Source organism: Escherichia marmotae (assembly GCF_002900365.1).
GTDB classification, from domain to species: Bacteria; Pseudomonadota; Gammaproteobacteria; order Enterobacterales; family Enterobacteriaceae; genus Escherichia; species Escherichia marmotae.
This window is the reverse complement of record NZ_CP025979.1, coordinates 345,032-573,243: the sequence shown is the minus strand read 5'-3', so window position 1 is coordinate 573,243 and position 228,212 is coordinate 345,032. Positions and strand designations below refer to the sequence as shown.

Genomic DNA, 228,212 nt, shown 5'->3' with positions numbered 1-228,212 from the left:
GTCTCCATCTCTTTCTTATTGAAAAAGAAAGTCCCGTCTGAAGCCCAGAAAAAACCTTGTAAATCCAGCCAGTCCTTATTTTTCCTGCCAACAATGGATGTCAGTAATCCGTCAACAACCGGGTAAAGCGCCGTTATCGCAAAAAGAAGGCCTCCGGGGCCACTGAGGGCTTTTGTCAGCCCCCGCACCCATGACGCCACTTTCAGCCCGATCAGCGTAATAATGACATTCTGCCAGCCCCCCAGTTCTCCGGCAGCCTTATTCGCCAGGGAGGCCACTGACTCAACGTCATTCAGAAATGTGGTGATAAAACTGTTCACTTCCTCCGGATGTTGCTGCATCCAGTCACCGAGTGTCTCCAGCCAGTGGCTGAGCTTCAGCGCGTACGGCATCAACGCGGTGCTAAGCGTCATCCCGATGCCGGACCAGGTCTGATCGAGCTCAACAAGCTCTTTTCGTAGCTTACGGGCCAGCGCTATACGCCCCGGCGTAACCTGCGAACGGGAAGTAAATTCGTCCACATCTTTCAGCGCATGACCGGAGCCAAGAAACTGCTGTCCGGCATAACTGAAGCCCAGCGCGTTGCCGTAGGCAGTTTGTTCGGACTTTGTCAGTCGCGGAAAAATAACCGCCAGCTTGCGCATGATGGTTTCAGTGCTGTCAGTATTTAAATCAACACTAATGCCCGCCCTGGCTGCAACCTGAAACAAATCCTGTAACACAGGATCAAAGGACCTTCCGGCTCTGAAGGCCGCTTTTGCATTTGCAAGCCGGGAAAATGCCCCAGACATTTCCCCTTCATCAACATTATTTGCCCGCGCAGCCCGTAGCCATCCGTCCAGATTTCTGGCCTTCATGCCAAAAGCATCGGATTCCACGGACAGACGGTTCAGGTCACGGGCAAAACCTGTTACCAGGTTCTTCAGCCCCCCCAGCGTCAGACTGACACCCGCAAGAGCCAGAATCTCGCTACGGATCCCTGAAAAAAAACGGGCCGCCCGTTTCCCGGCATCTTCCATTCGACGGGCTGTTTTATCAGCATCTTTTCCGGTTTTTTCCAGTGATTCACTGGTTTTCTTCTGTCCCTGACTGAATGTGTCAGCGACACCTTCCATCACCGTCGTGAGCCGGTTAAGGGCAGCATGTACTGCCTGTTCCCCGGCAGTAAAGTCCCTGTCATCAATCCCGAGGGACAGAACAAGCTCATCAAGTACCTGCGCCATTTCTGTTCTCCTGTATCACCTGTTCGTTATGGGCATCCACATGAATTATTTCCAGCAGATCCCATAAGTCCTGCACACCAAGGACAGAATCCAGTTCAGCTTTTGGTAAGCGGCTCGTCAGAACCGTATTGATATTTACTGAGAGCTCAGATCAACTTTCCAGGGCAACAGATCGCGTACCCGGTTTGCCGGCCAGTCCTGGATATGTTCAATGACGTAACGCAGCCACTTTTCTGGCTCCACATTGTTCAGACGGCATGTGCCGATCAGCGAGTACAACACCGCCGCATGTTCACCACCGCTGTCGGAACCCGCGAACATCCAGTTTTTCCGGCCTACGGCCACTCCCCGTAAGGCGTTCTCTGCGATGTTGTTGTCGATTTCCACCCAGCCATTACTGCAGTACACGTTCAGTGCATCCCACTGTTTCAGCAGGTATGCGAACGCTTTTGCCGTATCTGAGTGACGCGACAGTGTTTTCATCTGTTGCTGTATCCAGTCATACAGTGACTGCATCAGTGGCGCGGCTCTGGCTTTTCTTGCCGCCAGACGCTGTTCTGCTGAACAGCCCCGGACCTCTGCCTCGATAGCATACAGTTCACCGATACGCTGCAGGGCTTCCGTGGTGATGTCGGTGGGCGCTCTTGCATGCACATCGTGGATTTTTCTCCGGGCATGAGCCATACACGCGGCTTCCGTTATTCTGCCGGATTCGTATAACGCCCGGTAACCACCGTAAGCATCGGCCTGAAGCACACCGCTGTAACCGGCCAGGTGATTTTGTGGATGGATACCTTTCCGGTCCGGACTGTACGCGAACCAGACCGCCGGGGGCATCTGTGAACCGGCGTTGCGGTCATCACGGACGTAGACCCACAGCCGGGCTGTCCGGGTTTTACCGCTGCCCGGCTCCTGGACCGGGACGGGGATATCATCGGCATGGACTTTACCGGGCATCAGCACATACTGGCGCAGGACGTCATACAGCGGCTCCAGCAGTTCAGCAACGGCACCGGTCCAGCGCCCCAGTGTGGCACGGCTCAGCTCCACTCCCTGACGACGGTATATTTCTGACTGGCGGTATAACGGCAGATGGTCTGCATATTTCCCGGTGACAACATGGGCCAGAAGCCCCGCTCCGGCATAACTGCGTGCAATGGGTTTTGAAGGTACTGGTGCCTGCACGATATGGTCGCACCGGCAACAGGCCAGTTTCGGACGTTGTGTTTCGATAACCTTAAAGGCGCTGCTGATAAGCTCCAGTTGCTCTGACACATCACATCCCAGAGAACTGAGTTCACCACCACAGGCAGGACAGCATTCCTCTTCCGGCCGGATAACCCGGGTTTCACGGGGAAGTGAGGCCGGTAACGGTTTACGGGCTGAAGACTGGCGCAGGGCGGATGGCAGTACCGGGTCATATTGCTCACCCAGCGTTTCCGCCATTTCTTCCTGAAGTGCGCTGATTCGCTCCTGAGCTTCCTGTATCTGCCGTTCGGTTTTTGCACGAAGTTTTTCTGAGCTTTTACCGAACTGCATACGTTGCAGTTTCGCAACCAGCGCCTTCAGCCGGTTGATTTCGGAAGCATAAGCCGCCACCCGCTGTGAGAGCAGGCGGTTGTATTCAGCCATCTGGCGGATGGTGTCCTGTTGCGTCTGCAACAGTGCCCGCAGGCGGGCGTTCTCATGAGCAAGTGAGGTGTCCATATCCTCACTTTACAACGGGTTATATGCGGATTCCAGCGCGTTCCGTTCGTTTCGGGTGCTTCCAGTTGATACCTTCAGGAAGCATGGATAACTGAGCCGGAGTAAGGTGCACCTTGCCGTCACGGGTGACTGGCCAGACGAAGCGGCCCCGCTCCAGGCGTTTGGTGAAGAGGCACAGTCCGTCACTGTCAGCCCACAACACTTTTATCTGGTCACCCCGGCGTCCGCGGAAGATGAACAGGTGTCCGGAGAACGGGTCATCCTTCAGGACGTTCTGAACTTTTGATGCCAGGCCGTTAAAGCCATTTCGCATATCGGTGATACCTGCAACCAGCCAGATACGCGAACCGGCAGGGAGAGATATCATCAGTGGCTGCTCCCTTTTATTTCGCGGATAAGTGTCTGTAATAACGCCGGCGTCAGTTTACCTTTAAGCCTGAGAGTTCCGGCCGGCAGAACCAGCTCACAACACAGACTGTCGGACGGTGTATTTATCTGCTCTGGTTCCTGTGCGGGGGCCGGGATTTTATTATCCGGCTCCGGCGTTAACGTCACGGGAAGCAGTGCCGGCATATTTTTTCCGGAAGGCAGCAGGCCACCTTTCCGGTATTGATGGCGCCAGTTGAAGAGCAGGTTATCGTTGATTCCGTTTTCCCGGGCGATCTGCGCCACACAGGCTCCGGGCTGCAGTGACTGCTCCACTAAGGCGATTTTAAACTCATAAGGGAAGTTGGGCCGCCGGGGTAATGCCGATCAGTTAAGGATCAGTTGACCGATCCAGTGGCTGTGTAAGAATCCGGAAACGCTCACTCGTTTCCGGATTTTTTTATGCTCATTGGACAGGCCCTTGATTTGGTATCCCGTTACGATTCTCTGCGTAACCCACTGACTTCTCTGGGGGATTACCTCGACCCCGAACTCATCTCTCGTTGCCTTGCCGAATCAGGTACTGTAACGCTACGCAAGCGCCGTCTTCCCCTCGAAATGATGGTCTGGTGTATTGTTGGCATGGCGCTTGAGCGTAAAGAACCTCTTCACCAGATTGTGAATCGCCTGGACATCATGCTGCCGGGCAATCGCCCCTTCGTTGCCCCCAGTGCCGTTATTCAGGCCCGCCAGCGTCTGGGAAGTGAGGCTGTCCGCCGCGTGTTCACGAAAACAGCGCAGCTCTGGCATAACGCCACGCCGCATCCGCACTGGTGCGGCCTGACCCTGCTGGCCATCGATGGTGTGTTCTGGCGCACACCGGATACACCAGAGAACGATGCAGCCTTCCCCCGCCAGACACATGCCGGGAACCCGGCGCTCTACCCGCAGGTCAAAATGGTCTGCCAGATGGAACTGACCAGCCATCTGCTGACGGCTGCAGCCTTCGGCACGATGAAGAACAGCGAAAATGAGCTTGCTGAGCAACTTATAGAACAAACCGGCGATAACACCCTGACGTTAATGGATAAAGGTTATTACTCACTGGGACTGTTAAATGCCTGGAGCCAGGCGGGAGAACACCGCCACTGGATGATCCCTCTCAGAAAGGGAGCGCAATATGAAGAGATCAGAAAACTGGGTAAAGGCGATCATCTGGTGAAGCTGAAAACCAGCCCGCAGGCACGAAAAAAGTGGCCGGGGCTGGGAAATGAGGTGACAGCCCGCCTGCTGACCGTGACGCGCAAAGGAAAAGTCTGCCATCTGCTGACGTCGATGACGGACGCCATGCGCTTCCCCGGAGGAGAAATGGCGGATCTGTACAGTCATCGCTGGGAAATCGAACTGGGATACAGGGAGATAAAACAGACGATGCAACTGAGCAGGCTGACGCTGAGAAGTAAAAAGCCGGAGCTTGTGGAGCAAGAGCTGTGGGGTGTCTTACTGGCTTATAATCTGGTGAGATATCAGATGATTAAAATGGCAGAACATCTGAAAGGTTACTGGCCGAATCAACTGAGTTTCTCAGAATCATGCGGAATGGTGATGAGAATGCTGATGACATTGCAGGGCGCTTCACCGGGACGTATACCGGAGCTGATGCGCGATCTTGCAAGTATGGGACAACTTGTGAAATTACCGACAAGAAGGGAAAGAGCCTTCCCGAGAGTGGTAAAGGAGAGGCCCTGGAAATACCCCACAGCCCCGAAAAAGAGCCAGTCAGTTGCTTAACTGACTGGCATTAGGGCCGCCGGGGACGTTTTTTTACCACGGGGGCTTCGGATATAACGGTGCTTTCAGGACGTACGACTGGTACCGTGGAAAATTGTCCGTAAAGGCAGGCATCAAGTTCCTGCTCCGACATGCCTGCGGGCAAAGGCCACGAAAGGCCAGCTCTCCGAAAGCGCACGAACATACTACAAACTGTTGATTTTGGTACACCCAGGCGATGCCCGGCCACAACCCGGGGTAAATGTTCTTCAAAGTGAAGACGTAAAGCTTCAGTGATCCAGGTCCGGTGTTTCATACGATAGTGTCCATTAAAAATGATGGACACTATTTTTGTAGAGCCGGAGGAAACAGACCAGACGGTTTAAATGAGCCGGTTACGCGCTTAAAGCGCAGCACATTACTATTACCGCCGAAACTCAGGGGGCGAAAGTCGAGTTTACTGTTGAACAATTACAGCAAAGTGAGTATTTGCAGCTTCCTGCGTTCATCACCACACTCCCTCCCGCCTTATGGTTTGTACAACGACGCCGATATTTTCGCATCTCCGCCCCACTTCATCCGCCTTATTATTGCCAGACCAAACTGGCAGATAACAGTACGTTACGTTTTCGCCTGTATGATTTATCGTTAGGTGGCATGGGCGCATTGCTGGAAACGGAAAAACCAGCCGGATTGCACGAAGGCATGCGCTTCGCACAGATTGAGGTCAACATGGGACAATGGGGAGTTTTTCACTTTGACGCCCAGTTACTGGCTATCAGCGAACGCAAATTGATTGATGGCAAAAATGAAACCATCTCCACTCCCCGTCTGAGCTTTCGTTTTCTTAACGTCGGCCCGACGGTGGAGCGGCAATTACAGCGAATTATTTTCTCACTCGAACGGGAAGCCCGGGAGAAAGCGGACAAAATACGCGACTGAGTTACATCGCATCCAGTGCCTGCTCGAGTTTGTAGATATAGCGCGGTGCCTGCGGTGCGGGGTGATTTTTCGCTACATGCTCGAGGAACTCGTCAGCGTCCAGATCGTTGATTTTACTGATCGCCTTTTTCCGATCTGATGAGAAAGTCCGTAACAGCGCGCCAGCTCCGTTGGCGTATGACACCACCAGTGCATATTGCAGTACCTTCGGATCTTCAATTCCTGCCAGCGGGCCGGTTTCCAGAATATTCAGGTAAGCCGCCCCCATTGAGATATTGCGCTCCGGGTTTTTCAGTTCGCTGGTTGTCGGTTCGCCACTCCACCCCATGCGGCGATAAACATCACGTCCGGACGTTGAGGCTTTCAACTGCATCAGACCAATCGCATTCGACTTACTGACCGCGTTTGGGTTACCGCCCGATTCAATAGCGATAATCGCCGTGATCAATTGTGGATCGACACCCCAGGCCGCACCGGCCTTCTGGCTTATTGGCATCCACTTCATTGCACGTTGTACCGGAACTTTCGCGTTCCACGGCGGGTTCGTGTAGTCATGCTTAGATGAACAACCCGCTAATAACACAATCAAAAAGGCAAACCATCTCAATTTCACTTCATCTATCCTTATAGCCTGGAATCGCCGTTGAGGTGACAACAGCACACCTAAGCGGCATGATATACAATTCGTTTCTGTTGTCAGCAAGGAATTGCCATGTCTCAGTTTCACTTAATCGCCCCGTCGGGTTACTGCATTAATCAGCACGCCGCGCAGCGCGGTATTCAACGCCTGACGGATGCAGGTCATCAGGTCAATAACGTAGAGGTCATTGCCCGACGCTGTGAGCGTTTTGCTGGTACGGAAACGGAGCGACTGGAGGATATCAATGCCCTTGCCAGGCTGACGTCACCCAACACTATCGTACTGGCAGTACGCGGCGGTTACGGTGCCAGTCGCTTACTGGCAGACATTGACTGGCAGGCACTGGTAACTCGCCAACAACATGATCCGTTGCTCATCTGCGGGCATAGCGATTTTACGGCCATTCAGTGCGCTCTTCTGGCGCAAGGCAATGTCATCACCTTTAGCGGACCGATGCTGGTGGCGAATTTTGGCGCGGATGAGTTGAACGCCTTTACCGAGCACCATTTCTGGCTGGCGTTACGTAATGAAACGTTCGCCATTGAATGGCAAGGGGAAGGCCCGGCGTGTCAGAGCGAAGGCACGTTGTGGGGAGGCAACCTCGCGATGTTGATTTCGCTGATTGGTACGCCTTGGATGCCGCAAATCGAGAACGGCATTCTGGTGCTGGAGGATATCAACGAGCATCCTTTCCGCGTCGAGCGCATGTTGTTACAGCTTTATCACGCAGGTATTTTACATCGTCAGAGCGCGATCATTCTCGGTAGTTTCAGTGGCAGCGCGCCAAATGATTATGACGCGGGTTACAACCTGGAGTCAGTTTACGCGTTCTTGCGCTCTCGTCTGTCGATCCCACTCATCACCGGCCTCGATTTTGGTCATGAACAACGCACGGTTACACTGCCGTTGGGCGCACATGCCATACTCAATAACGATAAAAGAGGCACACGGATGACAATAAGCGGTCATCCTGTTCTGAAAGCGTAAAAAAATCACGCTTCAGGGCCAAGTAAAACGCTGTTTCTGCCGTGAATATGGTAGGGTTTATAGTACGAGACAGCGTAATCAGGAGTAACCGACCGTTGGATGCCGCAACAATCATTAGCCTTTTCATCTTAGGCTCCATCCTTGTCACCAGTAGTATTTTACTTAGTTCATTTTCTTCCCGCCTTGGCATTCCGATTCTGGTTATTTTCCTGGCGATTGGCATGTTGGCGGGCGTCGATGGCGTCGGCGGCATTCCGTTTGATAATTATCCTTTTGCCTACATGGTAAGTAATCTGGCGCTGGCAATTATTTTGCTCGACGGCGGGATGCGAACCCAGGCCAGCTCATTTCGCGTTGCATTAGGTCCGGCGCTTTCACTGGCGACAGTCGGCGTGCTTATCACCTCCGGTTTAACCGGCATGATGGCGGCGTGGTTGTTTAATCTTGATTTGATTGAAGGCTTATTAATCGGTGCCATTGTCGGCTCCACCGACGCCGCAGCGGTCTTTTCTCTGCTTGGCGGCAAGGGACTTAACGAACGTGTTGGCTCAACACTGGAGATAGAATCCGGCAGCAATGATCCGATGGCCGTCTTTCTGACGATTACCTTGATTGCGATGATCCAGCATCATGAAAGCACTATTAGCTGGATGTTCGTTGTCGATATTCTGCAGCAATTTGGGCTGGGAATTGTGATCGGTCTTGGCGGTGGTTATTTACTGCTGCAAATGATTAACCGCATTGCTCTGCCTGCGGGCTTGTATCCATTGCTGGCATTAAGCGGCGGTATCCTGATTTTCTCTTTAACCACTGCGCTGGAAGGCAGCGGTATTCTGGCAGTTTATCTGTGCGGTTTTCTGCTGGGTAATCGCCCGATTCGCAACCGCTACGGCATTCTGCAAAATTTCGACGGCCTCGCCTGGCTGGCACAAATCGCCATGTTCCTCGTGCTCGGCCTGTTGGTTAATCCGAGCGACCTGCTGCCTATTGCCATTCCGGCGCTCATATTGTCCGCATGGATGATTTTCTTCGCCCGTCCCCTGTCGGTATTTGCCGGATTATTACCGTTCCGCGGCTTCAATCTGCGCGAACGGGTGTTTATCAGTTGGGTGGGATTACGCGGCGCGGTGCCGATCATTCTGGCAGTATTTCCGATGATGGCGGGGCTGGAAAATGCGCGCTTGTTCTTTAACGTCGCCTTCTTCGTGGTGCTGGTTTCACTGCCATTACAGGGAACATCACTCTCGTGGGCAGCGAAAAAAGCCAAAGTCGTGGTTCCGCCCGTCGGACGTCCTGTATCACGCGTTGGCCTGGATATTCACCCGGAAAACCCGTGGGAGCAGTTTGTTTATCAGTTAAGTGCCGATAAATGGTGCGTGGGTGCGGCACTGCGCGATCTGCATATGCCAAAAGAGACGCGTATTGCGGCACTGTTTCGTGATAACCAGTTGCTTCATCCCACCGGCAGCACCCGACTGCGCGAAGGCGATGTGCTGTGTGTAATTGGTCGGGAGCGCGATCTTCCGGCGCTCGGTAAACTGTTCAGCCAGTCGCCGCCAGTCGCGCTGGATCAACGCTTCTTTGGTGACTTCATTCTCGAAGCCAGCGCCAAATATGCTGATGTGGCGCTGATATATGGTCTGGAAGACGGCCGGGAATATCGCGATAAACAGCAAACACTGGGTGAAATTGTTCAGCAGTTGTTAGGCGCGGCACCGGTTGTCGGTGACCAGGTGGAGTTTGCCGGGATGATCTGGACGGTGGCTGAGAAAGAAGATAATGCCGTGTTGAAGATCGGCGTTCGGGTGGCAGAGGACGAAGCCGAATCTAAAATTTGATGTAGTTTGTATCGCCGGATGCGACGCTGTGCGTCTTATCCGGCTAACAGCAAGTTACACCGTCACAACTGGCACGCGTAACGCCAGCGAGCACATCAACTCATAGCCTACCGTTCCGGCAGCGGCGGCGACATCATCAATTTTGATCTCCTTGCCCCACAGCTCAACCGGCGTACCAATTCCCGCTTGCGGGCAGGGCGTCAAATCAACCGCCAGCATATCCATCGAGACTGTCCCTATCGTCATGGTGCGTACTCCGTCCACTAAAACAGGTGTACCGGTTGGCGCATGACGCGGATAACCATCGGCGTATCCGGCGGCGACGATGCCAATTCGCTGCTCATCGCGCGCGGTATAGTGACCGCCATAGCCCACACGATCTCCTGCTTTTAGTGTCTGGATACCAATAATCTCGCTGCTTAATGTCATTACCGGACGTAATCCAGTATTGGCAATATCCCGCCACTGACCGGACGGCGAAGCACCATACAAAATAATGCCTGGTCGAACCCAGTCAAAATGCGCTTCCGGATGCCACAGGGTTGCCGCCGAGTTAGACAACGAACGCCGACACTCCAGTCCTTCTGCTGCTCGCTCAATACGCGCCATCGCCGTAGAAATCCCATCAGGATGCTCCGCATCGGCAAAATGCGACATCAGCGTCATTTCGCCAACATTCGCCATCGCCCGCAATTGCTGCCAGACGGTAAGCATGCGCTCAGGCATGAAGCCCAGCCGATTCATCCCGCTGTTCACTTTAAGATAAATATCCAGCGGTGCCTTTAGTCGCGCGTTTTGCAACGCTTTGAGCTGCCAGTTGCTGTGTACACAGGTGGTCAGCCGGTACTGGTCATAAATTTCCAGATCCTGAGCATGGAAAAATCCCTCCAGCATCAGGATCGGCCCTTTCCAGCCGCGCTCGCGTAACGTTATCGCCTCTTCCAGATTAAGTAATGCAAAGCCATCGGTGGCCCCGAGCGCGCTCCAGATACGCTCGACACCATGACCATACGCGTTGGCTTTTACCACCGACCAGACACGCGCATGCGGCGCGGCCTGGCGAACAATGGTCAGATTCTGTTTTAATGCCTGCAGATCGAGGCTGGCCTGTATCGGTCTGGTCATCTCGCGTCCTTAGCTGTGCGCGCCATGTAAATGACCCGGGCGCGATGGCGTAAATCCACGGCTGTAGCGCGCCACGCTTAAATCCTCATACGGGATAGCGGGCGTGCGACCAGAGAGCAGATCGCTTAACAACTGACCAGAACCGCAAGCCATCGTCCAGCCGAGCGTGCCGTGACCGGTATTCAGCCACAAATTTTTAAAGCGTGTACGCCCCACAACCGGCGTGCCATCTGGCGTCATCGGGCGTAGCCCCGTCCAGAACGTGGCCTGCTCAACATGACCGCCGCGCGGATAGAGATCGCGAACCACCATCTCCAGCGTTTCACGGCGCGGCTGTAGCAGTTCAGTATTAAAGCCAACAATTTCCGCCATTCCGCCGACACGGATGCGATTATCGAAACGTGTAATGGCAATTTTGTAGGTTTCATCGAGAATAGTGGACACCGGCGCACCATCTTCTTGTGCAATAGGAATGGTCAGCGAGTAACCTTTCAGCGGGTAGACCGGAATATCAACAATGCCTTTGAGCATCGCTGTCGAGTAAGAACCAAATGCCATCACATACGCATCGGCCTTAATCACTTCATCACCACACTTCACGCCATAGATCTGCTCACCGTCGCAAAGCAGTTGATCGACAGGCGTATTAAAGCGGAATTTAACCCCCGCCTGTTCCGCCATTCGCGCTAAATTCTGGGTAAAGAGCTGGCAATCGCCGGTTTCGTCATTGGGCAGTTGCAGGCCACCGGTGAGTTTGTGTGCCACTTCGGCCAGCGCTGGCTCCACTTCCGCCAGACGGCTGGATCCCAGTAGTTTGTACGGCACACCAGCATCTTCCAGAACGGCAATATCGCGAGTCGCGTTTTCATATTGTTGTTCGGTACGGAACAGTTGCAGCGTCCCGCCCTGCCGCCCTTCATACTGGATGTTAGTCTCAGCACGTAATGTTTTCAGGCAATCACGGCTGTATTCCGCCAGGCGCACCATCCGTCCTTTGTTTTCCATGTAGTGGCTGGTGTCGCAGTTACGTAACATTTGCCACATCCATTTCAACTGAAATTGCGTACCGTCGAGACGAACCGCCAGCGGTGCATGGCGCTGAAACATCCATTTAATCGCCTTCAACGGCACACCTGGCGCCGCCCACGGTGCCGCATAACCAGGCGAGATTTGCCCGGCATTTGCTGCGCTGGTTTCCAGGGCTGCTCCCGGTTCCCGATCAATAACGGTGACCTCATGTCCTGCCTGATTTAAATACCAGGCGCTGGCAACGCCTACCACACCACTTCCCAGTATGACAACTCGCATAGCCACTCCGATAACGGTAGATACAGTAAAAGAACAATAATCTAATTACATCTTGATAACCTAGATGAAAATATTATTCAACATATGGCTTTTTTATGGTGAGCTGGCTCACATCTCCCTGACGCTGTGGGAATATGCCGTCTTTGGTATCTCCTGCTGAAGGTGCTTTTTATCCAGCAGAAAATTCCGTTCAGAGGCTGATTATTGGCACTACGATAATAAGAAATCGCAAAGAAAAAAATTCTCCGGCGACGCGGTTTTTAACGGGTGTTCTATGCTTGAAATGAGGTCCTCCACACAGAGAGTACCGACAACAATGAGGTGCGCGTATGGCGACGATCGATTCTATGAATAAGGACACCACACGTTTGAGCGATGGACCCGACTGGACGTTCGAGCTGCTGGATATTTATCTGGCAGAGATAGACCGGGTGGCGAAACTCTATCGGCTGGATACCTACCCGCACCAGATTGAAGTGATCACCTCAGAACAGATGATGGATGCCTACTCCAGCGTCGGTATGCCGATTAACTATCCGCACTGGTCATTTGGTAAGAAGTTTATCGAAACTGAGCGCCTGTATAAGCATGGCCAACAAGGGCTGGCCTATGAAATTGTCATAAACTCTAACCCGTGTATCGCTTACCTGATGGAAGAGAACACCATTACCATGCAGGCGCTGGTGATGGCGCATGCCTGTTACGGCCATAACTCTTTCTTCAAAAACAATTATTTATTCCGTAGCTGGACCGATGCCAGTTCGATTGTCGATTACCTGATTTTCGCCCGCAAATACATTACCGAGTGCGAAGAACGTTATGGCGTTGATGAGGTAGAAAAGCTGCTGGACTCGTGCCATGCGCTGATGAACTACGGAGTGGATCGTTACAAACGCCCGCAAAAAATCTCGCTGCAAGAGGAGAAAGCCCGGCAGAAAAGCCGCGAAGAGTATCTGCAAAGTCAGGTCAATATGCTCTGGCGTACCCTGCCGAAACGCGAAGAAGAGAAAACCGTTGCCGAAGCGCGCCGCTATCCTTCCGAACCACAAGAAAACCTGCTCTATTTTATGGAGAAAAATGCCCCACTGCTGGAATCATGGCAGCGTGAGATCCTGCGCATTGTGCGTAAGGTGAGCCAGTATTTTTATCCGCAAAAACAGACTCAGGTGATGAACGAAGGCTGGGCCACCTTCTGGCACTACACCATCCTTAACCATCTGTACGATGAAGGGAAAGTGACCGAACGCTTTATGCTGGAGTTCTTGCATAGTCACACCAATGTGGTCTTCCAGCCGCCGTATAACAGCCCGTGGTACAGCGGCATTAATCCGTATGCTCTCGGATTCGCCATGTTCCAGGATATTAAGCGGATTTGTCAGTCACCAACGGAAGAAGACAAATACTGGTTCCCGGATATCGCCGGTTCTGACTGGCTGGAAACGCTGCATTTCGCGATGCGTGATTTCAAAGATGAGAGCTTTATCAGTCAATTCCTGTCACCGAAGGTAATGCGTGATTTCCGCTTCTTCACCGTGCTGGATGATGATCGGCATAATTATCTGGAAATTTCTGCCATTCATAATGAGGAAGGTTATCGGGAGATCCGTAACCGATTATCGTCGCAATATAACTTAAGCAATCTGGAGCCGAATATTCAGATCTGGAACGTGGATTTGCGCGGCGACCGTTCGCTGATTCTACGCTACATTCCGCATAACCGCGCTCCGCTGGATCGGGGACGTAAAGAGGTGCTGAAACATGTGCATCGTTTGTGGGGATTTGATGTGACGCTGGAGCAGCAAAACGAAGATGGCAGCGTCGAGTTGCTGGAACGTTGCCCGCCAAGAATGGGAAATCTGTAAAAAGTCCTCCTCATTTGAGGAGGACTCATTTTTGCCTGATGTGGCGTACAAAGTATCGAAAATTCAATATATTGCAAGAACAACGTAGGCCTGATAAGCATAGCGCATCAGGCAATTACGCGTTTGTCATCAGTCTGGATGGATTATCGCCCCTGAATGGCTAAATCACCTGGCAAGTTCTTCTGCATCCGGTGCCAAATCTCGCCACTCTCATGCCCATAGCGACGCACCGTTTCGTAAACCTGATCGTGCGCGCCTTCACTGCACAATGCCGACAGCTTGTGGTAGAAACCCAGCGCCAGACTGCGCGCTTCCGGATTAGCAAAATAGTGACGACCAATGCGCGTGTACAACCCTTTCATCCCGTTAATGATCAGGCCGTAAATCGGGTTGCCAGAGGCAAACGCCAGACCGCGGAAAATGTTGTAATCCAGATCAGCAAAAGCATCGGCGTGATCGGCCACTTCATTGGCGGTTGCCAGCACTTCCTGCGCTTTATCAGGGTGCTGACGAAACGCGGTGCGAATAAAAATAGTTGAAATATTGGTACGCACTGACAGCAAATTATCAATAAGTTGCGGCACACTTTCGTGGTCGAGTCGCGCCAGTGTTTCAAGGATATTTAAACCGGAGGTTTCCCAGAAATTATTCACCTTCGTTGGCTTGCCATGTTGAATAGTCAACCAGCCATCTCGTGCCAGTCGCTGCAACACTTCACGTAACGTCGTACGCGTTACGCCAATTAATTCTGAAAGTTCACGTTCTGCGGGCAAAATAGTCCCGGGTGGGAAGCGGTTATTCCAGATACTTTCAATAATGTACTCTTCCGCGAAACCTGCCGGGCTTTGCGCCTTAATGACCATAGTGAGATTTCCATAACACAGCAAAACAAAGTTGGACTCATCATACCAGAGGGCTAACTACGCTGATAGCAGACAAAAAGAAGAAAAAAGGGATCAGGGCTTCATTTTCCGCATCTCTTTCCGCTTGACTATCAAGACTTGCCTCACTCCTGCCTGGCCGTTAAGCTTTGCGTTCTAACATAAAAACATCATTTATTATTTGTAAGGTAAGGGAAACCATCATGGAGATCTCCTGGGGCCGCGCGTTATGGCGCAATTTTTTGGGCCAGTCACCTGACTGGTACAAACTTGCCCTCATTATTTTCTTAATTGTTAACCCGTTAATTTTCCTCATCAGCCCTTTTGTTGCTGGCTGGCTGTTGGTAGCGGAATTTATTTTCACCCTGGCGATGGCGCTCAAATGCTATCCGCTACTGCCTGGCGGCCTGTTGGCTATCGAAGCGGTATTCATAGGCATGACCAGCGCGGAGCACGTCCGTGAAGAGGTGGCGGCGAATCTTGAAGTCTTGCTGCTACTGATGTTTATGGTGGCGGGTATCTATTTTATGAAACAGCTATTGCTGTTCATCTTTACCCGCTTGCTGTTAAGCATTCGCTCCAAGATGCTGTTATCGCTCTCTTTTTGTGTGGCGGCTGCGTTTCTCTCCGCGTTCCTGGATGCCTTAACCGTAGTGGCCGTGGTGATCAGCGTTGCGGTGGGTTTTTATGGTATTTATCACCGAGTGGCTTCTTCCCGTGCCGAAGATACCGATCTGCAAGACGACAGCCATATCGACAAGCATTACCAGGTGGTGCTGGAGCAGTTCCGTGGTTTTCTGCGTAGCCTGATGATGCACGCGGGTGTCGGTACTGCATTAGGCGGTGTGATGACCATGGTCGGTGAACCGCAAAACCTGATTATTGCGAAAGCTGCTGGCTGGCATTTTGGCGATTTCTTCCTGCGCATGTCACCGGTAACCGTCCCGGTTCTGATTTGTGGTTTGTTAACCTGCCTGTTAGTGGAGAAAATGCGTTGGTTTGGCTACGGTGAAACGCTGCCGGAGAAAGTCCGCGAAGTGCTGCAGCAGTTTGACGATCAAAGCCGTAACCAGCGTACACGTCAGGATAAAATTCGCCTGATTGTCCAGGCGATTATCGGCGTCTGGCTGGTCACCGCGCTGGCGTTGCATCTGGCGGAAGTCGGCCTGATTGGTTTGTCTGTCATTATTCTGACTACATCACTGACCGGTGTCACTGATGAACATGCTATCGGCAAAGCCTTCACCGAATCTCTGCCATTCACTGCACTGTTGACGGTCTTTTTCTCGGTAGTTGCGGTGATTATCGACCAACAACTGTTCTCCCCAATTATCCAGTTTGTATTGCAGGCATCAGAACACGCCCAGCTATCGCTGTTCTATATCTTCAACGGTTTGCTGTCTTCCATTTCGGATAACGTCTTTGTGGGAACGATTTATATCAACGAAGCCAAAGCAGCAATGGAGAGCGGCGCTATCAGTATGAAGCAATATGAACTGCTGGCCGTCGCCATTAACACCGGGACCAACCTGCCATCCGTCGCCACGCCGAACGGACAAGCTGCGTTCTTGTTCCTGTTAACCTCCGCTCTCGCGCCATTGATACGTCTTTCTTATGGCCGCATGGTATGGATGGCTCTGCCCTACACCCTCGTACTGACCCTCGTCGGGCTACTCTGCGTAGAGTTTACTCTTGCTCCTGTAACTGAATGGTTTATGCAAATGGGGTGGATAGCAACGCTTTGATAACAACTTACCGGGTATATTCATGCCCGGTTTGCCTTTCCGCCCGATAATTGTTCAATTACATCCTATTTTTACTCCCTCCTGGTGGCGCAACGAATGAATTGGTTTAAACTGCGCATTCGATGCATATTGCAGGGAAATTATTATGTTGCGATTTTTGAACCAATGTTCACAGGGGCGGGGTGCGTGGTTGTTAATGGCGCTTACCGCTCTGGCACTGGAACTGACGGCGCTGTGGTTCCAGCATGTGATGTTATTGAAACCTTGCGTGCTCTGTATTTATGAACGCTGCGCGTTATTCGGTGTTCTGGGTGCCGCGTTGATTGGCGCTATCGCCCCGAAAACGCCGCTGCGTTATGTGGCGATGATTATCTGGTTGTATAGCGCGTTTCGTGGTGTGCAGTTAACTTACGAACACACCATGCTCCAGCTCTATCCTTCGCCGTTTATGACCTGTGATTTCATGGTTCGCTTCCCAGACTGGCTGCCGCTGGATAAATGGGTACCACAAGTGTTTGTCGCCTCTGGTGATTGCGCTGAGCGTCAGTGGGAGTTTTTAGGTCTGGATATGCCGCAGTGGTTGCTCGGTATTTTTGTTGCTTACCTGATTGTCGCAGTGCTAGTGGTGATTTCCCAGCCATTTAAAGCGAAAAAACGTGACCTGTTTGGTCGCTAATCAATCAGGCGCTCCTGCGGGAGCGCCTGTCTCGATTCATCCTGTCAATAATTCAATGCCAGATGCGACGTTAACGCTTTATCCGCTCTACGGCATTTCTGGCGGTGTAATCCCGAAGTGGTTCCACGCCCGCACTGTCGCCATACGCCCGCGCGGTGTACGCTGCAAAAAGCCTTGCTGAATCAAATAAGGTTCCAGCACATCCTCAATGGTTTCACGCTCTTCGCCAATGGCTGCAGCCAGGTTATCCAGGCCAACCGGACCACCGAAGAATTTATCGATTACCGCCAGCAATAACTTGCGATCCATATAATCGAAACCTTCTGCATCGACATTAAGCATATCCAGCGCCTGGGCGGCGATATCTGCCGAGATGGTGCCATCATGCTTCACTTCGGCAAAATCACGCACACGACGCAGCAAACGATTAGCGATACGTGGCGTACCTCGCGCCCGGCGAGCGACTTCCAGTGCGCCATCGTCACTCATCTCAAGCCCCATAAACCGTGCGCTACGACTGACGATATATTGCAGATCAGGCACCTGGTAAAACTCCAGGCGCTGCACTATACCGAAACGGTCACGCAATGGCGATGTCAATGAGCCAGCACGCGTGGTCGCGCCAATCAGGGTGAACGGTGGTAGATCGATTTTTATCGAACGCGCTGCCGGGCCTTCACCAATCATAATATCCAACTGGTAATCTTCCATCGCCGGATACAGCACCTCTTCCACGACTGGCGAGAGACGATGGATCTCATCAATAAACAGCACATCGTGCGGTTCAAGGTTGGTCAGCATTGCCGCCAGGTCACCCGCTTTTTCCAGTACCGGACCAGACGTTGTGCGTAAATTGACGCCCATTTCATTGGCAACGATGTTGGCTAACGTGGTTTTTCCCAGGCCAGGAGGACCAAAAATCAATAGATGATCGAGGGCATCGCCGCGCAGTTTCGCCGCTTTGATGAAAATCTCCATCTGCGAACGGACCTGCGGCTGACCAACATACTCTTCCAGTAATTTGGGGCGAATAGCGCGATCTACCACATCTTCCGGCAAGGTCGTACCGGCAGAAATCAGACGGTCTGCTTCAATCATCCTTTACCTCATAACGCGGCGCGCAGGGCTTCGCGAATTAATGTTTCACTGCTGGCATCAGGACGAGCGATTTTGCTCACCATGCGGCTGGCTTCTTGTGGTTTATAGCCCAGCGCCACCAGCGCAGCAACCGCTTCCTGCTCGGCATCGTCGGTTGCCGGGCTTGCCGGTGAGGTCAACACCAGATCGGCAGCCGGTGTAAACAGATCGCCGTGCAGGCCTTTAAAGCGATCTTTCATTTCAACAATCAGCCGTTCGGCAGTTTTTTTACCTATGCCAGGTAATTTCACCAGTGCTGCAGGATCCTCACGCTCAACGGCATTAACAAACTGCTGCGCTGACATACCAGAGAGGATCGCCAGTGCCAGTTTCGGCCCCACACCGTTGGTTTTAATCAGTTCTTTAAACAGCGTGCGTTCTTGCTTATTGTTAAAACCGTACAGTAACTGCGCGTCTTCACGTACTACAAAGTGGGTGAAGACTATCGTTTCCTGGCCCGCTTCAGGGAGTTCATAAAAACAGGTCATCGGCATATGCACTTCATAGCCTACGCCGCCCACTTCAAGTAACACCAGCGGGGGGTGTTTTTCCAGAATGATGCCTCTCAGCCTGCCTATCACATGACGCTCCTGCGTAATGAATCAAAGATAATGCTGTATGATAAAAAAATGCTGGATAGATATCCAGCGAAGGATGCAGAAAAATTGCGAGGCGTCTCGATGAACGGAGAATTGTCACTGCATAATTCATTCTCCAGGTCATATTGAAAGCAAATATTTTATATATTAAATATTCAGGTAAAAGACCCAAAAAAAATAAACTTGACTATACCTGCGATAAAAAATATTTTATGTTATTAAACATATTTAAATTTATTTCAATGGAATGATAAAGTGAATATTAATTATCCTGCTGAATATGAAACTGGTGATATTGTATTTACATGTATAGGTGCCGCATTATTCGGCCAAATTTCTGCCGCATCGAATTGCTGGAGTAATCACGTCGGGATCATTATCGGTCATGACGGCGATGATTTTCTGGTCGCAGAAAGCCGTGTTCCCCTCTCCACCATCACCACACTGTCCCATTTTATTAAACGTTCTTCTCACCAACGCTATGCCGTAAAGCGATTAGGTGCAGGGCTGACAGAACAGCAAAAACAAAGGCTGATAGAACAGGTTCCCTCTCGACTGCGCAAGCTCTATCACACCGGGTTTAAATATGAGTCATCTCGCCAGTTCTGCTCAAAGTTTGTCTTTGATATTTATAAAGAAGCATTATGTATTCCGGTAGGCGAGATAGAAACTTTTGAAGAGTTATTACACAGCAATCCACATGCAAAACTTACTTTCTGGAAATTCTGGTTTTTAGGCTCAATTCCGTGGGCGCGAAAAACCGTAACGCCAGCGAGTTTGTGGCATCATCCGGGTCTGGTGTTGATTCATGCCGAAGGAGTAGATACGCCTCAGCCTGAACTGACCGAAGCAGTATAATTTAACGCAGTCGCCCGCGAGCCAGATTCAGCCGCGATTCGCTCATCTGCATCGCATTCTGACTGATATGGCAGTGGGTGATGGCAATTGCCAGCGCATCAGCGGCGTCTGCCTGCGGGTTAGCGGGAAGTTTCAGCAAGGTGCGAACCATATGCTGCACCTGGCTTTTCTCGGCACTGCCAATACCCACCACGGTTTGCTTTACCTGGCGAGCGGCATACTCAAATACCGGCAATTCCTGATTCACCGCTGCCACAATCGCCACACCACGCGCCTGCCCCAGTTTCAGGGCAGAATCGGCGTTCTTCGCCATAAAGACTTGTTCGATTGCGAAATAATCTGGCTGGAACTGGGTGATGATTTCCGTCACGCCCGCATAAATGAGCTTCAGACGAGACGGTAAATCATCCACTTTGGTGCGTATGCATCCGCTACCCAGGTAGGACAGTTGTCTGCCCACCTGGCGGATAACGCCGTAACCGGTAACGCGTGAACCCGGGTCAATGCCGAGAATAATCGCCATCACGCGTCTCCGTTTTGTTGTTTAGCCGGCCTCATCAGAGGGTCGCTGCAACCTCATCAGAGATCTCACCGTTATGGTAAACTTCCTGCACGTCGTCGCAGTCTTCCAGCATATCGATCAGACGCATCAGTTTCGGTGCGGTTTCTGCATCCATATCAGCTTTGGTTGACGGGATCATAGATACTTCCGCGCTATCTGCTTTCAGACCTGCCGCTTCCAGAGCGTCGCGTACTTTACCCATCTCTTCCCATGCGGTGTAAACGTCAATCGCGCCGTCATCATAGGTCACAACGTCTTCAGCACCTGCTTCCAGCGCCGCTTCCATAATGGTGTCTTCGTCACCTTTCTCGAAGGAGATCACACCTTTTTTGCTGAACAGATAAGCCACGGAACCGTCAGTACCGAGGTTGCCACCACATTTGCTGAATGCGTGACGCACTTCAGCAACGGTACGGTTGCGGTTGTCAGAGAGACATTCAATCATGATTGCAGTGCCGCCAGGACCGTAACCTTCGTAGATGATGGTTTCCATGTTCGCATCATCATCACCGCCCACACCACGTGCAATTGCGCGGTTCAGGGTGTCACGGGTCATGTTGTTAGACAGTGCTTTATCAATGGCAGCACGCAGACGCGGGTTAGCATCCGGATCGCCACCACCCAGTTTAGCTGCGGTCACCAGCTCACGAATGATTTTAGTGAAGATTTTACCGCGCTTAGCATCCTGCGCAGCTTTACGATGTCTGGTGTTGGCCCATTTACTATGACCTGCCATAAAAATATCTCCAAAATAACTATACACTTGATCCTTCAGGCTGCCTGCGTTAGCGGCTCTCGTTTACCACCTTGATACAGCTCGAAGGATTTTGTGTATACGCCTTCTCAGGCTAAGTTAATTACAAATTGTTCAATCGCCTGTCGGTTGCTCCACGACTTAGTAAGCGCCGCCGCAGCGGGCGCATCAAGCCATTGGTATGCCAGATGTTCAGTAAAAACAATCTGGCGCTCGTGTGGTAGCGCAAGACAGAACCATGATTCCGTATTACGCGTCACGCCCGGCGCATAGCGATGACGCAAATGTGAAAAAATTTCAAACTCTACCGTGCGCTGACAGTCAATTAAGGTCAGTTGTTCAGCAACAACATCAATGGTGACCTCTTCCTTTACTTCGCGCATGGCAGCTTGCGGCGCGGTTTCCCCCTCCTCCACACTGCCGGTTACCGACTGCCAGAAGTCAGGATCGTCACGCCGCTGTAACATCAGCACCCGTTTCGTATCTTGTGCGTAAATGACCACTAAGATCGAAACGGGGCGCTTATACACTTTATCCTTCACGCTGTCTCTTCGTTGGCTGCTTTCGCTCATCCCATTCACATAGTTATCTATGCTCATGGGAGTTCACTCAGTTGCCGCCTCGATGCACCGCAAATGATTTCGTGTATTTTATTCATATCAGTTATTCTCAGCCTTCTTGACAACCTGAATGCTCAGCTCAGCCAGTGCAGTCGGGTTGGCAAAGCTCGGGGCTTCAGTCATCAGACACGCTGCCGCCGTTGTTTTCGGGAAGGCGATAACGTCACGGATGTTGTCGGTGCCGGTCAGCAGCATGGTCAGACGGTCAAGACCGAATGCCAAACCTGCGTGCGGCGGCGTACCATATTTCAGGGCATCGAGCAGGAAGCCGAATTTCTCGCGCTGTTCTTCTTCGGTGATACCCAGAATGCCAAACACCGTCTGCTGCATATCACCATTATGGATACGCACAGAGCCACCGCCCACTTCGTAACCATTGATGACCATATCGTAAGCGTTCGCCACCGCATTTTCCGGTGCCGCTTTCAGCTCGGCGGCAGTCATGTCTTTCGGTGAGGTGAACGGATGGTGCATTGCCGTCAGGCCGCCTTCGCCATCGTCTTCAAACATCGGGAAGTCGATAACCCACAGCGGTGCCCATTTGCTTTCGTCGGTCAGGCCGAGATCTTTACCGACTTTCAGACGCAGTGCGCCCATCGCGTCGGCAACAATTTTCTTGTCGTCGGCACCGAAGAAAATCATATCGCCATCTTGTGCGGCGGTACGATCCAGGATGGTTTCGATGATTTCAGCGTTGAGGAATTTCGCTACCGGGCTGTTGATACCTTCCAGACCTTTCGCGCGTTCGTTGACTTTGATGTAAGCCAGACCTTTCGCGCCGTAGATTTTGACGAAGTTACCGTATTCGTCGATCTGCTTACGGGTCAGCGATGCCCCGCCCGGAACTCGCAGAGCAGCAACACGACCTTTCGGATCGTTCGCTGGCCCCGCGAATACCGCAAACTCAACGGATTTCAGCAGGTCGGCAACGTCGGTCAGTTCCATCGGGTTACGCAGATCCGGTTTATCAGAACCATAACGGCGTTCAGCTTCCGCAAAGGTCATTACCGGGAAATCGCCCAGATCTACGCCCTTCACTTCCAGCCACAGATGACGCACCAGGGCTTCCATGACTTCACGCACTTGCGGCGCGGTCATGAAAGAAGTTTCCACATCGATCTGGGTAAATTCAGGCTGACGATCAGCACGCAGGTCTTCGTCACGGAAACACTTAACGATCTGATAGTAGCGGTCGAAACCGGACATCATCAGCAACTGTTTGAACAACTGCGGAGACTGCGGCAGCGCGTAGAATTTACCTTTGTGCACACGAGACGGCACCAGGTAGTCACGTGCGCCTTCCGGCGTCGCTTTGGTCAGCATCGGAGTTTCGATGTCGAGGAAGCCGTGGTCATCCATAAAACGGCGCACCAGGCTAGTAATTTTAGCGCGCGTTTTCAGGCGTTGAGCCATTTCCGGACGACGCAGGTCGAGGTAGCGGTATTTCAGACGCGCTTCTTCGGTGTTGACGTGGTTAGAGTCAAGCGGCAGAACGTCTGCGCGGTTGATGATGGTCAGCGAAGACGCCAGCACTTCGATTTCGCCGGTCGCCATATCGCGGTTGATATTTTTTTCGTCACGCGCACGCACGGTGCCCGTTACCTGAATGCAGAACTCATTACGCAGTTCGGAGGCCAGCTTTAACGCGTCCGCACGATCCGGATCGAAAAATACCTGCACGATACCTTCGCGGTCGCGCATATCGATGAAGATCAGGCTACCAAGATCACGACGACGGTTGACCCAACCACACAGAGTCACCTGCTGCCCCACGTGGGACAAACGGAGCTGTCCACAATATTCTGTACGCATGAGATATCCCTTAACTTAGCTGCCGGCGGATGTCCCCTGCTGCGCAGGTGACCTAAGTCGCAGCGTTAGCTGTATGTCACAACTGAATGAAAAAAGGCGGCTATTATACTGGAAATTCTGCCGCACCGTAAGAGTCTGGCCCGCTCTGGAACGACTCGTTACCACTTTATATCAGGCCTGGAATCAGACTCTACCCTTGTTTGCTATAAAGGTGTTGCCTGAACACATAAAAATTAACAAAATTTGTCATCCTGCCATCGGCTAATCGCATTAAGGTGAGAGGTACGATTTTGTTTTATCAGGAGAGATCATGCTTGAGCTTAATGCTAAAACCACTGCGCTGGTGGTGATTGATTTACAGGAAGGCATTTTGCCTTTTGCCGGTGGCCCACATACTGCCGAGGATGTTGTTAATCGCGCCGGAAAACTGGCGGCGAAATTTCGCGCAAACGGACAGTCCGTATTTCTGGTGCGCGTCGGCTGGTCTGCCGATTATGCCGAAGCATTGAAACAGCCGGTTGATGCGCCTTCGCCTGCCAAAACGTTGCCGGAGAACTGGTGGCGGCATCCTGCGGCGTTAGGTGCAACTGACAGCGATATTGAAATCATTAAACGTCAATGGGGTGCGTTTTACGGTACGGATCTGGAGTTGCAATTACGCCGTCGTGGCATTGACACCATTGTCTTGTGTGGGATTTCAACCAATATCGGCGTTGAGTCCACCGCCCGTAACGCGTGGGAGTTAGGGTTTAATCTGGTGATCGCTGAAGACGCCTGTAGCGCCGCCAGTACCGAACAGCACAACAACAGCATCAACCATATCTACCCGCGTATTGCCCGTGTGCGTCGCGTGGAAGAGATCCTCAACGCGTTATGATTTATATCGGTCTGCCGCAATGGTCGCATCCAAAATGGGTGCGGTTGGGGATCTCCAGCCTGGAAGAGTACGCCCGCCATTTTAACTGCGTGATACGGGATTTTTTAAAATCACTAAAGAACGCCCAAGAGCATGTGTTTTCTTTAGCAGAATCAAAGCGTTGAATTGCTATGTCATATGAAAATCGGCAAAGTTCATATGTAACAAAGTGTCCCAATCATGCCCCACAACAAATATTTTTGCCCCATGCATGCCCCAAAAAATCACTTTCCCTCACTCTTGACACTGTTTATCCATACAGTTAAAAATAATACTGTATGTAAATACAGTGTAGAGGGATTTTTATGCGTATTGAAATCTGCATAGCCAAAGAGAAAATGACTAAAATGCCAACCGGTGCTGTGGATGCGTTAAAGGAAGAATTAACCCGACGCATCAGTAAACGTTATGACGATGTAGAGGTGATCGTAAAAGCCACCAGCAACGATGGCCTTTCTGTTACGCGCACCGCCGATAAAGATTCAGCTAAAACTTTTGTTCAGGAAACTCTGAAAGATACCTGGGAGTCTGCTGACGAGTGGTTTGTTCACTAATTAGCACGTAAAATCAGTAACGGCTGGAAATCATTCAATACTCGCACTATCAGAAGTTCACCAGCTAACCGCGGTACGTTCTTGCATACGACGTGCCGCGGTTTTCTTTACAATTTATAGCTGTATTGGTGAATTATGAGCAATCTGAACCCATACATGACATGTGGCGCCTACTGTGCATTTTTCCGCGTCTCTTTTTACTGGGCCAAAGTCAATGATGCTGAAGGTACTATCCCCTCCAAACTCACTGAACAATTATCATCTTTTCACCGATGCATGAGCGACACAAAACTCCCGATGTATTTCCCCTGCAGGAACGCCAAGCAAAAATTCCTGCTGCACGATATATGAAACTCGATCATCCACATATGCAGATAATTCACCATGCTGGGAAAAAACGATAAAGTTAACGAATAATATCATTGGTGTTACTTCTCTCTTCCCTCCTGACAAGGGATTGTGACATTGCCGCTATTGAGAATGCATTCGGCAGAACATTCAAATATGAAGCACGATGTTTAACTAACCGAAAAAGAAGGACAATATGGTGCAAACGCACGATTCGCCCTAAAAAACAGTATCGTTTTTTAACAGCAAAATCACTTCGTTTTTTTAAATTAGCAATATGAATTTTAAGGCTGAAGCACCCCATTACACCTTATTATTTCCTGACACAACAATTTCTCACGATATTCTCCTTTCTGCGAGGCTATTATGCTCCCTGTTAATAATACAACACCATCAACTGAAAGCATTTGTTTTTCCAGGACCTCATTAATTAACAACATACACCATCATTATCTTTCTGAATGGGCCGAATGGGCTGAAATCGGCTCTCCCGGTGAAAACAGGGCATTAGCCTTAGCGCGATTAAAGCTGTGCCTGGAGAATAATGAAGAATCTCTGGATCTATCCTCATTGAATCTAACATCTCTCCCTTCATTGCCTGAACATATAGTGTCACTCAATGTTGACAACAATGCTTTAACTTCACTTCCCCAGTTACCTCCTGCCCTTGAAAAAATGGAGGCATCGTTTAATCAGCTGACCACTCTCCCTGAATTACCGGCGTCATTGACAGTCCTTGTCGTGAGTGGCAATCATCTGTCCACACTGCCTGAATTGCCATCGGCTCTGGAAGGGATTAAGGCTTACGGAAATCAGATATCAGTGCTTCCTGAATTACCGGCGTCATTGACAGCCCTTGACGTGAAAGGCAATAAGCTGTCTACCCTGCCTAAACTACCTGTATCACTGACAGGCCTTGTCGTGAGTGACAATCGCCTGTCCACACTGCCTGAATTGCCATTGGTTCTGGAAGGGATTAAGGCTTACGGAAATCAGATATCAGTGCTTCCTGAATTGCCGGCATCATTGAAAGTCCTTGACATGAGTGGCAATCGTCTCTCCACACTACCTGAACTGCCTGTATCACTGACAGGTCTTGATGTGAGCGACAATTGTCTGTCCACTCTGCCTGAACTGCCTGTATCACTGACAGGCCTTGTTGTGAGTGGCAATCGTCTGTCCACTCTGCCTGAATTGCCACCGGCTCTGGAAGGGATTAAGGCTTACGGAAATCAGATATCAGTGCTTCCTGAATTGCCGGCATCATTGACAGTCCTTGACGTGAGTGGCAATCGTCTGTCCACACTGCCTGAACTGCCATCTTCTCTTAAAGATATCTCTGTAGGAGAAAATCAGTTAACCATACTTCCTACATTACCATCATTGCTGAAAGCACTCAGAGCCGGAAGTAATCACCTGTCCATACTGCCTGAATTACCGGCATCACTGGAATATCTTAATGTAGACGATAATCACCTAACCACGCTTCCCGCATTACCCGCCATGCTGGAAATTGTCAATGCAGGGAATAATGCGCTGGAAAGTCTGCCGGATTTTCCTGTAGAACAGCGTTCAGGCGCGAGAGTGTACAGGTTCAGCCACAACCGGCTCACAACTGTTCCGGAAAACATACTCAGCCTCAGCCCAGAGAGTACTGTCATTATCGCGGAAAACCCCCTGTCTTCCCGGACAAGACAAACGCTGTTAAGACAAACGACAGGACTAAACTACCGGGGACCCCAGATTCATTTCTCCATGAGTGACGAACAACAGCATACGTCTGTTCGTCCCCTCCCTGAGGCTGTGGCCGCCTGGTTCCCGCAAAACAAACTATCTGATGTATCACAGATATGGCTTGCTTTTGAACATGAAGAGCACGCCAACACCTTCTCCGCATTCCTTGACCGTCTGGCTGACACGGTCTCCGCCCGTAATGCACAGGGATTCCGTCAGCAGGTCTCTGCATTCCTGGAAAAACTCAGTACCTCTGCGGAGCTTCGACAGCAGTCTTTCGCTGTTGCTGCTGATGCCACAGAGAGCTGTGAGGACCGTGTCGCGCTCACATGGAACAATCTCCGGAAAACCCTCCTGGTCCATCAGGCATCAGAAGGCCTTTTCGATAATGACACCGGCGCTCTGCTCTCCCTGGGCAGGGAAATGTTCCGCCTCGAAATTCTGGAAGACATTGCCCGGGATAAAGTCAGAACGCTCCGTTTTGTGGATGAGATAGAAGTCTACCTGGCCTTCCAGACCATGCTCGCAGAGAAACTGCAGCTTTCCACTGCCGTGAAGGAAATGCGTTTCTATGGTGTGTCGGGGGTGACAGAAAATGACCTCCGCACTGCCGAAGCCATGGTCAGAAGCCGTGAAGAGAATGAATTTACGGACTGGTTCGCCCTCTGGGGACCATGGCATGCTGTACTGAAACGCACGGAAGCTGACCGCTGGGCACAGGCAGAAGAGCAGAAGTATGAGATGCTGGAGAATGAGTACCCTCAGCGGGTGGCTGACCGGCTGAAAGCATCCGGTCTGAGCGGTGATGCGGATGCGGAGAGGGAAGCCGGAGCACAGGTGATGCGTGAGACTGAACAACAGATTTACCGTCAGCTGACTGACGAGGTACTGGCCCTGCGATTGCCTGAAAACGGCTCACGCCTGCACCATTCATAATCACATCGCATAAACCGCAGACCGGACTGATTCCGGAAAAACGCAGGCCCGAATCCCCGGGCCTCATTAATCACTCTGGTTTATCCGGCCAGTCAGGAGCTGCGGTGCCCACTCGACTGACCAGAACGCTGTAGCGTTCCCATGACTCCAGTCGTGCGCGTTCCTCATCCGTTGCCATATTCAGCCTGACAGCGCGCTCCAGTTGCCGAATAACGCTTTCCGCTTCGGAAAGTAACGCGGCCTTTTGTGATTCTGCCTGTTGTTGCTGTTCGTCTGCCGTATAAATCCGCTTAACCACAGCTCCGTCCTTAAACATCCACTTCCCTGAATCATCGGCACGGCGATTAGCTGTAATATCAGGAACTTCAACGACGCTATAGCCTTCAGGGTTAAGTGTGGAGGCATCTTTGGTGATGGCGACAATAATATTATTTTCGTCGTAAACCATTTTTATTGTGTCTGACTGAAAGTTCTTCACTTCCTCATACCAGTTTTTCCCGTCTTCAGCGTAAAGCCAGATGACTCCGTGCTTCTTTGTTAACTCATACTGTTCCAGTGTTTTAGCGTTACCCGCTTTTATGTTCTTTAAGTGCATCATATTAAACGCTCGCTACGTTATACCAGGTGCCATTAATCAGTTTTTGCAGCGGTCGGTAATACACACCGTTAACGTTATCCGCTGAGTTACGGTGGGTATCCGATATCGATATCCCTGACAGCCCGTGTCCCGAAGGTGCGCGAAATGTCCACGAAACGGTGTTACTGCCAGGGGTGTAATACATTTCGGAACCATAACGCACATCCTGCACGCCGCCATTTCGCTGCTGATAGCGGGCATCGAAGTTTCCGTAATTTAACGGAATTACCTGTCCGTTTACGGTGAACGTGATGCTGTTATCTGTATTCCTCTGACTGTAAAAATGCCAGCCTGAATCATCGCCAAGCTCTGCAACAACAGGCCTGGATGGATTACCCCATAAATTAAACGTTGCGTTTTTCGTGGAGTTGTTGGCGCTGGATAACGTAAATTTTTTAGCATTTCCGGCCTGAATATTTTTTAACGCTATTGCCACACCATTCTGGAAACGAAATACACGCTGTCCATTCGCATAAACATCCAGAATGCCGTCGCCATTTTGTTTCAGCCCGGTATCGTTATCCCCGAAAGCAATTGAGTTTCCGCCCAGCGCGTTCTGAACGCCGATACCCAGCGCACCATTGACCTGAGAACCGCCGCCAACAGACACTTTATGCGCCATGGATATTTCACCCGTCCGCAGATTAATAGTGAACGGTCGAAGTGGACCAATATCGCCATTCTCGCCCTGACCTTCACTGGTAGGGATAAGGTGCAGGCACTCTTCCGAGCGACGAAAAATCAGGCCAAAGGCTTCGTTGAAAATCCTCAGCGCATTAACACCACGGATTTTCAGCTCCCCGGTCATGGTGTCGCCATCACGCTGAACGGCATTTTTTGCCTTATCCACCGTGGGTTTTAATCCGAGGTTTTCAACAGCCTCATCCCTGTCTTCCACATCCGAAAGGTTATTTTTTATCAGCAATGCCTCTTAGTTAATTGCACCGCCCACCAGCAATAATATGGCCTTATATAGCTGGTCGTGTTCTTCTTTATTCAGTTCTATCCCGGCCTTCTCAATGACACCACAGATTTCCTCCTGAATGGCATCCCACATGGCACTGTTCAGCCAGGTAGCAAGACGTCCTGTGCGAAGATTTCCGTCAGTAAATCCGTTCTTACCCGGACCAAACTTATCTTTTACCGCAGTCAGCGTATCAATCCTGTGCATCTTCATCCTCATCTGGATAGGAAAATAAAACGACGGTGTGTGACGGACATAATTTATTAATCACGCACTCCGCAACCGTATCCCCCCACGTCCGGATCGGTGTGTTGCAGGCGTCCGTGCATGTCTGCCACTGAGCACCGGCATCCACCGGCAACGTCACACGCCAGAAATAACGCCAGCGATCTCCCCATTCCGGATCGGGGCTTGCATCTAGGTGCTGGAACTGTTCGATCGTTACGCCGGTATATCCCAGCGCCTCAAGCTGATCCAGGAAGAACTGCTCATTTATGCCACCAGCCACATTGGCTTTTGCTTCAAGACGTTGCTGACGCTGGCGTAATGTCTGGGTTCCGACAGGGGAACAGGAATCAGGTAAACCATACAATTCTTCATAACGTTCAATCAGCTCTGTGGACTGACCGGGATCGATTTCAATCACCAGTTCATCAGCCCGCTGGTGAACACGCACAAGCGATGGTGCCAGACCGTCAAGTACACCGTCGGTATCTGACCATGCAGGTCCCGGCGGCATCAGGCCATACAACAATTTTGTATAATCATCCTGTAACGAATCCATTATTTACTCCTTACCGGGTCATAAGCCTGCCATGTGATCTCCCCGAGTACCGGAAGCTCAGTTTCCCCCAGGTCAATATCCGATGAAGGGGCGATGAGTCGATGGGCCACCTCGCCTGCAGATAAACTGATAGCCTCGCTGATTCTGGACAGATACATGCGCCCTTCCGGCACACCATCCCGGAACATCAGCGCATTCAGTTCTGATTTTATTGCCGCCCTGATCTGCGGTGTGTCTTTCGATAACGCAATCGTCATCGGGATGACTTTTTCTGTGGCACCGAATACATACAATCCGCTTCCGGCAACAGGTGCCAGAGGAAGGATGTGGTCCCTGACTGCGTTAATCACGCTTTCATCCGGGGCCGGGTGTTCCGGATCGTTTGTCGCCACCATCACGCCAACCGTTCCAGTGCCTTTCCAGTGTCTGAAAGTCCATGCACGGTTAATACCCTGAACTTCTTTCGCCCAGATAACATAATCAGGGTCTGCGCCCCCCTGTGGAATGTAGTAATAACGTTCCATAACGCGGGCACGCCATATTTCCAGATTTTCAGTATCTTCACCGTCTGTAATGGTGTCAGCGTACCCTGTGGACGGCAGACCACTGACGGGGGTTCCCAGTTGCATGGCAATACCATCATCCGTATTCCCCGCCGCCCCCGGTTCATCTGCCACAACAGGCACCCGGAGAAGACCATCGGCTGCGGTCACCGTCGCCGTCGTGGTGAAGGTCACCTGATCATCACGCTGGATCTGCGTTCCCGCTGGCAATACCGGCGTTCCCTCCACGCCATCCCAGCGCACAAATCCCCGGGCTGCCACCGCATCTTTTCGCGGGCAGCGTTTGATTCTGGCGTGACGGTACAGCCAGTCTTCATCACACATGTCCGGCAACAGATTTCTGGCAAGATAATCAATATACCCGTACAACGTGTGCACAGCTGCAGCCTGTACACGGGCATACACTTCCGCATCCATACGACGAAGCAGCGTATCCTGCTCAAAGCGGGTTAATAAATCGCTCCGGATCATAGCGATAAGTTGCGGGAGGCCGGGGCGATAAAACTGACTGTCAGCCATTCAGTTCACTCCAGATATCATCAAAAATAATGTTGTGAATATTACCGTCACGCTGGTAAATGGTAATGGCAAGTGCCAGCGAGTCTGTCCCGGTCCGGACAGCGTTAATATCAAGACGGGCAGCGACCCCATCCTCCACCATCCACGCCAGCGCCTCACGGGCATAATCCCTGGCAAGCTGCGGTGTTTTATTTGTCAGCTTGCTGCGTCGCAACAGATACAGACGCGACCCCGTGCGATCATTCTGAACGGCAGGCCAGGTATCCCCCCACCATCCAAATATCTGCGGTGCATCATCATCCCGCCCGGCACGCCGCCAGGTAAAAAGCGAAATAATCACAGCACGCGTCAGAAGGTCGTTCGAAGCCCCGGTCAACACGGGTCGCCCGTTAACATTAATCATCATGATTTTCAGCCCATCGGTTGATCCGGTGTGTCAGTAACTCCGCCACCATCACCATTTTCGGGGTGTTTGTGGGCATTGTAGGTCTGCCGCATTTGCTGCATGCTGAGTCCGCCACTGTCGCAATTGTCAGTAATATCAGCGGTGGATTCGACAGGCATTTCAAAGCGCGCTTTAGACGCGTTTTTAAAAATAATGGGCTTACCGGCCCCGTTCACCACAATACCGGAACGGGTCAGGACAACTGACTGCCCCTGATCGTCATAAAGCGCCACTTCCCCACGTTTCAGTCCTTTCAGCCGGTAACGTCTGTCAGCCACGACCACAACCACACCATGAGAACGGTCGCCCGCCGGGAATAAAGCAACCCCCTCAGCACCGTTCTGTGCGGCAGATGTAAAACCATAAGGTTCAAGGTGCTCAACGTGTTGTTTCTGATCTCCGGCTATCATTTTCAACCCTACAGACTGACACTTTCTGGCGGAATCCACCGCCGTGATGACAGCCCGGGAAATCAGATTGCGAAGAGAAAACCCGTTCATCAGAAATCCTCCTCAACATTTTTTTTCTTCCTGGCGGTGACAGGCTCAGGGAGATAAGCATCTGCCGGGCCAACCCGTAATTCGGTCGTCGTGCCCCGGTCGTCATGGTTATAGGTAACTTCTGCGATCACCAGTTCATCATTATCAAAATTATTCAGCGGGTCGAAAACGATGACAGATAACCCCGGACGCCATAACGCGCCACTGCCCTGCCGCCAGCCCTGAACCGTATATGTTGTCTCACGGGTAAGCGCAGCCCGTTGGCGCGCTTCAAATTCACAACGGGCCTTACAGGTTGCTGCCGTTGCTGTGCCTGACTGCTGAATCAACAAAGGGCGATAACGGGTCACACCACTGTCCTGAATGGTCTGACGTATTGCGGCAATGGTGGCCTCACCAAAATCATCATCGTTGCCCGGGCGCTGCCCACTGACCTGATATTCAGAAAACCGCTCTCTGATGCTTCTTTCCGTGTCACAGGAAAGAATATTCTCTCCCAGCACCAGTGCTGTCGCCGCTTTGCCTGTTCCGGGTTTCCCCAGAACCAGTCGCCCGCATTCATCGTCATAAGCCAGCGTCTGAACCTGCCCCAGCAACCGGTTAAGACAATCGGCAACGGTTTCGCCGTGTTCCGGCTGGGCATCAATCACCGCTGTCTGTGGCACGCCAGCATCAACAACGGTGATGCCAAATGGCGCAGCCAGTTCACTGACTATTCTGAGCAGGTTTTTTCCGCTCTGCTGGAGTGGCAAAGCAGAGCAGTCAACCAGATCGGCTGTTTTGCTTCGCCCGACAATTCCCATGCTGACGCTGCTGGCGTCATAACGAAGCGGTAGTGCCTCCACATATCCGGTGAGCACAGGCTCATCCCCGATAAGCACTTCAACCAGCTCACCATTTTTATCCGGGGCTGATAATCCCGGCTTCCGGGCCAGCGGGTGGTAATGACAACATTAAAATCCCGGGCAATACGGTTAATGCCCGCACTGATACGGACGGATGTCCAGCCGCCCCATTCGCGACCGGAAACCCGAAGTAAAACGGTATTATTCATCTGACGGGTACCCTTAATGCCCTGACCGGAACAAAGCCCGGATGAGAGATGGCATTTCGATCCAGGATATCAGTTTCACGGGACGCATCGTCGTACCATGACGCAGCCAGAACAAGCGCAGGAAGAACCTCCGCTGGCGTTCGCTCTGCGGTTTCCTCCGTCTGAACCAGACTGGCCTGAATATCCCGGTTCAGTTCTGTACGTAATGACGTCAACTGAAAAAACAGCCTGTCATCCGCCGTACGCCTGAGCTCCTGCTCAATCGCCGCGTTCAGCGATTCGCGTATGATGGTGAGATTTTCCCGCGTGGGTGGTTGTGCTGTCTCATTCTGCTCTGTACTGGCAGCCACACTGTCAAGTGCCGGATGAGAAACATGAATGATATCGGACTGACGTTCAGTGGAACCACCAACAGCCACAACCGCCTGCTGATTTTTCACCAGACTTCCGGGTTGCGGCAGTGAAGTGACCGCCCTTGCAGCCTCGCTGATTGCCGTCGTCCGGATGACTGCAGCCACCAGATTTGTCTGCTGTTTTTGCCTGACAACCGATGCGGAATCTGTGGGCCACACCGCACGCGGTGCCAGTCCTGGATCCAGCGTAATACCGGACATTGTCGTTATGGACTGCACCAGATCCTGTGTGTTATCCACCAGTCTGGTTCCGGCCCGCCAGGTATCCTGCAACGTATGCACAAAATCACTGGCAACCGATGGCGGCATCAGAATGACGGATAAATCGCCCTGCATCAGCCTCATTCCGGCAGAAACAGCAGAATTAACCATTTTGAAAGCCGTCTGAACGGTTCCCAGCATATCGGTTGCCCGGGCAATAACATCGTTCTGAATAAAGTCCGGTATTCCCGCGAGATCAAAATCGCCGAACATGTCTTCAAGCAGCTCATCCAGGAATCCGGACGACTCCTCCAGTTTTCTGGCGGTTGCGGCTCCGGCGACCGGAAATGACAGTTCCCCGCTCTCAACAAACTGAAATGAAACCCGGCACATACGGCCTTCCGTGCTGGAATGAGAAACGGTCACCTGTCCGTCAATACAACCCTGCATTTCACCGAACTGCGGATGGTTCAGTGTCCCCGGCCCGGCGGTTTCAATCGCGGTAATCAGCCTGTCGCGCTGCTCTGCGTAATCATCACCAACGAGATACGCATTAATCGTCAGCCGTCGCGTGGCACGCCCGAGATCTTCCGTGTACGGTTTGTCACGGTTTGGGTATTCATGGACCTGAACGCGGCGTCCGAACGAACCCTCGTCGCTCTCCACCGAAAACGGAACGCCACGAAATGAAGCGTCGTAAAGATTATCGCGCCAGGTCGTTCCGGAAGATGAAGAAAACAAAGAGGGCAAAGAAGGTAAGGAAGGAAAATCCATTCTGATACCTCATTATTAACGCCTGAAAGGTGAATACCCAACGTCATGGGTGATTTTCATAAAGGGATCGCCTGTTTTCGGCAAATCGATAACGCGCATTCCCTGTGGCGCATTGTCAAACGTGACTTTGATTTCACCACGTGCTGCCACAGACGATATCGCCGGATTAAGCAAAGGAACATTCGGTTTGTACTGACGCGGCTGATTAAGGGATGCCTGGTATTCCTCATAATTTTTTCGATTAAAAAACGGGGTCCAGTCAGAGGCCAGATATATGCCATGATCCTTGGCCCAGTTAACATCGCCCTCAGGCAGAATTGATTCAAGTGCATTTTCGACGGGCTCCCACATCATAGAAGCCAGCATCCCATATACACCGGCTTTTCCGATAACGCCCCCGCCTTTACCAAACAATCCGGTAGCGGCAGTGACCTTGCCGAGTGTGCGCATATCCTTCGTCACAATGCTGATTGATTTAGTGACATCGGTGACCCACTTTGTCGCCATAAAAATGGCGATAGCTTTAAGGATCGTTTCCCATCCCCCCATAGCCTGGGCGGTGCCATCAATGACTTCCCAGACATTTTTAATAACCGGCCCAACGGTTTCCCAGTTATCAATTATGAGATATGCACCACCGACGAGAAGCGCAATTAATCCCTTTGCCGGCGTCATATTCATCACGATACCCATGATTTTTGTTATGCGTGTCAATGTGCCAATCGCCACGCCCATCGTCAGTAATGCCGCACCAGTTTTCGCGATGGTTTTTACGACCTCAGGATTTTCTCTGACAAACGTGCGCACTTCTTCCAGAAAAGGCTTCATCTCTTTTATGCCTTCATTGAGTGAAGGCAGGAAGGTTTCCCCCAGCGTGGAAGAAATCGCATTGATCTGGTTCTGCAGCAGCAACAACTGGTTTTCCGTCGTCGCGGCACGGGCGGCATATTCTTTCTGCATTGAGCCGCCATACTGCTGCGCATCCGCCACACGATTAAAATTGGTTCGCAACAAATCCAGATTCGTGAGCAGCGGTGCGATGGCTCCCAGAGATTCCTTCCCGAACAGCGCATTCAGCACAGCAGCCTGTTTTTCTTTCGGCACTTTCGCCAGAGAATCCAGTACGTGCAGCATGGCCCCACGGGCATCTTTCTGCATATCCGCCGCCAGTTTTTTCGGGTCAATGCGCAACAGGCGAAGCGCTTTTTTCTGCGATTTGGTGGCAGAATTCCCCGCTGTCAGCGACAGCATAAAATTCTTTATCCCCGTCGCCGCAATTTCTGATTCCCCCCCCCATTCCGGCAATGGTTGCCCCCATTGCGGCAATCTCTCCGGAGGCCACACCCGCAACACCGCCTAAAGGGCCAATACGGGTCACAACATCAGAAATCTTTTTCGCACTTGCAGGACCGGTATTACCAAGATAGTTAATCTTGTCCGCAAGTCCTGCCACCTCTCCCTGTGTCAGTTTAAAGGCAGTGCGCCACTGTGCCATCATCTGACCGGATTCTTCTGCCGTGGTGTCAAAGGCCACCCCCATCTTCACGGCGTCGTCAGTAAACTGCATCAGCTCGTCACGGGCTATGCCAGCCTGACCACCCGCCGCCACGATTTCGGCGATACCTTCCGCCGACATAGGCAGTTCTGTTGACAGGTCGCGCACCTGTTCCGTCATTGCCTTAAACGCTTCCGGCGTATCCAGACCATCCACCACTTTCCGGACATCCGCCATTTTTGATTCAAGGGCAATGGCAGATTTGACCGGGAGCGCCAGCGCCCCCAGTACTGCGGTTCCGGCACCCGCTGCGCCCAGAGACAGGCTGGCAAACTCCTTTTTAAAGCCTTTCAGCTGGCGCTGCATCCCTTTCAGCGGTGCCGACACCTTATCCACGGCAGTGATGATCGCCTTCAGCTGAAAACTGTCAGCCATGCTTCATCTCCTCGTTAATGCGGACGGCCTCGGCTTCCAGTTCTGTAAACTGCGAAATAGCCACCCGTCGCAGCTCCAGTGGATTCAGTTTCCAGAACCAGGCAACATTGTAGAGTCGTTTCCGGAGGTGCTTCCCGTCTCCGACTGGGTAAAAAAACGCAGGATCTGCATGCTGGTCTTAAAAATATCCAGTTTTGCCATCTGCGCCGCCGATGAACGCGGGATCCCCGCCAGCAACGGGATATATTTCAGTGCCACCTGGCTGTCCAGTTTAATACTGCCTTCACCGGAAATAATGAAAGGAAAACCCAGCGCCTCGATTTCGTCATACGTGGGCTCGCGCAACTCCAGCACATGCAGCATTTCGTTATGCGCTGTCACCGGTTTTTTTAAAACAATTTCTGTCACGCTCATTACTGATATCCTCCCTCTTCGCCGTGGAATTCAAGATCTGCCGTACCTTCTTCGGCATTATGGTTTGCTTCGCCGTGCAGCCATGCCGCCGAAAGCACATACACCATGCCGTTTGCCAGCTCGGCAGTAATCGTCATCTGATCTGAGGTGGTAATTTTGTCGACCGGAAAATTTTTGGGCACTTTAAACGTGCCTTTAACGTAAGGTGACCGCCAGGTCTCCTTGTAATCCACATCCCCTGCCATGCCGACAACATCATCCCGGACATTGGTGTTCATCGGCACTTCAATGCCACCTGTCAGCGATAACTGCTGACCATCCACTTTAAAAAAACAGGTTCCGGCGATCTTTGCCATTATGCTGACTCCTCTGAATACTGGAGACGGAACTGGTTAACCACCGCAAAGACACGTAACTGGTTAACATAATCCGGCGGGAACAGCGTGTTCAGTCGGTTCGGGTTATCCGCATCACGCTCAACTGTCAGATACTGTTTAAACAGATCGTAATTTTCCACAATACCGGCACGCTCCATCTGACGATATGTCGCCAGAAGCTCCCCTTTGATAACGGCAGGAGTAACAATCGCCTGCCCCGGACCAAAACGGGTACCATCATTTGCCAGCTTGTGGCGTCCGTACTTGCTTGTGATGACCGATTTCAGTTTGCGAAGAACGTATGCGCTGGTATGCAGTGTTTCACTGTCCAGATAGCTGTTGTCTGCCACGCCATATGCATTCTTTTTGTAGGTGGTTACGGAACGCTGGATCCGCAACGTGCCGCCTTCCACATAAGCCGTCGCCACGCCGTGAGATAAAAGGGTCTGCTGCTCTGTCATGATGAATCGCTTACCTTTCGGTGCCGGAAGCATCCCCACCAGTTCCCCCGTCTGTGTCGGACGGGCCGGGTCATTGCGGATAAATACCGCTTCACGGGCAAGGCGACTGGCAACCAGTTCATCGACAGGCGACTGGGTTTCTTTTTCGTAACCGGCAAGCGTGATATGCTGCTGATTATGCGTATCTCCGGCATCAACCAGCTCTGACAGCGTTCCCAGTTTTGCGGTATAGACATGCCCGTATAACTGGCGCGCATAACTCCAGCGACCGCTGCTGTCATTCATTTCGGTCATCATCATATTGATGGAGGCGGCATCGTTGAACGGCAGGCCGATAAAGTCGAATGCCTCATCGCCCATAGCAGCAACAGCGGCGGTAAGATCAGGCGCTCCACTGCCCGCAGTTCCGGCTTCCGTCACGACCTGAAGCCCCGCAGGCAGAATCTCACCACCACCAGAACCATAATAATTCAGGCAGACAGGCAACTCGTTACCATACAGCCCCTTATGGCGGGCAGTCAGCGTCACCACACCTGCATCAGATGACGCCGCAAACGGCAGGGTGATAACCCCGTTTACCGCTTCCTTAATCGCGGTGGCAACCGCAGTGGCATCATCGCCATTCACCACAGGCACCTGTACACGGGAACGCCCGACATACAGGCTCAGGGTGCCGCTTTCCTCTGCTTCTCCGGTAACTGTCACCCTGACCGTCGCCGCCGCCCCTCTGGCTTCCGGTACTGCAATAACATACAGTTCACCGAAAGGATCTGTCTGACGGTAGACGTCAACCATACGCGCCAGCTGGCTCCCGGCCCCACAAATCTGACGGGCATAATCTGCCGACGGCATCAGCACCAGGCTGTTAACCTCAATGGCGGCATCGTTGCTGGCATGCCCAATCAGTAATGCAGGCGCGCTGGTCACCGCTGTATTTGCCGCAGAATTGTCCATCTCGGCGTAGAACAACGGCACCAGCGTATCCGACGGAACAGCACTAAAACTTATTGTCATGATTCTTTAGCCTTATCCTGTTTAACACGTGCCACATCACCCGCCGCTATACGGCGGAGCCAGTAGCTGCTTTCTTCCACATTTCGCCCGTCAGAAGGCAAAAGGTCTCCACGGGCAGGGTCAGGAACCGACCGCCCTTTCAGGGGTTTCACAAACATGAGGGACTCTTATTTCTGAGGGAAACGCATTTCCAGATGGTGCTCAATGTCACCATCCGGGCCAGTACCAGGATCGATGTAATCCACATCAATACTCAGCAGGGATAAATCCGGCAGGGCATTCACGTCCTCTGCCTGTCGCGTATCTTCTTCCGTGATTTCATACTTCGCCGTAAAATCAAACTGGTAATACAGTTCGTAACGGTTCAAATCAAGCAGAGTGCCACCAGCATAAACAATCTCGCCCCCCTGCGGATCCGGCATCCATCCAAGCAGGGCTTTCCAGAGTTCGCCCCGGACATCATGGACGGCGTCATACGCTGCCCACTGCCCTTTTTCATCACGCTCATTGCTGAGCACCACAATCACGGAAAAGCCTTCGGTCAAATCCTGCCAGTAATCGGTCTGGGATTTTTGCTCCCCCGGCGCATCGTCAGAGGGAACCACATAGGCAGCAGGCAGGCGAAGTTTTCCGGCATCAGGGATCGCCTTAAACTGTGCTGCGCCACCAACACGCTCCTCAAAACGCGGGCATCGCTCACGCAACGCCGCAATTATCGTTGTCAGTTTCATTTATGCTTCCTTTTTACCGGACGTAACGAACGCTGCAGTTCACGGGACAACAGTTCCTGCGTCCAGTGACGCCGCCGCTCAATAACGTCAGCCATAAAGTTATTACGCGGGGCCAGCCGGAAACCCGAAGAATGGTGCTTCTTCTGCCGCTTATCCTTTTTATCCATTCCATACGCTGAATGGCGAACACCGTAATACAGAAATGCCGGATACCAGGGGGCGCCTTCAGGGAGGCGACGATTCCCCTGCCCGTTTTTCTGGTCAGGGGAAATTTTCACCATCAGTCCGGGGCGACGCGTCGTTTTTTTGGGAACGTAATAACCGATGGAGCGGGCCAGACGCCCGGTCTGATACCCCGGGTTCTCTCCCGGGCCAGAACGCCCGCGTTTAATCACCAGACGTCTGGCGTCACGCATGTAAACGCGCCCGATTTGCACAAACGCCCGACGCAAACGGGCGCGATTAAACTCCAGCTCCTTTGGTTGTTTAAAGTCGACGTGTAAAAATGCTGTCTGATTCATGGCATTCACCCCGTCGTCGCGCTGTACGCAGTTCTTCACATTCCAGTAATAAAAAACGCCGCTGACCGTTCAGGTCGCGTATTCGCCGGATCCGGTACTCCTGACCGTAATAAACCACTTCGTGATCTGCCGTGATGTCGTGCCGGAAACGGATCGTAAAATAATGCGTAACGATATTTTCTGTCTGCACTGAGCCCTGATAAGCGGCAGCGCCTGGCTGAGCCACCTTTGCCCAGACATCAAACGACTCCGGATACGTTGGCTCCGTACCAAAATCAGCGGTGGGTTCATCCACACGAAGGCGGATCTTTATCCGGCGATTCAGCTCTCCGGAATCCGGTAAAAGGTAAGTGACACTGGTCTGACTTTGCCTGATTTTCATAGCGGGACAATCCTGTAAGGGCCAGCAAGCCATCTGAAACTCATTGGCGTTTCCAGTTTCTCCACATCGGTGATCGTTGAGCGATTTTCATAAAAATGACTGACCAGCATCAGCATTGCCAGACGAACATCATCAGTCAGATGCATCCCGTCAGGATCGTCTTCCGGAATCGTCTCTTCCGGTGCATACAACTTCCTGTTCAGGTATGTCTCTGTTCTTTTCTGTACCACCTGTGCCAGCAATTTCAGAAAATCGCCGTCACTGTACAAACCATCATCGAGCCGGAGGTGAGATTTAATTTCCTCTTCTTTCAGGAGCATATTTTCCTCCTGTGCCCGCCATTACGCGGGCACAAAAAAACCGCATTACGCAGCGGCTTTCTGGCGGGTTGCAGCCCCAATTTTCATCAGCTTAATCGCCTGAGAATCCACCAGCATACCGCCGGTTCGCTTGGTGGTATAAAAACCCACGAACGGTTTGTTGGTGTACGGATCGCGCAGGATACGGGTACCGATGCGGTCAACGATGGTATAGCCACGTTTGAAGTTACCAAACGCAATGGCTTTTGCATCGGCGGCAATATCCGGCATGTGCTCATTCTCAACGATGCCATACCCTGCCAGAGAAGAAGGCTGACCCAGCTCAATACCCGGACGCCACAGATAATTTCCGTCGTTATCCTTCAGCAGACGAATGGCAAACAGGCTGCTGTTGTTCATCATGAACTTCGCGCCGCTGCGGTGCGCCTTGCGCAGGGTGTAAATCAGTTTAATGATCGCATCGGCGGTCACGCCAGAAGCCGCACCGGAAGCAATGTGCTGAAGTTTGCCAAACGCACGGGTCTTGTCATCTTCATCGGTGGACTCATAAGCCAGAAAACCTTTTGGTTTTTTGCTGCCGTCGCCACTGGTAAAGGCAATTTCTTCCTGTTCGGCAAACTCCATCGCCAGCTCACTGTTGCTCCAGGCTTCCACATTGAAGAAAGCGTCATCGAGCATTTTCTGGGTGGCCTGCGGGTTGCCGTAGATTTCCCCCATAAAGGGTTCAATCAGACCCAGTTTTGAGGTGGCGGTTTCCGGACGAGCTTCCGTTTCCCCCACCCATCCGGACGTTGTGCCGCCCAGATTCACCAGTTTTTTATAATCCGAGCCCCCAAGGGTGATCACTGTGGCCTCCTGGCGCATCACCACCTCATCTTTCAGCAGCGTCAGAATGGTGCGATCCAGTTCTTCCGGAATGGCATAACCACCATCCTCATCATTGCCCACCTGCAGCGCCTTACGCTCAAGCTCACGCAGGCCGTCTTCACGCCCCTTGCGCATAAAACCGATAAACGCTTCTTTATGTTCACCGGCAACTTTATTTTGCGTGCCGCCTGCCGGACGCTTGACTTCAGCCAGTTCAGCCTCAAGATCGTTTTTGAGATTTTCCAGCTCAGCCAGCTTTCCGTTGAGGGTTTCCACTTCACCAGCAAGTTTTCCCTTTTCCTGCTCGATCGCGTCGATACGTTTGTCGTTTTTTTCCTTAAAATCGTCAAACTTCCGCTGCAACTCCTGCGCGACCTGTTCCACATCTTTAACATCAGCCATTATTTTTCTCCTGGTTAAAATTTAAGATTTTTCAGTGCATTCAGTGCGGCATCCACATCCTCAGTATCACGCAGGGATAAAGCGCCATATCCCCCGGCCATGAATGCTTTGGCCTGGGTTCGCGAAAGTCCAACGTCGCGCAGGACCCGCTCAATGATTTTCTGATCAGGGATCTCCCCACGTGCCAGCGCATTTTTCACATCACTGATACGTGCCTCATCATTGGAAGGAAACGTCACCAGACTGACCTCCCACAGGTCGATCTCTTTCAGCAGGAATACCCCTTTTTCACGGTCGTATTCCCAGTCTTTCAGGATGTAGCCAATAGAAAGGCCGGTTAAAGAACCGGCCTTCATATGGGCATGTGCACGTTTTGCCAGGGGATCATCATCAACGAGTAATCGCCCCCTGACATAAAGCCCGACATCATCTTCTTTCATTTCGGTGTACACACCGATGGGCTCATCCATGCGGTGCTGCCAGAGCAACGCAGGCAGCGCCTTTTTTTCGCTCCATTTCTGGAGTGTTGTGGTAAAGGCGCCGGGGACCACCACATCATCGTGGCTGTCCTTAACACCAAAAACAGAACCGTAACCTTCAAATTCCCCGGAATCACTGACCGATTTCAGGTTCAGCGGTATATCAAGACGCTGTTTTGTCTGCATCTCCACTCTCCTTTTTCTTACCGTTGTCATCGCCAGCAGAGGGACTGGTGGTCATGTTCATCGGTGTCAGATACACATCGCCGCCCGGTCGGGGATTCATATCCTCCAGATCACGGCAGTCATTAGGGGAATAAATGCCCCAGTTGATCCCCGTGGCATACGCTTCAAACCGGGATTTCATGTCGCCACGCAACAATGCTCCGGCATTAAATTTGGCGTAAAACTTCCCCTGTTTGCTCTCCCTGACCAGCCCTGTATTGATCCGCTGTTCAATACGGGTCAGATACGGCACAAGGGAATAGTTAATGAAACCAAGCCCCAGCTCTTCAATATTGTTGAAGGTGGCGCGATCGGTGTTCTGCACCATATGCAGCGGCACGCGGAACAGGCGACAGATTTCTTCCAGCTGAAACTTGCGGGTTTCCAGGAACTGGCTGTCCTCGGCATTCAGTGCCACCGTTTTCCAGTCCAGCCCCATTTCCAGAATCATCGGACGATGAGAATTTCCCAGCCCGACATGCCGTTCCTCAAAGTCCTTTTTGATACGCGCATAAGCCTGATCAGAAAGTTGTTGATCCGTACGCAACACACCGGATGTCACCGCGCCGTTACCAAACAGCCTGGCGCCGTGCTCCTCAGTTGCCGCTGCCAGTGAAATGGCCTCACGCGCATACGCAATGGGATTCAGCCCGACCAGTCCGTCCAGCGTCAGAGTGCGCACATGCCAGATTTCATCATGAGTCAACACATCCACGGAGCCATCCGGAAACGTCACCTGATAAACCGGCTGCCACTGGCTGTTCAGCTTCGGTTCCACACAGCCCGGATCTATCGGAAGAAGCTCCACCACTTCCCCCAGTGCCTTTACCTTGTAGGCGTAAAAATTACCCCGCAGACACAGGCAGACGATAACCAGCTCCCAGAATTCCTGCGGCGTCATGTAGCCATTGGGTTTGGCTGAAACCAGCTTATGCAGTCGTTCATCCACCGCCCGTGTTTTAAGGGTGCCGGTGATTTTGTAGAGGCTGCAGGGCAGCATACCAACAGGCTCCGCCAGCACCCTGACGCAGGAATACACCGCCGTCAGTCGCATGGCCCGCTGACTACTGATCCGCTTTCCGGTATAGGTGTCGTATGACAATCCCAGTTCTTCCGCAAGCATCCCGGGCGTTGTGACGGGAGTGTTATTTTTGCGCTGAAAAAGCCCCTGGAAAAACATTACTCACCTCCGGAAGCGACCCGGTGACCGCGCTCGAGATAACGCGCAACCAGCCACGACCAGCACAGGCACAGCGCCCCGGCAACAACAAAACCTGCCGGGGGATAAATCAGCCATGCGCCATACGACAGCAAAAGCGCCCCCAGCACGCCCACCAGTGGCGTGAGAATTATCAGAAACATAATGCCCTCGGTTAAAGCGAGCGGATACCAACACTAATCAGGTGTTCAGACAGATCCGGCTCCGGTTCACCGCCATTGACCAGCATCCGGCTCATTGCTGTAAACATCGCAACAGGGCCGTCGATTTTGGCTTCCGGCGTGGATTTATTCGGGAAGATATTGTCGTTTTTGTCCGGTTTCACCGTAACGTTAGACATCATCCAGTTCATAACCGGGTGATTGCTGTGATGGAAACGCCCGGCATAGACCAGTGATTCCGTTTCCTTCATGGCCTCTGACAGATTGCGGACCGTCTGCGGAACTTCCACCAGCGGTATCCCTTCTTCAGCCAGCGCCAGACTGAACTGCATTGCGCTCCACGGGTCAAATCCCAGTTCCCTCAGGTTTTCACCGCCAATCCATTCCAGTAAATCACTTTTTATCTGAGCATGATCGATAACATCACCATCTGTCAGGATGAGCTTATCCATTTCCGCCCACTTCCGGTAAAGTTCTGCCTGCTGCCGTGAACACCGATCCAGTCGCCCTTCCGGAAGCCAGAATTTAAAATCAGCATGAACATGTCCGTTATCAGTTCGCCAGAGTTTTGCCGCCGCACAGATATCAATCTTATGAGCAAGGTCGACGCCGACCCACATGGGATACGTTTTCAGCTCATGCTGTGGAGCAATGTATTCGCACTTCTCCCACTTAATCATGTCCATCCAGGCAGACTCGGCAGTGACCCACACATTCATGTGTTTTGTGAAAAAATTCACCCGCGCCGAGACCTGTTCCTTTGCTTTTTTCGCCAGACGACGCAGATCATCCCAGCGTTTACAGATGCCCAGGCCCGGATTCGCTTTCTGCCAGACCGTTTCATCAAACGGATCATCTCCCTCATCGAGCGTGTAAATAATCGCAAAGTAGGAATCGTCTTTTACCGCGCCCTCCACGTCGCTGTTATAGCCACGCAATACCTTGATGGCGTAATCGCGTTGCTCGTAACAAATCCCTTCCTTGTTAAAGCCTGCCGTAGTGATACCAAATAACAGGGACTGCAGACGGGCACCGGTTGCAGTTTCCAGAACGTCCCACACGTCGCGGGTTTTATGTGCATGCAGCTCATCAATAATGGCGCAGTGGATGTTCAGACCGTCTAGGTTGTTTGCATCCGAGGAAAGCGGTTCAAATTTTGATGCGCTCTGCTCCTGGTAAATCGCCAGCTTGTTGAAATCAAACAACCGCCCGAGTGTCGACCGGGCTTTTCTGACCATATTTTTGGCGTCTTCAAACACGATTCTGGCCTGGTCACACGTGGTTGCGGCTGAATACACCTCAGCCCCGCCTTCACCATCTGCTCCCGTCATATACAGACCGATACCCGATGACAGGGTTGATTTTGCGTTTTTACGGGCGACTTCGTTGTACGCCGTCCGGAACCGGCGCACCATCACCGGGCGTCCGCTGCCATCGCTGCGCATGACAACTTCCCCGGTCTCTTCATTCACCAGCGGAATGACAAAACCAAAAATATTAATGAGGATAAAAACATGCCAGTCCATCAACTCAATGGGCTGACCTGCCAGCGCCCCTTTTACATGGGGCACAAATTTGTAGAAATTCAGGATGTGCTGCGCACGGGGTTCACTGAAATAAATCCCCCGCTCTTCGCCGTACTTCAGATCATCAAGAAAACGCTGGCAGGCCAGACGGACAAATTCGCCAGCGACAATTTCTCCTGCAACAACACGTTCGGCGTAGCGGATCCCGTCAGCCACTTTTGCCATCAGTCTCTCGCTTTTAAAAGCTCCGCCAGCGGATCAACATCATCCGGTCCGGCGGTATTTACTTTAGCCCGGCTTGCCGGTGACATACCAAACTCTGCAAGCATCGCCCGGATCCGCTTCCAGGCATCCGCCTTCATCGCCGCAGCCGGGTGTGCCTTGATCATCACATCACCGTTCTGCGTTTCCGTGCGGTAGGTATAACCCTCAGCATCGAGTGTTTCGCAGTGATGCCGGTATTCGGTGTAGGCTTCCACCAGTAACTCGAGTGCACGCGCATCAAGCTGAGAAATGATCCCTTCCGCATTCAGCTCTTCCGCCATTCGCCTGAACCAGTACTTCCCCTGCGCCCCTAAATGTTGCGGAATTTTAGGGAGACCTTTTTCGTCCTTTTTAGCGGTTTTTTTGGGGTCTTTAACGGGGCGCTTTGAGGGGTTGCCTCGTATCAAATGCAGTCGTGGCGGGGTTTTCGGGGGTCCTGACATAATCGGTTTTACCTATCAATCGTTTGATCACATTCCCAAAAAAAGTTTTCGAACCTGCGGCGATGCGAAGAAGGATTGGCGGGCGGTCCCGGACAGCCAGGGCTGCAGGGATTTGACCCGCCCCTCCCTACAAGTGAGAATAATTATCATTTGATTCATTCGCGCGCTGTTTTCGCTTTGTGGCAGGGCCAGCACAGACTCTGCAGGTTGCTGTCTGCGTCTGTTCCGCCATGCGCTTTCGGGATGATGTGGTCGACAGTTTTCGCCTCGCTCACCACACCGACACGCAGACACAACTGACACAGACCTTTATCGCGCTTCAGAATACGGGCACGAATCACCGTCCATTTTGAGCCATAGCCACGCTGGTGGCGGCTCAGTCCGCGCTGGTGCTGCACCCAGCCTTCACCACGATGTTTATCGCAGTAGCCAGAGCTGTCTGTCGTGGTGCCTGCGCAGCCTCGCTTACGGCATGCGCGGGGGATTCGTGATGGCATGGAATTTCATTCTCCAGCGATTAAAACGTTTCTCTCTCGGGGATAACATGTATTGCATTCAGTCCCGCCGCCACAGCGTACTGATTATGTTCACTGACAAGCTGCATTGTTTCATCAAGCAATTCACGGCAGCGATTTGCATTCGTTTCTATGCTCAGCACCAGTGAATGACTCCCACACAACCGCCCATCCAATAAAAATGGAGAATCAGCAGAAACAATTTCCGATTTTATTTTTTGCAGCGCGCAAAGATTTTCTTCAATACGCTTTCGCAGAACAACGCAGCGTCCAATCGCTTCATAGTTTCGCTCAGACATTTCGCCTCCTGTTTTCAATGGAGATATTCAGGCCAACAGCATTATCGCAGCCCCTCACACAGAAGGGCTGCTGTAATGCCTGTTACTCAGTAATAACTGCGCCTTCCGGCAATTTCACGTCTTATCAAACAGCGCCAACAATTCAGAATTTACCTTCTCGAACCATTCTAAATTAAGTTGAGTGCCAGCTATTGCATTTGCTGATGCAGCATCTTTTTTATTTAGATTCTTTTTCTTCTTCATTAATCTACCCTCTTAAATATAGATGCGGGATGTCAGTGAGCAGTTCTGCAGACACTGCCGAACACCGTCGACAATTTCACAGACCTGAGAAGCTGTGTCGAAAAGCTGGCGCGCCTTATCCAGGCTGACGCATCCCACCAATAAAAAAGGCACCAGTATCGCTACCAGCGCCCATTTCGCCGCCGTTCGCGGCATTCTGTGTGTCCAGTGTTTTCTGCTCATAACCCACCTGGTTATCAGCGTTTCAACTGAAAGTGAGGCCCGTCTTTCAGTGTTTTCCAGTCGCCGCCCCATTCGATGGCAGTTCCCAGCTCTGCGGCAGCCCGCTTAAATGCCTGCGCGATTTTCTCGTACAGAGGCCAGTCCCATGATACCTGGCTGCCAATGTAGGCCACAACATCCACCGCATCACCGGTCAGGTGGCGGCTGTTCATGGTCTGGCTTTTTCCTTCAGCAACCAGCTGTTTCTGGCGTTCCTTCGTGCGCAGGCCTTCCGTAATACCGAAATCAACCTCCGTCAGCTCCAGCGCACGGCGAACAACGGCAACCAGCTGTGGTTTGACGCCCTCCAGATTTTTTTCGCTACGACGACTGAATCTGAATTTACCCGACATGCTCACCTCCGGAATGAAAGGATTTTTGAAACGTTCCCGCGTGCGCGAATCACCAGCACGCAGAACAGCAGATTAAGCCCCACCGCCAGCCAGTTCGCCGCTAACGGGCGACCGCACAGATAGCTGAGTGGTGCAAAGGCATAAAGCAGCATCAGCAGCCAGGCCAGCCATGACATCAGCGGTTTATGTCTGGAATCACGACGACGATAAAAAAAGAGCGTCAGCACGATAACCGTGCATAACGCCACATTCAGCAATCCGGGAAGGTCATTTAACATTACCGCCTCCTCCGCCCCTCAGGCGGGAGAACAGACCGGACACCAGTGATGCGATATCCTGCTGGTGGATGAACGACAGAATCTTCACCGACACCACTGACACCAGCACTGCACACAATGCGTCGACAGGCGCTCCGTCAAACCCTGTATGCTTTACCAGCCAGGATGCCAGAACCTCTGCGCCCAGCACACCGATAATGAACGACACCAGAAAATGCGCCGCCACACGCCAGGCTGAAAGCGCCTGCGGCATTGTTGCCACAAATAACGCCCCGGCGAACGCACCAAACACAATCCCGAAATCCGTTCCGGTAAACAGCCCGAATACCGTCGCCCCGCCGAGCGCCGCAGCCGTGCCGGAACCGGATAAGGGTTCAGACATACTTTTTTCTCCTGTAAATAAAAAAGGGCCACCAGCGGCCCGTAAAAAACACCCCGTCAAAGGCACCCGCAGATGCCTTTTGTGTGGTGTTATTCAGATTTGCGCAGTAAAGGCCGGAGCACGACCAGCGCCATCGCCACCAGCACACCATCTGCCAGCACCGACATCAGCCGTCCGGTGAAATCCACCGCCACTACCAGAAACAGCAGGATGGCAGCCAGCACAAGGCGCGCACTTTTCACAGGTACTGCTCCAGCGGTAGCTGAAGCGCCTGAGCAATTTTCTTGAGCTGTGCTTCTTCATCCGGATCAATGCCATCCTGGTCAGCGATATCCAGACACAGGCACAGCACATTAACTGCGTCATCAGTACCGGCAACATCAGCCAGCTGGCGAAGGGCTTCAGCATTGGCAGAGCGCGGCGACGCTTCATAACGGGCGCGGATATTTGCACTCATTTGTGCAATCTCACCGGAGAACGGCGCAAAGGCAGGAAGTGCTGCAATGGTTTTCTCCAGTACCGCGATTTCTTTCGCGTCACAGGTGCCGTCAGCGTATGCAATGGAATACGCACCCCAGACGGTCGCCTCCACCGCATCGCGGTTCTCCATTTTCTTTACTTCAGTAATGGCCTTGCGGGTTTTCTTTTTGAAAATACCAAACATCGTGACTTTTCCTTTTAGTGGGTGAGCCTCCGCCCGGGGGTGACCAGCCCACAGAGAAAGTCACACTGACCATCCCGTAAGCTCACCCCTGAAAGGCTCTGTGGTTTTTGATGTGCGCCGGGCGTGGCGCAAAGAAATGAAATAAGACTTACCTGAAATTAAGGGTAACCGGCTCATTTAAACCGTCTGGTCTGTTTCCTCCGGCTCTACAAAAATAATGTCCATCATTTTTAATGGACACTATCGTATGAAACACCGGACCTGGATCACTGAAGCTTTACGTCTTCACTTTGAAGAACATTTACCCCGGGTTGTGGCCGGGCGTCGCCTGGGTGTACCAAAATCAACAGTTTGTAGTATGTTCGTGCGCTTTCGGAGAGCTGGCCTTTCGTGGCCTTTGCCCGCAGGCATGTCGGAGCAGGAACTTGATGCCTGCCTTTACGGACAATTTTCCACGGTACCAGTCGTACGTCCTGAAAGCACCGTTATATCCGAAGCCCCCGTGGTAAAAAAACGTCCCCGGCGGCCCAACTTCCCTTATGAGTTTAAAATCGCCTTAGTGGAGCAGTCACTGCAGCCCGGAGCCTGTGTGGCGCAGATCGCCCGGGAAAACGGAATCAACGATAACCTGCTCTTCAACTGGCGCCATCAATACCGGAAAGGTGGCCTGCTGCCTTCCGGAAAAAATATGCCGGCACTGCTTCCCGTGACGTTAACGCCGGAGCCGGATAATAAAATCCCGGCCCCCGCACAGGAACCAGAGCAGATAAATACACCGTCCGACAGTCTGTGTTGTGAGCTGGTTCTGCCGGCCGGAACTCTCAGGCTTAAAGGTAAACTGACGCCGGCGTTATTACAGACACTTATCCGCGAAATAAAAGGGAGCAGCCACTGATGATATCTCTCCCTGCCGGTTCGCGTATCTGGCTGGTTGCCGGTATCACCGACATGCGGAATGGCTTTAACGGCCTGGCATCAAAAGTTCAGAACGTCCTGAAGGATGACCCGTTCTCCGGACACCTGTTCATCTTCCGCGGACGCCGGGGTGACCAGATAAAAGTGTTGTGGGCTGACAGTGACGGACTGTGCCTCTTCACCAAACGCCTGGAGCGGGGCCGCTTCGTCTGGCCAGTCACCCGTGACGGCAAGGTGCACCTTACTCCGGCTCAGTTATCCATGCTTCCTGAAGGTATCAACTGGAAGCACCCGAAACGAACGGAACGCGCTGGAATCCGCATATAACCCGTTGTAAAGTGAGGATATGGACACCTCACTTGCTCATGAGAACGCCCGCCTGCGGGCACTGTTGCAGACGCAACAGGACACCATCCGCCAGATGGCTGAATACAACCGCCTGCTCTCACAGCGGGTGGCGGCTTATGCTTCCGAAATCAACCGGCTGAAGGCGCTGGTTGCGAAACTGCAACGTATGCAGTTCGGTAAAAGCTCAGAAAAACTTCGTGCAAAAACCGAACGGCAGATACAGGAAGCTCAGGAGCGAATCAGCGCACTTCAGGAAGAAATGGCGGAAACGCTGGGTGAGCAATATGACCCGGTACTGCCATCCGCCCTGCGCCAGTCTTCAGCCCGTAAACCGTTACCGGCCTCACTTCCCCGTGAAACCCGGGTTATCCGGCCGGAAGAGGAATGCTGTCCTGCCTGTGGTGGTGAACTCAGTTCTCTGGGATGTGATGTGTCAGAGCAACTGGAGCTTATCAGCAGCGCCTTTAAGGTTATCGAAACACAACGTCCGAAACTGGCCTGTTGCCGGTGCGACCATATCGTGCAGGCACCAGTACCTTCAAAACCCATTGCACGCAGTTATGCCGGAGCGGGGCTTCTGGCCCATGTTGTCACCGGGAAATATGCAGACCATCTGCCGTTATACCGCCAGTCAGAAATATACCGTCGTCAGGGAGTGGAGCTGAGCCGTGCCACACTGGGGCGCTGGACCGGTGCCGTTGCTGAACTGCTGGAGCCGCTGTATGACGTCCTGCGCCAGTATGTGCTGATGCCCGGTAAAGTCCATGCCGATGATATCCCCGTCCCGGTCCAGGAGCCGGGCAGCGGTAAAACCCGGACAGCCCGGCTGTGGGTCTACGTCCGTGATGACCGCAACGCCGGTTCACAGATGCCCCCGGCGGTCTGGTTCGCGTACAGTCCGGACCGGAAAGGTATCCATCCACAAAATCACCTGGCCGGTTACAGCGGTGTGCTTCAGGCCGATGCTTACGGTGGTTACCGGGTGTTATACGAATCCGGCAGAATAACGGAAGCCGCGTGTATGGCTCATGCCCGGAGAAAAATCCACGATGTGCATGCAAGAGCGCCCACCGACATCACCACGGAAGCCCTGCAGCGTATCGGTGAACTGTATGCTATCGAGGCAGAGGTCCGGGGCTGTTCAGCAGAACAGCGTCTGGCGGCAAGAAAAGCCAGAGCCGCGCCACTGATGCAGTCACTGTATGACTGGATACAGCAACAGATGAAAACACTGTCGCGTCACTCAGATACGGCAAAAGCGTTCGCATACCTGCTGAAACAGTGGGATGCACTGAACGTGTACTGCAGTAATGGCTGGGTGGAAATCGACAACAACATCGCAGAGAACGCCTTACGGGGAGTGGCCGTAGGCCGGAAAAACTGGATGTTCGCGGGTTCCGACAGCGGTGGTGAACATGCGGCGGTGTTGTACTCGCTGATCGGCACATGCCGTCTGAACAATGTGGAGCCAGAAAAGTGGCTGCGTTACGTCATTGAACATATCCAGGACTGGCCGGCAAACCGGGTACGCGATCTGTTGCCCTGGAAAGTTGATCTGAGCTCTCAGTAAATATCAATACGGTTCTGACGAGCCGCTTACAATTAAGGTTAATCTGAGGATTTAAACCATTTTTAAAGCTTAGTAATATCAACTCGTCTCCTGGAGGAGACAGATACTTATGATTCTTCATGGACTTTGTCCCGCGGCTTTAATCCGACAGCCGCGCCCTTTTTTTGCGCCATATTCATCGCTGACTTACATGGCATTGCCGCACGGACATTATCGGTGTCCGTGTTTTCTTTTTTTCGAATTGAGAATAAAAAAAACCGCCTGGCACGGCGGTTAAGGATGTATTACCAGATTTTGATTAGTATATGATTAATCTCAATGTCACGTTTAGCGATGTTTACAACATCGGGATGATGCATCACCGAACCTGCCAGGAAATACAAAATCTCCACCGATAATGCATCATTCCACTATTGTAAAAAAATAGCACTGGCGCTGTAATAAATAATATTCATTACAGAACAGGATGTGGTAAGGAGTCAGGAAAAACGCCCCACATAAAATGTGTCAGTGCCTAACGCAACCTAGTATCTATCGTCCTCTGCTGGAGCGGGTAGCGGGAATCGAACCCGCATCATCAGCTTGGAAGGCTGAGGTAATAGCCATTATACGATACCCGCATATGGTGCCGACTACCGGAATCGAACTGGTGACCTACTGATTACAAGTCAGTTGCTCTACCTACTGAGCTAAGTCGGCACTGGACCGCCACCGGGGACTCGAACCTCGCACACTCAACTTAAAGGGTTGACGCTCTTTCCTGATGAGCTAGTGGCGGTTGGTGGCCCTTGCTGGATTTGAACCAGCAACCTGGCGATTATGAGTCGCTCGCTCTCACCACTAAGCTAAAGGGCCGGGCGCGAAATAATACATATGCCAGTTCAGCTCTGCAATACCCCCCCACACACCTGATTCAATCCTGTATCTGCTTCATACATGGTAAAAAGTATGAGCAGCCAACAAAAAGTTACTCAGGCAATATTAACGTACTCTGACCACATTAATTTTGAAGTCATCAATCTGCCCGCTATTAAGTATAACGAATGTAGAACTCCCATTACTGTACGATTCCGACAATATCAGCCGATCATCATAGCGTGCAAGAACGTAATACCAGACACTCTCATAGCGAATCATCTGATATTCATTCTTAAACTGGGGCTTGTACCAACCGGCAATAAGTGAAAATCCCCAGAAATAGATCATGAACCCAGCCATCATACACTCAATCCAGTGATGGCGAATAAAAGACATGTCCGAAAAAAATTTTACTGAAATAAGTCTTCTTCCTGACCTGACAAAAAACGTAATTATTAAGGCAGCAATAACGCATAAAACCAGTGCATCTGGCGCAACGTGTCGATGAATTACTGAAAACTCCAGAGCAGGCGGAACAAAAAGCAACAATATCGCCAGAAAAAGTCTGATAAAACTCAGATCCTGCACATTATTTTTTTGTTTGATCCCCAGGAAGAAAAAAACACCTGTTCCCCATCCAATCAGGAATATAACAATGACTGTAACAGCATAAAAAAGGCTCCTGGCCACATCATCGACACCAGCCCCAACAACCCACCATGGGAAACCATAGTAAAAGGAAGTTCCCCAGCCATAGAAGTAAGCGCTCCCCCACCCAAGACAGCCCATATAAGCAACAAAAAGTGAAGAGTGCCTGAGCAGAGTACTGTCATCCATAGCAACACCATTAACAACCCAAAAAACATAACAACACATTGCATAACAAATGAAGCTCCATTTAGTCAAGAAGCTTCATAGCAGGAAAAACTCATAGCACAATCGCCATCACATTTAATGTTCTGTGTCTTTTTCGGGTATAAAAAACCCGCTCGGCGGCGGGTTGTGCTTGCTTTTGCCATCACGTACAAAATCGGCAAAATATCAGATTTGCATGAAATATATGCCTTTCAATCTACTTTTGCAACACTTTGCTTTGAAAATGCCGCCTTTTGTTTTGAACGTGTTCTCATTACAAACAATAAAGCCTCACTATCCAGTCGGTGAAAAATGTGTTTCATTGCAACCCAGTGACGAGTAAATGTTTTGGACCAGTTTTTAGTTGTCACTCCCGCCAGTAATGCCAGATCCTGGTATTCATAACCTTCCCCACCAAAAAGTTCTGCTTTTACTGCCTGCGCCGCTAGCCAGATTAATTTCTTCAGGCGTTCCTGCGTTTTCCCTGCAATTTTTCTGGTACCGGATTGAGTATTAAATTCATTCCACGCCCACTGTGTTATCGCGATCTGATATTCCCAACAAATACTCCCGCTGTAACACCACAACAACCAGGCTTTATGATGTTCTTCAAGAGACAGAACAGCCCGCCGCCACGATGATGTCGAAAACTCAACCGGACTGACCAGAGGAATTGACGTCCCCTTCGCCAGCGATTGCTTCCCCGGGATTGGTGGATTATCCCGCGTTATCATTTTTCCAGTCACTTCATCGCGGTACCGGATTTTTTTTCGCCTGTAACGCCCTGTATCGAACATGACATTCTCTTGCCAGGCTTCAAGCTGACCTTTTGTTGCCCCACTCAAATCAGCGGTAGCGATAATGAGCTGCTCACGCACAATATTAATTTCATCAAACTGCTCGTCGTCGATAATCAGCCCCGCATGCGTCAGTGCATCCAGTGGTGCCTTCAGGATATTGTCCAGGTCGCGGCGGCGCTTATCCGGTGGCTCTGCAATAATTTTTATCGCCAGCCTTCCAGACAGGTTTAATTTCAGTCGCTGCTGGCGAACAATAAGTGCCACATCCCGACGATAACGCTCACCGGCTTTTGATACAAAATATGTGCTGCCACGACGTCGCCAGTAAGTGTTCACTGTCGGCGGGTAAGGCAAAACAAACTCATGAAGCATCAGCGCAGTACCTCCTGCACCAATTTTTCAAACTTTCCGACTTTGATTTCCAGCTCTGCCACACAGTCCACCAGCTCATCCACCGCTTTTTGTGCACGGTGTTTAGCCTGCATCAGTTCCCTGAGTGCTGGAACCATATCCCGACGAATGGCATCTTTTGTTATACCTGTTTTTTCCAGTTGTTCCGCCTGTCGCAACATTTCCTGTGCCTGTTTACGCAATTGTTCGGGCGTAAAAGTCATGGTCTGGTTGTTCAAAAGAAACGCTCCATCTTACTGCTGTCAGTTCGTTTGTTGCTGTATCTGCGCGGCTGGGATGGCCGCATTGGGGTGGAAAGAAGCTGTGCGCTTTCCTGGTCTACGGGCAGAAAATGTCCGTTATAAAAACGCCGGTAAATCGTCCCCAGAGAACCGTTACGTTGTTTCGTGATATTGATTTCTGCGATACCCCTGGCCTGCGTATCCGGGTTGTACACTTCATCCCTGTAAAGCATCAGAATGATGTCTGCATCCGCCTCTATTTCTCCGGAATTTTTCAGGTCTGAGTTCATAGGTCGTTTATTGGGCCTGGACTCCACACCACGGGAAAGCTGACTCAGCGCAATCAACGGAAAACCACCGGATTTTGCCAGGCCTTTAAGCCCCTTTGAGATTTCACCAACGGCAAGGTCATGACGCCCCATAGTTCGGGTTTTTATCAGTCCGAGATAATCAACCACCACCAGCGCCGTTTCCGGATGTTTAATCAGGTGGTGTTTCGTTGTTGCGCATATCTCGTCAATGGTCAGGTTCGCCTGGTCCACCATCCAGATATTACGCCCGGTCATCCGTCCCACACCTTGGGAGAAACGCGCCCAGTCTTCATCTTCAAAACGGGCAACAGACTTAAGACGTGATACCGGCATTCCTCCAGCCGCAGATACCATGCGTTCACCAATCTGGATGTTCGCCATTTCCATTGTGAACAGGAGAACGCCGTGCCCCTGTTCAGTCACCTTGTCGATGATATCCAGCGCCAGTTCGGTTTTGCCCATTGACGGACGAGCCGCAATAAATACCAGGTCGCCGGGTTCCATGCCGCCTGTTTTTGCGTCCAGTTCATCAATACCGGTCATCAGTGTCCTGGATTTCTCCAGTCCCTGATTCCGGCATTCAACACGCTCAACCACTTCCGGAAGCACATCATCAATATGTACCGGCTGAATAACGCCCTTTTCCGTCGACAATGAGGCCATCATATTCTGCGCATCCTTCAGGGCATCTTCAGCTGCTTCACAGGTATGCGCATCACGTAATTTCTGCAGCGCCTCATTCAGTGTTTTTTCTGCATCGCGCAATGCAGCATTGCGCCGCAACGCTGCAACATAGTGCTCCAGTGAAGACTTCACCCAGGTTTTGCGCCCGGTGTCAGTAATCACCGGAGCAAGTTCCGGCATCTCATTACACAACAGCACAGGATCAATCACACCGGAAACACGGGCCTGTCGGCAGATGCCTGTGTAGATATCCCGGTACGCTCGTACAGAAAAAACGTCCGCTGGCAGTGTGGTCAGAATACCCATCACTTCATGATCTGCCCCACGCAGAAAGAACGCGCCGATGACAGCACCTTCCAGGTCATCGTTACGCCAGACAGGAGTTGTCATGCGGCCACACCTCCGATATGTGCACGGTAACTTGGCCAGTTGAACGACAACCAGTTCCGACCGCCATCCGTGACCCTGTCGGCAATTCGGGGACTGATGAACACCCACAACTCTTCCGGAGAAAGGTTGCTGATCAAAATTGTCGGTAAAACGCTTTCGTAACGCGCATTGATGATTTCCTGAAGAATTGCCATTTCAGCCGCACTACCAAACTGAACACCTACCTCGTCGATGATCAGCAAATCCAGTGACGCATAATGCTCGATGACCTCATCCGCTGTTTTTTCACTGTCGTTCCGCCAGCAGTTTTTCACTGCGCGGGTAAGCCGCATCACATCAGTGATCTCCACACTGGCAAGGTGGTGACGGATGATGTGTTTTGCCATTGCCACAGCCAGATGATTTTTTCCGGTACCGCAGCTGCCGGTCATAACAAGGCTGGTACCTTTTTCCAGTACATCCTCCCAGTTCTCCGCGTAGCGGCGGCAGGCTGCAAGATTCCTGGCTGCGTCAGGATTAATTTCCAGATAGTTTTCAAACTCACAGTCGCGAAACCGGAAGGCAATGCCCGCGCTTTCAATCAGAGCATCGGCTTTCAGCGCCACTAACGCCCGATGTGTCACGCTAATCTCATCCGCCAGACACTCCGGACAGCGGGAGATTTTTAAGGCTGTCTCACCATGTCGCTCGTCCCATTCCAGGATATGCGTGTTGTATTCGCCGTGTTTTTCGCAGCATCCTGCGCCTTCTGCTTCCCGGCAGGCGCGGTAAGGCCACGGTTTTTCCCCTGTCTTCGCAAATGCCAGCTCTGCCTGGAGCTCATCCATTTGCGCCTGCAGTCTTGATTGTTTTTCATGCTGACCAAACGTCATCATCGCTGTCACCTCAGAATGTCAGTTTGTTACTGGATTTACCGAATTTGTCAGACATGGCACCAAGGCCAGACAGGACATCAGCCTGTCGCTGCCGCCCACCTCCGGGAGCGGCTGGCTGTTGCCAGAAGTCTTCGAAGTGACGATCGGGTCCAAAGAACGTCGACGCCTGCTTCACGAACTGTGTGCCGGTATTTCCTGTCGCACGTACCCAGGCGGCATACCGCTTCACGCCATCAAGCATGCTCTCCGGTTTTATTCCCTCCCTGATACGGGCTTTCCAGGCTTTGAAGGCTGCTGACTTGGAATTACCACCAGCACGTTTGGGATATTCCTACCAGGCCTGTTCAAATTCCGGTGAATATTCCTGTCGGGCAGAACGCGCTGGTGCAGACGCGTCAGCGGATGCGCAAATAGTGTTTTTACTCTCTGTAGTATTCTCTGAAGTAATCTTTGTTGTATTCTCTGTAAGATCGAAATTGGTTTTCCCTTCTCCGCTGCGAGGGGTTTCCCGTGTCCGCGGTGAAGGCTTTCCCTTCTCCGCGAAATTGGATTTTACAGTTTCCCGAAAACGGGTTTCCCCATTTCGGGAAAGCTGATTGTTTTCATTGATAATTTCATTAAGGCGCTCACAATCTATACGGTAGAACATTTTGTGCTCAAGACGCTTGTTGGTTTCAACCAAAATGCCTCTGGACACAAGATGCTTACGCGCTACAGCCTGTTGTTCAAATGTAAGTCCGGTTTCGTGTTGTATCTCTTCACGCGTTTTATGTACGCCTTCCGCTGCATGTGTTTTATCCTGCCAGTAAAAAATCTGACCAAAGAAAATAACAGCGTGCGGACTTCCCATGTATTTAACGAGCCCAGGGTAATAAGCAACCGGATGTCCAAAATCGAGCAGAAGATCAGACGGACGCATAGCCACCTCCCAGGCGTTTAAACATTTTTCCGGACTGAAACGCCACCAGCGGATAACTCAGAGTATGAGTACGTCCCTGAACCTGACAGACAACCTTCTGGCTTTCTGTATTGACCAGGCAAACCCGCAGAACGTGGCCGTTGCTGGTGGTGAACCACTGCCCCACACGGGGGCAACGGTTGTATCGGTGATACAGAGAATTCACAACACGACGAATCATGGACGCACCTCCGCCGTTGTGATGTATTTAACCGGGCTGCCTTTCATTGCGATGGTTTCACACATCTCCGCTGCTTTACGTTCCGCTGTTTTCCTGGATTTATAGCGGCGGTGCCAGACAGACGTATCCGTGCGAACTGATACATCGTTTCTGTATTCAGTTGTGGAAATAATAATTTCGTAACTAATCATGGACGCGCCTCCCATTGATTACGGCGGAAAGCGGTAAGATTCAGGCTGTTCTCTACCTCATGAAATGCTTCAATACAGCTCTCGTAGTACCGCATCGTGCGCAGACTTAACCCAAGCTGAAGCATCATCAGACCATCAAGAGTTATGTAATAACCACGCAAAGAATCGCCATAAAGGTGATAAGTGCCGGGTATGAAATTACGGGTGAAAAACTCGCGCGAGCAGTTCAGATACTCGATTTTGTCGACAATGTTCTGGTGCATGCGCTTGAAATGGCAGGCAACATGCAGGGAGAAAATAACGGCCTTGCCGTTGACGGTCTCAATTTTGAGGAATGGGTGAGTAGTGGTGGTAGTCATGGTGACAGCCCCTTGTGTGTGTGCTTTACAGCTACCACCCACGGATGCGAAACCATGATTGGTGGCAGCCCAGACAGGATTCGCATTACCGGACACACAAGGGAAAACCGGCGCTTCCGAAGAAGCTCCCATCTGAGCCGCCATTGAATAGACGTGCGTAGACAAAAAAACACGCTTATGGCGTGTCAGCCCTGTGTGATGTTTCGGGATGCGAAGCCCGGTTGCTGGATTTACAGCAACGCGAGAAATATAACCCGGAACACCAGCAAGGCGCAACAGTTTGAGGTATTCGAAAAGAGATGTAGTAACGGCCTTGCCGTTGACGACTTCGATTTTCAGGTATGGGGAAGTTGGGACTGTAGCCATGATGGCAGCCTCCTTGAGCAGTGAAAAACTTCCACCACCGGAGGTTCCAAGCTCGCTGGTGGCGGACTGAACAGGGTTGGAACTACCGGCGCTCAAGGAAACCGGCGAGCCTTTCGGCTCCCCTGCCCAGCCCACCATAATTCTGGCGTGCGTGAGCATGGACGATAAAAAAGACGCTGGCGCGTCATATATCGCCTCGAGCAATTCCGGGGTTCCAATCCCAGCACCCGCTTTATAAGGTGCAGAGACAGTGTAACGTCCCGAAATTGCAGAATCAATATTTAGGCTTGAAACGTTCATATGCTTGCTGGTATTTTTGTTAACGTTCTTGGATTCTTGGGCCTGCTTTATGCAGTTGCCTGTATCAACGTTGAGCGAGCCGGGTTACTACCCGGCTTTTTTTTCACCGCTGCCAGCCAATAACCTGAAACAACCCCATTTTCGGGTGATACCAGCGAGTCCCTCGCGGTTCTGCTTCCTCCATAACCCGATAAAAAGCAGCCATAAACGGTTCCACAGCAACAATTGCGCGACGTGATAACAATCCGTCCGGCGTCATGAACTCGTGGGTGTCTGTAGGAATTTGATAAGCGTTCACCAGATTGCGGCATTTATCATCTGACAAACCGGTTTTCGCTTTCAGTTGGCGATATCCGGCATAGCCCTCACGAATGGTGCCCTTTTTGATTTGCTCGACTGTTTCGGCAACATGGCTGACTTTTTCTTCCACCTGAGTGATCCGTTTCTGCTGACGAACGGCTTCAAGAGCCATCGCTGCAACCATTTCGATTTCGCTCATTGGCTTACGGATCTGTTCTTCCAGTTCGCGCCAGCGATCTACCAGGCGAGCTGTGAATTCGGGGCAAAGCTGAGCGACGACAATGATGCTGTCGCGCTTACCTTGTTCGCCTTCGAAGATGTAAGCACCTACATTTCGTTTTAACCCTAAGTTGTTGATTATTTCGAAATTCGCCATTGGCGCACTTCGAATAATCCCCTTATCCATGAGCCTTTCAATGCTGCGCTTAACATCTTTGTGTTGGCTGCCCACCAACTCTGCGATCTCAACGCTGGTCATGGATGCTTTATCGTTAAAAATTGCGGTGTTCACTGATACCTCCTTACGGATAAATTATTGGGATCACGGTTCAGCACTTCTCAGTTACGCGCTTTTTCCAGAGCCATGCATCCCTATAAGCAGCCTCGATCCCATGGCATATCCGCATATCCTGAAACCAATGCTTCCGTTCCCATATCTGCCAAGATCGAGGTTTAATGCGATCGCTGATGCCTGTGATGGAGAACATAGCCAGTACGGGTACTTTCAGGCGTCTTCCTTTCTGGATATGCTTACGCCAGTCATTGCGAAGATTTGCCCGCATGCTGAAATAAGCACCAACAGGAAATGCAACAAGAAATGCCGCTACCTGAACAAAAAGGAGTCGCCAGAAATTATGGGAATCATCTGGAGTGAGTTTGTTCTTCTGTTCAATACCAACCCGCGCCTTGTTACCTTCATCTGGACGGTTAGTGCTTTTGGACTTGGCGCCTGGCTCGGACACTGGCTTGCCAAAAATCGAGATAAGCGGAAAGAGTTCAATGCCGTCGCTGATGAATTGTTCCTGATCCTTGACGCCTTCCGCGAGGGTTGCCGAGACGGAAAACGGGATATGCCACATATATCCAGAGACGATTTCAGAAGACTGCGCCCTCACCTGAGCAGCAGACAAGCACGAAGTTACCAACAAGCCGTAGATAACTTTTTTAACGCACTGAAAGCTAGTGAGCTCTATGAAGACAGGCGGATTGTTCCGGTTATCAAAACTCCCGCAGAAATTCTTCCCAGCCTTAATACGCTGATTAAGTTTCTGAAGCATCGCTAAGCACTGTGACATATCACACCTCCGATTGCTTACCTTGCCCCTCTTCTGTGTGCGCTAAATCAGGATGGATATACGGGATACTTGGATCCAGATGGCAGAGAATAGCTACGTCCTCTGGAACACCTCTCGTTTTCCACTTTCCAACACCTTGACTGCCACGAGGCTTTCCTTTCTTTGGGAACCTGCGGCCAATAGCGGCATTGGTTTTAAATTGAGTTTTTAATATTTCATAAAGGGTCATTCTTTAGTCTCACACCAGATACTCTGTTATCCAAGAATGTTAAACACGAGAATCCAAAGTATCAAGAGATTCTGTTACTTTAGTATCAGCAGCCATGAAAGGAGAAGAAAAATGAAATCTTTAGGTGAACGCCTCATCAACGCACGACAAAAAGCTGGGTTAACGCAAGATGCGTTGGCTAAAAAAGCAGGGGTCACCAGAGTTGCAATCAGTAAAGCCGAGCAAGGCCTTACAAAAAGTTTCAACGGTGACACCCTTTTTAAAGTCGCAGCTGCACTGCAGTGTTCACCGCAGTGGCTTCAGAGCGGAGATGCAAAAGATAAGCATTGGGAAAATAATGTTAAGAGCTGCCCACAGAGAGACACAGCACACTCTTACCCTGTAATTAACTGGGTTCAGGCAGGATTATTCGCAACTGCTGGTGATGACTACAACATGTATGATCAGGATAACTGGAGGCATTCTGTAAAATACGCTGGTGAGAGGGGGTTCTGGCTGGAAGTGCACGGAGACTCAATGACTTCGCCCGTAGGAATAACATTTCCTGAAGGAATGTCGATCCTTGTCAACCCAGATAAAGAAGTTTTTTCAGGATGTTACGTCATCGCCAGAAAAAAATCCACCAATGAAGCAACATTCAAAAAATATATTTCTGAAATGGGAAAGGCGTTTCTAAAGCCCCTTAATCCACAATATCCAATCATAGAAATGGACAATGATTGCGAAATAGTAGGTGTTGTGGTTGATGCCAGGTGGGATATTTTCTGACCAGACTCAAAACACAAAAAGAAACCAAAGTATCAAAAATCACTTGCCACACCTTGATACCTTAGTTACCATAAAACAAAGTTCGTAACTGAGGTATCATCTCATGATCAATAAAGCTACAACTCTTGACTGTCTTGAAGAACTGAAAAACCTCGGCAGCCTCATTACACTAATAGCCAAAGCAACGCCAGATGCTACGCTCTCTGGCGATATCGAGTCATGCGCAGGACTGGCATGGGATATGACAAATAGCATATCCAGAAAGCTATCGTCAGCAATGCTTTTACAGAGCAAAAATACTGTAATCAACAACCGCCTCCGCACCCAACGCGAAGCCTGTGGCTTAACAACCGCCGAAGTGGCCAGGCTGCTCAATCTCGATGAAGATATCATCATCCAGTGGGAGAGCGGAGACTATGAACCAACTATCAGTATGCTTATCCCACTGGCTAATATTCTGGGCTGTGATCCGATGTGGCTGTTAACTGGCGAGGTTACTCCTCCGGAGCAACCAAAAAGTGAGGAGCAGCAACACCATGACGCATCTCAACAAGTTTGCTCCTTATCTCGCGAAGTGATCCTACCCACGTAATGTGGACACGGCCCTAAGCGAGATTATGGTTTTCAAATTGTTCCGGGCTGAGACCGCCACAGGCACTGTGACGACGCCAGCGATTGTAATCACACTCGATATAATTAAACACCGTTGCCCGCATTATTTCCCGGCTGCTAAAGCGTTCCCCGTGGATACATTCCACCTTCAGCGAATGAAAGAAGCTTTCCACACAGGCATTGTCATAACAGTTGCCTTTCGCACTCATACTGCCACGCAGGTTGTGTCGCTTCAGCAGCGCCTGATAATCCCCTGAACAGTATTGACCACCACGGTCCGTATGAACAATGACGCTTTCCGGGCGTCTTCTCCGCCACAACGCCATTTGCAGTGCATCACAGGCCAGTTGTGCTGTCATTCGCGGTGACATCGACCAGCCAATAACGGCGCGTGACCACAGGTCGATGACTACTGCGAGATACAACCAGCCCTCATCGGTACGCAAGTACGTGATGTCACCCGCCCACTTCTGGTTCGGGCCGCTGGCGCTGAAGTCCTGCTCCAGCAGATTCTCCAATACGGGCAGGCCATGTGCACGGTAGCTGACCGGGCTGAACTTCCGGCCGGCTTTCGCCCGCAGCCCCTGACGACGCAGGCTGGCGGCAATGGTTTTAATATTGAACTCCGGCAGTTCGTCAGCAAGGCGGGGAGCACCGTATCGCTGCTTTGCCTCAAAGAATGCCTTATGAACAGCGGTATCGCAGGTGAGCCGAAACATGTTGGCGCAGGCTCATCTGGTGACGACGCCTGAGCCAGACATACCAGCCGCTGCGGGCAACCCGAAGTACACGACACATCGCTTTGATGCTGAACTCTGCCCGATGATTTTCGATGAAGACATACTTCATTTCAGGCGCTTCGCGAAGTATGTCGCGGCCTTTTGGAGGATGGCCAGTTCCTCAGCCTGCTCCGCCAGTTGTCGTTTAAGGCGGACATTTTCAGCGGCCAGTTCGCTTTCGCGCTCTGACGAACTCATTTGTTGCTGCTGTTTACTGCGCCAGGCATAAAGCTGAGATTCATACAGGCTGAGTTCACGGGCTGCGGCGGCCACACCGATGCGTTCAGCGAGTTTCAGGGCTTCGTTACGAAATTCAGGCGTATGTTGTTTACGGGGCTTCTTGCTGATTGATACTGGTTTTGTCATGAGTCACCTCTGGTTGAGAGTTTACTCACTTAGTCCTGTGTCCACTATTGGTGGGTAAGATCAAAGCTCTTCTACGGAAGAACCAATACCAATGGTGACATAATCGCCGCTTCGCCCCTCAAGGTACATGCGAACATTTTTATCAATCATTGCGGAAACAGTCTCAATATGAAAACACTTCTGAGACTCGCTATATAGCAGAACATATAAGTCAGCTGAGGAAGCCATGAAAAAGTTCGAAAACATAACTGTTCTCCATGTTGATGACTTTGATTATACAAACCCGGAACTTCTCCCGGAGGTTGTAAAGGCAATAGATGTTGCCGATATAGTGATTAGAGGAAAGAGAATTGTCAAAAACAGGCTCGCATGCACTTCAGGAGCAATGACAGAAACAACCTCACAACAAGATGATTATGAAGGCATTTGTCTGGAGCCGGACTCATTTGCGGTAAATGTTTATCATTTATTGCATGCAACACAGGCATTACATATGTCAAGTAATCACGAAACAAAAACACTTGGCAGCGAAATTCTGAATTTTGCATGTGAATATGCAAAAGCTGCTGCCGAAAAAGAATTAGCGCAATAACAATAAATATTCCCTGAATGTTTATTACGGTTTTATCGCCGGGGATTGTTGCAACCTTTATTCGCAGGAGATTATGTTATGACTTTCCTGAAACATAAGGCATCGTATAAAACTGCCTGCCTCATTGCACAACATGGAGATTCTTATCTTCATATAGCCAACCTGTATTTGCGCAAAGCATATGGGAGATAAATAAATGAAAGAAAAACAGCAAAACATAACTCATGAAAAAGTTAGACTCTTCCTCACCATCGAAAACGGCAAGGTCACTTATTCAAAGCATCTGTTAGACGATGAATTCGTTGGCAGTATGGACACTTTTTTGTGGATGGCGGAAAGGGCTGGTTACACGATTATTCCACCTGCAAATAAACAAGCGGAACAGACTTTATGAAAAATTCAGAATTCAAACCTGAAGTAACAACGCATGGAATAAAGATTGGTGACACTACTATTGATTATGTTGAAGCTGTGCGACGTCTTGATGCCGGTGAATACGATTATCCAAATTCACGCGGTTTAAGCATTCTCCAGTGCCTAGCAGAAGCCGATGAGTCCGGGATTTTAGAAAACTGTTCTATCGATATGAAGGTTGCACAGTGGCGCTGGCTGTATGTAACGGTATTTATTAATGAAGAGGAGTATAAGAACGGCACCATTGATATCCCTAACGATAACGGAACTACAGATCGCGCAGTTATTTACAAGGGGAAACATGGTTGCCTGAGTATCTACCCCGGGCCACTTCGCATTGCCCTGCAAAACCATGTCGAATGGGGGTTTATTGAAAAATATGGCGAAGCTGAAGGCATGGGGCGAGTTCTGTTTCTCTATCAAAATATGCTCATCGCAGATCCTGATAATGGTTTCATTGTTTCTGCTATGGGGCGCGAAGGGCTTGAACTCCTTCTGGATGAAATGATTCACGATCTGAATACTCATGGTATGCCAGAAGCGCCAGTGACACATTAAATATTAAGAAGAATATAATTCTTCCGTTTTTTACTAACCGTTTATATGAAAAGCAACCGTGAATTAAACAGAGTAAAACTGATTTTAATCCTTGCCACAGTGCTGACACTAACTGAAATCATTATTCTCTTTATTGCGCTGTCAGTCGGTTAAAAATATCGGGATACCACAGACCAATGAGACTGTATTTCACAATAGTAATTTTACTGGCAATTATCGCATGCATTTACGGATTACTCGTTCCGTTCCTTATATCCATGAAGGATACGATAGCAGTTATTTCTGGCTTTGCACTGGCGTTTCTGACCCCGCCCTGCATTTATGCCATTTACAAGGGTCTTTCTTTCACTAAGGATAAAAGATGAAAAAAATTATTTTTGCTTTAGCCATTGTTCTGCCGACCATTAGCCTTGTCGGGTGCGATCGCGTTGAACCAGGTAATGTTGGCATCAAGGTAAATAAACTGGGCGACGACAAAGGCGTCGGTGAGGTGGTCGGTGTTGGTCGCTACTGGACTGGCTGGAATACTGAGGTTTACATCTTCCCTACCTTCAAGCAAATGAAGACCTACGATGAACCATTCAGTTTCCAGATGAGTGACGGTACAACCATCGGCTATCACATCGGCGTGGCCTACAAAGTTGATCCATCCAAAGTTACCACGGTGTTTCAGACTTACCGCAAAGGCGTGGATGACATTACCGACACCGACCTGCGCCAGAAGATCGCCGACGCACTCAACCGACTGGCCAGCAAAATGACCACCGACAAATTTATCGACGGCGGCAAGTCTGAACTGCTGGATGCTGCTCTTAAAGACATTCAGGCAGAAATGACATCCATCGGTATTCAGGTAATGAGCCTCTCATATGTGGGTAAACCGGAGTACCCACCAACCGTTATCGACAGCATTAATGCCAAAGTCACGGCAAACCAGAAAACCCTGCAACGCGAGCAGGAAGTAAAACAGCGCGAAGCGGAAGCCAACATGCTGCGCGCGGAAGCTGCCGGACAGGCTGATGCGATTCGCACAAAAGCCCAGGCCGAAGCCGATGCTATTCGTTTACGCGGTGAAGCTCTGCGCCAGAACCCTGGAGTTATGGAACTGGAAGCCATCAATAAATGGAACGGCACACTGCCGCAATACATGGCCAGCGGTGCTAATACACCATTTATCCAGGTTAAATAACTTATACGCCCGGCAGGCCGCCGGGCTAAGGGAATAGCAGATGAACACCCATAATACTCAACCGCAAATAATGAACTATGACCCGAATCTGACGTCATGCGGACGCATGGCAAAACAAACCGTTCGATTAACTTTCGGGTTATGGGAATACCGCGAAACATTCGAAGTTACTGTCGGCGGCAATCTGACCGGACTGGATGTTATCAGTTGCGCTATTGAAAGCCTGTACGCAACACTGCCTTATGAAGAAGTCGAGGATGAGCGCACAGGGGGAACAGATATCATGGCCACCATTAATATTGGCGAACTGATATGTCAGGATGAAGACCTGTCCGGAGAACTCTGGCTTGCCGGGATGCTTATCTCAGCAGAAATTATCAGTATTGAACCCGCTACAAACATACGGCTCTGAAGTTCTCACTATTCAGAGAGCAGGAGAAAAAATGTTCGCTTTGATTAATCAGGGACAACTGTATACCGACAGTGCCGGTTACCCGGTAAAAATTATTCGCTGCATAAATAACACTGTGTTGTACAGAAGAATGGATGGGCGAACACAGTCGGTAAAAATAAACGATTTTAATGAACTGTTTGAACGGCTCGATCACCAGGAATACCGACAAATTCTGGCAGAAACAGAACAGGAAACTCATCTGAAAAAATTACGGGCCATGAAAAGGAAATAAAGAATGAATAAAGCGTTTGAGCTATGGGTACGCCAGCGTTACGGCAATCGCTATGACCTGACGCGAGATGTTGACGGTTTCTACTGCCGTGAAATTGTGAAACGAATGTTTGAAGTGTGGTGCCACTGCCGTGGGCTGAGTGTTGTGTGAGGTAATGCATGGGCAATGTGATTCAACTGGCTCCCAATGAATGGGTTTGTGAAAGCGTTCTTATCGCAATTACCGGGCTCAAACCAGGCACAATTCTCCGGGCCCGGAAAGAATGCTGGATGGTAGGAAGAGAGTATATTCACGTATCGCCTGACGGTAATCCAAAACCTTCCAGCGAATGTATGTATAACAGAAAAGCAATCGATGCCTGGGTCGCTTCAATGAAAAACAAACAACCTAGGTGATTTAATACCATGAAATATGTAAGCTCATATCGCTCTTGGGCGTCTGGAGGTATCGATGGATAAAGTCAAATATCCAACAGGCGTCGAAAACCACGGTGGCACATTACGCATCTGGTTTAATTTTAAAGGTAAACGTGTTAGGGAAAATCTTGGTGTCCCTGACACTGCCAAGAACAGGAAGATCGCCGGAGAGCTGCGGACATCTGTATGTTTTGCCATTCGTACAGGAAACTTTGATTACGCTGCGCAGTTCCCTGACTCTCCTAACCTCAAGGCTTTTGGGGTAAATAAAAAAGAAATTACGGTGAAAGAACTTGAAGAAAAGTGGCTGGATCTGAAACGCATGGAAATCTCTGCAAATGCATTCAATCGCTATGAGTCCGTTGCAAGAACAATGATTCCGAAAATTGGAGGTAGCAGACTGGTGTCAACGGTGACCAAAGAGGAATTGCTGTATATCAGGAAAGATTTGCTGACCGGATATCAGAATTCAACGAAAGACAAAGCACCAGCAAGAGGACGGAGCGTCGTTACTGTAAATTATTATATGACGACAATCGCGGGAATGTTTCAGTTTGCTGCAGATCACGGTTACTTAGAAGCAAATCCCTTCGAGGGAATTAAGCCTCTTAAAAAAGCCAGGGCAGAGCCAGATCCGCTAACTCGTGACGAATTTATTCGCCTGATAGATGCTTGCCGGCATCAGCAGACAAAAAACCTGTGGTCATTGGCTGTGTACACAGGAATGCGTCATGGTGAGCTGGTCTCCCTGGCCTGGGAAGATATCGATCTGAAAGCAGGAACAATTACTATCAGGCGCAATTATACGAAACTCGGTGAGTTCACTCTACCTAAAACTGAAGCAAGTACAAACAGGGTTGTGCATCTTATCCAGCCCGCTATCAGTGTCCTGAAAAATCAGGCTGAAATGACAAGACTGGGTAAGCAGCACCACATCAAGGTTCAACTACGTGAATATGGACGTTCAGTGAATCATGAATGTACTTTCGTATTTAACCCCCAGGTGGTTAGAAAAAGCAAACAGGTAGGTTTTATCTACAAGGTAGATTCCATTGGCGACTCATGGGAAACAGCCATTAAGCGTGCGGGGATCAGGTATCGAAAGGCATACCAGTCACGACACACTTATGCGTGCTGGTCATTATCTGCTGGAGCAAACCCAAGTTTCATTGCCAGCCAGATGGGCCATGCAAGTGCCCAGATGGTGTTCAATGTATACGGAGCATGGATGACTGACAGTAATGCAGAACAGATCGCAATGCTGAATCAGAAGCTGGCAGATTATGTCCCAATGATGTCCCATGGTCATCAAGGAGACCTAAGAGGCTTTTTAAAATCAGTAAGTTAATCTTTAATACCCGTCATGTTAACTGCGTGGAGGGCAACACGACCCTTTATGCTCTGCCAAAGCCGGAAGTGGTTCTGCGCTGGCGCGAGCAAACCAGCGATGATTTTCGTTTTTGTTTTAAATTTCCGGCGACCATTTCGCACCAGGCCGCATTGCGACATTGCGATGATTTAGTAGCAGAATTTTTAACCCGCATGTCACCGTTAGCGCCGCGCATTGGGCAATACTGGCTGCAACTGCCCGCCACATTTGGCCCCCGGGATCTGTCTGCACTGTGGCACTTTCTCGATTCCCTTCCTCGCGAATTTACCTATGGTGTGGAAGTTCGTCATCCGCTGTTTTTTGCCAAAGAGGTAGAGGAACAAACGCTTAATCGCGGTTTGCATCAGCGCGGCGTTAATCGGGTGATTTTAGACAGCCGTCCGGTTCATGCAGCGCGTCCGCATAATGAAGCCATTCGCGACGCGCAACGGAAAAAGCCCAAAGTTCCGGTTCATGCCGTATTAACAGCGACAAACCCACTGATCCGTTTTATCGGCAGCGATGATATGACGCAAAATCGGGAATTATTTCAGGTCTGGTTACAAAAATTAGCACAGTGGCACCAGACCACCACGCCTTATCTTTTTTTACATACGCCAGATATTGCCCAGGCACCGGAACTGGTACATACCCTTTGGGAAGACTTACGTAAGACACTTCCAGAGATCGGAGCAGTTCCGGCTATTCCACAGCAATCTTCTCTTTTCTGAAATTGCCACCTATCATAGACAGGAGCCATCGGCCATTTTAAAGGGAGTTTGTATGGTAAGCGCGCTGTATGCCGTTTTAGGTGCGTTGTTATTAATGAAGTTCTCTTTTGATGTTGTTCGCCTGCGAATGCAATATCGCGTTGCCTATGGTGACGGCGGTTTTAGCGAACTGCAAAGCGCCATTCGCATTCACGGTAACGCGGTGGAATATATTCCCATCGCGATTGTATTGATGCTGTTTATGGAAATGAATGGCGCAGAAACCTGGATGGTACATATTTGCGGCATTGTTCTGCTTGCCGGGCGTCTGATGCATTATTACGGTTTTCATCACCGTCTGTTTCGCTGGCGGCGTTCCGGCATGAGCGCCACCTGGTGTGCGCTGTTGCTGATGGTGCTGGCGAATCTTTGGTATATGCCCTGGGAGTTGGTTTTCTCCCTGCGTTAGCGCACAATACGCCACTTTCTTTTTCCCGGATTTTTACGTTATGTCTCACCGCGACACGTTATTTTCTGCCCCTATCGCCAGACTGGGCGACTGGACCTTTGATGAACGGGTAGCCGAAGTCTTCCCGGATATGATCCAACGTTCCGTTCCCGGCTATTCCAATATTATTTCAATGATTGGCATGTTGGCCGAACGCTTCGTACAACCTGGTACGCAGGTTTACGATCTGGGCTGTTCTTTGGGCGCGGCGACGCTCTCGGTGCGTCGCAATATTCATCATGATAATTGTAAAATTATCGCCATCGACAACTCCCCGGCGATGATTGAACGCTGCCGTCGCCATATCGACGCCTATAAAGCGCCAACACCTGTAGAAGTAATCGAGGGTGATATTCGCGATATTGCCATTGAAAACGCGTCGATGGTGGTACTGAATTTTACCCTGCAATTCCTTGAGCCTTCTGAACGTCAGGCATTACTGGATAAAATTTATCAAGGACTGAATCCTGGCGGTGCGCTGGTGCTTTCGGAAAAATTCAGTTTCAAAGATGCCAAAGTCGGTGAACTGCTGTTCAACATGCACCACGATTTTAAACGCGCCAACGGTTACAGCGAGCTGGAGATCAGCCAAAAACGCAGCATGTTAGAAAACGTGATGCTGACCGATTCTGTGGAAACCCATAAAGCACGCCTGCATAAAGCCGGATTTGAACATAGCGAGTTATGGTTCCAGTGCTTTAACTTTGGCTCACTGGTGGCATTGAAAGCAGAGGACGCTGCATGATCGACTTTGGTAACTTTTATTCTCTGATTGCCAAAAATCATCTTTCGCACTGGCTGGAAACCCTCCCTGCACAGATTGCCAACTGGCAACGTGAACAGCAGCACGGTCTGTTTAAACAGTGGTCCAATGCGGTGGAATTTCTGCCCGAAATTAAACCGTATCGTCTTGATTTACTGCATAGCGTAACGGCGGAAAGCAAAGAGCCGCTGAGTGCCGGGCAGATTAAACGCATTGAAACACTGATGCGCAACCTGATGCCGTGGCGTAAAGGGCCGTTCTCGCTGTATGGCGTTAACATCGACACCGAATGGCGTTCTGACTGGAAATGGGATCGTGTTCTGCCGCATCTCTCTGATTTGACCGGGCGCACGATCCTCGATGTTGGCTGCGGCAGCGGTTATCACATGTGGCGCATGATTGGCGCAGGCGCGCATCTGGCGGTGGGGATTGACCCTACGCAACTTTTTCTCTGCCAGTTCGAAGCGGTGCGTAAGTTGTTAGGTAACGATCAGCGCGCGCATCTGCTGCCGTTAGGTATTGAACAACTTCCGGCGCTGAAAGCCTTTGATACCGTCTTTTCGATGGGCGTGCTGTACCATCGCCGCTCACCGCTGGAACATCTGTGGCAGTTAAAAGATCAACTGGTGAATGAAGGCGAACTGGTGCTGGAAACGCTGATTGTTGATGGCGATGAGCACACAGTACTGGTGCCAGGCGATCGTTACGCGCAAATGCGTAATGTCTATTTCATTCCATCAGCACTGGCGCTGAAAAACTGGCTGAAGAAGTGTGGGTTTGTTGATATCCGCATTGCGGACGTGAGCGTTACCTCTACAGAAGAGCAGCGCCGTACTGAATGGATGGTTACCGAGTCTCTGTCCGATTTCCTCGACCCGCATGATCCGAGTAAAACGGTAGAAGGTTATCCTGCGCCTAAACGCGCGGTGCTGATTGCGCGTAAGCCGTAACCCGTTTCCGAGCGCTGAGATTGATGACAAACGCCAAAACCGCCTGATGCGCTACGCTTATCAGGCCTACCCGTCTCCTGCAATATGTTAAATTTGCACAAATTTGCAGGCTGGATAAGGCGTTCACGCCGCATCCGGCATGAATAAAGCACACTTTCAATTTAGCGCCCGTTTCCGGGCGCTATTTACTTCTTATGCGCCTGATCAGCCACGCCATTTTGTCTTTGCCTTCAGGTTCATTTTTCATACTGATCAAGGATAAAAAAAGGCCCCTGTTGAAATTGCAGGGGCCTAGTACGAGCAAGCATCATATTGGGCGACATGATGCAACGGTAAAAATCATTTGGCCTGATGGCGTTCAATGATTCCTTTCATTTCGGCAACCGCCGCCCCGTCTACGACATAACGCGAATACTCGTCCGCGAGTGCATCTGATGACATGGACAATCCTTGATTACGATAACGCATCGGTGAGGCTTGCCACGCTCCCGCGGAGCTATGGACTTCCAGCACTCCGGCATCGAGGAAGTGGTGCAGGTTTTCTGCACGAACTCCAGCTCCGGCCATGATGATTGGAGCATCACCATAGGCAATAAGTTCCATAATTTTTAATAAACCTTGCAGCGCGTCTGATTTTTGCCCTGATGTCAGCACCCTGGCAATGCCTAATTTCGCAAGATTATTCAGTGCATTTAAAGGGTTAGCGCACATATCGAAGGCGCGATGAAAAGTGACGGCCAGCGAACCGGCAGCCGCCATTATTTTTTCCATTCGTGGCATATCGACATTACCGTCAACATCCAGAACCCCCGTCACCAGTCCAGAAAATCCCAATTCGCGTACTGTGCGGATGTCCTCAAGAATGGCTGCAAACTCGCCGTCGCTGTAGCAAAAATCGCCACCGCGAGGACGGATAATCGGATGCACAGGGATAGTAACCTGCTGACGCACAGACTTCAGCACGCCCAGCGACGGCGTTAAGCCACCTTCTTTCGGTGCCGCACACAGCTCTATTCTGTCGGCACCGTTTTGCTGCGCCGTCAGCGCGCACTCCATGCTGTAACAGCAAATTTCCAGTAATGCCATTTTTACTCCTTAATTACGCCGACTGCTCACTGGCGACGATCTCTTCAATGGACCACGGATGAAACTTAATCGTGGTTTTACCGTCGGTGACGGCCAGCGTTGGATTGGGTAATCGCTCATGCTCACCTTTTGGCGAACTGGTTTTAACCGAGATCCCCGGCTGACTAAGCCCTTCATCAGAAAGTAATGCCAGTGCACGGGCGTTCAGTGTCTCTGGATCACCAGGCAGAACGATTTCGATATGTTCCCAGCCTTCGTGCGGGTAACGTTTTTCCCCAGGCCACGGTAACTCAACTATCGAAAACTGCCAGTGAGCAACCTGTACCGGTTCATGCAATTTAAACAGGCAAATCGGTCTGCCATTGATCATATTTTCTGACAGGAGTTCGCCGCACTGTTCAAACCCACGACGCCAGCGTTCAGCGGTGGCGTTTTGATGACAACGCAAGGAAATGTGATCGGCATTCAGCGGAGTAATATCCAGCCCCAGACGACGGGAAAGTTCGTCTAATGCGTGGATAAATCGCGGTAAATCCGTTGCAATATCCTGCAACTCGTCGACAGATTGCCAGTTAGCCATAATCACTCTTCGTCTTTCAGCAAAAGCGTTAATTTACCTTGTTGCCCTGCGCCAACCAACTGCTGATTTCGCGCAGTCCCCGGTGCAATAGTGAAAACGGCAATACGCCACGCGCACGTTGCTGACGAAAACAGCCATTTGCAGTATACTCCCGCCCTAATTTCTTTAACTGGTGCGGGCAATTCTCGCTCGCTTCATCAATGTAAGGTATTCCGGTGAATATTCAGGCTCTTCTCTCAGAAAAAGTCCGTCAGGCCATGATTGCGGCAGGCGCGCCTGCGGATTGCGAACCGCAGGTTCGTCAGTCAGCAAAAGTTCAGTTCGGCGACTATCAGGCTAACGGCATGATGGCAGTTGCTAAAAAACTGGGTATGGCACCGCGACAATTAGCAGAGCAGGTGCTGACTCATCTGGATCTTAACGGTATCGCCAGTAAAGTTGAGATCGCCGGCCCAGGTTTTATCAACATTTTCCTTGATCCGGTATTCCTGGCTGAACATGTTCAGCAGGCGCTGGCGTCCGATCGTCTCGGTGTTGCTACACCAGAAAAACAGACCATTGTGGTGGACTACTCCGCGCCAAACGTGGCGAAAGAGATGCACGTAGGGCATCTGCGTTCCACCATCATTGGTGACGCGGCTGTGCGTACCCTGGAGTTCCTCGGTCACAACGTAATTCGCGCTAACCACGTCGGTGACTGGGGCACCCAGTTCGGTATGCTGATTGCGTGGCTGGAAAAACAGCAGCAGGAAAACGCCGGTGAAATGGAGCTGGCAGATCTCGAAGGTTTCTACCGCGATGCGAAAAAGCATTACGACGAAGATGAAGAGTTTGCCGAACGTGCACGTAACTACGTGGTAAAACTGCAAAGCGGTGACGAATACTTCCGCGAAATGTGGCGCAAACTGGTCGACATCACCATGACGCAGAACCAGATCACTTACGATCGTCTGAACGTAACGTTGACTCGCGATGATGTGATGGGCGAAAGCCTCTACAACCCGATGCTGCCGGGTATCGTGGCAGATCTGAAAGCCAAAGGTCTGGCAGTAGAAAGTGAAGGCGCGACCGTTGTATTCCTTGATGAGTTCAAGAACAAGGAAGGCGAGCCGATGGGCGTTATCATTCAGAAGAAAGATGGTGGCTATCTCTACACCACTACCGATATCGCCTGTGCGAAGTATCGTTATGAAACTCTTCATGCCGATCGCGTGCTGTATTACATCGACTCCCGTCAGCATCAGCACCTGATGCAGGCATGGGCAATCGTACGCAAAGCAGGTTATGTACCAGAATCCGTACCGCTGGAACACCACATGTTCGGCATGATGCTGGGTAAAGACGGTAAACCATTCAAAACCCGCGCTGGCGGTACGGTGAAACTGGCAGATCTGCTGGATGAAGCACTGGAACGCGCGCGTCGTCTGGTGGCTGAGAAGAACCCGGATATGCCAGCCGACGAGCTGGAAAAACTGGCCAATGCGGTCGGTATCGGCGCGGTGAAATACGCGGATCTCTCCAAAAACCGCACTACCGACTACATCTTCGACTGGGACAACATGCTGGCGTTCGAGGGTAACACTGCGCCGTATATGCAGTATGCCTACACCCGTGTGCTGTCCGTGTTCCGTAAAGCGGAAATTAACGAAGATCAACTGGCTGCGGCTCCGGTTGTCATCCGTGAGGATCGTGAAGCGCAACTGGCCGCTCGCCTGCTGCAATTTGAAGAAACCCTCACGGTGGTTGCCCGTGAAGGTACACCGCACGTGATGTGTGCTTACCTGTACGATCTGGCTGGTCTGTTCTCTGGCTTCTACGAGCACTGCCCGATCCTCAGCGCAGAAAACGAAGAAGTGCGTAACAGCCGTCTGAAACTGGCACAACTGACCGCGAAGACGCTGAAACTGGGTCTGGATACGCTGGGTATTGAGACTGTAGAGCGTATGTAATCGCGTTATGTGTCAAAGGCCGATGTCGCAGTTACGGACATCGGCTTTTTTATCACCGCCGATAATTCACAATCACTTCATTACGCTGCACCTTCAGCGGCGGAATTAACCTCCCACCGCCTGGAACTTCCCAGATAAAGCGCAACGGTTCTGTCGCAGGTACGCCGGTAAATGCCACCGTACTCCCGCTCTGCCCGTCTAATTCGACACAACGAGATAGCGAACACAAGCGCACGCGCAGCCCTACAGGTGTCGGGCCGATAAGCTGATAACGCCAGGCCACCAGCGTCACCAATCCTGAAACCGGTTGTCGCGAAGTCAGAGACGCTGACGACATCGATTCACCACGATGATTCAGCGTCACGCCCGCGCTACTTGCCTGCCACATGCCCTCCCCGGCAGCCTGCACAAGCATCGGAAACAACAAAATAGCTAATAAGCTCCTCATTATTTGCCGCCAATCGTCGCCGTCATACGGATTTGGCGGTTATCAGAGAGTTCGAGATTCGAAAGCACCACCAGTTGCGGCAGGCTACGGCGCAGAAAACGAGATAATAATGGCCGCAGCGCATGGTTCACCAACAGCACTGGCGGCGCGCCCAGCATCTCCTGACGGGATAATGCCTCCTGAGTTTGTGCCAGCAAACGATCCGCCAGTCCCGGCTCCAGCCCGCCCCCGCCCTGCAATGCCTGTAACAGCAAACGCTCCAGCGGCGTGTCCAGGCCAATAACGTGAACTTCATCTTTGCCGGGAAACCATTGCTGAGTAATCGCCCGACCAAGCGCCACGCGGACGACGGCGGTTAATTCATGTGGTTCGCTCTGGATGGGCGCATGTTCCGCCAGCGTTTCGAAGATGGTGCGCATATCGCGAATCGGCACTTTTTCATCAAGCAGGTTTTGTAGCACCTTGTGCAGCGTGGTGAGCGTGACGACGCCAGGAACTAAGTCCTCCGTTAGCTTTGGCATCTCCTGGGCGACGCGATCCAGTAACTGCTGCACCTCCTAACGACCAAACAGTTCGGCGGCATGTTGGCTAATGAGGTGGTTAAGATGCGTTGCGACCACCGTGCTGGCCTCAACCACGGTATATCCCTGAATCTGCGCCTGTTCTTTTAGCGCGCTTTCGATCCAGATAGCATTCAGACCAAACGCCGGGTCGACCGTCGCTTCGCCGGGTAATGTTCCGGCGGCTGTCCCCGGGTTGATCGCCAGCCAGCGCCCCGGATAGGCATCGCCACTACCAATTTCAACGCCTTTCATCAGGATACGATAGCGGGCAGGTTGCAGATCCATATTGTCGCGAATGTGCACCACCGGCGGCAGAAAGCCCATCTCCTGGGCAAATTTCTTACGAATACTGCGAATACGCCCCAGCAACTCGCCATCCTGCTGAAAATCGACCATCGGGATCAGCCGATACCCCACCTCCATTCCCAGCGAGTCTTCCAGTTGCACATCGTTCCACGTCGCTTCAACAACGGCATTATTCTCCGCCATTTTTACCAGCTTCGGTTCGGCAGGCGCTTTTTGTTCGCGTCCACGGATCCACCACGCCAGCCCCAGCAGTCCCGCCGTGAACAGTAAAAAGACCAGGTTTGGCATTCCTGGCACCAGACCAAGTAACCCCAGTACTGCGGCACTTAACAACATGACTCTGGGGTTACTGAAAAGCTGATTCACCATCTGCTCGCCAACATCCTGATCGGTGCTGACACGCGTGACGATGACCCCCGCAGCGGTAGAAATAACCAGCGCCGGGATTTGCGCCACCAGGCCATCACCGATGGTCAACAGCGTATAACTTTCTGCCGCATGGCCCATGCTCATGCCATGTTGCAGCACGCCGACCAGCAATCCACCGACGACGTTAATGACCATGATGAGGATCCCGGCAATAGCATCACCACGAACAAACTTACTCGCCCCGTCCATTGAGCCGTAAAAATCGGCTTCCTGGGTCACTTCGGAACGACGTTTTTTCGCCTCATCTTCACCAATCAATCCGGCGTTGAGGTCGGCATCAATCGCCATCTGTTTACCCGGCATACCGTCGAGAACAAAGCGCGCCCCCACTTCCGCAATACGCCCGGCACCTTTGGTGATAACCATAAAGTTGATGATCACGAGGATGACGAATACCACAATGCCGATTGCAAAGTTACCGCCAACGAGGAAGTGACCGAACGCTTCAACGACCTTCCCCGCCGCCGCCGCACCAGTATGACCTTCCATCAAAATGATACGGGTTGAAGCCACGTTGAGCGCCAGACGCAACAGCGTGGTAAACAGCAGGATGGTCGGGAACGCGGCAAACTCGAGCGTGCGCTGGGTAAACATCGCCACCAGCAACACCATGATCGACAGGGCAATATTGAAGGTAAACAGCAGGTCGAGAATGAATGCGGGCAGTGGCAGCACCATCATCGACAAGATCAACAGGATCAAAATCGGTCCGGCAAGGATCTGCCATTGTGTCGATTTCAGGTTTGCGGGTAGGCGCAGCATTGCGACCAGATTACTCATGGGGCTGTTTCTCGTTGATAAAATCCAGGGCTTCCGGCACCGGAAGATGTGTGGGTTGTACGGGGCGTTGCCCACCGGCCAGACGCCAGCGTTTCAGTTGCCAGACCCAGGCCAGTACTTCTGCCACAGCGGCGTATAGTTGGCCTGGAATTTGTTGGCCTATTTCGGCATGTCGATACAGCGCACGCGCCAGCGGCGGTGCTTCAAGGGTCGGGACGTTATTTTCAGCGGCAATTTCACGAATGCGCAGTGCTACCAGCCCTGCACCTTTGGCGACCACTTTCGGCGCACTCATTTTGTTTTCGTCATATCGCAATGCCACTGAGTAGTGAGTTGGGTTGTTAACAATGACGTCCGCTTTCGGCACATCGGCCATCATCCGACGCCGCGCCGCAGCTCGCTGCATCTGACGAATTCGCCCTTTGACATGGGGATCGCCTTCGCTTTGTTTGAACTCATCACGAATGTCCTGCCGTGACATACGCAGCTTTTTCAGGTGGCTGAATATTTGAAAAAAGACGTCAAATCCCACCATTGGGATGACCCCAAGCACCACTAAAAGCGCGCACAATCCCACAACATCCATCGCGTTAGCCATTGCAGTAATGGGCGACTGCGCCATTAAGCGCATCATCTGCGGCCAGTGATGCCAGAGATAAAAACCAGTCACACTGCCGACCAAAGTGGATTTCAGTATCGCTTTCAGCAGCTCTGCGCCGGTTTGCGCTGAGAACATGCGTTTAATACCTGGTAACGGGTTGATTTTGGAAAACTTCGGCTGTAATGATTTGCCGCTAAATACCAGACCACCCAATATGACTGGCGAAATGAGTGCCACCAGCACCACGCCGCTAATCAGCGGCAACAGAGCCAACATGGCTTCTCTGATTAACTGAATAATCTGCCCCAGGATTAGGTTGGGGTCATTGATGATGTTGTGATCAAAATGCAGCCCGGCGGAGAGCATCCCAGACAACCGGTGAGCCAGAGACGCGCCACCAAACCAGATAACACACACGCCCACCAGCAAAATCAGCAGTGAGGTTAGCTCACGGGAGCGCGGGATCTGTCCCTCTTCCCGTGCTTTTTCAAGTCGGTGAGGTGTGGGGGCTTCTGTTTTGTCGTCGCTCTCGTCAGACACGTCGCCAATCCTGGAAATAGTGATAAGCGTGAATAATGCCAGAGCGGAAAGCGTTCAATGGTTAGAGTAAGGGGCAAAACAGGCGGGATTTAGGGCTTTTACCGCAGCACATCAGGCGTGGTGCCGCGTTTGTCGGATGCGGTGTAAACGTCTCATCCGGCCGCCTGATACGACGGGTCACGTCATATCAGGCAATACAAATTAAAAACCGAGACTATCCAACAAATCGTCGACCTGATCCTGGCAGGCTACCACACCCGCTTTGCTGCTATCAACCTGTGGCCCATTAAGCAGACTCTGGCTTTCACGCTTCGGACGCGCATCCTGTTCCGGAATGTTTTCCAGCAGCACCATCAACAACTGGCGTTCAATCTCCTGTATCACATCCATCATCCGTTTAATCACCTGGCCGGTGAGATCCTGAAAATCCTGTGCCATCATGATTTCCAGCAGTTGCGCATTGGTGAAACGGGTATGAACAGGCACATCCGCCAGAAATTGCCGCGTATCGGTCACCAGTTCACGGGCATCGGCAAGGTCAATCGGATCGGCAAACCAGGCATCCCAGCGTTGGGTTAATGCTTTTGCCGACTTCTCCATTTCATCCTGATGTGGCTGTGACGCCTCAACACTGTTCAGCGCACGCTCCGCAGCCTGGGCAGTCATCTGCACGACGTAGTACAAACGATCGCGGGCATCGGGGATGGCTTCAGCGGCCTCAGCTATCGCCTGATCCAGTCCAAGCTCCCGCAGACTGTCACGCAACATACGCGTCAGGCTGCCAATGCGCGCAATGATATCGCCAGCGGCATGTTCATCAGCCGGTTTGATTGATGGTTGCATCATAATCGCATCCTCACATGCCCAGTTTCTCAAAGATTTTGTTGAGTTTTTCCTCCAGCGTCGCGGCGGTAAATGGCTTAACCACATAGCCACTGGCCCCCGCTTGTGCTGCGGCGATAATGTTCTCTTTCTTCGCCTCTGCGGTCACCATCAACACCGGTAACGCCGACATCGCGCCATCAGCACGAATGGTTTTCAGCAGTTCCAGACCATCCATATTCGGCATATTCCAGTCGGAGATCACAAACCCATAACCGCCCGCCTGTAACTTGTTGAGAGCATCGGCACCATCTTCCGCTTCCTCAACATTGTTGAATCCCAGCTCTTTCAGCAGGTTACGCACAATGCGTCGCATGGTGGAAAAGTCATCCACAACCAAAAATTTAAGCTCTTTATCCGCCATCTCACACTCCTGATTTAAATACGTATCGCCTGTCCGGCACTGATTTTTGCCAGCATTTGCTGGCTTACCTGACTAAGATCGACCACTTCGCAGACGCCCCCCAAATTGATGGCCTCACGCGGCATACCGAAAACCACGCTGCTTGCTTCGTTTTGCGCGAGGGTCCATGCCCCCGCCTGACGCATCGCCAACATTCCCGCCGCGCCGTCGTTACCCATGCCCGTCAGGATCACCCCAACAGCATTACGCCCCGCCTGTTTGGCAACAGAATGGAACAACACATCTACCGAAGGCCGATGACGGTTAACCGCCGGGCCATCGTGAATTTTGATTTGATAGTTCGCGCCACTGCGCGCCAGTTCCATATGCCGATCGCCCGGCGCGATATAGGCATGTCCCGGTAAGACGCGTTCACCGTCTTCAGCCTCTTTAACGCCGATCTGACACAGCTTGTTAAGTCGGTCAGCAAAAGAGCGGGTGAAACCGGGCGGCATATGCTGGGTGATTAACAGCGCCGGGCTGGAAAGTGGCAACGGTTGCAGTACGTGACGAATCGCCTCTGTTCCGCCCGTTGAGGCACCAATTGCAATCAATTTTTCTGAACTCAACAGCGGGCCAGCCTTCAGCGTTGCCGGTGGCGATAACGGTTTATGCGCGGCCAGGCTCGCTCTTGACGCCGTTCGTACCTTTTCGGCAATCATTTCGCTATACGCCAGCATTCCTTCGCGAATACCCAGTTGTGGTTTGGTGACAAAATCTATCGCCCCTAACTCAAGCGCGCGCAGCGTGACTTCGGAACCTCTGCCGGTCAGAGAAGAAACCATCACCACCGGCATTGGTCGCAAACGCATTAATTTTTCGAGGAAATCCAGCCCGTCCATCCGCGGCATTTCAACGTCCAGCGTCAACACATCAGGGTTGAATTTCTTAATCAAATCACGCGCGACCAGCGGATCAGGAGCCGTCGCAACCATTTCCATGTCGCTATGGCTGTTGATGATTTCCGTCATGATCTGGCGCATCAATGCCGAATCATCGACAGACAACACCCTGATTTTGCTCATCGTTATTCCTTACTTAGCGCATACACCGTCTGACCTCGCAACGTGAAGCTGCGCTCAAGATGGCTAAAGTTTTCAGAGTGACCCGCAAACAGCAATCCGTCGGGCTTAAGTAGCGGTACAAAGCGACGCAAAATCTCCTGTTGAGTCGTTTGATCAAAGTAGATCATGACGTTACGGCAGAAGATCGCATCAAACGGCCCCGGTACGGTGTACTGTTTCGCCAACAAATTCAGCGGCGAAAAATCGACATAATTCGCCAGCTCCTGACGCACGCGCACCAGCCCTTCATGCGGTCCCGTGCCGCGCATGAAGTAACGCTGGAGTTGTTGTGGCGTCAGGTTTTTCAGCTCTTCATGGCGATAAATGCCGCTTTTAGCTTTCTCCAGGACTTCGGTATCGATATCACTGGCAAAGACTTTCCAGCGTCCGGGCGCAGTGCCCAATGTGTCCGCCAGCGTCATCGCAATGCTGTACGGTTCTTCGCCTGTCGATGCCGCTGCACTCCATACGCGATATTCCCCAGAACAGCGGCGGGCGTGAGTTGCGATCAGCGGAAAATGATGCCCTTCACGAAAAAATGCCGTCAGGTTGGTCGTCAATGAGTTAATAAATGCCTGCCACTCGCTGCTGCACTGATTAGATTCCAGCATATTCAAATAATGCCCAAAATCTGCCAGTCCCAGCGAACGCAAACGGCGTACCAGCCGGTTGTAGACCATGTCACGTTTGTGATCGGCCAGAACGATCCCCGCACGTTGGTAGATCAATTGACTTATCCGCCGAAAATGAACGTCGGAAAGCGCGAGGCGCTCGGTCATCTGTAACAATAAAGACGTTTGCCCACAGGGCAGAGATGATGTCATAGCGCCTTCTCAGTCACTTCAGGAAACCACTGGCACAGCCTGTAACTGCGCCGATTGTGTCGTATAACCACTTGTAAATAGCGCCATCAGAGACGATACGCGCGACGTTCTGTTGCATCATCTGATCAATCTGGCAACAATGGTGCTTGAGTAAATAGCCATCAAAATGTTTCCCAGTTTGGAGCTTGTTCAGCGATATGCCGGCGTGGTTGTGTTGGTGGTTTTTCACTGGCTGGCCGGGATTGAAGCGGTGGTTTTTGGGATTGCGGGCTGGCAGCCAGACGAAACGCGGATACTGCCTGCGTTAAACGACTGGCCTGCTCTTCCAGCGCGGCGGCTGCAGCGGCTGACTCCTGCACCAACGAGGCGTTCTGTTGAGTCACACGATCCATTTCCGACACGGCCTGCGCCACTTGATCAATGCCACGGCTCTGTTCATCGGAGGCTGAAGCAATTTCCCCCATAATGTCGGTAACGCGCGTAACCGCATTAACGATGTTGGTCATCGTCTCTCCGGCGCTTTCAACCAGCACCGAACCGGTATCGACGCGGGATACTGAGTCTTCAATCAGGGCTTTAATCTCTTTTGCCGCTTGGGCGCTACGGCTGGCAAGATTACGCACTTCACCCGCAACCACGGCAAAACCACGTCCCTGTTCACCGGCACGGGCAGCTTCTACGGCGGCGTTCAGCGCCAGTATATTGGTCTGGAAAGCAATACCGTCGATAACGCTGATGATGTCAGCAATTTTCTTCGAACTGTCAGCAATTTCGTGCATGGTTTTCACCACGCCATCCACCACTTTACCGCCGTGCATGGCAGTGTCGGAGGCACTTTGCGCCAGTTGCGAGGCCTGGCGGGCATTATCGGCGTTCTGTTTCACCGTGGCGGTGAGTTGTTCCATGCTGGCAGCAGTCTCTTCCAGTGCAGAGGCCTGCTGTTCAGTTCGGGAGGAGAGATCGGTATTACCTGCAGTAATTTCACGCGTACCAACGTAGATGGCATCTGAACCTTCGCGCACGTGGGTGACTGTATCAGTCAGAGAACGTTGCATATGCGAAACGCTCTGCGCCAGCTCGCCCATTTCACTGCGTCCAGCAATGGCCAGGTTATTCGCCAGGTTACCACCCGAAATTTCACGGATGTGGGTAATGATTTTTGCCAGCGGGTTAAGCAACATGCGGCGAATGCCATACCATGCCACCAGAAGAATCAGTACCACCACCAGCGCGATAACGGCCAGTTGCCACTGGGCAAAACGGTAATCACTGGCATTGTCGACAACGATATTGCGGTACAATTTTTCGCTGCTACGGGCGTACTGCCCAAAAGCCTCTCCCATCGCATTTTGCATTCCCTGGGTTGGCTGGGCAAAATAGGCTCCTGTGTTACCATAATCAAGATAATCAATCAGTTCAGTTAATGCCGTGTGGTAATTTTTGTATTTTTCATCAATATGACTACTGGCGGCAGCCATTTCGGGTAACGGTGCCATGCTTTTGAATTTTTTATAATGAACAGCCGCCTGCGCCAACGTTTTCCTGGCGCTATCAAGCAATTCAATTTTTGCACTACTTTGTTGATTGGATGGGTCCATCATCATCCGCACCGCTGAACGACTCAGGTTAATGCGCGTTTGTAGCATGAGATCCCAGGTTGAAGTTAACTCGCCCTGTTGTTCCCGTAGTTCATTGGAAACCACAAAGCTTTGCTGGCTATGGTGCAGCGAAGAAAAAAACAGACTGCCGGACATGAGCTGTAACAGTGCAAATACCCCCAGCACCATCATCAGCAGCGTAACTACGCGGATACGGTTAATCATAAGGCACCTTCCTGAAAACAAGTTGATCCCGTTATCGGCAGGAAGGTGGGAAACTTTATTGCTTAGATCAATCGTAGAGAGATGACTTAAAATAAAAAAACCCGATGTGCGCATCATCGGGTTCTGCCTTTATTTATTGCTGAACACGAAATTACGCGACGTCTGCGGTCGCATTATCTAACAGCGCCATCTCTTCACTATTTAGCAGTTTTTCGATATTAACCAGAATCAGCATGCGGTCACTCAGCGCGCCCAGTCCCGTAAGATATTCAGTGGAAAGCGTCACGGCAAATTCCGGTGCCGGGCGAATTTGTTCCGCCGTCAACGAAAGAACGTCCGATACGCCGTCAACCACTATGCCGACCACGCGCTGGCCAAGATTCAGGACGATCACGACTGTGTTGTCGTTATAGTCCACATCGACCTGGCTGAACTTAATGCGTAAGTCGACAATTGGCACAATGACGCCGCGCAGGTTAGTGACGCCTTTGATAAACGCTGGCGTATTCGCAATCCGCGTGACCTGGTCGTAACCACGGATCTCCTGCACTTTCAGAATGTCTATGCCGTACTCTTCATCACCAAGGGTAAATACCAGAAATTCCTGGCCTGACGGTTCGCTGGCCAGTTTTGTTACATTTGTCATACCGGTCATATTTATTACCTTTTTACTCAATCAGGCGGCGGTGTTCGCCATACATTGTTCGCGGTTTATTGCCTGCAAGGCTGAGACATCAACAATCAGTGCTACGCTTCCGTCGCCAAGAATTGTTGCGGCGGATATTCCAGGAATTTTGCGATAGTTACTTTCAAGGTTTTTCACCACCACCTGGTGTTGACCAATTAATTGATCCACCAGCAAGGCATAACGACGACCACCACTTTGCAGGAGCACGACAATCCCCTGGGTGGCTTCAGTTTTCGCACCAGCGACATTAAACACTTTCCACAGTTCGACTATTGGCAGATATTCACCACGCACTTCAAGTACCCGCTCGCCACCTGCCAGCGGATGCAGATCGACTTCACGGGGTTGCAGTGATTCCATGACAGCATTCAGCGGCAGAATGAAAACTTCATCAGCAACGCGCACGGACATACCGTCGAGGATCGCCAGTGTCAGCGGTAGTAAAATGCGGATCGTTGTACCTGTGCCCGGCTTCGACTTGATTTCGACATGGCCGCCCATCTCCTGGATATTGCGTTTAACGACATCCATGCCGACGCCACGCCCGGAAACATCGGTAACCTGCTCCGCCGTGGAAAAACCCGGAGCAAATATCAACATCGCCACTTCGTCGTCGCTCATGTTGTCGCTGACAGGCAGCCCTTGCGAGGCGGCTTTTGCCAGAATCCGCTCACGATTTAGTCCCGCGCCATCGTCGGTCACTTCGATGCAGATGTTGCCGCCCTGATGTTCGGCTGACAGGATCAAATTTCCGACGCTATTTTTACCTGCGGCGAGGCGTTTTTCCGGCAGTTCTATACCGTGGTCAAGGCTGTTGCGTACCAGGTGGGTCAGCGGATCGATAATGCGTTCTATCAGACTCTTGTCGAGTTCGGTGGAGCTGCCTATAAGCGTGAGTTCTACTTGTTTGCCGAGTTTACCCGCCAGGTCGCGCACCAGCCGCGGATAGCGGCTAAAGACATATTCCATCGGCATCATACGAATCGACATCACCGATTCCTGCAAATCACGGGCGTTACGTTGTAACTGCCCCATGCTGGTAATCAAATCCCCATGATTTACCGGGTCCAGTTCACTGGAGCGCTGAGCGAGCATTGACTGGGTGATGACCAGTTCACCGACCAGGTTTATCAGTTGATCAACCTTTTCTACCGCCACACGGATGCTGGTCGATTCGCTACCGCGCGTCGTTTTTTCCCGCTCTACGCGTCCGGCTGGTGCTTCTGTTGCGGCCAGTTCCAGCACTGGCGGGGTCGATACTGTTGATGCAGGTTCTACCGCTTCAAAGGCAATCTGATCGGCTTCAATCACAAAACAGAGCACGGCGGTAATGTCGTCTTCCGCAATATCTCCCGACATTGTTGCAGATAATGAATCCGCGCCTTTAACCACGTCAGTTAATGTGGTCAACTGCTCCAGTTCGTCTTCCAGCAGATCGACTTCATCCGCCTTCAGGCGTGAAAGGATAATTCGTCGCGGCGACTCACTGTTACTCTGCTCATTTTGCGGTTCACTTTTGGCAACCACACTTAACCGGGTCACTGCGGGCACCGTTTCGCCTTTCGCTTCTAATGCCAGTTGACGCAAGGCCTGGCAGATATAATCGAAGCTGGCGGCATCCGGCTCTTGCGACTGTTTATAAGCGTCGAGCTGTTCCTGCATGATATCCTTCGTTTCCAAAAACAGATTGATAATGTCGGTATTAAGCTGCATCTCACCGCGTCTGGCTTCATCGAGCAGGTTTTCCATCAGATGCGTGGTTTTCTGTAACACGGTAAAACCAAAAGTTCCTGCCCCTCCTTTGATGGAATGGGCCGCACGAAAGATAGCATTCAATTGTTCGGCATCTGGCGCTTCTGGCTGCAAATCCAGCAGATGCTGCTCCATATCGGCCAACAATTCGTCCGCTTCATCAAAAAATGTCTGATAAAAATCGCTTATATCCATGCTCACGCTGTCACCTCGGTTCGGCTGATGGCATTGTGGGAACACTGACCTGCGGAGCGCCCCCAGTTTTTTCCAGTACACTTACCGGCTCATTCTGGCTTTCAGCGTTTTCATGCAAAATGGCCTGCTCGGCCTGTCTGTTCAGGACCAGCAGACTGATTCGACGATTGACAGCATCATCAGGTCCGCGATCGCTTAAACGCATGGTCGCCGCCATGCCGACGACGCGCAGAATTTTGCCATCAGCCAGCCCCCCCACCATTAGCTCACGGCGCGACGCATTAGCGCGTTCGGCAGAAAGCTCCCAGTTGCTGTAGCTTTGCTCACCATTGGCGTAAGGGAAATCATCGGCATGACCGGAGAGACTGATACGGTTAGGAATACCATTCAGCACTGGCGCAATACTCCGCAGAATGTCGCGCATATAGGGTTCGACGTCAGCACTGCCGGTTTTAAACATCGGGCGATTCTGGCTGTCGATAATCTGAATGCGTAAACCTTCCTGTACCAGATCGATTTTGAGATGTGGACGCAGCGCCCGTAGTTTCGGGTCTGACTCTATAAGCTGGTCGAGATCGCCACGCAATTTCCGCAACCGACTTTGCTCCATGCGTTTTTTCAGTTCTTCAATGTCCGGCTGCTTATTCACTTCTCCCTGACTCTGAGTGTAATCATCACCGCCGCCGGGAATTGGGCTTTCGCTATTAGAAATGCGATCACCACCCGTTACCGCGGTCGCCAACGGCGTGCGGAAATATTCCGCTATCTGTATCAGCTCTTTTGGGCTGGAAATGGAGATCAGCCACATCACCAGAAAAAAAGCCATCATCGCGGTCATAAAGTCAGCATAAGCAATCTTCCACGATCCATGCGCCGAGCCGTGGCTTTTTGCTTTGCGTCGTTTGACGACAATTATTGGATGCGCGTGATTCTTCATACTTCCTCGGTTGTCGTCTGCTGTTGCGGATTTTTTACCGCGCGAACGTGTTCTTCCAGCTCAACAAACGATGGTCGTTCACTGGAGTAGAGCGTTTTACGACCAAATTCAACGGCAATTGGCGGTGCATAACCGTTCAGATTAGAAAGCAGTATGACTTTGACGCATTGCATCATTTTGCTGGTCTCTGCGCTTTTCTGGCGCAAAACACTCGCCAGTGGGGAAATAAATCCGTAAGCCAGTAAGATACCGAGGAAAGTCCCTACCATCGCATGAGCAATCAGCGCCTCCAGTTCGGCGGCAGGCCGGTCAGCCGATCCCAGCGCGTGAACCACCCCCATCACTGCCGCGACAATACCAAATGCCGGGAGCGAGTCACCGACCAGCGCCAGGCTGTTAGCGGGAACTTCCGACTCGCTTTCGTGGGTTTCAATTTCTTCATCCATCAGCGCTTCGATTTCGAAGGTATTCATATGGCCACTGATGATCAGGCGCAGATAATCAACGATAAAATCAAGCATAACGGTATCCGCGAGGATGCGGGGATAACTGGCGAAGATCTCGCTTTCGCGGGGGGGTTCAATATCGCGCTCCAGCGAAAACATGCCCATCTGTCGCGATTTCGCCATGAGTCGGTAAAGCAGTGCCAGCAGATCCATATACATCGCTTTGGTGTATTTGGAGCGGCGAAACAGTAACGGCAGCGCTTTGAGCGTGCCTTTGATTGCTTTACCGTTGTTACCGACAATAAACGACCCAATACCTGCACCGGCAATAATCACCAGTTCAGCGGGTTGATAGAGTGCTCCAAGGCTTCCGCCGGTCATCAAATAACCGCCGAAAACTGTACCGAGAACAACCAGGTAACCTAATAAGATAAGCACGACATCATCCTTTCACTGTTGACCATGACAGGATGTTCAGTCGTCAGACGCTAACTTACCGTTGGGAAAAAAAAGCAGCGGCAATCACTTACCGCTGCTGGAGTGTTTCGCCACATCGTGTGAGTTAAACAGCCTGTACTCTCTGTTCATCCAGCAGTTGAGGGATAATATCGGCAGGGTCTTGAGAAAGTTTACGTCTTTTTACCGCACGTGATGGCGGTTGACATAAGCTGCAGGCAAAGCTGCCAACAGGCTGATGGGCATGGGTGATAAAATTACCGCCGCAACATTTGCAACTGGAAAGTTGTAGTAAACCACTTTCAACAAATCGCACCAGTGTCCAGGCGCGGGTCAACGCCAGTAGCGGACCGTCTTCGGCTTGCGGGCACTGTTCGAGGTATAAACGATAGGCTTTGATCACTGCATCGACGCCATTACATAACCCTGTTTTCAGTAAAAACTGCCATGCATTACAAAACATCGACGCATGAACATTTTGTTCCCAGGTCATAAACCAGTCGGTGGAGAATGGCAACATGCCTTTCGGTGGGGGGCTTCCGCGCAGTTCTTTATAGAGTTTGAGCAGCCGTCCACGACTTAATTGTGTTTCACTTTCCAGCATCTGCAAACGAGCGCCAAGGGTGATCAACTCCATTGCCAGTTGAATATCCCGGGCTTCCTGAACAATGCTTTTTTCGCTCATTGTCAGGCCCTTTTTTTACGTAGCACTTCTTCGGGCTGATTAACATCATTCAACAAACGCGTAGATAGCATGATGCCGGTATGAACTTGCTGGAGATCGTCAACGCGGGAATCCTGCGTTAGCTGATTAATAGTCTGGTGGCTGTCAAAGCGGAAATGGCAAATCAGTTGATTGGTTTCTGCCAGTTTAACCATTTGAGGAAGAGTCAGCGTCGCTAACGTTGTTGCCATTTCTTCATTAATACCGAGACGAAACATGGCGGACGCTTTGTCCTGAACGATCAGACGTTGTGCAAGAAGTAAATATGACAAATTAATGTCATAAATATGTTTCAGCAACTCGGAGGTATGCATTATTCCCATCCAGAATAACTAACTTTATTATTATGCGGTATCACCGCACCCCGTGATGTCGCCGGGAAATCCCGGTAAAAAGTAAAGAACAATGGAATAGTTGCGATCAACGAAAAAACACACAGGCAGTGTAAGAGATGAAACAATCCCTTACAGAGAACAGTGTTTTTTACACTTATCTAAGATTTTTCCTAATTCGACGCAACTGTACTCGTCACCACTCACACATACAACGGAGCGGTGTTGCGATTTTCGATAATGTGTGACTCAGATCACACAAAACAATCAATTACTTAACATTAATGTATAAGTCATACTTTTGTTTTGGTCATATTTCATTCTGTTAAAAAGTTTTTCAGCTTGCCTGGCTTCAAAAATGAAGTGGGTAGATAAAATGATGATGTTGCGCACTGTTAATATAAATCACCGTAAATAACCACCTGCTACATATAAAATAAATATATTCACCTCCTATAACTTATTTTCAAACAGAGAGTTACATAACATGAGTCTCTTCAAGTGAAAATAAATCCGGGAACATCTCGTATGTTACAATAATGTTCTATAAATATTATCCATTTGTTCTGTAAGGGGAATTGATAATTTTAGTTTTTATAACCTCATCTGTAATCATGTGATAACCGTACGTTATTAATTAGCCTCACTTACTAATAACCAGCCTAATATTTACTGTTTTGACTGAGTTGTTATTGCATCAGTACCTCATTCAGAGTAAAGCTGTAATAACACCTGAAGTTCACAGAATAAGGAGCAGGTTATGAGCTATACCAATATTCTTGTTGCTGTTGCTGTCTCACCAGAAAGTCAGCAACTGTTAGCAAAAGCGGTTTCTATCGCCCGTCCGGTAAATGGGCGCATAAGTTTAATCACTCTTGCTTCCGACCCGGAAATGTTCAATCAATTAGCCGCGCCGATGCTTGAAGATTTACGCAGCGTGATGCAGGAAGAAACACAAAACTTTCTTGATAAATTAATTCAGGATGCGGGATATCCGGTAGAAGAGACATTTATTGCTTACGGAGAGTTAAGCGAACATATTCTGGCAGTATGCCGTAGACATAAGTTCGATTTGGTGATTTGCGGTAACCATAATCACAGTTTCTTTTCGCGAGCGTCCTGCTCAGCGAAAAGTGTGATTGCCTCAAGTGAGGTTGATGTGCTGTTAGTTCCACTTAAAGGGGATTAATTCCACTTACGCCAGCTTTGGAAAGGTAGCGACTTTATCGCGTTGCTGACTTTCCGCGCTTCGCGGTACTACCTGCTTTAGGTCGCGGATAAAGCACTCCTGCCAGTGTTTAATATCGTTTTTGATAATAACTTCCAGCATTTCTGCATGGCGGGAAATACGTTCCGCCAGCGACATGCTCAACGCCCGATTGAGCGCCGCCGCGACTTCATCACGATCGTATGGGTTAACAATTAGCGCTGACGTCAGTTCGTTTGCCGCACCGGCAAACTGAGAAAGTACCAGTACGCCCGGATTTGCAGGATCCTGAGCGGCGACATACTCTTTTGCGACCAGATTCATCCCATCACGCAGCGGCGTCACTAACCCAACATCGGAATAGCGGAAGATTTTCATCAATAATTTACGATCAAAATGCTGATTCAGATAATAAAGCGGCGTCCAACCTAATTGCCCATATTTACCGTTAATTCTCCCGGCTTCATTTTCCAACTGATGACGAATATCCTGATACGCTTGCACATCACCACGCGAGGTCGGCGCGATCTGGGTATAACGAATTTTACCATGATGTTGCGGATATTTTTCCAGCAGCGCTTCATAAGCAAGAAAACGTTCTGGCAAACCTTTGGAATAATCCAGCCGCTCGACAGAAAAGATATTCTGCACATTTTTCAGTTCTGCTTTTAATTGCGCCAGTTTTGCCGGTAGCGGCCCGGCAGCCTGTTTAGCAATCTCATCCGGTTCAATACCAATCGGGTAAACTTCTGTACGAAATGCTTTGCCCCAGGCCGTGTGATTGCGCGAGCTACGTGTCGTGACCCGCGTCAAGTTGGAAAGGCAATCCAGGAACGCCAGACGATCGTTTTCTGTCTGAAACCCCAGCAAATCATAATCACAAAGCTGTTCCAGCAATGTGTCATAAGTTGGTAGCGCATTAAAGATTTCCGGTGTCGGAAAAGGAATATGCAGGAAGAAACCGATGCGATTGTTCACGCCGCGTTTACGTAATTCCTGCGCAAATGGCAACAAGTGATAATCGTGGATCCAAATAATGTCATCATCTTCCAGCAGCGGCAGTAATTTGTCTGCCAGCAATGCATTCACGCGTAAATAGCCTTCCCACGCTGAACGCTGAAATTGCACCAGATCGAGTCGGTAATGGAATGCCGGCCAGAGAACGGCATTGGAGAATTGGTTGTAGTATTCGTCGAGATCTTTTTCACTGAGGTTAAAAGAGGCCCAGGTAATATTTCCTTTTTTCACCTTTTTTAGCGGCTGATCCTCATTCCCTGTTTCGCCACTCCAGCCAAACCACAGTCCACCTGCAGTTTTCAGTGCCCCCAGTATGCCGACAGCAAGGCCACCGGCACTGGCGGCGTGCTCGTCTGGTGGTGCAATTCGGTTAGATACTACGACTAAACGACTCATAGTCATCACTCCTGTTATTTTCTCTTTTTTGTTTTTGTAATGCGTTGGTTATCAATTCAAGCCAGCCCCAGACATCCGGCACGCCCGCCAGCCGCCATGATGCCTGAGTTGCGCCTGTACCAATTTTTACTGACATTCCACCCAGTCGGTTAATAACCGCAAAGCCAGATTCATCGGTTAAATCATCGCCCAGAAACACCGGCTTCCGGCCGATGAAGGGAACTTCCTGCATAAATGCAGCAATAGCCTCCCCTTTACTGGTGCCTCGCGGTTTAATCTCGACGACACACTTTCCCTGTTGTAATGCCATTTGCGGCCAAATCTGAGTAATACGTTGCGCTAACGTCAATAAGGCGTCTTCATGCTGCGGTGCCTGACGATAATGCAGTGCAAACGCCATCCCTTTGGATTCCAGCTCCGTGCCGGAAAGTTGGGCAATCGCCGTATGCAGTTGCACACTAATATCACGAGCAATCGCTTCCGGCAGGTGAACGATATGCGTTTTACCATTGATGTCACGGCGCTCCGCCCCATGCACGCCCGCTAACGGGAAGCGATAAGGTTTTGCCAGTGCGTCAAGTTCCACCATTGAGCGCCCTGATATCAATGCCAATGCACCATCACTTGCGGTTGCCAGTAGCTGAAGTCCTTGCAGAATAGTGTCAGGCACGACGACCTGATCAGGATGCGGTTTGATTTCCGCCAGCGTTCCATCGAGATCAAAAAACCAGGCATATTTCGCGGATAGTTCAGGGGGTTCGGTTAACGGTTCTGTCACCCGGTACTCCTCCTTATCTTTTTATAGTTCGCGCAGAACGCGCTTTACAGACATGTAAGTATAGACAGTGTGACGTAGCTCGCCATTTGCAAAAAAGAACAGCCAACCTTTGTGGCGGTTGGCTGTGGAGGAAAGTCGAACTAAATTTATGCTGAAAAAAACATCAGACAGTGCGTTTCGCTTTTTGCTTATAACGGTCGAAGATCACCGCCGCCAGCAGGATTAAGCCGCGGACAACGTACTGCGCAAACGGAGAAATATTGAGCAGGTTCATGGCGTTTTCTACAGTGCCTAAAATTAAGATACCCGCCACTACATATGAGATTTTTCCGATGCCACCTTTCAGAGAAACGCCGCCTAAAACGCAGGCGGAGATAACAATCAACTCATAGCCTATCGAAGTCATCGGCTGACCGCTGGTCATACGTGAAGCCAGAACAATCCCGGCAATTGCCGATACCAGACCAGAGAGAACAAAGATAATGATTTTGGTGCGGACAACGGGTACACCAGCCAGACGCGCCGCCTCTTCATTACCACCAATCGCCAGCGTGTTGCGCCCAAAGGTGGTTTTGTTCAGCAGCAAACCGAAGACAATCAGACAAGCCACCGTAAGCCAGATTGGCGCAGGCAGGCCGAACCAGTTGGCATAACCAAGAGCAAAGAAACTTTCATCTTCGATACCGACCGCTTTACCATCAGAAATGATGTACGCCAGACCACGAACAATCTGCATCGTCGCCAGCGTCGTAATCAAGGCGTTGATTTTTAGTTTGGCGATAACAAAACCATTCACCAGACCACAGAGGACGCCCAGCAGCAAACCTGCCGCCACGCCAATCCACAGGCTTTCGGTCAGATTGATAACCACCGCCGTCGTGACACCTGCGCAGGCAATTACCGAAGCGACGGAAAGGTCAAAGTCCCCCGAAGCGAGGCAGAACAACATGCCGCAAGCCACCATTCCCGACATGGATATTGCCAGCCCGAGACCTTTCATATTAATGAAGGTGGCAAAGTTCGGTACAAAAATGGCACAGGCGATAAACAGCACCGCAAACACCACCAGCATACCGTACTGATCCCAGATACGGCCGAGGCTGAATGACGACTTAGGCGCGCCAGACCCCGATGTAGAAACAGAAGACATCATACTCTCCTTACTCAGGCAACAGCCTGGCTGACTTTAGGCATAGCAAGGCTTAGTGCCTGACGCTCATCTGCCTGTTCGTGTAGCAATTCACCGGCGATTTCGCCCTCACGCATGACGACAATACGATCGGCTACGCCAAGGACTTCGGGCAGATCGCTGGAGGCAAACAGCACCGCCACGCCCTGCGCCGCCAGCGTATAAATCACGTTGTAAATTTCGTGCTTAGCGCCCACATCAATGCCGCGCGTTGGTTCATCCAGCAAAATGACCTTCATATCTTCCGATAACCAGCGCCCAAGAATGGCTTTTTGCTGATTACCACCAGAGAGATTCATGATCAGTTGCTCTGCGCCCGGCGTTTTGATGTTGAGCGAACGAATGTGGTGATCAGCATTGTTTTCTTCCCAGCCGTTGTTGATCACACAACCGCCGAGCACATGCTTGCGACGGGCGCTGATGTTGATATTGTCACGAACGGAATGCACCGGAATAATGCCTTCCGCTTTGCGATCTTCCGGGCAGAGCATCATACCAGCAGCAATAGCGTGGCCCGGTTTACGGATATCGATCGGCCTTTGGTCGATATAAACCTGACCGGCAGTGATTTGCGTACCGCCAAACATACCTTTCATTAATTCGCTACGCCCTGCCCCTACCAGTCCAAACAGACCGACGATTTCGCCACTGCGAACAGTCAGGCTTATTGGCGTGCGTACACCTAGTGCTTTCACTGCATCCAGACGCAGCCGCTCCTCACCATAGCTGCGCGGTTGCCAGCCGTAGATATCACCGAGATCGCGACCAACCATCGCCTGTACCAGTGACTCATGATTTACTTGCTGCATATCAGTGAAGGTTTTGACATAACGCCCATCTTTGAAGACGGTAATGGCGTCACTTAGGGCAAATATTTCTTCCATACGGTGAGAAACGTATAAGATCACTCGCCCCTCTTTTCGCAGTTCACGAATGACGCGGAAAAGGTTGTCAATTTCTCGTGCCGACAGAGAACTGGTTGGCTCATCAAAGGCGATAATTTTGGCGTTACGCGCCAGCGCTTTGGCTATTTCAACCATCTGCCACTGGCCGATGGAGAGATATTTCAGTGGCGTACCGGGGTCAATATCCATCCCCAGATGTTTAAGTTGTAAACCCGCTTCATAGTTCAGCAGCGAACGATTCACTATGCCGCCTTTATGAGGAAGCTGGCCGAGATAAATATTTTCCGCGACGGTCATTTCCGGCACGAGATGCAGTTCCTGGTAAATAATCGCAACCCCCGCGTTAAGCGCAGCGGTAGTGTCGGAAAAGGATATTTCCTGTCCGCTAATTGCGACAGAACCCGTGGTTGGCGCATAGTTGCCGCTAAGGATTTTTAAGAGTGTTGATTTACCGGCACCATTTTCACCCATCAACGCATGAACCTGACCGGCATAGCAGTCAAAACTGATGTCCGTAAGCGCCTTAACGCCGGGAAAGGTTTTACCAATGCCGCGAAATGAGAGATACGGGGTAGACTGTTGCATAACGTCTCCGTGAATCACTGGTCATTCACACCCCCTCTGCATCACGCAGAGGGGAATTTTTTCGGCAGATTACTTACCGCCTAACCCTTTTTTCTCCAGTTCTTCTTTAAAGTTGTCGCGCGTAATCAGAACGACATCGGTAACTTCAGTGAATTTCGGTGGTTCTGCGTCTTTCGCTACCCAGTTGTAGAGCATTTCGCTGGACTTATAACCATGTACGTCCGGGCTTGGCAGCAGTGAACCGTAGAAACCGGTAGCCTGGGCTTTGGACAACTCGCTTACTGCATCCACGCCGTTGATACCGATACCGATGATATCTGCCGCTTTAAAGCCCTGACCTTCCGTCGCGCGCACGCCGCCAAGCACAGTGCTATCGTTCATCCCGACGATCAGCCAGTGTTTAACTTCAGGATGCTGAACCAGCATGGAGTTGGCGGCGTCAAATGCCCCCGGGATATCGTTAGATTTGGTAGGAACCTGATAAATTTGTTTTTCCGGGAATCCGGCAGCTTTCAGCGCGTCCATAGAGCCTGTAGTACGACGACGAGCGGTATCCAGTTCGTTAGCTGTAATCGCCATTACGGCACTTTCTTTTACATCCCAACCTCGTTTCTGCATCTCTTTATACAGTTCCTGGCCCTGACGCTCGCCAATTTTGGTCGCCGCCATCATCACCAACGGCACGGTATCCATCGGCTTACCTTTGGCATTTACAAACTGATCATCCACGGCAATAACTTTCATACCATAGCCACGTGCTTTCGCCACAATAGCGGAACCCAATTTCGGGTCTGGCGTACAAATGACAAATCCTTTCGCGCCACTGGCCGCCAGGCTGTCGATAGCGTTCAGCGTTTTTTCACCATCCGGTACGGCAATCTTAATAACTTCAAAGCCTAAATCTTTCCCGGCTTTATCGGCAAATTTCCATTCGGTCTGGAACCACGGCTCTTCGGGTTGCTTTACCAAGAAACCGAGTTTCAGGTTTTCTGCCATAGCGGATTGTGACATAACAGCAGCCAGACCGATGGCCGCAAGAGCTTTAGTAAATTTGTGCATGGTTATCTCCAGCTTTAGCATCATTTTTTGTAGGGTAAAAACTAAGAACTTTGGTTAATTTAATCGGAAAACAAAGCATTACCTTTAACGAAAAGATAATTGGCCGTGTTGGCATAGTTTTAGCGAGAAATTAATTCTCCATAGGAGAGCAATATCACATCGCAGAATTACAGTCAGAACGTGCATGAATTTAGCGAGAAATGACATACTGGAAACAACAATTGTCTGACAAATAAAAAGTGCATTAGCAGATTAGTCCATGACATTAGCCTGGAAGTCCTTGTGGTATGCGTTGAGTGGTCTGGAGTGTCTTTTTTTTAATCTAATTATTACCGGACAGAAGTCTGTCCATTTTAAGCTGAATGGTAAAATGGGTAAGCGCTTGTACAAAATTCATTTCGGCGTTAATTATCACCACCATCATTAATTAAGAGTAAATCGATAATGAGAGCCACCTCTCATAGTCAGGAAAAGTTTTAAAATATCACATCGTCATCATGTCATTAATATTTTAATTTAATATCAATGAGATACACAAATGCACAGCATTGACAATTATTGCAAACCCATTGCTCTTATCAATGAAATGTAAAAAATTATAAACTTGGTGATTTAAGGATTTTCTTATATTCGTTCAGACGTTATGCTTATTTTAGATCATCGTCAGAATTGACTCCACGATCACATTTCGGACATGCAGAAAGGAATTATTCTGCAAACAGTAATTACGGTGTTTTGATTCATCTTGCACCTCACGTCTTCTGGATATAAGGATATTAGGTATGGCAACCACTGGAATGCTTCTCAAACTCAACACCCAAATGAACCGCGAGTTTTACGCATCCAATCTCTACCTTCACCTGAGCAACTGGTGTTCTGAACAAAGTCTGAATGGCACCGCTACTTTCCTTCGCGCCCAGGCACAGAGTAACGTGACCCAAATGATGCGCATGTTTAATTTTATGAAAAGTATCGGCGCGACGCCCATCGTTAAAGCTATTGATGTGCCAGGTGAAAAGCTTAACTCTCTGGAAGAACTCTTCCAAAAAACGATGGAAGAATACGAGCAGCGTTCAAGCAAGCTGGCACAATTAGCCGATGAAGCTAAAGAATTGAATGATGATTCAACCGTCGATTTCCTGCGCGATCTGGAAAAAGAACAGCAGCACGATGGCCTGTTACTGCAAACCATTCTTGATGAAGTACGCAGCGCGAAACGTGCCGGTATGTGCCCTGTCCAGACCGACCAGCATGTTCTTAATGTTGTGTCGCATCAGATACACTAATAAAAATCGACGCCTTAAATCACGCGCCGGATATAAAAATTGTTGAGAAAACCGCTGCTTCATACTCTTGAAGCAGCGGTTTTTTTAATGGGATTCACTTTGTGGGGTAAACTTGAGTTCAATCAATGCGATAGCTTTCTGGATAGCACGCATCGTAACCGGATCGGCTGCGGCGGGATGGTTAGTAAAATCAATATTCTTCAACTGGCCAGACATTTTTTCACGAACCTCAACAGGTGCAATCACATCGAGCACGTCGAGAATTTGTTTGATCACCAACTGGCAAGCGACAACATCAGAAACCAGTTCCTGATCGGCATTCAGCGGCTGGGACATTGTAAACTCCTGATAGCATTTGAAAGCCGATATAGTAGCGGCTTCACTTCTTCAGCGATAGTCACATCCACCGTCCTCAGGATACAAAAAACCTGCCGGAGCAGGTTTCTTGTTATCTGAACATATTGCCTGGCGGTACATCTTTGAACGTCTTGCAATAGTTATTAAACATACTTTTCAGGATTTTGCGCAGTTTCATCGCGGCACTCCGACCATTTGTTATGCAGGTGTTATCGTCTTTGCACTTATAATATGACAATCATCACAAAAATCAATCTTTATGTGACCTGAATCACATAAACACCCCTTTAATGTTATAAAAATGATAACCATAAAGTCACCGCTAACTGTCTGACCTCTGGAAAAAGCAAGGAATAGCACCGATCCGTCGTCTTTTCTGTCCATAGCCTGGTCGTATCCGCAAGTACAATACCTGTTTCTTCTTCCTCTTCAGGCAGTGACATGAAACATCTGATAATTGTTCTTTCACTTTTAACATTAGCGGGCTGCACCGTAACTCGTCAGGCTCAATTGAGCGAAGTCAACGCCACGAGCGGTATTGTGCGCCTCGTTTACGATCAGGCATTTTTACAAAACGCCCGTACTGACAGCTATCTCAATCAGGAAATAGCGCAACGTGCATGTCAGCAGGCAGGGTTTACCCGCGCCATTGCGTTTGGGCAACCTGTAAGTAACTGTAGTGTGTTTGCGGGGTCGTTATGTCTGAATACGGAATTTACACTGTCGTATCAGTGCCAAATTTTAATACCCTCGACTTATCAATAAAGACCTTAATCAGCGAGGGAGGCTTCGCTGGTTAATTGATGCCATAAATAGCAGTAATGCGTTTTATTCCCATTCGTATTTTTAATAATTGAATTTAATATTTTACCTTTTGCAAATAATAAAATAACAAATTATAGTGGCGCCACAGAAACAAAAATAACCTTTGTGGAGCACTATCATGCTGAAACCAGAAATGATTGAAAAACTCAATGAGCAGATGAACCTGGAACTGTACTCTTCGCTGCTTTATCAACAAATGAGCGCCTGGTGCAGCTACCATACCTTTGAAGGCGCGGCCGCGTTTCTGCGCCGTCACGCCCAGGAAGAGATGACGCATATGCAGCGTCTGTTTGACTATCTGACCGATACCGGAAACTTACCGCGTATTAATACTGTTGAATCCCCGTTTGCTGAATATTCTTCACTTGATGAATTATTCCAGGAAACTTATAAGCATGAACAATTAATCACGCAGAAAATTAACGAACTGGCTCATGCTGCCATGACCAATCAGGATTACCCGACATTTAATTTCCTGCAATGGTATGTTTCTGAGCAACATGAAGAAGAGAAATTGTTCAAATCGATTATTGATAAATTAAGCCTGGCAGGTAAAAGCGGCGAAGGTCTTTATTTCATCGATAAAGAACTCTCTACCCTCGACACGCAAAACTAATCTTCTCCGGCGGCAGATTTTCTGCCGCCGTTGCATATCAGTGACGGCAAATTTTACTTGTATCGGTTGAGAACCCTTCTTCGCTGGGAATAAATTTACCTTTCGCCGCCAGAAACGCCACCAACTCGCCCGCAGTCATCCCTTCTGCTGAGCAGGTATGAAAACGCGCCTGTTCACCAAAACGCGCTTTAATCGCCGCCTCCAGACTGGCGTGCGTATATTGCTCACCTGATTCAATCATCATATTTAACACTTCATGACCGTGAATAGATTCCATCGTTCCTCCTCAAAAAAGGCATAGCGTAGCGATAGCCGCTCATCAAGGCTTTGCGCCAGCGCAGTTCTGAAAGCATTTTATCGTACAGTTTTATTTACATCTAATGTAACGTCGATTTGACGAAAAATGTAGAATGCCTTAACCTGCGCCGCAGATATCACTTATAAAGATCGTCAGGACAGAAGAAAGCGTGAAAAACAGAACTCTGGGAAGTGTTTTTATCGTGGCAGGAACCACAATTGGCGCGGGTATGCTGGCAATGCCGCTGGCAGCGGCAGGTGTCGGTTTTAGCGTCACGTTAATCTTATTGATTGGGCTTTGGGCATTGATGTGCTACACAGCGCTGTTACTGCTGGAGGTGTACCAGCATGTCCCGGCAGACACCGGTCTGGGCACGCTGGCAAAGCGCTATCTGGGGCGTTATGGGCAGTGGCTGACTGGCTTCAGTATGATGTTTTTAATGTATGCCCTGACGGCGGCGTACATCAGCGGTGCAGGTGAATTACTTGCCTCCAGCATCAGCGACTGGACAGGCATTCCAGTGTCGGCAACCGCTGGCGTGTTGTTGTTCACTTTTGTTGCCGGTGGTGTGGTTTGTGTCGGGACGTCGCTGGTCGATTTGTTTAACCGCTTTCTGTTTAGCGCCAAAATTATTTTTCTGGTGGTGATGCTGGTACTGCTGTTGCCGCATATTCATAAAATGAATCTTTTAACCCTGCCGCTGCAACAAGGACTTGCGTTGTCTGCGATCCCGGTAATTTTTACCTCGTTTGGCTTCCACGGTAGTGTGCCGAGCATCGTTAGTTATATGGATGGCAACATTCGCAAGCTGCGCTGGGTGTTTATTACTGGTAGTGCGATCCCTCTGGTGGCGTATATCTTCTGGCAACTGGCGACGCTGGGCAGCATTGATTCAACAACCTTTATGGGGCTGCTGGCTAATCATGCCGGGTTAAACGGACTGTTACAGGCGTTACGCGAAGTGGTGGCCTCACCGCATGTCGAACTGGCGGTGCATTTATTTGCTGACTTAGCCCTCGCAACATCCTTTCTCGGCGTAGCGTTAGGCTTATTTGATTATCTGGCAGATTTGTTTCAGCGTTCAAATACCGTTGGAGGGCGACTGCAAACTGGTGCAATTACTTTTCTGCCGCCGCTGGCGTTTGCGCTGTTTTACCCACGTGGCTTTGTGATGGCGCTGGGTTACGCCGGTGTGGCGCTGGCGGTGCTGGCGTTAATTATCCCTTCCCTGCTGACCTGGCAGAGCAGAAAGCATAATCCACAAGCTGCTTATCGAGTGAAAGGTGGCCGTCCGGCGCTGGTGTTAGTGTTTCTCTGCGGCATTGGCGTGATTGGTGTGCAATTTTTGATTGCGGCAGGATTGTTACCCGAAGTGGGATAATCGCCTTGATAACAACGTTGGGTGCGGAAACATCTCCAGCACCCAATATGCCCTCTTAATGCAGGCAACACTGCTTAAATTTCTTACCACTGCCGCATGGACAAGGATCGTTACGGCCCGGCTTTTCTTCTGCTTTGATCGGTTGCTGAACAGGTTTTTCCTGCGGATGCGCCATCCAGTAAGCATGTAAATCAAGCGCTGCCAGTCGAATGGCTTCTACGCTTTCTTCAAATGCTTCTGGCGACAACTTCTCTACCCGCGCAAAGTTTTCTTCTGTACCGTGTAGAGCTATCGCCTCAAGCGCCGGTTTTAACGAATCTGGCAATGCCGACCAGTCAGCGAGGGCAACGCCACGCATATAGCCAAAGCACCACTCCTCAACAATCGTCAGCTCGCTACCGTCAACTTCTCGCAGGCCAAACAACGGTTCAAACTGCTCAGGAAATTCGTTCAGACGTTCTGCGGTATCGGCCATATGTTGAAAAGCCAGATTCATAAAGCGCGTCATCTCTTTTTCTGACGCCCAGCGCGGCACATAATCCGCCCCGCCCCAGACAGCAACCAGCCACTGTTCTGGTTCAATTTCCTGCGGAGAACTCAACACCGCCGTCAATAAACCGTCCAGCTCAGCCACATCAAGGATGGCGTGTTCAGTGTTGTATTTGGTCAGGATATCATCCAGCCATTCCAACTCACTTTCGTTTAACGGTCCAGTTTTCATACGCTTTTCCTTGTGGATCTCGACTCGCCAGCGCCTATCTTACATGTCGGTCTGGCAGAGAGATACTTTTTGAGTGGATTACCCGGTGATTAAAAATAAGAGGGGTGTAACGACAAGTTGCAGACACAAAAAAACCACCCGAAGGTGGTTTCACGACACTGCTTATTGCTTTGATTTTATTCTTATCTTTCCCATGGTACCCGGAGCGGGACTTGAACCCGCACAGCGCGAACGCCGAGGGATTTTAAATCCCTTGTGTCTACCGATTCCACCATCCGGGCTCGGGAAAAAAGTGGAGGCGCGTTCCGGAGTCGAACCGGACTAGACGGATTTGCAATCCGCTACATAACCGCTTTGTTAACGCGCCAAATTCTTCAGGCTTTTCAGCCAGACACCCGCTTAAGCCGATGTCTTTTAAACTGGAGCGGGAAACGAGACTCGAACTCGCGACCCCGACCTTGGCAAGGTCGTGCTCTACCAACTGAGCTATTCCCGCATTCATCAAGCAATCAGCTAATCACTTGATTTTATTATCGTCTGGCAATCAGTGCCGCCGTTCGATGCGTTGCATTCTACTTACCTGACGCGATGAGTCAACGATATTTTTCACCAGTTTTGATCGTTTGCTGAATTTTGCGTCGAAACGATCACTGATCAAGCAGATCTGCGCGCGCAGCGCTCAAATATTGCAACATTGACCACAAAGTCAGTACCGCTGCCACAAAGAAAAGTGCAATACCAGCGTATTCAACCCAAATGTTCGGGCGCCATAACAGCCAGGCCAACGCTACCATTTGAGCAGTAGTTTTAACTTTACCGATCCAGGATACGGCCACGCTGCTGCGTTTACCCAATTCAGCCATCCATTCGCGCAACGCGGAGATGATAATTTCACGGGCAATCATCGTTGCTGCCGGTAAAGTCACCCACCAGCTATGGTAATGTTCTGTTACCAGCACCATAGCGATGGCTACCAGCACTTTATCTGCTACTGGATCAAGGAAAGCACCAAACCGGGTACTCTGGTTCCAGCGACGCGCCAGAAAACCGTCGAACCAGTCAGTCACCGCTGCGACACAGAAAATGAGCGCAGCAGCAAACGGTGACCAGGTAACAGGTAGATAAAAAACCAATACAAAGAATGGGATAAGGATGACACGGAACAGTGTGAGCAACGTAGGGATATTAAATTGCATAATGACGGGTAACTATCTGTTGTCAGTAAGATTACCCCTATGTTGCTACAGAGACATCAATGTTTCAACGACCAGAAGATCTTTTCTGCCAGACCTTGCGAAATACCCGGCACTTTTGCAATTTCCTCGACGCTGGCGTTACGTAAACCTTGCAAACCGCCCATATATTTCAACAACATTTGCCGGCGTTTTGGCCCGACACCTTCGATGGTTTCCAGGGTGCTGGTATTTTTGACCTTTGCCCGTTTTTTGCGGTGACCGCCAATCGCATGATTGTGTGATTCATCGCGAATATGCTGGATGACATGCAGCGCAGGTGAATCTGGCGGCAGGCTGAATCCCTCTCCTTCCGGCTCGAAGAACAGCGTTTCCAGACCAGCCTTACGATCGGCCCCTTTCGCTACCCCAAGTAACAGCGGATGGTTTTTATCCCATGAGACATCCAGCTCAGCGAAAACATTTTTCGCCTGCGCAAGCTGTCCTTTGCCGCCGTCGATAAGGATCACGTCCGGGATCTTACTGTCGTCGATAGCTTTTCCGTAACGCCGACGCAGCACCTGATTCATCGCCGCATAATCATCGCCCGGCGTAATACCAGTAATGTTATAGCGTCGATACTCCGCTCGCAGCGGGCCGTTAGCATCGAACACCACACACGAAGCGACTGTTTGTTCGCCCATGGTATGGCTGATATCAAAACACTCCATCCGCTTCACTTCCGGCAGTTTCAACACGCTGGCAAGCGCAGACAGACGCTGGTGAACAGTAGATTGCTGCGAAAGTTTGCTGGTTAACGCAGTCGCCGCATTGGTGCGCGCCAGCTTCAGGTAACGTGCCCGATCGCCACGTGGTTTGGTCTGAACGTTAATCTTTCTCCCCGCCAATTCCGAAAGAGAATCGGCAAGCAGCGTTTTATCGCTAAGATTAAAGTCGAGCAGGATCTCACCCGGCAAAGTGCGCATCTGACTACCCTGTAAATAGAACTGGCCGACAAAAGTTTCCACCACTTCGCCCAATTCCGTACCGCCAGGTACTTTCGGGAAATAACTACGGCTACCGAGCACCTTGCCCTGACGAATAAACAGGACATGGACACAAGCCATGCCCGCATCAAACGCCACGCCAATAACGTCAAGATCATCACCAGTATTGGAGACAAACTGTTTTTCGGTTACGCGCCGCACCGCCTGGATTTGGTCGCGAATACGTGCAGCCTCTTCAAATTCCAGATTCTGGCTGGCTGTTTCCATGCGGCTAATCAGTTGGGTAAGCACCTGATCGTCCTTGCCGGATAAAAACAGGCGCACATACTCTACCTGCTGGGCGTATTCTTCTTCACTCACCAGCCCTTCAACGCACGGCCCCAGACAACGCCCTATCTGATATTGCAGACACGGACGCGAGCGGTTGCGATAAACACTATTTTCACACTGGCGAATCGGGAAAATTTTTTGTAGCAGCGCCAGGGTTTCACGCACGGCATAACCGTTTGGGAACGGGCCGAAATATTCACCTTTGGCATGTTTCGCGCCGCGATGCATAGCCAGACGCGGATGGGTATCGCCACTCAGGAAGATAAAGGGATAAGATTTATCATCGCGTAACAGAACGTTGTAACGCGGTTGATAGAGTTTAATGTAGTTGTGCTCCAGCAATAACGCTTCTGTTTCGGTGTGGGTAACCGTGACATCGATTTGCTGGATCTGGGCGACCAACGCTTCGGTTTTGCGCGAAGCGAGGTTGCTACGGAAATAACTGGAAAGCCGTTTTTTCAGGTCTTTCGCTTTGCCGACATAAATAACCGTACCACCAGCATCATACATGCGATAAACGCCCGGCTGGCTGGTTACGGTTTTTAAAAACGCTTTTGCGTCAAACTGAACACTCACTGACTTGTTAATGTCTCCGCATTACACAGACCATGGCGAATTGCCAGGTGAGTCAACTCAACATCGCCATGTATGTTTAATTTACTAAACATACGGTAGCGATAGCTGTTCACCGTTTTCGGGCTGAGATTAAGCTGTTCTGAGATCTCATTGACCTTCTGGCCTTTGGTAATCATCAGCATAATCTGCAATTCACGTTCCGACAAACTGGCAAACGGGCTTTCTGTTTTTTCTGGTTCGATTTGGCTTAACGCCATTTGTTGAGCAATGTCAGAAGCAATATAACGCTGCCCTGAATAAACAGAACGAATCGCGCTCACGACTTCCTGCGGGGCTGCGCCTTTGCTGAGATAGCCCGCGGCACCGGCCTGCATCACTTTCGCTGGTAAAGGGTTTTCGGTATGAACCGTAAGCATGATGATTTTGACATCGGCTGTCGAGCGGGCGATTTTACGCGTCGCCTCAAGACCACCAATGCCAGGCATACTCATGTCCATTAGCACAACGTCAACGGTATTTGCCCGGCACCACTTAACGGCGTCTTCACCGCAGGATGCCTCACCGACAACTTTAATACCCTTTATATCTTCCAGAATGCGTCGTATCCCTGCGCGCACCAGTTCGTGGTCATCAACAAGTAGAACGTTGATCAAAGGAATATCTCCAGAAATAGGGATAACGCTACTGATAGTTAGTCATTAGTATATTAGCGGGTTTTATTGCAACTTTGAAACGTTAAAAATGGTGGGTATTCGATTTTTCTCTCGTTTTTGTAAATTCGATTGTCCACAGTTATGATCACGCCCGTCATCAAAGGTTTGCCGGTTCGTTTCACAGCACGACCAACGGCGAGATGTGACAAAAATTGACTTTATTCAGCACAAATGAAAAATCAGCGGTATGAATATGTAACATTAATTAACCCGAACAATACGTGCAAAAAACATTCATTATAAAAATATTTATTGGTCATTATATTGACTGAATTAATACAGTTGACGATACAGCGCACAAAAAACAACCACTAATATTTTTAGCAAAGCTTATGGTATACTCCGCCGCCTTAACATTTTTCACCGCAAATTTTTATTGCAACATGACGAGGAAAATAAATGAGTACGCCTGATTTTTCTACTGCCGAGAATAATCAAGATCTGGCAAATGAAGTCTCCTGCCTGAAAGCGATGCTGACGCTGATGCTGCAGGCGATGGGACAAGCTGACGCGGGCCGCGTGATGTTAAAGATGGAAAAACAGCTTGCGCTGATCGAAGACGAAACCCAGGCTGCAATATTTTCCAAAACGGTTAAGCAAATTAAACAAGCCTACCGTCAGTAATATAAAACCGGCTGAAAGCGCGCCTTTCAGCCGGTTTTGCATCTGGCACGCAGAATGTAATTGATGTCATATTAAGCCAGTTGCAGCAGCGTAGCAGGCAACCTGTGTCTTATTCGGTGCATTGATTTTTTTCTGCATGTTTTTCTGATGAAAATTGACCGTATTTTCAGAGATTGACAAGATCATCGCTATCTCTGCTGACGTTTTTCCTTCCGCGGTCCATTTCAGAATTTCTTTTTCCCGCTTGCTGAAATTCATCTCTGGCGTCATCACTATTTCATCATTTAAGCGTATCAACGCCATCAGACTTTCGCGCACCAATAACTGCATTTTTAATTGCAGTTCATCACTAAGGCCAGGTATTTCACGCGTACTACTACGGGAAAAGGACAAAAAACCCAGCGCCCGGTTTGGCAGCATTAAATACTGAGTGACACCACGGCGTATACCATGTGCACGCGCGGCTTCCCATAGCGGCTGCGCTTCGCTAAATAAGTCATCATTCCACAATAAATGCCCCTGACTGAAGTTTTCATGGTTAAGCACCGGATCAATGGCAAGAAAGTTTTTTGCCTGATAATAACTAATCCATGATTTCGGGTAATTGGTGTAGAAGGCCACTTTCGGTCGCGTGAATGGCACCGGGTGACGCACACATAATGAATAGAAATCGTACTCGAGTTGTTGAGCCTGCCGCTCTATTTCATGGTAGACCTCTTCCGCGGCCTCCATTCTCTGAAAACGTAACAGCATCGTGCGACGCCAACTGAAAAAATCCGTATCCTGCATAGTTAACCGCAACGCTCCTGAGAGTGAGTATCATTTATATTGATAACTCAAACTATCACATAAATAAGATTTATATATAATTTATATTATTCAGACAATGAATTACTTTTGCAAGACATAGCATTCTTTTATGTTATTAATAAGTTATGCTGATTTGTTAAGCAATTCACCAGATTGAGAGCGCGTTCTCGCCCCGTCTGGAAAGCCGACGGGGCTGATTTTTTCTTATTATTGCAACAGAAACTTCTCAAGGAACTGGCGGGTACGGGGCTGCTGCGGATCAGCAAATAACGCTTTTGCTGGCCCCTGCTCGACTATCCGCCCCTGGTCCATAAAGATCGCGCGGTCAGCAACGTCACGAGCAAAGCTCATTTCGTGCGTCACAATGACCATCGTGCGCTTTTCCTGCGCCAGTTGGCGGATGGTATTCAGGACTTCGCCCACCAGCTCCGGATCCAGCGCCGAGGTAGGTTCGTCAAACAGAATGACTTCCGGGCGCATCGCCAGCGCACGCGCAATCGCCACACGTTGCTGTTGACCGCCGGACAAACGACGCGGATAGCTGGTCTCTTTCCCCGTCAGCCCGACCTTCGCCAGCAGTTCGCGGGCGCGTGTCGTTGCCTCTTCTTTCGGTTCGCCTTTAACGATCACAGGCCCTTCAATAATGTTTTCCAGCACCGTACGATGCGGGAACAGATTAAAGTTCTGGAACACAAACCCGACGTGCTGGCGCAACTGGCGAATCAGCGATTTTTGCTGACTTAACGAACGTGCGGTATCAATAGTAATATCGCCAACGGTGATGGTACCCGCCTCTGGCTGTTCCAGCAAATTTATGCTGCGTAGCAACGTGGTTTTGCCGGAACCACTCGGGCCGATAATTGCCACCACTTCGCCGGTTTTGACCTCCAGATCGATACCGTGCAGCACTGTCTGACCGTGGAATTTTTTCACCAGGTTTTTAACTTCAATGGCACTCATTTTGGCTCTCTCTCCTGGCGATTTAGTTGATTCTCAAAATGGTTCTGCAGCGTCGATAACACTGTCGCCATAATCCAGTAGATGAGCGAAGCCGCCAGATACATGGTGAACACTTCCAGAGTACGCGAGGTTATCAACTGCGCCTGACGAAACAGTTCCGGCACCTGAATCGTCGCGGCCAGTGAGGTATCTTTCACCAGGCTGATAAAGCTGTTCGACAGCGGCGGCAGTGCCACCCGCGCCGCCTGCGGCAAAATTGCGCGACGCATAGTTTGCCACGGCGTCATGCCAATACTAGCAGCCGCCTCCCACTGACCTTTATCAATAGACGAAATCGCTGCCCGCAGCGTTTCGGCAGCATAGGCGGCGGTGTTCAGTGACAGTCCAATCATCGCTGACGGAACCGGATCTAATTCAATGCCAAACTGCGGCAGACCGTAGTAGATCATAAACAGTTGTGCAATGAGCGGCGTACCGCGAAAAATGGAGATGTAAAAACGCGCCAGCCAGCGTACGGGCCATATGGGTGACAGGCGCATCAGCGCGAGAATAAACCCCAACAGCAAACCGAAAAACATACCGCCGATGCTGAGTTGCAGCGTATACCCAGCCCCTTTTAGCAGGAACGGCAAAGAATCAATAACCAGTTGTATACTTTCTTGCATGAGCGTTTCCGGGGCTAGACGTGAGGATGATAGGCGAACAGCGCAGGTGCGCCGCCAGTATGAATAAACAGAATCGGCCCTTCGTCTTTGAAGCGTTTCTGACTGATGCCATCAATCAGCCCCGCCATCGCTTTTCCGGTATACACAGGATCAAGCAGAATGCCTTCCAACCGCGCCAGCAGTTTCACCGCTTCCATGCCTTCGTCATTTGGCACGCCGTAGCCAGGGGCAAAGTAGTCATCCCAGAGTAAAATTTCTGCTGACGCGGTCAGTTCCAGCTCTTTCGCGATTGCCTGTTGCAGGCTAACCACTTTTGGCAACTGGTCAGCAACGGAACGTGACACGGTCACGCCAATCAGTTCGCTTTCTGGCATCAGTTGTTCCAGCCCTACTGCAAGCCCGGCATGCGTTCCGGCACTGCCCGACGCCACCACTACCGAAGAAATATTAACCGCCCCTTCACACTGTTGCGCGATTTCCAGCGCGCTCTCCACATAGCCCAACGCGCCTAAAGCATTGGAACCGCCAACCGGAATGACGTATGGGCGAAAGCCTTGTGCTTCGACGCGAGTCGCCAGCTCTTCCAGTTGGGCATTGGGATCGGTCAGCGCGTCGCACATTTCAATCTGGGTATTGAAGAGATCTAACAACAAGCGGTTGCCGTTGGTTAAATAATTTTCTGCAGTAGTGCCAATGGGATTTTCCAGCAGCGCCACGCAATGCAGACCAAGTTTTGCGGCCACTGCGGCAGTCTGGCGCACATGGTTAGACTGAATCGCTCCGGCTGTAATCAGTGTGTCAGCACCTTCGCGCAAGGCGTCTGCTGCGAGAAATTCCAGTTTGCGTAACTTATTTCCGCCCATTGCCAACGGGGTGACGTCATCCCGTTTGATGAAAATGTCCCGACCGAGATAATCAGAAAAACGTGGCAGATATTCGAGCGGTGTCGGTGTGCCGATAAACTCCAACCGTGGAAAACGAGTTAAATTATGCAGTGGCATAAAAGCCTCCGATGTCTGTTGTTGTGATATTGTTATTATGCACGCTGAAAACGCTTAAATAAAAAGGCGCCGATTAAAGCGCCCTTTTTTGTCATTATGCTGATTACCTGGTCACATCAGCGCCAAACCATTTTTCCGAAAGGGCTTGCAACGTTCCATCTTTTTGCATTTCTGCGATGGCATCGTTGACTGCTTTCAGCAGATCTTCGTTGCCTTTACGCAGCGCGACACCTGACTCCTGGCGGGAAAAGGCTTCGCCGGTTACTGCCAGCGTATCATTGGTTTTCTTCACCAAATCCAGCGCCGCCAGACGGTCAACCAGGATGGCATCAATACGACCTACGCGCAGATCCTGATATTTGGTCGGGTCATCATCATAGGTGCGCACATCAACACCCTGAACATTCTGACGCAGCCACTCTTCATAGTTGGTGCCTAAACCAACGCCAACTTTTTTACCTTTCAGGTCGTCTGCGGTTTTTATTGTGCCTTCATTACCTTTTTTCACCAGCGCCTGAATACCGGAAATGGTGTAAGGGGTAGAGAAATCGTATTTTTTCTTACGTTCATCTGAGATGGTAACCTGATTAATCACCACATCGATGCGCTTAGAATCCAGGGACGCCAGCATACCATCCCACTTGGTCGGTTTTAATGCGGCTTCAACGCCCAGATGTTTTGCCAGTTGTTGAGCAAACTCCACTTCAAAACCGGTCAATTTACCGTCATCGCCCTGAAAGCTAAACGGCGGGTAAGTCCCTTCCAGTCCCACCAGCAACGTGCCACGCTCTTTTACTTTATTGAGCAGGCCTTCGTTGGCAAAACTTTTCACGCTCATACCCGCAACCAGCACCACGGCCATAACACCCATCAACGCCTGACGCCCCAGATGTACTAATTTCATATTCACCCCGAATGTTGTTATGTTGGTTTGCAGTGTAGAGCCATTGTTCGTAGACACAAAAACAACTCTGCTACATCTTATTCTTATTTAATATATATCAGAAGCTGACAGACTGGGGGATTTCTGCGCAAGGTCGCCGCGGGTTTGCATCTGGTAACACTGGTACTTACGTAATGCGATGCGATAATTATTGGTGCTGGTGGTGGGCAGCCAGGGTGCGAGGTTTTCATCAAGAAAACCATCCTGCAACAGGTCAGAGGAAATATCGTGTTCGCTTAAATAATTACCCAAACGACGTAGACGAACCACATATTCGCGCACTGTACCGGGGCTCATTTCAGTATGGTCAAAAAGAAACTGCTTAAAGCCGATAATATCAAAAAAATCACTCTGGGTTTTGCAGTGTAAATCACCGCAGAAACGGCATAACGCTGCCCATGATTTTTGTTCCTCATACCAGCCATTTTCATCAAGCAGTGTATCAAGACGGGAAATCTCGATTTTATTGACTATTTTGCCATCGTGAACCAGGGTAATGCGATCGAGTAATTTACGGCAATATGCGCAATGAGTCTGGCTGTGTTTAAAATCTTTAAGATAGCGGCTTAATAGCCGCCTTTTCTGGTGCTGCATCATTATTAAGAACTCCTGGTATTCAAAATTAATGTGCGGCATTTACCTGAGTTATAACTTACCCAGTTTGGTGCGTAACCGTTTAATAGCCTGGCTGTGTAACTGACTAACCCGCGATTCACCGACCTCAAGCACCGCGCCAATCTCTTTGAGATTAAGCTCTTCCTGGTAATAGAGCGTTAATACCAACTGTTCGCGCTCCGGCAACATTTCGATGGCTTCCATTACCCGCTGGCGCAAATTACTGTCCAGTAACTGCTGTAACGGGTTATCCCGCTGATGATCGTCAGTAACCAGTTCGATGCTATCACCGTGCTCTTCGCGCCACTCATCATAAGAGAAAAGTTGGCTGTTATTAGTATCAAGCAACATTTGCCGGTAATCAGCGATTTCAATCCCTAAACGTTCTGCCACTTCCGTTTCTGTGGCGTTGCGGCCAAGTTCCTGCTCCAGTTGCCCTATTGCCTGCGCCACTTCACGTGCATTGCGTCGCACGCTGCGCGGCACCCAGTCACGGCTGCGAAGTTCATCCAGCATAGCACCACGGATACGCTGCACTGCGTAAGTTGTAAATGCCGTTCCTTGCAGGGCATCATAACGTTCAACAGCATTAAGTAATCCAATGCCGCCTGCCTGTAGCAGATCGTCAAGTTCTACACTCGCGGGCAGTCGAACCTGCAGGCGCAATGCTTCGTGACGCACCAGCGGGATATAACGCTGCCACAGCGAATGTTTATCCATTACACCTTCAGCGGTATAGAGTGATTTCACGATAAACAGCCCTGCGTTATATAAATAATCGGCATAATTATCCGTTTCTGCAGGTTTTTTAATCGGACGATTAATGGGTGAAATAAGGGGTTATTTGGGGTAATCGGTAAATAGTGAGCAGAATAACCCCGCTGGAGCGGGGTTAAGATAGCTGACAAAGTCCGCCTCATCTTGCCGGATGCGGCGTAAACGCCTTATCCGACCTACGCGAATATGCAAATTTAATTAATTGCGATTCACCTTGTAGGCATGATAAGCGTAGCGCATCAGGCAATTTGGCGTTTGCTGTCATTATATTACGACGATTAGCCCTGCAGCAGAGACAGAACTTGCTGCGGCACCTGGTTAGCTTTAGACAGCACAGAGTTACCCGCCTGCTGGATGATCTGCGCTTTCGACATGTTAGACACTTCGGTCGCATAGTCGGCGTCCTGAATACGGGACTGCGCTTCAGACAGGTTGGTGGTGGTGTTGTTCAGGTTGGTTACCGCAGAGTCCAGACGGTTTTGAACGGCACCGAGGGAGGAGCGGAAAGTATCAACCTGTGCAATGGCTTTGTCTAAAAGTGCCAGTGGATCAGCAGAAGAAGCCCCTGAGAACTGCGCAGTCGGAGTTGCTGTAGATAATTCAACAACAACTTTGTTCGCTGTGGCTGTTGCCGTAGTGTCATCATTAAGCGCCGCTGGAGCCGTTGTAGCGTAGTTTTTACCCTGGAATGTTACATATCCCGCAGCCGCGCCGTCAGAGTCAGCGGCAACTTTAATCAGCTGATCTTTCTGAGTAGCTGCAGTCGTTAGTCCATTATCGGTGTCTTTGTATTCGACATCGGCTTTATTCAACGTCACTTCACCACTTGCATGGTCAATGGACGCGGAGTAGAAATCACTACCGGATTGAACGACGAACTGTGCGGTGGCAGCCCCTTTCGCATCCAGGGTGTTGTGTAACGTCAGGCTGGAAACATCGACAGTTTTACCTGTCGCAGTAGTCAGATCTTTCGCAACAGCAGTGAAATCAACACCAACAGGTTTTGTCCCAGCGGCTCCTGTAATTTGAGTAATTGAATCACCAACGTTAAGTGATTGAGCAGAAACGGAGAAACCATTCAACCCTAATGTAGAAGAGTCAATTTTCTGCAAATCAATGCTAATAGTCTGGCCATCATTCGCGCCAACCTGAATCTTCATCGAACCGTCTTTTGCCAGTACATTCACGCCGTTGAACTGGGTCTGACCGGAAACACGGTCAATCTCATCCAGACGGGATTTGATTTCGTCCTGAATAGATGACAGGTCAGAATCAGAGTTAGTACCGGTCGTCGCCTGAACGGTCAGCTCACGCACACGTTGCAAGTTGTTGTTGATTTCAGACAACGCACCTTCTGTGGTCTGCGCCAGAGAAATACCGTCGTTGGCGTTACGCGCAGCCTGAGTCAGGCCTTTAATGTTAGAGGTGAAACGGTTAGCAATCGCCTGACCGGCAGCGTCATCTTTCGCACTGTTAATACGCAGGCCAGAAGAGAGGCGTTCGATAGAAGTCGACAGCGCAGACTGGTTTTTGTTGATGTTGTTTTGAGTGATCAGCGAGAGGCTGTTGGTATTAATGACTTGTGCCATAATTCATTTTCCTGTTTTCAAGTCTACGGTTTAAGTATTGGGCTTCCACCCTTCGGCTTCGTCGCCGTCAACCCTGTTATCGTCTGGTCACTCACAACCTTTAGAATTTTTTTCTAGCGGTCGAAATACTCCCCTTCCTCGTTGCTGTTCGTGTCATTAAGCCCAAAAATAAATCGTAAACTTTGCCCCACTTACGCCGATAACCCCGGTATTCGTTCTACATGTCGCATGATTAAGGAATCTATATGGCGAGTATTTCAACGCTTGGGGTTGGGTCGGGGCTGGACTTAAGCAGCATCCTCGACAGTCTGGAGGCGGCAGAAAAATCTACCCTGACGCCGATATCGAAACAGCAAAGTTCTTACACCGCGAAACTGAGCGCCTACGGGACGCTGAAAAGCGCGCTGGAGAGTTTCCAGACGGCCAATACAGCACTGAATAAAGCCGATTTATTTACCGCCACCTCAACCACCAGCAGTTCATCAGCTTTCAGCGCCACGACCACGGGCAGCGCGATTGCCGGGAAATACACCATTAGCGTCAGCCAACTGGCGCAGGCGCAGACGCTGACCACCCAAAATAGTCAAAAAGACAGTAAAGCCGCCATCGCCACCAGCGATAGCGTACTGACCATCCAGCAAGGCGGCGGTAAAGAGCCGGTCACGATTGATATCAGTGCGGCTGATTCGTCGCTCTCCGGCATTCGCGATGCCATTAACAACGCCAAAGCTGGTGTCAGCGCCAGTATTATCAATGTGGGTAACGGCGAGTATCGTTTGTCCATCACCGCCAATGATACCGGTAGCGACAACGCCATGAAGCTCAGCGTCAGCGGTGACAGCACCCTGCAAAGTTTTATGGGTTACAACGGAACTTCGGGTGATAGCAGCAATGGCATGGTTGAAAGCGTCACCGCGCAGAACGCCAAACTGACTGTCAATAACGTTGAGATTGAAAACAGCAGCAATACTATCAGTGACGCGCTGGAAGATATCACCCTCAACCTGAATGACGTCACCACCGGTAATCAGACACTGACCATCAGTAAAGATACATCCAAAGCTGAAAATGCGGTTAAAGCGTGGGTGGATGCCTATAACGCATTACAGGATACCTTCAGCAACTTAACGAAATACACAGCCGTCGATGCCGGTGCTGAAAACCAGGATTCCAGCAATGGTGCATTACTCGGTGACTCCACACTGCGTACCATCCAGACTCAGCTTAAAACCTTGCTCGCCAATACCCACAGCAGTTCAAACTATAAAACGCTGGCACAAATTGGCATTACCAGCGATGCCAGTACCGGAAAGCTGGAAATAGCGACCGACAAACTGCAAACAGCGCTGAAAAAAGATGCTGCTGGCGTCGGTGAAATGTTTATTGGTGACGGTAAAAGTACAGGCGTAACCACCAGCATTAGCAGCAACCTGACCAGTTGGCTCTCCTCCACCGGGATAATCCAGGCCGCAAAAGATGGCGTCAGCAAAACGCTGAACAATTTGACCGATCAATACAATGCCGCCAGCGAACGCATCGATACATTAATGGCGCGCTATAAAGCCCAGTTCACCCAATTAGATGTGTTAATGAACTCGCTGAACTCCACCAGCAGCTATCTGACACAACAGTTCGACACCTCAAATAGCAGTTCGAAATAATCTCAGGAGAGACAATGTACAGCGCAAAAGGCACCCAGGCCTACGCACAAATTGGCGTCGAAAGCGCCGTAATGAGTGCCAGCCAACAGCAACTGGTCACCATGCTATTTGACGGCGTGTTGAGTGCGCTGGTAAGAGCGCGCTTGTTTATGCAGGACAACAATCAGGAAGGCAAAGGCGTCTCTTTGTCAAAAGCGATCAACATTATTGAGAACGGGCTGAGACTCAGTCTTGACGAAGAAAGTCAGGACGAATTAACCCAGAATTTGATTGCTCTCTATAGCTATATGATCAGGCGTTTGCTGCAAGCTAATTTACGCAACGATGTCTCCGCAGTCGCAGAAGTGGAAACTTTAATGCGCAATCTTGCCGATGCCTGGAAAGAGTCTCTACTCTCCCCTTCATTGATTCAGGACCCTGTCTGATGAACCATGCACCGCACTTGTATTTTGCCTGGCAACAACTCGTCGAAAAAAGCCAGCTCATGTTACGCCTGGCGACAGAAGGACGGTGGGATGAACTCATCGCCAGCGAAATGGAATATGTCAATGCGGTGCAAAAAATTGCACACTTAACGGAAGAAATGGAACCCTCTGCCATGATCCAGGAGCAACTCAGACCTATGCTGCGCCTCGTTCTGGAAAACGAAAACAAAGTAAAACAGTTATTGCAGATTCGGATGGATGAACTGGCGAAACTGGTCGGTCAGTCATCAATGCAAAAATCGGTGTTAAGCACCTACGGCGATCAGGGTGGCTACGTGCTGGCGCCGCAGGAAAATCTCTTTTGAAGCTTAAAGAGCTGATTGCTCGCGAATAATCCGATTACGGCTACGCTTCTAATGTTCCCCTTGAGCGGAGTCGAAGAATGCGTAACCCCACGCTGTTGCAATGTTTTCATTGGTATTACCCGGAAGGCGGCAAGCTCTGGCCTGAACTGGCCGAGCGCGCCGACGGTTTAAATGATATTGGTATCAATATGATCTGGCTGCCGCCCGCCTATAAAGGCGCATCGGGCGGGTATTCTGTTGGCTACGACTCCTATGATTTATTTGATTTAGGCGAGTTTGATCAGAAAGGCAGCATCCCCACCAAATATGGCGATAAAGCACAGTTGCTGGCAGCCATTGACGCACTCAAACGCAATGACATTGCCGTACTGCTGGACGTGGTCGTCAACCACAAAATGGGGGCTGACGAAAAAGAAGCCATTCGCGTACAGCGCGTCAATGCAGATGATCGCACGCAAATTGATGATGAAATCATTGAGTGCGAAGGCTGGACCCGTTACACCTTCCCGGCTCGTGCCGGTCAATACTCGCAGTTCATCTGGGACTTCAAATGTTTTAGCGGCATCGACCATATCGAAAATCCAAACGAAGATGGCATTTTTAAAATCGTCAACGACTACACCGGCGAAGGCTGGAATGACCAGGTTGATGATGAGTTAGGTAATTTCGACTATCTGATGGGCGAAAATATCGATTTTCGCAACCATGCCGTCACGGAAGAGCTTAAATACTGGGCACGCTGGGTGATGGAGCAAACGCAGTGCGACGGTTTTCGTCTCGACGCAGTAAAACATATTCCAGCCTGGTTTTATAAAGAGTGGATCGAACACGTGCAGGAAGTCGCGCCAAAACCGCTATTTATTGTGGCGGAATACTGGTCGCGTGAAGTAGATAAGCTGCAAACATATATTGCCCAGGTAGAAGGCAAAACCATGCTATTTGATGCGCCGCTGCAAATGAAATTCCATGAAGCATCCCGAATGGGGCGCAACTACGATATGACGCAGATATTCACCGGTACGCTGGTGGAAGCCGATCCTTTCCATGCCGTTACACTGGTCGCCAACCACGATACCCAACCGTTACAAGCCCTTGAAGCTCCGGTAGAACCGTGGTTTAAACCGCTGGCGTATGCCCTTATTTTGCTGCGGGAAAATGGCGTCCCTTCAGTGTTCTACCCTGATCTGTACGGTGCTCATTACGAAGATGTCGGCGGTGACGGGCAAACCTATCCGATAGATATGCCAATAATCGAACAGCTCGATGAGTTAATCCTCGCCCGCCAGCGTTTCGCCCACGGTGTACAGACGTTATTTTTCGATCATCCGAACTGTATTGCCTTTAGTCGCAGCGGCACCGACGAATATCTAGGCTGCGTGGTGGTGATGTCAAACGGTGACGATGGCGAAAAAACCATTCATCTGGGAGAGAATTACGGCAATAAAACCTGGCGTGATTTTCTGGGCAATCGGCAAGAGAGCGTGGTGACCGATGAAAATGGCGAAGCGACCTTTTTTTGCAACGGCGGTAGCGTCAGTGTGTGGGTTATCGAAGAGGTGATTTAAACACATCCCCGGCGGCAAACCGGGGATATTTCATTACGGTAGTGGCGTCGGCAACGGCGCTTTTTCCAGCACAGCAGCACATTCAGCCGTTGGTCGATCCACGCGTTCCATCGTCATGCCATCGTATTCAATAGTGTTACCGTCACGCTCAATCTCGTACAGTTCACGTTTGACAGTAACGTTAGTGAGATCATCAGATATCAGCGTCAACTTACCCGGTAAAGCAATCACCCGCTGCCACTGACGGCAATCCAGCGTATCACCCTCTTTAGTGACAATCAGGCTACCTATCGCTTCCGGGCTGACCAGAGCACGTTGCGGCCCTTTAGTCTGCCAGTAGCCCGCCAGCCAGTCTGGCGCGGGCGTTTTCACAACATTGTTATAATTTTCAACTTCGGCACAGCCAGCCAGCAGCATAAGTGCGCCTGCAATTGCGAGTTTTTTCATCATTCATCCTGCATGAGAAGAAAAGAAGATTGTGGCATTAATGCCTTGATGCTGCCAGCCTTTCCAGGCCCAAAGAGAAATTTGATCTAACCATTATTTTTGTGAATTATTACCACGAAAAAGAATTTGTCTGGTGTATTATTCGCGGCTCTTGTTTCAAACCTTCTGAGTTCAGAGGCTATATACATGTCATGGCAGCAATTCAAACAAGCCTGGTTGATTAAATTCTGGGCCCCCATCCCTGCGGTCATCGCGGCGGGTATTCTCTCCACTTATTATTTTGGCATCACCGGCACCTTTTGGGCTGTTACCGGCGAATTTACCCGTTGGGGTGGTCAGCTCCTGCAACTGTTTGGCGTCCATGCCGAAGAGTGGGGCTATTTTAAAATTATCCATCTGGAAGGATCGCCATTAACCCGCATTGACGGGATGATGATTCTTGGTATGTTTGGCGGCTGTTTTGCCGCGGCTCTGTGGGCCAACAACGTTAAATTACGTATGCCGCGCAGCCGTATCCGCATTATGCAGGCTATTATTGGCGGGATTATCGCTGGTTTCGGCGCGCGTCTGGCGATGGGCTGTAACCTGGCTGCATTTTTCACTGGCATTCCGCAGTTCTCACTGCACGCCTGGTTCTTTGCCATCGCCACCGCCCTTGGCTCATGGTTTGGTGCACGCTTTACTCTGCTGCCAGTCTTCCGTATCCCGGTAAAAATGCAAAAAGTCTCTGCCGCCTCACCGCTAACACAAAAACCAGATCAGGCACGGCGTCGTTTCCGCCTCGGGATGCTGGTCTTTTTTGGCATGTTGGGCTGGGCGCTGTTAACGGCGATGAATCAACCGAAGCTGGGGCTGGCAATGCTGTTTGGCGTCGGCTTTGGCTTACTGATTGAACGCGCGCAAATCTGCTTTACTTCGGCGTTCCGCGATACGTGGATCACCGGGCGTACCCATATGGCGAAAGCGATCATTATCGGTATGGCGGTAAGTGCCATCGGTATTTTCAGTTACGTACAGTTAGGTGTAGAACCGAAAATCATGTGGGCTGGCCCGAACGCCGTCATTGGCGGGTTACTGTTTGGCTTTGGTATTGTGCTGGCGGGCGGCTGCGAAACTGGCTGGATGTACCGTGCAGTGGAAGGCCTGGTGCACTACTGGTGGGTTGGGCTGGGTAATGTTATCGGCTCAACGATTCTGGCTTATTACTGGGATGACTTCGCCCCGGCACTGGCCACCGACTGGGACAAAATCAACCTGCTGAAAACCTTTGGCCCAATGGGCGGCCTGCTGGTGACATATTTACTGTTGTTCGCTGCCCTGATGTTGATTATCGGCTGGGAGAAACGCTTCTTCCGCCGCGCGGCGCTGCAAACTTCTAAGGAGATTGCATGAAAAATATCGTTCCTGATTACCGTCTTGATATGGTGGGCGAACCCTGCCCTTATCCGGCGGTCGCGACCCTTGAGGCGATGCCGCAGTTAAAAAAAGGCGAGATCCTCGAAGTGGTCAGCGACTGTCCGCAGTCAATTAATAATATTCCACTGGACGCACGTAACCACGGCTATACCGTACTGGATATCCAACAAGACGGGCCGACCATTCGTTATTTAATTCAGAAGTAATCTTTTCTCCCGCTGTTTCAGGCAGCGGGAGTATCTTTGCTACGAATTCTCCATTGTGGACGTACAGAAAGTCCGTGGTATATCAGAAAAATAGTCTCAATATTTTATGACCACGCAGGAATGAATTAGTGGTGAAGCATCTCATCCACAATTTCTTTCGTCTGTAACTGATAAGGATAATAAGTTGGCCAGTTGTCCATTTCTTCAAGTAACTGCTGTTGTGACGTATTCCCCATAAATATATGAAAATGGGATGATTTACGAGGGGCAATAATATGATCACTAAACTGCACAAACTTAGGGGCTTTACTGGCTGGTTCCCGGCACTCAAACAGATAACGCACACCTTTCTTCCCTGATTTATATGTCAGTATTTTAAACCCACTGTAATTATATTTACAGGAAGTCATCTCCTCCCCTCGATGGAACTCCATAACACCATTTTCGATGCCAATTGTGTCAACATCTGTTATGTATCCCTTCTGATAGTAGGCTTTAATATCTGCGAATGATTTACCCGGTTCTTTTTCTGCTTTCATTTTAAAGACAGGATCAAGATCACCACTTTGAAGCAAGGGGTACACCGATTGCCAAATACCCTCCCAATCAGCGAGGGATCTATCCTTCACGTTATTATCATCAAAAATACCCTCTGCTGCTTTTTGTTCCATTTCTGTCAGTGGTGCCCCATGTGAATGATGCCCATGAGCAAGTGCATAGTTGCCTGCTAATAGTAACCCCAGAGCAAAAGCCAATTTATTAACAACCATCATCCAGTTTGTCCTCCGCTTCAATATCACATAATGTTATAACATAACATTCAATAAAGACAACACTGAAGAACGAATAGCAAAACCTAACCAAACACACGCACCATAACCCTACATTTAGTACGTCTTTATCACCAACTACAACCGTTGAAAAAATGCGCCGTTGAAAGCTTTTATTGTAATGATTTTGTCTTACTGCGCTGCCAGTAATAACGGGAAATCATGAATGCAGTACAGAGACAACATTAAGTCATCGGATCTGATTGAAGGAATAGCACCAATCATGCAAACTACAAACTCTCACAACCAACAAGAGATTATTCCCCCTGATGGATCAGGTTGCTATTTTCCAAAAGATGTTTGAGCAAGTGAGAACGGAGCTAAACTTTTCCTGGTTTTACACAGAGTTAAAACGTCATCATATTGCGCATTACATTTACTATCTTGCTACAGATAACATTAGGATCGTTACACACGATGACAAGGTATTGTTAATAAGAGGAAGCAGAAATCTATTAAAAGTCAGTGCCACTAAAAACCCTGAGCAAGTAATAAAAGCAGCCCGGACTCACATTGCCAGAAGATCTACTTTTCGGGAATATTGTATAACGCTCGCGAATGCGGGTGTCTTCCGGTGGGTTACTGACGTTAACGATAATAAACGTCGTTACTATTCTATCGATAATACACTCTTATATATTGAAGATGTTGAGAACAATAAACCCTTAATTTAGATGTATTAGCTCATTTCAGATCTGACAGTTATCCGTACAGGTATCTGTCAGATTATCTCTGGCTTGATTTTCTCTTCTCTGACACCACTCACGCTCCATAGCAGCTCCCAGACGGGAAGTTCATGGAAAATGCCTGCCAAAAATTGTTATATTATAACAGCGAACAGTTTTACCCTGACTGAGGAGAACACACATGAAAATCAATGGTATAGGTAAAGCCATTTTTCTTTTTGCACTGCTAACCTCAACGGCCTCTGCCGCTGGCAAGGACATTAATGTTGAGTTCAGAAAGGGGCATAGTAGCGCCCAGTACTCAGGAGAGATAAAGGGGTACGATTACGACACATATAACTTCTATGCCAAAAAAGGCCAGAAGGTGCATATCAGTATCTCCAATGAGGGTGCTGATATTGTCCTCTTTGGGCCAGGAATTAGCGACTCTGTTGATCTCTCCAGATATTCTCCCGAGCTTGATGACAATGGTCAGTACATCCTTCCCGCTTCCGGTAAATATGAGCTAAGAGTGCTTCAAACCCGTAATGACGCTCGTAAAAACAAAGTAAAAAAATACAGCGTCAACATACAGATTGAGTAAACAGAAATTGACGGGGCTATCCCCGTCATTGCTTTCCTGTACCTGAGGATAACTGTCAGTAACAGACAGAGGCTGTCTATGACGCTGTTCCTGCCACATGAAATATGACCCGGAGTCTTCCCACCCGATTGAATCTGCTGGCATAAGGGACACCCCCGCGCCCTGTTTACGCGCTAAATACGGCTTCTTTAACCGTCTGAATGCGGTGAGGATATGTCGGTAAGACTTACCTGAAAATACGGTTAATTTTTTAGTTTAAACCTTTTTTAGTTATTAGTAAGATGCATATGCTTCAACAGAAGCTGGGAAATTCAACAACTCTTAGATAATTTTGGACCTTGTCCCGCGGCTCCAATCCGACAGCCGCGCTTCTTTTCACTCTCATAGTCAACAAGTTACAAAACCTACACCTGCATGGACATCACTTCCTGATACGCCGCCACCAGCTTATTACGCACCTGAATCCCCATTTGCATCGAAACCGACGCTTTTTGCATCTCGGTCATCACATCGTTTAGCGCTACGCCGGGTTCACCGAGGGTAAGTTTTTCTGCCTGTGTGCGGGCGGTGGTTTGCGTATCGCTAATGCGATCGAGCGCAGCATGAAGCTGTCCGGCAAAACTGATGGTCGGTTGCGGCAGAGTCCCCTGCGCACGCGCACTCATCGCCGTGGCCTGTAACTGGCTGATAACCCCTTCAATCCCCTGTATCGCTGACATATTCATCTCCCGGACAATTCTTGGTAGCAGAGCCTACCAGTAAGTCAATAAGATAAAGGCGCTAAATAGAGACAAAAAAACGGGTTAATTGGCGCATAGAAAAAAATAAAACCACAAATAATGAGGTAATGCCGATCAGTTAAGGATCAGTTGACCGATCCAGTGGTTGTGTAAGAATCCGGAAACGCTCACTCGTTTCCGGATTTTTTTATGCACATTGGACAGGCCCTTGATCTGGTATCCCGTTACGATTCTCTGCGTAACCCACTGACTTCTCTGGGGGATTACCTCGACCCCGAACTCATCTCTCGTTGCCTTGCCGAATCAGGTACTGTAACGCTACGCAAGCGCCGTCTTCCCCTCGAAATGATGGTCTGGTGTATTGTTGGCATGGCGCTTGAGCGTAAAGAACCTCTTCACCAGATTGTGAATCGCCTGGACATCATGCTACCGGGCAATCGCCCCTTCGTTGCCCCCAGTGCCGTTATTCAGGCCCGCCAGCGCCTGGGAAGTGAGGCTGTCCGCCGCGTGTTCACGAAAACAGCGCAGCTCTGGCATAACACCACGCCGCATCCGCACTGGTGCGGCCTGACCCTGCTGGCCATCGATGGTGTGTTCTGGCGCACACCGGATACACCAGAGAACGATGCAGCCTTCCCCCGCCAGACACATGCCGGGAACCCGGCGCTCTACCCGCAGGTCAAAATGGTCTGCCAGATGGAACTGACCAGCCATCTGCTGACGGCTGCAGCCTTCGGCACGATGAAGAACAGCGAAAATGAGCTTGCTGAGCAACTTATAGAACAAACCGGCGATAACACCCTGACGTTAATGGATAAAGGTTATTACTCACTGGGACTGTTAAATGCCTGGAGCCAGGCGGGAGAACACCGCCACTGGATGATCCCTCTCAGAAAGGGAGCGCAATATGAAGAGATCAGAAAACTGGGTAAAGGCGATCATCTGGTGAAGCTGAAAACCAGCCCGCAGGCACGAAAAAAGTGGCCGGGACTGGGAAATGAGGTGACAGCCCGCCTGCTGACCGTGACGCGCAAAGGAAAAGTCTGCCATCTGCTGACGTCGATGACGGACGCCATGCGCTTCCCCGGAGGAGAAATGGCGGATCTGTACAGTCATCGCTGGGAAATCGAACTGGGATACAGGGAGATAAAACAGACGATGCAACTGAGCAGGCTGACGCTGAGAAGTAAAAAGCCGGAGCTTGTGGAGCAAGAGCTGTGGGGTGTCTTACTGGCTTATAATCTGGTGAGATATCAGATGATTAAAATGGCAGAACATCTGAAAGGTTACTGGCCGAATCAACTGAGTTTCTCAGAATCATGCGGAATGGTGATGAGAATGCTGATGACATTGCAGGGCGCTTCACCGGGACGTATACCGGAGCTGATGCGCGATCTTGCAAGTATGGGACAACTTGTGAAATTACCGACAAGAAGGGAAAGGGCCTTCCCGAGAGTGGTAAAGGAGAGGCCCTGGAAATACCCCACAGCCCCGAAAAAGAGCCAGTCAGTTGCTTAACTGACTGGCATTACAAATAATGAGGCCGTTAATTTTTCGAGTTTGCTGACCCGGGAGTGCGTCTTGTTCCACTTTGCCAATACCGCTGTCTATCATCTGCCACGAGGTGCGCGATGAATGCGACTGCAGCCCAGACAAAATCTCTTGAGTGGCTTAATCGCCTGCGCGCAAATCCGAAAATACCTTTGGTTGTTGCTGCCTCCGCGGCGGTTGCAGTGATGGTCGCGTTAATTCTGTGGGCAAAAGCCCCTGATTACCGCACGTTATTCAGCAATCTTTCCGATCAGGATGGCGGTGCGATCGTCAGCCAACTGACACAAATGAATATTCCTTACCGCTTCAGCGAAGCCAGCGGCGCGATTGAAGTTCCGGCAGATAAAGTTCACGAGCTACGTCTGCGTCTGGCACAGCAAGGCTTGCCTAAAGGCGGCGCGGTCGGTTTTGAACTGCTCGATCAGGAAAAGTTTGGTATCAGCCAGTTCAGCGAACAGGTGAATTATCAGCGAGCGCTGGAAGGTGAACTTTCCCGTACCATCGAAACTATCGGCCCGGTAAAAGGAGCGCGCGTGCATCTGGCGATGCCGAAACCGTCTTTATTTGTCCGTGAACAAAAATCCCCTTCGGCATCAGTGACGGTAAATCTTTTACCTGGTCGCGCGCTGGATGAAGGGCAAATCAGTGCCATTGTGCATCTGGTTTCCAGTGCGGTAGCCGGATTGCCACCGGGTAACGTCACGCTGGTAGATCAGGGTGGGCATCTGTTAACCCAGTCCAGCACCAGCGGGCGCGATCTTAATGACGTCCAGTTAAAATATGCCAGTGATGTCGAAGGTCGCATTCAGCGGCGTATTGAAGCGATCCTGTCACCAGTTGTCGGCAACGGCAATATTCACGCTCAGGTGACGGCACAACTGGATTTCGCCAGTAAAGAGCAAACCGAAGAACAGTATCGCCCTAATGGCAATGCGTCACAGGCAGCGCTCCGTTCCCGTCAACTGAATGAGAGCGAACAAAGCGGTTCCGGTTACCCTGGCGGCGTGCCTGGCGCATTATCGAATCAGCCTGCGCCTGCCAATAACGCGCCAATCAGTACACCTCCGGCAAATCAAAACAACCGTCAGCAACAAACAAGCACCACCAGTAATAGCGGCCCGCGCAGCACCCAGCGTAATGAAACCAGCAACTACGAAGTCGATCGCACTATTCGTCATACCAAAATGAACGTAGGCGACGTGCAACGTTTGTCGGTCACCGTCGTGGTGAATTACAAAACGCTGCCGGATGGTAAACCGCTGCCACTGAGCGCCGAACAGATGAAGCAAATTGAAGATCTGACCCGCGAGGCGATGGGCTTTTCTGAAAAGCGCGGCGATTCACTCAATGTCGTCAACTCCCACTTCAACAGCGGTGACGAAAGCGGTGGAGAACTGCCGTTCTGGCAACAACAAGTGTTTATCGATCAACTGCTGGCTGCCGGACGCTGGTTGCTGGTGCTACTGGTGGCGTGGCTGTTGTGGCGTAAAGCGGTACGCCCGCAGTTAACACGCCGCACCGAGGCGGCGAGCGCCGTACAACAGCAGCCACAGGCTCGCCAGGAAGTGGAAGATGCGGTGGAAGTACGCCTCAGCAAAGACGAACAATTGCAGCAACGCCGTGCTAACCAACGTCTGGGAGCGGAAGTAATGAGCCAGCGTATCCGTGACATGTCTGATAACGATCCGCGCGTAGTAGCGCTGGTCATTCGCCAGTGGATAAATAACGATGATGAGTAACCTGACAGGCACCGATAAAAGCGTCATCTTGCTAATGACCATTGGCGAAGATCGGGCGGCTGAAGTGTTCAAGCACCTCTCCCAGCGCGAAGTGCAAACCCTGAGCGCAGCGATGGCAAATGTCACGCAGATCTCCAATAAACAGTTAACTGAAGTGCTGGCGGAGTTTGAACAAGAAGCTGAACAGTTCGCCGCCCTGAATATTAACGCCAACGATTATCTGCGTTCGGTGCTGGTGAAAGCGCTGGGCGAAGAGCGTGCCGCCAGCCTGCTGGAAGATATTCTCGAAACCCGCGACACCGCCAGCGGCATAGAAACGCTCAACTTCATGGAGCCGCAGAGTGCCGCCGATCTTATTCGCGATGAACATCCACAGATTATCGCCACCATTCTGGTACATCTGAAGCGCGCCCAGGCCGCCGATATTCTGGCGTTGTTCGATGAACGTCTGCGTCACGACGTGATGCTGCGTATCGCCACCTTTGGCGGTGTACAGCCTGCCGCGCTGGCGGAACTGACCGAAGTGCTGAATGGTCTGCTCGACGGTCAGAATCTCAAACGCAGCAAAATGGGCGGCGTGAGAACAGCAGCCGAAATTATCAACCTGATGAAAACCCAGCAGGAAGAGGCGGTTATTACCGCCGTGCGTGAATTTGACGGTGAGCTGGCGCAGAAAATCATCGACGAAATGTTCCTGTTCGAAAATCTGGTGGATGTCGACGATCGCAGTATCCAGCGTCTGTTGCAGGAAGTGGATTCCGAATCGCTGCTGATCGCCCTGAAAGGTGCCGAACAGCCACTGCGCGAGAAGTTCCTGCGCAATATGTCGCAACGCGCCGCCGATATCCTGCGCGACGACCTCGCCAACCGAGGTCCGGTACGTTTGTCGCAGGTGGAGAACGAGCAGAAAGCGATTCTGCTGATTGTGCGCCGCCTTGCCGAAACCGGCGAAATGGTGATTGGCAGCGGCGAGGACACCTATGTCTGATAACCTGCCGTGGAAAACCTGGACGCCTGACGATCTTGCGCCGCCACAGGCAGAGTTTGTGCCGCTGATGGAGCCGGAAGAAACCGTCACTGAAGAGATCGAACCCAGCCTTGAACAACAACTGGCACAACTGCAAATGCAGGCTCACGAGCAAGGTTATCAGGCGGGGATTGCCGAAGGTCGCCAGACAGGCCATGAACAAGGCTATCAGGAGGGTCTGGCACAGGGGCTGGAACAAGGACTGGTGCAGGCGAAATCTCAGCAAGCACCGATTCATGCGCGGATGCAGCAACTGGTCAGCGAATTCCAGACCACCCTTGACGCGCTGGATAGCGTGATAGCTTCGCGGCTGATGCAAATGGCTCTGGAGGCGGCGCGTCAGGTGATCGGTCAGACGCCCACGGTGGACAGCCCGGCACTGATCAAACAGATCCAGCAGTTGCTACAGCAGGAACCGCTATTCAGCGGCAAACCACAGTTACGCGTGCATCCGGATGACCTGCAACGCGTCGATGAGATGCTTGGCGCAACGTTAAGCCTGCACGGCTGGCGGTTGCGCGGCGATCCAACTCTGCATCCCGGCGGCTGTAAAGTCTCTGCCGATGAAGGCGATCTCGATGCCAGTGTCGCCACCCGTTGGCAAGAACTCTGCCGTCTGGCAGCACCTGGAGTGGTGTGATGACCACTCGCCTGACACGCTGGTTAACCTCGCTGGATAGCTTTGAAGCCAAAATTGCGCAACTTCCTGCGGTACGCCGCTACGGGCGATTAACCCGCGCCACCGGGCTGGTGCTGGAAGCCACCGGATTACAACTACCGCTCGGCGCAACCTGTGTGATTGAACGCCAGAACGGCGCTGAAACTCACGAAGTGGAAAGCGAAGTGGTTGGCTTTAACGGTCAACGGCTGTTTTTAATGCCGCTGGAGGAAGTGGAAGGCGTACTGCCTGGCGCACGCGTTTATGCCAAAAACATCTCCCCACAAGGATTGCAAAGCGGCAAGCAATTACCGCTCGGTCCGGCGTTGTTAGGTCGCGTTCTGGACGGTAGCGGTAAACCACTCGACGGCCAGCCCTCTCCCGATACGACTGAAACCGGTGCATTAATTACCCCGCCGTTTAACCCATTGCAACGTACGCCGATTGAGCACGTGCTGGATACGGGCGTGCGTCCAATCAATGCCCTGCTTACCGTCGGACGCGGGCAGCGTATGGGGCTGTTTGCCGGTTCCGGCGTCGGCAAAAGTGTGTTGCTGGGGATGATGGCGCGTTACACCCGTGCAGATGTGATTGTCGTTGGTTTAATTGGTGAACGTGGACGCGAAGTAAAAGATTTTATTGAGAATATCCTCGGTGCTGAAGGGCGTGCGCGCTCGGTGGTGATTGCCGCACCAGCCGATGTTTCTCCGCTCCTGCGAATGCAAGGTGCCGCCTATGCCACGCGCATTGCCGAAGATTTTCGCGATCGGGGTCAGCATGTGTTGCTAATTATGGATTCCCTCACCCGCTACGCGATGGCTCAGCGTGAAATTGCGCTGGCGATTGGCGAACCGCCTGCCACCAAAGGCTATCCTCCATCGGTATTCGCCAAACTACCGGCGTTGGTCGAGCGTGCCGGAAACGGCATCAGCGGCGGCGGCTCGATTACCGCTTTTTATACCGTGCTCACCGAAGGTGATGATCAGCAAGATCCGATTGCCGACTCCGCGCGGGCGATCCTCGACGGGCACATCGTACTGTCTCGTCGTCTGGCGGAAGCCGGACACTATCCGGCAATTGATATTGAAGCGTCAATCAGCCGTGCAATGACAGCACTGATCAGCGAGCAACATTACGCGCGGGTGCGCACATTCAAACAGTTGTTGTCGAGTTTTCAGCGCAACCGCGACCTGGTCAGCGTTGGTGCTTATGCCAAAGGCAGCGATCCCATGCTCGATAAAGCCATCGCCTTATGGCCGCAGCTTGAGGGCTATTTGCAACAAGGCATTTTTGAACGCGCGGACTGGGAAGACTCTCTCCAGGGGCTGGAGCACATTTTCCCAACGGTGTCATAACTCAGGAGATAACAGCAGATGGCAGAACATGGCGCACTGGCGACCCTGAAAGATCTGGCAGAAAAAGAGGTGGATAACGCCGCACGACTGTTGGGTGAAATGCGTCGCGGATGCCAGCAGGCAGAAGAGCAACTCAAAATGCTGATCGATTATCAGAATGAATATCGTAACAACCTGAATAGCGATATGAGTGCAGGAATGACCAGCAATCGCTGGATTAACTATCAGCAATTTATCCAGACGCTGGAAAAAGCCATTACTCAGCACCACCAGCAACTTACACAGTGGACACAGAAAGTTGATGTTGCCCTGAATAACTGGCGGGAAAAGAAACAACGTTTGCAGGCCTGGCAGACACTGCAGGAACGGCAATCCACGGCGGCACTGTTAGCAGAAAACCGCCTCGATCAGAAAAAGATGGATGAGTTTGCCCAGCGCGCCGCCATGAGGAAACCAGAATGATTCGCTTAGCGCCCTTGATTACCGCTGACGTTGACACCACCACGCTGTCCGGCGGTAAAGCCACCGATAGCGCACAAGATTTTCTCGTTTTGTTGAGCGGAGCATTAGCAGGCGAGACAACAAACAACAAATCTACGCCCCCATTGTTGGTGGCGACAGATAAACTTGTCATCAAAGTCGAGCCGCTGGTCAGCGATATTCAGAACGACGCGCAACAACCAGATTTACGGATCTCTGTGGATGGAACACCGCCCGTCATCAACGACGAACAATCCACATCAACACCATTAATCACCGCTCAGGCGATTACGCTGGCTGCGGTGCCAGACAAAGACACGGCAAAAGACGAAAAAGCGGATGATCTTAATGAAGACGCCGCGGCCAGCCTGAGCGCCCTTTTCGCAATGTTGCCGGGTTTTGACAATACGCCCAAAGTAACTGACACACCATCAACCGTGTTACCGACAGAAAAGCCAGCACACCCCACAAAACTGACTTCTGCGCAACGCACAACAGCACAGCCTGGCGACACCGCTGAAGCGTCAGTCCAGCCATTAACACCGCTGGTAGCTGAAGCCCAGAGCAAAGCGGAAGTCATCAGCACACCTTCGCCAGTGACTGCTGCTGCCAGCCCGCTAATCACTCCACACCAGATGCAGCCTCTGCCCACCGTCGCAGCGCCTGTTTTGAGTGCCCCGCTGGGTTCCCATGAATGGCAACAATCCTTAAGCCAACATATTTCACTGTTTACCCGTCAGGGGCAACAAAGCGCTGAATTGCGTTTGCACCCGCAGGATTTAGGTGAAGTGCACATCTCCCTCAAAGTGGATGTTTTCGCGTCAGGATGCCGCCGTGCTGGCAACCGAAGAAGGCAAGCAAAAGCTGATTGCCGCGATTAAAGCCATACTCTCCACCCCGCTTGTTGCCGGGCAACCGAAACAGGATGTCACCGACGTGCTGTATACCGCTTTTATTCTGCGATAACGACATGGGCGATAGTATTCTTTCTCAAGCTGAAATTGATGCACTGTTGAATGGCGACAGCGAGGTCAAAGACGAACCGACTTCCGGCGTGACCAGCGACAATGACATTCGGCCTTACGATCCCAATACGCAACGACGGGTTGTGCGCGAACGTTTGCAGGCGCTGGAAATCATTAATGAACGTTTTGCCCGACATTTCCGCATGGGGCTGTTTAACCTGCTGCGTCGTAGCCCGGACATCACCGTCGGGGCGATCCGTATCCAGCCATATCATGAATTTGCCCGCAACCTGCCGGTGCCGACCAACCTTAACCTTATCCACCTGAAACCGCTGCGCGGCACAGGACTGGTGGTGTTCTCGCCAAGCCTGGTATTTATTGCCGTGGATAACCTGTTTGGCGGCGATGGTCGGTTCCCTACCAAAGTGGAAGGTCGCGAGTTTACCCATACCGAACAGCGCGTCATCAACCGCATGTTAAAGCTGGCGCTTGAAGGCTATAGCGACGCCTGGAAGGCGATTAATCCGCTGGAAGTCGAGTATGTACGTTCGGAAATGCAGGTGAAATTTACCAATATCACCACCTCACCAAACGACATTGTGGTTAATACGCCTTTTCATGTCGAAATTGGCAACCTGACCGGTGAATTTAATATCTGCCTGCCATTCAGCATGATCGAGCCGCTGCGGGAATTGTTGGTTAACCCGCCACTGGAAAACTCGCGTAATGAAGATCAGAACTGGCGCGATAATCTGGTGCGTCAGGTACAGCATTCACAACTGGAGTTGATCGCCAACTTTGCCGATATTTCGCTGCGCCTGTCGCAGATTTTGAAACTGAAACCCGGCGATGTCCTGCCGATAGAAAAACCCGATCGTATCATCGCGCACGTTGACGGCGTTCCGGTGCTGACCAGCCAGTACGGCACCATCAATGGCCAGTATGCGTTACGGATAGAACATTTGATTAACCCGATTTTGAATTCTCTGAACGAGGAACAGCCCAAATGAGTGACTTGAATAATCCGGCCGATGACAACAACGGCGCAATGGACGATCTGTGGGCTGAAGCGTTGAGCGAACAAAAATCAACCAGCGGCAAAAGCGCCACTGAGGCGGTGTTCCAACAGCTTGGTGGCGGCGACGTCAGTGGAACATTGCAGGATATCGACCTGATTATGGATATTCCGGTCAAACTGACCGTCGAACTGGGTCGCACACGAATGACTATCAAAGAGCTGTTGCGCCTGACGCAAGGATCAGTGGTGGCGCTGGACGGTCTGGCTGGCGAACCGCTGGATATTCTGATCAATGGCTATTTAATCGCCCAGGGCGAAGTTGTGGTCGTTGCCGATAAATATGGCGTGCGGATCACCGATATCATTACCCCGTCTGAGCGGATGCGCCGCCTGAGCCGTTAGTGATGAATAACCACGCCACCGTGCAACCAACCACGCCGGTTTCCACTGCGCCGCTCCTGCAGGTGAGTGGCGCATTAATTGCCATTATTGTCCTGATTCTCGCTGCAGCGTGGCTGGTGAAACGGCTGGGATTTGCCGCCAAACGCAGCGACGCCCGCGGGTTAAGAGTCAGCGCCAGCGCTTCACTTGGCGCGCGCGAGCGGGTAGTGGTGATCGATGTGGAAGATGCACGACTGGTACTCGGCGTCACCGCAGGGCAAATCAATCTGTTGCATAAACTTCCCCCTTCTGCGCCAACGGAAGAGATGCCACTGGCCGATTTCCAGTCGCTAATGAAAAATTTGCTCAAGCGTAACGGGAGATCCTGATGCGTCGTCTGTTATCTGTCGCTCCTGCTCTTCTCTGGCTGGTCAGCCCCCTCGCCTTTGCGCAACTGCCTGGCATCACCAGCCAACCGCTGCCTGGCGGAGGACAAAGCTGGTCGCTTCCGGTGCAGACGCTGGTGTTCATCACCTCGCTGACGTTTATTCCGGCGATTTTACTGATGATGACCAGTTTCACTCGCATCATCATCGTTTTTGGTTTACTGCGTAACGCGCTGGGAACCCCCTCCGCCCCGCCCAACCAGGTATTGCTGGGACTGGCGCTGTTTTTGACTTTTTTTATTATGTCACCGGTTATCGACAAAATTTATGTCGATGCGTACCAGCCATTCAGCGAAGAGAAAATCTCAATGCAGGAGGCGCTGGAAAAAGGGGCGCAACCGCTGCGTGAGTTTATGCTGCGTCAGACCCGCGAGGCAGATTTAGGGTTGTTTGCCAGACTGGCAAATACCAGCCCCTTGCCGGGACCGGAAGCCGTGCCGATGCGCATTTTGCTACCGGCCTATGTGACCAGCGAGCTGAAAACCGCATTCCAGATAGGCTTCACGATTTTCATTCCTTTCCTGATTATCGACCTGGTGATCGCCAGCGTGTTGATGGCGTTGGGGATGATGATGGTGCCCCCCGCGACCATTGCTCTACCATTTAAACTGATGCTGTTTGTGCTGGTGGATGGCTGGCAATTGCTGGTCGGTTCGCTGGCGCAGAGCTTTTATAGTTAGAGAGGGCAAAATGACACCTGAATCGGTCATGATGATGGGGACGGAAGCGATGAAAGTCGCTCTGGCGCTGGCCGCCCCGCTGCTACTGGTGGCGCTGGTGACTGGCCTTATTATCAGCATTTTGCAGGCTGCCACGCAGATTAACGAAATGACGCTATCGTTTATTCCGAAAATCATCGCCGTATTTATCGCCATTATTATTGCCGGGCCGTGGATGCTCAACCTGTTGCTGGATTACGTCCGCACCTTGTTCACTAACCTGCCGTATATCATCGGGTAGCGCGTGCTATGTTGCAGGTAACAAGCGAACAATGGCTTTCCGGGTTAAGTCTGTATTTCTGGCCATTGCTGCGCGTGCTGGCGCTGATCTCCACCGCGCCCATTTTAAGCGAACGTAGTATACCGAAACGGGTGAAACTGGGACTCGCGATGATGATCACTTTCGCTATTGCCCCGGCATTACCAGCCAACGATGTTCCCGTTTTTTCGTTCCATGCCCTGTGGCTGGCGGTGCAGCAAATCCTGATTGGCATTGCCCTTGGGTTTACCATGCAATTTGCCTTTGCCGCTGTGCGAACTGCTGGAGAAATTATCGGTCTGCAAATGGGGCTTTCATTTGCGACATTCGTCGATCCAGGCAGCCATCTTAATATGCCCGTTCTGGCGCGTATTATGGATATGCTGGCTCTGCTGTTGTTCCTGACATTTAACGGCCATTTATGGTTGATTTCGCTGCTGGTCGATACGTTTCACACTCTGCCTATTGGGGGCGAGCCGCTTAACAACAATGCGTTTCTGGCGCTCACCAAAGCAGGAAGTTTAATTTTTCTCAACGGATTGATGCTGGCATTACCGATTATTACCCTGCTGCTGACACTGAATCTGGCGCTGGGATTACTTAATCGTATGGCTCCGCAATTATCAATTTTCGTTATCGGTTTTCCATTAACTCTGACGGTCGGTATTTCATTAATGGCAGCATTAATGCCGTTAATTGCTCCGTTTTGCGAACATTTATTCAGTGAAATTTTTATTTTGCTTGCCGATATTATTAGCGAATTTCCAGCAATATGATTCCGTAATGTTTATCGTGTTATCCTAAGGATTATCCGAAAAATAAAATCAGGCTACATCTTCCAGGATACTCCGCTGGCGCAATATTTATTTTAGTCTCACTCACATATCACAACATTTACTTTACTTTAAGACAATTCCAGGCAAATTATAAAGAACTTTACGGGATAGTAAGTCCGCCTGAAAAATCGCGCGAGTGCCGCATTAGGTGATGCTTGTTGTTCCGTTTAGTCATGATGAAATATTCAGGTAAGGGGAATTATCGTTACGCATTGAGTGAGGGTATGCCATGTCAACGATTATTATGGATTTATGTAGTTACACCCGGCTAGGTTTGACTGGGTATCTGTTGAGTAGAGGGGTTAAAAAAAGAGAAATCAACGACATCGAAACCGTTGATGACCTTACCATCGCTTGTGATTCACAGCGCCCTTCAGTGGTGTTTATTAATGAGGACTGTTTTATCCACGATGCTTCTAACAGTCAGCGTATCAAGCACATCATTAATCAACATCCCAATACGTTATTTATCGTTTTTATGGCAATTGCCAATGTTCATTTTGATGAATATCTGTTGGTCAGAAAAAATTTATTGATTAGTTCTAAATCAATTAAACCGGAATCTCTCGATGATATCCTTGGCGATATTCTGAAAAAAGAGACAACAATGGCCACTGTTTTAAATATGCCGACGTTATCATTGAGTCGAACCGAATCGAGTATGTTGCGAATGTGGATGGCTGGTCAGGGAACCATTCAGATCTCCGACCAAATGAATATCAAAGCCAAGACCGTTTCATCGCATAAAGGCAATATTAAACGTAAGATCAAAACGCATAATAAACAAGTTATCTATCATGTCGTCCGACTGACGGATAATGTGACTAATGGTATTTTTGTCAACATGCGCTAACACATTCTGACTGGTGGTTTCCCACCAGTCAGGCTGAATGAAATTACTCTGCTTTCTCCACAAAGATACCGTCCTGATGCCCTGCCTCATTAAAGAACCAGATGCCGAGCGGGTAGTCTTCCAGCGAAACCAGGTACATTGTGCCTTCACTAAACTCCTCAACTGCCAGTACCACGCCAGGACGACGCGGACCGCCATCCGTTTTGACTGTTACCCGATCATTCACCTTCATCATTTTCCTCCTGTGGCTTTGTGCCAGTGTAGAACAATTTCTTTTTGCTGGCAGCGCCGGATGAGCGCGAGTGCTGATTTTCTCGACGGTCTATACTTAAAAGATGCCAGGCGTGCATCACGGTCAGCAGCATCAAATGAGTAACGGTTGCGAGGAAAGATGATGAAAACCGCAAAAGAGTACAGCGATACCGCAAAACGTGAGGTCAGCGTCGATGTCGATGCCCTGCTGGCGGCGATCAATGAAATTAGCGAAAGCGAAGTTCATCGCAGCCAGAGTGATTCAGAACACGTCAGTATCGATGGTCGCGAATACCATACATGGCGTGAATTAGCGGATGCCTTTGAACTGGATATTCATGACTTTAGCGTCTCGGAAGTAAACCGCTAAATGCGACATAAAAAAATCCCGGCCCTTGTGGGGGTCGGGATCAAACTTGCTTAAGCAAGAAGCACTTAAAAAATTCGTTACACCAGGAAATCTGATGTGTTCATCACCTTATCTGCAATTTTTTTCGCTGACAAGGAAATATTCTTTGCATGAATGATTAATATCACTAATGAATGAAATTGTGACTTTCGTCACCCCTTATGGCCTCTGCTACGGGCGGGATCGCTCCCAAAAAATGATCAAATACAAATCGTGCTATTTTGAGAAACATCCTGGTAAAGGGAGTATGCGCTACCATGCTTTCAATTCAACAACCACTGCTGATTTTCACCGATCTCGATGGCACCCTGTTGGACAGTCATAGCTATGACTGGCAGCCTGCCGCTCCCTGGCTAAACCGTTTACGAGAAGCAGACGTTCCAGTGATTCTCTGCAGCAGTAAAACGTCGGCGGAAATGCTGTACTTGCAAAAAATCCTGGGTCTGCAAGGGTTGCCGCTGATTGCCGAAAACGGAGCGGTGATCCAACTGGATCATCAATGGCAAGATATAGATGGGTTCCCCCGTATCATCTCGGGTATTGCCCATAGTGAAATCAGTCTGGTGTTGAATACGTTACGCGAGAAAGAACATTTCAAATTCACCACTTTTGATGATGTCGATGAGACAACCATTGCTGAATGGACTGGATTAAGCCGTAGCCAGGCGGCGCTGACGCAATTGCATGAAGCCTCGGTCACGCTCATCTGGCGCGACAGTGACGAGCAAATGACGCAATTTACCGCTCGCCTGAACGAGTTAGGGTTGCAGTTTGTCCAAGGCGCTCGCTTCTGGCATGTGTTGGACGCCTCTGCCGGAAAAGATCAGGCCGCCAACTGGATCATCGCGGCATATCAACAATCAGGCGGAGAACGTCCGACGACGCTTGGCTTAGGCGATGGTCCAAATGACGCGCCATTACTGGAAGTGATGGATTACGCGGTCATTGTGAAAGGGCTAAACCGGGAAGGCATTCATCTGCAAAATGAGGATCCGCCTCGTGTCTGGCGAACGCAGCGAGAAGGTCCTGATGGCTGGCGCGAGGGGTTGGATCACTTTTTTACCGTCCGTTAAGGGGTATCACTGGCGCAGACCCGATTACGTCCTGCTTGTTTAGCGAGATACAGCCGACGATCGGCCAGCGATTGCAATTGTTCAAAATCATAATCACCGGTTTCTTCACTGCTGCTCACCCCCAATGAAGCACTGATGCGGATAGTCTTGCTCTTGGCAATCAACATCTCTTTTTCATTCAGCTTCAGACGAATATGTTCGGCAACTTCTTTTGCCTGCTCCAGGCTGGCGCCAGGCAGAATCACACAAAACTCCTCACCACCAACCCGTCCGGCAACATACTGGGGTCGTAATGAACGACTAATTAATCCGGCAGCATGTGACAACACACGGTCGCCCGCCTGGTGACCAAAGCGGTCATTAATCGCTTTAAAATGGTCAAGGTCGACCTGAATGACAGAAAAAGGATGTTTGTGTGTCTGGCACATTTTGGCCAGCGGACGCGCTTTTTCGAACAGTGCGCCACGGTTATACAGGCGGGTTAAAGTGTCGTGCCACGCCTGCCATTGCAACGAGCTTTGCAGGACAAACATATTGCTGACCATCTGGCGAATCACATACCAGGAGATAAGTAACATGGTTGTGAAGAGCGCCCACAACAGGGTTAATGCAATGCTGATACTGCCGAAATCACCACGCACACCTTCGCTAAGCGTATGGATTCGCACTAATACCCCGTCAAAATGATCCAGCCGTTCCCAGCTAACATAGCGACTGTTCATCCGGATTCCACCGCGCGTATCGTGTTCAATGGCCTGCGCAAGTGATGCCAGTTCGCGAGGATCAAAGAGATCTTCGGTAGGATTCTCCGGGTTGGAAGAGGTCAATAATTTCAGTTTACTGTCGTAGAGTTGATATTCACCGTCGAGATTTTTATCGATAGCATTTTGTAAAAATTGCTGCATTGAACGCACGGGAATACTCATTCCCAGCACGCCATACCAGTAATTATTGCTGTCAACCGGCACGCTTACAGTGACTTGTGGTTCAGTAACATTGTTATGGTCATGCTGAGAGGTAAACCAACGCACCGCACGTTGGCGGTTTTCTCGTTGTGAATGACCGATAAACCAGGGTTGGGTGACAAATTCGTAGTAACGCCCGGGCACACTTCGCATAAACAGCGTCGGCTGCGTAGAAACGTAAAATCCGGCGCGCGAGACATACATCGCCTGTTCAACCATCGACGAGGAGTTGTGCGCCAGTCGCAGCAAGTAACCGACTTCCAGCGCGGCGGCAATTTCGTTGTCCAGGGATTCATTTTCGCGAGAAAGCAGATCCCCCTCGCTGACTAACGCATCAGAGACGCCATTTACCGGCAGGGTACGTCGTCTGTTGAGTTCTATCTGCCAGGCATGTTCATCGCGACGTTGTTCGAACTCGGTAACGGCATTGCGCAGAGAGGTGAAATCGAGCGGCGCAACGAGGGCTTCGCGCATCCCGTTACGCAAAAATAATAACTTATCAACGTTATATTGCAGTTGTTTATCAAGCGCGTTGGCAACATTTTCCAGATGGTTACGCTGACTTGAAATATAGGCATCTTCCAGTACGACGACTTCACGCCATGTGAGTAAAGTTGAGAAGATCAATACCACAATAAAGCAGAGATTAACGACATGACCAGGCCCCAGGCGGCGCGCGAGTTTTTTCAGCCAGCTCTGGTTTTCCATTTCTGTCTCGTGCAGCACCCTGACAACTCCCAACCTGCTTTCTTATGATTCTGGCATAACCTGGCAATAGCGTACCGCCAAATAACAATATTTTTATAAGGCATGATAAGACGCGCCAGCGTCACATCAGGCTTTCAATGCCAACGCTGGCACAATCGCCGGATGCGGCGTGAACGCCTTATCTGCCCTGGTGTTAATTATACGCTTTTAAACTTCTTCCGATGAACGACTCTTCTCCCCCGGAACAAGCTCAGTTTCATGAAAGGCTTCCCGTTTGACGCCGTAACCGTCATACCAGCAACACTCAACCATGCCGCTGGAATACCCGGTAACAATCATCCGCGGGCCGCCCTCTTTAACCGTTACTTCCTCACTCACCACAAAGCTCATACTCGCCTCCTTTTTTCGAGTGAAACTTGTTCACCTTAGTCGAGAATGGCGAGTTTTGCATACCAGCCAGTGAGAATATTAATGTACCTGACCGCGCATTTTCGCTACTGCTTTCACTGCCAATACGACGATGCTACCGATGATAAAACCAAGAATCAGATTTAAAACAGTCGGTAATATCATCGCCACCAGCGCACTCTGCTGCCCGGAGAAATGTTCAATAGCATGATGCAGCGGCGCAATACCATGTACCACAATGCCACCACCGACGAGAAACATCGCCAGCGTGCCGACGATCGATAACGCTTTCATCAGCCAGGGCGCGATAATCAATAACCCCTTGCCCAGCGCCTGTATAACCGTACTGGATTTTTCCGCCAGCCAGTAACCCAGATCATCAATCTTAACGATGATCCCCACCAGACCGTAGACGCCCACGGTAACCACCAGTGCGATCCCTGAAAGCACCAGCACCTGATTAAGCAACGGCGCTTCCGCCACAATCCCCAGCGTGATAGCGACAATTTCCGCAGACAAAATAAAATCGGTACGAATCGCCCCTTTTATTTTGTCCTTTTCGAACTTCAGCGGATCCTGCGCTGCCAGTTTTTCCAGACGCTGCTGACTCTGTGCCGGATCCTCTTTATGCTTACGCGCCTCCAGCATATGCAGCACCTTCTCTACCCCTTCAAAGCAGAGAAATGCACCGCCAATCATCAACAGCGGTGTAATCGCCCACGGGATAAACGCACTGATGATCAGCGCCAACGGCACCAGAATCACTTTGTTGATGAGCGATCCCTTCGCCACGCCCCAGACCACGGGTAATTCCCGGTTGGCACGCACACCTGAAACTTGTTGCGCATTGAGCGACAAGTCATCCCCTAATACACCAGCGGTTTTCTTCGCCGCCAGCTTGCCCATCACGGAGATATCGTCCAGCAAAGTGGCGATATCATCGAGCAACGTCAATAAACTACTCCCGGCCAAAAGCATTCCCTCTCATTTTTATTGTTGACGGTGCTAAGTATGAAGCAAAATCGGCTTGTCTGATACTTGCTTCACAAGTCAACATTTTATTAACAATCAATTACGATTATATCTCTCGCCAGTGAAATGATTTTCACGTTTACTATGAACCGCCTTTTTATTTCCATCGTGAGGGATTATGCGTTTCCGCCAGTTGTTACCGCTTTTTGGCGCACTGTTTGCGCTGTATATCATTTGGGGCTCAACCTATTTTGTCATTCGGATTGGGGTAGAAAGCTGGCCACCGTTAATGATGGCGGGCGTGCGCTTTCTGGCAGCCGGTATTTTACTAATGGCATTTTTACTGCTGCGCGGGCACAAATTGCCGCCGCTACGTCCACTGCTTAATGCCGCGCTTATTGGCCTGTTACTGCTGGCTGTCGGTAACGGCATGGTAACGGTAGCCGAACATCAAAACGTCCCTTCCGGCATTGCTGCCGTGGTGGTGGCAACAGTGCCACTCTTTACCCTGTGCTTCAGCCGCCTGTTTGGCATAAAAACGCGCAAACTGGAGTGGCTTGGCATCGCCATTGGGTTAGCGGGGATCATCATGCTCAACAGTGGCGGTAATTTAAGCGGCAATCCGTGGGGCGCGATCCTGATTTTGATCGGGTCTGTGAGTTGGGCATTTGGTTCAGTTTATGGCTCACGAATCACTCTGCCAGTGGGGATGATGGCGGGAGCCATTGAAATGCTGGCGGCAGGCGTGGTGTTAATGATCGCATCGATGATTGCGGGTGAAAAACTGACGGCGCTCCCTTCTCTTTCGGGCTTCCTGGCGGTCGGCTATCTGGCGCTGTTTGGTTCGATCATCGCCATCAACGCTTATATGTATTTAATCCGCAATGTCAGCCCGGCCCTGGCGACCAGCTACGCTTATGTTAACCCGGTGGTCGCGATATTGCTGGGTACGGGGCTGGGTGGCGAAACGCTATCGCAGATTGAATGGCTGGCACTGGGCGTGATTGTCTTCGCGGTGGTGCTGGTAACGCTGGGGAAATATCTCTTTCCTGCAAAACCCGTTGTCGCCCCCGTCATTCAGGACACATCAAGCGAGTAAATGAATCCCCAGAGAGTCGATCTGCGCGCTGGCACCCTCGCTGCAGATCCACTCTTCCAGACGCTCGGTCAGCGCCGCGTCCGTCAACTTCTCTCGCCCACGTAACGCACACTCCCAGACAATCAATACACGCCAGCCGAGTTCCTGCAATCGATTAATATCACGATGATCGCGCTCGACATTTTTACCTATCTTCTCCAGCCAGAACTCCGTTCGTGTGGCAGGAACTTTGAACAGATGGCAATGATGATGGTGCCAGAAGCAGCCGTGGGTAAATATCACGCAGCGATACTCATCGAGGACAAAATCCGGACGTCCGGGTAGACTGGCACCCTGAACGCGAAACATCAGCCCCTGTCCGGTTAACAGGCTGGCGAGACGCTTCTCGATTGCTGTATCGTGCGTGGCAATCGCGCGCATATTTTTGCTACGCGTGGCCTTATCGTGAACGTCGGCCATGTTGTGCCTCTTGCTGACGCAACGCTACCGCCTGTTTGATTTTTGGCTCGAGCAGTTTTGCCACCGCGGCAAAGACCGGTACGACTACCGAGTTGCCGAACTGGCGATAGGCCTGAGTGTCAGAAACCGGAATGCGGAATTTCGCTTCATGCGGCGCTTCAAAGCCCATCAACCGTGCGCATTCACGAGGTGTTAACCGACGCGGACGATGTTGCTGATTCTGCGGATCGTCAAAGTCTTTCTCACCTGTTGCCATATCCCAGCCGCGATCGATTAAAATTTCTGCGCCATCTTTGTAATAGCGGGCAGAAAGCGTGCGCGTGACACTTTGCGGATTGTTCGGATAAACCATCCCGTACCCGAAGCCGTTACCGCGCGCCTGATGTTTTTTCGCATAGCGATAGAGGTACTTCCACAGCACCGGCGTCAGAATATATTTCGCTTCGACTATCGGATCCAGCAACTCCGCCAGCGTCACTCGCTGCGCAGGGAAACAATCGCTGATATCACGCAGGGTAAAATCTTGCTTCAGATTAAGATCGCGACGGAAACCCACCAGCACAATGCGTTCACGGTGCTGCGGTAAAAAATGTTTGCCATCAATGATCTTCGGATCGTTCGGGCCATTATCTTCTGCATCGGCTACGTCATAGCCCAGTTCGTCCAGCGTCTGCATGATGATGCGGAACGTTTTGCCCTGGTCGTGACTTTTCAGGTTTTTGACGTTTTCAAGTACAAAAATCGCCGGACGGCGGGCGTCGATAATGCGTACCACATCAAAAAACAACGTCCCCTGGGTATCGCAGGCAAAACCGTGCGCGCGACCAAGAGAGTTCTTTTTCGATACGCCAGCCAGGGAAAACGGCTGGCAAGGAAAACCGGCCAATAAAACATCATGTTCAGGGATGTGCTGACGAATATGTGCCGCCGCTGCTTCATCGCTCACGCCCTCTTTATGGCTCAGGGTAATGTCGCGGATATCTTCATTAAAGTGATGCGTAGCCGGGTCGCAATAATGATTCGCTTTGTAGGTGCGTACCGCATGTTTATTCCATTCACTGGTAAACACGCATTGACCGCCAATCGACTCAAAACCGCGACGGATGCCACCAATTCCGGCAAACAGATCGATAAAACGAAACGCATAGTGCGGATGATGTGCAGGTGGTTTGGGTAACAACGTTTGCAGATGAGCGAACTCTTTCTCACTTAAACGGTGCCATGCCGAATCATTCGCCAGCGCACGTTTTAAAATCGCCGCGCTCCAGTGATTCTCACCCACACCATTAAGTTGCGCCACCAATGTTTTAACATCATAAATTTGCAGCAGTTTCTCCAGCATTGCCTGTGCGGCATTCCCGGTGCTGTATGAATCGGTTACTGATATATTTTCCTGCATAGATTTAACCGGCCATCTGAGATGGCCGACAGGTTAACATAATTACTTCAGTTTAGGGCCACGCGGTCAGCCTGCAGGAGAAAAGGCACGAATCACGTCATGATCCACACCTTCATTCTCGCCCGCCAGTTCAGCGCTGAGTTTAGCCATAAACTCCACCTGAAAACGGGCGTTGTGTTGCGCCAGTTGTTTACCTTTTGTCGTTTGCATGGTTTGCGGTAGTTTCAGCAGCTTAGTCTGGAAATGATCCAGCGCGTAGCGTTTATCATCAAGCGGGCGATGCTGCGCGAACGGGTCTTCACCGTCAAACAGCGCCACACCCAGCGAGCCTGAGACCGCAAACACTCGCGCCAGACCAATCGCGCCTAAGGCTTCCAGTCTGTCTGCATCCTGCACGATTTTGGCTTCCGCCGTTAAAGGTGTAATTTGTGCGCTGAAACTGTGTGCCGCGATAGCATGGCAAATGGCGTCTATTTTCTCTGGCGGAAAATCGACAAATTCCGCACTTAAAATTCGACGCGCCTCTTCTGCCGCCAGTAATGAGGAGCGCTGCCGTTGCGGATGATTTTTCGCCAGGCTCACAATATCGTGAAAATAACAGGCGGTTAAAATGACCAGCATATCGACGTCTTCATCTGCCGCCAGTTTCTGCTCTGTCGCCCAGACACGACGAAAATGACACAGGTCATGGGCCACGTCCTGGTGCGTTTGATGGTTTTTAAACCAGTTTTCAAACTGTGCCTGCCAGTGTTGTAAATCCATACACGCTCCGCTGCAAATGAGTCGCAACCTTAGCAGTTTTTACTCATAGCGTCTGCTACGCACGGGTCGTGGTCGGGTGTACCACGCAATACCACCTAACAACGCTCCGACCAGGGCCATAAACAAAAATCCCACTAATGCCCCTAACCACTTTCCTGCGGTAGAGCCTAAATCACTTTCAAATCCCGACACGGGGGCATCCGGGATCCTGCTCATCACCCAAATGTAACGCGCCATTACCCAGACGAAATAGCCACACCATGTATAGAAAGCCCATAAAGCCAGTTTGCCGCCAGGGCTGCGAGAAAGTCTCCCTTCCATCGTTGTCGAACCGTACTCCATTTTGAGATAACCCGGGAAATTCAGACTTAGCACTATTATGTGATAAAAGTCACATTTTTCCACATTAGTTGAGACAGTCAAGTCTCACTCATTTTTTGAACAAATATATAAATCTTAGCCAATGGCTATTATTTGCAGAAAAAACAAATAAGAAAGTATTTTTCTTTCGGCAGTGGATAATTAATTAATTAATTAATTAATTAATTAATTAATTCACATATTGAATATATTAGCACTGAATACAATTATACCTTTTTCGTTTTCTGTGTCATGATAACTCCGTTATTAGCCTTTATCGTCTTGTTTATATTTTTGGGCCGGCATGATGCCGGCTTTTTTTATGCCATTCATAATGTGCGCAAGATCACTCAGGGTCTTTGGTGCAACACTCATTGACACAAACCATCCTTCCGCAAAATCAATAATCTATTGATATACAACCATAAATAACATGAATTTTTGTATCTGAAATTCATAATTTTGAATTATATTAAACAAGATAGAAATATTTTGAAATCTTTTAAATATATTTGTTACATGTAATCTTTAAAATAAAATGAACTTCATAGAATAGTATCCAAATGTGCTTTTTTTTGGATAATGGCACTTATTGATATATTCATGAAGATTATAATCACAAGGGAATACATAATGAAAAGAAAAGTTCTGGCAATGCTGGTCCCGGCGTTATTAGTTGCTGGCGCAGCAAATGCGGCTGAAATTTATAATAAAGATGGTAATAAACTTGATCTGTACGGTAAAGCTGTTGGTCTGCACTACTTCGCTGATGATGCAGCGAATAGCGATGGCGACCAGTCCTACGCCCGTATCGGTTTTAAAGGTGAAACTCAGATCGCTGATCAATTCACTGGTTATGGTCAATGGGAATACAACTTGCAGGCAAATGGTCCTGAAAGTAACAGAGCGGGTTCTGCTACCCGTCTGGCGTTCGCAGGCTTAGGTTTTGGCCAGAATGGTACTTTCGACTATGGTCGTAACTACGGCGTTGTTTATGATATTGAAGCATGGACCGATATGCTGCCGGAATTTGGTGGTGATACCTACGCTGGCGCTGACAACTTCATGAACGGCCGTGCTAATGGTGTAGCAACCTACCGTAACAATGGCTTCTTCGGTCAGGTTGATGGCCTGAACTTTGCTTTGCAATATCAAGGCAATAATGAAAGCGATGGTCTGTTTGGCCAGGAAGGTTCAGGTAATGGTAATGGTCGTAAACTGTCTAAAGAAAATGGTGACGGTTTCGGTATGTCCACCTCTTATGATTTCGACTTCGGTTTAAGTCTGGGTGCTGCATACTCCAACTCTGACCGTACCGATAATCAGGTTCACAAAGGTTGTCATGATACTCGTTACGGAGACCGCTTCGATGCAACTGCTGGCGGTGAAACAGCGGAAGCATGGACCGTTGGTGCTAAATACGACGCGAATAACGTTTACTTAGCAGCCATGTACGCTGAAACTCGTAACATGACTGGTTACGGTGATGCTGATGCCATCGCTAATAAAACTCAGAACTTTGAAGTTGTTGCTCAGTATCAGTTCGACTTCGGTCTGCGCCCGTCCATCGCTTACCTGCAATCTAAAGGTAAGGATTTAGGCGGATTGAATGGTGATAACTTCGACAGCCAGGGGAATCATCATTACGCAAACAAAGATCTGGTTAAATACGTTGAAGTCGGTGCGACTTACTACTTCAACAAAAACATGTCCACCTATGTTGATTACAAAATCAACCTGCTGGATAACGACGATGACTTCTACAAAGCAAACGGCATCGCAACCGATGATATCGTTGCTGTAGGCTTAGTCTACCAGTTCTAATCAGCCAACGCGCCACGGCACGTTACTGTAAAAACTCATCCAGCCTGAGTTCGTTCCTCGTTGAACTCGGGCTTTTTTATCCCCCTCGTCAAATCACCAGCAGCGGCACTCTCAACCGCTGTAGCATGTCGACAAAACTCAATTCCTGGGTGACTCCCGGCACAATAACATCTGCCAGTTTCTGTTCAACCAGAGTCGCTAAACAGTGCAAAGCCTGATCACGTAGTGCATCTTTAAAACGATGCATGTCAGAAACATATCTACGCTCCAGGATTCTTACATATTCCGGAATAAAGCCAGGTAAATGAATATGCCCTGAAGAAACGTTAGCGAAAAACTACGCATAATAAAGCGATAGTTCCCTATCATCCCGAGAAAGACATTCACCGGAATAACAATATTTCAGTACATAGAAAACCTCTGAAAACATCTTAATATAAAAAAGACTATAAATTATTATTAATTTACCTGTTAAAGATTATATTTATGTCTTAAATATTTGGTGCATTATATCTGCTGTAACCTTAGCCACTCCTCGCACACCTGTTTCTGGTTGCTACTGTAATTAGAGAATCTGATAGCATGTAATTAACCATATCTGTCATCAGTTAAGCTTAATCTGATTCATCATTTTTCCACGACTAACGGTTATACAGAACGGCTTCATCATTATTTTTTGCTAAAAATCTCATTTATGATTCTTGCAGTCACCCTATGTAACGAGAGTATGCAATCTCATCTTTTCTGAAAAATGAACTAAAATATATTGCTACGCTTTACGTTTTTTATTGCAAATAAGGTTGATTCGATGAGAACACTATTCGTGAACTGTGATGTATTTTCCCTGACGTGTTTAACTACCGCTTTAGGTATATTGACTCGTTTTACGTTCCTGGTTAAATATAGCATCCAGCTCAGTCGCGAATATAGTGACTAACCTACCGAAGTAACAATAAGGAATACACTATGACTGTTCAAACAAGTAAGAACCCGCAGATTGATATTGCTGAAGATAATGCGTTCTTCCCTTCAGAATATTCGCTTAGCCAATATACCAGTCCTGTATCTGATCTTGATGGTGTGGACTACCCAAAACCGTATAGCGGTAAGCATAAAATTCTGGTGATCACCGCTGACGAACGCTATTTGCCGACCGATAACGGTAAACTATTCTCGACGGGCAACCATCCCATTGAAACGTTGCTGCCGTTGTATCACCTGCATGCTGCTGGTTTCGAGTTCGAAGTTGCGACCATCTCTGGCCTGATGACGAAGTTTGAATACTGGGCTATGCCACACAAAGATGAAAAAGTGATGCCATTCTTTGAGCAGCACAAATCTCTGTTCCGCAATCCGAAGAAATTAGCGGATGTTGTCGCCAGCCTCAACGCAGACAGCGAGTACGCAGCAATCTTTGTTCCAGGTGGTCATGGTGCTCTTATTGGCTTACCTGAAAGCAAAGAAGTTGCTACCGCTCTGCAATGGGCAATTGAAAACGACCGCTTTGTTATCTCTCTTTGTCACGGCCCGGCTGCGTTTCTGTCGCTCCGCCACGGTGATAACCCACTAAACGGTTATTCAATTTGCGCATTCCCGGATGCAGCAGACAAACAAACACCAGATATTGGCTATATGCCGGGTCATCTGACCTGGTACTTCGGTGAAGAACTGAAGAAAATGGGAATGAACATCATCAATGATGACATTACTGGCCGGGTACATAAGGATCGCAAACTTCTCACCGGAGACAGCCCTTTTGCAGCGAATGCGCTGGGCAAACTTGCTGCACAGGAAATGCTGGCGGCATACGTGGGTTAACCGGACATCACTTACGGTGTAATAAAAAAGTGGGGGTTTATCTCCCCCACTGAATAAACGAGAGATGTTCACCACCAGTTGTTGACGCCTTATCTCTTGTCTTACCTCCATTTTTGCATCAGCTTCATGCATTGAAGAATGCAATACAATCCTTTGTTGAAATAACAAGTATAATTCAAGCAAATCATTAACACATAAAATATAAGGACGTGTTATGTGGCATTACGTTATTTATCGATTTTAGAAAACGACTATCTCTGATAAACTCCATCACGTTTTAACCAGTAGGGAAGCGAGGTTAGATATGTCGTTAACGTCAATTTTTAGACGCATTACATTTAGCTATTATGATTATTCATGTGAAGATATTGATATTGCAAATACTAAATTTGCAGTCATTCACATCCCAGATCAAATTGGTGATGCAATGGCTATTTACCCAATAATTAGATCGCTGGAATCACATAAAATAAAACATTTATTAATTGTCACATCTACAATTAATAAATCTGTTTTTGATGCGCTTCATCTTAAATACACCAAATTAACATTAGTCAGTATGACAATGCAGGACTATGCCAGTTTAAATGAAATAAAAAAACTGGCGAAAAGTATAAGAGAGCAACACGGTACACCAGATCTCTGTATTGAAGCGATGCGCAAGAAAAACTTGAAAACAATGCTATTCATAAGTCATTTAAAGGCGAAAACGAATTTACAAGTTGTGGGTTTAACGATGACATGTTATTCCCCATTATGTAAATCGGCATCAACAATGGATCAGTCTCTTCGAGCGCCAGTACCAATGACATGGGCTTTCATGATGCGAGAAGCAGGTTTCCCACCCGTCCCCCCTTTATTTGAATTACCGATCCACGAAGAGGTAATAGACGAGGTACATTATGAACTGGATCCATTGGGTTCTTACATCGCTCTTAATCTTGATGGCAGTGCCCAGGAAAGAACCTTTTCAGAAACAATAGCTCAAAAGCTAATAGCTATGATTAAAAATGAAACAAATATGCCAATTGTCATTGTTCATGGACCCAATGGTACTGAAAAAGCAGTAGAGCTAACCCAGTATTTTGACAATGTCTATCATTTATCATTGTCTCCTTCAATAGCACGTTCTGCTGCCGTCATAAAAAATGCTTTTCTCGCGATAACGCCAGATACCTCTATTTTGCATATGACAAGTGCTTATAATGTTCCTGTCATCGCCGTGTATGCCGATTATAAAACACGCTGGCCTGCAATGGCGGATATTTCAGAGACAATTGTAGTAGGGAAAGAGATTGATCGCATCAATCTGGATGAATTCAGAAACACGGTGAAAAGAATTATCGTAAAAATTCAATCCTGATGTAATTATCAGATTTAAGAGATTTTAGATATGTCTGTTATGATTTGGCGATAAATAGCAAAAAGCCTGCTTAAAGCAGGCTTTTTTGAATTTGGCTCCTCTGACTGGACTCGAACCAGTGACATACGGATTAACAGTCCGCCGTTCTACCGACTGAACTACAGAGGAATCGTGAGAACGAGGCGAATATTACTGAGTGGGGCAGCGAGTGTCAACACTAAAATTCACAAGCCATTTCAATCGGTTAATTAAGCAACAAAATTGATATTTAATGAACATCTGGTGCTGAATATGCGTCCCTTTCATTAGCATTTCGCAGTCTTTGCAGTGGATCCTGCTGATAAAATTGGCAGAAACGTTGCCACAGCGAGGGGAAGCGAGGCGCAAAAAGCTCCGGAGCACTAAAAAAGTATTCGGAAAGCACGGCAAAACATTCGGCAGGATCACTGGCAGCATAAGCATCGATGCTGGAGGCATTCTCCCCCACTAACTCAATTTCTTCCTGAATGTTATCCATCGCAGCGTGAAGATCGTGTTCCCAGCCCGCGACTTCGCGTAAAGAAATAAAGGGGACGCCACTGGCGCGATCGCCATTTCGGGTGTCCAGTTTATGTGCAACTTCATGGATAATCAGATTAAATCCCGAGGCATCGAAAGAATCCTGTATATCGAGCCAATTCAGCACGATAGGACCTTGCTGCCAGCTTTGACCTGACTGAACAATACGTTGATTATGAACCAGCCCTATATCGTCTTCCCATTCATCGTCTACCACAAATGGTGCCGGGTAAATTAACACTTCATGAAATCCATCCAGCCATTCCAGTCCCAGTTCCATAACAGGTAAGCAAAACAGCAAGGCAATGCGACCACTTTTCAATGCATCAAGTTCAACGCCTTGTAAAGGAACCAGCCGTTTTTGTTGCAAAAAACGTTCAGCCAGAGTGACTAATTTGTTTTGCTCTTGCTCAGTCAAACATGTCAAAAGAGGTATCGCCAAAGCTTCCTTCCACGGAATTGCATCATCATGGGCGGTTTCTTGTACTTTCCAGGGCCACTTAATCATCGTTTTGCTCGCAAACTCGTCACTTGAACAAAATTGCACGGACAGAGACTGTTAAAATGCCAAATTTCCTGGCATCATGGCAACAATATGAACGGAGAGATGCCGGAGCGGCTGAACGGACCGGTCTCGAAAACCGGAGTAGGGGCAACTCTACCGGGGGTTCAAATCCCCCTCTCTCCGCCAATCATTCAAACAGCTAGTCCGCCCCATGTCAGTGACACAAATCCCATTGAGAAAATTCGAAAAATTCATCCGCGAAAAATAACGCCTGTAAGTAACCTGCACTACTTTAGCAATCACATTTTTCTCGCTGTTTTTGAATTTCTAATACGCGCCTGAACCCACAATTCTGTTTCGTTTCCGCACATTACAGTGATGCCCCTACCCGTCCCCCATAGTCATTTTCTGACATAAAAACATTTGCAGATGCTCTCTGTCGCGGTAGTCTCATAAGGTTCGTTTATAGTTCGACGGCAATGTGAGTTACCTTTTCCATACTAATTATAAAAAGACAGTACAAACAGGAACATTATGGACTCCACGCTCATCTCCACGCGTCCCGATGAAGGCACGCTTTCGTTAAGTCGCGCCCGACGAGCTGCGTTAGGCAGTTTCGCCGGTGCCGTCGTCGACTGGTACGATTTTTTACTCTATGGCATTACCGCCGCACTGGTGTTTAATCGCGAGTTTTTCCCGCAAATAAGCCCGGCAATGGGAACGCTCGCCGCATTTGCTACTTTTGGGGTCGGTTTCCTTTTCCGTCCGCTCGGAGGTGTCATTTTCGGCCATTTTGGCGACCGTCTGGGACGTAAACGCATGTTAATGCTGACCGTCTGGATGATGGGCATCGCAACAGCTTTGATTGGTATTCTCCCTTCGTTTTCGACTATTGGCTGGTGGGCACCGATTTTACTGGTGACGCTGCGTGCCATTCAGGGTTTTGCCGTCGGCGGAGAGTGGGGAGGCGCTGCATTGCTGTCTGTTGAAAGCGCGCCGAAAAATAAAAAAGCCTTTTACAGCAGCGGCGTACAAGTTGGTTACGGTGTAGGGTTACTACTTTCAACCGGACTGGTTTCACTGATCAGCATGATGACTACTGATGAGCAGTTTTTGAGCTGGGGCTGGCGCATCCCTTTCCTGTTTAGCATCATACTGGTGCTGGGCGCATTGTGGGTGCGTAATGGCATGGAGGAGTCCGCTGAATTTGAACAACAGCAACATAATCAAGTGACCGCGCAAAAGCGTATCCCGGTTATCGAAGCCCTGTTACGACATCCCGGCGCTTTCCTGAAGATTATTGCACTACGCCTGTGCGAGTTGCTGACAATGTATATCGTTACCGCCTTTGCACTTAACTATTCAACCCAGAATATGGGGTTACCGCGCGAATTGTTCCTTAATATTGGTTTGCTGGTGGGTGGGTTAAGCTGTCTGACAATTCCCTGTTTTGCCTGGCTTGCCGACCGTTTTGGCCGCCGTAGGGTGTATATCACTGGCGCGTTAATTGGAGCGTTAAGCGCGTTTCCTTTCTTTATGGCGCTTGAGGCACAGTCCATTTTCTGGATTGTTTTCTTCTCCATTATGCTGGCGAACATTGCACATGACATGGTGGTTTGTGTGCAACAACCGATGTTCACCGAGATGTTTGGTGCCAGTTATCGCTACAGCGGCGCGGGGGTCGGATACCAGATTGCCAGTGTGGTAGGGGGTGGATTTACACCTTTTATTGCTGCAGCTCTCATTACTTATTTTGCTGGAGACTGGCATAGCGTCGCCATTTATTTGCTGGCAGGATGCCTGATTTCCGCAATAACTGCTTTGTTGATGAAAGACAATCAACGCGCCTGAGGGTATGGCGAAGATCATTCGATCTTCGCCTTCCACTTTTGTTTCACATTCCTGTGACATACTATCGGAAACGCGGTAATTGTATGGAACAGGAGACACACATGAATAATAAGGGCTCCGGTCTGACCCCAGCTCAGGCACTGGATAAACTCGACGCGCTGTATGAGCAATCTGTAGTCGCTTTACGCAATGCCATTGGCAAATATATTAAAAGTGGCGAATTGCCTGATGAAAACACCCGCAAACAAGGTCTTTTTGTCTATCCATCACTGACCGTGACCTGGGACGGCAGCACAACCAATCCCCCCAAAACACGCGCTTTCGGTCGCTTTACTCACGCTGGCAGCTATACCACCACCATCACACGCCCTGCTCTCTTTCGTTCGTATCTCAATGAACAACTTACTTTGTTGTATCAGGATTATGGCGCGCATATCTCCGTGCAACCGTCACAGCATGAAATCCCCTACCCCTATGTCATTGATGGCTCCGAGTTAACGCTTGATCGCTCAATGAGCGCCGGACTAACGCGTTATTTCCCGACAACAGAGCTGGCACAAATTGGCGATGAAACTGCAGACGGCATTTATCATCCGGCGGAATTTTCTCCGTTATCGCATTTTGATGCACGCCGGGTAGATTTTTCCCTCGCGCGGTTACGCCATTATACCGGCACACCTGTCGAACATTTTCAGCCGTTCGTCTTGTTTACCAACTACACACGTTATGTGGATGAATTCGTTCGTTGGGGATGCAGCCAGATCCTTGATCCTGAAAGCCCTTATATTGCACTTTCTTGCGCTGGCGGGAACTGGATCACTGCCGAAACAGAAGCACCTGAAGAAGCAATTTCCGACCTCGCATGGAAAAAACACCAGATGCCCGCCTGGCATTTAATCACTATTGATGGTCAGGGCATCACTCTGGTGAATATTGGCGTGGGGCCGTCAAATGCAAAAACCATCTGTGATCATCTGGCGGTGCTACGCCCGGATGTCTGGTTAATGATTGGTCACTGCGGTGGATTACGTGAAAGCCAGTCTATTGGTGATTATGTACTTGCGCATGCTTATTTACGCGATGACCACGTTCTCGATGCGGTTCTGCCGCCCGATATTCCTATTCCCAGCATTGCTGAAGTGCAACGTGCGCTTTATGACGCGACCAAGCTGGTCAGCGGTAGACCGGGTGAGGAAGTTAAACAGCGGTTACGTACTGGCACTGTGGTAACCACAGATGACAGGAACTGGGAGCTGCGCTACTCGGCTTCTGCACTGCGTTTTAACTTAAGCCGGGCCGTGGCGATTGATATGGAAAGTGCAACCATTGCAGCACAAGGATATCGTTTCCGCGTGCCATACGGGACGCTACTGTGTGTTTCAGATAAGCCGTTGCATGGTGAGATTAAACTTCCCGGCCAGGCTAACCGTTTTTACGAAGGCGCTATTTCCGAGCACCTGCAAATTGGCATTCGGGCGATAGATTTGCTGCGCGCGGAAGGCGATCGACTGCATTCGCGTAAACTGCGAACCTTTAATGAGCCGCCGTTCCGGTAATGAGTTCAGATCCTTTGCGTCAGGAAAAAATGTGAAGGATTTGATAAGTAGCAAAGCAAAAAGCCCGCTATCAAAGCGGGCTTTTCAGAAATTTGGCTCCTCTGACTGGACTCGAACCAGTGACATACGGATTAACAGTCCGCCGTTCTACCGACTGAACTACAGAGGAATCGTGAGAACGGGGCGAATATTAACTATGCCCATCCACAATGTCAAAGCCTGTTTTTTAATTTTGAAAGCGTTTGCTGAAATATTCTGCGTTTTGCCGTTTATTCCGACACAACTGGCTTTTTTTCACACTTTTTATGTTCAGCGCGAGGATATTTCCATAGCCAACGCCCGGTCACCATCCGCCAGTAAAACAGCACGGCACGCACGGCCCAGTCGGCAAACATCCCCATCCAGACGCCAACCACGCCCCAGTCAAGCATAATTCCCAGCGCATAACCCACAACCACGCGGCATCCCCACATGCTCAGCATAGAAACCCACATGGCGTAGCGTGCATCACGAGCACCTTTAAAACCAGCAGGTAACACCCATGAGGCAGACCAAATAGGCATAAACAAAGCGTTTAGCCAAATCAGAATCACAACGACATGTTTAACTTGTGGATCCTGGGTATAAAACGACGCCATAACTCCGGCAAAAGGGGCAGTCAACCAGGCTATTGCCGTTAGTCCAATAGTGGACAGCCAGAAAACATGCCGCAACTGAATTTCTGCTTGCGCTATCTGCCCTACCCCCAGTCTTCGACCGGTGATTATTGTGGAGGCTGAACCGAGTGCACTTCCTGGTAAATTGATAAGAGCCGCGATCGAAAAAGCGATAAAGTTCCCGGCAATAACGCTGGTTCCCATCCCGGCGACAAACATTTGTGTTAATAACCGGCCACTGGTAAATAATACAGATTCAACGCTCGCAGGAATACCGATCCCCATTACTTCCCAGATAATGCTGAAATTCAAAGGCTTAAAATAGCTCTTTAACGAGATCCGTAGCGCAGGGTTAAAACCAATCGCCAGTACCCACAAAATTGCAATTGCGCCAATATAACGGGAAATAGTTAATCCCAGCCCAGCCCAGCCCCGACAAAACCCAATCCCTGCCAGGAAAAAAGACCGTAAATTAATATACCGCTAATAATAATATTAAGAATATTCAGGCTGCCGTTTATAAGCAGCGGTATTTTCGTATTCCCTGCACCGCGAAGTGCCCCACTGCCAATCAAGGTGATAGCCGCCGCAGGATAACTGATTACCGTTAGCTCCAGGTAAGTCAGCGCCAGTGCTTTCACTTCCGTCGAGGCATCACCTGCAACAAATTCGATAATGTGCTCGCCAAAATGATGAATAAGAACAGCCAACAGCACGGCAAACAACGTCATGATTACCAATGATTGCCGTGTCGCTACTCTGGCTCGCCGTCGATCACGTTTACCGAGACTAAATGCCACAACGACAGTAGTACCAAGATCGATAGCGGCAAAAAAGGCCATAATGACCATATTGAAGCTATCAGCCAACCCTACGCCCGCCATCGCATCTTTTCCCAGCCAACTGACCAGAAAAGTGCTCAGGACGCCCATCAACAGGACACAGGCATTCTCCATAAAGATAGGAACAGCAAGCGGAGTTATCTCACGCCAGAACAACACTTTGTAACTCTTGCGTTTTGCGTGCCAGCGAGTGTGGCGTAAAGCAGAGGAGATATTCAAAGCCGACCCTAATTGCAGAAAGTGAAACCACATTTCAAATAATGAGGGAGAATCAGCAAAGCTGCAAAGATTTTCGCTGTCAAATTGTCTGCAAATGCAACAAACTGTTGATAGAAACGGCAAACAGTTAGTTTTTTTAAAAATCGGGTTTGACAAAATATTTTTCGCCGTTAAGATGTGCCCCAACAGCGATTCCTCTGTAGTTCAGTCGGTAGAACGGCGGACTGTTAATCCGTATGTCACTGGTTCGAGTCCAGTCAGAGGAGCCAAATTTCTGAAAAGCCCGCTTTGATAGCGGGCTTTTTGTTATATCTGATAATCAATTACCTCTTCACTATTTTCCATCACCTGCCGCTTAATATCCTCAACCGACAATCCAGCGTTACACAGTTCCAGAAAGTGCCAGACGTAGTTACGCTGCAGTTGCCCTCGTTTCAGCCCCAACCAGACAGTATTGGCATCGAAAAGATGGCGAGTATCCAGACGAATTAAATTCTCTTCCTCTTGTTCACCGCTGGATTGTTCGGCTACTAATCCGATTCCCAGCCCAAGAGCGACGTAGGTTTTGATGACATCAGAATCCTGGGCGCTCAATACAATATCTGCCAGCAAACCTTTGCGGGTAAATGCATCATCAATACGCGAGCGGCCTGTAATCCCCTGCCGGTAAGTGATCAACGGCCACTTCGCTATTGATTCCAGCGTTAATGGCGTAATTTTTGTTAAAGGATGATTAACAGGAACAAGCAAACTATGATTCCAACGAAACCAGGGGAAGGCGACGAGTTGGAGGTCATTGCTCAAACGCTCACTGGCTATGCCAATATCAGCGCCGCCATTTTGTAGCAATGTGGCAATTTCCTGTGGCGTTCCCTGGATAAGCTCGAGTCGCACTTCCGGGAAAAGTTCGCGAAAGACTTTAATGACATCCGGCAAGCTGTAGCGAGCCTGAGTATGCGTCGTTGCGATAGTGAGTACGCCAGACGTATCGTTGGTAAACAGCTCGGCAAGCCGACGAACATTACTGGCTTCATTCAGAATACGTTCTGCAATAACCAGTAACGCTTTGCCCGGTTCAGTCATGCCAAGAAGCCGTTTGCCCCGACGAATGAATATTTCTATACCAAGTTCATCCTCCAGCTCTCGAATATGACGGCTGACACCAGACTGTGAGGTAAAGAGCATATTCGCGACCTCTGTCAGATTGTAATCCTGACGGGCAGCCTCGCGGATTATCTTTAGCTGTTGGAAATTCACGGTAAACTCCGGGCATATCAGACATCCACTATTGTTAGAGTCTAATGCCCGGCATAACAAATAATAAAAACCTGCATCTTATTCCATTCGGATATAACGTTTAGCTCACCAATTGCCATTGTCTTTTTTCCATGGCTGGATTACTAATCACTGACAACAGAAGCTCTTTCACTGCCTGCGCCTGTGGCGATAAATTCGATCTGGCGGGTAAATTTAATGACAATGAGAGACTCATTGAAGGTGTGGTAATACGTGACATCCAACCGTTAACAGCGTCACATAACGAACGCGCGGCCGATTCCGGCAATACTGCAACGCCCATACCGCTGGCAATCGCGGCGGTAAGTGTGGCGATAGACTCAATTTCACCGATAACTTTAGCTGTGAGTCGCCGTAGGGAAAAAGCCTCATCGACACGAAGTCTTACTGCACTGTAATCACCGGGAAGGAAGAGGTTCATTTGCGCTATAGCATTAACATCAATGCTTTGCCAGGACAATCCTGAGTACCGACAAGAAACAGATCTTCTTTTAACAAGGCCTGGCTGGATACGCCTGACACAGGGGAATGCTCGTAAATCACCGCCATATCAAGCTGACGATTAATAAGTTTATCGTTAAGAACAGCACCACTATTTTCATGTAGATAGATAACCACCTCTGGAAATTCGGCGCGAACCGCCTGTAATAAGGGCATGGTGATAGATGACGCGGCGATACCAGGCGCAAAGCCAATCGAAACTTGACCCGATAATGTCTGTCCTACGTTATGTACCGCCAGTTGGGCCTGTTCACACTGACGTAAAATTGCCCGCGCATGGGTGTAGAGAATTTTTCCGGCGTCTGTCGGTGTAACGCCTCGTTTTGTGCGAATCAAAAGTTGTTGATTCAGCTCTCCTTCCAGCGTAGCAACCTGCTGACTGAGCGCAGGCTGTGCTATATGCAATACTTCAGCAGCCTGGGTCAGGCTACCAATGTCTACAATTTTTACGAAGTATTTCAGGCGTCTAAAGTTCATGGTGCCTCCGGTTTTTTAAAAGTCAGCCCAAGTGCCGACATTACTACAACCAGATTGCAAGATACTTGCCAGTTTCATTTTTCCGCTGGTACTAAAGCTAATAGCCTGTCAAATAAGAGATTATGATTGTTTTGCCCTTGCTCTTTTTTACAGAACAAATGTCCCATGCCCCATGAAAGGGTGATATGCACCACGATGGAACATGATTAAAAAGATTGAAAGTTCATCGCTTTGTTGAAATTGGCAGCAAACGAACAAAAAAATGCATTTCCCCCTTTGACATCCCCAGGCCTCGCCATTAATATTCGCCCCGTTCTCACGATTCCTCTGTAGTTCAGTCGGTAGAACGGCGGACTGTTAATCCGTATGTCACTGGTTCGAGTCCAGTCAGAGGAGCCAAATTTCTGAAAAGCCCGCTTTTAACGCGGGATTTTTGCTATTCACTCGGCAGTTATTTTAAAACCTCTGCCTTGCGCCAGGATTAATTTGCACAGGCATTCCCGAGCGACGTTGCAACGCAGCATTTGCACGGTTTACATCAACTTCTTGCCCGTTGATAAACGCCCGCAAAGAAGGCGTTACCAGCAATGGCACTTTTCTGTCAGACTCATATTCTGCTCGATTGCGCGACAGCGGTTCATGAACTTCCAGCCACTTTGAACCATCCGGTTCAGTTGTGTATTTCACAGGCTGATCAATAATTTGCACACGCGTGCCTACCGGAACATTATCAAACAGATACTTGATATCGTCATTACGCAGACGAATACAGCCCTGACTCACCCGTAGGCCAATACCAAAATTGGCATTAGTACCGTGGATGGCATATAACCTGCCGATATAAATAGCGTACAACCCCATAGGATTATCGGGTCCGGCAGGGACAAACGCGGGCAGACTCTCCCCACGTTTCGCATATTCGCGGCGAGTGTTGGGAGTTGGCGTCCAGGTTGGCGCTTCTTGTTTTCGTTCAACGGCAGTCACCCAGTTACGCGGGGTTTCACGCCCGGCCTGACCGATCCCGATAGGAAAAACTTCTACAGTATTACTGTCTGGCGGATAGTAATAAAGACGCATCTCAGCAACGTTAACGACTATCCCTTTACGTATAGTGTCGGGCAAAATCAGTTGCTGCGGAATGGTGAGTTGCGAGCCAGACTTCGGCAAGAAAACGTCAACGCCTGGATTCGCTTCCAACATATTACTCAGCCCTTGCCCGTACTGCGCAGCAAAAGTTTCAAGCGGCTGGATATTGCGATCGGGAACCGTAACCGTAAGAGACTGCCCCACTAAACGGCTACCCTCTGGAGGTAGTGGATAAGTTACCGCCAGACTATGATGGCTGGCAAAAAGCAGAACAAATGAACAAAGAATATTTACACGACGCATCATATCCCTTTCCTAAGTCGCGAAAGTTATCCAATAAGTATAGCTTTTGTCAGGCTTTCCGTTTTTAGCTGTTCAATCCAGAAGTTGTATTTCCGGGTAGAACAATATTACTGGCAGCAAGTTCGCCCATGCTGCTGTATATCGCACAAGCTGCTTCAACGATGGGCATCGCCAGTGCCGCGCCACTCCCCTCACCTAAGCGCATTTCCATATTGAGATAAGGCTCCATTCCCAAATGCGCCAGCGCAATACGCGCCCCTTTTTCTGCCGATAAGTGAGAAGGAATAAGATAAGGTTTAATAGCGGGTGACATCTGGCAGGCCGCAAGCGCGGCGGCATAAGATAGAAATCCATCCAGCAATACAGGTAAACCACAGGAGGCGGCACCTAACATCACGCCAGCCATTCCGACCAAATCAAACCCACCGACTTTTGCCAGTACATCAACACCATCCAGTGGATTCGGTTGATTCAACGTAATTGCCCGACGGACAACATTCACTTTATTAGCCAGTTTATCTGTTGGCAGGTTTGCACCAATACCCACCACAACTTCAGGATCATGTCCCGTCATAGCGCTAACTATCGCCGCTGCCGGAGTCGTGTTTGCCATCCCCAGTTCGCCCACACCAAACAGCGTTACGCCATTTTTCGCCAGTTCACGCGTATAACGGATGGTTTCCAGAAGCAACTCTTCAGCCTGGCAGCGGCTCATTGCCGGGCCTGAGGCGATGTTGCCACTACCTCGGGCGACACGCATGTTGATAAGTCCGGGGATTGGCTCTGCAGTATCTATCCCCACATCAATCACATGAACTTTAGCACCCGCTTGTGCTGCCAGCACACACACGCCTGTTGTTCCGCGTGTCATATTTTCAGCCTGAATGGCTGTCACCGCTTTCGGGGAAATAGCGACCCCCTCATCCCAGACGCCGTGATCGGCACACATGACCAGTACTGCTTTTTTGCCCACATGAGGTGTGCCATTCAGCCCCGGCATTCCCGCCAGTTGTATGGCAAGCGACTCCAGTCTTCCCAGACTACCGACGGGTTTTAGTAACCCGTCAATATACCGTTGTACGCGCGACATAGCGGCAGAATCGATAGCAGGGATTGTATTCAGTAAATCGACGAGTGTTTGCATGTCACTTCTCCTGGGTTATCTGTCTTACAGCAGCGCCAGCAGGAAAACCAGTTCACCAAGTTCAATGGCCGCTCCCAGCGTATCGCCGGTCTGCCCACCCAGAGTACGTTTGAGAAGCTGACCGAGGATGAAAATCACCACCATCGTCACCACCATAGCAGCAACACCGTGCATACCTGGCAATAATACGGCTGCAAAAATAACGGCTAAACCGAGGGTGACACAGGTTTGTCGTCCATCGATTTTACCAATAAACACATTGCCAAGCCCTTCTTCCCTGGCATAACGATGACGATACATTAATAACGCAGCGGCTCCGCGGCTGACCGCACACGCTGCTGCCAGAGATGCAAGGATCGGCTCACCACGTAATGCCAGCTCGCTTAACACCAGAATCTTTGCCAGCACAACAAAAATCAGTGCCAGACCGCCGTGGGTTCCTAAACGACTATCACGCATGATTTCCAACATGCGATCGCGGCTACGAGCAGAAAATACGCCATCACAGGTATCTGCAAGCCCATCCAGGTGGAATCCTCCGGTCATCAGCGCCAGAACCAGCACACTAAACAATGCCGCCAGCGGCACACCACACCATGCCTGCAACACCATGAAGACCAGTCCGCTAATAGCACCAAGTAATAAACCAATTAAAGGAAAAGTAATAATACCGCGAGAATAATGCTCAAAATCCAGCCCCTGGGACCAACGATGCGGTACAGGCAGACGCGTAATAAAAGAGAGCATCGCCCAAAATAATTTACTCATTTGATTTTTACTCCAATACCCGAAACCACCAGCCATACTTCATCTGCCGCAGCGGCCAGTTGCTGATTCACTCGCCCGGCAATATCACGAAAATGTCGCGCCAGGCGATTCTCCGGCACAATCCCCATTCCCACTTCATTGGTGACTACTACGACTTTTGCAGGGCAACATAGACAGGCGGCAATCAACGACTGAATCTCGTCATTAATCGCCAGCTCCAGCGCCATATAGTCCCATTCGTCAGGGTCTTTATCGCCGCCATATTCAAACAACAGATTAGTCACCATTGTCGTAATGCATTCCAGCAACACGGCGTGTTGCGGATTAATGTCCGCATTAATTAACTCATCAAGCTGTTGCCAGCGTTCCACTGTACGCCAGTGCACCGGGCGGCCTTGTCGATGATGCTCAATTCGTGCCGCCATCTCATCGTCAAGGATTTGCGAAGTGGCGATATACAGAACCTGTGGAGAATTCCCAATAAGCGCCTCAGCGTGCCGGCTTTTCCCGCTCCGTGCTCCACCCGTCACTAAAATCATCATACGGACTCCTGATTCAATTGTATGATGGTATTCATTGACCAGAACAATGGATACACCACCGTGCTGACCGTAATAACACTCCCTCGATTAATACTGCGCGTAATAAAAATAAAAATCCAGTATTCTCAATTCATTACGAATGAGGACGGCATTGTGAGATAGTCTGATTTCCCTGTGAAAACGCCCGACAAAATGCGTCATTAGCAACAGATTCTCTCCATCGACACGTCTCATTCAGATAATGGATTAATGCTACTGCTCCACCGGTCGGACCGGCCAACAAACGGGCATTGTGCTCTGCAATTAAGATTACCGTCGCACCATCAGGATGAGAAAAGCTTTCTGGTATGGATGCCCCGTTTTCAGCAATCAATAACAGCACTGAATAATCGCTATATGCATCTGACAACGATTGTACTGGCCCTCCGTTAAAAGGCAGAAAACCTTGCTGCCAGTCCTCACCAACAAAACAGGTCATTGGCAACATTTCAGCCAGATGTTTAGCCAATTCAATATCGCCAGTGGAGAGGCAAAAAAGTGCTATCGATTCGGGTTTCATCGTTTTCATACCCTCCGTCCTCCGCTTGGTTTCCTGCAATGACGGTCAGGTTGATATACCATAAAAAAAGATTGCTGCGCCTTGAGTGCAGCCCTGATGCCTGTCGGCACTACGATGAATAAACTAAATGATGCCGCCATCCCCTGATCCTTTCAGGGTGGTAGGGGTATAAAGACGCGTCAGTGCTCAAGCAGACGCTTCCGGGCAACCCACTTCCCACCGAAGTTGTTGGTATTGACTGGCAGGCTGGTCTTCTGGCTTAGCGTCATCCTCCCCCACCCTTCCCAATCTCGCGATCAGTGGTATTTTCGGGGTTGTCAGCATTACAGCAGCGGGGGCTGCGAGGGATTTACACCCACTTCCCAGGCACAAATGTGCCAAACCTGTCAGCGTATGTTATGAGCTGATTTCACTTTTCCCATAACACGTAAATAACGTTAATTATTACTGTCGGAATCTATTTAGTCATCCCTCATTTTTTACATTCAATTTATGCTGTTTCCGCTGCTGTATTTTCGCTAATTTGCTGACGATATACCTGCGGTGTTACCTGATACGTCTGACGAAAAACTTTGCAAAAATAACTGGTTTGCGAAAAGCCTAAATTACGCGCAATGCTGGCGATGCTCCAGTCACTATGGCACAGCAACTCGCGGGCGCTGGCCATCCGTTGTTGGTTTACCCACGCATTAAAACCAATCCCATGATATTTCTTGAACAATTTACTGAAGTAATAAGGGCTGAGATAAACATGGGAGGCAACATCTTCCAGGCGCAAATCGTCTGATAAATGCGCATCAATATAGCGTAATGCTTTTTTCATTTTGTTATCGTGGGGATTAGGCGTGCGAGTCTGACGTAGCGGATCCGAATAAGGTTTATTCTCTTTAATAACAACAAAATTGAGTTGTTTTTTGAGGCAGTTTTCCACAATTAACTTCAACAGATCAGCAGAAGCCATAACTCGCGAGTAATCCATCTCCGGGACTTTGCGAAATTCATTAAGTAACTCGGGATCTGCCTGCCAACAATCATCGACATTCAGAATATCGACTAAATCGACATCATCATTACGCAGGCGGACTTGTCCACACAATACAAAGCCGACTAAATGCCCGGCAATCACCAGAGGGATAGAAAAATCGGTTAATCCTGCATGGCAACGATAAATACAAGGTTGATCGGATTTAGAGGCTTCCAGCCCCCCACAACGATCGCTCATGCGGCAGCGTGTGCTAAGCTGAGGATGTCGCCGCATCATCTGACAAAATGAGGTGAAGTTAAACAGCTCGGAAATTTCATCACCGTGGATATTAACCACGACAACCGCAAGGCTGGTCGCCTGCGCAAAATCCTGCGCGATTTTATTAATGAGTTCTGAATTAAGTGTCGCCGCAGAAATCATGATAAAACCTCCCAGTTAATTTATTGTTATAGTAAAACAATTGTTTTACATTTAATCTTCACATCATCCCTAATGATTTACTGACGAGAAGCACAAAGGACAATAACAAAAGCCTCCGTGAGGCGGGAGACTTTTTAATAAGTTCTGAAAGCAGATCACAAACAGTAAAAAAATAAACGTTTATAACCGCTATGTTATTTCACTATTCGATGATGTCTTTAGGCGTAACACTATTGACAGGTAAGTTTTTTGCAATGAGAAAACGATAAATTGCTGCGCCAACACATGCCCCAATGATCGGAGCAATAATGGGGACGATGAAATAAGGAATATTACGCCCACCGGTCATCGCTATTTCCCCCCCAACCAGCAAGCCAGGTGAAAATTTTTGGCCCGAAATCACGCGCTGGATTCATGGCAAAACCGGTTAATGGTCCAGTAGATGCACCAATAACAGCAACCAGAATGCCAATAAGTAAAGGAGCAAGAGGTCCTTTTGGTACGCCATTGCCGTCATCGGTTAACGCCATAATCAACCCCATCAACATGGACGTAATGACCACTTCAACCAACGCCGCTTGCCATACATTTAACGCGGCAGCCGGATAAGTGCTAAAGATACTGGCGAGTTGCAAACTTTCAGCGCTACCACGAACTATATTGTGAGTGGATTCAAAATCGGTAAACAAGCTGTTGTATAAAAAATACGCCAGAACGGCTCCACCAAAGGCCCCCGCCAATTGTGCCACACAATATGGCAACACTTTACGGGCAGGAAAAGCAGCAAACAACCACAGAGCAATGGTAACCGCCGGGTTCAGATGGGCGCCAGAAATGCCTGCCGTAAGGTAAACAGCAAGTGAAATACCTAACCCCCAAATGATACAAATTTCCCACAGACCCAGACTTGCCCCGGCAAGTTTTAGGGCGCATAAACAACCAATGCCAAAAAAGAGGAACAGTCCGGTGCCCAAAAACTCGGCAACGCATTGCGCCTTGAGTGAATCATTCATAGTGACACCTTCTTTACGGAGTTTGTTTCTTTATCAGTTAATCGTGCACTGATTGTCGTGTATATCGAGCGCAACTATAAAAATTGCGCCGGGGAAAATATTGCCAACATGCATGACCGGCACGCTGAAAAATCGTGTTGATATAGCAAATTATTGTCATTCAAAAAGTATTCAACTTAGATACAATCGCTATTGAGCTCGCCAACTCTGCCAGATTTCCACAATAAAAAATTGCCATCCTTATATAATAAAACTTAAACAAATATCACAATTCACTTCCGCAAAGCCCAACCCGATAAAGCATTAGTGCAAATTAAATCTACCGACCAATGCAATTAATTCACATTAAAAAAACCAGAAAACGACCAGTAAATTAATAACATATAGATAATTAAGGCAATTTTATAATATTTACCCTCTATTAATTTTGCTCATCGGATGATTAAGTCAGCCATTCTTTTTTCTCGCTTTTTTTTATAGTCATATCGTCAAAAAATCTAGGCGAGGTCTTTATGCAACAAGAAGCGTTAGGAATGGTTGAAACCAAAGGCTTAACTGCCGCCATAGAGGCCGCAGATGCCATGGTTAAATCGGCAAATGTATTGCTGGTTGGCTACGAAAAAATAGGTTCCGAGCTGGTGACCGTCATCGTTCGTGGTGATGTCGGGGCGGTAAAAGCGGCAACAGACGCAGGTGCCGCCGCCGCACGTAACGTCGGTGAAGTGAAAGCCGTACACGTAATTCCCCGCCCACATACTGATGTCGAAAAAATCTTACCAAAGGGAATTAACCCATGAGCAGCAATGAACTGGTCGAACAGATCATGGCGCAGGTCATCGCTCGCGTAGCGACGCCAGAGCATGAGGTTCTCCCGAAAACAACTCATCAAACACGAGAGACGGCTATGGCAGAAAAAAGCTGCACGTTAACGGAATTTGTTGGCACCGCTATTGGCGACACTGTAGGTCTGGTCATTGCGAATGTTGATAGCGCCCTATTGGACGCGATGAAACTTGAAAAACGCTATCGCTCCATTGGCATTCTGGGCGCGCGTATTGGTGCGGGGCCACACATTATGGCCGCGGATGAAGCAGTAAAAGCCACGAACACTGAAGTTATTAGCATTGAACTTCCTCGCGATACCAAAGGTGGTGCCGGACACGGCTCATTAATCCTCTTAGGTGGCAACGATGTTTCCGACGTGAAACGCGGTATTGAAGTTGCGCTGAAAGAACTCGACCGAACCTTTGGCGACGTCTGCGCCAATGAAGCCGGACATCTTGAACTGCAATATACCGCCCGCGCCAGCTATGCACTGGAAAAAGCGTTTGGCGCACCACTGGGCCGCGCTTGTGGCGTCATTGTCGGCGCTCCGGCTGCTGTTGGTGTTCTGATGGCCGATACTGCGCTGAAATCCGCCAATGTGGATGTCGTGGCATACAGCTCCCCAGCTCATGGCACCAGCTTCAGTAATGAAGTCATTCTGATTATCTCGGGTGACTCCGGCGCTGTCCGACAGGCGGTCATCTCCGCTCGCGAAATCGGTAAAACCGTGCTTTCGACTCTCGGTGATACACCGAAAAACGATCGCCCTTCCTACATCTGAATTCCATGAGGCAGATTCATGAGATCGAAAAGATTTGAAGCACTGGAAAAACGCCCGGTTAACCAGGATGGTTTCGTTAAAGAGTGGATTGAAGAAGGCTTCATTGCGATGGAAAGCCCGAACGACCCGAAACCATCAATAAAAATTGTTAACGGCATCGTCACCGAGCTGGATGGAAAACCCGCCAGCCAGTTTGACTTGATCGACCACTTTATCGCCCGCTACGGTATCAATCTCGCGCGTGCCGAAGAAGTCATCGCGATGAGCTCGGTCAAACTTGCCAATATGTTGTGCGATCCAAATGTCAAACGTAGCGATATTGTTCCCCTGACCACAGCAATGACGCCCGCCAAAATCGTCGAAGTTGTTTCACAAATGAACGAGGTAGAAATGATGATGGCGATGCAGAAAATGCGCGCCCGTCGCACACCATCGCAACAGGCTCACGTCACCAACGTCAAAGATAACCCGGTGCAAATTGCTGCCGACGCGGCCGAGGGAGCATGGCGCGGGTTTGACGAACAGGAAACCACCGTTGCCGTTGCTCGTTATGCACCTTTCAATGCTATCGCCCTGTTGGTAGGTTCGCAGGTGGGACGCCCTGGCGTCTTAACCCAGTGTTCACTGGAAGAAGCCACTGAACTGAAACTCGGTATGTTAGGCCACACCTGCTACGCCGAAACGATTTCTGTCTACGGTACGGAACCCGTTTTCACCGACGGCGACGATACACCGTGGTCAAAAGGGTTTCTCGCATCATCTTATGCTTCTCGCGGCTTAAAAATGCGTTTTACTTCCGGCTCCGGTTCTGAAGTGCAGATGGGCTATGCGGAAGGAAAATCAATGCTTTATCTTGAGGCACGTTGTATTTACATCACCAAAGCCGCGGGTGTTCAGGGTCTGCAAAACGGTTCCGTAAGCTGCATCGGCGTGCCATCGGCTGTGCCGTCAGGCATCCGTGCAGTACTGGCGGAAAACTTAATTTGCTCATCGCTGGATCTGGAATGCGCCTCCAGTAATGACCAGACCTTTACCCACTCAGATATGCGCCGTACCGCACGTTTCCTGATGCAGTTTCTGCCGGGCACCGACTTTATCTCTTCCGGTTTTTCCGCAGTACCGAACTACGACAACATGTTTGCCGGCTCAAACGAAGATGCCGAAGACTTCGATGATTATAACGTCCTTCAACGTGACCTGAAGGTTGATGGCGGCCTGCGACCGGTGCGCGAAGAAGATGTTATCGCCATCCGCAATAAAGCCGCACGCGCTTTACAGGCTGTCTTTGCAGGTATGGGATTACCGCCCATTACCGATGAAGAAGTCGAAGCAGCGACCTATGCCCACGGTTCGAAAGATATGCCAGAGCGCAACATCGTAGAAGACATAAAGTTTGCCCAGGAAATTATCAATAAAAACCGTAACAGTCTGGAAGTGGTGAAAGCCCTGGCGCAAGGCGGTTTTACCGATGTCGCGCAGGACATGCTCAACATGCAAAAAGCGAAACTGACCGGCGATTATCTCCATACCTCAGCCATTATCGTCGATGACGGACAAGTACTCTCTGCGGTCAATGACGTCAATGATTACGCCGGACCGGCTACGGGTTATCGCCTGCAAGGGGAACGCTGGGAAGAGATCAAAAATATTCCCGGTGCACTTGATCCCAACGAAATTGACTAAGGGTGAGAAATGGAAATTAACGAGAAATTACTTCGTCAGATCATCGAAGACGTGCTGGCAGAAATGCAAACCAGCGACAAGTCCGTTTCATTTCGCGCACCTGTCGCCGCAACTGCCACTTCCGCGCCGGATGGCGGAAAATTTTTGACCGAAATTGGTGAAGCCCAACAAGGTGTTCAGCAAGATGAAGCCATTATTGCTGTAGGCCCGGCTTTTGGCCTGGCGCAGACCGTCAATATTATCGGCATTCCGCATAAAAACATTTTGCGCGAAGTGATTGCCGGTATCGAAGAAGAAGGCATTAAAGCCCGAGTGATTCGCTGCTTTAAATCGTCTGATGTCGCATTCGTAGCGGTCGAAGGCGATCGTCTTAGTGGTTCAGGCATTGCTATTGGTATCCAGTCGAAAGGCACCACAGTTATCCACCAGCAAGGGCTTCCTCCCCTGTCTAACCTGGAGCTGTTCCCACAAGCGCCATTGTTGACGCTGGAAACCTATCGCCAGATTGGCAAAAACGCCGCGCGTTATGCGAAGCGTGAGTCTCCACAACCCGTTCCGACCCTCAACGATCAGATGGCGCGGCCGAAATACCAGGCCAAATCTGCCATTTTGCATATCAAAGAGACCAGGTACGTGGTCACTGGCAAAAAGCCGCAAGAACTGCGCGTGACGTTTTAACAAAGGAAACCTTCATGAATACCGATGCAATTGAGTCGATGGTCAGGGACGTGTTGAACCGTATGAATAGTCTACAGGATGCAACTCCTGTTTCTGCGGCTCCCCACTCATCAACACTGAGCGCTAAAGTGACTGATTACCCGCTGGCAAATAAACACCCAGAATGGGTCAAAACGGCAACCAATAAAACGCTCGACGATTTCACTCTGGAAAATGTACTCAGCGATAAAGTTACCGCCCAGGATATGCGCATAACCCCTGAAACATTGCGTATTCAGGCCGAGATTGCCAGAGATGCTGGTCGTGATCGCCAAGCGGTGAATTTTGAACGTGCTGCCGAACTTACCTCAGTGCCGGATGATCGCATCCTTGAAATCTACAATGCGTTGCGCCCTTATCGTTCGACTAAGCAAGAACTCATTGCCATTACCGACGATCTTGAACAGCGTTATCAAGCCCAAATTTGCGCTGCATTTGTCCGTGAAGCCGCAGAACTCTATGTCGAGCGTAAAAAACTGAAAGGCGACGATTAAGGACGAACTATGCGCTATATAGCAGGCATTGATATCGGCAATTCATCGACAGAGGTTGCGCTGGCAACGCTCAGTGCGTCTGGAGAATTGTCGTTCGTGAGCAGCGCTCTGGCAGAAACCACCGGAATCAAAGGTACGTTGCGTAACGTACATGGTATTCAGGAGGCGCTCGCACAGGCAACGAAAAAAGTCGGTATCACTGTCAGCGATATTTCGCTTATTCGTATCAACGAAGCAACTCCGGTCATTGGTGATGTAGCGATGGAAACCATTACGGAAACCATCATCACCGAATCAACCATGATCGGCCACAACCCGAAAACGCCAGGCGGAGTAGGTCTGGGAGTGGGACTCACCATCACTCCGCAAGAGTTGTTAACACGCCCGGCGGAAGCACCATACATCCTGGTCGTGTCATCGGCATTTGATTTTGCCGATATTGCGACCATGATAAACGCCTCCGTGCGTGCCGGATATCAACTGACTGGCGTAATTCTGCAACGCGATGATGGCGTGCTGGTCAGTAACCGACTGGAAATCCCTTTACCCATTGTTGATGAAGTCCTCTATATCGAGCGTATTCCACTCGGTATGCTGGCCGCGATTGAAGTTGCCGTTCCCGGGAAAGTTATCGAAACCCTGTCTAACCCGTATGGGATTGCCACTGTTTTTGCCCTCAATGCTGAAGAGACTCAAAACATTGTTCCTGTGGCACGAGCGCTTATCGGCAACCGTTCAGCAGTAGTAGTGAAAACACCGTCTGGTGACGTTAAAGCTCGTTCGATACCCGCCGGAAACATTGAGCTGCTTTCTGCCGGGCGCACAATGCGGGTCGATGTTGCCGCAGGTGCCGACACCATTATGAAAGCGGTCGGTGAGTGCCCAAAACTGGAGAACGTGACGGGCGAACCGGGTACCAACATCGGCGGAATGCTGGAACATGTTCGCCAGACCATGGCGGTGCTGACCAATAAACCCAGCCACGAAATTTTTATTCAGGATTTGCTGGCGATAGATACGTCTGTTCCGGTCAGCGTAACCGGTGGTCTGGCTGGAGAATTTTCACTGGAACAGGCAGTGGGTATCGCCTCAATGGTGAAATCAGACCGCCTGCAAATGGCGATGATCGCCAGTGAAATTAAGCAAAAACTGCATATTGATGTTCAGGTCGGAGGCGCAGAAGCAGAAGCCGCAATTCAGGGAGCATTAACTACCCCGGGGACAACGCGCCCTCTGGCAATTCTGGACTTAGGCGCCGGTTCTACCGATGCCTCCATCATCAATCAGAAAGGGGAAATGATTGCCACTCACCTTGCAGGAGCTGGCGACATGGTGACGATGATTATCGCCCGTGAACTGGGCTTAAATGATCGTTATCTGGCTGAAGAAATCAAAAAGCACCCGTTGGCAAAAGTAGAAAGCCTGTTCCATTTACGCCATGAAGACGGCAGCGTTCAGTTCTTCCCTACTCCGCTATCCCCTCATGTCTTTGCCCGCGTTTGTGTGGTGAAACCCGACGAGCTGGTGCCGATTCCCGGCGATTTAACACTGGAAAAAGTGCGTGCCGTTCGTCGCAGTGCGAAAGAGCGCGTCTTCGTAACAAACGCTCTGCGTGCGTTACGTCAGGTAAGCCCAGGTGGAAATATTCGCAACATTCCATTCGTCGTGCTGGTGGGCGGCTCTTCGCTGGATTTTGAAGTACCACAGTTAGTCACCGATGCGTTGGCGCATTATCGACTGGTCGCCGGGCGGGGGAATATCCGTGGCAACGAAGGACCGCGCAATGCGGTAGCTACCGGGCTACTCATCGCCTGGCGCAAGGAGTCGGCTTATGGAAAGTAAAGGACGAGCCCCCGCCATTGTCGTCATGGTAATCGGTGCTTACACCAACGCATGGGATGAGGTGCTTTTCGGTATTGAAGAAGAGGGGATCCCCTTTAGCATTCAACAAATCCCGTCAGGTGAGGTGTTCGATAGCGCCTGGCAGGCCGCTCGTCAGTCCCCCCTGTTGGTTGGCATAGCCTGCGACCGGGAAAAACTGATTGTACATTACAAAAATTTACCGGCATCAGCACCGTTGTTTACGCTGATGTATCAACAAGATAACTATGCCCGGCGTAGCATCGGCAATAACGCCGCCCGCCTGGTCAAAGGCATTCCCTTCAGGGAATACCCCCCATAATCCACAGGAGAAATGCTGTATGAATAACGCACTAGGACTGGTTGAAACAAAAGAGTTAGTTGGCGCAATTGAAGCCGCGGATGCCATGGTTAAATCCGCCAACGTGCAACTGGTTGGCTATGAAAAGATTGGTTCGGGTCTGATTACGGTGATGGTCCGCGGCGATGTCGGCGCAGTAAAAGCCGCCGTTGATGCGGGGAGCGCAGCAGCAAGCGCCGTTGGTGAAGTGAAATCCTGCCATGTCATTCCACGACCGCACAGCGATGTTGAGGCCATTTTACCTAAATCTGCATAACCCCATTCGCTAAGGAGCACAGCGTGAAGCAATCACTGGGATTACTTGAAGTCAGTGGTCTGGCACTCGCCATCAGTTGCGCGGACGCTATGGCTAAGGCCGCGTCCATCACGCTGGTTGGCCTTGAGAAGACCAATGGTTCGGGCTGGACGCTCATCAAAATTATCGGTGACGTCGCCTCGATTAATGCAGCGTTCGCAACAGGCGTCAGTTTCGCCAGACAGCGAAATGGTCTTGTCGCGCACAAAGTGATTGCCCGACCTGGAGAAGGAATACTGCCCCGCACAACAGAAGCATTGGATGCGACAGTCGAAGCAAGCGAAACACCTGCAACAACAGTCGCCTCAGAAATTATCAGTTGTAATTTGTGTCTTGACCCGGCGTGCCAACGGCAAAAAGGTGAACCCCGTTCACTTTGCCTGCATTCCGATAAGCGAGGGGGGTAGTAATGGATAAACAAACCTTGCAGGAGGCTGTTAGCCTGGTCCTGGATGAGATGCGCGAGCGCCCTATCCCTCTGGGCGTCTCCAGTCGTCACATTCATCTTTCAACGGCGGATTATGTGCGCCTTTTTCCTGAACAACCGATCAGCGAGAAAAAGTCGTTATTACAACCTGGTCAGTTCGCTGCTGAACAGGTTGTTACGCTGGTGGGACCAAAAGGCAAATTACACAACGTTCGCTTGTTGGGGCCATTACGTAACTCAAGTCAGGTGGAGATTTCCCGGACTGACGCCAGAACGTTAGGGATCGCCGCTCCGCTACGCATGTCTGGCGATCTCAGCGACACACCGGGAATTCGTCTGATAAGCCCTTTTGCAGAGCTAGAAATCGCTTCTGGCGTTATTGTCGCGCAACGGCATATTCATATGTCTCCGCTTGATGCCCTGATTTATGGCGTTACACATGGTGATAAGGTGGCGGTCGCCATTGAAGGGGATGAGCGACGACTGATATTCGATAACGTTGCCGTTCGCGTCTCACCGGATATGCGTCTTGAAATGCATATTGATACCGACGAAGCCAACGCCGCAGGCGCTGATAATCCTGACGTTTTTGCCACGCTGGTGTCGGTGCCATGAATAACGTGCTGATGCAACACATTGTTGACGAAGTGATTTTTCGCCTGAAACAGCGTGCGGGAAAAACACTCGCGCTAACTGTTTCGCAACTGCGAGAAGCCAGCGTTCACGAGATAGTTCATCAGTATGCATCGTTACAAATTCAATATGTCGATCTGCCGTTGTTGCGACAACTCGCGGAAAACGAAACGTCAGATCGTGCAGCAATCCACATTCACGAGGCGTTAGCCTGGGGAATGCACATTCAATTGTCGTTGCAGCATCATTTTCTGAACGCCATCAAATTAAAGTCACTCGCCCGTCTACCGTTAACCTGGTGCGACGAACAAGGGCAACCGGTCTACCTTCATCGTGGTCGACTTTTAAGTTATGTCGACATAGCGCAGTTATGCACGGGAATACTGGTGCTGCAACGGAAATGTTGTGTGACCGCTCTTGCGCGTGAAGCGGCAATTACCCGAAACATTCAGTTAATCAGGCAGGAGTAACCCATGCATCTGGCTCGAGTCACTGGCGCGGTGGTATCCACGCAAAAATCACCTTCTCTGGTCGGGAAAAAACCGCTGTTGGTTCGCCGGGTCAGCGCTGACGGTGAACTGCCTCTCACGCCATTAACCGGTGACGAAGTTGCCGTTGATTCAGTCGGTGCTGGCGTCGGTGAGTTGGTACTCCTCAGCAGCGGTTCCAGCGCCAGACATGTGTTTTCCGGACCTAACGAAGCCATCGACCTGGCAGTGGTTGGCATTGTCGATACGCTTTCGCGCTAAGGAGTTGAAAGATGGCGATTTATACCAGAACAGGCGATTCAGGAAATACGTCCCTATTTACCGGGCAACGTGTCAGCAAAACTCATCTACGTGTCGAAGCCTATGGCACGCTGGATGAACTGAACGCGACACTCAGTCTGTGTTATTGCGCCACCACCATCGAAAGTCATCGCATCTTACTGGAAGCCATTCAGCAACAGATATTCTGGTTTAGTGCCGAGCTCGCCAGTGAAAGCGAACAGCCATCAGCGCAGCAACGTTACATCAGTACGGAAGAAATCGCCGCGCTGGAAAAAGCGATCGACAGTGCAATGAACGCGGTTCCTCCAGTTCGCAGCTTCATTCTACCTGGTCGTTGTGAAGCCGCAAGCCGCATGCATTTCGCCCGCACAATGGCTCGCAGGGCCGAAAGACGTCTGGTTGAACTGACAACGGAAGCCACCGTTCGCCATGTTTTACTGCACTACATCAACCGGCTTTCCGATTGCCTGTATGCCCTCGCCCGCGTGGAAGACAATGTTGCTCATCAGAACCTGATGATTCAGGAAATAACAAAACGTTATCACGAAGCTAACCACCCTCCAGCATTGAAGGAACGCACGATGCCGCTCACTTTTCAGGATCTTCATCAGCTCATTCGTAGCGCGGCAATGCGCGCAGATGAACTGCATATTCCCGTAGTCATTAGCATCGTTGATGCCAACGGTACGGAAAGCGTTACCTGGCGGATGCCTGATGCGCTGCTGGTTAGCAGTGAACTGGCACCGAAAAAAGCCTGGACCGCCGTGGCGATGAAAACGGCAACACACAAGCTTGCTGACGCCGTGCAACCCGGAGCGCCGCTTTACGGACTCGAAAGCCATATGCAAGGCAAAGTTGTCACTTTTGGTGGCGGTTTCCCCCTCTGGCGTGACGGAATATTGCTTGGAGGGCTTGGTATCAGCGGCGGTAGCGTTGAACAAGACATGGATATTGCACAAACCGCAATGGCAGCAATTAACGCAGGAGCAAACCTATGAATACCACTGAATTAGAAACGATTATCCGCAATATCCTGCGCGAACAAATGATGCCCACTGCGTCACAAACGCAAAGAAATGGTATTTTCCAGACTGTCGATGACGCCGTCTGCGCTGCACACCAGGCCTTTTTGCGCTTTCAACAGTGCCCACTTAAAACCCGCAGTGCCATTATCAACGCCATTCGCGAAGAATTATCCCCCCGCCTTACCGAACTGGCAGAAGAGAGCGCTATCGAAACGGGGATGGGAAATAAAGAAGATAAGTATCTAAAAAACAAAGCGGCTCTCGATAACACACCTGGAATTGAAGACTTAACCACCACTGCGCTAACCGGTGATGGTGGCATGGTTTTATTTGAATACTCTCCGTTTGGGGTTATTGGCTCAGTCACGCCAAGTACCAATCCAACGGAAACCATCATTAACAACAGCATCAGCATGTTGGCTGCAGGCAATAGTGTCTATTTCAGTCCTCACCCGGGAGCCAAAAACGTATCGCTGAAACTGATCGCCATAATCGAAGACATCGCGTTTCGCTGTAGTGGCATTCATAACCTTATCGTTACCGTGTCTGAACCAACCTTTGCCGCCACCGAACAGATGATGACGCACCCTAAAATCGTCGTTCTGGCAATTACTGGCGGTCCAGGTATCGTCGCAATGGGGATGAAAAGTGGCAAGAAAGTGATTGGTGCCGGTGCGGGTAACCCGCCCTGCATCGTCGATGAAACGGCGGATATTGTGAAAGCCGCCGAAGACATCATCAACGGCGCTTCATTCGATTACAACCTGCCGTGTATCGCTGAAAAAAGCCTGATAGTCGTTGAATCAGTAGCAGATTACCTAATCCAACAGATGCAAAGTTTTGGCGCTTTTCTTCTTAACCGGGAACAAACTGACCAATTGCGTGCTATTTGCCTTCCTGGCAATGTTGCCAACAAAAAGCTGGTGGGTAAAAGTCCTTCAGCCATGCTGGAAGCAGCGGGAATTCCTTTACCGCAGAAAGCCCCTCGATTACTAATTGCTATTGTCGACGCCGATGATAGCTGGGTTACCTGCGAACAACTGATGCCAATGTTGCCCATTGTAAAAGTTAATGATTTTGATAGCGCCCTCACCCTGGCGCTGAAAGTGGAAGACAGCTTGCACCACACGGCAATTATGCACTCGCAGAATGTCTCTCGGCTCAACCTTACCGCGCGCGTTATGCAAACCTCCATCTTTGTCAAAAACGGCCCCTCCTGGGCAGGCATTGGCGTCGGCGGTGAAGGATTTACGACCTTCACCATTGCTACACCGACCGGAGAGGGGACAACGTCAGCACGGACTTTTGCCCGCTCACGACGCTGCGTGTTGACCACTGGTTTTTCCATTCGCTAGAGAAACGGAAATGAATACTTTTTCACTGCAGACGCGTTTATACAGCGGACCAGGAAGTCTTAAAGTGCTTAGCCGTTTCACCAATAAGCACATCTGGATTATTTGCGACGCCTTTCTGGCACGCTCACCACTGATTGACACGTTGCGCCAGGCGCTGCCTGACAGCAACCGCCTCAGTATTTTTAGCGAAATAACACCCGACCCAACTATCCAGACCGTGGTAAAAGGCATTGCACAAATGCAGACTTTACGCCCGGATGTGGTTATCGGTTTTGGCGGCGGCTCTGCGCTGGACGCCGCAAAAGCGATTGTCTGGTTTAGTCGCCAGTGTGCTATTGAGATTGACACCTGCGTAGCCATTCCCACCACCAGCGGCACCGGCTCAGAAGTGACCAGCGCCTGTGTCATCAGCGATCCAGAGAAAGGGATTAAATATCCCCTTTTCGATAATGCACTTTATCCGGATATTGCAGTCCTCGATCCCTCGCTGGTCGTCAGCGTGCCTCCCGCGATAACTGCCAATACCGGAATGGATGTTTTAACCCATGCGCTAGAAGCCTATGTTTCTCCACGCGCCAGTGATTTCTCGGATGCTCTGGTCGAAAAAGCCGTGCAAATTGTTTTTCACTACCTGCCTACAGCAGTGAATAAAGGCGATTGTCTTGCTACTCGCGGCAAAATGCATAATGCCTCGACGCTTGCCGGAATGGCATTTAGCCAGGCTGGGCTTGGGTTAAATCATGCAATTGCCCATCAACTCGGCGGGCAGTTTCATCTGCCACACGGCCTGGCGAATGCTCTCCTGCTCACGGCGGTTATCCGCTTTAATGCTGGCGATCCGCGCGCCGCCAAACGCTACGTCCGGCTGGCAAAAACGTGTCATTTATGCCCTGATAACGCCAATGACACCGCCAGCCTGAATGCACTCATTCAACATATTGAACAGCTTAAAAAAGCCTGTGCAATACCGACTCTCGCTAATGCACTGAAAGAAAAAAAAGCAGAATGGTCAGCACGTCTTCCAGATATGGTTCAGGCAGCGCTGGCGGATGCAACATTGCGTACCAACCCACGAGCGGCTGATGCCTCCGCTATTGAGGAACTGCTTGAGGAGTTGTTATGAACGTCGAGTTAACGTCCTGTGACAGTCAGACGATCCGTGAGCGAGTTCAGGCAGCCGGGGTTGTGGGTGCTGGCGGCGCAGGCTTTCCAACACATATCAAGCTGCAGGCGTGTGTTGACACTTTCCTGGTAAATGCCGCGGAATGCGAACCAATGTTGAAAGTGGACCAGCAGTTAATGGCACAACAAGCCAGCCGCCTGCTGCGCGGTGTTCACTATGCGATGAAAGCCACCGGGGCTGCTAGCGGAATCATCGCGCTGAAAGAGAAGTATCAACCCGCAATAAAAGCACTTACACCATTACTTCCAACGGATATCCGCCTGCATATTTTGCCCGACGTTTATCCCGCAGGGGATGAGGTGCTGACCATCTGGATGGCAACAGGTCGTCGCGTTCCACCCGCCGCGTTGCCCGTTAGCGTCGGCGTGGTGGTGAATAACGTCCAGACCGTGCTGAATGTTGCCAGAGCCGTTGAGCAACAGTATCCGGTAACGCGCCGCACGTTAACCGTTAATGGTGCAGTTGCTAAACCAGTAACAGTGACCGTTCCCATCGGAATGTCTTTACGCGAGGTACTGGCGCTGGCGGGAGGCGCTACGGTAGATAATCCCGGTTTTATCAATGGCGGGCCGATGATGGGGAGTTTGATCCCATCGCTCGATACGCCAGTCAGCAAAACCACCGGCGGCTTGCTGGTCTTACCCAACTCTCATTCACTGATCCAACGTCGAATGCAGGATGATCGCAACGTACTTGCCGTCGCGAAAACCGTTTGTGAACAATGCCGCTTATGTACCGATCTCTGTCCACGTCATTTAATCGGTCACGAACTGTCACCACATTTGTTAGTACGTGCGGTTAACTACCAACAGCTCGCTACACCGCAACTGTTACTGACAGCACTCACCTGTTCGGAGTGCAACGTCTGTGCCAGCGTCGCCTGCCCGGTAGGTATTTCACCAATGCGCATAAATCGCCTGCTTAAGCAGGAATTACGCGCTAAAAATCTCCGCTACGAAGGCACCTTAAACCCTGCGGATGTCATGGCAAATTATCGACTGATTCCCGTAAAACGGCTGGTAACCAGACTGGGCTTAGCACCGTGGTATCAGGATGCGCCATGGTCTGAACACGTGCCACAGCCCGAAAAAGTGACGCTATTGTTACGCCAGCACATCGGAGCCAGCGCAATTGCGTGTGTCCAAAAAGGCGATCGTGTCGTTCGTGGGCAATGTGTAGGCCAAATTCCACACGGCACATTAGGTGCCCCCATTCATGCCAGTATTGATGGCACGATCAGTGATGTGACAGAAAACGCGATTACGGTTGTGAGAGGTTAACCATGTCAAAAGCGGTAGGTATTTTAGAACTTAGCAGTATCGCGAAAGGGATGGAAACCGGCGATGCCATGCTGAAAAGCGCCAACGTTGAGTTACTGGTCAGCAAAACGCTATGCCCCGGTAAATTTCTGCTGATGCTCGGTGGCGATGTCGGTGCGGTGCAACAGGCCATCGATAATGGCACGTCCCTTGCTGGTGAAATGCTGGTCGACAGTCTGGTTCTTCCTAATATTCATCCCACTATCCTGTCTGCAATCAGCGGTCTGAACCATGTTGACCAGCGACGGGCTGTCGGTGTAGTAGAAACCTGGAGTGTAGCAGCCTGCATTGACGCTGCCGATTGTGCAGTGAAAGCGGCAAACGTCACGCTCGTGCGGGTGCATATGGCCTTCGGTATTGGCGGTAAATGCTACATGGTAGTGGCAGGCGATATTTCTGATGTTAATAACGCGGTCTCTGTCGCCAGCGAGCGCGCGGGGGAAAAAGGTTTGTTGGTCTATCGTTCGGTGATTGCCCGTCCGCATGAAGCCATGTGGCATCAGATGGTGGAGGGATAATGTCAACTCAACACACGACTGAACGGATGATTCAGGAATATGTTCCCGGTAAACAGGTCACACTGGCGCATGTGATTGCGAATCCCGGAAAGGATCTGTTTAAGAAATTAGGTTTACCAGACACCGTTTCTGCCATTGGCATTCTGACGATTACCCCCAGCGAAGCATCTATCATCGCGTGTGATATCGCCACAAAATCAGGCGCTGTAGAGATTGGTTTTCTTGATCGTTTTACCGGCGCGGTAGTTCTGACTGGCGATGTTTCTGCTATCGAATATGCACTTAGCCAGGTTACCCGCACGCTGGGCGAAATGATGCACTTTACCGCCTGTTCCATTACACGGACCTGACACTATGCAACGGATGATGCTCATCGGCCCCAGTCAGTGCGGAAAAACGTCACTCACACAATGCCTGCGCGGAGAGAATATTCAGTATCAGAAGACGCAGGCAATCGTCTGGTCACCGGCCACCATTGACACACCCGGGGAATACCTCGAAAACCGCAGCCTTTACAGCGCACTGCTGGTCTGTGCCTGCGAAGCGGACATTATCGCACTGGTACTTAATGCGAACGCACCGTGGTCCCCTTTTTCGCCAGGCTTTACTACATCGATGAATCGCCCGGTCATTGGGGTAGTAACCAAAGCGGATTTAGCCAGCGTAGAACAAATATCTTTGGTGAAATGCTGGTTACGGGAAGCTGGGGCACGCAACGTATTAGTAACCAGCGCGATAAATAACATCGGGGTTGCAGAACTTTTTACCTTGTTACATACAGAAGAAAGTTGTCGTTAATTTCGACATTTCAATATGTTATCAGATGGGAATGATGACTTGTGACACAGAGAAAGGAATCATGAACAATGAGGGTTGCCGGGCAACCCTCATTGAATAAAGCAGAAATTACTTCGCTTCGCCGTTTTTCATTTCACCCATAGCTTTCATCTTTTTGGAGATATCGCGGCGTTCTTTGGAAAGCTCAGCATTTTTGATGATGTAATCATCAACGCGATCTTCATAGTCGCCTTTCATGCTGGCGATGATGCCCTGAATTGCTTCGACGCTCATACCCGGTTTGATGTAATCGCTCAGGTTGTCCAGCAGCAGAACGCGTTTCTGGTTGTCACGGATCTTTTTCTCAACGTCCTGGATTTCACGTTGCAGTTTGTTCTTACGACGGAACAGGCGAACAAATTCCAGTACGTCCTGGAATGAAGGCTTGGTAGTTTCCATTTTTATACCCCTGATAATGTGAGAGTCGGATTCGTTTAAGCAGCCGCTATTCGTTAGGGCCAACATTACTCATAGCTGCCGCAGATGACAATGCTTTTATCCCTTTTCACTATCATACCCTTTATCTTTGCTGAATCGAAGCAGCAAGATGATTCTGAAGATCGGGAATTATTTGCGCAAGGCCCGGCAAATCAGATTTGACAACAACTCCAGTTGATGCGCCGTTTCCATGTTAAGCCACACATAGCCATAAATCGGGGTCTCAACGACCTTGAGATCATGGTGGTTATCGAGCAACTGACGCAGCTCTTCCACAGCATCGTTCAATTTTTCCGTATTAGCAAAAACCGGCTGCGGATTACCTTCGTACAGGGCATGAACAAGGCTCAACACTATTTGCTGCATCATGTGCTGTGTATCGCGCAGTTTTTGCGCGTTCAATAACACGAAATGGCTGGGGCGCGTGGCCCAGTAAGCATTGATTTGCAGTTCCAGCATACAAACCAGATTACGGTTAATTGTCTGGATCCCTTCATATATCGATTTTGGGATACGGGTTTCTTTGCTGGCGGGCGCAATCAGCCCACGCATTTTCACGGCATCGGTCAGGAGTTTTTGCAGATGTTTTTCCAGACGTGGACGTTCGAGTAAGTTCGGTGAGAACGCTGACTGATAGACGCGATTATATTCAGTGAGACTTTTCGCCAGTTGAATGCGCCAGTGGATAAAAGCACGTTGCGGCCAGATGCCGGTAAACAACATTGCCAGTAAAGAGCCGAAGATCACATCGCCGCTTCGCCATAATGCAGTATCAATTTCACCGGTTGGCGAGCCAACAACAATTGCCAGCGTCACACCAATCAATAAACCTTGATATGGCTTCTTACCCAGCGCCAGCCAACCGCAAAGGAACATGGCTGCAGCACACCAGACTAACATCAACGGTAAAGAGATTAACTCCAGTTGCAGAGCGATAAGACCTAATATCGAACCCAACACAGTACCGCCAATACGTTCAAAGGCGCGAGGGACAACGTTGCCCCAGAACGAAATTGGCCCCATGATCACCACCATAGTGACCAGCGGCCAGGTGCTTTCCGGGATGGTAAACAAGCGAATGATGAGAAAGGTGAGCAAGAACGCCAGCGCAACTCGCGTACCATGCACAATGCGGTAATGGCGGTACACTCGAATTTCAAACGGGCTTAAGGACTTATCGGCACGCACGCGGGCACTCCGTGGAATAAGAGAAAAAACGGTCATAATGCAATCTGGCAGTCCGGGAACGATAACGCTATGTAACAAATCTGTCCGGCAAACCGGGAATAGCAGACGTTCCCGGTTTGGTTGTCAGAAAACTGCAGACGAATCTTACTCTTTTACATAACGAAAAACAGCGTAGCAATCGGGTTATCCTCTGATCCAGTGCCACTTATCAGCGCTGTTTAGGCTGCACCGCAACATACATTTCGATATCCCAATACCCCTCTTCCGCACCATTGTTCAGATAAACCTCAAAGCAGGGCTTTGGCAACATTTCGTAAGCGCTGTCCTGCAAGAGAGTATTAAAGAACTGATACCAGGGTTTAGCAAAGTCATCACCCACTACGCGTGCAACCGCCACCGCATACTGACCTCCAGAAATTTCCGTCAGGATGACGCCCTCACTGTTTTCGGGGAGAGTGAAGTCATCTGCCACCGAGACGACGGTGTCACAACGTAACTTTTCGGCGGGTGTTTCGTCTGGATTATCGTAATAGACCGCTACCCACTCCTTTGGCACGATATTTTTGTCGTCTACCCACATCATCAACTGCTCAAAACCTTGCTTTACCGTCTGTTCCCACGGGCCAACGAGATGGAAACCTGCAACGGTACGTTTATCTTCCTGTTTAATCTCGTAGTTCATGATGCCTCCATTAATACTGGTTTTATGTACAGTACATTTGCAATATAAAAACCACAAGGAATGAGTGTTGATTATGCGAGCAGACTCGCACTCCTGCCAGTCTGCTGCAAAAGAAAGGTCAGGCCTTATGGTGGAAATAATCGCTCAACCGGGAAAACATGCCGCCTTCACTGACGGATTCCAGGGTGACCAGCGGCCAGTGCGCCACCTGTTTATCCCGATCGTAAAGTTCAATTTCCCCAACCTGCTGATGGGCATTAATTGGCGCGGTCAGTTCTTTATCATTAAGGGTGTATTTTGCTTTGATATTCGGAATCTCCGCTTTTGGCAGCACCATCCAGAACTCTTGTTCGGTTCCAAGCGCAATCTTTTCTTTATCGCCATACCAGATGCGTTCTGTGCCAATCTTTTTCCCACGATGTAAAATTTGCACCGTAGTAAAGTTCTGTTGTCCCCAACGCAGTAGCTTTCTCGCCTCTTCTTCACGACCTTTTGCGCTTTCAGCCCCCATCACCACCGCAATGAGTCGACGCTGACCATCCACAGCCGAAGCAATGAGATTAAACCCGGCCCCGGAAGTATGTCCGGTTTTCAGGCCATCGACATTCATGGTTTTATCCCATAATAAGCCGTTACGGTTTTGCTGGGTGATGCCGTTCCAGGTGAGGCTTTTCTCACTGTACATATGATAAAACTCAGGTTCACCATGAATGATGGCGCGCGAAAGTACGGCTAAATCGTAGGCTGAACTATGCTGACCCGGCGCATCCAGACCATGTACCGTTTCAAAATGCGTATCCTTTAGATGCAACTTCTCGGCGTAATTGTTCATCATTTCAACAAACTGCCGTTGCCCACCAGCAATATAATCAGCCAGCGCAACACAAGCATCATTGCCGGAGTCGACAATTAATCCACGGCTTAAATCACGTACCGATACGCGATCCCCCTCTTTCAAAAACATCAGTGAAGAACCGACAAATACCGGGTTATCTTTTGCCCACGCATCACGACCCACAGTGACAATATCGTCTGGTGTAATGCGATGACTATCGATAGCACGATCAACGACATAGCCAGTCATCAGCTTAGTCAGGCTGGCAGGATTACGTTGTTGATGCTCATTACCCGCCGTGAGGATCTGTCCGGTTGTGTAATCCATCAATACCCATGACCCCGCATGAATTTCTGGAGGCTGGGGTGAAAAAGGAATATTTTCTGCTGCAAAAGCAGACGATAAATTAAAAACGAACAAAGAAGCAGCAATAACAAGACGGCGTTTCAACAGCAAATCCTCAGGAGTTTCAAATAGCTGTTCTTTTTACGGAAATCCTGATGAACTGGCTGGAATAAAGTGCAAGAAAATGTGACATTTATCTCATTTTAATCTGACATTATCTGTTTCCACACGCTGCCAAATTGTCGCTCTAAAGCTGATTAGCGTTGTGATATTTGGTACTCTGGCATACAGCAGAAATAACGGATTTAACCTAATGATGAATGACGGTAAGCAACAATCTACCTTTTTGTTTCACGATTACGAAACCTTTGGCACGCACCCCGCGTTAGATCGCCCTGCGCAGTTTGCCGCCATTCGCACCGATAGCGAATTCAATATCATTGGCGAACCAGAAGTCTTTTACTGCAAACCTGCTGATGATTATTTACCTCAACCAGGGGCGGTGTTAATCACCGGCATCACACCGCAGGAAGCACGGGCGAAAGGAGAAAACGAAGCCGCCTTTGCCGCCCGCATCCACTCGCTTTTTACCGTACCGAAAACCTGCATTCTTGGTTACAACAATGTTCGTTTCGACGACGAAGTCACGCGCAATGTTTTTTATCGTAATTTCTACGATCCCTATGCCTGGAGCTGGCAGCATGATAACTCTCGCTGGGATCTGCTGGACGTCATGCGTGCCTGTTATGCCCTACGTCCGGAGGGGATCAACTGGCCTGAAAATGATGACGGTCTGCCGAGTTTTCGTCTTGAACATTTAACCAAAGCGAATGGTATAGAGCATAGCAACGCCCACGATGCGATGGCCGATGTATACGCCACTATCGCGATGGCGAAGCTGGTGAAAACGCGTCAGCCACGCCTGTTTGATTATCTCTTTACCCATCGTAATAAGCACAAACTGATGGCATTGATTGATGTGCCACAGATGAAACCACTGGTGCACGTTTCCGGCATGTTTGGTGCGTGGCGCGGCAATACCAGTTGGGTTGCGCCGCTGGCGTGGCATCCTGAAAATCGCAATGCCGTGATTATGGTGGATTTAGCTGGAGATATTTCGCCATTACTGGAACTGGATAGCGACATGCTGCGCGAGCGTCTGTATACCGCAAAAGCCGATCTGGGCAATAACGCCGCAGTCCCGGTTAAGCTGGTGCATATTAATAAATGTCCGGTGCTGGCACAGGCGAATACACTTCGCCCGGAGGATGCCGACCGTCTGGGAATTAATCGTCAGCATTGCCTTGATAACCTGAAAATTTTGCGTGAAAACCCGCAAGTGCGCGAAAAAGTGGTGGCAATATTTGCTGAAGCCGAACCGTTTATGCCTTCAGATAACGTGGATGCCCAGCTTTATAATGGCTTTTTCAGTGACGCCGATCGCGCGGCAATGAAAATTGTGCTGGAAACCGAGCCACGTAACTTACCGGCACTGGATATCACCTTTGTCGATAAACGCATAGAGAAGCTGTTGTTCAATTATCGGGCGCGTAACTTCCCCGGCACGTTAGATTACGCCGAACAGCAACGCTGGCTGGAGCATCGCCGTCAGGTCTTCACTCCAGAGTTTTTGCAAGGCTATGCTGATGAACTGCAGATGCTGGCGCAGCAATATGCCGATGATAAAGAGAAAGTGGCACTGTTAAAGGCGCTTTGGCAGTACGCGGAAGAGATCGTCTGATACAAAAAAGCCGGAGCGTTAAACTCCGGCTTTTTGAGACTTACCGGATGATGACACCATCCGGTTTTATAAAATTATGCAACGTCTTCGTACTGCGGAACCGGGTTGCGGAAGCTCTTAGTTACGCAAGCCAGGTAAATCAGACCGATAGCCGCCCAGATCAGCCCCAGAACCATCGAGCTTTCTTCCAGGTTAACCCACAGCGCACCAACGGTCAGCGCACCACACATCGGCAGGAACAGATACTGGAAGTGATCTTTCAGCGTCTTGTTACGCTTCTCACGGATCCAGAACTGCGAGATAACCGACAGGTTAACGAAGGTGAACGCCACCAGCGCACCAAAGTTAATCAGCGCCGTTGCCATTACCAGGTCAAAGTTGATTGCCAGCAGAGCAATCGCACCAACCAGGATGATGTTCATCGCCGGAGTACGCCATTTCGGGTGTACATAACCGAAGAAACTTTTCGGGAACACGCCGTCACGCCCCATCACGTACATCAGACGCGCTACACCTGCGTGCGCCGCCATACCAGACGCCAGTACGGTAATGGTGGAGAAGATCAACGCGCCAACCTGGAACGCTTTACCCGCAACATACAGCATGATTTCAGGCTGTGACGCATCCGGATCTTTAAAGCGAGAGATATCCGGGAAGTACAGTTGCAGGAAGTAGGTCGCAAAGATGAAGATCATACCGCCGATCAGCGCGGTCAGGAAAATCGCACGCGGGATCACGCGCTCTGCATCTTTGGTTTCTTCCGACAGGTTGCTGATGCCGTCAAAACCGGTAAAGGAGAAGCACAGGATCGTCGCACCGGTAATCATCGGGATGACATGCGCATCGCCAGACCAGAACGGACGGGTGCTCGCCAACGTACCAGCGCCTTCACCTTCAAATACGCCGTAGACCACCATGCCCAGAATCACCGCGATCAGCACAATCTGCAACACCACAATGACGGTGTTGAAGTTCGCTACGGATTTCAGGCTACGCAGGTTAAAGGCAGTCATAAAGGCCACCAGCGCCACCACAAACATCCACGATGGGATGGAAGGCACCAGAGCTTCAAAATAGATTTTCGCCAACAGGATGTTGATCATCGGCGCGAACAGATAGTCGAGCAGAGAAGACCAACCCACCATAAAGCCAACGGTCGGGCTAATAGATTTCTGGGCGTAAGTGTACGCAGAGCCAGCAGAAGGATAGCGGCGAACCAACTTCCCGTAGCTCAGAGCCGTGAACAGGATCGCAATCAATGCGAACGCATAGGCTGTCGGCACATGACCATCCGTGAGGCCTGAAACGATACCAAAAGTATCAAACAGCGTCATCGGCTGCATATAGGCAAGACCCATCATTACAACCGGAACTAACGTAAGCGTTTTACGCAATTCCACGCGAGAGGTGTTTGGAGTAACGTTATGCGACATGGTTATTCTCCTTTACGGTGATAACCGTCGCGTAAGCAAAAAATTGCCCCATTTTTTTGGATTCCTCAGCGACAACAACTGTCGATTTTTAGTAAATATCTATCCGGTACGAAGCCCGGCCTCTTGGTATGAATGATTGGTTTGAAGCAAAAAATAACCGACGCGGATAAAACGTCGGTTTTTAGTCATTTTTTGACAGCGGCGCATTGTGCCTAAATGGGGGGTAAATGACAAGAGAATGAGGGGCTTGACAGATGATTTTTTATTTAAATGGCTGATTTTCCGTCACCAGATTTTGCATAAACACCGGCGATAGCACTATTTGCTAAAATCTCGTCTCGCCACCACGCACTGGCAAGCCCTGCGGTTTGTTCGTTCCAGCCAATCCAGACAGGTTCAAAGAGGGTTTGCGCGACCACTTTCTTCTCGATTAACGCACCACTATCAAGAAAGCGTTGCGCCAGATAACGGGGTAAATAACCACAACCAAGACCACTGATTTGCAGCTCCAGCTTGGTTTTAAAATCAAATACGGTAATGGCTTCTTGTTCATCAAGTATTTGTGAAGCTGTAGACGCGGCTGCCTGCGCAGTGTCACCGACGACTATCGCCCGATATCGTTTAATGATTCGTCGATTTAACGGTTCTTCTTCCAGCGCTAACGGATGATGGGGTGCCACAACGAACACTTGCTCCAGATCCCCCAGACGAGAAAAACCAAATTCGCTGGAAGATGGCGGCTCGTGCATAGCGCCGACAATAATATCTGCCCGGCCCTGGGTCAGCGCCTCCCAGGAACCACCGAGCACGCCATTGATAAATTTCAACCGCGTTACACTGTGATGTTGATAAAAGAGTTCAATAAGCGGCGCAAGCAGAGAAAAAGGAAAGGTGTCATCAACCCCGATAATCAGCTCGTTCTCCCAGCCTTCGTGAAGTTTTATTGCCTGTTTTTCCAGCTCATGAACAGTGTGAAGAATTTCCCGCCCTTTCTCTAATAACATTTTTCCGGTGCGGGTGAATTTAGCGCGGTGACCGCTGCGATCAAGCAATTGAATATTAAGATCACTTTCCAGCTTATGAACGGTGTAACTCAGCGCAGACGGCGTCTTGTACAGTTTGGCTGACGCCGCCGCAAAACTGCCCTCTTTTTCTAAGGCATCGAGGATCATCAACACATCCAGCAGTGGTTTCATACACGCCCCCTTGCGGTGTATGCGGCATTCTGCTGGCGTGATGCTTTACTCCAGCGGCATTACCAGTGGATCGGGATACTGGTATTCAAATCCCAATTCATTACAGATCCGGCTGCCATCAATAATTTTACCTTTGCCGCTGTCCAGGCTGTTTCTGAACTGCGGAGGTTCCAGCCCCAGTAAACGGGCCATCTGCGGATAGAAAACATTACGCGCAGGGTGAGCTGGCGCACATATATTATAGATGTGTCCGCCTTTAGGTGCCTGTAACAACAGAGTGATAGCGCCAATAACATCTTCCAGGTGAACTAAATTGACACCATGTTCACCGTCTGGCGCAGTTTTTCCGGCAAAGAAGCGCCCTGGATGACGCCCCGGCCCCACCAGGCCAGCAAGACGCAAAATATCGACCGAAGTTCCAGGTAAATTGTGCAGCCAGTCTTCGAGTTCTTTTAACACTCGTCCACTGTTGGTCACGGGATTGCGTGGTGTGGTTTCTTTTACTATGCCTTGCGTATCGCCATAGACAGAGGTTGAACTGGTGAAAATAATGCGGGGAATATGGTGAGCCAGCGCGCTGTCTACCAACTCTTGCACTGCCTGCAAATAGAACTCGTCGCCAGGACCGCTGCGTCGCGCCGGAAGCGTAATGACCAACGCATCAGCATCCATCAGGGCATCCAGATCGTCAGAATCGCAAACTAACTCGGGATCCATGCGAAGCGTATAGCTATCAATCCCACTCATTCGGGCCGCTTCGACGCCATCTTGTGTGGTTTTACTCCCGGTGACTTGCCAGCCCCGCGCTGAAAGTGACATCGCCAGCGGCATACCTAACCACCCTAACCCGACAATTGCGACCTTTTTCATCCGTTTTCTCCTGATACACCTTAGATCTATAAGGCTACGCCAGCGTATCAAAACTGACAATTCATTCTATGAATGAATCGAAACTGTTAGCAAATGTACAATTGCCTGATGCGCTCCGCTTATCAGGCCTACAAAAACACCAATATATTGAATTTAGGCAACATTTGTAGGCCAGATAAGGCGTTCACGCCGCATCCGGCATGAACAAAGGCCACTTTAGTTACAGAACACAATGTTCTTGAGGGTTTTAAAACATGTTTTCACGATTACTTTTTTTAACGTAGTCACTCTTAGCGCCCTTCTTTCCCTGCTCATTCATTAAACAAATCTATCACCGCAAAATATATAAAAAAGCCCTTGCTTTCTATCGTGAAAGTGGTTTAGGTTAAAAGGCATCAGTTGAATAAACATTCACAGAGATTTTTATGACACGCGTTCAATTTAAACACCACCATCATCACCATCATCCTGACTAGTCTTTCAGGCGATGTGTGCTGGAAGACATTCAGATCTTCCAGTGGTGCATGAACGCATGAGAAAGCCCCCGGAAGATCACCTTCCGGGGGCTTTTTTATTGCGCGGTTGATAACGATTCAGACAGGTTAAAAGAGGAATAAGAAAATGACAGACAACACTCGTTTACGCATAGCTATGCAAAAATCCGGCCGTTTAAGTGATGATTCACGCGAATTGCTGGCGCGCTGCGGCATTAAAATTAATCTTCACACCCAGCGCCTGATCGCGATGGCAGAAAACATGCCGATTGATATTCTGCGCGTGCGTGACGACGACATTCCCGGTCTGGTAATGGATGGCGTGGTAGACCTCGGGATCATCGGTGAGAACGTACTGGAAGAAGAGTTGCTCAACCGCCGCGCCCAGGGTGAAGATCCGCGCTACTTTACCCTGCGCCGTCTTGATTTCGGTGGCTGTCGCCTTTCACTGGCAACGCCCGTTGATGAAGCCTGGGACGGCCCGCTCTCCTTAAACGGTAAACGTATCGCCACCTCTTATCCTCACTTGCTCAAGCGTTATCTCGACCAGAAAGGTATCTCTTTCAAATCCTGCTTATTGAACGGTTCTGTCGAAGTTGCCCCGCGCGCCGGACTGGCGGATGCGATTTGCGATCTGGTTTCCACCGGTGCCACCCTGGAGGCCAACGGCCTGCGCGAAGTGGAAGTTATCTACCGCTCGAAAGCCTGCCTGATCCAGCGCGATGGTGAAATGGAAGAATCCAAACAGCAACTAATCGACAAGCTACTGACCCGTATTCAGGGCGTAATTCAGGCGCGTGAATCGAAATACATCATGATGCATGCACCAACCGAGCGTCTGGATGATGTCATCGCCCTGCTGCCAGGTGCCGAACGACCAACCATTCTGCCGCTGGCGGGTGATCAACAGCGCGTCGCCATGCACATGGTGAGTAGCGAAACCCTGTTCTGGGAAACGATGGAAAAACTGAAGGAACTGGGCGCGAGTTCGATTCTGGTCCTGCCAATTGAGAAGATGATGGAGTAATAGCCATGAGCTTTAACACAATCATTGACTGGAATAGCTGTACTGCGGAGCAACAACGCCAACTGTTAATGCGCCCGGCGATCTCCGCCTCTGAAAGCATCACCCGTATCGTCCGTGAAATTTTAGATAACGTGAAAGCACGCGGCGATGACGCCTTACGGGAATACAGCGCGAAGTTTGATAAAACCAAGGTTACCGCGCTGAAAGTGTCTGCTGAAGAAATCGCCGCAGCCTGCGAACGCCTGAGCGACGACCTGAAACAGGCGATGGCGGTAGCAGTAAAGAACATTGAAACCTTCCACAATGCGCAAAAACTGCCGACGGTAGATATCGAAACCCAGCCAGGCGTACGTTGCCAGCAGGTCACCCGCCCGGTAGCTTCAGTGGGTTTGTATATTCCTGGCGGCTCTGCCCCACTCTTCTCAACCGTATTAATGCTGGCGACTCCAGCGCGTATTGCAGGTTGTAATAAAGTGGTGCTGTGCTCACCGCCGCCGATTGCCGATGAGATCCTCTACGCGGCGCAACTGTGCGGCGTGCAGGATGTATTTAACGTCGGCGGCGCACAAGCCATTGCCGCACTGGCCTTTGGTACTGAATCCGTACCAAAAGTGGACAAAATTTTCGGACCGGGTAACGCCTTTGTGACTGAAGCGAAACGTCAGGTGAGCCAGCGTCTGGACGGTGCAGCAATCGATATGCCCGCAGGCCCGTCGGAAGTGCTGGTGATTGCCGATAGCGGCGCAACGCCGGACTTCGTGGCTTCAGATTTGCTCTCTCAGGCTGAGCACGGCCCGGATTCACAGGTGATCTTACTGACGCCCGACGCCGATATGGCACGCCGCGTTGCCGAAGCTGTAGAACGTCAACTTGCAGAGTTACCGCGTGCTGAAACTGCACGCCAGGCACTGCTCACCAGCCGCCTGATTGTGACCAACGATTTAGCGCAGTGCGTGACAATCTCCAATCAGTACGGCCCGGAACACCTGATTATTCAAACCCGCAACGCCCGCGAACTGGTCGATAGCATCACCAGCGCCGGTTCGGTATTTCTTGGTGACTGGTCACCGGAATCGGCAGGTGACTACGCCTCCGGCACCAACCACGTGCTGCCGACTTACGGTTACACCGCCACCTGTTCCAGCCTCGGACTGGCGGATTTCCAGAAGCGCATGACCGTGCAGGAATTGTCGAAAGAGGGTTTCTCTGCGTTGGCTTCGACCATTGAAACGCTGGCTACCGCCGAACGCCTGACAGCCCACAAAAATGCCGTGACTTTACGTGTCAACGCCCTTAAGGAGCAAGCATGAGCACCGTGACTATTACCGATTTAGCGCGTGAAAACGTCCGCAACCTGACGCCATATCAGTCAGCGCGTCGACTGGGCGGTAACGGCGATGTCTGGCTGAACGCCAACGAATATCCTACAGCCGTGGAGTTTCAGCTCACTCAGCAAACGCTCAACCGCTATCCGGAATGTCAGCCAAAAGCGGTTATTGAAAATTACGCGCAATATGCCGGCGTAAAACCGGAACAAGTGCTGGTCAGTCGCGGCGCAGACGAAGGCATTGAACTACTGATTCGCGCCTTTTGTGAACCGGGTAAAGATGCCATCCTCTATTGCCCGCCAACGTACGGCATGTACAGCGTCAGCGCCGAAACCATTGGCGTCGAGTGTCGCACGGTGCCGACGCTGGAAAACTGGCAACTGGACTTGCAGGGGATTTCCGACAAGCTGGACGGCGTGAAAGTGGTTTATGTTTGCAGCCCTAACAACCCGACCGGGCAACTGATCAATCCGCAAGATTTTCGCACTCTGCTGGAGTTAACCCGCGGAAAAGCCATTGTGGTTGCCGATGAAGCCTATATTGAGTTTTGCCCGCAGGCATCGCTGGCGGGCTGGCTGGCGGAATATCCGCACCTGGCTATTTTGCGCACCCTTTCGAAAGCTTTTGCTCTGGCGGGTCTCCGTTGTGGGTTTACGCTGGCAAACGAAGAAGTCATCAACCTGCTGATGAAAGTGATCGCCCCCTACCCACTCTCAACGCCGGTTGCCGACATTGCGGCACAGGCGTTAAGCCCGCAGGGGATCGTCGCCATGCGCGAACGGGTGGCGCAAATTATTGCAGAACGCGAATACCTGATTGCCGCACTGAAAGAGATCCCCTGCGTGGAGCAGGTTTTCGACTCCGAAACCAACTACATTCTGGCACGCTTTAAAGCCTCCAGCGCAGTGTTTAAATCTTTGTGGGATCAGGGCATTATCTTACGTGATCAGAATAAACAACCCTCTTTAAGCGGCTGCCTGCGAATTACCGTCGGAACCCGTGAAGAAAGCCAGCGCGTCATTGACGCCTTACGTGCGGAGCAAGTTTGATGAGTCAGAAGTATCTTTTTATCGATCGCGATGGAACCCTGATTAGCGAGCCGCCGAGTGATTTTCAGGTGGACCGTTTTGACAAACTCGCCTTTGAACCGGGCGTGATCCCGGAACTGCTGAAGCTGCAAAAAGCAGGCTATAAGCTGGTGATGATCACCAACCAGGATGGTCTTGGAACACAACGTTTCCCGCAGGCGGATTTCGATGGCCCGCACAATCTGATGATGCAGATCTTTACCTCGCAAGGCGTGCAGTTTGATGAAGTGCTGATTTGCCCGCACCTGCCCGACGATGAATGTGACTGCCGCAAGCCGAAGGTAAAACTGGTGGAGCGTTATCTCGCTGAGCAGGCGATGGATCGCGCCAGCAGTTACGTGATTGGCGATCGTGCGACCGATATTCAACTTGCTGAAAACATGGGTATTAATGGTTTACGCTACAACCGCGAAACCCTGAACTGGCCGATGATTGGTGAGCAACTCACTAAACGCAATCGTTATGCCCACGTAGTGCGCAACACCAAAGAGACGCAGATTGACGTTCAGGTGTGGCTGGATCGCGAAGGTGGCAGCAAGATTAACACTGGTGTTGGTTTCTTTGATCACATGCTGGATCAGATTGCCACCCACGGTGGTTTCCGTATGGAAATCAATGTCAAAGGCGATCTCTATATTGACGATCACCACACCGTCGAAGATACCGGGCTGGCGCTGGGCGAAGCGTTAAAAATTGCCCTTGGCGACAAACGCGGCATCTGCCGGTTTGGTTTTGTCTTGCCGATGGATGAATGCCTCGCACGCTGCGCGCTGGATATCTCTGGTCGCCCGCACCTGGAATATAAAGCTGAGTTTACCTACCAGCGCGTGGGCGATCTCAGCACCGAAATGATCGAACACTTCTTCCGTTCACTCTCTTACACCATGGGCGTGACCCTGCACCTGAAAACCAAAGGTAAAAACGATCACCACCGTGTGGAGAGTCTGTTCAAAGCCTTTGGTCGCACCCTGCGCCAGGCCATCCGCGTGGAAGGCGACACCCTGCCCTCGTCGAAAGGAGTGCTGTAATGAACGTGGTGATCCTTGATACCGGCTGCGCCAACCTGAACTCGGTGAAGTCTGCCATTGCGCGTCACGGCTATGAACCAAAGGTCAGCCGTGACCCGGACGTCGTGTTGCTGGCCGATAAACTGTTTTTACCCGGCGTTGGCACCGCGCAAGCGGCGATGGATCAGGTGCGTGAGCGCGAACTGTTTGATCTCATCAAAGCCTGTACTCAACCGGTGCTGGGCATCTGTTTAGGAATGCAACTGCTGGGGCGACGCAGCGAAGAGAGCAACGGCATCGATTTGCTGGGCATCATCGACGAAGATGTACCGAAAATGACCGACTTTGGTCTGCCATTGCCGCATATGGGCTGGAACCGCGTTTACCCACAGGCTGGCAACCGCCTGTTTCAGGGGATTGAAGACGGCGCGTACTTTTACTTTGTTCACAGCTACGCCATGCCGGTCAATCCGTGGACCATCGCCCAGTGCAACTACGGCGAACCGTTCACCGCGGCGGTACAAAAAGATAACTTCTATGGCGTGCAGTTCCACCCGGAACGCTCCGGTGCCGCTGGCGCTAAGTTGCTGAAAAACTTCCTGGAGATGTGATGATTATTCCGGCATTAGATTTAATCGACGGCACCGTGGTGCGTCTCCATCAGGGCGATTACGGCAAGCAGCGTGATTATGGCAACGACCCGCTGCCGCGCTTACAGGATTACGCCGCCCAAGGTGCTGAAGTGCTGCACCTGGTGGATCTGACCGGGGCAAAAGATCCGGCTAAACGTCAAATCCCGCTGATTAAAACCCTGGTCGCGGGCGTTAACGTTCCGGTGCAGGTTGGCGGCGGCGTGCGTAGCGAAGAAGACGTGGCGGCGTTACTGGAAGCAGGCGTTGCGCGCGTGGTGGTTGGCTCCACCGCGGTGAAATCACCTGATGTGGTGAAAGGCTGGTTTGAACGCTTCGGAGCCGATGCCTTAGTGCTGGCGCTGGATGTCCGTATTGACGAGCAAGGCAACAAACAGGTGGCAGTCAGCGGCTGGCAAGAGAACTCAGGCGTTTCGCTGGAACAACTGGTGGAAACCTATCTGCCCGTCGGCCTGAAACATGTGCTGTGTACCGATATCTCGCGCGACGGCACGCTGGCAGGTTCTAACGTCTCTTTATATGAAGAAGTCTGCGCCAGATATCCACAGGTGGCGTTTCAGTCCTCCGGCGGTATTGGCAACATTGAAGATGTCGCGGCTCTGCGTGGCACTGGCGTGCGCGGCGTAATAGTTGGCCGGGCATTACTGGAAGGTAAATTCACCGTGAAGGAGGCCATCGCATGCTGGCAAAACGCATAATTCCGTGTCTTGACGTTCGTGATGGTCAGGTGGTGAAAGGCGTACAGTTTCGCAACCATGAAATCATTGGCGATATTGTGCCGCTGGCAAAACGCTACGCCGAAGAAGGTGCAGACGAACTGGTGTTCTACGATATCACCGCTTCCAGCGATGGCCGCGTGGTAGATAAAAGCTGGGTATCTCGCGTGGCGGAAGTGATCGACATTCCGTTCTGCGTGGCGGGTGGGATTAAGTCGCTGGATGACGCCGCGAAAATTCTTTCCTTTGGCGCGGATAAAATTTCCATAAACTCGCCTGCGCTGGCGGATCCGACGTTAATTACTCGCCTGGCGGATCGCTTTGGCGTGCAGTGTATTGTGGTCGGTATTGATACCTGGTACGACGGCGAAACCGGTAAATATCATGTGAATCAATATACCGGCGACGAAAGCCGCACCCGCGTCACTCAGTGGGAAACACTCGACTGGGTACAGGAAGTGCAAAAACGCGGTGCCGGAGAAATCGTCCTCAACATGATGAATCAGGACGGCGTGCGTAACGGTTACGACCTCGAACAACTGAAAAAAGTGCGTGAAGTTTGCCACGTCCCGCTGATTGCCTCCGGTGGCGCGGGCACCATGGAACACTTCCTCGAAGCCTTCCGCGATGCCGACGTTGACGGCGCGCTGGCAGCTTCCGTATTCCACAAACAAATAATCAATATTGGTGAATTAAAAGCGTACCTGGCAACACAGGGCGTGGAGATCAGGATATGTTAACAGAACAACAACGTCGCGAACTGGACTGGGAAAAAACCGACGGACTTATGCCGGTGATTGTGCAACACGCGGTATCTGGCGAAGTGCTAATGCTGGGCTATATGAACCCGGAAGCCTTAGACAAAACCATCGAAAGCGACAAAGTCACCTTCTTCTCGCGCACTAAACAGCGACTGTGGACCAAAGGCGAAACGTCGGGCAATTTCCTCAATGTGGTGAGTATTGCACCGGACTGCGACAACGACACTTTATTAGTGCTGGCTAATCCCATCGGTCCGACCTGCCACAAAGGCACCAGCAGCTGCTTCGGCGACACCGCTCACCAATGGCTGTTCCTGTATCAACTGGAACAATTGCTCGCCGAACGCAAATCTGCCGACCCGGAAACCTCTTACACTGCCAAACTGTATGCCAGCGGCACCAAACGCATTGCGCAAAAAGTGGGCGAAGAAGGCGTGGAAACCGCACTGGCAGCAACGGTACATGACCGCTTTGAGCTGACCAACGAGGCATCTGATTTGATGTATCACCTGCTGGTATTGTTGCAGGATCAGGATCTGGATTTAACGACGGTAATTGAGAACCTGCGTAAACGGCATCAGTGAGTTGCGGAGTAAGCGGATGCGATATTGTTGTCGCATCCGGCAAAAAAAAGGGCAAGGTGTCACCACCCTGCCCTTTTTCTTTAAAACCGAAAAGATTACTTCGCGTTGTAATTACGCAGAGCGTTACGCCCCAACACAATCCCCGCGCCAACCATGCCGCCCAGCAGCACCGCCAGAATCAAGGTAATTGCCTTTTTCGGGCTATCGCGACGAATAGGTAACGTCGGTTTCATTACATAGCGGTAAGCATGAATATCAAGTTTATCAACGTCAAGATTGTCGATATCCAGCAGGTTTTGACGAGTCTGATAGTAGTTTGATGAGAACACCAACGGACGGGTCGCCTCATGCTTAATCATCGACTCCAGCGCTTCGCTCCCCAAAAGGAACATAGTATCTTGGGTTACATCCTGTGTCTGCTGAATCTGTGGCTTTGTCACCTGCGCCTGATTCGCATACTGCAACGCTTCCTGAATCTGACGGATACGCAGATCTTTCTGCTCTTGAGCGACTACTTCCTGCGTCTTCAGAGAATCCTGCAAGTTTTTCATTTGCAGCGCGATGTTGTCTTTCAGGTCTTGTTCCAGTTCTTCATTTACCTGGTCGTCAACTTGCTGGATATACTTCGCCAGCTGCTTCTGCGCACCTTCAGGTGTTTCACCCACATAAGAAACCGCTAAAGGTAATGACTGATTTTTAACGGTAGGCTCAATGGTCAGTTTTTCAGGTTCTTCCTGATTATCCAGCGTTTCTGCTAATGCAGAAAATGTCGTGCTGAAACGACCAATTAACATCGACTGGATCTCAGACACTTTCGGCGCTGCCGAACCATAAATCACATTTATGGCATTGTTATAACCAGCGATTTGCCCCACATCAGGTTGAGTAACGATAGCTGTGGAAGTCCACTTTTCTTTGGCAACGGCCAGATACCCTATAGCCAGGGCAATAGCAACAATGACAGAGATGATAATTGTCATCTTGCCGCGCCACAACTGCACCAGTAAATCAATCAAATCAATCTGTTCCGGGTCATGGTTTTGCCCAGAAACATTATTATTTTCTACTCTCATCATTACCCTAACGGACGAAATAATTTTAAGTCGCCATAGTTTAGCGATAATCGCCATGAATGCTATAGGATAAATGATAAAAATAATGAATTATTACAAAGGGAACATAAGAGAATCAGGGCGAAAATCGCCCTGATAACAGGATGTTAGTCACTGCCAAAGAGATCGCGGGTGTAGACTTTGTCTGCCACATCCTTAAGCTCTTCTGCCATACGGTTGGAAATAATGACGTCGGCTTGTTGTTTGAAGGTGGCGAGATCTCGTTCCAGGCGAGAGTTGAAGAATGAGTCTTCTTTCATCACTGGCTCGTATATGATCACTTCAACGCCTTTCGCCTTGATACGTTTCATAATCCCCTGAATGGAAGACGCACGGAAGTTATCTGACCCGCTCTTCATAATCAGACGATAAATACCCACCACTTGCGGTTTGCGTGACAAAATGGCATCGGCAATAAAGTCTTTACGTGTGCGGTTAGCATCGACAATTGCCGAAATCAGGTTATTCGGCACAGACTGGTAGTTCGCCAGTAACTGCTTGGTATCTTTCGGCAGACAATAACCACCATAACCAAACGACGGATTGTTGTAATGGTTGCCAATTCGCGGATCGAGACAAACGCCTTCGATAATCTGGCGAGTATTCAGACCTAAACTTTCTGCATAGCTATCCAGTTCATTAAAGTATGCTACGCGCATCGCCAGATAGGTATTAGCGAAAAGTTTAATCGCTTCTGCTTCGGTTGAATCGGTAAACAGGGTCGGGATATTTTGCTTAATCGCGCCTTCCTGTAATAACGCAGCAAAACGTTCTGCGCGTTCTGAACGCTCACCAATGACAATACGTGACGGATGGAGATTATCGTAAAGAGCTTTACCTTCACGGAGAAATTCCGGAGAGAAAATAAGGTTATCGATACCCAGACGTTCTTTAATTGATTTGGTGAAACCTACCGGAATTGTAGATTTAATCACCATGACAGCATTAGGATTAATTTCTGTCACATCGCGAATGACCGCTTCCACGCTTGAGGTATTAAAATAATTTGTTTTCGGATCATAATCGGTAGGCGTGGCAATAATAACGTAATCGGCATTTTTATACGCGTCATACTTATCTGTCGTAGCACGGAAATTGAGATCTTTAGTCGCCAGATACTCTTCAATATCCTTATCAACAATCGGTGACTGCTTCTTGTTAAGCATGTCCACTTTGGCCTGAACGATATCCAGTGCAACCACTTCGTGATTTTGCGCAATCAGAATACCATTTGAAAGACCAACATAACCTGTTCCTGAAATTGTTATTTTCATTAGCTCTGACTTCTTCCGGTTAAACATTTAGAGTGGTCATTAATCCACCACCACAACTTCATCTACTGCGGGATTTTTAACGCTGATGTAGATGAACTGTCAAGGCAGCGATCCTGCTGTGCGGCGCTGTATTATATCGCGTTTTTAACTATAAATTATAAAAAAAGGCCATAACCTGCCGCTTTGTATAATAAAAAAGCCCGGAGGGTTTCTCCGGGCCTTGCATTGATTAATTGATTTAAATCAGATTAATCCAGCCATTCGGTATGGAACACACCTTCTTTATCAATGCGCTTATAAGTATGCGCACCGAAATAGTCACGCTGTGCCTGGATCAGGTTCGCAGGCAGAACAGCGGCGCGGTAGCTGTCATAATAGGCAACCGCAGCGGCGAAGGTCGGAACCGGGATACCGTTCTGTACCGCATAAGCGACGACATCGCGCAGCGCCTGCTGGTAGTCATCGGCAATTTGCTTGAAGTACGGAGCCAGCAGCAGGTTAGCGATCTGCGGATTTTCGGCATAGGCATCGGTGATTTTCTGCAGGAACTGCGCACGGATGATGCAGCCAGCACGGAAAATCTTCGCGATTTCGCCGTAGTTCAGATCCCAGTTGTACTCTTCAGACGCAGCACGCAGCTGAGAGAAGCCTTGGGCGTAAGAAACGATTTTGCCCAGATACAGAGCACGACGAACTTTTTCGATGAACTCAGCCTTGTCGCCAGCTGGCTGCGCTTGCGGGCCAGAGAGAACTTTAGACGCGGCAACACGCTGATCTTTCAGAGAAGAGATATAACGTGCAAACACAGACTCGGTAATCAGCGACAGCGGTTCGCCGAGATCCAGCGCGCTCTGGCTGGTCCATTTACCGGTACCTTTGTTTGCTGCTTCATCCAGAATCACATCAACCAGGTAGTTACCGTCTTCATCTTTTTTGGTGAAGATGTCTTTGGTGATGTCGATCAGGTAGCTGCTCAGTTCACCGTTATTCCACTCGGTAAAGGTCTGCGCCAGTTCTTCGTTGGAGAGGTTCAGACCACCTTTAAGCAGAGAATAGGCTTCAGCAATCAGTTGCATATCACCGTATTCGATACCGTTGTGAACCATCTTCACATAGTGACCTGCGCCATCGGCACCAATATAGGTAACGCACGGTTCGCCGTCTTCAGCCACTGCGGCGATTTTGGTCAGGATCGGTGCAACCAGTTCATAGGCTTCTTTCTGCCCACCAGGCATAATGGAAGGACCTTTCAGCGCACCTTCTTCACCGCCGGAAACACCGGTACCAATGAAGTTAAAGCCTTCTGCAGAAAGCTCACGATTACGACGAATGGTGTCCTGGAAGAAGGTATTACCACCATCAATGATGATGTCACCTTTATCGAGGTATGGCTTGAGGGAATCAATAGCAGCATCCGTGCCTGCACCTGCTTTCACCATTAACAGGATGCGACGAGGCGTTTCCAGAGATTCAACAAACTCTTTCACCGTATAGTAAGGAACCAGTTTTTTGCCTGGATTTTCGGCAATCACTTCTTCGGTCTTTTCACGGGAACGGTTGAAAATAGAGACGGTATAACCACGGCTTTCGATGTTGAGCGCGAGGTTGCGCCCCATCACTGCCATACCGACTACGCCGATCTGTTGCTTTGACATTGTTTACTCCTGTCAGGGGGTTACCGCGGGATTTGACGGTTAAAAAGGATAACAGATATAAAATAAGACATGCAATAAATGAATGATAGACTCAATTATTATCAATGTTTTAAAATTAAACAAATAGAGTTAAACTCTTAAGCGTGTTTTCTTAATGCACGCTGGATATAATGCAGAAAATAATACATTGCCTTTACATATCCAAAACCAAGATAATAACGGTAAAACTCCCATTGCGATTTTATTATTTTTATCTTATTCGATGATAAACTTAAATGACCTTCGCGATAAAATGCTAGGTTTTTATTTAGGCAGTGGGCATAATCTATTTTTTGCAGGATTATTAGCCATAATGCCATATCTTGACGCTTTCGTATGAGTGGCATATATACTTTACCCACAACTTCCGTGTCATAAATTGCAGTAAGGCATCCGATAACATTGGATTTCAGTAAAGAAGAAAAATCGACTTTTGATGGGGGTTGAATATCTTTTTTAATATTACCATATGCATCAATTTTACTATATGCAGTATAAGTAAGGGCGTAGCCATTCATAATCATATAATTAATCTGCTCTTTTAGTTTATCGGGTGCCCATAGATCATCACTATCTAAAAAAGCCAAAAATCGTCCACTAGACTCTTTTATTGAGTTGTTTCTTGCTGCGCCTGCGCCTTTATTTTTATCTGAAACAAAAAGTTTTATCCTGTCATCTTGCTCAACAAATTCTTTAACTATCTGACAAGTTCTATCTGTTGAGCAGTCATCAGTAATTAACAACTCCCAATTAGAATATGTTTGTTCTATTACCGATTTTATACTTTCCTTAATTGTGAATTCAGAATTATAACTGGGCATAATAATTGACACAAGATAATCCATTATTATTTCCTCCCTTTATTTTGATCGTAGCCTTTCGGGTTTTTTATTTGCCAATTCCAAGAATCTCGTAGCATATCCTCTAAATTGAATTTGGCTGACCAACCGAGTTCATTGAAGGCTAACATTGGATCAGACCAACATTCTGCTATATCTCCATCTCGCCTTGATATAACACACTTATTTATTTTTCTAGCTATAATTCTCTCGAAAGTATCAACCAACTCTAATACTGAATATCCTTTACCTGTACCTAAATTATATATCCTGATAGAATTTTCTTTAAACTCTGCATTCAAAGCAGCAATATGTCCATCGGCAAGATCCATAACATGAATAAAATCCCGAACTCCATATCCATCCCTGGTAGGATAATCATTCCCAAATATTTTCAATGAATCTAATTCGCCTATAGCAACCTTAGTGAGATATGGTACAAGATTATTAGGAATCCCATTCGGAGCCTCACCTATCATTCCACTGGGATGTGCTCCTACCGGATTAAAGTATCGTAATGAAATAATATCAAAACCATAATTTGCTTTTGCAAAATCACAAAGGATTTGTTCTGCCATTAATTTCGAAGTGCCATAAGGATTTGTTGTACCACCTACTTTACATTTTTCATTTAATGGAATTTGTTCAGGCTCACCATAAACCGTTGCAGAAGAACTAAAAATAATTTTCTTGGCTTTGCTATTTATCATAGCACTAAGGACACTAATTGTTCCCTGAACATTATTCTTATAATATTCAAGAGGCCTACTGATTGACTCAGAAACAGATTTCAACCCAGCAAAATGAATGACCGCATCAATATCTTTATTAATAATTACTTCGTGTAATAATTCTGTGTTAAGTATATCCATTTCGATAAAGCAAATGCTTTTTTGCGTGATATTCTCTACACGCTTAATTACCTCAGATGAAGAATTAACCAAATTATCCACAACAGTAATTTCATTTTCATTTTCTAATAAGCGAAGTACCGTATGCGAACCAATATAACCAGCACCACCTGTTACTAGGATATTCATATTACTCCTTACGATATCGCATGATAATTTTTCTTTTAATTCTCTCTAAAAAAGAAAGCTTCCAACTTTTAGCCCAATGATGTATAGCATAACAATCTTTTGTTATATATCTATAAAGTAATTGTGATCGTTTGGCACTACCATAAGGGTTATATGGATAAAAATACTTATCAGAGTATATTGTGATATCTTTAATAGTAGAAATATCTTGTGAATCTATTTTTTTTACACCATGTAAGTCCAAAATATTCTTTAAAAGAAAAGGAATTGTTTGCATACCATTTGCTTTTATGACAGCTGCTTTTAGCTCTTGGAAAAGCCAAAATTTGGGTTCACAACCCAAAATACCACAACTAGGCGTATCAATATCTTCTTCGCCGATAAATGCAATATTTTTTCGCAATGCAGAAATATCCCGAACTAATTCCATATCAGTATCGAGATATATACCACCAAAACGATATAATACATCACATCGGATCAAATCTGCAGCAAATGCAAACTTTTTCCTTTGGATCATTTCTTCAACAAAATCATTCTGACCAAATTCCTTTCTATAAGAATCCTCATTCCATAAATAGCAATCGTAATTTACAGCATGTTCTTTCCACGACTCCATACAATCTAAATATATTTTAGGGATTTCACTTTTACCAAGCCAAATATAATGAATTATTGCCGGTATCATAACGATTTTCCTTTAACTTTATTCTTGATTTTTACAAGAAAAAGACATGTAATAAATAAAACGAAAACAGTAAATTTTGTCTTTTTCTTTACAACTATTAGATTACTAATATTAAAAATGGGAATAAAATGAAAAACGGTTTGTTTAATGACATTAATACCAAGACCTTTTAGATTCAAGTTATTGATAACAAAAGCCATAGTGCCATTGATATTTTTCCGCAAAAGATCAGTATAATTAGAAGTTAAACCTCCTGGTAAATATTCACTATAATAGATGATCTCATTGAAATATTTAAAGTAGCCATTTTCTAAAATTGAATTCCAAACCAATGCCTCAGTTATAAAATTTTCACCATCAAAAACAGGAAATTGATTTTTAAGTAAAGAATCACGTTTTATGATTAATGCTTTATCTCCCTTTGTACCTGCAAACTTTTCCAGAGAAATATTTTCAATTGTTTCCGCTTTACCTACAATCTCTTTTGTAGTTTTATACCCCTTCAGGAAAACCATCCCTTTACATTTATCATCAACAATTGCCTGGATTTTTTCATTGGCTAGAGCAATAGCGTTGGGCGTTAATATATCATCACTATCAACAATAAATATCCAGTTAAACGATGACATTTCTATCCCTATATTTAAGGCTGTGTGTTTTCCACCGTTCTTCTTATATCTATATATGATTTTAAATGGGGATGTCGACGCTATTTTGTCAATAACCTCTTTTAAATTATCAGTAGAACCATCATCAATTATCACCCATTCAAAATCATAAGATTGTTGTGACATTAAGGATTCATATAATTCATAGACTAACAAAGCTCGATTGAATACAGGAGTAATTACTGAAATTGACATCTAACCCTTCCAAAATCATTAATCAAACGCCATGGGAAAATAATATACTTCAAACTCTGTAATTGCATTTTAAACATATTTTTAGTTTTTGGTATAAATATAAAAATCAAAAAGTTAGCAATAAAATAAGAAAGCAATGATACAGAAGCAGCGCCAACCGCTCCATATTTTGGTATAACAATGATATTCAAAGTTATATTCAAAATTGCAGCAATAATGGTTTTTATCACTTCTAAATTAATATAATTCTTACTAAATAACCATTTAGATGAAAATGATCCTAAAAAAACAAAAACACCACTCCACATATGAACCATTAATACTTGCGCCGATAAATCCATATTATCGCCATATAGTATTTTTATAATTATAGGTGACAGAGCAATCATAATAATTGCACCATATATAGAGATTACACTTACAACTCCGCATATCCATTTCAAAAAGATAAATGATTCTTCCTCTCCTATTTTTTCAAGCTGAACAATTTTTGGAAAAAAAGCGTTCGCTATCAAACCTCCACACATAAACCAGATGGCTGATAACCTAAGAGCTGCACTAAATGCCCCAGCCTCTTTTGTACCTGTAAGAGACTCTAATAAGATAACATCACACTGTGTAAATAGTGATACACTAATAGTTGATACAATGAGTTTACTCCCCATAAAAAAATACATTTTGACTAATTCTAAATCAATCGTCCATTTTGCTGAATAAGGGAAATAGAATTTGTATATAGTAAAACTAAAAAGAGCTTGAATTAAATAAAAGAAAACATAAGCATAAAAGACATGCCAACCAAAATATATACAACACCAAAGATAACCATATGAAACGGCCACACTACTTAGAATTGTGATAGCACGATATTTTGATTCAACCAATGCCGAATAATGAAAAAATATTACTTTAGCATACAAGCTAAAAAAATTAGCAACGATTAATATCGCCACGAATATAAAAGCGAACGGTATATCATAGTAAAAATAAATAACAATGGTAATAAAAGCAGATGCATATAATAACAGTCCTAAAAACTGTAAGAATAATGCACATCCAATCTCAGTGCCCGTTGATGATGGATTTTCAACAATTCTTTTAACTACGACTATATCAATGCCAAATAAAAATAACGATAGTAATATTTGTGAGATATTCATTATCGTTGCCCAACTACCCAAGATATCTAACCCATAGATTCTTTTGATAGAAGCAAAAAGTGACAACTGAAATACCAGCATGAACACTCGGTCACTCAACAACCAAAATAGGTTACTTAAGTATTTTTTCACGTGCTAGTTACCTTCATTGATATAGTTAACACCTTTATCAATTGCCTCCAATATGTAATCAATCATACCATACACACCCTCAGTAAATGGATGATTATTTAGGAAAGTAAACATGTTATTCCCTAAAGACACATTATACATTAAATACAAAAAAGGCACTAAATTTACTACATATAAACAAATAAGTAGGGCATATTTACTCCTACCTTTTCTCTCAAAAGCTTTTAGATAAGGTAAAATAAAGTAGGGATAAAAACCAAAAATAATCATACCCAATCTATTCGAAAGTGCTGGGAAAGGTAATAATATTAAGAATAGAAAACACTCCTTACAAAATAAAATCTTATTAAAATCATCACATTTACTTCTCTTCCCTATCATTATAATAAAGCATATATTTACGACTGTAATGATAATATAATTTAACGGCAAACGTGTGAATTTATCGTTCCCAGAAACTGAAGTGAATTTCGATAATAGCACAGAATAAATTGGCGTATTATAAACCACAAAAAACACAACTAAAAGTCCAATAAGAATAGAAAAAACAATTTTTGCATATGAGTATTTTTTTGAACCAAAGATCATATAAACTGCATATATAAAAACATTAACAACTGCAGACATGTGAAAAAAAACACTCAACAAAAAAAAGATATATTTTTTAAATGAACGCTCATTTATAGCATACAGAAAAACAACCACAGATAAAACCTGTCGAAGAAAATATGATGTAACTTCTATAAATCCTAAGTTAAAAAAGAAAAGCGATAATAAAAAAAGTTTATATTTTTTATCAACATCTTTAAGAATCTTGGATAAAAAAAAGACGATCAGAAAATAAGTAGAAAGTAAAAATACTTCATCATTGCCACCTGAAATATACCCAATAAATTTCATGATGGCTAAAAACATAAATTCCAGCCCATCACCAAATCTTGAATAGCCAAAAACATCAATTAAATTATAATTTAACTCATGGTAAACATGAAGATACTCTGCAATATCTCCAAATGGTTTTAGTGTGGAAAAAAAAATAATAATAAAAACCAATAGTGCATAAAAATAAAAATTACGCAATACAGGGTGTAACAATGGCGAGAGGGCACCAATAAATATCAATACAACAAGAGGGAAAAAGAATGTTGCCAATAATAACAAAGGAATAAAATATACAATACAGTTATTATTTGACAATGAATTTTCATTGCTGTTTTTATAAATATTCATATCGGGAATATCCTTTTAGCAGAATAAATAATGCAGCTATTTTTTTAATTCTGCCGCATTTTTTTTTAAAAAGAAATTTTTTCACCCAGAATATGAAGATATATAGTAACCCTAAATATCTACCACCACAGCGTACAAAAATAGCACTTCTATCTGATAGGGCATCTGTTTCATTATAAATTTTTTTACCAGAACTTTCTATTGGATGCACAGTAATTGTGACAGGTATAAAAATAATATTATTTTTTGTTTTCATAAGATCCGTAACAAAAATCGGTTCTTCACCCGCTTTATATCTAGCCCCCAATCCGAAACACTCATCAAACCAAACATTACATTCCTGTATTTGATTCACATTAAGGCACATTTCTATTGAAGAAATGTTAAATGCTGACAATCTATTTAGCCTTTTCCTCATTAGCGGATATTTTTTCCTTAGTCTTCCGTCTTGCGTACAACTTTGAATTTGATAATGATACTTGCCTCTATCTTCGATTATTCTATCTTTTAGTTCATAAAGTCCATTAACAAGGTAAGCGACATCATCATCACTTATAATCATATAATCAACGCTTTTTTGAAATGCAGTAGCCAATAAAATATTTCTGCTTTTACTTAACCCTTTACAGTATGTCGTTATTATTATCACATTGTTTTTCTTACAAATATCCCCATATTGTTTTTGCTTATCAGTCACTTGATGTGAAATTATTATTAAAAATTCATCTGGTATATTTTTTATTTTTTCCCAAACCTGATTTATTCCATTATTTAATGTTGATATACCTATAGCTATTTTCATCTCGGTTATCTATTTTAGACCTATGAATATAAATAACGCTACCGCCCCTGGCTTTACAGCTACCAGAGCACTGCATGCATGTCTACGATGTGACGAGCGTTACCCACTCGCGCTTAACTCGAAAAATTCAAACGCTAATTGTCTTACCAATCCGCTCTGGAAACAAGGAAAATCCTGGAAAACTTTGACTAAAATCCTATTGCTAACTCGTTGTTATTCTGATTGTTTATATAAAACAACGGCAGGAATACTCGCAACAAATTACTTTCGCCACGAATCCTCACTGCCGTTATAATTTTCTTATCAACCGTTACATCCGGTCAGATTTTCATTATTCGCTTAACAGCTTCTCAATCCCTTTACGGAACTTCGCCCCTTCTTTCAGGTTGCGCAGTCCATACTTCACAAACGCCTGCATATAGCCCATTTTTTTACCGCAGTCGTAGCTTTCACCAGTCATCAGCATTGCATCAACGGACTGTTTTTTCGCCAGTTCAGCAATGGCATCAGTCAGCTGAATACGCCCCCATGCACCAGGTTGAGTGCGTTCAAGTTCCGGCCAAATATCGGCAGAAAGCACATAGCGACCAACGGCCATGATGTCTGAGTCCAGCGTTTGTGGCTGATCCGGTTTTTCGATGAATTCAACAATGCGGCTGACTTTGCCTTCACGGTCCAGCGGTTCTTTGGTCTGAATGACGGAGTATTCAGAGAGGTCACCCGGCATACGTTTTGCCAGCACCTGGCTACGGCCCGTTTCATTGAAGCGCGCAATCATGGCAGCAAGGTTGTAGCGCAGCGGGTCGGCGCTGGCGTCGTCGATCACTACGTCTGGCAGTACCACGACAAATGGGTTGTCGCCAATGGCGGGTCGTGCACATAAAATGGAGTGGCCTAAACCTAAAGGTTCGCCCTGACGCACGTTCATAATGGTCACGCCAGGCGGACAGATGGACTGTACTTCCGCCAACAGTTGGCGCTTCACGCGCAGTTCAAGGAGAGATTCTAATTCATAAGAGGTGTCGAAGTGGTTTTCGACCGCGTTCTTGGACGCGTGAGTTACCAGGAGGATTTCTTTGATCCCTGCAGCCACAATCTCGTCAACAATGTACTGAATCATTGGCTTGTCGACGATCGGTAGCATCTCTTTGGGAATCGCCTTAGTGGCAGGCAACATATGCATCCCAAGACCTGCTACCGGTATAACTGCTTTTAAATTCGTCATTCTTTTCCTACCTCTAAGTGGCTGATAGTGCGTAAATTATTGCCGCAGGTTAGCCAAACGTTATGGCTATATACCAAAGCTTAGCTCCGCATAACTTTGATTAAACCTTACGATAACACTACACACCATCAGCATCTGGGTTACTCGGATTACTCGGAAATCCACATACTGATAATTTAATCAGTACCTCTTTCCGAATAATCGTAGTCCAACCTGGTCCTTTTTTCTCTGACTCGTCTGCATTACTCAGAAACAAACGTTATGTCGTCTTTTTTGGCATGGACGAATTCATACTGCAGAGTTCGATCCAGACCTTGCGACAGCGTATACGGTGCCACAAAACCTGAAGAATGCACTTTCGTTGCGTCAAACTGTGTTGTTGCGCAGAATTTTTTCACGCGCACAGAGCTGACAGCGTATTTTTTGCCCGTAATTTTGCTCAAGATATCAAAGCAATATCCACCCAGCATTCCTAGTGGGTAAGGCAAGTGCATAGAAGGGATCTTTTTGTTCAGGCTTTGTTCAACTTCAGCAACCAACTGGTTCATGTTCAGGTCTGGCTTATCAACGTAGTTATAAACCTCATAACCTGCGGCAACATTCTTCAGTTTGTACTTGATAAACTCAACAATGTTTCCAACATAAGCCATGGACTTATAGTTAGTCCCTGCGCCCACCATCATAAACTTGCCGCCAGCGATCTGTTTCAGCAAGTTATAAACGTTACCGCGGTTGCGTTCACCGAAGATAACGGTAGGACGGATGATGGTTAATGAACGTTCTGTTGGTGCTTTGTTATACCATTCACGCAGCACTTCCTCTGCCTGCCACTTACTTTTGCCGTAGTGGTTGAAAGGGTCGTGTGGATGGTTTTCGTCAGGGTTGTGTTTGTTCAAACCATAAACAGCAACGGAACTGGTAAAGATGATATTTTTAACGCCATTTTTTTCCATGGCCGCCAGCACATTGCGGGTACCCTGAACATTGACATCATAATAGAGAGAAGTAGGGCTGACGTCATCGCGGTGTTCCGCTGCCAGTAGCACAACAGTGTCAAAACCGGCTAACGCCTGGTCGAGTGCCTGTTGATCACGAACATCGCCAATCTGTGTGATTTCTGGATAAAAGTGGCTCTGCTGTTTGTCCAGGTTCTTGATATTAAAGTCAGCAATTGCCGTTTCAAGTAGTCGGGTTCCTACGAATCCGGAAGCTCCTATGAGCAAAACGTTATCGTTCATAAATCACTTTAGTCTGGTTGTTACGTAAGAAACACAAGATAAAGATGAGTACCTTCCCTGAGTAGTCAATGCTGCCCAGCCCCAGCTTTAACAGTTAGTGTGAGGATTATAATCTTTTAGAACATTATATCCAGTAAGTTTATGAATGGTCGCAAATCTATTCCCTCCGTTCCGGCAATCTAAAGTTAATCTTTTCCACATTAACAATATGGTGATTAACTCTGTCGATATCGACGGAGCTTTGCCCTTTTTCATTCACCGCATGAACATTTGCAAGTGACAGCAGTGTTTCTTTTTTCGCCATAAAGACGCCGCGAACGTCTTTGCGCATGTCGAAGTTCATACTCAATGCTGGTCCAACTGAGGATTCCTGCATCACATTGATATTACGCATAAAAAGGTGTTGCGGTTTATTGTGTAGCTCAAGCGACGCACGCTTCATCTCAATGTTAGTCAGCGCCACAAAGGAGACAGCATTCCCGGCAGAGATTTGGATACCGCGCAATTTGTAAGCAAGGTGGGTATTATCCAGTTGAATATTATTCACTCGGAAATTTTGCGGTATCGAGAGATATTTGCCTTTAATTACCCCATAGCCGATTAACATCCCGGCGCTATTAATCATTTCAATATTATCAATCACAAAATTGTCACAACCGTAAATAGCAACTGTCGCGTTATCAATGCCTGCTTTCTTACTGAAATCCGGCGTGATATTGCGGGCTTTGATATTACGAATAACAAAATGTTTACCATTTTCAACATGGATCAACTGCCGACAATCCGATCCCGTGATATTCGCCACGACAAAGTTTTTCACTGCCTGGTCTTCCGGGTACTTATTATCGTAGGTACTTCCCGCAAGGCCTATGCCGATTCCCCAGTTGATTTTGCCGTTGGTACAGTTGATGCGCTCGATGACATGGTCGGAGATCAAAATATCACTGTCGTTAATTGCCACGTTCCATTCAATGGCGTCGCCCTGTAAGTCGCTGAACTTACAGTTGGTGATGTTGGCACCGATAATCTGGTTATGAAATCCCTGGCGTAAGATGGCGTAATTAGCGTGGCTGACAGTGAGGTTATCGATGGTCAGGTTGCGCATGACCCGTTTGTTTTTGCCGCCGATATAAATCTGCGTTACCGGACCAAAGCCGCTCATCGCCAGCCCTTTGATGGTGCAGTCAGAACCACGCACATCCAGGGTGATGTTATGCATACTGCCGCCCTCCTCCCCTGTCACCTGGCAGCCGTCCTGTAAGACAAATCGCCCTCTGCCGTTGCCGCGCAGGCTTCCAAGGATGTGTAACGTTTTACCTGCAGGAATGAAGATGCCGGTGTTGATATTGTCACAAACGAATCCAGCAGGCACGACGACCGTTTGCCCTTCGCTGAAGGCTTGTTTAAATGAGGCGATCCAGTCGTGAGGGTTGTAGTCGTTAATGTTTACGCTTTGTCGGGCGGATAGTGCGCGAGCGAAAGGGGTATGGAGGAAGGCAAGCGCGGAGCTTGCCGTCAGGAAGGTGCGTCGGGAGAGTTTTTTAAATGGCATACGTTCTCCTCTATAAAGCCTGCAGCAAGCTGGCGAGTTCTCGATTAATCACCTGCTGGTTAAAATCGTGTTCGACTTTTTCGCGCGCACGTTTGACGACAGGAGCCAGTTCGTCGGTGTCCAGTTGGCTAAACGCCGCCAGTCGTTGCGCCAGTGCGCGAGCATCGTTCTCAGGCACCAGCCAGCCGGATTTATCGGCCTCCACCAGTTCCGGTATTCCGCTATGCAGAGTAGAAACCACCGGAATACCGACCGCCATCGCTTCCATTAGCGCCACCGGAATACCTTCCATATCGCCATCCGCACCCGTAACCGATGGCAACAGGAAGACATCCGCGTCGTCGAGCATCGCTTTCACTTCATGGCTCGGTTTAAAGCCCGGCATGTCCACCACATCTTCCAGTTGATATTGTTCGATGAGGGTGCGCAGGCGTCGTTCCCACGGGCCAATGCCGAGAATGCGATAGCGAAATGCCACGCCCTGCTCTTTCAACTGACGGCAGGCTTCAATCGCCACATGCAGACCTTTTTTCTCGGTTAAGCGTGCGACGGAGATGATTTCCAGCGGCGTTGCAGGCGCTTTCACCGGACGCGGGCTAAAGCGCGTCATGTCCACGCCCATGCGCGATACGGCGATTTTTTCCCTCGGGCAGCCCATTTTTTGCAGCCTTCCGGCCCACAAATCGCTTATCGGTAACATCAGGTCGCCACGGCGAAACAGTTGTTGATATTCGGGAGTGTAGTGGTTGAGCACTTCCCGACTGGAGATATCAATACCGTGGAAGATGGTGGCAATTTTGCCGCGAATGACACCCAGTTCGCGTAGTTTTGCTGCGGTTACCCCCGCAGGGCCAAAATGAGCGATAAAGACATCGGCATGAAGCGGTGTTACGACCTGGCCGCAAATGGCAGACAAAATCAGGTTCCGCGACTCGGCACCATAGCGTTTGAGGTTGAGCGCCTGCCAGGTATTTTTACGATGAATGCCACGTAACGTCTGGCTGGCGCGGTGGCGCAGTTTCGCTACTTTGCCCGCAGGTTCGTCCTGTAACCAGCGGGTTCTGGCGGCAAGGTTGTATTTCGTCCATGCCGCGTGGGTGTTCTGGGTGTCGCCTTTTTGCAGCGCGACAATCTCCACCTCAAAGCCCATATCAATAAACGCGGTAATTTGATTGAGGACGAAGGTTTCCGACGACAGCGGAAATTTCAGTAAAAAGAAGCCGACCTTCATTTCACCTCCCCGATGCGTTCAAGCACAGATTGCACCATCTGCATTCCTGCCTGGCGTTCGCGACTGACGGCTTCGTTAAGTCGCGTGTTCAGCGCCGGAAGCTGGCCTAAGGTATCCGCAACCATCGCTTGCAGGGTGCCGTCTAATAAATGACGGATATCAATTGCCATCTCTGGTAGCCCCAGTTGTTGCATAATCCCGGCGGATTTATGTTCGTAGTTGATGGCAATTGCCGGAGTGGAAAAATTCATCGAGATAATGGCAGAGTGCAGGCGCGTACCGACGGTGAGTTCACAGGCCTCCAGAATTTTGCCCATTTCCAGATCGTTGAGTTCATCCATCACTACGTGGTAACGGGCAGGATCGCTGATGTGCTGGCGCAGATTAAGCGCCACCATGCGGTCGTCTTTGTTATAGCTGTCGATGCCCGTACAGGTGGAGAGCGCAATGACCTGATAGCCTTCGTCGAGAATGCGATTGACCACCCCGGCAAAGGCTTTTTCATACGCTTGCTGAGTGGTGCCGAGACGTTTGTCGAACGGTGCCAGTTCGCGCAGGGTAATTGCCACCGTTTTCTGTTGTGCGGCAACGTCCAGCCAGTGTTGGACGGCATAGTTGGCGGTGAAGTCTTCTGTGTGGTGATCGACCAGCCACGCAGTATCGACGCCATGTTCAACTTTTGCGGTAGTGATATTGCTGCGTTTCATCAGATCAAGGCTGACCGATTCGCGCAGGATCAGCGCGTCACAGTGACCAAAGACATAGTTCGCCAGTTGGTTAAATTGCTCATCCTGGAAGGGGCCGACGCTGTGACCAATCATAAACAGCGGCTTTTTCGCCATAAACGTGCAAAGCGCATGTTCAAACTGCGGCACGCCGTAGAGATCGACAAAAAACGATCCGCCGACCTGAATAATGGCGTCGTAACCTGACAGCAGGCGCACGAAGTCGGTGAATCCCTGGGCGATGGCGATATTACGCAGCTTGCCAGTGTCTGTGACGCGTGAAAGCAGTACCTGGTGTTGATAGCGGCGACGGAGGACTTTTTTAACGCGCCCGACAACGCCCGCCGCGCTGTTGTGGTGTTTCATTTGCAGGAACAGCGGATCGCCCATTACCGGGCGGTTGAGCAGCCAGGAAGAACTGACCGGATAGCGGCTCATCACGTCCACTTCGGCGTGTGGATTGAGGATGTTGATGGCATCAAGTAAGCCGCGCAGGATGGCGCTGTCGCCACGATTGCCGCAAGTGTGGTTGCCCAGAATAAGTAATTTCATTTTTTCCTCATAAATTTGATGCCAGGTGAGGCTGTGTTTGTTGTGTTCATTGCCGTTTTTTGCCTGATGCGACGCTGACGCGTCTTATCAGGCCTACAAGTCCCGAGCACAGAACCGTAGGCCGGATAAGGCGTTTACGCCGCATCCGGCATTCAGTGCCTGATGCGACACTGACGCGTCTTATCAGGCCTACAAGATCCGAGCACAGAACCGTAGGATGGATAAGGCGTTTTACGCTGCACCCGGCAACCGTTGTCGGAACCGAAAACAACAACTCACCCCGCCCGTAAAAGCATTTTCATTTTTTCGCTGCGACAAAACTGACGCTTCACTTCCACCACCAGCGGATGGCGCGACAGCACAATCATCACCACAAACGCCAGCACGCCCGCGGCTATTTGCACCGCCAGCAGCATCCCCAGCGCCAGTTGCCCTTTCAGCACAATGCCCAGCGCATAACTGACCCCCAGCGTCGGCAGCGAGAGATAAAACGGTAGCCATAAACTCAGGATGTACTGGCGATAACTGGAACCAAGAACCGGTTTAATCATCACGAAGTAACTCAGAATGGTGTTGATAATCTGCACCAGCAGGAAACCGAGCGTGACGCCGATTGCGCCCGCCATCTGCCCACCAATAACAATCGCCGGAATAAACAGAAATGTTTTGAATACGTTGAATTTAAAGCTGATATCGACCCGCGCTTTCGCCATCAGCAGCGAACCAATCGGGTTACCCACCGAACGCAGCAGACCCACCACACACAGCAATTGCAGCACCGGAATAATGCTGTTCCACTTCTCACCAAAGACCAGCGGTACAAAATTATTCGACACCACCATCAGCCCCAGCAGCGCCGGAAAGTTGATAATCCCCACTACCGACAACAGCTTGTAGAAGTTAACGCGCAGCTTTTCGGTATCGTCCTGAATTTTGGCGAATGCCGGAAACAACACGCGGGTGATGATTGGGTTCAGCTTCATCGGTGGCACAACGGCCACGTTGTACGCCAGGTTGTATCCCCCAGCCACGCCCGCGCCGAGAATACGCGCCAGCACCAGCGTCGAAAGGTTGGTATTGAGATAGTTGATGATGCTGTCCGCCGTCAGCCAGGCACCAAAGCGTAAGTTCGGTGCCACCGACGCCAGCGAGAAATGCAGACCGGGGCGATAAATTTTGCGGCCAAAGTAGCCAAACAGCAGCGTTCTTACCGCACTATTGACCAGATAACCGAGGATCGCAGTCATCGCCAGCGGCCAGAAATGGGCGCTAACCACCGTAAAAGTGAAGCCCACCAGCACCGCGCTGGTTTCGATCATGCCGATTTTGTTGAACTCCAGCTCCTTCTGCATCAACGCGCGGAACTGCTGCCCGTGGGGGATCACCACAAACGCCAGCGACAATGTTTTAATCAACGGTGCCAGGTCCGGGTTATTCAGCACGTCACCAATGGCATCACTCAACAAAAACACCGCCACGCACACCACAAGCCCCAGCCCGACGTTCAGCCAGTACAGCGTGGTGAGTTCAAGGTGGCTGATTTCTTTTCGCTGAATAATCGAGTTAGCAATACCGAAGTCAGAAAGCGTATCTGCCAGCGCGATAATCACCAGCGACACGGTAAGCAGGCCGAACTGGTGGTTGTCGATAATCCGCGCCAGCACGGTCATCTGCACCAGCCCGAGGCCGATGATGATCACCGTGGCAATCGCCGACCACTTCGCGCCGCTGATGGTTTTTTCACGTAAGCTCATATCAATATGCCGCTTTGTTAACGAATCCTTTGAATACCGTCAGGAAAACGATTTTGATATCGAACCAGACGCTCCATTCCCGGATGTACTCAAGGTCGAACTCGACGCGTTTTTCCATTTTCTCCAGTGTGTCGGTTTCGCCGCGCCAGCCGTTAATCTGCGCCCAGCCGGTAATGCCCGGTTTCACCTTATGGCGCAGCATGTAGCCTTCAATGAGCTGTCGATACTGTTCGTTATGCGCTACTGCGTGCGGACGTGGACCGACAATCGACATCCCCCCGGTCAGCACATTGATAAACTGCGGCAGTTCATCCAGCGAGGTGCGGCGCAGAAAGTTCCCCACTTTGGTGACGCGCGGATCGTTCTGCGTCGCCTGGGTCACCACTTTGTCGTTCTCCATCACTTTCATCGAACGGAACTTCCACACTTTGATCGGTTTGCCATCCATGCCATAGCGAGTCTGGCGGAAAATAACCGGCCCTGGTGAACTGAGTTTCACCGCCAGCGCAATACAGCACAGCACCGGGGAGATCAGCAGCAGAATAAGCGTCGCCAGCACAATGTCTTCCGCACGTTTTATCAGGCGGTTAACCCCGGAAAGCGGCGTATCGTAAAGCGGCACCACCGGAACGCCGTTCATCTCTTCGAGACGTGAATGGAGAATGTTGAAGGTAAAGACATCGGGGATCAGCAGCACCGAACAGGTGGTGTCCGCCAATTGATGGACCAGTTTTTTCACTCGCGCGCCGTCGCACATTTGCATCGCGATATAGACGTTATGAATCTTTCCCGCTTTTGCATCCTCGACCAGCTGTTGCAAGTTACCCGCCCAGTCGTTAGAAACGCCGCCCGGTTTCGGGTCGTGGTATATACCCACCACTTCAAACCCTAACCACGGCTGATTACGGAAGCTCTCCATCAGCATTTGTCCGGCGGCTAAATCCCCCGCCACCGCGACCATGCGCTTGTTATAGCCATGATTACGCAGCCAGCCCGCCCCAATGCGAATACACGAACGGCAAACCACCAGTCCGATACTGGTCAGCCCATACCACGCCAGCCAGATTTTCAGTTGCGTGTCGAAATCATTGTTGAACGCCACCAGTCCGGCGCTGAAAATCACGCTTAAGGTCCAGTTTTGTAGCAACAGGGCAAATTCTGTCGCTGCCCGAACACCGCGCCATGAGCGATAAAAATCGGTGATGCCACCCAGCATCTGGAACACCACCAGCGTAATCAGCGCCACCAACAGGTGCATGTAGAGGAATGACAGTCCGCTCACTTCGCAAACCAGCCATAGTCCGGCAAACATGATGGTGATATCTGAAAAGCGTTGCACCATAGAGATTAACGATGCATTGGTTTTCGCTCGCTCGCGCTTTTTTAGATTTGTCATCGTTGTTCCTGTTATTAGCCCCTTACCCGCAATGGGGTAAGGGAAGATCCGACATTACTCGTTCAGCAACGTCAGCAGAGTTCGCGTTCGCGCTTCCATCAGCGGCACATCACCGCGTGATTCCACATTCAACCGCACCACCGGTTCGGTGTTGGAGGAGCGCAGATTAAAGCGCCAGTCGGCAAAGGTCATGCTGATGCCATCGGTGCGATCCACCGCCAGCGCCTCACGGCTAAAATGCTGTTCGACGCGGTTAATCGCTTCAATGGGGTGCGCCAGTTTGCTGTTGATCTCACCGCTTGCCGGAAACGCCGCCATCCGGTCGCGTACCAGTTCGCCCAGCGTTTTCTCTTTCAGGCACACCAGTTCGGCGACCAGCAGCCACGGGATCATGCCGCTGTCGCAGTAAGCGAAATCACGGAAGTAATGGTGGGCGCTCATTTCGCCACCGTAGATGGCGTCTTCCTTGCGCATACGTTCTTTAATAAAGGCGTGTCCGGTTTTCGACATCACCGGAGTGCCGCCCGCGGCGGTCACCACATCAACGGTGTTCCAGGAGAGACGTGGATCGTGGATGATCTTCGCGCCGGGATTTTTTTCGAGGAACGCTTCTGCCAGCAGGCCGACAATGTAGTAGCCCTCAATAAACTGCCCTTTTTCGTCAAACAGGAAGCAGCGATCAAAATCACCGTCAAAGGCTATGCCCATATCCGCGCCGTGTTTGATGACCGCATTGCGGGTGTCGTCGCGACATTCCGGCAGCAGCGGGTTAGGAATACCGTTGGGGAAATTGCCGTCCGGCGTGTTGTGCACTTTGATGAATTCCACTGGTGCGCCGAGGGCTTTAAAGCGGGCTTCGATGGCGTCCACCACCGGACCCGCTGCGCCATTCCCGGAGTTAATCACCAGCTTGAGCGGCGTGAGGTTTTTGACATTGATATAACCGAACAGGTGATCAACGTAAGCGTCACGCAGGTTGATTTGCTGATAGCGACCGCGTTTGGTTTCATCGACGGGAGGAAAGTCGTTGGCTTCAGCCAGACGCTGGACGTCGCGCAGTCCGGTATCACCGCTGATCGGGCGAGCCCCTTCGCGCACCAGCTTCATGCCGTTGTAATCCATCGGGTTATGGCTGGCGGTAACTTCGATGCCGCCAGCCACGCCGAGATGGAACGTGGCGAAATAGATCTCTTCGGTGCCGGACATGCCAATATCCAGCACATCGACGCCCGCATCCTGCAAACCTTTTGCCAGCGCCAGTTTTAAGGTTTCGCTGGTGAGGCGGACATCACCGCCTAACACAATGGTTTTCGGTTTGAGAAATTCGCCATAGGCGCGACCAATGCGCCAGGCGATATCTTCATTCAGTTCTTCGCCTAGTTTTCCGCGAATATCATAGGCTTTAAAGCAGGTTAATTTTTTCATATCGTTACCCTTTTTCAGGCAATAGTTGGCCCTGACCGAAGCGGCCAATTTTGTTTTTGTCGTTATTTACACCGCGGTTTCGCATTCATTGCCTGATGCGACGTTTACACCCGTCCGTAGCGATCCGCGAAGCGCACCACATCATCCTCTTCGAGATAAGAGCCGGAGCGCACTTCAATTAAATCGAGCGGAATTTTCCCCGGGTTTTCCAGGCAGTGCGTCGCCCCCAGCGGAATATAAATGGACTCGTTTTCACCAAGCAGTTTGATATCACCGTCAATGGTGACTTTTGCCGTTCCCGCGACCACCACCCAGTGTTCCGCGCGGTGATGGTGCATCTGTACCGACAAGCCTTCGCCCGGTTTCACGGTGATGCGTTTCACCTGGTAGCGGTCACCTGCGTCGATAGAGTCATATTTGCCCCACGGGCGATACACTTCGCGATGCACCCTATGCTCATGGCGACCATCGGCTTTGATCTGCTCGACCACTTTTTTCACATCCTGCACCGCGTTACGGTCTGCAATCAGCACCGCATCTTTGGTCTGCACTACCACCAAATCTTTCACCCCGACGGTGGTGACCAGGCCAGATTCGGCGTACACATAGCTGTTTTCAGTTTTGTGATTAATCACATCGCCGTGGCAAACGTTGCCCTCGGCGGTGTGGGCGCTGATCTCCCATAATGAAGACCAGGAACCGACATCGCTCCAGCCCGCATCCATCGGCACCACAACGGCATCTGCCGTACGTTCCATGACCGCGTAATCCACCGACTCTTCCGGGCAGGCCAGAAACGCTTCTTCATCCACGCGAATAAAATCAAGATCCGGATCGACGGCGCTCATCGCTTTTTCGCAGGCATCGAGGATATCCGGGCGATATTTTTTCAGTTCTTCGAGATAGCGTCCGGCACGGAACAGGAACATACCGCTGTTCCAGTAATATTCGCCGCTTGCCACATAGGCCTGAGCGGTTTCCAGATTCGGTTTTTCGACAAACTGCGCCACTTCAAAGGCCACCGCATCCTGCTCACCCGCAGACACTTCACCGCGACGAATATAGCCATAACCGGTTTCAGGTAGATCCGGCACAATGCCGAAGGTCACCAGCTTGCCCGCTTCGGCATATGGCATGGCATTACGCACGGCGGCGCGGAACGCGTCTTCATCGGCAATCACATGATCCGCCGCCAAGACCAGCATTAACGGGTCGCTCTCCGGGCTATGACGTTTTGCCGCCAGCGCCGCCAGCGCAATGGCAGGTGCAGTGTTACGCCCTGCCGGTTCGAGAATAATGTTCTCGGTGAGTTTGTTCAGTTGACGCAGCTGTTCCGCGACAATAAAGCGGTGCTGCTCATTGCAAATCACCACCGGGCTTTCGCACTCCACGCCGTTCAGGCGGCAGATGGTGGTTTGCAGCATGGTGAGATCGCCTTTCAGGCATAAAAACTGCTTGGGGTAAAGTACTCGGGAAAGCGGCCATAAGCGGCTACCGGAGCCACCTGCCATCACAACTGGATAGAGTTTCGACTGCGCCATAATTATCCCCGAATATCATTTATAAATTGACGTAACACGTTCTCTTTATCGAGCGTGCGTTCGGCATATTCACGTGCCACCGTGTTGTGTTTGGGCAGCAGGAGCGCCTGACGAATCCCCGCCACCAGCGCCTCGACCGATTCCGGTTCTACGCAAACCGCAATGCCCGGAAAGGTTTCGCAAAGCTGTCCCAGTTCTGTGTGGGCTTCTGCAGTAATCACCGCGTTACCGCCTACCGCCAGAATATTGGTCAGTTTCGACGGCAATACGGCATCTGCCGCGCCGCGTTTTTGCACCACCAGATGGCAATCGCCCATCTTCAGCAGTGCGGGTAAAGCGTCATACGATTGCAGCGGAAAAAATTGCATGTTGCGCAGACCACGCTGTTGCGCCATTTTTTCCAGCCGCGCTTTGCCGCCGCCCTGCCCGACAATGGCAAAAATCAGCGGTTCATCGCGCAGGCGATCGGCAGCTTCAATAACGTTTTCCAGCCCCTGCTTTTCACCAATATTGCCGGAGTAAAGAATGATTTTTTTGTTATCCGGCAGGCCAAGCTGGTTACGGAGGGCATCAACATCGGCCTCTGCGACATGCTGAAAACGGGCAATTTCCGACCAGTTGGGGAAGAAGATGACGCTTTCCGCCGCCACGCCTTTTTCGATGGCTTTATTCATCATCGAACGCGAAATCGTGGAGACGTTATCGACGTTATGTAGTCCGCTACGCTCAAACGCCGTTGCCAGCTGTGCCACTTTGCCGCCTTTGCCTTTTCCGGCAAGGCCCAGCCCCAGCATGGCATCTACTTCGTAATCCTGAATATGCAGCACGGTACGCGCACCAGAGAGTTTCGCCAGCAGGCGCATTCCCGGCGTGCAAAACAGCGTTGGCACTACGCCGATAATGCGATCCGGCTTCCAGCGACGTTGCGCCATCAGAGGAAAGAAACTGCTGGCGGCAAAACTGCCGAGATGTAACAGGCGTTTCAGGGTGCTCGGCTGTTTTGGCACGTACAGCGGGCAGCGCCACACCGTGGCGGCCCCCTCTTCTCGTTTGTACCGCCAGGCGGAATAGTTCTCGCCCACCTGCCACTGCGGGTAGTAAGGCGGTGCGGTAATAACCCGCACCTCATGACCTTGTGCCGCCAGCCATTCCACCATCTCGCCGGTGTATTTGCCGATGCCGGTTAACTCCGGCGAGTAGTTAATGCCGTAGACCAGTATTTTCATAATCCGGGTACTCCGGCACGCTTCTCAGCGAGAAAATAGGCGCGGCTGTTAGCGTGAACATTGTCACTGGCGAGCAGTGCATCCGGCGTCAACCAGCGGTAATCGTCATGCTGCTCATCCGGCAGTAACAGTTCTTCTTCCGCTACTCTGAAGCGAAAACCGAGCACCACATAGTGAGTGGTGAAATCCGTGCCAGAGAAGTTATCGTCATAAAAGTGCTGCCAGACACCGTAAAACTGGCCTGCTGTTATCGGCAGACGCAGCCCCAGTTCCGCCATCGTCAGCCGCTCAAATGCGGCTTCCAGCGTTTCGTCTTTCTGCACGCGCCCTCCCGGCACAAACCAGTAACCCTGCGCCGGGCGGTTGGTTCTTTTGCCAAGCAGAAACTCGCCGCGACTGTTCTCGACAATAAAGTCGAGAGAGACAAGCGGAGTGGAGCGCACTACCGTGGCAAAGTCTTCCTGACGTAAAAACATCATTACCCCCGAAAGCGGTCTTGATTCTCAAGGAACCACTGGTAAGTGCTGGCAAGCCCCGCTTCCAGTGAGATTTCGTGATACCAGCCAAGCTGATGCAGGCGCGTCACATCCAGCAGTTTGCGCGGCGTACCATCCGGTTTGCTGGCATCAAAAACCACCCGACCTTTGTAACCCACCACTTTGGCGATGGTTTGCGCCAGCTCGCGGATAGTGCAGTCAACGCCCGTGCCGACGTTAATGTGCGACAGCATCGGCTGGGTGTTCTCCAGCCAGACTTCATGCGCCAGCTCCATGACATGAATGCTCGCCGCCGCCATATCATCGACGTGCAGGAATTCACGCATCGGTGTACCGCTGCCCCATACCACCACGTCCGGTGCACTCTGTGCCGTCGCCTCGTGGAAGCGACGCAGCAATGCTGGGATCACATGCGAATTACTCGGGTGGAAGTTGTCATGCGGGCCATACAGGTTGGTCGGCATGACTGAGCGGTAATCGCGTCCATACTGGCGGTTGTAAGATTCGCACAGTTTGATCCCGGCGATTTTGGCAATGGCGTAAGGCTCGTTGGTCGGCTCCAGCGTGCCCTGCAATAACTCGCTTTCTGCCATCGGCTGTTTTGCCAGTTTCGGGTAGATACAGGACGATCCGAGAAACAGCAGTTTGTTCACGTCGTTCTGATGCGCGGCGTGAATGATGTTGCTCTCAATCATCATGTTCTGATAGATGAAATCCGCCGGATACGTGTTGTTGGCAACAATGCCGCCCACTTTCGCCGCCGCCAGATAGACCTGGTCAATACGTTCGCTGGCAAAGAAATCATGCACGGCGCGGCTGTCCAGCAGGTTCAGCTCGTCGCGGGTGCGTAATACCAGTTCCACATCACCGCGCTGTTCGAGCTGCCGCCTGATGGCAGAACCGACCATCCCGCGATGGCCAGCGATAAAAATGCGTTGTCTACTCATGCTTATGACTCCAGCGCGATCGCCACGTCGTAGCCGTGAGATTTCAGCAGAGAGTGTTTTTTCGCCGCTTCGAGGTCATTAGCCACCATTTCAGACACCATCTCTCTGAGGGTGATTTCCGGTTTCCAGCCCAGTTTTTCGTGCGCTTTGGTCGGGTCGCCGAGCAGCGTTTCAACTTCTGCCGGACGGAAGTAACGCGGGTCAACGGCGATAATCACATCACCCGGTTTAACGCCCGGCGCGTCATGCCCGGTGACGGAAACCACAATGCCCTTCTCTTCAACACCCGTGCCTTCAAAGCGCAGTTTGATGCCCAGCTGTGCTGCCGCCATTTCCACGAACTGACGTACGGAGTACTGAACGCCGGTCGCGATAACGAAATCTTCTGGCTGTTCCTGTTGCAGCATCATCCACTGCATTTTTACGTAGTCTTTGGCATGGCCCCAGTCACGCAGGGAATCCATATTGCCGAGGTACAGGCACGATTCCAGCCCCTGGGCGATGTTGGCGATTGCGCGGGTGATTTTGCGGGTAACGAAGGTTTCGCCGCGGCGCGGGGATTCATGGTTGAAGAGAATACCGTTACAGGCGTACATGCCGTAGGATTCGCGGTAGTTAACGGTGATCCAGTAGGCGTACAGTTTGGCGACCGCATACGGAGAGCGTGGGTAGAACGGCGTGGTTTCTTTCTGCGGAATTTCCTGCACCAGACCATACAGTTCAGAGGTGGAAGCCTGATAGAAGCGGGTTTTCTTTTCCAGACCGAGGAAGCGGATCGCCTCGAGCAGGCGCAGCGTACCCATCGCGTCGACGTCAGCGGTATATTCCGGTGACTCAAAAGAAACCGCAACGTGGCTCATTGCGCCCAGGTTGTACACTTCATCCGGCTGCACTTCACGCAAAATACGCGTCAGGTTGGAGGTATCACTCAGGTCGCCATAATGCAGATGGAATTTCGGGTTGCAGGTGTGCGGATCCTGATAAATGTGATCCACGCGCTCGGTGTTGAATGACGATGCGCGACGCTTAATACCATGCACCTCGTAACCTTTTTCCAGCAGAAACTCTGCCAGGTAAGAACCGTCTTGTCCGGTTACACCGGTGATGAGAGCGACTTTTGACATGTCTTATTCCTCTGTATTTTTTGAATTTATTCAGTTTCAACGCGTTCGCGTATCACCACTGCGGGATTCCCCCGGCAAACCACATTTGCCGGAAGCGATTTAAAAACACTGCTTCGTGCACCCACGACGGTGCCGTCGCCAATCGTGACGCCTGGGGCAACAAAAACATCGGTTGCCAGCCAGCATTTCTCGCCAATCACAATAGGCGTGGCGTTAATGGTGAAATGTTGACTTGCATGGTCGTGGCTCCCGGTGCATAAATAACTTTTTTGCGATATCACCGAATGTGCGCCAATGGTTATTTCACCGAGGGTATATAAATTGACGTCATCGCCGACCCACGCGTAATCACCTAAGGTTAATTTCCACGGATAGGTAATTTTTACTGACGGACGAATAACTACGTTTTTTCCTATTTTTGCGCCGAATAAACGTAATAAAAAAGCCCGCCAGCGATACAATACTTGTGGCGACCAGGCAAATATTGTTGCCTGTACTGCCCACCATAATTGCACTTTAATAGCGTTGCCGCCCCGGAACCCTTTCGGCACCGAGAATCCACTTAAATCTTGCATCGTTTTCCCTTATATTCAGCTTTTGTTATATAAGGCTTTCGTCTTTGAGGTAGTACGTTGGCGTAAATGCCTGGATAATTCAGCCCAAAAGCCAGGCACATGTAATATTTGCCGTTGGACTTTTTTCGCGTCAGCACACAATTCCATATTATTGGTGGTAGATACCCCACCCATGGAAAATTCAGACACCAGGCCATTGAGTTTTTTAAATGCATAACCGGCTTTATACATTTTGGCTGCCAGCGCGTAGTCGGAAGAAACTTTATATTCCAGGTCATAACGCCATTTCTTCAAGCCGGATACCGGGAAAAATATCGCCTGATGACTGGCGGGCAGGCTGTGATAAATATACCAGCCCGGTTTGGCGCTACGTTTAATTTTATGCCCGTCGCCAAAATCCAGCAGCGCATCGCCGGTGATCATCACGTTATCTTTTTGCATTTTTAACTTACGGACAAAATTTGCGGCATCCTGATGAAAAATATCGCCCGAATTGAGAAACAACGCGAACTTGCCTTGTGCCATCGCAATGCCTTTGTTCATGGCGTCGTAGATACCGTTATCTGGCTCGCTGACAAAGCGTAGGTTATAGATACCATTGAGATTTTCCAGGTACTCACGGGTGCCGTCATTGGAACCGCCATCGACAACAATCCATTCGAAGCTGATATCGTCCGCCTGCGCCAGATGCGCCAGCGAGGCATGTGTTTTGACTATTCCTTCGAGGTTACGAAACGCGACAGTGATTATGCTAAGCAACATGTTCTTATTCTTACCTCGTAATATTTAACGCTTTTCGCAAAATAAACGGACAGACGATTAAAAATGCATATTCCGGGCTAAATATCGAACCGGTAAAAAACAGCGATACCGGAGTAAAAAGATATAATTGCACGCGAAAATTGCGGTTATCACCAAAAGCGTTGATCATCATTTTTATCACTTTCCCCATGTACCACAGCGATAAAAACACCGCGAACCAGGAAAAATAAATAATCAGCAGATACAAACCATTGTCTATGGTTTTTCCGACATCCGCACCGTTAAATATTCCGAATGATGCGACATATTCATAAAGTGAGCCAAATCTGACTACACCGTCAATATGGGTCAAAGAATAACCGACCATCACCAGCGGACCGACAATACGATAATACGATGACGATCCTTCCGTACCTAAATCGCCCAGACGGGTGGAAATATAAGGAAATGCAATTACCACACCAACCAGGAATACAGCCAGAGAAATCAATGCTAACGGTAACTTTTTCTTAATCGCCTCTTTATTCAGATATTGAAATGCCCACTCCAGCAAATAAAACAGGATAAAGGTCATAACCCCTGAAAACGATCCGGATAATATTATCCCTGCGAGAATCATAGCATCGGTTTTAGGCGTTTTGATACCAAACTGTTTGATGCTGAGCCAAATTGAGATTAATGCCAGAGCGAAAAATGCCGGTTCGAAATAAAGTGCTGTCGTGCGCTTGCCGCCGAATTTGATGAAATTCAGCACATAGCTGTTGCTGTAAATCAGATATTTCGAAATCGACTCCATAATACTACTGCCACCGGTGAGGATAATTTGCGCCATCTCCACCGCCGCCAGCGCCACCACCAGCCCGACCACCAGATAAAAGAAACGTAATATCTTGCGATGGTTGTGTGGCGAAATCGTTTTAAAGCGAATACTCCACACCATGCCAATAATGATCACAATATAGACAAACAGCATGGTTGAAGTGACGTATTTACTGGCATCCAACGACTGACCAAACAGGTAGTTAAACGCCGTGAGTCCCGCGCCAATCCCTAAGGCAATCATCAATTTTTTAACGCTGATGCGTTCTAAAAACAGCAGTAACAAGACAGGTAAAAAAGTGACGATGGTGATGGGGAAACTTTCGCCAAGCTGGGCGATTTTGACGTTAACCAGCAGGTAGATCAGCGGCAGCAGCAGGTAGCTACAGATTCTGATAGAAGTTGACATACTCCTCCAGCATCTGTTGTCCACTGTAGGCGGCGCGGCTGCGTTGGCTGAACTCAGCCAGCGTGGTACCAAATATCGCCTGCGCGATTTCCGGTTTGCTTAACTGGACCAGTTGCAGCACGTCTTCTTCGCTGACGGTTTTACCGCCGGATTTTTGCAACACTTCACGCGCCGCGTCGCTATGGGTGGCAATCACCGGCACGCCAATTGATAACGCCTCACACAAAATCAGTGGGTAGTTATCGACACGAGAACTGAACACCAGCGCATCCATCTGATTGAGCGCGCTCATCAGCTTACGTTTGTCGGTTTCAAAGCCGTGATTGACCACGTTGCCAGCGGTGAACGGCGAGAACTTACCGAAGGTATGCAGTTCGATTTTGTCGTCCAGCGCCATCATCTCGCGCACCAGGTGCTGGTTAGTTTTGCCGTCGTAACGCAGGTCATGCGCTACCACCGCGATTTTCGGCTTGCCCTGAGTTTCGCGCACCGGAGGCAGATCCGCCAGAATCGCTTCGGTTGCCATATCAATACCGTTATTGATAATCCGGCAACGCCCTGGACCGTACAGGCTATTGAAAGCATCAGCCACATGCTGGCTGGGGGAAATAAACTGACAGCCCAGCGCCAGCATCTCACGGAATAACTGGCGTTTGCCCGCCACCAGTTGGTGTGCGCGATCAATCTTCACCGGCGGATAATTATTTAAGGTCGGGCATTTCTGGCAGCCCGTTTTCCAGCCTTCGCAACCGTCGGTAAAGGCGCAGCGTCCGGTAACGCTCCAGTGGTCGTGCAGCGTCCAGACCAGAGTGACGTCCGTTTTATGGTTTTTCACCTTTTCGCAAAAGCGCACCACGCTCTTAAGATTTAGCCAGTAGCTGTGCAGCACATGAAAATGCAGGACCACCGGGCCCGGTGTGCGAGTAATGGTGCGATATAACTCATTGAAATTGCCAAACAGATCGCGATTAAACAGACGAAACAGGGCAATATTCGCCATTGCGGTCATCCGCGGCGTATGTTTGATGACCTGCGGATAGTTCTGATGGCTGACGCTCTCTTTGCCGCCTTTGCCGTAGCCGTAGACAAAATGTGACGCCAGCCCCTGTTGCAGCGCACGCTGGTGGAGATCTAACGCCACACCTGCCGCCCCGCCTTCCGCCAGTCGCACATTAAATTGCAGAATATTCATTTAATTACCTTCACTCGCGCTTTTTCTCCCACCACCAGCGCGTTGTCCGGGACAGAGTCGAGCACCACGCTGCCCGCGCCCACGGTGACGTTGTTACCAAGCGTGATATCACCAAGAATAATGACGTTGGCACCGAGTTCGACGCCGTTGCCAATGTGTGGACATGCCATGTTATCGGCACCACGATTGCCGATAGTGACGCCGTGACGAATGGTGAAATCATCCCCCGCTACCACGTTTTTATTGATCACTACGGCGTAACCGTGATGGATAGTAAAGCGGCGGCCAATGGTCGCGGCGGCCTGGATTTCATAACCGAAAAAGCATTCGGTGATAATGCGATACAGCACCAGCAACGGGGCCGCCCACAGATTGTTGAGGACGTTCTTTTTGCGCCACACCGAACAAAAATGAGCGACGCGATAGGCAAGAACCATGCAGCACGGGCGTAAACTCCAGCTGTTGGCGCGTAGATCTTCCAGCATATTTAGCGCCCCCGAATACCATCAGCCAGACGTTTGCCGTTACGCACCGACAGCAGCGTCAGCAACGTGCGCCAGGTCATGC

At 49.7% G+C, this 228,212-nt stretch carries 241 protein-coding genes, 12 tRNA genes, 20 pseudogenes, 1 riboswitch and 1 other annotated feature (2 of these 275 running past the window's edge); of the genes and pseudogenes, 104 read left to right on the top strand and 169 right to left on the bottom strand.

The window, feature by feature from the left end; translation table 11 throughout:
• From C1192_RS03035 to tnpA (C1192_RS03015), 4 genes and pseudogenes are all read right to left on the bottom strand, one after another.
• Window positions 1–1,223: the 5' portion of a lytic transglycosylase domain-containing protein gene (locus C1192_RS03035; protein WP_038354839.1), read on the bottom strand. The gene continues 799 nt to the left of window position 1, outside the view; the window shows 1,223 of its 2,022 coding nt (coding positions 1–1,223); it begins with the start codon at window positions 1,221–1,223; the stop codon falls past the left edge of the window.
• A 135-nt stretch (window positions 1,224–1,358) separates the two neighbouring features.
• On the bottom strand, window positions 1,359–2,930 hold the full coding sequence (locus tag C1192_RS03025) for an IS66-like element ISCro1 family transposase (protein ID WP_001756948.1): 1,572 nt from the start codon (window positions 2,928–2,930) through the stop codon (window positions 1,359–1,361).
• 19 nt (window positions 2,931–2,949) lie between these two features.
• Window positions 2,950–3,297 (bottom strand): IS66 family insertion sequence element accessory protein TnpB, encoded by a 348-nt coding sequence (tnpB, locus tag C1192_RS03020; protein WP_069906977.1) that lies wholly within the window; start codon window positions 3,295–3,297, stop codon window positions 2,950–2,952.
• Window positions 3,297–3,674, bottom strand: a pseudogene (tnpA, locus tag C1192_RS03015) (IS66-like element accessory protein TnpA); the annotation flags it as partial. The gene tnpB (C1192_RS03020) and the pseudogene tnpA (C1192_RS03015), both read right to left, overlap by 1 nt.
• Window positions 3,675–3,758: 84 nt before the next feature.
• On the opposite strand from tnpA (C1192_RS03015), the gene C1192_RS03010 reads away from it, so the two are divergent.
• A complete protein-coding gene (locus C1192_RS03010) occupies window positions 3,759–5,087 on the top strand; it encodes an IS4-like element IS4 family transposase (RefSeq protein ID WP_103194771.1) in 1,329 nt (442 codons plus the stop codon).
• A gap of 13 nt (window positions 5,088–5,100) precedes the next feature.
• Here the strand turns inward: C1192_RS03010 and C1192_RS03005 are convergent.
• A pseudogene (locus C1192_RS03005) lies at window positions 5,101–5,412 on the bottom strand (IS66-like element accessory protein TnpA); the annotation flags it as partial.
• Window positions 5,413–5,468: 56 nt separating this feature from the next.
• Between C1192_RS03005 and C1192_RS03000 the strand changes: the two are divergent.
• Window positions 5,469–6,008 (top strand): annotated as a pseudogene (locus C1192_RS03000) (flagellar brake protein); the annotation flags it as partial.
• Between the two features lies 1 nt (window position 6,009).
• Here C1192_RS03000 and emtA read toward each other — a convergent pair.
• Complete coding sequence (gene emtA, locus C1192_RS02995; protein WP_001516541.1) at window positions 6,010–6,621, bottom strand: membrane-bound lytic murein transglycosylase EmtA; 612 nt, start codon at window positions 6,619–6,621, stop codon at window positions 6,010–6,012.
• Window positions 6,622–6,720: 99 nt separating this feature from the next.
• On the opposite strand from emtA, the gene ldcA reads away from it, so the two are divergent.
• Both ldcA and C1192_RS02985 read left to right on the top strand, forming a co-directional pair.
• Window positions 6,721–7,635, top strand: coding sequence for a muramoyltetrapeptide carboxypeptidase (gene ldcA / locus C1192_RS02990; protein ID WP_000077266.1), 915 nt, complete (start codon window positions 6,721–6,723; stop codon window positions 7,633–7,635).
• A gap of 47 nt (window positions 7,636–7,682) precedes the next feature.
• A pseudogene (locus C1192_RS02985) lies at window positions 7,683–9,401 on the top strand (potassium/proton antiporter); the annotation flags it as partial.
• Here C1192_RS02985 and C1192_RS26165 read toward each other — a convergent pair.
• The 3 genes from C1192_RS26165 to dadA are packed head-to-tail and all read right to left on the bottom strand — an operon-like array spanning window position 9,339 to window position 11,906.
• The gene (locus C1192_RS26165) at window positions 9,339–9,485 is read right to left on the bottom strand and encodes a hypothetical protein (protein ID WP_420870958.1); all 147 of its coding nucleotides are present in this window, start codon (window positions 9,483–9,485) and stop codon (window positions 9,339–9,341) included. The pseudogene C1192_RS02985 and the gene C1192_RS26165 overlap by 63 nt on opposite strands.
• Before the next feature lie 42 nt (window positions 9,486–9,527).
• Window positions 9,528–10,598, bottom strand: a complete 1,071-nt coding sequence (gene dadX, locus C1192_RS02980) for a catabolic alanine racemase DadX (RefSeq protein WP_038355947.1) — start codon at window positions 10,596–10,598, stop codon at window positions 9,528–9,530.
• 9 nt (window positions 10,599–10,607) lie between these two features.
• Window positions 10,608–11,906, bottom strand: coding sequence for a D-amino acid dehydrogenase (gene dadA, locus C1192_RS02975; protein ID WP_001266919.1), 1,299 nt, complete (start codon window positions 11,904–11,906; stop codon window positions 10,608–10,610).
• 329 nt (window positions 11,907–12,235) lie between these two features.
• Between dadA and C1192_RS02970 the strand changes: the two genes are divergently transcribed.
• On the top strand, window positions 12,236–13,768 hold the full coding sequence (locus C1192_RS02970; RefSeq protein ID WP_000190867.1) for a SpoVR family protein: 1,533 nt from the start codon (window positions 12,236–12,238) through the stop codon (window positions 13,766–13,768).
• Window positions 13,769–13,911: 143 nt separating this feature from the next.
• Here C1192_RS02970 and fadR read toward each other — a convergent pair whose 3' ends face one another.
• Window positions 13,912–14,631, bottom strand: coding sequence for a fatty acid metabolism transcriptional regulator FadR (gene fadR / locus C1192_RS02965; protein ID WP_001516543.1), 720 nt, complete (start codon window positions 14,629–14,631; stop codon window positions 13,912–13,914).
• 221 nt (window positions 14,632–14,852) lie between these two features.
• Here fadR and nhaB point away from each other — a divergent pair, with 221 nt between their 5' ends.
• Both nhaB and dsbB read left to right on the top strand, forming a co-directional pair.
• Window positions 14,853–16,394 (top strand): Na(+)/H(+) antiporter NhaB, encoded by a 1,542-nt coding sequence (gene nhaB / locus C1192_RS02960; protein ID WP_038355946.1) that lies wholly within the window; start codon window positions 14,853–14,855, stop codon window positions 16,392–16,394.
• Window positions 16,395–16,539: 145 nt separating this feature from the next.
• Window positions 16,540–17,070 carry a disulfide bond formation protein DsbB gene (gene dsbB / locus C1192_RS02955; protein ID WP_000943467.1) on the top strand — a complete coding sequence of 177 codons (531 nt, stop codon included), beginning with the start codon at window positions 16,540–16,542 and terminating at the stop codon, window positions 17,068–17,070.
• Between the two features lie 87 nt (window positions 17,071–17,157).
• On the opposite strand, the gene ruvB is transcribed toward dsbB, so the two are convergent.
• Both ruvB and ruvA read right to left on the bottom strand, forming a co-directional pair.
• Complete coding sequence (gene ruvB / locus C1192_RS02950; protein WP_000568526.1) at window positions 17,158–18,168, bottom strand: Holliday junction branch migration DNA helicase RuvB; 1,011 nt, start codon at window positions 18,166–18,168, stop codon at window positions 17,158–17,160.
• A gap of 8 nt (window positions 18,169–18,176) precedes the next feature.
• Entirely contained in the window at window positions 18,177–18,788 is a 612-nt protein-coding gene (ruvA, locus tag C1192_RS02945; RefSeq protein WP_038355945.1) for a Holliday junction branch migration protein RuvA, read from the bottom strand.
• Between the two features lie 273 nt (window positions 18,789–19,061).
• Between ruvA and C1192_RS02935 the strand changes: the two genes are divergently transcribed.
• On the top strand, window positions 19,062–19,664 hold the full coding sequence (locus C1192_RS02935) for a YebB family permuted papain-like enzyme (protein WP_001024955.1): 603 nt from the start codon (window positions 19,062–19,064) through the stop codon (window positions 19,662–19,664).
• Window position 19,665: 1 nt separating this feature from the next.
• Here C1192_RS02935 and ruvC read toward each other — a convergent pair whose 3' ends face one another.
• The 4 genes from ruvC to aspS all read right to left on the bottom strand — a co-directional run bounded on the left by ruvC (window position 19,666) and on the right by aspS (window position 23,412).
• Window positions 19,666–20,187: a crossover junction endodeoxyribonuclease RuvC gene (gene ruvC, locus C1192_RS02930; RefSeq protein ID WP_001516546.1), complete on the bottom strand. Its 522-nt coding sequence runs from the start codon at window positions 20,185–20,187 to the stop codon at window positions 19,666–19,668.
• A 34-nt stretch (window positions 20,188–20,221) separates the two neighbouring features.
• Window positions 20,222–20,962, bottom strand: a complete 741-nt coding sequence (locus C1192_RS02925) for a YebC/PmpR family DNA-binding transcriptional regulator (protein WP_000907234.1) — start codon at window positions 20,960–20,962, stop codon at window positions 20,222–20,224.
• Between the two features lie 107 nt (window positions 20,963–21,069).
• Window positions 21,070–21,522, bottom strand: a complete 453-nt coding sequence (nudB, locus tag C1192_RS02920; protein ID WP_010375688.1) for a dihydroneopterin triphosphate diphosphatase — start codon at window positions 21,520–21,522, stop codon at window positions 21,070–21,072.
• Window positions 21,523–21,639: 117 nt separating this feature from the next.
• The gene (gene aspS / locus C1192_RS02915) at window positions 21,640–23,412 is read right to left on the bottom strand and encodes an aspartate--tRNA ligase (RefSeq protein WP_038355944.1); all 1,773 of its coding nucleotides are present in this window, start codon (window positions 23,410–23,412) and stop codon (window positions 21,640–21,642) included.
• 310 nt (window positions 23,413–23,722) lie between these two features.
• On the opposite strand from aspS, the gene C1192_RS02905 reads away from it, so the two are divergent.
• From C1192_RS02905 to C1192_RS02900, 3 genes and pseudogenes are all read left to right on the top strand, one after another.
• Entirely contained in the window at window positions 23,723–24,289 is a 567-nt protein-coding gene (locus tag C1192_RS02905) for a hydrolase (RefSeq protein WP_000891641.1), read from the top strand.
• Window positions 24,286–24,381, top strand: a pseudogene (locus tag C1192_RS25590) (DUF72 domain-containing protein); the annotation flags it as partial. The gene C1192_RS02905 and the pseudogene C1192_RS25590, both read left to right, overlap by 4 nt.
• A gap of 252 nt (window positions 24,382–24,633) precedes the next feature.
• Window positions 24,634–24,882, top strand: a complete 249-nt coding sequence (locus tag C1192_RS02900; RefSeq protein ID WP_001217553.1) for a DinI-like family protein — start codon at window positions 24,634–24,636, stop codon at window positions 24,880–24,882.
• Here C1192_RS02900 and C1192_RS25585 read toward each other — a convergent pair.
• Window positions 24,879–24,959, bottom strand: a pseudogene (locus tag C1192_RS25585) (capsid protein); the annotation flags it as partial. The gene C1192_RS02900 and the pseudogene C1192_RS25585 overlap by 4 nt on opposite strands.
• A gap of 86 nt (window positions 24,960–25,045) precedes the next feature.
• On the opposite strand from C1192_RS25585, the gene C1192_RS26015 reads away from it, so the two are divergent.
• The 3 genes and pseudogenes from C1192_RS26015 to C1192_RS02885 form a co-directional block, all read left to right on the top strand.
• Entirely contained in the window at window positions 25,046–25,162 is a 117-nt protein-coding gene (locus tag C1192_RS26015) for a ferredoxin (protein ID WP_370567100.1), read from the top strand.
• Between the two features lie 434 nt (window positions 25,163–25,596).
• Window positions 25,597–25,683, top strand: a pseudogene (locus C1192_RS26010) (hypothetical protein); the annotation flags it as partial.
• A gap of 723 nt (window positions 25,684–26,406) precedes the next feature.
• A pseudogene (locus tag C1192_RS02885) lies at window positions 26,407–27,900 on the top strand (NEL-type E3 ubiquitin ligase domain-containing protein); the annotation flags it as partial.
• A 70-nt stretch (window positions 27,901–27,970) separates the two neighbouring features.
• Here C1192_RS02885 and C1192_RS02880 read toward each other — a convergent pair.
• The 33 genes and pseudogenes from C1192_RS02880 to C1192_RS02725 form a co-directional block, all read right to left on the bottom strand.
• Complete coding sequence (locus C1192_RS02880) at window positions 27,971–28,498, bottom strand: tail fiber assembly protein (protein WP_103194769.1); 528 nt, start codon at window positions 28,496–28,498, stop codon at window positions 27,971–27,973.
• A 1-nt stretch (window position 28,499) separates the two neighbouring features.
• Window positions 28,500–29,462 (bottom strand): phage tail protein, encoded by a 963-nt coding sequence (locus C1192_RS02875; protein ID WP_370567099.1) that lies wholly within the window; start codon window positions 29,460–29,462, stop codon window positions 28,500–28,502.
• Between the two features lie 6 nt (window positions 29,463–29,468).
• Complete coding sequence (locus C1192_RS02870; RefSeq protein WP_052463005.1) at window positions 29,469–29,708, bottom strand: hypothetical protein; 240 nt, start codon at window positions 29,706–29,708, stop codon at window positions 29,469–29,471.
• On the bottom strand, window positions 29,695–30,285 hold the full coding sequence (locus tag C1192_RS02865; protein ID WP_000377820.1) for a YmfQ family protein: 591 nt from the start codon (window positions 30,283–30,285) through the stop codon (window positions 29,695–29,697). The genes C1192_RS02870 and C1192_RS02865 overlap by 14 nt, the downstream gene beginning before the upstream one ends.
• Window positions 30,285–31,367, bottom strand: coding sequence for a baseplate J/gp47 family protein (locus tag C1192_RS02860; RefSeq protein WP_038354756.1), 1,083 nt, complete (start codon window positions 31,365–31,367; stop codon window positions 30,285–30,287). Before C1192_RS02860 ends, C1192_RS02865 begins: the two co-directional genes overlap by 1 nt.
• Window positions 31,360–31,773, bottom strand: coding sequence for a phage GP46 family protein (locus C1192_RS02855; RefSeq protein ID WP_038354755.1), 414 nt, complete (start codon window positions 31,771–31,773; stop codon window positions 31,360–31,362). Before C1192_RS02855 ends, C1192_RS02860 begins: the two co-directional genes overlap by 8 nt.
• Before the next feature lie 5 nt (window positions 31,774–31,778).
• Window positions 31,779–32,312: a phage baseplate assembly protein V gene (locus C1192_RS02850; protein WP_038354754.1), complete on the bottom strand. Its 534-nt coding sequence runs from the start codon at window positions 32,310–32,312 to the stop codon at window positions 31,779–31,781.
• A pseudogene (locus tag C1192_RS02845) lies at window positions 32,312–33,366 on the bottom strand (phage baseplate assembly protein). Before C1192_RS02845 ends, C1192_RS02850 begins: the two are co-directional and overlap by 1 nt.
• Complete coding sequence (locus C1192_RS02840; protein WP_038354753.1) at window positions 33,363–34,754, bottom strand: DNA circularization protein; 1,392 nt, start codon at window positions 34,752–34,754, stop codon at window positions 33,363–33,365. Before C1192_RS02840 ends, C1192_RS02845 begins: the two are co-directional and overlap by 4 nt.
• Before the next feature lie 15 nt (window positions 34,755–34,769).
• Window positions 34,770–36,684: pseudogene (locus C1192_RS02835) on the bottom strand (phage tail tape measure protein).
• Window positions 36,685–36,768: 84 nt separating this feature from the next.
• Complete coding sequence (locus C1192_RS02830; protein WP_038354752.1) at window positions 36,769–37,098, bottom strand: phage tail assembly protein; 330 nt, start codon at window positions 37,096–37,098, stop codon at window positions 36,769–36,771.
• Window positions 37,098–37,454 (bottom strand): phage tail tube protein, encoded by a 357-nt coding sequence (locus C1192_RS02825; RefSeq protein WP_001062340.1) that lies wholly within the window; start codon window positions 37,452–37,454, stop codon window positions 37,098–37,100. The genes C1192_RS02830 and C1192_RS02825 overlap by 1 nt, the downstream gene beginning before the upstream one ends.
• Window positions 37,454–38,950 (bottom strand): phage tail sheath subtilisin-like domain-containing protein, encoded by a 1,497-nt coding sequence (locus C1192_RS02820; protein ID WP_038354751.1) that lies wholly within the window; start codon window positions 38,948–38,950, stop codon window positions 37,454–37,456. The genes C1192_RS02825 and C1192_RS02820 overlap by 1 nt, the downstream gene beginning before the upstream one ends.
• Window positions 38,947–39,108, bottom strand: a complete 162-nt coding sequence (locus C1192_RS02815; protein WP_052463004.1) for a DUF2635 domain-containing protein — start codon at window positions 39,106–39,108, stop codon at window positions 38,947–38,949. The genes C1192_RS02820 and C1192_RS02815 overlap by 4 nt, the downstream gene beginning before the upstream one ends.
• Window positions 39,109–39,117: 9 nt before the next feature.
• On the bottom strand, window positions 39,118–39,681 hold the full coding sequence (locus C1192_RS02810) for a phage tail terminator protein (protein WP_038354750.1): 564 nt from the start codon (window positions 39,679–39,681) through the stop codon (window positions 39,118–39,120).
• The gene (locus C1192_RS02805) at window positions 39,678–40,202 is read right to left on the bottom strand and encodes a hypothetical protein (RefSeq protein ID WP_038354749.1); all 525 of its coding nucleotides are present in this window, start codon (window positions 40,200–40,202) and stop codon (window positions 39,678–39,680) included. Before C1192_RS02805 ends, C1192_RS02810 begins: the two co-directional genes overlap by 4 nt.
• Window positions 40,168–40,584, bottom strand: a complete 417-nt coding sequence (locus C1192_RS02800; RefSeq protein WP_038354748.1) for a phage head closure protein — start codon at window positions 40,582–40,584, stop codon at window positions 40,168–40,170. The genes C1192_RS02805 and C1192_RS02800 overlap by 35 nt, the downstream gene beginning before the upstream one ends.
• A complete protein-coding gene (locus C1192_RS02795; protein ID WP_038354747.1) occupies window positions 40,581–40,904 on the bottom strand; it encodes a head-tail connector protein in 324 nt (107 codons plus the stop codon). The genes C1192_RS02800 and C1192_RS02795 overlap by 4 nt, the downstream gene beginning before the upstream one ends.
• A 45-nt stretch (window positions 40,905–40,949) precedes the next feature.
• Window positions 40,950–42,176, bottom strand: a complete 1,227-nt coding sequence (locus C1192_RS02790) for a phage major capsid protein (protein WP_101958038.1) — start codon at window positions 42,174–42,176, stop codon at window positions 40,950–40,952.
• Between the two features lie 11 nt (window positions 42,177–42,187).
• The gene (locus C1192_RS02785) at window positions 42,188–42,838 is read right to left on the bottom strand and encodes an HK97 family phage prohead protease (RefSeq protein WP_038354745.1); all 651 of its coding nucleotides are present in this window, start codon (window positions 42,836–42,838) and stop codon (window positions 42,188–42,190) included.
• Complete coding sequence (locus C1192_RS02780; RefSeq protein WP_038354744.1) at window positions 42,816–44,057, bottom strand: phage portal protein; 1,242 nt, start codon at window positions 44,055–44,057, stop codon at window positions 42,816–42,818. The genes C1192_RS02785 and C1192_RS02780 overlap by 23 nt, the downstream gene beginning before the upstream one ends.
• The gene (locus tag C1192_RS02775; RefSeq protein WP_038354743.1) at window positions 44,057–44,239 is read right to left on the bottom strand and encodes a hypothetical protein; all 183 of its coding nucleotides are present in this window, start codon (window positions 44,237–44,239) and stop codon (window positions 44,057–44,059) included. The genes C1192_RS02780 and C1192_RS02775 overlap by 1 nt, the downstream gene beginning before the upstream one ends.
• 11 nt (window positions 44,240–44,250) lie before the next feature.
• Window positions 44,251–46,008 (bottom strand): terminase large subunit, encoded by a 1,758-nt coding sequence (locus C1192_RS02770; protein ID WP_038354742.1) that lies wholly within the window; start codon window positions 46,006–46,008, stop codon window positions 44,251–44,253.
• Window positions 46,008–46,490, bottom strand: a complete 483-nt coding sequence (locus C1192_RS02765; protein WP_038354741.1) for a phage terminase small subunit P27 family — start codon at window positions 46,488–46,490, stop codon at window positions 46,008–46,010. Before C1192_RS02765 ends, C1192_RS02770 begins: the two co-directional genes overlap by 1 nt.
• A 155-nt stretch (window positions 46,491–46,645) precedes the next feature.
• Complete coding sequence (locus C1192_RS02760) at window positions 46,646–46,987, bottom strand: HNH endonuclease (RefSeq protein WP_038354740.1); 342 nt, start codon at window positions 46,985–46,987, stop codon at window positions 46,646–46,648.
• A 20-nt stretch (window positions 46,988–47,007) separates the two neighbouring features.
• A complete protein-coding gene (locus tag C1192_RS02755) occupies window positions 47,008–47,304 on the bottom strand; it encodes a hypothetical protein (RefSeq protein ID WP_038354739.1) in 297 nt (98 codons plus the stop codon).
• A 114-nt stretch (window positions 47,305–47,418) separates the two neighbouring features.
• The gene (locus C1192_RS25580) at window positions 47,419–47,547 is read right to left on the bottom strand and encodes a hypothetical protein (protein WP_256734124.1); all 129 of its coding nucleotides are present in this window, start codon (window positions 47,545–47,547) and stop codon (window positions 47,419–47,421) included.
• Window positions 47,548–47,559: 12 nt separating this feature from the next.
• Complete coding sequence (locus tag C1192_RS02750; protein ID WP_038354738.1) at window positions 47,560–47,742, bottom strand: hypothetical protein; 183 nt, start codon at window positions 47,740–47,742, stop codon at window positions 47,560–47,562.
• A 41-nt stretch (window positions 47,743–47,783) separates the two neighbouring features.
• Window positions 47,784–48,161, bottom strand: coding sequence for a M15 family metallopeptidase (locus C1192_RS02745; RefSeq protein ID WP_038354737.1), 378 nt, complete (start codon window positions 48,159–48,161; stop codon window positions 47,784–47,786).
• Window positions 48,162–48,163: 2 nt separating this feature from the next.
• Window positions 48,164–48,439, bottom strand: coding sequence for a phage holin family protein (locus tag C1192_RS02740; protein WP_038354736.1), 276 nt, complete (start codon window positions 48,437–48,439; stop codon window positions 48,164–48,166).
• Window positions 48,429–48,821: a putative holin gene (locus tag C1192_RS02735; protein ID WP_023568492.1), complete on the bottom strand. Its 393-nt coding sequence runs from the start codon at window positions 48,819–48,821 to the stop codon at window positions 48,429–48,431. The genes C1192_RS02740 and C1192_RS02735 overlap by 11 nt, the downstream gene beginning before the upstream one ends.
• 89 nt (window positions 48,822–48,910) lie before the next feature.
• Window positions 48,911–49,063 carry a DUF3927 family protein gene (locus C1192_RS02730; RefSeq protein WP_000833645.1) on the bottom strand — a complete coding sequence of 51 codons (153 nt, stop codon included), beginning with the start codon at window positions 49,061–49,063 and terminating at the stop codon, window positions 48,911–48,913.
• Window positions 49,060–49,485 (bottom strand): tellurite resistance TerB family protein, encoded by a 426-nt coding sequence (locus tag C1192_RS02725; protein ID WP_038354735.1) that lies wholly within the window; start codon window positions 49,483–49,485, stop codon window positions 49,060–49,062. Before C1192_RS02725 ends, C1192_RS02730 begins: the two co-directional genes overlap by 4 nt.
• Before the next feature lie 217 nt (window positions 49,486–49,702).
• On the opposite strand from C1192_RS02725, the gene tnpA (C1192_RS02715) reads away from it, so the two are divergent.
• Genes tnpA (C1192_RS02715) through C1192_RS02705 form a run of 3 tightly spaced genes read left to right on the top strand, consistent with a single transcriptional unit; the run spans window position 49,703 to window position 52,318 of the window.
• Window positions 49,703–50,380, top strand: coding sequence for an IS66-like element accessory protein TnpA (tnpA, locus tag C1192_RS02715; protein WP_001339397.1), 678 nt, complete (start codon window positions 49,703–49,705; stop codon window positions 50,378–50,380).
• Entirely contained in the window at window positions 50,380–50,727 is a 348-nt protein-coding gene (tnpB, locus tag C1192_RS02710) for an IS66 family insertion sequence element accessory protein TnpB (protein ID WP_069906977.1), read from the top strand. The genes tnpA (C1192_RS02715) and tnpB (C1192_RS02710) overlap by 1 nt, the downstream gene beginning before the upstream one ends.
• A 19-nt stretch (window positions 50,728–50,746) precedes the next feature.
• A complete protein-coding gene (locus tag C1192_RS02705) occupies window positions 50,747–52,318 on the top strand; it encodes an IS66-like element ISCro1 family transposase (protein ID WP_103194767.1) in 1,572 nt (523 codons plus the stop codon).
• A gap of 545 nt (window positions 52,319–52,863) precedes the next feature.
• Here the strand turns inward: C1192_RS02705 and C1192_RS02695 are convergent.
• From C1192_RS02695 to C1192_RS25865, 17 genes and pseudogenes are all read right to left on the bottom strand, one after another.
• Window positions 52,864–52,938: transfer RNA gene (locus C1192_RS02695), tRNA-Gly, on the bottom strand.
• Between the two features lie 3 nt (window positions 52,939–52,941).
• Window positions 52,942–53,017: transfer RNA gene (locus C1192_RS02690), tRNA-Thr, on the bottom strand.
• Window positions 53,018–53,019: 2 nt separating this feature from the next.
• Window positions 53,020–53,096: transfer RNA gene (locus C1192_RS02685), tRNA-Lys, on the bottom strand.
• Window position 53,097: 1 nt separating this feature from the next.
• Window positions 53,098–53,173, bottom strand: a tRNA-Ile gene (locus tag C1192_RS02680).
• Window positions 53,174–53,299: 126 nt separating this feature from the next.
• Window positions 53,300–54,013 carry an STM1630 family protein gene (locus C1192_RS02675; protein WP_038356001.1) on the bottom strand — a complete coding sequence of 238 codons (714 nt, stop codon included), beginning with the start codon at window positions 54,011–54,013 and terminating at the stop codon, window positions 53,300–53,302.
• Between the two features lie 230 nt (window positions 54,014–54,243).
• Window positions 54,244–54,918, bottom strand: coding sequence for a bacteriophage antitermination protein Q (locus tag C1192_RS02670; protein WP_173405935.1), 675 nt, complete (start codon window positions 54,916–54,918; stop codon window positions 54,244–54,246).
• Window positions 54,898–55,203 (bottom strand): annotated as a pseudogene (locus C1192_RS25385) (RusA family crossover junction endodeoxyribonuclease); the annotation flags it as partial. The pseudogene C1192_RS25385 and the gene C1192_RS02670, both read right to left, overlap by 21 nt.
• The gene (locus tag C1192_RS02665; RefSeq protein ID WP_162183434.1) at window positions 55,203–55,460 is read right to left on the bottom strand and encodes a hypothetical protein; all 258 of its coding nucleotides are present in this window, start codon (window positions 55,458–55,460) and stop codon (window positions 55,203–55,205) included. The pseudogene C1192_RS25385 and the gene C1192_RS02665, both read right to left, overlap by 1 nt.
• On the bottom strand, window positions 55,457–56,848 hold the full coding sequence (locus tag C1192_RS02660; RefSeq protein WP_038356002.1) for a replicative DNA helicase: 1,392 nt from the start codon (window positions 56,846–56,848) through the stop codon (window positions 55,457–55,459). Before C1192_RS02660 ends, C1192_RS02665 begins: the two co-directional genes overlap by 4 nt.
• Window positions 56,845–57,723, bottom strand: a complete 879-nt coding sequence (locus C1192_RS02655; protein ID WP_038356003.1) for an ATP-binding protein — start codon at window positions 57,721–57,723, stop codon at window positions 56,845–56,847. Before C1192_RS02655 ends, C1192_RS02660 begins: the two co-directional genes overlap by 4 nt.
• A 10-nt stretch (window positions 57,724–57,733) precedes the next feature.
• A pseudogene (locus tag C1192_RS02650) lies at window positions 57,734–58,642 on the bottom strand (LvrA C-terminal domain-related protein).
• Window positions 58,629–58,862, bottom strand: a complete 234-nt coding sequence (locus C1192_RS02645; RefSeq protein WP_000621231.1) for a hypothetical protein — start codon at window positions 58,860–58,862, stop codon at window positions 58,629–58,631. Before C1192_RS02645 ends, C1192_RS02650 begins: the two are co-directional and overlap by 14 nt.
• 187 nt (window positions 58,863–59,049) lie before the next feature.
• Entirely contained in the window at window positions 59,050–59,691 is a 642-nt protein-coding gene (locus C1192_RS25575; protein WP_370567156.1) for an ash family protein, read from the bottom strand.
• Window positions 59,692–59,706: 15 nt separating this feature from the next.
• Window positions 59,707–60,078, bottom strand: a pseudogene (locus tag C1192_RS25570) (ash family protein); the annotation flags it as partial.
• Between the two features lie 103 nt (window positions 60,079–60,181).
• Window positions 60,182–60,856 carry a Rha family transcriptional regulator gene (locus C1192_RS02630; protein WP_215420017.1) on the bottom strand — a complete coding sequence of 225 codons (675 nt, stop codon included), beginning with the start codon at window positions 60,854–60,856 and terminating at the stop codon, window positions 60,182–60,184.
• A gap of 70 nt (window positions 60,857–60,926) precedes the next feature.
• Window positions 60,927–61,673: a hypothetical protein gene (locus tag C1192_RS02625; protein ID WP_052463092.1), complete on the bottom strand. Its 747-nt coding sequence runs from the start codon at window positions 61,671–61,673 to the stop codon at window positions 60,927–60,929.
• Window position 61,674: 1 nt separating this feature from the next.
• Window positions 61,675–61,902: a hypothetical protein gene (locus C1192_RS25865; RefSeq protein WP_000177361.1), complete on the bottom strand. Its 228-nt coding sequence runs from the start codon at window positions 61,900–61,902 to the stop codon at window positions 61,675–61,677.
• A 111-nt stretch (window positions 61,903–62,013) separates the two neighbouring features.
• Here C1192_RS25865 and C1192_RS02615 point away from each other — a divergent pair, with 111 nt between their 5' ends.
• The gene (locus C1192_RS02615) at window positions 62,014–62,670 is read left to right on the top strand and encodes a LexA family protein (protein WP_038356006.1); all 657 of its coding nucleotides are present in this window, start codon (window positions 62,014–62,016) and stop codon (window positions 62,668–62,670) included.
• Window positions 62,671–62,773: 103 nt separating this feature from the next.
• Window positions 62,774–63,262 (top strand): helix-turn-helix domain-containing protein, encoded by a 489-nt coding sequence (locus tag C1192_RS02610; RefSeq protein ID WP_038356007.1) that lies wholly within the window; start codon window positions 62,774–62,776, stop codon window positions 63,260–63,262.
• Between the two features lie 13 nt (window positions 63,263–63,275).
• Here C1192_RS02610 and C1192_RS02605 read toward each other — a convergent pair.
• Window positions 63,276–64,427, bottom strand: a pseudogene (locus C1192_RS02605) (IS3-like element ISEc16 family transposase).
• 385 nt (window positions 64,428–64,812) lie between these two features.
• On the opposite strand from C1192_RS02605, the gene C1192_RS02595 reads away from it, so the two are divergent.
• The 14 genes from C1192_RS02595 (at window position 64,813) to cmoB (ending at window position 72,582) form a co-directional block, all read left to right on the top strand.
• Window positions 64,813–65,019, top strand: coding sequence for a hypothetical protein (locus C1192_RS02595; protein WP_038355592.1), 207 nt, complete (start codon window positions 64,813–64,815; stop codon window positions 65,017–65,019).
• A 196-nt stretch (window positions 65,020–65,215) separates the two neighbouring features.
• Window positions 65,216–65,413 (top strand): hypothetical protein, encoded by a 198-nt coding sequence (locus tag C1192_RS02590; protein ID WP_038355593.1) that lies wholly within the window; start codon window positions 65,216–65,218, stop codon window positions 65,411–65,413.
• On the top strand, window positions 65,410–65,991 hold the full coding sequence (locus tag C1192_RS02585; RefSeq protein ID WP_038355594.1) for a hypothetical protein: 582 nt from the start codon (window positions 65,410–65,412) through the stop codon (window positions 65,989–65,991). Before C1192_RS02590 ends, C1192_RS02585 begins: the two co-directional genes overlap by 4 nt.
• Window positions 65,992–66,167: 176 nt before the next feature.
• The gene (locus C1192_RS25565; RefSeq protein ID WP_001242070.1) at window positions 66,168–66,356 is read left to right on the top strand and encodes a hypothetical protein; all 189 of its coding nucleotides are present in this window, start codon (window positions 66,168–66,170) and stop codon (window positions 66,354–66,356) included.
• Entirely contained in the window at window positions 66,353–67,180 is an 828-nt protein-coding gene (locus tag C1192_RS02575) for an SPFH domain-containing protein (protein ID WP_038355595.1), read from the top strand. The genes C1192_RS25565 and C1192_RS02575 overlap by 4 nt, the downstream gene beginning before the upstream one ends.
• Before the next feature lie 40 nt (window positions 67,181–67,220).
• The gene (locus C1192_RS02570) at window positions 67,221–67,592 is read left to right on the top strand and encodes a DUF5406 family protein (protein WP_038355596.1); all 372 of its coding nucleotides are present in this window, start codon (window positions 67,221–67,223) and stop codon (window positions 67,590–67,592) included.
• Between the two features lie 31 nt (window positions 67,593–67,623).
• Window positions 67,624–67,866, top strand: coding sequence for a DUF4222 domain-containing protein (locus C1192_RS02565; RefSeq protein ID WP_021558719.1), 243 nt, complete (start codon window positions 67,624–67,626; stop codon window positions 67,864–67,866).
• Between the two features lie 3 nt (window positions 67,867–67,869).
• Complete coding sequence (locus C1192_RS02560; RefSeq protein ID WP_001030139.1) at window positions 67,870–68,016, top strand: hypothetical protein; 147 nt, start codon at window positions 67,870–67,872, stop codon at window positions 68,014–68,016.
• Window positions 68,017–68,024: 8 nt separating this feature from the next.
• A complete protein-coding gene (locus C1192_RS02555) occupies window positions 68,025–68,261 on the top strand; it encodes an excisionase family protein (RefSeq protein WP_000528718.1) in 237 nt (78 codons plus the stop codon).
• 55 nt (window positions 68,262–68,316) lie between these two features.
• Window positions 68,317–69,630, top strand: a complete 1,314-nt coding sequence (locus C1192_RS02550; RefSeq protein ID WP_038355597.1) for a tyrosine-type recombinase/integrase — start codon at window positions 68,317–68,319, stop codon at window positions 69,628–69,630.
• The gene (locus C1192_RS02545) at window positions 69,618–70,382 is read left to right on the top strand and encodes a DUF72 domain-containing protein (RefSeq protein ID WP_052463060.1); all 765 of its coding nucleotides are present in this window, start codon (window positions 69,618–69,620) and stop codon (window positions 70,380–70,382) included. The genes C1192_RS02550 and C1192_RS02545 overlap by 13 nt, the downstream gene beginning before the upstream one ends.
• Before the next feature lie 52 nt (window positions 70,383–70,434).
• Complete coding sequence (locus C1192_RS02540; RefSeq protein WP_000252971.1) at window positions 70,435–70,830, top strand: MAPEG family protein; 396 nt, start codon at window positions 70,435–70,437, stop codon at window positions 70,828–70,830.
• 40 nt (window positions 70,831–70,870) lie between these two features.
• Window positions 70,871–71,614 carry a carboxy-S-adenosyl-L-methionine synthase CmoA gene (gene cmoA, locus C1192_RS02535; protein WP_038355599.1) on the top strand — a complete coding sequence of 248 codons (744 nt, stop codon included), beginning with the start codon at window positions 70,871–70,873 and terminating at the stop codon, window positions 71,612–71,614.
• Window positions 71,611–72,582: a tRNA 5-methoxyuridine(34)/uridine 5-oxyacetic acid(34) synthase CmoB gene (gene cmoB / locus C1192_RS02530; protein WP_001516547.1), complete on the top strand. Its 972-nt coding sequence runs from the start codon at window positions 71,611–71,613 to the stop codon at window positions 72,580–72,582. Before cmoA ends, cmoB begins: the two co-directional genes overlap by 4 nt.
• Before the next feature lie 339 nt (window positions 72,583–72,921).
• Here the strand turns inward: cmoB and cutC are convergent, their stop codons facing one another.
• Both cutC and C1192_RS02520 read right to left on the bottom strand, forming a co-directional pair.
• Window positions 72,922–73,668 carry a copper homeostasis protein CutC gene (gene cutC, locus C1192_RS02525; RefSeq protein WP_038355600.1) on the bottom strand — a complete coding sequence of 249 codons (747 nt, stop codon included), beginning with the start codon at window positions 73,666–73,668 and terminating at the stop codon, window positions 72,922–72,924.
• 13 nt (window positions 73,669–73,681) lie between these two features.
• Window positions 73,682–74,248 (bottom strand): VOC family protein, encoded by a 567-nt coding sequence (locus C1192_RS02520; protein ID WP_001516550.1) that lies wholly within the window; start codon window positions 74,246–74,248, stop codon window positions 73,682–73,684.
• Between the two features lie 215 nt (window positions 74,249–74,463).
• On the opposite strand from C1192_RS02520, the gene argS reads away from it, so the two are divergent.
• Complete coding sequence (gene argS, locus C1192_RS02510; protein WP_001025346.1) at window positions 74,464–76,197, top strand: arginine--tRNA ligase; 1,734 nt, start codon at window positions 74,464–74,466, stop codon at window positions 76,195–76,197.
• Between the two features lie 52 nt (window positions 76,198–76,249).
• Here the strand turns inward: argS and flhE are convergent, their stop codons facing one another.
• From flhE to flhD, 14 genes and pseudogenes are all read right to left on the bottom strand, one after another.
• Entirely contained in the window at window positions 76,250–76,645 is a 396-nt protein-coding gene (flhE, locus tag C1192_RS02505) for a flagellar protein FlhE (RefSeq protein ID WP_001257156.1), read from the bottom strand.
• A pseudogene (gene flhA, locus C1192_RS02500) lies at window positions 76,645–78,723 on the bottom strand (flagellar biosynthesis protein FlhA). Before flhA ends, flhE begins: the two are co-directional and overlap by 1 nt.
• Entirely contained in the window at window positions 78,716–79,864 is a 1,149-nt protein-coding gene (flhB, locus tag C1192_RS02495) for a flagellar biosynthesis protein FlhB (RefSeq protein WP_038355601.1), read from the bottom strand. The pseudogene flhA and the gene flhB overlap by 8 nt, the downstream one beginning before the upstream one ends.
• Before the next feature lie 201 nt (window positions 79,865–80,065).
• Entirely contained in the window at window positions 80,066–80,710 is a 645-nt protein-coding gene (cheZ, locus tag C1192_RS02490) for a protein phosphatase CheZ (protein ID WP_038355602.1), read from the bottom strand.
• A gap of 10 nt (window positions 80,711–80,720) precedes the next feature.
• The gene (cheY, locus tag C1192_RS02485) at window positions 80,721–81,110 is read right to left on the bottom strand and encodes a chemotaxis response regulator CheY (RefSeq protein WP_000763855.1); all 390 of its coding nucleotides are present in this window, start codon (window positions 81,108–81,110) and stop codon (window positions 80,721–80,723) included.
• 14 nt (window positions 81,111–81,124) lie between these two features.
• Window positions 81,125–82,174 (bottom strand): protein-glutamate methylesterase/protein glutamine deamidase, encoded by a 1,050-nt coding sequence (cheB, locus tag C1192_RS02480; protein ID WP_000036407.1) that lies wholly within the window; start codon window positions 82,172–82,174, stop codon window positions 81,125–81,127.
• Window positions 82,175–82,176: 2 nt separating this feature from the next.
• Window positions 82,177–83,037, bottom strand: coding sequence for a protein-glutamate O-methyltransferase CheR (gene cheR, locus C1192_RS02475; RefSeq protein ID WP_001516555.1), 861 nt, complete (start codon window positions 83,035–83,037; stop codon window positions 82,177–82,179).
• Between the two features lie 161 nt (window positions 83,038–83,198).
• Complete coding sequence (gene tar / locus C1192_RS02470; protein ID WP_038355603.1) at window positions 83,199–84,860, bottom strand: methyl-accepting chemotaxis protein II; 1,662 nt, start codon at window positions 84,858–84,860, stop codon at window positions 83,199–83,201.
• A 151-nt stretch (window positions 84,861–85,011) separates the two neighbouring features.
• Window positions 85,012–85,515 carry a chemotaxis protein CheW gene (gene cheW / locus C1192_RS02465; protein WP_000147305.1) on the bottom strand — a complete coding sequence of 168 codons (504 nt, stop codon included), beginning with the start codon at window positions 85,513–85,515 and terminating at the stop codon, window positions 85,012–85,014.
• 21 nt (window positions 85,516–85,536) lie between these two features.
• Window positions 85,537–87,501, bottom strand: a complete 1,965-nt coding sequence (gene cheA / locus C1192_RS02460; protein WP_077784583.1) for a chemotaxis protein CheA — start codon at window positions 87,499–87,501, stop codon at window positions 85,537–85,539.
• A 4-nt stretch (window positions 87,502–87,505) separates the two neighbouring features.
• A complete protein-coding gene (gene motB / locus C1192_RS02455; RefSeq protein ID WP_038355605.1) occupies window positions 87,506–88,432 on the bottom strand; it encodes a flagellar motor protein MotB in 927 nt (308 codons plus the stop codon).
• Entirely contained in the window at window positions 88,429–89,316 is an 888-nt protein-coding gene (gene motA, locus C1192_RS02450; RefSeq protein WP_038355606.1) for a flagellar motor stator protein MotA, read from the bottom strand. The genes motB and motA overlap by 4 nt, the downstream gene beginning before the upstream one ends.
• A 124-nt stretch (window positions 89,317–89,440) precedes the next feature.
• Window positions 89,441–90,019, bottom strand: a complete 579-nt coding sequence (flhC, locus tag C1192_RS02440) for a flagellar transcriptional regulator FlhC (protein WP_038355607.1) — start codon at window positions 90,017–90,019, stop codon at window positions 89,441–89,443.
• 2 nt (window positions 90,020–90,021) lie between these two features.
• Window positions 90,022–90,372, bottom strand: coding sequence for a flagellar transcriptional regulator FlhD (gene flhD / locus C1192_RS02435; RefSeq protein ID WP_001516558.1), 351 nt, complete (start codon window positions 90,370–90,372; stop codon window positions 90,022–90,024).
• Window positions 90,373–91,150: 778 nt separating this feature from the next.
• Here flhD and uspC point away from each other — a divergent pair.
• Window positions 91,151–91,579, top strand: coding sequence for a universal stress protein UspC (uspC, locus tag C1192_RS02430; RefSeq protein ID WP_038355608.1), 429 nt, complete (start codon window positions 91,151–91,153; stop codon window positions 91,577–91,579).
• Window positions 91,580–91,585: 6 nt separating this feature from the next.
• Here uspC and otsA read toward each other — a convergent pair whose 3' ends face one another.
• From otsA to araF, 5 genes are all read right to left on the bottom strand, one after another.
• Entirely contained in the window at window positions 91,586–93,010 is a 1,425-nt protein-coding gene (otsA, locus tag C1192_RS02425; RefSeq protein ID WP_016248816.1) for an alpha,alpha-trehalose-phosphate synthase, read from the bottom strand.
• Window positions 92,985–93,788: a trehalose-phosphatase gene (gene otsB / locus C1192_RS02420; protein ID WP_000138763.1), complete on the bottom strand. Its 804-nt coding sequence runs from the start codon at window positions 93,786–93,788 to the stop codon at window positions 92,985–92,987. Before otsB ends, otsA begins: the two co-directional genes overlap by 26 nt.
• 163 nt (window positions 93,789–93,951) lie before the next feature.
• Entirely contained in the window at window positions 93,952–94,938 is a 987-nt protein-coding gene (araH, locus tag C1192_RS02415; RefSeq protein WP_000100211.1) for an arabinose ABC transporter permease AraH, read from the bottom strand.
• A gap of 14 nt (window positions 94,939–94,952) precedes the next feature.
• A complete protein-coding gene (araG, locus tag C1192_RS02410) occupies window positions 94,953–96,467 on the bottom strand; it encodes an arabinose ABC transporter ATP-binding protein AraG (RefSeq protein ID WP_038355609.1) in 1,515 nt (504 codons plus the stop codon).
• A gap of 69 nt (window positions 96,468–96,536) precedes the next feature.
• The gene (araF, locus tag C1192_RS02405; protein ID WP_000548681.1) at window positions 96,537–97,526 is read right to left on the bottom strand and encodes an arabinose ABC transporter substrate-binding protein AraF; all 990 of its coding nucleotides are present in this window, start codon (window positions 97,524–97,526) and stop codon (window positions 96,537–96,539) included.
• A gap of 782 nt (window positions 97,527–98,308) precedes the next feature.
• Here araF and C1192_RS02395 point away from each other — a divergent pair.
• On the top strand, window positions 98,309–98,812 hold the full coding sequence (locus tag C1192_RS02395; RefSeq protein ID WP_000246123.1) for a non-heme ferritin-like protein: 504 nt from the start codon (window positions 98,309–98,311) through the stop codon (window positions 98,810–98,812).
• Between the two features lie 84 nt (window positions 98,813–98,896).
• On the opposite strand, the gene yecJ is transcribed toward C1192_RS02395, so the two are convergent.
• The gene (gene yecJ, locus C1192_RS02390; protein ID WP_000082115.1) at window positions 98,897–99,148 is read right to left on the bottom strand and encodes a DUF2766 family protein YecJ; all 252 of its coding nucleotides are present in this window, start codon (window positions 99,146–99,148) and stop codon (window positions 98,897–98,899) included.
• 112 nt (window positions 99,149–99,260) lie between these two features.
• Entirely contained in the window at window positions 99,261–99,347 is an 87-nt protein-coding gene (gene azuC / locus C1192_RS02385) for a stress response protein AzuC (protein ID WP_010723106.1), read from the bottom strand.
• Between the two features lie 263 nt (window positions 99,348–99,610).
• On the opposite strand from azuC, the gene yecR reads away from it, so the two are divergent.
• The gene (yecR, locus tag C1192_RS02375; protein ID WP_000681531.1) at window positions 99,611–99,934 is read left to right on the top strand and encodes a YecR family lipoprotein; all 324 of its coding nucleotides are present in this window, start codon (window positions 99,611–99,613) and stop codon (window positions 99,932–99,934) included.
• Between the two features lie 178 nt (window positions 99,935–100,112).
• The gene (ftnA, locus tag C1192_RS02370) at window positions 100,113–100,610 is read left to right on the top strand and encodes a non-heme ferritin (protein ID WP_000917208.1); all 498 of its coding nucleotides are present in this window, start codon (window positions 100,113–100,115) and stop codon (window positions 100,608–100,610) included.
• A gap of 37 nt (window positions 100,611–100,647) precedes the next feature.
• Here the strand turns inward: ftnA and C1192_RS02365 are convergent, their stop codons facing one another.
• Window positions 100,648–100,887 (bottom strand): YecH family metal-binding protein, encoded by a 240-nt coding sequence (locus C1192_RS02365; protein WP_000443798.1) that lies wholly within the window; start codon window positions 100,885–100,887, stop codon window positions 100,648–100,650.
• A gap of 190 nt (window positions 100,888–101,077) precedes the next feature.
• On the opposite strand from C1192_RS02365, the gene tyrP reads away from it, so the two are divergent.
• Window positions 101,078–102,289 (top strand): tyrosine transporter TyrP, encoded by a 1,212-nt coding sequence (tyrP, locus tag C1192_RS02360; protein ID WP_000797551.1) that lies wholly within the window; start codon window positions 101,078–101,080, stop codon window positions 102,287–102,289.
• Window positions 102,290–102,344: 55 nt separating this feature from the next.
• On the opposite strand, the gene yecA is transcribed toward tyrP, so the two are convergent.
• The 7 genes from yecA to uvrY all read right to left on the bottom strand — a co-directional run bounded on the left by yecA (window position 102,345) and on the right by uvrY (window position 106,748).
• The gene (gene yecA, locus C1192_RS02355; protein ID WP_000847906.1) at window positions 102,345–103,010 is read right to left on the bottom strand and encodes a UPF0149 family protein YecA; all 666 of its coding nucleotides are present in this window, start codon (window positions 103,008–103,010) and stop codon (window positions 102,345–102,347) included.
• A gap of 194 nt (window positions 103,011–103,204) precedes the next feature.
• Window positions 103,205–103,291: transfer RNA gene (locus C1192_RS02350), tRNA-Leu, on the bottom strand.
• A 12-nt stretch (window positions 103,292–103,303) separates the two neighbouring features.
• Window positions 103,304–103,377 (bottom strand) — tRNA-Cys (locus tag C1192_RS02345).
• A gap of 53 nt (window positions 103,378–103,430) precedes the next feature.
• Window positions 103,431–103,506, bottom strand: a tRNA-Gly gene (locus C1192_RS02340).
• A gap of 151 nt (window positions 103,507–103,657) precedes the next feature.
• The gene (pgsA, locus tag C1192_RS02335; protein ID WP_001160187.1) at window positions 103,658–104,206 is read right to left on the bottom strand and encodes a CDP-diacylglycerol--glycerol-3-phosphate 3-phosphatidyltransferase; all 549 of its coding nucleotides are present in this window, start codon (window positions 104,204–104,206) and stop codon (window positions 103,658–103,660) included.
• 56 nt (window positions 104,207–104,262) lie between these two features.
• Window positions 104,263–106,095 (bottom strand): excinuclease ABC subunit UvrC, encoded by a 1,833-nt coding sequence (uvrC, locus tag C1192_RS02330; RefSeq protein ID WP_000116020.1) that lies wholly within the window; start codon window positions 106,093–106,095, stop codon window positions 104,263–104,265.
• Window positions 106,092–106,748 carry a UvrY/SirA/GacA family response regulator transcription factor gene (uvrY, locus tag C1192_RS02325; RefSeq protein WP_000611331.1) on the bottom strand — a complete coding sequence of 219 codons (657 nt, stop codon included), beginning with the start codon at window positions 106,746–106,748 and terminating at the stop codon, window positions 106,092–106,094. Before uvrY ends, uvrC begins: the two co-directional genes overlap by 4 nt.
• 332 nt (window positions 106,749–107,080) lie before the next feature.
• Between uvrY and C1192_RS25045 the strand changes: the two genes are divergently transcribed.
• Window positions 107,081–107,221: a hypothetical protein gene (locus C1192_RS25045; protein WP_241482972.1), complete on the top strand. Its 141-nt coding sequence runs from the start codon at window positions 107,081–107,083 to the stop codon at window positions 107,219–107,221.
• Window positions 107,208–107,432, top strand: a complete 225-nt coding sequence (gene yecF, locus C1192_RS02320; RefSeq protein WP_000106471.1) for a DUF2594 family protein YecF — start codon at window positions 107,208–107,210, stop codon at window positions 107,430–107,432. The genes C1192_RS25045 and yecF overlap by 14 nt, the downstream gene beginning before the upstream one ends.
• Window positions 107,433–107,498: 66 nt before the next feature.
• Here yecF and sdiA read toward each other — a convergent pair whose 3' ends face one another.
• From sdiA to C1192_RS02280, 8 genes are all read right to left on the bottom strand, one after another.
• Window positions 107,499–108,221 carry a quorum-sensing transcriptional regulator SdiA gene (sdiA, locus tag C1192_RS02315; RefSeq protein ID WP_001154282.1) on the bottom strand — a complete coding sequence of 241 codons (723 nt, stop codon included), beginning with the start codon at window positions 108,219–108,221 and terminating at the stop codon, window positions 107,499–107,501.
• Between the two features lie 228 nt (window positions 108,222–108,449).
• Entirely contained in the window at window positions 108,450–109,202 is a 753-nt protein-coding gene (tcyN, locus tag C1192_RS02310) for an L-cystine ABC transporter ATP-binding protein TcyN (protein WP_001273019.1), read from the bottom strand.
• Complete coding sequence (tcyL, locus tag C1192_RS02305; RefSeq protein WP_001158227.1) at window positions 109,199–109,867, bottom strand: cystine ABC transporter permease; 669 nt, start codon at window positions 109,865–109,867, stop codon at window positions 109,199–109,201. The genes tcyN and tcyL overlap by 4 nt, the downstream gene beginning before the upstream one ends.
• Before the next feature lie 14 nt (window positions 109,868–109,881).
• Window positions 109,882–110,868: a D-cysteine desulfhydrase gene (gene dcyD, locus C1192_RS02300; RefSeq protein ID WP_001128252.1), complete on the bottom strand. Its 987-nt coding sequence runs from the start codon at window positions 110,866–110,868 to the stop codon at window positions 109,882–109,884.
• Window positions 110,869–110,971: 103 nt separating this feature from the next.
• Entirely contained in the window at window positions 110,972–111,772 is an 801-nt protein-coding gene (gene tcyJ / locus C1192_RS02295) for a cystine ABC transporter substrate-binding protein (RefSeq protein WP_024214583.1), read from the bottom strand.
• A gap of 87 nt (window positions 111,773–111,859) precedes the next feature.
• Complete coding sequence (gene fliZ / locus C1192_RS02290) at window positions 111,860–112,411, bottom strand: flagella biosynthesis regulatory protein FliZ (protein WP_038355614.1); 552 nt, start codon at window positions 112,409–112,411, stop codon at window positions 111,860–111,862.
• 45 nt (window positions 112,412–112,456) lie between these two features.
• Window positions 112,457–113,176 (bottom strand): RNA polymerase sigma factor FliA, encoded by a 720-nt coding sequence (gene fliA, locus C1192_RS02285; RefSeq protein ID WP_000839544.1) that lies wholly within the window; start codon window positions 113,174–113,176, stop codon window positions 112,457–112,459.
• A gap of 305 nt (window positions 113,177–113,481) precedes the next feature.
• Window positions 113,482–114,792, bottom strand: coding sequence for a FliC/FljB family flagellin (locus C1192_RS02280; protein WP_000079767.1), 1,311 nt, complete (start codon window positions 114,790–114,792; stop codon window positions 113,482–113,484).
• Window positions 114,793–115,037: 245 nt separating this feature from the next.
• Between C1192_RS02280 and fliD the strand changes: the two genes are divergently transcribed.
• The 4 genes from fliD to amyA all read left to right on the top strand — a co-directional run bounded on the left by fliD (window position 115,038) and on the right by amyA (window position 118,808).
• Entirely contained in the window at window positions 115,038–116,453 is a 1,416-nt protein-coding gene (gene fliD, locus C1192_RS02270; protein ID WP_001516565.1) for a flagellar filament capping protein FliD, read from the top strand.
• Window positions 116,454–116,467: 14 nt separating this feature from the next.
• Window positions 116,468–116,878, top strand: a complete 411-nt coding sequence (fliS, locus tag C1192_RS02265) for a flagellar export chaperone FliS (RefSeq protein WP_000286599.1) — start codon at window positions 116,468–116,470, stop codon at window positions 116,876–116,878.
• Complete coding sequence (gene fliT, locus C1192_RS02260) at window positions 116,878–117,243, top strand: flagella biosynthesis regulatory protein FliT (protein WP_001015042.1); 366 nt, start codon at window positions 116,878–116,880, stop codon at window positions 117,241–117,243. Before fliS ends, fliT begins: the two co-directional genes overlap by 1 nt.
• A 77-nt stretch (window positions 117,244–117,320) precedes the next feature.
• Window positions 117,321–118,808, top strand: coding sequence for an alpha-amylase (gene amyA, locus C1192_RS02255; protein ID WP_038355610.1), 1,488 nt, complete (start codon window positions 117,321–117,323; stop codon window positions 118,806–118,808).
• Between the two features lie 33 nt (window positions 118,809–118,841).
• Here the strand turns inward: amyA and yedD are convergent, their stop codons facing one another.
• Window positions 118,842–119,255 (bottom strand): lipoprotein YedD, encoded by a 414-nt coding sequence (gene yedD / locus C1192_RS02250; protein ID WP_001516567.1) that lies wholly within the window; start codon window positions 119,253–119,255, stop codon window positions 118,842–118,844.
• 186 nt (window positions 119,256–119,441) lie between these two features.
• Between yedD and yedE the strand changes: the two genes are divergently transcribed.
• Together yedE and yedF are read left to right on the top strand one after the other, a co-directional pair.
• Entirely contained in the window at window positions 119,442–120,647 is a 1,206-nt protein-coding gene (yedE, locus tag C1192_RS02240; RefSeq protein ID WP_038355611.1) for a selenium metabolism membrane protein YedE/FdhT, read from the top strand.
• Window positions 120,644–120,877, top strand: coding sequence for a sulfurtransferase-like selenium metabolism protein YedF (gene yedF, locus C1192_RS02235; protein WP_000790504.1), 234 nt, complete (start codon window positions 120,644–120,646; stop codon window positions 120,875–120,877). The genes yedE and yedF overlap by 4 nt, the downstream gene beginning before the upstream one ends.
• 125 nt (window positions 120,878–121,002) lie before the next feature.
• Here the strand turns inward: yedF and zinT are convergent, their stop codons facing one another.
• Entirely contained in the window at window positions 121,003–121,650 is a 648-nt protein-coding gene (gene zinT / locus C1192_RS02230) for a metal-binding protein ZinT (protein WP_077784584.1), read from the bottom strand.
• A 326-nt stretch (window positions 121,651–121,976) separates the two neighbouring features.
• Between zinT and C1192_RS02225 the strand changes: the two genes are divergently transcribed.
• Entirely contained in the window at window positions 121,977–122,381 is a 405-nt protein-coding gene (locus C1192_RS02225; RefSeq protein ID WP_000373061.1) for a DUF1398 family protein, read from the top strand.
• Between the two features lie 193 nt (window positions 122,382–122,574).
• Window positions 122,575–122,976 carry a g-type lysoyme inhibitor PliG gene (gene pliG / locus C1192_RS02220; RefSeq protein WP_016248822.1) on the top strand — a complete coding sequence of 134 codons (402 nt, stop codon included), beginning with the start codon at window positions 122,575–122,577 and terminating at the stop codon, window positions 122,974–122,976.
• A gap of 404 nt (window positions 122,977–123,380) precedes the next feature.
• Here pliG and fliE read toward each other — a convergent pair whose 3' ends face one another.
• Window positions 123,381–123,695 (bottom strand): flagellar hook-basal body complex protein FliE, encoded by a 315-nt coding sequence (fliE, locus tag C1192_RS02215; protein WP_038355612.1) that lies wholly within the window; start codon window positions 123,693–123,695, stop codon window positions 123,381–123,383.
• A gap of 210 nt (window positions 123,696–123,905) precedes the next feature.
• On the opposite strand from fliE, the gene C1192_RS02210 reads away from it, so the two are divergent.
• The 15 genes and pseudogenes from C1192_RS02210 to rcsA all read left to right on the top strand — a co-directional run bounded on the left by C1192_RS02210 (window position 123,906) and on the right by rcsA (window position 136,003).
• On the top strand, window positions 123,906–125,234 hold the full coding sequence (locus C1192_RS02210) for an IS4-like element IS4 family transposase (protein WP_103194765.1): 1,329 nt from the start codon (window positions 123,906–123,908) through the stop codon (window positions 125,232–125,234).
• A 113-nt stretch (window positions 125,235–125,347) separates the two neighbouring features.
• Window positions 125,348–127,006 (top strand): flagellar basal-body MS-ring/collar protein FliF, encoded by a 1,659-nt coding sequence (gene fliF, locus C1192_RS02205; RefSeq protein WP_038355077.1) that lies wholly within the window; start codon window positions 125,348–125,350, stop codon window positions 127,004–127,006.
• Entirely contained in the window at window positions 126,999–127,994 is a 996-nt protein-coding gene (gene fliG / locus C1192_RS02200) for a flagellar motor switch protein FliG (RefSeq protein WP_000067961.1), read from the top strand. The genes fliF and fliG overlap by 8 nt, the downstream gene beginning before the upstream one ends.
• Window positions 127,987–128,673: a flagellar assembly protein FliH gene (gene fliH, locus C1192_RS02195; RefSeq protein WP_016248834.1), complete on the top strand. Its 687-nt coding sequence runs from the start codon at window positions 127,987–127,989 to the stop codon at window positions 128,671–128,673. The genes fliG and fliH overlap by 8 nt, the downstream gene beginning before the upstream one ends.
• Entirely contained in the window at window positions 128,673–130,046 is a 1,374-nt protein-coding gene (gene fliI / locus C1192_RS02190) for a flagellar protein export ATPase FliI (RefSeq protein WP_000213265.1), read from the top strand. Before fliH ends, fliI begins: the two co-directional genes overlap by 1 nt.
• 18 nt (window positions 130,047–130,064) lie before the next feature.
• Window positions 130,065–130,508, top strand: a complete 444-nt coding sequence (gene fliJ, locus C1192_RS02185; RefSeq protein WP_000807573.1) for a flagellar export protein FliJ — start codon at window positions 130,065–130,067, stop codon at window positions 130,506–130,508.
• Window positions 130,505–131,338 (top strand): annotated as a pseudogene (locus C1192_RS02180) (flagellar hook-length control protein FliK); the annotation flags it as partial. The gene fliJ and the pseudogene C1192_RS02180, both read left to right, overlap by 4 nt.
• Window positions 131,337–131,492 (top strand): annotated as a pseudogene (locus tag C1192_RS02175) (flagellar basal body-associated FliL family protein); the annotation flags it as partial. The pseudogenes C1192_RS02180 and C1192_RS02175, both read left to right, overlap by 2 nt.
• A gap of 4 nt (window positions 131,493–131,496) precedes the next feature.
• The gene (fliM, locus tag C1192_RS02170) at window positions 131,497–132,501 is read left to right on the top strand and encodes a flagellar motor switch protein FliM (RefSeq protein ID WP_001516574.1); all 1,005 of its coding nucleotides are present in this window, start codon (window positions 131,497–131,499) and stop codon (window positions 132,499–132,501) included.
• A complete protein-coding gene (gene fliN / locus C1192_RS02165; protein WP_001281690.1) occupies window positions 132,498–132,911 on the top strand; it encodes a flagellar motor switch protein FliN in 414 nt (137 codons plus the stop codon). Before fliM ends, fliN begins: the two co-directional genes overlap by 4 nt.
• A gap of 2 nt (window positions 132,912–132,913) precedes the next feature.
• Window positions 132,914–133,279, top strand: a complete 366-nt coding sequence (gene fliO / locus C1192_RS02160) for a flagellar biosynthetic protein FliO (RefSeq protein WP_038355078.1) — start codon at window positions 132,914–132,916, stop codon at window positions 133,277–133,279.
• On the top strand, window positions 133,279–134,016 hold the full coding sequence (fliP, locus tag C1192_RS02155) for a flagellar type III secretion system pore protein FliP (protein ID WP_001253435.1): 738 nt from the start codon (window positions 133,279–133,281) through the stop codon (window positions 134,014–134,016). Before fliO ends, fliP begins: the two co-directional genes overlap by 1 nt.
• Window positions 134,017–134,026: 10 nt before the next feature.
• Complete coding sequence (gene fliQ / locus C1192_RS02150; RefSeq protein WP_000187358.1) at window positions 134,027–134,296, top strand: flagellar biosynthesis protein FliQ; 270 nt, start codon at window positions 134,027–134,029, stop codon at window positions 134,294–134,296.
• A gap of 8 nt (window positions 134,297–134,304) precedes the next feature.
• Entirely contained in the window at window positions 134,305–135,090 is a 786-nt protein-coding gene (fliR, locus tag C1192_RS02145; RefSeq protein ID WP_038355079.1) for a flagellar biosynthetic protein FliR, read from the top strand.
• A 289-nt stretch (window positions 135,091–135,379) separates the two neighbouring features.
• Window positions 135,380–136,003, top strand: a complete 624-nt coding sequence (rcsA, locus tag C1192_RS02140; RefSeq protein WP_038355080.1) for a transcriptional regulator RcsA — start codon at window positions 135,380–135,382, stop codon at window positions 136,001–136,003.
• A 43-nt stretch (window positions 136,004–136,046) separates the two neighbouring features.
• Here the strand turns inward: rcsA and dsrB are convergent, their stop codons facing one another.
• A complete protein-coding gene (gene dsrB / locus C1192_RS02135) occupies window positions 136,047–136,235 on the bottom strand; it encodes a protein DsrB (protein ID WP_000867217.1) in 189 nt (62 codons plus the stop codon).
• 162 nt (window positions 136,236–136,397) lie between these two features.
• On the opposite strand from dsrB, the gene yodD reads away from it, so the two are divergent.
• Window positions 136,398–136,625: a peroxide/acid resistance protein YodD gene (gene yodD / locus C1192_RS02125; protein ID WP_001516578.1), complete on the top strand. Its 228-nt coding sequence runs from the start codon at window positions 136,398–136,400 to the stop codon at window positions 136,623–136,625.
• A 296-nt stretch (window positions 136,626–136,921) separates the two neighbouring features.
• Window positions 136,922–137,737, top strand: coding sequence for a mannosyl-3-phosphoglycerate phosphatase-related protein (locus C1192_RS02120; RefSeq protein WP_000949098.1), 816 nt, complete (start codon window positions 136,922–136,924; stop codon window positions 137,735–137,737).
• Here the strand turns inward: C1192_RS02120 and dgcQ are convergent.
• The 3 genes from dgcQ to C1192_RS02100 form a co-directional block, all read right to left on the bottom strand.
• Window positions 137,734–139,428 carry a cellulose biosynthesis regulator diguanylate cyclase DgcQ gene (gene dgcQ / locus C1192_RS02115; protein WP_077784557.1) on the bottom strand — a complete coding sequence of 565 codons (1,695 nt, stop codon included), beginning with the start codon at window positions 139,426–139,428 and terminating at the stop codon, window positions 137,734–137,736. The two genes, C1192_RS02120 and dgcQ, sit on opposite strands and share 4 nt — an antisense overlap.
• 189 nt (window positions 139,429–139,617) lie before the next feature.
• On the bottom strand, window positions 139,618–139,800 hold the full coding sequence (locus C1192_RS02105; protein ID WP_038355082.1) for a YodC family protein: 183 nt from the start codon (window positions 139,798–139,800) through the stop codon (window positions 139,618–139,620).
• A gap of 78 nt (window positions 139,801–139,878) precedes the next feature.
• Window positions 139,879–140,796 carry a DUF808 domain-containing protein gene (locus tag C1192_RS02100; protein WP_000922674.1) on the bottom strand — a complete coding sequence of 306 codons (918 nt, stop codon included), beginning with the start codon at window positions 140,794–140,796 and terminating at the stop codon, window positions 139,879–139,881.
• 172 nt (window positions 140,797–140,968) lie between these two features.
• On the opposite strand from C1192_RS02100, the gene yedA reads away from it, so the two are divergent.
• Window positions 140,969–141,889 carry a drug/metabolite exporter YedA gene (gene yedA, locus C1192_RS02095; protein ID WP_038355083.1) on the top strand — a complete coding sequence of 307 codons (921 nt, stop codon included), beginning with the start codon at window positions 140,969–140,971 and terminating at the stop codon, window positions 141,887–141,889.
• Here the strand turns inward: yedA and C1192_RS02090 are convergent.
• The 4 genes from C1192_RS02090 to drpB form a co-directional block, all read right to left on the bottom strand.
• Window positions 141,878–142,348: a very short patch repair endonuclease gene (locus tag C1192_RS02090; protein ID WP_038355084.1), complete on the bottom strand. Its 471-nt coding sequence runs from the start codon at window positions 142,346–142,348 to the stop codon at window positions 141,878–141,880. The two genes, yedA and C1192_RS02090, sit on opposite strands and share 12 nt — an antisense overlap.
• Entirely contained in the window at window positions 142,329–143,747 is a 1,419-nt protein-coding gene (gene dcm, locus C1192_RS02085; protein ID WP_001157228.1) for a DNA-cytosine methyltransferase, read from the bottom strand. The genes C1192_RS02090 and dcm overlap by 20 nt, the downstream gene beginning before the upstream one ends.
• Window positions 143,748–143,813: 66 nt before the next feature.
• Entirely contained in the window at window positions 143,814–144,509 is a 696-nt protein-coding gene (locus C1192_RS02080; protein WP_038355085.1) for a phosphohydrolase, read from the bottom strand.
• Between the two features lie 39 nt (window positions 144,510–144,548).
• Window positions 144,549–144,830 (bottom strand): cell division protein DrpB, encoded by a 282-nt coding sequence (drpB, locus tag C1192_RS02075; RefSeq protein ID WP_256734189.1) that lies wholly within the window; start codon window positions 144,828–144,830, stop codon window positions 144,549–144,551.
• A gap of 672 nt (window positions 144,831–145,502) precedes the next feature.
• On the opposite strand from drpB, the gene ompC reads away from it, so the two are divergent.
• Window positions 145,503–146,693 carry a porin OmpC gene (gene ompC / locus C1192_RS02070; RefSeq protein ID WP_038355086.1) on the top strand — a complete coding sequence of 397 codons (1,191 nt, stop codon included), beginning with the start codon at window positions 145,503–145,505 and terminating at the stop codon, window positions 146,691–146,693.
• Window positions 146,694–146,781: 88 nt separating this feature from the next.
• Here the strand turns inward: ompC and C1192_RS25560 are convergent, their stop codons facing one another.
• A complete protein-coding gene (locus C1192_RS25560) occupies window positions 146,782–146,940 on the bottom strand; it encodes a hypothetical protein (protein ID WP_172955709.1) in 159 nt (52 codons plus the stop codon).
• Between the two features lie 719 nt (window positions 146,941–147,659).
• Here C1192_RS25560 and hchA point away from each other — a divergent pair.
• Window positions 147,660–148,511: a glyoxalase III HchA gene (gene hchA / locus C1192_RS02055; RefSeq protein ID WP_038355087.1), complete on the top strand. Its 852-nt coding sequence runs from the start codon at window positions 147,660–147,662 to the stop codon at window positions 148,509–148,511.
• 304 nt (window positions 148,512–148,815) lie between these two features.
• Window positions 148,816–149,874 (top strand): glycosyltransferase family 9 protein, encoded by a 1,059-nt coding sequence (locus C1192_RS02050; protein WP_038355088.1) that lies wholly within the window; start codon window positions 148,816–148,818, stop codon window positions 149,872–149,874.
• Window positions 149,875–149,966: 92 nt separating this feature from the next.
• On the opposite strand, the gene C1192_RS02045 is transcribed toward C1192_RS02050, so the two are convergent.
• Both C1192_RS02045 and mtfA read right to left on the bottom strand, forming a co-directional pair.
• Window positions 149,967–150,042, bottom strand: a tRNA-Asn gene (locus C1192_RS02045).
• Between the two features lie 100 nt (window positions 150,043–150,142).
• Window positions 150,143–150,940: a DgsA anti-repressor MtfA gene (mtfA, locus tag C1192_RS02040; protein ID WP_001516583.1), complete on the bottom strand. Its 798-nt coding sequence runs from the start codon at window positions 150,938–150,940 to the stop codon at window positions 150,143–150,145.
• A gap of 93 nt (window positions 150,941–151,033) precedes the next feature.
• Between mtfA and C1192_RS02035 the strand changes: the two genes are divergently transcribed.
• The 3 genes from C1192_RS02035 (at window position 151,034) to amn (ending at window position 154,344) form a co-directional block, all read left to right on the top strand.
• Window positions 151,034–151,123: transfer RNA gene (locus C1192_RS02035), tRNA-Ser, on the top strand.
• A gap of 348 nt (window positions 151,124–151,471) precedes the next feature.
• Window positions 151,472–152,788, top strand: coding sequence for a shikimate transporter (shiA, locus tag C1192_RS02030; protein WP_038355089.1), 1,317 nt, complete (start codon window positions 151,472–151,474; stop codon window positions 152,786–152,788).
• A 101-nt stretch (window positions 152,789–152,889) separates the two neighbouring features.
• On the top strand, window positions 152,890–154,344 hold the full coding sequence (amn, locus tag C1192_RS02025) for an AMP nucleosidase (RefSeq protein ID WP_038355090.1): 1,455 nt from the start codon (window positions 152,890–152,892) through the stop codon (window positions 154,342–154,344).
• A 93-nt stretch (window positions 154,345–154,437) separates the two neighbouring features.
• On the opposite strand, the gene C1192_RS02020 is transcribed toward amn, so the two are convergent.
• Window positions 154,438–154,513 (bottom strand) — tRNA-Asn (locus C1192_RS02020).
• A gap of 100 nt (window positions 154,514–154,613) precedes the next feature.
• A pseudogene (gene yeeO, locus C1192_RS02015) lies at window positions 154,614–156,094 on the bottom strand (toxic metabolite efflux MATE transporter YeeO).
• Between the two features lie 160 nt (window positions 156,095–156,254).
• On the opposite strand from yeeO, the gene C1192_RS02005 reads away from it, so the two are divergent.
• A tRNA-Asn gene (locus C1192_RS02005) sits at window positions 156,255–156,330 on the top strand.
• Between the two features lie 37 nt (window positions 156,331–156,367).
• Here C1192_RS02005 and cbl read toward each other — a convergent pair.
• Together cbl and nac are read right to left on the bottom strand one after the other, a co-directional pair.
• On the bottom strand, window positions 156,368–157,318 hold the full coding sequence (gene cbl / locus C1192_RS02000; RefSeq protein ID WP_038355091.1) for an HTH-type transcriptional regulator Cbl: 951 nt from the start codon (window positions 157,316–157,318) through the stop codon (window positions 156,368–156,370).
• Between the two features lie 100 nt (window positions 157,319–157,418).
• A pseudogene (gene nac / locus C1192_RS01995) lies at window positions 157,419–158,335 on the bottom strand (nitrogen assimilation transcriptional regulator NAC).
• A gap of 323 nt (window positions 158,336–158,658) precedes the next feature.
• On the opposite strand from nac, the gene C1192_RS01990 reads away from it, so the two are divergent.
• Window positions 158,659–158,734 (top strand) — tRNA-Asn (locus C1192_RS01990).
• 57 nt (window positions 158,735–158,791) lie between these two features.
• On the opposite strand, the gene ldtA is transcribed toward C1192_RS01990, so the two are convergent.
• From ldtA to pduF, 7 genes and pseudogenes are all read right to left on the bottom strand, one after another.
• Window positions 158,792–159,727: a L,D-transpeptidase gene (gene ldtA, locus C1192_RS01985; protein ID WP_154663967.1), complete on the bottom strand. Its 936-nt coding sequence runs from the start codon at window positions 159,725–159,727 to the stop codon at window positions 158,792–158,794.
• A gap of 61 nt (window positions 159,728–159,788) precedes the next feature.
• Entirely contained in the window at window positions 159,789–160,868 is a 1,080-nt protein-coding gene (gene cobT / locus C1192_RS01980; RefSeq protein ID WP_001194240.1) for a nicotinate-nucleotide--dimethylbenzimidazole phosphoribosyltransferase, read from the bottom strand.
• A 24-nt stretch (window positions 160,869–160,892) separates the two neighbouring features.
• Window positions 160,893–161,636: an adenosylcobinamide-GDP ribazoletransferase gene (cobS, locus tag C1192_RS01975; protein ID WP_001516588.1), complete on the bottom strand. Its 744-nt coding sequence runs from the start codon at window positions 161,634–161,636 to the stop codon at window positions 160,893–160,895.
• Window positions 161,633–162,178: a bifunctional adenosylcobinamide kinase/adenosylcobinamide-phosphate guanylyltransferase gene (cobU, locus tag C1192_RS01970; RefSeq protein ID WP_000973182.1), complete on the bottom strand. Its 546-nt coding sequence runs from the start codon at window positions 162,176–162,178 to the stop codon at window positions 161,633–161,635. The genes cobS and cobU overlap by 4 nt, the downstream gene beginning before the upstream one ends.
• Before the next feature lie 133 nt (window positions 162,179–162,311).
• Window positions 162,312–162,746 carry a hypothetical protein gene (locus tag C1192_RS01965; RefSeq protein WP_000855623.1) on the bottom strand — a complete coding sequence of 145 codons (435 nt, stop codon included), beginning with the start codon at window positions 162,744–162,746 and terminating at the stop codon, window positions 162,312–162,314.
• A gap of 218 nt (window positions 162,747–162,964) precedes the next feature.
• A riboswitch (cobalamin riboswitch) is annotated at window positions 162,965–163,139 on the bottom strand.
• Between the two features lie 88 nt (window positions 163,140–163,227).
• Complete coding sequence (gene pocR, locus C1192_RS01960) at window positions 163,228–164,142, bottom strand: transcriptional regulator PocR (RefSeq protein WP_000622053.1); 915 nt, start codon at window positions 164,140–164,142, stop codon at window positions 163,228–163,230.
• A gap of 202 nt (window positions 164,143–164,344) precedes the next feature.
• A pseudogene (gene pduF / locus C1192_RS01955) lies at window positions 164,345–165,155 on the bottom strand (propanediol diffusion facilitator PduF).
• Between the two features lie 512 nt (window positions 165,156–165,667).
• Here pduF and pduA point away from each other — a divergent pair.
• Genes pduA through C1192_RS01860 form a run of 19 tightly spaced genes read left to right on the top strand, consistent with a single transcriptional unit; the run spans window position 165,668 to window position 180,199 of the window.
• Complete coding sequence (gene pduA / locus C1192_RS01950) at window positions 165,668–165,952, top strand: propanediol utilization microcompartment protein PduA (protein ID WP_038355093.1); 285 nt, start codon at window positions 165,668–165,670, stop codon at window positions 165,950–165,952.
• Window positions 165,949–166,761, top strand: a complete 813-nt coding sequence (pduB, locus tag C1192_RS01945; protein ID WP_038355094.1) for a propanediol utilization microcompartment protein PduB — start codon at window positions 165,949–165,951, stop codon at window positions 166,759–166,761. Before pduA ends, pduB begins: the two co-directional genes overlap by 4 nt.
• 18 nt (window positions 166,762–166,779) lie before the next feature.
• Entirely contained in the window at window positions 166,780–168,444 is a 1,665-nt protein-coding gene (pduC, locus tag C1192_RS01940; protein ID WP_038355095.1) for a propanediol dehydratase large subunit PduC, read from the top strand.
• Between the two features lie 9 nt (window positions 168,445–168,453).
• Complete coding sequence (locus C1192_RS01935) at window positions 168,454–169,122, top strand: propanediol/glycerol family dehydratase medium subunit (protein ID WP_038355096.1); 669 nt, start codon at window positions 168,454–168,456, stop codon at window positions 169,120–169,122.
• Window positions 169,123–169,136: 14 nt separating this feature from the next.
• Entirely contained in the window at window positions 169,137–169,655 is a 519-nt protein-coding gene (pduE, locus tag C1192_RS01930; RefSeq protein ID WP_038355097.1) for a propanediol dehydratase small subunit PduE, read from the top strand.
• Between the two features lie 9 nt (window positions 169,656–169,664).
• On the top strand, window positions 169,665–171,497 hold the full coding sequence (locus C1192_RS01925) for a diol dehydratase reactivase subunit alpha (RefSeq protein WP_038355098.1): 1,833 nt from the start codon (window positions 169,665–169,667) through the stop codon (window positions 171,495–171,497).
• Window positions 171,487–171,837: a glycerol dehydratase reactivase beta/small subunit family protein gene (locus C1192_RS01920; protein ID WP_038355099.1), complete on the top strand. Its 351-nt coding sequence runs from the start codon at window positions 171,487–171,489 to the stop codon at window positions 171,835–171,837. Before C1192_RS01925 ends, C1192_RS01920 begins: the two co-directional genes overlap by 11 nt.
• Before the next feature lie 19 nt (window positions 171,838–171,856).
• Window positions 171,857–172,132 (top strand): propanediol utilization microcompartment protein PduJ, encoded by a 276-nt coding sequence (gene pduJ, locus C1192_RS01915; protein WP_038355100.1) that lies wholly within the window; start codon window positions 171,857–171,859, stop codon window positions 172,130–172,132.
• Window positions 172,133–172,155: 23 nt separating this feature from the next.
• Entirely contained in the window at window positions 172,156–172,578 is a 423-nt protein-coding gene (locus C1192_RS01910; RefSeq protein WP_038355101.1) for a BMC domain-containing protein, read from the top strand.
• A 2-nt stretch (window positions 172,579–172,580) separates the two neighbouring features.
• Window positions 172,581–173,213, top strand: a complete 633-nt coding sequence (locus C1192_RS01905) for a phosphate propanoyltransferase (protein WP_000361033.1) — start codon at window positions 172,581–172,583, stop codon at window positions 173,211–173,213.
• Window positions 173,210–173,701, top strand: a complete 492-nt coding sequence (gene pduM / locus C1192_RS01900) for a microcompartment protein PduM (protein WP_001067061.1) — start codon at window positions 173,210–173,212, stop codon at window positions 173,699–173,701. The genes C1192_RS01905 and pduM overlap by 4 nt, the downstream gene beginning before the upstream one ends.
• 3 nt (window positions 173,702–173,704) lie before the next feature.
• Entirely contained in the window at window positions 173,705–173,980 is a 276-nt protein-coding gene (locus C1192_RS01895; RefSeq protein ID WP_038355102.1) for a EutN/CcmL family microcompartment protein, read from the top strand.
• A gap of 11 nt (window positions 173,981–173,991) precedes the next feature.
• Entirely contained in the window at window positions 173,992–174,999 is a 1,008-nt protein-coding gene (pduO, locus tag C1192_RS01890; protein ID WP_038355103.1) for a two-domain cob(I)yrinic acid a,c-diamide adenosyltransferase PduO, read from the top strand.
• The gene (gene pduP / locus C1192_RS01885; RefSeq protein ID WP_038355104.1) at window positions 174,996–176,381 is read left to right on the top strand and encodes a CoA-acylating propionaldehyde dehydrogenase PduP; all 1,386 of its coding nucleotides are present in this window, start codon (window positions 174,996–174,998) and stop codon (window positions 176,379–176,381) included. Before pduO ends, pduP begins: the two co-directional genes overlap by 4 nt.
• A 10-nt stretch (window positions 176,382–176,391) precedes the next feature.
• Window positions 176,392–177,504: a 1-propanol dehydrogenase PduQ gene (locus C1192_RS01880; protein WP_001091444.1), complete on the top strand. Its 1,113-nt coding sequence runs from the start codon at window positions 176,392–176,394 to the stop codon at window positions 177,502–177,504.
• Window positions 177,501–178,844 (top strand): 4Fe-4S dicluster domain-containing protein, encoded by a 1,344-nt coding sequence (locus C1192_RS01875; protein ID WP_038355105.1) that lies wholly within the window; start codon window positions 177,501–177,503, stop codon window positions 178,842–178,844. The genes C1192_RS01880 and C1192_RS01875 overlap by 4 nt, the downstream gene beginning before the upstream one ends.
• A gap of 2 nt (window positions 178,845–178,846) precedes the next feature.
• Window positions 178,847–179,401: a propanediol utilization microcompartment protein PduT gene (gene pduT, locus C1192_RS01870; RefSeq protein ID WP_016262096.1), complete on the top strand. Its 555-nt coding sequence runs from the start codon at window positions 178,847–178,849 to the stop codon at window positions 179,399–179,401.
• On the top strand, window positions 179,401–179,751 hold the full coding sequence (gene pduU / locus C1192_RS01865) for a propanediol utilization microcompartment protein PduU (RefSeq protein ID WP_000107121.1): 351 nt from the start codon (window positions 179,401–179,403) through the stop codon (window positions 179,749–179,751). The genes pduT and pduU overlap by 1 nt, the downstream gene beginning before the upstream one ends.
• A 4-nt stretch (window positions 179,752–179,755) precedes the next feature.
• Window positions 179,756–180,199, top strand: coding sequence for a EutP/PduV family microcompartment system protein (locus C1192_RS01860; protein ID WP_001516603.1), 444 nt, complete (start codon window positions 179,756–179,758; stop codon window positions 180,197–180,199).
• A gap of 108 nt (window positions 180,200–180,307) precedes the next feature.
• Here the strand turns inward: C1192_RS01860 and C1192_RS01855 are convergent, their stop codons facing one another.
• From C1192_RS01855 to dacD, 4 genes are all read right to left on the bottom strand, one after another.
• Window positions 180,308–180,637, bottom strand: a complete 330-nt coding sequence (locus tag C1192_RS01855) for a DUF496 family protein (protein WP_038355106.1) — start codon at window positions 180,635–180,637, stop codon at window positions 180,308–180,310.
• A gap of 168 nt (window positions 180,638–180,805) precedes the next feature.
• On the bottom strand, window positions 180,806–181,864 hold the full coding sequence (locus C1192_RS01850; RefSeq protein ID WP_038355107.1) for an FUSC family protein: 1,059 nt from the start codon (window positions 181,862–181,864) through the stop codon (window positions 180,806–180,808).
• 208 nt (window positions 181,865–182,072) lie between these two features.
• Window positions 182,073–182,546: a DNA gyrase inhibitor SbmC gene (sbmC, locus tag C1192_RS01845; RefSeq protein ID WP_001105399.1), complete on the bottom strand. Its 474-nt coding sequence runs from the start codon at window positions 182,544–182,546 to the stop codon at window positions 182,073–182,075.
• A gap of 118 nt (window positions 182,547–182,664) precedes the next feature.
• Window positions 182,665–183,831 (bottom strand): serine-type D-Ala-D-Ala carboxypeptidase DacD, encoded by a 1,167-nt coding sequence (gene dacD / locus C1192_RS01840; protein ID WP_001516605.1) that lies wholly within the window; start codon window positions 183,829–183,831, stop codon window positions 182,665–182,667.
• Window positions 183,832–184,039: 208 nt separating this feature from the next.
• Between dacD and sbcB the strand changes: the two genes are divergently transcribed.
• Window positions 184,040–185,467, top strand: a complete 1,428-nt coding sequence (gene sbcB, locus C1192_RS01835; RefSeq protein WP_001516606.1) for an exodeoxyribonuclease I — start codon at window positions 184,040–184,042, stop codon at window positions 185,465–185,467.
• Between the two features lie 74 nt (window positions 185,468–185,541).
• Here sbcB and plaP read toward each other — a convergent pair whose 3' ends face one another.
• The 4 genes from plaP to C1192_RS01815 form a co-directional block, all read right to left on the bottom strand.
• Window positions 185,542–186,900 (bottom strand): putrescine/proton symporter PlaP, encoded by a 1,359-nt coding sequence (gene plaP / locus C1192_RS01830; RefSeq protein ID WP_000019194.1) that lies wholly within the window; start codon window positions 186,898–186,900, stop codon window positions 185,542–185,544.
• The gene (gene yoeI / locus C1192_RS01825; protein ID WP_097433929.1) at window positions 186,890–186,952 is read right to left on the bottom strand and encodes a membrane protein YoeI; all 63 of its coding nucleotides are present in this window, start codon (window positions 186,950–186,952) and stop codon (window positions 186,890–186,892) included. Before yoeI ends, plaP begins: the two co-directional genes overlap by 11 nt.
• Window positions 186,953–187,166: 214 nt before the next feature.
• A complete protein-coding gene (locus C1192_RS01820; protein WP_000803328.1) occupies window positions 187,167–188,096 on the bottom strand; it encodes a LysR substrate-binding domain-containing protein in 930 nt (309 codons plus the stop codon).
• Between the two features lie 45 nt (window positions 188,097–188,141).
• Entirely contained in the window at window positions 188,142–188,966 is an 825-nt protein-coding gene (locus C1192_RS01815) for an SDR family oxidoreductase (RefSeq protein ID WP_038355108.1), read from the bottom strand.
• Window positions 188,967–189,391: 425 nt separating this feature from the next.
• Between C1192_RS01815 and hisL the strand changes: the two genes are divergently transcribed.
• The 9 genes from hisL to hisIE all read left to right on the top strand — a co-directional run bounded on the left by hisL (window position 189,392) and on the right by hisIE (window position 196,621).
• Entirely contained in the window at window positions 189,392–189,442 is a 51-nt protein-coding gene (hisL, locus tag C1192_RS01810; protein WP_001364200.1) for a his operon leader peptide, read from the top strand.
• Window positions 189,418–189,541: a sequence feature (His leader region), on the top strand. It overlaps the preceding gene by 25 nt.
• A 46-nt stretch (window positions 189,542–189,587) precedes the next feature.
• Complete coding sequence (gene hisG / locus C1192_RS01800) at window positions 189,588–190,487, top strand: ATP phosphoribosyltransferase (RefSeq protein WP_000131781.1); 900 nt, start codon at window positions 189,588–189,590, stop codon at window positions 190,485–190,487.
• Between the two features lie 5 nt (window positions 190,488–190,492).
• On the top strand, window positions 190,493–191,797 hold the full coding sequence (gene hisD / locus C1192_RS01795; RefSeq protein WP_038355109.1) for a histidinol dehydrogenase: 1,305 nt from the start codon (window positions 190,493–190,495) through the stop codon (window positions 191,795–191,797).
• Window positions 191,794–192,864, top strand: coding sequence for a histidinol-phosphate transaminase (gene hisC / locus C1192_RS01790; protein ID WP_000108967.1), 1,071 nt, complete (start codon window positions 191,794–191,796; stop codon window positions 192,862–192,864). The genes hisD and hisC overlap by 4 nt, the downstream gene beginning before the upstream one ends.
• Window positions 192,864–193,931 (top strand): bifunctional histidinol-phosphatase/imidazoleglycerol-phosphate dehydratase HisB, encoded by a 1,068-nt coding sequence (gene hisB, locus C1192_RS01785; RefSeq protein WP_038355110.1) that lies wholly within the window; start codon window positions 192,864–192,866, stop codon window positions 193,929–193,931. Before hisC ends, hisB begins: the two co-directional genes overlap by 1 nt.
• Window positions 193,931–194,521, top strand: coding sequence for an imidazole glycerol phosphate synthase subunit HisH (hisH, locus tag C1192_RS01780; protein WP_001103550.1), 591 nt, complete (start codon window positions 193,931–193,933; stop codon window positions 194,519–194,521). Before hisB ends, hisH begins: the two co-directional genes overlap by 1 nt.
• Window positions 194,521–195,258 carry a 1-(5-phosphoribosyl)-5-[(5-phosphoribosylamino)methylideneamino]imidazole-4-carboxamide isomerase gene (hisA, locus tag C1192_RS01775; protein ID WP_038355111.1) on the top strand — a complete coding sequence of 246 codons (738 nt, stop codon included), beginning with the start codon at window positions 194,521–194,523 and terminating at the stop codon, window positions 195,256–195,258. The genes hisH and hisA overlap by 1 nt, the downstream gene beginning before the upstream one ends.
• Window positions 195,240–196,016, top strand: coding sequence for an imidazole glycerol phosphate synthase subunit HisF (hisF, locus tag C1192_RS01770; protein ID WP_000880161.1), 777 nt, complete (start codon window positions 195,240–195,242; stop codon window positions 196,014–196,016). Before hisA ends, hisF begins: the two co-directional genes overlap by 19 nt.
• Complete coding sequence (gene hisIE, locus C1192_RS01765) at window positions 196,010–196,621, top strand: bifunctional phosphoribosyl-AMP cyclohydrolase/phosphoribosyl-ATP diphosphatase HisIE (protein ID WP_038355112.1); 612 nt, start codon at window positions 196,010–196,012, stop codon at window positions 196,619–196,621. The genes hisF and hisIE overlap by 7 nt, the downstream gene beginning before the upstream one ends.
• Window positions 196,622–196,716: 95 nt before the next feature.
• On the opposite strand, the gene wzzB is transcribed toward hisIE, so the two are convergent.
• From wzzB to wcaA, 29 genes are all read right to left on the bottom strand, one after another.
• Window positions 196,717–197,694, bottom strand: coding sequence for an LPS O-antigen chain length determinant protein WzzB (gene wzzB, locus C1192_RS01760; protein WP_001346883.1), 978 nt, complete (start codon window positions 197,692–197,694; stop codon window positions 196,717–196,719).
• A gap of 146 nt (window positions 197,695–197,840) precedes the next feature.
• The gene (gene ugd, locus C1192_RS01755) at window positions 197,841–199,007 is read right to left on the bottom strand and encodes a UDP-glucose 6-dehydrogenase (protein WP_038355114.1); all 1,167 of its coding nucleotides are present in this window, start codon (window positions 199,005–199,007) and stop codon (window positions 197,841–197,843) included.
• 248 nt (window positions 199,008–199,255) lie between these two features.
• The gene (gnd, locus tag C1192_RS01750; RefSeq protein ID WP_000043458.1) at window positions 199,256–200,662 is read right to left on the bottom strand and encodes an NADP-dependent phosphogluconate dehydrogenase; all 1,407 of its coding nucleotides are present in this window, start codon (window positions 200,660–200,662) and stop codon (window positions 199,256–199,258) included.
• A 137-nt stretch (window positions 200,663–200,799) separates the two neighbouring features.
• Window positions 200,800–201,546, bottom strand: a complete 747-nt coding sequence (locus C1192_RS01745; RefSeq protein ID WP_032216218.1) for a glycosyltransferase family 2 protein — start codon at window positions 201,544–201,546, stop codon at window positions 200,800–200,802.
• A 2-nt stretch (window positions 201,547–201,548) separates the two neighbouring features.
• A complete protein-coding gene (gene galE, locus C1192_RS01740; RefSeq protein ID WP_032216219.1) occupies window positions 201,549–202,580 on the bottom strand; it encodes a UDP-glucose 4-epimerase GalE in 1,032 nt (343 codons plus the stop codon).
• A gap of 1 nt (window position 202,581) precedes the next feature.
• Window positions 202,582–203,268: a glycosyltransferase family 32 protein gene (locus C1192_RS01735; protein ID WP_032216221.1), complete on the bottom strand. Its 687-nt coding sequence runs from the start codon at window positions 203,266–203,268 to the stop codon at window positions 202,582–202,584.
• Window positions 203,265–204,131, bottom strand: a complete 867-nt coding sequence (locus tag C1192_RS01730; RefSeq protein ID WP_052463038.1) for a glycosyltransferase family 2 protein — start codon at window positions 204,129–204,131, stop codon at window positions 203,265–203,267. Before C1192_RS01730 ends, C1192_RS01735 begins: the two co-directional genes overlap by 4 nt.
• Entirely contained in the window at window positions 204,116–205,423 is a 1,308-nt protein-coding gene (gene wzx, locus C1192_RS01725; RefSeq protein ID WP_032216222.1) for an O38 family O-antigen flippase, read from the bottom strand. Before wzx ends, C1192_RS01730 begins: the two co-directional genes overlap by 16 nt.
• Before the next feature lie 3 nt (window positions 205,424–205,426).
• Window positions 205,427–206,653, bottom strand: a complete 1,227-nt coding sequence (gene wzy, locus C1192_RS01720; RefSeq protein WP_038355115.1) for an O38 family O-antigen polymerase — start codon at window positions 206,651–206,653, stop codon at window positions 205,427–205,429.
• The gene (locus C1192_RS01715; protein WP_032216225.1) at window positions 206,640–207,455 is read right to left on the bottom strand and encodes a hypothetical protein; all 816 of its coding nucleotides are present in this window, start codon (window positions 207,453–207,455) and stop codon (window positions 206,640–206,642) included. Before C1192_RS01715 ends, wzy begins: the two co-directional genes overlap by 14 nt.
• 331 nt (window positions 207,456–207,786) lie before the next feature.
• Complete coding sequence (galF, locus tag C1192_RS01705; RefSeq protein WP_000183034.1) at window positions 207,787–208,680, bottom strand: UTP--glucose-1-phosphate uridylyltransferase GalF; 894 nt, start codon at window positions 208,678–208,680, stop codon at window positions 207,787–207,789.
• Window positions 208,681–208,922: 242 nt separating this feature from the next.
• Window positions 208,923–209,918 carry an N-acetyl-alpha-D-glucosaminyl-diphospho-ditrans,octacis-undecaprenol 4-epimerase gene (locus tag C1192_RS01700; protein ID WP_000999466.1) on the bottom strand — a complete coding sequence of 332 codons (996 nt, stop codon included), beginning with the start codon at window positions 209,916–209,918 and terminating at the stop codon, window positions 208,923–208,925.
• Between the two features lie 157 nt (window positions 209,919–210,075).
• A complete protein-coding gene (gene wcaM / locus C1192_RS01695) occupies window positions 210,076–211,470 on the bottom strand; it encodes a colanic acid biosynthesis protein WcaM (RefSeq protein ID WP_038355116.1) in 1,395 nt (464 codons plus the stop codon).
• A 10-nt stretch (window positions 211,471–211,480) separates the two neighbouring features.
• Window positions 211,481–212,701, bottom strand: coding sequence for a colanic acid biosynthesis glycosyltransferase WcaL (wcaL, locus tag C1192_RS01690; protein WP_038355117.1), 1,221 nt, complete (start codon window positions 212,699–212,701; stop codon window positions 211,481–211,483).
• Window positions 212,698–213,978, bottom strand: a complete 1,281-nt coding sequence (gene wcaK / locus C1192_RS01685; protein ID WP_038355118.1) for a colanic acid biosynthesis pyruvyl transferase WcaK — start codon at window positions 213,976–213,978, stop codon at window positions 212,698–212,700. The genes wcaL and wcaK overlap by 4 nt, the downstream gene beginning before the upstream one ends.
• Before the next feature lie 275 nt (window positions 213,979–214,253).
• Window positions 214,254–215,732: a colanic acid undecaprenyl disphosphate flippase WzxC gene (gene wzxC, locus C1192_RS01680; RefSeq protein WP_038355119.1), complete on the bottom strand. Its 1,479-nt coding sequence runs from the start codon at window positions 215,730–215,732 to the stop codon at window positions 214,254–214,256.
• 1 nt (window position 215,733) lies between these two features.
• Entirely contained in the window at window positions 215,734–217,128 is a 1,395-nt protein-coding gene (gene wcaJ, locus C1192_RS01675) for an undecaprenyl-phosphate glucose phosphotransferase (protein WP_000183109.1), read from the bottom strand.
• A 54-nt stretch (window positions 217,129–217,182) separates the two neighbouring features.
• Window positions 217,183–218,553: a colanic acid biosynthesis phosphomannomutase CpsG gene (gene cpsG / locus C1192_RS01670; protein ID WP_038355120.1), complete on the bottom strand. Its 1,371-nt coding sequence runs from the start codon at window positions 218,551–218,553 to the stop codon at window positions 217,183–217,185.
• A 104-nt stretch (window positions 218,554–218,657) separates the two neighbouring features.
• Window positions 218,658–220,094 (bottom strand): mannose-1-phosphate guanyltransferase, encoded by a 1,437-nt coding sequence (cpsB, locus tag C1192_RS01665; protein ID WP_000079271.1) that lies wholly within the window; start codon window positions 220,092–220,094, stop codon window positions 218,658–218,660.
• Between the two features lie 2 nt (window positions 220,095–220,096).
• The gene (gene wcaI / locus C1192_RS01660) at window positions 220,097–221,320 is read right to left on the bottom strand and encodes a colanic acid biosynthesis fucosyltransferase WcaI (RefSeq protein ID WP_038355121.1); all 1,224 of its coding nucleotides are present in this window, start codon (window positions 221,318–221,320) and stop codon (window positions 220,097–220,099) included.
• Window positions 221,317–221,796: a GDP-mannose mannosyl hydrolase gene (gene gmm / locus C1192_RS01655; RefSeq protein ID WP_000479836.1), complete on the bottom strand. Its 480-nt coding sequence runs from the start codon at window positions 221,794–221,796 to the stop codon at window positions 221,317–221,319. The genes wcaI and gmm overlap by 4 nt, the downstream gene beginning before the upstream one ends.
• A gap of 2 nt (window positions 221,797–221,798) precedes the next feature.
• Window positions 221,799–222,764, bottom strand: coding sequence for a GDP-L-fucose synthase (fcl, locus tag C1192_RS01650; RefSeq protein ID WP_028132117.1), 966 nt, complete (start codon window positions 222,762–222,764; stop codon window positions 221,799–221,801).
• 2 nt (window positions 222,765–222,766) lie between these two features.
• Entirely contained in the window at window positions 222,767–223,888 is a 1,122-nt protein-coding gene (gmd, locus tag C1192_RS01645; RefSeq protein WP_000048190.1) for a GDP-mannose 4,6-dehydratase, read from the bottom strand.
• A gap of 26 nt (window positions 223,889–223,914) precedes the next feature.
• Window positions 223,915–224,463, bottom strand: coding sequence for a colanic acid biosynthesis acetyltransferase WcaF (gene wcaF / locus C1192_RS01640; RefSeq protein WP_001153547.1), 549 nt, complete (start codon window positions 224,461–224,463; stop codon window positions 223,915–223,917).
• 15 nt (window positions 224,464–224,478) lie between these two features.
• Window positions 224,479–225,225 carry a colanic acid biosynthesis glycosyltransferase WcaE gene (gene wcaE, locus C1192_RS01635; protein WP_038355122.1) on the bottom strand — a complete coding sequence of 249 codons (747 nt, stop codon included), beginning with the start codon at window positions 225,223–225,225 and terminating at the stop codon, window positions 224,479–224,481.
• A gap of 10 nt (window positions 225,226–225,235) precedes the next feature.
• Window positions 225,236–226,453, bottom strand: coding sequence for a colanic acid polymerase WcaD (gene wcaD / locus C1192_RS01630; protein ID WP_000107816.1), 1,218 nt, complete (start codon window positions 226,451–226,453; stop codon window positions 225,236–225,238).
• Complete coding sequence (gene wcaC / locus C1192_RS01625; protein ID WP_038355123.1) at window positions 226,428–227,645, bottom strand: colanic acid biosynthesis glycosyltransferase WcaC; 1,218 nt, start codon at window positions 227,643–227,645, stop codon at window positions 226,428–226,430. The genes wcaD and wcaC overlap by 26 nt, the downstream gene beginning before the upstream one ends.
• Window positions 227,642–228,130: a colanic acid biosynthesis acetyltransferase WcaB gene (gene wcaB, locus C1192_RS01620; RefSeq protein WP_000888740.1), complete on the bottom strand. Its 489-nt coding sequence runs from the start codon at window positions 228,128–228,130 to the stop codon at window positions 227,642–227,644. Before wcaB ends, wcaC begins: the two co-directional genes overlap by 4 nt.
• A gap of 2 nt (window positions 228,131–228,132) precedes the next feature.
• Window positions 228,133–228,212: the 3' portion of a colanic acid biosynthesis glycosyltransferase WcaA gene (gene wcaA / locus C1192_RS01615; RefSeq protein WP_038355124.1), read on the bottom strand. It continues 760 nt past the right edge of the window; only the last 80 of its 840 coding nucleotides appear in the window; its start codon lies beyond the right edge, outside the window; the stop codon is at window positions 228,133–228,135.

Coding starts and splice junctions, on each gene's coding strand:
- C1192_RS25580 (WP_256734124.1), bottom strand. CDS start 47,547: ATGAAGAAGAAAAAGAATCTAAATAAAAAAGATGCTGCATCAGCAAAT.
- wzy (WP_038355115.1), bottom strand. CDS start 206,653: ATGAATATTTATAAAAACAGCAATGAAAATTCATTGTCAAATAATAAC.
- C1192_RS02210 (WP_103194765.1), top strand. CDS start 123,906: ATGCACATTGGACAGGCCCTTGATCTGGTATCCCGTTACGATTCTCTG.
- galF (WP_000183034.1), bottom strand. CDS start 208,680: ATGACGAATTTAAAAGCAGTTATACCGGTAGCAGGTCTTGGGATGCAT.
- C1192_RS02560 (WP_001030139.1), top strand. CDS start 67,870: ATGAATAAAGCGTTTGAGCTATGGGTACGCCAGCGTTACGGCAATCGC.
- pduE (WP_038355097.1), top strand. CDS start 169,137: ATGAATACCGATGCAATTGAGTCGATGGTCAGGGACGTGTTGAACCGT.
- C1192_RS02100 (WP_000922674.1), bottom strand. CDS start 140,796: ATGCTTTTGGCCGGGAGTAGTTTATTGACGTTGCTCGATGATATCGCC.
- yedA (WP_038355083.1), top strand. CDS start 140,969: ATGCGTTTCCGCCAGTTGTTACCGCTTTTTGGCGCACTGTTTGCGCTG.
- C1192_RS02550 (WP_038355597.1), top strand. CDS start 68,317: ATGGATAAAGTCAAATATCCAACAGGCGTCGAAAACCACGGTGGCACA.
- amyA (WP_038355610.1), top strand. CDS start 117,321: ATGCGTAACCCCACGCTGTTGCAATGTTTTCATTGGTATTACCCGGAA.
- C1192_RS25560 (WP_172955709.1), bottom strand. CDS start 146,940: ATGCATCGTTTTAAAGATGCACTACGTGATCAGGCTTTGCACTGTTTA.
- cutC (WP_038355600.1), bottom strand. CDS start 73,668: ATGGCATTACTGGAAATTTGCTGTTACAGCATGGAGTGCGCGCTGACG.
- shiA (WP_038355089.1), top strand. CDS start 151,472: ATGGACTCCACGCTCATCTCCACGCGTCCCGATGAAGGCACGCTTTCG.
- hisIE (WP_038355112.1), top strand. CDS start 196,010: ATGTTAACAGAACAACAACGTCGCGAACTGGACTGGGAAAAAACCGAC.
- hisF (WP_000880161.1), top strand. CDS start 195,240: ATGCTGGCAAAACGCATAATTCCGTGTCTTGACGTTCGTGATGGTCAG.
- fliR (WP_038355079.1), top strand. CDS start 134,305: ATGTTGCAGGTAACAAGCGAACAATGGCTTTCCGGGTTAAGTCTGTAT.
- C1192_RS01895 (WP_038355102.1), top strand. CDS start 173,705: ATGCATCTGGCTCGAGTCACTGGCGCGGTGGTATCCACGCAAAAATCA.
- hisA (WP_038355111.1), top strand. CDS start 194,521: ATGATTATTCCGGCATTAGATTTAATCGACGGCACCGTGGTGCGTCTC.
- ldtA (WP_154663967.1), bottom strand. CDS start 159,727: ATGATGCGTCGTGTAAATATTCTTTGTTCATTTGTTCTGCTTTTTGCC.
- wzzB (WP_001346883.1), bottom strand. CDS start 197,694: ATGAGAGTAGAAAATAATAATGTTTCTGGGCAAAACCATGACCCGGAA.
- pliG (WP_016248822.1), top strand. CDS start 122,575: ATGAAAATCAATGGTATAGGTAAAGCCATTTTTCTTTTTGCACTGCTA.
- hisD (WP_038355109.1), top strand. CDS start 190,493: ATGAGCTTTAACACAATCATTGACTGGAATAGCTGTACTGCGGAGCAA.
- pduO (WP_038355103.1), top strand. CDS start 173,992: ATGGCGATTTATACCAGAACAGGCGATTCAGGAAATACGTCCCTATTT.
- C1192_RS02840 (WP_038354753.1), bottom strand. CDS start 34,754: ATGGATTTTCCTTCCTTACCTTCTTTGCCCTCTTTGTTTTCTTCATCT.
- C1192_RS02800 (WP_038354748.1), bottom strand. CDS start 40,584: ATGAAAATCAGGCAAAGTCAGACCAGTGTCACTTACCTTTTACCGGAT.
- wcaM (WP_038355116.1), bottom strand. CDS start 211,470: ATGCCATTTAAAAAACTCTCCCGACGCACCTTCCTGACGGCAAGCTCC.
- C1192_RS01815 (WP_038355108.1), bottom strand. CDS start 188,966: ATGAAAAAGGTCGCAATTGTCGGGTTAGGGTGGTTAGGTATGCCGCTG.
- C1192_RS02880 (WP_103194769.1), bottom strand. CDS start 28,498: ATGATGCACTTAAAGAACATAAAAGCGGGTAACGCTAAAACACTGGAA.
- sdiA (WP_001154282.1), bottom strand. CDS start 108,221: ATGCAGGATACGGATTTTTTCAGTTGGCGTCGCACGATGCTGTTACGT.
- cheB (WP_000036407.1), bottom strand. CDS start 82,174: ATGAGCAAAATCAGGGTGTTGTCTGTCGATGATTCGGCATTGATGCGC.
- fadR (WP_001516543.1), bottom strand. CDS start 14,631: ATGGTCATTAAGGCGCAAAGCCCGGCAGGTTTCGCGGAAGAGTACATT.
- wcaB (WP_000888740.1), bottom strand. CDS start 228,130: ATGCTGGAAGATCTACGCGCCAACAGCTGGAGTTTACGCCCGTGCTGC.
- C1192_RS02850 (WP_038354754.1), bottom strand. CDS start 32,312: ATGAACGGGTTTTCTCTTCGCAATCTGATTTCCCGGGCTGTCATCACG.
- C1192_RS02750 (WP_038354738.1), bottom strand. CDS start 47,742: ATGCCGCGAACGGCGGCGAAATGGGCGCTGGTAGCGATACTGGTGCCT.
- wcaE (WP_038355122.1), bottom strand. CDS start 225,225: ATGTTGCTTAGCATAATCACTGTCGCGTTTCGTAACCTCGAAGGAATA.
- pduU (WP_000107121.1), top strand. CDS start 179,401: ATGTCAACTCAACACACGACTGAACGGATGATTCAGGAATATGTTCCC.
- C1192_RS02395 (WP_000246123.1), top strand. CDS start 98,309: ATGGCAACCACTGGAATGCTTCTCAAACTCAACACCCAAATGAACCGC.
- flhE (WP_001257156.1), bottom strand. CDS start 76,645: ATGAGGAGCTTATTAGCTATTTTGTTGTTTCCGATGCTTGTGCAGGCT.
- C1192_RS25865 (WP_000177361.1), bottom strand. CDS start 61,902: ATGACCCTTTATGAAATATTAAAAACTCAATTTAAAACCAATGCCGCT.
- C1192_RS02225 (WP_000373061.1), top strand. CDS start 121,977: ATGGATCAGGTTGCTATTTTCCAAAAGATGTTTGAGCAAGTGAGAACG.
- C1192_RS02520 (WP_001516550.1), bottom strand. CDS start 74,248: ATGGCTAACTGGCAATCTGTCGACGAGTTGCAGGATATTGCAACGGAT.
- C1192_RS02120 (WP_000949098.1), top strand. CDS start 136,922: ATGCTTTCAATTCAACAACCACTGCTGATTTTCACCGATCTCGATGGC.
- flhC (WP_038355607.1), bottom strand. CDS start 90,019: ATGAGCGAAAAAAGCATTGTTCAGGAAGCCCGGGATATTCAACTGGCA.
- cheY (WP_000763855.1), bottom strand. CDS start 81,110: ATGGCGGATAAAGAGCTTAAATTTTTGGTTGTGGATGACTTTTCCACC.
- C1192_RS03010 (WP_103194771.1), top strand. CDS start 3,759: ATGCTCATTGGACAGGCCCTTGATTTGGTATCCCGTTACGATTCTCTG.
- fliS (WP_000286599.1), top strand. CDS start 116,468: ATGTACAGCGCAAAAGGCACCCAGGCCTACGCACAAATTGGCGTCGAA.
- C1192_RS01855 (WP_038355106.1), bottom strand. CDS start 180,637: ATGGAAACTACCAAGCCTTCATTCCAGGACGTACTGGAATTTGTTCGC.
- pduA (WP_038355093.1), top strand. CDS start 165,668: ATGCAACAAGAAGCGTTAGGAATGGTTGAAACCAAAGGCTTAACTGCC.
- ugd (WP_038355114.1), bottom strand. CDS start 199,007: ATGAAAATAACAATTTCAGGAACAGGTTATGTTGGTCTTTCAAATGGT.
- aspS (WP_038355944.1), bottom strand. CDS start 23,412: ATGCGTACAGAATATTGTGGACAGCTCCGTTTGTCCCACGTGGGGCAG.
- wzxC (WP_038355119.1), bottom strand. CDS start 215,732: ATGAGCTTACGTGAAAAAACCATCAGCGGCGCGAAGTGGTCGGCGATT.
- wcaI (WP_038355121.1), bottom strand. CDS start 221,320: ATGAAAATACTGGTCTACGGCATTAACTACTCGCCGGAGTTAACCGGC.
- C1192_RS02675 (WP_038356001.1), bottom strand. CDS start 54,013: ATGGATGACAGTACTCTGCTCAGGCACTCTTCACTTTTTGTTGCTTAT.
- fliJ (WP_000807573.1), top strand. CDS start 130,065: ATGGCAGAACATGGCGCACTGGCGACCCTGAAAGATCTGGCAGAAAAA.
- fliM (WP_001516574.1), top strand. CDS start 131,497: ATGGGCGATAGTATTCTTTCTCAAGCTGAAATTGATGCACTGTTGAAT.
- pduM (WP_001067061.1), top strand. CDS start 173,210: ATGAATAACGTGCTGATGCAACACATTGTTGACGAAGTGATTTTTCGC.
- C1192_RS02870 (WP_052463005.1), bottom strand. CDS start 29,708: ATGCACAGGATTGATACGCTGACTGCGGTAAAAGATAAGTTTGGTCCG.
- C1192_RS02570 (WP_038355596.1), top strand. CDS start 67,221: ATGAACACCCATAATACTCAACCGCAAATAATGAACTATGACCCGAAT.
- C1192_RS02575 (WP_038355595.1), top strand. CDS start 66,353: ATGAAAAAAATTATTTTTGCTTTAGCCATTGTTCTGCCGACCATTAGC.
- gnd (WP_000043458.1), bottom strand. CDS start 200,662: ATGTCAAAGCAACAGATCGGCGTAGTCGGTATGGCAGTGATGGGGCGC.
- fliO (WP_038355078.1), top strand. CDS start 132,914: ATGAATAACCACGCCACCGTGCAACCAACCACGCCGGTTTCCACTGCG.
- wcaK (WP_038355118.1), bottom strand. CDS start 213,978: ATGAAATTACTTATTCTGGGCAACCACACTTGCGGCAATCGTGGCGAC.
- C1192_RS02585 (WP_038355594.1), top strand. CDS start 65,410: ATGAAAAATTCAGAATTCAAACCTGAAGTAACAACGCATGGAATAAAG.
- hchA (WP_038355087.1), top strand. CDS start 147,660: ATGACTGTTCAAACAAGTAAGAACCCGCAGATTGATATTGCTGAAGAT.
- C1192_RS02705 (WP_103194767.1), top strand. CDS start 50,747: ATGGACACCTCACTTGCTCATGAGAACGCCCGCCTGCGGGCACTGTTG.
- fliD (WP_001516565.1), top strand. CDS start 115,038: ATGGCGAGTATTTCAACGCTTGGGGTTGGGTCGGGGCTGGACTTAAGC.
- hisH (WP_001103550.1), top strand. CDS start 193,931: ATGAACGTGGTGATCCTTGATACCGGCTGCGCCAACCTGAACTCGGTG.
- zinT (WP_077784584.1), bottom strand. CDS start 121,650: ATGATGGTTGTTAATAAATTGGCTTTTGCTCTGGGGTTACTATTAGCA.
- fliH (WP_016248834.1), top strand. CDS start 127,987: ATGTCTGATAACCTGCCGTGGAAAACCTGGACGCCTGACGATCTTGCG.
- cheR (WP_001516555.1), bottom strand. CDS start 83,037: ATGACATCATCTCTGCCCTGTGGGCAAACGTCTTTATTGTTACAGATG.
- C1192_RS02765 (WP_038354741.1), bottom strand. CDS start 46,490: ATGTCAGGACCCCCGAAAACCCCGCCACGACTGCATTTGATACGAGGC.
- ompC (WP_038355086.1), top strand. CDS start 145,503: ATGAAAAGAAAAGTTCTGGCAATGCTGGTCCCGGCGTTATTAGTTGCT.
- C1192_RS02805 (WP_038354749.1), bottom strand. CDS start 40,202: ATGAATCAGACAGCATTTTTACACGTCGACTTTAAACAACCAAAGGAG.
- C1192_RS02820 (WP_038354751.1), bottom strand. CDS start 38,950: ATGACAATAAGTTTTAGTGCTGTTCCGTCGGATACGCTGGTGCCGTTG.
- C1192_RS02785 (WP_038354745.1), bottom strand. CDS start 42,838: ATGCAGACAAAACAGCGTCTTGATATACCGCTGAACCTGAAATCGGTC.
- C1192_RS02780 (WP_038354744.1), bottom strand. CDS start 44,057: ATGTTTTTCCAGGGGCTTTTTCAGCGCAAAAATAACACTCCCGTCACA.
- pduP (WP_038355104.1), top strand. CDS start 174,996: ATGAATACCACTGAATTAGAAACGATTATCCGCAATATCCTGCGCGAA.
- ruvC (WP_001516546.1), bottom strand. CDS start 20,187: ATGGCGATTATTCTCGGCATTGACCCGGGTTCACGCGTTACCGGTTAC.
- dsrB (WP_000867217.1), bottom strand. CDS start 136,235: ATGAAGGTGAATGATCGGGTAACAGTCAAAACGGATGGCGGTCCGCGT.
- fcl (WP_028132117.1), bottom strand. CDS start 222,764: ATGAGTAGACAACGCATTTTTATCGCTGGCCATCGCGGGATGGTCGGT.
- C1192_RS02745 (WP_038354737.1), bottom strand. CDS start 48,161: ATGTCGGGTAAATTCAGATTCAGTCGTCGTAGCGAAAAAAATCTGGAG.
- C1192_RS02365 (WP_000443798.1), bottom strand. CDS start 100,887: ATGGAATCTATTCACGGTCATGAAGTGTTAAATATGATGATTGAATCA.
- C1192_RS02825 (WP_001062340.1), bottom strand. CDS start 37,454: ATGGCAAAGATCGCCGGAACCTGTTTTTTTAAAGTGGATGGTCAGCAG.
- yodD (WP_001516578.1), top strand. CDS start 136,398: ATGAAAACCGCAAAAGAGTACAGCGATACCGCAAAACGTGAGGTCAGC.
- tnpA (WP_001339397.1), top strand. CDS start 49,703: ATGTCCATCATTTTTAATGGACACTATCGTATGAAACACCGGACCTGG.
- C1192_RS02105 (WP_038355082.1), bottom strand. CDS start 139,800: ATGAGCTTTGTGGTGAGTGAGGAAGTAACGGTTAAAGAGGGCGGCCCG.
- yedF (WP_000790504.1), top strand. CDS start 120,644: ATGAAAAATATCGTTCCTGATTACCGTCTTGATATGGTGGGCGAACCC.
- C1192_RS01700 (WP_000999466.1), bottom strand. CDS start 209,918: ATGAACGATAACGTTTTGCTCATAGGAGCTTCCGGATTCGTAGGAACC.
- C1192_RS01860 (WP_001516603.1), top strand. CDS start 179,756: ATGCAACGGATGATGCTCATCGGCCCCAGTCAGTGCGGAAAAACGTCA.
- C1192_RS02755 (WP_038354739.1), bottom strand. CDS start 47,304: ATGTCTGAGCGAAACTATGAAGCGATTGGACGCTGCGTTGTTCTGCGA.
- tcyJ (WP_024214583.1), bottom strand. CDS start 111,772: ATGAAATTAGTACATCTGGGGCGTCAGGCGTTGATGGGTGTTATGGCC.
- dcyD (WP_001128252.1), bottom strand. CDS start 110,868: ATGCCACTGCATAATTTAACTCGTTTTCCACGGTTGGAGTTTATCGGC.
- C1192_RS02770 (WP_038354742.1), bottom strand. CDS start 46,008: ATGGCAAAAGTGGCTGACGGGATCCGCTACGCCGAACGTGTTGTTGCA.
- motB (WP_038355605.1), bottom strand. CDS start 88,432: ATGAAGAATCACGCGCATCCAATAATTGTCGTCAAACGACGCAAAGCA.
- tcyN (WP_001273019.1), bottom strand. CDS start 109,202: ATGAGTGCCATTGAAGTTAAAAACCTGGTGAAAAAATTCCACGGTCAG.
- fliN (WP_001281690.1), top strand. CDS start 132,498: ATGAGTGACTTGAATAATCCGGCCGATGACAACAACGGCGCAATGGAC.
- C1192_RS01715 (WP_032216225.1), bottom strand. CDS start 207,455: ATGAAAATAGCTATAGGTATATCAACATTAAATAATGGAATAAATCAG.
- wcaC (WP_038355123.1), bottom strand. CDS start 227,645: ATGAATATTCTGCAATTTAATGTGCGACTGGCGGAAGGCGGGGCGGCA.
- C1192_RS02925 (WP_000907234.1), bottom strand. CDS start 20,962: ATGGCAGGTCATAGTAAATGGGCCAACACCAGACATCGTAAAGCTGCG.
- C1192_RS01905 (WP_000361033.1), top strand. CDS start 172,581: ATGGATAAACAAACCTTGCAGGAGGCTGTTAGCCTGGTCCTGGATGAG.
- ftnA (WP_000917208.1), top strand. CDS start 100,113: ATGCTGAAACCAGAAATGATTGAAAAACTCAATGAGCAGATGAACCTG.
- cpsG (WP_038355120.1), bottom strand. CDS start 218,553: ATGAAAAAATTAACCTGCTTTAAAGCCTATGATATTCGCGGAAAACTA.
- dadA (WP_001266919.1), bottom strand. CDS start 11,906: ATGCGAGTTGTCATACTGGGAAGTGGTGTGGTAGGCGTTGCCAGCGCC.
- fliG (WP_000067961.1), top strand. CDS start 126,999: ATGAGTAACCTGACAGGCACCGATAAAAGCGTCATCTTGCTAATGACC.
- galE (WP_032216219.1), bottom strand. CDS start 202,580: ATGAATATCCTAGTAACAGGTGGTGCTGGTTATATTGGTTCGCATACG.
- C1192_RS01745 (WP_032216218.1), bottom strand. CDS start 201,546: ATGGATTATCTTGTGTCAATTATTATGCCCAGTTATAATTCTGAATTC.
- C1192_RS02810 (WP_038354750.1), bottom strand. CDS start 39,681: ATGAAACTGACAACGATAATTGCGGCGTTGCGTGAGCGATGCCCGCGT.
- plaP (WP_000019194.1), bottom strand. CDS start 186,900: ATGTCGCATAACGTTACTCCAAACACCTCTCGCGTGGAATTGCGTAAA.
- araG (WP_038355609.1), bottom strand. CDS start 96,467: ATGCAACAGTCTACCCCGTATCTCTCATTTCGCGGCATTGGTAAAACC.
- C1192_RS02815 (WP_052463004.1), bottom strand. CDS start 39,108: ATGTTTGTGAAACCCCTGAAAGGGCGGTCGGTTCCTGACCCTGCCCGT.
- ruvB (WP_000568526.1), bottom strand. CDS start 18,168: ATGATTGAAGCAGACCGTCTGATTTCTGCCGGTACGACCTTGCCGGAA.
- pduT (WP_016262096.1), top strand. CDS start 178,847: ATGTCAAAAGCGGTAGGTATTTTAGAACTTAGCAGTATCGCGAAAGGG.
- C1192_RS02625 (WP_052463092.1), bottom strand. CDS start 61,673: ATGTCACAGTGCTTAGCGATGCTTCAGAAACTTAATCAGCGTATTAAG.
- C1192_RS02735 (WP_023568492.1), bottom strand. CDS start 48,821: ATGTCTGAACCCTTATCCGGTTCCGGCACGGCTGCGGCGCTCGGCGGG.
- C1192_RS02660 (WP_038356002.1), bottom strand. CDS start 56,848: ATGACAACTCCTGTCTGGCGTAACGATGACCTGGAAGGTGCTGTCATC.
- C1192_RS01920 (WP_038355099.1), top strand. CDS start 171,487: ATGGAAAGTAAAGGACGAGCCCCCGCCATTGTCGTCATGGTAATCGGT.
- C1192_RS02595 (WP_038355592.1), top strand. CDS start 64,813: ATGACAGAAACAACCTCACAACAAGATGATTATGAAGGCATTTGTCTG.
- nhaB (WP_038355946.1), top strand. CDS start 14,853: ATGGAGATCTCCTGGGGCCGCGCGTTATGGCGCAATTTTTTGGGCCAG.
- C1192_RS02090 (WP_038355084.1), bottom strand. CDS start 142,348: ATGGCCGACGTTCACGATAAGGCCACGCGTAGCAAAAATATGCGCGCG.
- C1192_RS02970 (WP_000190867.1), top strand. CDS start 12,236: ATGGCGACGATCGATTCTATGAATAAGGACACCACACGTTTGAGCGAT.
- ldcA (WP_000077266.1), top strand. CDS start 6,721: ATGTCTCAGTTTCACTTAATCGCCCCGTCGGGTTACTGCATTAATCAG.
- C1192_RS01820 (WP_000803328.1), bottom strand. CDS start 188,096: ATGAAACCACTGCTGGATGTGTTGATGATCCTCGATGCCTTAGAAAAA.
- uspC (WP_038355608.1), top strand. CDS start 91,151: ATGAGCTATACCAATATTCTTGTTGCTGTTGCTGTCTCACCAGAAAGT.
- fliQ (WP_000187358.1), top strand. CDS start 134,027: ATGACACCTGAATCGGTCATGATGATGGGGACGGAAGCGATGAAAGTC.
- fliP (WP_001253435.1), top strand. CDS start 133,279: ATGCGTCGTCTGTTATCTGTCGCTCCTGCTCTTCTCTGGCTGGTCAGC.
- pduB (WP_038355094.1), top strand. CDS start 165,949: ATGAGCAGCAATGAACTGGTCGAACAGATCATGGCGCAGGTCATCGCT.
- pocR (WP_000622053.1), bottom strand. CDS start 164,142: ATGATTTCTGCGGCGACACTTAATTCAGAACTCATTAATAAAATCGCG.
- tar (WP_038355603.1), bottom strand. CDS start 84,860: ATGATTAACCGTATCCGCGTAGTTACGCTGCTGATGATGGTGCTGGGG.
- cobT (WP_001194240.1), bottom strand. CDS start 160,868: ATGCAAACACTCGTCGATTTACTGAATACAATCCCTGCTATCGATTCT.
- C1192_RS02645 (WP_000621231.1), bottom strand. CDS start 58,862: ATGATTCGTCGTGTTGTGAATTCTCTGTATCACCGATACAACCGTTGC.
- C1192_RS03025 (WP_001756948.1), bottom strand. CDS start 2,930: ATGGACACCTCACTTGCTCATGAGAACGCCCGCCTGCGGGCACTGTTG.
- C1192_RS02860 (WP_038354756.1), bottom strand. CDS start 31,367: ATGGCTGACAGTCAGTTTTATCGCCCCGGCCTCCCGCAACTTATCGCT.
- cpsB (WP_000079271.1), bottom strand. CDS start 220,094: ATGGCGCAGTCGAAACTCTATCCAGTTGTGATGGCAGGTGGCTCCGGT.
- otsA (WP_016248816.1), bottom strand. CDS start 93,010: ATGAGTCGTTTAGTCGTAGTATCTAACCGAATTGCACCACCAGACGAG.
- C1192_RS01925 (WP_038355098.1), top strand. CDS start 169,665: ATGCGCTATATAGCAGGCATTGATATCGGCAATTCATCGACAGAGGTT.
- cheW (WP_000147305.1), bottom strand. CDS start 85,515: ATGACCGGTATGACAAATGTAACAAAACTGGCCAGCGAACCGTCAGGC.
- drpB (WP_256734189.1), bottom strand. CDS start 144,830: ATGGAAGGGAGACTTTCTCGCAGCCCTGGCGGCAAACTGGCTTTATGG.
- cobS (WP_001516588.1), bottom strand. CDS start 161,636: ATGAGTAAATTATTTTGGGCGATGCTCTCTTTTATTACGCGTCTGCCT.
- C1192_RS01965 (WP_000855623.1), bottom strand. CDS start 162,746: ATGAAAACGATGAAACCCGAATCGATAGCACTTTTTTGCCTCTCCACT.
- yecA (WP_000847906.1), bottom strand. CDS start 103,010: ATGAAAACTGGACCGTTAAACGAAAGTGAGTTGGAATGGCTGGATGAT.
- fliI (WP_000213265.1), top strand. CDS start 128,673: ATGACCACTCGCCTGACACGCTGGTTAACCTCGCTGGATAGCTTTGAA.
- cmoA (WP_038355599.1), top strand. CDS start 70,871: ATGTCTCACCGCGACACGTTATTTTCTGCCCCTATCGCCAGACTGGGC.
- fliF (WP_038355077.1), top strand. CDS start 125,348: ATGAATGCGACTGCAGCCCAGACAAAATCTCTTGAGTGGCTTAATCGC.
- yecJ (WP_000082115.1), bottom strand. CDS start 99,148: ATGTCCCAGCCGCTGAATGCCGATCAGGAACTGGTTTCTGATGTTGTC.
- C1192_RS02565 (WP_021558719.1), top strand. CDS start 67,624: ATGTTCGCTTTGATTAATCAGGGACAACTGTATACCGACAGTGCCGGT.
- wcaD (WP_000107816.1), bottom strand. CDS start 226,453: ATGTCAACTTCTATCAGAATCTGTAGCTACCTGCTGCTGCCGCTGATC.
- wcaJ (WP_000183109.1), bottom strand. CDS start 217,128: ATGACAAATCTAAAAAAGCGCGAGCGAGCGAAAACCAATGCATCGTTA.
- cmoB (WP_001516547.1), top strand. CDS start 71,611: ATGATCGACTTTGGTAACTTTTATTCTCTGATTGCCAAAAATCATCTT.
- tnpB (WP_069906977.1), top strand. CDS start 50,380: ATGATATCTCTCCCTGCCGGTTCGCGTATCTGGCTGGTTGCCGGTATC.
- C1192_RS02080 (WP_038355085.1), bottom strand. CDS start 144,509: ATGGATTTACAACACTGGCAGGCACAGTTTGAAAACTGGTTTAAAAAC.
- yecF (WP_000106471.1), top strand. CDS start 107,208: ATGAGTACGCCTGATTTTTCTACTGCCGAGAATAATCAAGATCTGGCA.
- yedD (WP_001516567.1), bottom strand. CDS start 119,255: ATGAAAAAACTCGCAATTGCAGGCGCACTTATGCTGCTGGCTGGCTGT.
- sbmC (WP_001105399.1), bottom strand. CDS start 182,546: ATGAACTACGAGATTAAACAGGAAGATAAACGTACCGTTGCAGGTTTC.
- cheZ (WP_038355602.1), bottom strand. CDS start 80,710: ATGATGCAACCATCAATCAAACCGGCTGATGAACATGCCGCTGGCGAT.
- wcaF (WP_001153547.1), bottom strand. CDS start 224,463: ATGCAAGATTTAAGTGGATTCTCGGTGCCGAAAGGGTTCCGGGGCGGC.
- wcaL (WP_038355117.1), bottom strand. CDS start 212,701: ATGAAGGTCGGCTTCTTTTTACTGAAATTTCCGCTGTCGTCGGAAACC.
- flhD (WP_001516558.1), bottom strand. CDS start 90,372: ATGCATACCTCCGAGTTGCTGAAACATATTTATGACATTAATTTGTCA.
- dsbB (WP_000943467.1), top strand. CDS start 16,540: ATGTTGCGATTTTTGAACCAATGTTCACAGGGGCGGGGTGCGTGGTTG.
- C1192_RS02725 (WP_038354735.1), bottom strand. CDS start 49,485: ATGTTTGGTATTTTCAAAAAGAAAACCCGCAAGGCCATTACTGAAGTA.
- C1192_RS01880 (WP_001091444.1), top strand. CDS start 176,392: ATGAATACTTTTTCACTGCAGACGCGTTTATACAGCGGACCAGGAAGT.
- C1192_RS02280 (WP_000079767.1), bottom strand. CDS start 114,792: ATGGCACAAGTCATTAATACCAACAGCCTCTCGCTGATCACTCAAAAC.
- dcm (WP_001157228.1), bottom strand. CDS start 143,747: ATGCAGGAAAATATATCAGTAACCGATTCATACAGCACCGGGAATGCC.
- C1192_RS02865 (WP_000377820.1), bottom strand. CDS start 30,285: ATGGATTCGTTACAGGATGATTATACAAAATTGTTGTATGGCCTGATG.
- C1192_RS01735 (WP_032216221.1), bottom strand. CDS start 203,268: ATGATACCGGCAATAATTCATTATATTTGGCTTGGTAAAAGTGAAATC.
- yedE (WP_038355611.1), top strand. CDS start 119,442: ATGTCATGGCAGCAATTCAAACAAGCCTGGTTGATTAAATTCTGGGCC.
- C1192_RS02795 (WP_038354747.1), bottom strand. CDS start 40,904: ATGCTCCTGAAAGAAGAGGAAATTAAATCTCACCTCCGGCTCGATGAT.
- fliE (WP_038355612.1), bottom strand. CDS start 123,695: ATGTCAGCGATACAGGGGATTGAAGGGGTTATCAGCCAGTTACAGGCC.
- C1192_RS02775 (WP_038354743.1), bottom strand. CDS start 44,239: ATGTTTCTGATAATTCTCACGCCACTGGTGGGCGTGCTGGGGGCGCTT.
- rcsA (WP_038355080.1), top strand. CDS start 135,380: ATGTCAACGATTATTATGGATTTATGTAGTTACACCCGGCTAGGTTTG.
- tcyL (WP_001158227.1), bottom strand. CDS start 109,867: ATGCAAGAAAGTATACAACTGGTTATTGATTCTTTGCCGTTCCTGCTA.
- C1192_RS01875 (WP_038355105.1), top strand. CDS start 177,501: ATGAACGTCGAGTTAACGTCCTGTGACAGTCAGACGATCCGTGAGCGA.
- C1192_RS02655 (WP_038356003.1), bottom strand. CDS start 57,723: ATGATGACGTTTGGTCAGCATGAAAAACAATCAAGACTGCAGGCGCAA.
- hisB (WP_038355110.1), top strand. CDS start 192,864: ATGAGTCAGAAGTATCTTTTTATCGATCGCGATGGAACCCTGATTAGC.
- pduJ (WP_038355100.1), top strand. CDS start 171,857: ATGAATAACGCACTAGGACTGGTTGAAACAAAAGAGTTAGTTGGCGCA.
- yecR (WP_000681531.1), top strand. CDS start 99,611: ATGAAACATCTGATAATTGTTCTTTCACTTTTAACATTAGCGGGCTGC.
- gmd (WP_000048190.1), bottom strand. CDS start 223,888: ATGTCAAAAGTCGCTCTCATCACCGGTGTAACCGGACAAGACGGTTCT.
- hisG (WP_000131781.1), top strand. CDS start 189,588: ATGACAGACAACACTCGTTTACGCATAGCTATGCAAAAATCCGGCCGT.
- C1192_RS02855 (WP_038354755.1), bottom strand. CDS start 31,773: ATGATGATTAATGTTAACGGGCGACCCGTGTTGACCGGGGCTTCGAAC.
- C1192_RS02740 (WP_038354736.1), bottom strand. CDS start 48,439: ATGTTAAATGACCTTCCCGGATTGCTGAATGTGGCGTTATGCACGGTT.
- C1192_RS02615 (WP_038356006.1), top strand. CDS start 62,014: ATGAAATCTTTAGGTGAACGCCTCATCAACGCACGACAAAAAGCTGGG.
- azuC (WP_010723106.1), bottom strand. CDS start 99,347: ATGAAACTGCGCAAAATCCTGAAAAGTATGTTTAATAACTATTGCAAG.
- pduC (WP_038355095.1), top strand. CDS start 166,780: ATGAGATCGAAAAGATTTGAAGCACTGGAAAAACGCCCGGTTAACCAG.
- C1192_RS25565 (WP_001242070.1), top strand. CDS start 66,168: ATGAGACTGTATTTCACAATAGTAATTTTACTGGCAATTATCGCATGC.
- amn (WP_038355090.1), top strand. CDS start 152,890: ATGAATAATAAGGGCTCCGGTCTGACCCCAGCTCAGGCACTGGATAAA.
- C1192_RS02590 (WP_038355593.1), top strand. CDS start 65,216: ATGAAAGAAAAACAGCAAAACATAACTCATGAAAAAGTTAGACTCTTC.
- C1192_RS02830 (WP_038354752.1), bottom strand. CDS start 37,098: ATGAGCGTGACAGAAATTGTTTTAAAAAAACCGGTGACAGCGCATAAC.
- cobU (WP_000973182.1), bottom strand. CDS start 162,178: ATGATGATTTTAGTGACGGGTGGAGCACGGAGCGGGAAAAGCCGGCAC.
- C1192_RS02760 (WP_038354740.1), bottom strand. CDS start 46,987: ATGCCATCACGAATCCCCCGCGCATGCCGTAAGCGAGGCTGCGCAGGC.
- C1192_RS01935 (WP_038355096.1), top strand. CDS start 168,454: ATGGAAATTAACGAGAAATTACTTCGTCAGATCATCGAAGACGTGCTG.
- mtfA (WP_001516583.1), bottom strand. CDS start 150,940: ATGATTAAGTGGCCCTGGAAAGTACAAGAAACCGCCCATGATGATGCA.
- hisC (WP_000108967.1), top strand. CDS start 191,794: ATGAGCACCGTGACTATTACCGATTTAGCGCGTGAAAACGTCCGCAAC.
- fliT (WP_001015042.1), top strand. CDS start 116,878: ATGAACCATGCACCGCACTTGTATTTTGCCTGGCAACAACTCGTCGAA.
- dadX (WP_038355947.1), bottom strand. CDS start 10,598: ATGACCAGACCGATACAGGCCAGCCTCGATCTGCAGGCATTAAAACAG.
- araF (WP_000548681.1), bottom strand. CDS start 97,526: ATGCACAAATTTACTAAAGCTCTTGCGGCCATCGGTCTGGCTGCTGTT.
- C1192_RS02610 (WP_038356007.1), top strand. CDS start 62,774: ATGATCAATAAAGCTACAACTCTTGACTGTCTTGAAGAACTGAAAAAC.
- pgsA (WP_001160187.1), bottom strand. CDS start 104,206: ATGCAATTTAATATCCCTACGTTGCTCACACTGTTCCGTGTCATCCTT.
- C1192_RS02630 (WP_215420017.1), bottom strand. CDS start 60,856: ATGACCAGCGTTGAGATCGCAGAGTTGGTGGGCAGCCAACACAAAGAT.
- C1192_RS01730 (WP_052463038.1), bottom strand. CDS start 204,131: ATGTCAATTTCAGTAATTACTCCTGTATTCAATCGAGCTTTGTTAGTC.
- C1192_RS02050 (WP_038355088.1), top strand. CDS start 148,816: ATGTCGTTAACGTCAATTTTTAGACGCATTACATTTAGCTATTATGAT.
- C1192_RS02900 (WP_001217553.1), top strand. CDS start 24,634: ATGCGTATTGAAATCTGCATAGCCAAAGAGAAAATGACTAAAATGCCA.
- C1192_RS02540 (WP_000252971.1), top strand. CDS start 70,435: ATGGTAAGCGCGCTGTATGCCGTTTTAGGTGCGTTGTTATTAATGAAG.
- sbcB (WP_001516606.1), top strand. CDS start 184,040: ATGATGAATGACGGTAAGCAACAATCTACCTTTTTGTTTCACGATTAC.
- C1192_RS02905 (WP_000891641.1), top strand. CDS start 23,723: ATGCTTGAGCTTAATGCTAAAACCACTGCGCTGGTGGTGATTGATTTA.
- gmm (WP_000479836.1), bottom strand. CDS start 221,796: ATGTTTTTACGTCAGGAAGACTTTGCCACGGTAGTGCGCTCCACTCCG.
- C1192_RS02555 (WP_000528718.1), top strand. CDS start 68,025: ATGGGCAATGTGATTCAACTGGCTCCCAATGAATGGGTTTGTGAAAGC.
- tnpB (WP_069906977.1), bottom strand. CDS start 3,297: ATGATATCTCTCCCTGCCGGTTCGCGTATCTGGCTGGTTGCAGGTATC.
- araH (WP_000100211.1), bottom strand. CDS start 94,938: ATGTCTTCTGTTTCTACATCGGGGTCTGGCGCGCCTAAGTCGTCATTC.